We start from the raw sequence: 224,296 nt of genomic DNA on the forward strand, positions 1-224,296 counted from the left end.
CTTCACGGGTTCTGGCTCGGAGGCGGCCGACACCTCGCTGAAGATGGCGCGCGCCTACTGGCGCGCCAAGGGCCAGGCCGGCAAGACGCGCCTGATCGGCCGCGAGAAGGGCTACCACGGCGTGAACTTCGGCGGCATCTCGGTGGGCGGCATGGTGGGCAACCGCAAGACTTTCGGCCAGGGCGTGGAGGCCGACCACATCCCCCACACGCAGCCGCCCGTGGGCTCGTTCCACAAGGGCATGCCGGACACCGACGGCCGCCAACTCGCCGACAAGCTGCTGGACGTGATCGCGCTGCATGACGCCAGCAACATCGCCGCCGTGATCGTCGAGCCGTTCTCGGGCTCGGCCGGCGTGGTCATCCCGCCCCAGGGTTATCTGCAGCGCCTGCGCGAGATCTGCACGCAGAACAACATCCTCTTGATCTTTGACGAGGTCATCACGGGTTTTGGCCGCTGCGGCGGCTGGACGGGCGCCGAGGTGTTCGGCGTGACGCCCGACATCATGAACTTCGCCAAGCAGGTGACCAACGGCGCCCAGCCGCTGGGCGGCTGCGTGGCCAGCAAGGAGATCTACGACACCTTCATGGCCGCTGGCGGGCCGGAGTACATGCTGGAGTTTCCCCACGGCTACACCTACTCGGCCCACCCGGTGGCCTGCGCGGCGGGCAACGCGGTGCTGGACATCCTGCACAAGGAAGACATGCCGGCCCGCGTGAAGGCGCTGTCACCCTTCTTCGAGAAGGCCGTGCACAGCCTCAAGGGCGCCAAGCACGTGGCCGACATCCGCAACTACGGCCTGGCCGCGGGCTTCACCATCGCCGCGCTGCCGGGCGAGCCCGCCCGCCGGCCGTATGAAGTCGCCATGAAGTGCTGGGACAAGGGCTTTTACGTGCGCTACGGCGGCGACACCATCCAGCTGGCGCCGCCCTTCATCAGCACCGAGACCGAGCTGGAGCGGCTGGTCAACGCCCTGGGCGACGCGCTGGCCGAAACGGCCTGAGAGTGCTTCGCTTTTGATAGCTTCCAGCGCTTGCTGCACAAGCGCTGGAAGCCTTCTTCATTGATGGGCATTGCAGGCTGGCCGAGGGGATTGGGCGTCTGGGCGGCAAAGGTGTTTCACCCCGGCACGGTCGGGGCGGCGTAGAGGCGCGGCACGGCCCGCTCCTACAATGCTTTCCCCTGTACCGCTCGCCACGCAGGGCCCCGGTGGCCCGGGCCTGGCGGCCGTGCAGCGCATCCCTTTTCCCGACGCTGGAGACGCCCGCATGCCCGACACCACGGCACCCTCATCCCCTTCTGCCACCGACAAGCGCGCCCTGCTGCGCCGCGCGGCCCTCGAGTACCACGAGTTTCCCCAGCCCGGCAAGATCACCATTGCTGCTACCAAGCAGATGATCAACCAGCACGACCTGGCGCTGGCCTATTCGCCCGGCGTGGCCGCGCCCTGCGAGGAGATCGTCAAGGACCCGGCGGCCGCCTTCCGCTACACCGCCCGCGGCAACCTGGTGGGCGTGGTGACCAACGGCACGGCCGTGCTGGGCCTGGGCGACATCGGCCCGCTGGCCGGCAAGCCGGTCATGGAGGGCAAGGGCGTCCTGTTCAAGAAGTTCTCGGGCATCGACGTGTTCGACATCGAGATCGACGAGAAGGACCCGGAGAAGCTGGTCGAGATCATCGCCAGCCTGGAGCCGACGTTTGGCGGCATCAACCTGGAAGACATCAAGGCGCCGGACTGCTTCTACGTCGAGCGCAAGCTGCGCGAGCGCATGAAGATCCCGGTCTTCCACGACGACCAGCACGGCACGGCCATCGTGGTGGGTGCGGCCGTGCTCAACGGCCTGAAGGTGGCAGGCAAGGACATCGCCCAGGTCAAGCTGGTGGCCTCCGGCGCGGGTGCCGCGGCGCTGGCCTGCCTGGGGCTGCTGGTCAAGCTGGGCCTGCCGCGCGAGAACATCTGGGTGACCGACATCGCCGGCGTGGTCTACCAGGGCCGGCCCGAGCTGATGGACGAGGACAAGGAACAGTTCGCCCAGGCCACCGACCTGCGCACCTTGAGCCAGGTGATCGAGGGCGCGGACGTGTTCCTGGGCCTGTCCGCCGGCGGCGTGCTCAAGAAGGACATGGTGGCCAAGATGGCCGCCAGCCCGCTGATCTTCGCCCTGGCCAACCCCAATCCCGAGATCGCCCCCGAGGACGTGAAGGAGGTGCGCGGCGACGCCATCATCGCCACCGGCCGCACCGACTACCCGAACCAGGTCAACAACGTCCTGTGCTTCCCCTACATCTTCCGTGGCGCCCTGGACTGCGGCGCGACCACCATCACCACCGAGATGGAGATCGCCGCGGTGCATGCCATCGCCGAGCTGGCCCAGGCCGAGCAGAGCGAGGTGGTGGCCGCGGCCTATGCCGGAGAGCCCCTGGCCTTCGGCCCTGACTACCTCATCCCCAAGCCGTTCGATCCGCGGCTGATGATGAAGATCGCCCCGGCCGTGGCCCAGGCGGCAGCTGACTCCGGCGTGGCCCAGCGCCCCGTGGCCGACATGGACGCCTACCGCGACCAGCTGCAGACCTTCGTGTACGCCTCCGGCACCATCATGAAGCCCATCTTCATGGTGGCCAAGAACGCTCCGGCCAAACGCGTGGCGTTCTCCGAGGGCGAGGAGGAGCGCGTGCTGCGCGCCGCGCAGATCGTGGTGGACGAGCGCATCGCCCGCCCCACGCTGATCGGCCGGCCAGCCATCATCGCCCAGCGCGTCGAAAAGTTCGGCCTGCGCCTGAAGCAGGGCGTGGACTACGACGTGGTGAACGTTGAGGACGATCACCGCTACCGCGACTTCTGGCAGACCTACCACCGCATGACCGAGCGGCGCGGCGTGACGGTGCCGATCGCAAAAATCGAGATGCGCCGGCGCCTGACGCTCATCGGCTCCATGCTGCTGCACAAGGGCGAGGTGGACGGCCTGATCTGCGGCACCTGGGGCCACACGGTGCACCACCTGAACTACATCGACCAGGTCATCGGCAAGCGCGCGGGCGCCCACACCTACGCCTGCATGAACGCGCTGCTGCTGCCAGACCGCCAGGTCTTCGTGGTGGATACGCACGTCAACTACGACCCCACGGCCGAGCAGCTGGCCGAGATCACCGTCATGGCGGCCGAGGAGATCATGCGCTTCGGCATCCGCCCCAAGGCGGCGCTGCTGAGCCATTCCAACTTCGGCTCCAGCAACCATGAAAGCGCCGTGAAGATGCGCCGCACCCTGGAGCTGCTGCGCGAGCAGGCGCCCTGGCTGGAGGTGGACGGCGAGATGCACGGCGATGTGGCGCTGGACGAGAAGGAGCGCACCGCCCTGATGCCGCACGGCACCCTGTCGGGCAGCGCCAACCTGCTGGTCATGCCCAACATCGACGCGGCCAACATCTCCTACAACTTGCTCAAGACCGCGGCCGGCGGCGGCATCGCCATCGGCCCCATGCTGCTGGGCGCCGGCGCCCCGGTGCAGGTGCTGACCCCCAGCGCCACGGTGCGACGCATCGTCAACATGACGGCGCTGACGGTGGCCGACGCCAACACCAGCCGCTAGAAAAGCACAAAAGGCACGCGCGCTGCCCGTTTTTTGGGCAGGCGCTTGCCTTTGTCCGCCCTTTTTGTCACACTACCGGGTCGAAATTTCGGGTTAACCCGAAGTTTTTGAAAGGTATCGTGGATGTTCAAGGCGGGTGCCCTTGCGGCGTGCAAGGCGTTTATGGCGTGCGCTGTGGGTGCTGCGGTCGTGCTGGCGCCGGTTGTTTCGTCGGCGCGCTCCTTTGCCGCAGCCAGCGTATCCATCGCCCTGTCCGACCTGCCCGCCCAGGGGCGCGCCACCTATGCGCTGATCCATGCGGGCGGTCCTTTTCCCTACGACAAGGACGGCACGGTCTTCGGCAACCGCGAACGGCTGCTGCCGATCAAGAAGCGCGGCTACTGGCGGGAGTACACGGTACGCACGCCCGGCGTGCGTCACCGAGGCGCCCGGCGCATCGTGTGCGGCGGCGCGCCGCGCACACCCGATACCTGCTACTACAGCGGCGACCATTACGCGAGCTTCCGGGAAATCACGCCGTGACCGCGCAGCCTCTGCCTGCTGCGGCCACGTGCGGCGCCCTGTGGGGCAGCCGCACTGAAATCACCCATCCGCCGGCGCATGCGTACAGCGTGCGCCGGCGCATGCCTGTTTTTGTGGACCTCTGAGAGAAAGAGCAACGGAGATGCAAACGCCACTTCGTAGTAAGGACCAGGAAGCCCTGTTACGCGCAGTGCGCCCCAACATCGTGCAGTCCATCCGCGCCTTCCGGGTGCACGACCTGCAGGAGACTGCGCGCACCCTGGGCCACCATTTCCTGTACGCCAACCTGGCGCACGCGCAGACCAAGCAGGACGTGCTGGAGCTGATCGCCTCGCAGTTCACCTTCCCGGCGCACTTCGGCAAGAACTTCGACGCGCTGTACGACTGCCTGACCGATCCGCTGCACAAGTGCGGCCCGCAGCCCGGCTTCGTGCTGGTGCTGGACCAGATCCCGGTCACGCCGAAGTTCGACAAGGAAGTGCGCGAGCAGCTGCTGGACGTGTTCCGCGAGGCGGCCGACTACTGGGCGGACCGCAAGATCGCCTTCCGCTGCTTCTATTCTTTTCTGTAGCCCGTTCCGCATCCGCCGGCCAGGCGGAACGGGCCAGCGAGACGCCCAGCAGCGTCACGCAACAGGCCATGAGCATCGAGATCCCCCTGGAAGGCGGCGACATGCCGCTGGACGTCACGCCGCTGGCGCTGCGCATGAGCAGCCCCTTCAACGCCAGCTACTGGCTGGCTGCAGCGTAGATCGGAACATCCCCCTGAGGGGCTTCGCCGCTTCCCCCTTCTCTCGAATGGCTGCGCCATTCGGGAAGGGGGACGACGCTGGTGGACCGGCGGAGCCGGATCCACGGCGTCTGCTGGTTTGGCGAGGTCGGGTGGTGAATGTCGATTCAAAATCGACTCTAGCGCTTATGGGGTAAGCGCTGGTAGCTCTTATTTTGGGAGCAAAGCTTGCGCCAGTGCCACGTATTCGTGGACGGGCACTTCCTCGGCGCGGCGCTGCATGTCGAAGCTGCCGGTGTAGCCGCGGGCCTGCAGCCAGGGAGCGAGGGCGTGGCGCAGCAGTTTGCGGCGCTGGCTGAAGGCGACCTGCACCAGCTCGGACAGCAGGGTCACGTCCACCGCCGGGGGCTGGGCCAGGGGCTCCATGCGCACCACGGCGCTGTCCACCCGCGGGGGCGGATCGAAGGCCTCGGGCGGCACGAACAGCACGTCCTCCATGGCATAGCGCCACTGCAGCATGACCGACAGGCGGCCATAGGCGGCCGTGGCGGGCGCGGCCACCATGCGGTCGATGACCTCCTTTTGCAGCATGAAGTGCTGGTCCTCGATGGCCTCCACGTGCCCCAGCAGGTGGAACAGGATGGGCGTGGAGATGTTGTAGGGCAGGTTGCCCACCACTCTCAATTTCGGAGCGCCCAGCGCTTGCGCCACTTGGGCAAAGTCCACTTTCAGCACATCGGATTCGATGACCTGCAGCTGGGGGTGCTGGCGCAAGCGCGCCGCCAGGTCGCGATCCAGCTCGATCACCGTGAGCCGGCCCAGGCGCTCCACCAGCGGCTGCGTCAGCGCCGCCAGGCCGGGGCCGATCTCCACCATCGGCTGCCCCGGGCGCGGGCCGATGGCGCGCACGATGGCGTCGATGATCCCGGCGTCGGACAGGAAGTGCTGGCCGAAGCGCTTGCGCGCGACGTGGGGGCGGCTGGCGGCGGACACGGGCTTGCTGTTGCTGGGGCTGCTACTGCGGGCCATCAAAGCGTGGGTGGCTCGCGGTATTCCACGTAGGCACGGGCGCGCGCCTCCTGCAGCCAGTTGGCAAAGGCCTCGTCGAGCTTTTTCTCGCGCACTGCGTCGCGCACCATGTCGCGCTGCTCGCGCTGGGTCAGCTTGGCCTCGCGCCGCTCCAGCAGCTGGATCAGGTGCACGCCGAAGCGCGAGACCACCGGCTGGCTGATCTCGCCGGGCGACAGGCTGTTCAGCACTTCCTCGAACTCGGGCACATAGCGTCCGGGCGAGGCCCAGCCCAGGTCGCCGCCATTCTTGGCGCTGCCGTCCTGCGAATACTCGCGCGCCAGCTCGGCGAAGTCGGCGCGGCCGCTGGCCACGCGGTCGCGCAGCTCCTCCAGCCGCTCGGCCGCCTGGCGCTCGGTCAGGCCCGGCTGCAGCCGCAGCAGGATGTGGCGCGCGTGGTTCTGCACCACCATGGCCGGCACGGCGCCGGCGCGGCTGCGCTCCAGCACCTTCAGGATGTGGAAACCCGCGGCCGAGCGCACCGGCCCCGCCGTGCCGCCCACGGCCGTGCCCTGGGTGGCGCTCACGAACAGCTCGGGGTAGCGGTCGGCCGGGCGCAGGCCCAGCGCGCCGCCCTGGCTGCCCTCGGGGGCATCGGAATACTGGCGCGCCAGCGCGGCGAAGTCGCCGCCGGCCTGTAGCTGCTCGGCGACCTGGCGGGCGCGCTTTTCGCGCTCCGCGGCCTGGACGGGGGAGGCGTCCTCGGGCACCCGGATCAGGATGTGTCCCAGGTTCAGCGCGGTCGCGGCCGGGCCGGCGGCCTGCTGCTGCTGCTCGCGCAGGTACTGGTCCACGTCCAGCTCGCTCACGCGCACGCGCGACTCCACGTCGCGCTCGCGCACACGCAGGGCCAGCAGCTGGCTGCGCAGCTCTTCGCGAAAGCGCTCGCGGCTGATGCCGTCGGCGGCCAGGCGGCGGTACATCTCGTCGGTGCTGACACTGTTTTGCCGCGCCACGTTCTCGGCCGCCTGGTCGACGGCCCAGTCGTCCACCTTGATGCCGCTGTCGCGGGCCAGCTGCACCTGTACCTTCTCCATGATCAGACGCTCCAGCACCTCCTTGGCCATGGCGCCCGGCGGCGGCAGGGCCTGGCCGGCCATCTGCTGGGCCACGCGCTCGGCGCGCTGGCGCACCTCGTTGTTGGTGATGGGTTCGGAGTTGACGACGGCCACGATGTAGTCGGCGGCGCGTACGCCGCCGGCAGGCGCACTGCCCACCGGCAGGGTGCCCGTGCCGGAGGGCAGGCGCAGGCCCTGCGCCTGTGCGGGCACGCTGGCCAGCGTTGCTGCGAGGGCCGACAGGCAGGCCAGGCCCAGGGACAAAGCGCGGTGTTTCATGGCGGAGTCAGGGTGCGTTCTGGAAAGGGGCGCCGGCTGAAAGGAAAAAGGGGCGCCGGCAGGCAGCCGTCAATCGTACTGGGTGAAGCGGCTGGGCTGGGTGACGTTTTCGCGCAGGTACTGGTAGCGCGGCACGTGCTGGCGCAGGGAGGCCAGCGGGTTGGCGCCCAGCGACAGGCGCGACAGGCCGATGAACTCCAGCTGGAACATGATGCGCGTGCTGGAGGAGGTGACGCTGCGCTGCAGCCGCTCCAGCACCACGCGGCCGATCCAGCAGCAGCTTTCGTATTCGAGGCCGACCACGGTGTCCACCAGCTTGCGGTCCTGCAGGCTGTAGTTGAGCCGGCCCACGCTGTACCAGCGCCCGGCGTCCTGGCTGGGCGCGCTGCGGCGGTCGCCCCACAGGTCGTTCAGCGGCCACTGCCAGCCCACGTCCAGCTGCTTGCTGGGCTCGGTGATCAGGTCGGTCACCTTCTGCGCGCGGTAGGCGGCGCTCACGGTGCGGTAGGCGCCGGGCGAGTAGCGCGCGCCCACGGTGGTGCGCATGGAGCGCCCGTCCTTGGGGTTGTACTGCACGGTGCTGTCCAGGCTCCACTGCGGCGTCCAGTTGATGCCTGCGCCCAGCAGCACGTCCGACAGCCGATCGGTGGCGGGCGTGCCGCCGGGCATGGTCACCCGCTGGTCGGAAAAGCGCAGGCGCTGGGCCAGCCCGAAGCGCGCCGCTTCGGCGCCGCTGTCCGGGTCCAGCAGCCGGGTGGTCACGCCCAGCGTCAGCAGGTTGTTGTCGGCCAGGCGGTCGTTGCCGCCGAAGGCGTTCTCCGTGTAGATGGAGGCGAAGTTGAAGTCCGTGGCCGCCGTGTCGTACACCGGCAGCAGGCTCTGGTCGCGGTAGGGTGTGTAGGTGTAGAAGGCGCGCGGCTCCAGCGTCTGCAGAAAGCCGCGGCCGAAGAAACTGGCGTCGCGTTCGAACACCAGGCCGCTGTCCAGGCTGAACGTGGGCAGGGTGCGCGTGGCCGAGCGCTGGCCGTTGGCCAGGGGCGCGTCGAACTCGTAGCTGGTGGCGTGCAACTGCAGCTTCGGGGTGATGAAGCCGGCCGGCGCCAGGAAGGGGCGGCTGACCTGCGCCAGCGCGTAGCTGCGGCGCGCGTTGGGTTGGGCGTAGAAGCGCCGGTCGGCCGAGAAGTGCGTGTAGTCGGCCTCCACGCTGGCGTCCAAGCCGGCGGGCAACTGGTTGGGGGCGTAGCGCCAGTGCAGCTGGGGCAGGCGGTCGTACGGTGGGGCGATGGGCGCGAACGGGTCCTGCAGGGTCTGCCACTTCAGGGTGCGCAGCGTCACGCTGTGGTCGCCCCGGCCCCAGTTCAGGCTGGCGTCGCCGGGCAGCAGGCGCTCTGCCAGCTGCGTCTGCGTGCCGCCGAAGCCGCTGCCGCGCTGGGTGAAGTCGCGCCAGTAGTCGTCGTCGCTCACGCGGCGGATGTTCAGCGACAGGCCCACGCCGCCCACGGGGGTATCGAACACGCCGTTGTGCTGGCTGCGCCAGGCCCAGCGGTCGCGGTCGCGCAGGCGGTCGCCGGGCATGTACTGCGCGCCCAGCTCGCCGCTGTAGGTGGGTTCCAGGTAGCGGAACTCGCCGGCCAGCGACACGCCGCGGCGCGTCATCAGCATCGGGGTGATGGTGGCGTCGCGGTTGGGCGCGATGTTCCAGTAGTAGGGCTGGGCGTATTCCACACCGCTCACGGTGTCCAGGCCTACGGTGGGCGGCAGCAGGCCGGACTTGCGCTTGTCCGACAGCGGGAAGGTGATGGAGGGCACGGGCAGGATGGGCACGCCCTTGAACTCCAGCACGCCGCCCTCGGCGCGGCCCACTTCCTCGGCCTGGTCCAGCTCGATGCGGCGCGCGCGCAGCACCCAGTCGGGCTGCCAGCTGGCCTCGTCGGTGCGCTCGCAGGTGGTGTAGGTGGCCTCGTGCACCACGGAGTGGTCGCGGTCGATGAAGTCCACGCGCGAGGCCTCGCCGTGCGCGCCGTTGGCCAGGAAGCGGTAGCTGGCCTCGTTGAAGAAGCCGTGGAAGGCGTCCACCTCCATGTCCAGCAGCGAGCCTGCATAGCGGTTGCCGGCGCGGTTGATGCGCACGTTGCCGCTGGCGCGGGCCCGGTCGGCTGGCACGTCGTAGTGCATGCGGTCGGCATGGATGATGGTGTCGCCGCGGCGCAGCTCGGCGTTGCCCTCGATGGTGGCCTCGATGTCGGGCTGGCCCGACAGCTGGTCGCCGCGCACGAAGACCGGCTGCTGCGCGCGCACGAGGGGCGGCAGCTCCTCCTGCAGTGCGGGGCTGGACTGCAGCGGCGGGGCTGGCTCCTGCTGGGCCAGGGCGCCCAGCGGCGCGCCGCACAGCACCAGCGCCGCCAGCCGCGCAAGCGCGTGGCGCGCCGGCAGGCAGGGTGGAGACGAGGGCGGGGAAGGACGCGGGCGGTGGAGCAGCACAGGCAGCAGCGGCGAAGCGGGCGGAGGCGGGTTCTAAAATTCGATTATCCATGAGCGACTTGCCCGACTCCTCCACCGCCCCGGCCGCAGCGCCGCCGCCCGCCCGTGCCGGCGTGACCTGGGACGACCCTGCGCGCCAGCAGGCCTTCACCGTCTGGCTGGGCGCCATGGCCGCGGCCTACCAGCTGCAGCCGGACAGCCTGCGCCCGGCCTCCAGCGACGCGAGCTTTCGCCGCTACCTGCGCGTGGACGGCCCGGGCGGCGCCACCTTCATCGTCATGGACGCCCCGCCGCAGCGCGAGGACTGCCGCCCCTTCGTGCACGTGCAGGCGCTGATGCAGCAGGCCGGCCTGGCCGTGCCGCGCATCCTGGCGTGGGACGAGGCGCAGGGCTTCATGCTGCTGACCGACGTGGGCCGCCAGACGGTGATCGAGCTGTTGCGCGAGGACGACCTCCAGGCCGCCCACGCCTGGTACCTGCAGGCCGTGGACGTGCTGCTGGACTGGCAGCGCGCCACGCAGGCTGGCGTGCTGCCTCCTTATGACGAGGCATTGCTGCACCGCGAGTTGCAGCTGTTTCCGGATTGGTACATCGCGCGCCACCGCGGCGTGGCCCTGAGCGACGCCCAGCAGGCCGTGCTCGCGCGCACCTTCAACGCCATCGTGGCGCACAACCTGGCCGCGCCGCGGGTCTTCGTGCACCGCGACTTCATGATGCGCAACCTGATGGCCGGCCCGGACGGCCGCCTGGCGGTGCTGGACTTCCAGGACGCGGTGCTGGGCCCCGTCACCTACGACATTGCCAGCCTGCTGCGCGACGCCTTCATCAGCTGGGACGAAGAGTTCGTCATCGACATCACCGTGCGCTACTGGGAAAAGGCGCGCCGCGCCGGCATCCTGGGCGCGGCCAGCAGCAGCGGCTTCGGCCAGGATTTCGGCGAGTTCTACCGCGCCGTGGACTGGATGGCGCTGCAGCGCCACCTGAAGGTGGCCGGCATCTTCGCGCGCCTGACGCTGCGCGACGGCAAGCCGCGCTACCTGGCGGATGCGCCGCGCTTCATCCGCTACATCCGCCAGACCGCCGGGCGCTACCGCGAGCTGTCGCCGCTCTTGCGCCTGGTCGACGAGATCGAGGGCACGCAGGCCGCCACGGGCTACGCCTTCGGGCGCGTCTGAGTCTGACTATCTAAGCCAAATCGGCCTCCAGCGCTTGCCAGTCAAGCGCTGGTAGCTATTGTTTCAAGAGCAAATGCCACGTTTTCACTGCCCCCTGCCCCTGGCCGCCGGCGCGCGGATCGCGCTGCCGCCCACGGCCGCGCGCCATGTGCAGGTGCTGCGCCTGCAGCCGGGCGACGCGCTCACGCTGTTCAACGGCGAGGGCGGCGAATGGAGTGCCACGGTGGCGCGCATGGGCCGCTCCGACGTCGAGGTGACCGTGGGAGCGCACGCGGCCGTTGAGCGCGAGGCCGCGCGCGCCGTGCACCTGGCCGTGGGCATGCCGGCCAACGAGCGTATGGACTGGCTGGTGGAAAAGGCCACCGAGCTGGGCGCCGCCAGCATCCAGCCCATCGCCGCGGCGCGCAGCGTGCTCAAGCTCTCCGGCGAGCGTGCCGCCAAGCGCCAGCAGCACTGGCAGGCGATCGCCGTGGCTGCCTGCGAGCAGTGCGGGCGTAACCGCGTGCCGCCCGTGGCCGCGCCCCTGGCCCTGGCCGACTGGCTGCGCCGGGGCGGCGCCGAGGGCACGCGCCTGCTGCTGTCGCTGCGCGATGGCAGCCGCCCGCTGCGACAGGCTGCCGGCGACGCCGGCCCCGTGTGGGTGCTGCACGGCCCCGAGGGCGGCCTGACGGAGCAGGAAGAAGAGGCCGCCCTGGCCCGCGGTTTCGCCCCCGCCAGCCTGGGTGCGCGCGTGCTGCGGGCCGAGACCGCTTCGGTCGCCGCGCTGGCCGTGCTGGGGCTGGCCTGATGCCCCTGGACGTTGAGCTGGACGAGGGCGCGGACCTGGGGGCCGGCCTGGGCGCCGTGGCCGATTTCTTCCGTGACGGCTACCTCTTCGGTGACGCCGCCGCCGACGCACCGCTGCTCGGGCGCATCACACGCCAGCAGGCGCTGACCCAGGCATTGAGCGGCCTGTTCCACGGCCCGGCGGCGCTGGTGCAGCTGCGCGTGTGGGTGTTCCTGCAGCTGGCCTCGCAGGGCGACGCGCAGTGGCCGCGCGAGCGCGTCGACGAGCTGTTCGCCGCCCTGCGCCCCGAAGCGCTGGACACCGTGCTCAAGCGCCTGCGCGACGTGGCCCTGCTGGCCTGGGACGAGACCCAGCGCACCTACGCCCTGCCGCCCCTGGCCCAGCGCGTGGCGGGCCTGCTGGCGCCCCTGGCCGCCGAGACGGCCGAGGAGGGTGACGCCGATGGCGGCGAGCTGGCCGCGCTGCTGGGCCAGGTGGTCGGCGCCAACCAGCTGGGCAGCGTGGACGCCGCCCAGGTGCAGCTGCTGCACGCCCAGCTAGCGCGGATGCACGGCGAGTTCGCCGATGCCATCGCCAGCGGCTCCGAGTTCCGCCTGCGCGAGGCGCGCAAGCGCTACGACCGCGCCGCCGTGCTCATCGACCGCGCGTCGGACGCCATCAGCGCCCTCATCGGCAACGCCCAGGGCCACCTGCTGCTGGAGCGCGCCGCGCGCGGCCTGGGCCAGGCCCAGTCGCGCCTGCTGGCCATGGCCAGCCAGTTCAACCGCGCGCTGCAGCAGGTGGACCGCCAGCGCGTCACCCTGGGCACCACCGGCCTGACCAGCACCGACGTCAGGCGCTGGCTGCAGGCCGCGCCCCAGCTGCCGCGCCTGCTGGACGGCGCCCTGGCCCAGCCCACGCAGCTGGCGACCCTGGCGCCGCACGAACTGCTGGACGTGGTCGAGGCCGAGTTCGAGCGCGACCGGCCCCAGGCCAACCAGGCCGAGGCGCTGCCCAGCGCCCAGGCCGCGCCCGCCGGCCAGCTCAGCGCCGTGGCCCTGCCGCGCGAGCTGGGCGACCTGAATGCACTGCTGGCCGCATGGGCCGGCGATCTTGCCAACAACGACGCTGGCGCCGACGCCCGCAGCGCCGCCGACGCCCTGCTGGGCCCGCGCCCGGCCGCCACGCGCTACGCCCAGCTGGCCTACAAGGCCCAGCTGCTGCCCCTGCTGGGCGACCCGCAGGCCGCCGTGCTGCCGGGGCTGACCGGCGAACTGGCGCGCCAGCCGTGGCGCATCGAATGGCAGGCCGAGGCCCAGGCGCTGGGGCACGACCAGGTCGAGCTGCTCAGCCGCGGCCGGCTGGTGCCGGCGACCAACGACAGCCCCCCGCGCGCAGAGGAATTGAACAATGGATGACGCCGCCCTCCTGACCGCCGAACTGCTCACGCGCCGCTGGCTGCCGCGCAGCCACCCGCGCGTCAAGCGCGCCCTGGTCGACGCCGAGCTGTTCGCCCAGGTCGAGCAGCGCCTGGGTCAGTGCGGCCTGCGCTGGATGGACAGCATCTACGCCGACCACGTCAGCGTCGCCCTGCTGCCGGCCGCGCAGAACACCGTCATGGGCGAGGCCGGCCTGAACGGCAACAACAACCTGGACCTGCCGCGCGACGCCCAGGCCCTGCTCATCGTGCTGTGGGCGCTGATCGTGCTACCCAAGCGCGAGCGCCAGACCAGCCGCGTGGAAGAGGCCGACGCCGGGCAGAACGACTTCTTCCCCGGCGCCAAGCCCCTGCCGCAGGCCGCCAGCGTCAGCCCGCTGGTGTCCTACAAGGCGCTGCTGGAGGACTACGGCGCGCAGCTGGGCAAGAAGCTGCGCCTGGACACCAACCTGAAGCTGCTGGAGCGCCACGGCTTCATCGTGCGCCGCCAAGACGAGATCGCCGAGGGGCCGCTGCTGGATGTGCTGCTGGACTACGACGTACTGGCCCCGCGCATCCTGGACGGGGCGCTGGCGGACGTGCTGGCGCGGGAGCGGGCGGCAGAAGAGTCTGAATCAAATCGCCCTCCAGCGCTTGCCAGTCAAGCGCAGGCAGCTATCAATACAGAAGCAAATGCGGCGCAGGAGGACTGACTCGCATGTTCCACCTGCAAACCCTTGAACTCGTCCACTGGGACTACTGCCAGCGCATCTGCCTGCCGCTGGACGGCTCCATCATCACCATCGCCGGGCCCAACGGCTCGGGCAAGACCACGCTGCTGGACGCCATGCGCACGCTGCTGGGCCTGCGCTGCTCCGCCCCGCGCGACTACCGCACCTATGCCCGCCACGCCGGCGCGCAGACCGCCTGGCTGCGCGCCGTGGTGGACAACCGGCCGCAGGGGCGGCAAAGCTCCAGCCGCCCGTTCGCGCGGCGCTTGCTCTACAGCGACCAGGTCACGCTGGCCTGCCGCATCGACCGCAATGGCGGCGACTGGCAGCGCCGCTACTGCCTGCTGGAGGGCGACGTCTCCGTCGAGCAGATGCTGGACATGCCCGAAAAAGACCTGGGCTTCATGGGCGTGGAGGCCTGGGGCCGCGTGCTGTCGGCCGCTGGGCTGTCGCCGGCGATTGCGCGCGTGCTGTCGCTGGAGCAGGGCCAGACTGACCGCCTGTGCGAATTCAGCCCGCGCGAGCTGCTGCGCCTGGTGTTCGACGTGTTCGGCGACCAGCAGGTGCTGGACGCCTACGACCAGGCGCGCGAGCACCAGCAGCAGCTGGCGCGCGAGATGGCCCAGGCCGAGCGCGAGATGGACCACAGCCGCGCCCAGCTGGCCGAGCTGCACAACCGCGTTGCCAGCTACCAGGCCTGGCAGCTCAAGCTGGCCGAGCGCGAGCGCCTGGCCACCGAGGTGCTGCCCGTGCTGGCCTGGCATGGCGAGCGCGAGGCGCTGACCCGCCACTCGCGTGAGCTGCGCCGCCACAAGGCGCAGCACCGCGCCGCCCTGGCCGAGCAGGCGGTGCAGAACAAGCGGCTCTTGCACCTGCTCGATGAGAGCGGCAAAGCCCAGCAGCAGGCCGCCCAGCTGCGCGTGGAGCGCGACCAGGCGCGCCAGCAACTGGACGAGGCCACGCGCCACGAGGCGCCGCTGGAGCAGCTGGCCAAACGCGAGCAGGAGCTGCTGGCCCTGGTGGACAAGGGCAGCAACGCCGACGAGCTGCAGACCCACCTGGCCCGGTTGCAGGAGCAGGAATCCGCCCTGCAGGACGAGCGCAGCCAGCTCGCCCAGCAGCGCAAGGTGGCGGCCGCCGCCCTGGCGGCGCTGGAAGGGCAGCACCTGCCGCCGCTGCCGCCCGAGGTGGCGCGCTTTCGCAAGGCGCTCACGTCCCGCGGCATCGGCCACCGCTTCGTGGCCGAGGTGGTGGAGGTGCAGGACGAGCGCTGGCGCGCCGCCATCGAGGGCGTGCTGCGCGGCCACCGCTGGGTGGCGCTGCTGGACAAGGCGAGCGACTTGGCCGACGCCTGGGAGCTGGGCGAGCGCGAGCGCTACCGCCACTACATCGTCGAGCCGGGCGCCGTGGCGCTCAAGGGCGAGAGCGGCACGCTGCTTGCGCACGTGAAGTTCACCGCCCCCGTGCCGCGCTGGCTGGTGCAGCAGCTGCAGAACCTGCGCTGCGTGGCCGACCCGCGCGAGGGCAAGAAGCTGGGCGGCGCCTGGGTCACGCCCCAGGCCTACATGCACGACGGGCGCGGCGCGCGCTCCATGTGGGTGGACGCGCACGAGCACCAGTTCGGCGCCAGCGCCGTACAGGCCCGCCGCGCCGCCGCCGAGCGCGAGCTGGCCCGCATCGACGCCCAGCTGGCGCCGGTGCTGGACGCCCTCATGGCCGCCCGGCGCCAGATCGGCGACACCAAGAACGCCCTGGCGGGCCACAGCGCCGCCGAGGAGCTGGCGCGCCGCAGCGACGAATTCGCCCAGGCGCGCGAGCAGCTGCCGGCTGCCAGGCAGGCCCGCGTCGCCACCGCCCAGCTGTGGCAGCGGCTGGAGCAGGAGACCACGCGCGCCCACGACCGGCACCGCGCCTTCAACGACGAGCACAAGCGCCTGGAGGCCCAGCTGCAGCGCGCCCGCGGCGACAGCGAGCGCGCCGCACAGGAATGGAGCGCGCGCCGCCGCCAGCAGCAGGGCGCTGTGGCGCGCAGCCAGCAGCAGCGCGCGCAGTTCCCCGCACGCTGGATCGCGCCGCCGGCCATCGCCGCGCTGGTGGATGAATACCTGAACGACACCCAGGCCCGGCTGCGCCTGCATGCGCTGGAGCAGGAGCTGCAGCAGGGCAGCTGGGAGCAGGACGCCACCGTGCAGGAGCGCCACCGCCGCATGGACGCCACCGTGCGCGAGCAGGCGCTGAGCCTTTCGGACCACCAGGCCAAGAACGCCCAGGCCGCCACGGCGGTGATGAACGCGCGCGAGAGCTACATCGAGGTGCTGCGCAGCACCGTGCGCCGCTACCGCAAGAACATCCAGGAGCTGGGCCAGCTGGCCGGCGTGGAGGTGGCGGCCGAGCTGCCGCTGCTGGAGAACGACGACACCGTGCTGGCCCAGGCCGGGCTGAAGGTGCACTTCGCCTTCGATGGCAAGGGCAGCATCGGCCTGAACGACGGCGAGGCCTCGGGAGGGCAGCAGGTCATCAAGTCGCTGATCCTGCTGGTGGGCTTGCTCAAGGACGAGGAAAGCGGCTCGGGTGGCTTCGTCTTCATCGACGAGCCCTTCGCCCACCTGGACGTGCGCAACATCCAGCTGGTCGGCCACTTCCTGCGCAGCACGCGCGCGCAGTACGTGCTGACCACGCCCATCACGCACAACCTGGAGGTCTTCGAGCCCGCCGAGATCACCCTGGTGACCAGCAAGAAGCCGGCGGGGGCCCGCTGGGCGCCGCCGATCGCCGTGGCCAAGCGCCGCGGCGTGCCGGAGCGGCGGCCGCTGCCGGCCTGACCGGCTGGCGGCAGCAGTTGGCCTTATCTTGCACGCCCGGGGGCGAGGTTGCCTAAGATCGGGCAGCAGGAAAAAACAGGAGCCTATGTGACACCCCAGGAGCAGCAGCCAGGCGGCGCCGCCGCTCGGCTGCTGGACGCGCTGCTCACGCGCGATCCCTACCAGCGCATCCGCCTGGCCATGACGGGGCTGGCGGCGCTGCTCATGCTGTGCTGCATCGGCGCCATGTACCTGGCGGTGGCGGCGGGCCTGGTGCCGGCCCTCCAGGTGCACGCGTGGGCGCTGGTGTGCTCCTCGGGGCTGGTCGTGGTCTACGCGCTGATCCGCAGCGGCTACAGCCGCCGCTGGCGCGACCCGGCGCTGACGCTGGCGCAGAACGTCACCTCCATGGCCTGCGTGGCGGCGGCCTACGTGATCGCCGGGCAGGCGCGCGGCATCGTGCTGCCGGTGCTGGCGGTGATCCTGATGTTCGGCGTGTTCGGCCTCACGCCGCGGCAGATGGTGTGGGTGCTGGTCTACGGCCTGGTGCTGTTCGGCCTGGCCATCGCCTGGGTGCAGTGGCGCGAGCCGCAGAACCAGCCGCTGGCGCTGACGGCGGCCTACCTGCTGATGATCGTGGTGGTGCTGCTGGCCGGCACCTTCCTGAACATGCGCGCGCACGCCGTGCGCGAGAAGCTGCGCCGGCAAAAGGCCGAGCTGGCCCGCGCCGTGGAGCAGGTGCGCGAGCTGGCCACGCGCGACGAGCTGACGGGCCTGCCCAACCGCCGCTTCATGATGGAGGTGCTGCAGCTGGAGATTCGGCGCTCGCAGCGCAGCCAGCACAGCCTGCTGGTGGCGCAGCTGGACCTGGACCACTTCAAGGCCGTCAACGACACGCACGGGCACGCCGCCGGCGACGAGGCGCTGCAGGCCTTCGCACGCACGGTGACGCGCTGCGTGCGCAGCTCGGACGTGCTGGCGCGCTGGGGCGGCGAGGAGTTCGTGCTGCTCATGTGCAACACCCCGGTGGCCGAGGGTACCCGGCTGCTGGAGCGCGTGCGCCGGGCCGTGGCCGCCAGCCCGGTGGCCCTGCACGGGCCGGCCACGGTCGGCCTGACGGTGTCCATCGGCGCGGCGCGGCTGCAGCCCGGCGAGGGCATGAACGCCGTGCTGCAGCGCGCCGACAAGGCCTTGTACACGGCCAAGCGCCAGGGGCGCGACCGGGTGGTCTGGGCGCCCGGGGATGCTCCTGAATAAGGAGCTGCCAGCGCTTTACCAGTAAGCGCTGGAGGCACTTTTGGCTATATTTTTACCAGGCCCTGGCCGGCCAGCCAGTCCTGCAGCAGCGCATACACCGGCGCGGCCAGCGCCGGGGTCTCGTTGAAGATCTCGTGGTACAGCCCGGGAAAGCCCCGGGCCGTGAGCACCTGCGAAGGCGCGGCGGCGGCAAACGCCCGGCAGCCGGTGGGGTCGACGATGCGGTCGCCTTCGCCCCACATCAGCAGCGTGGGCAGGCGCCACCGGGCGGCACCGGCCACCACCGGCGCGCCGGCGCCGCCGATGAAGCCTGCCAGCCGGGCGCTGATGCGGTCGTGGCACAGCGGGTCGGCCTGGTAGGCGGCGACCACCGCCGCGTCGTGCGACAGCTGGCGCGCATCCAGCCCGTTGCCCACGCGCAGGTCGGGCAGCAGCCTGGGCAGCGTGGCCAGCAGCAGGCGCTGCACCGGGTTCAGAAAGGCCGCCAGCGCGGGCGAGGACAGCACCAGCGCGTCCACCGCTGGCCCCTGCCCGCGCGCCACGAAGGCGGCGGCAACCAGGCCGCCCATGCTGTGGCCCAGCAGCACCAGCGGCTGGCCGGCGGGCATCTGCCGGCGCGTGTCCTGCAGCACCAGGGCCAGGTCGTCCAGCAGACGCTCGTCGTGCGGCAGGGCGCCGCGGTTGCCGCCGGACTGGCCGTGGCCGCGCTGGTCGTAGCCGCGCACGGCCAAGCCGCGCTCGGCCAGCCAGTGCGCCAGCGCGCCATAGCGGCCGGCGTGCTCGCCCAGGCCGTGCACCAGCACCACGGTGGCGGCGGGCGCGCCGGCGGGCGCGGGCCAATCGTGCAGCGCCAGCGCGGTGCCGTCGCGGGCCGGGAGCAGGGAGCGGATCGAAGCGGTCATGGCGCGAAGGCGGCGGGGCCGGGGGAGGGCGGAAGACGCATCATAGGGACGGCTGCGCGCCGCTGGCGCGCGCCAGGCGCCGCGTCAGCGCCGGCCCCACGGCCAGCACGACCAGGAAGCGCGCCAGCTGCATGGCCATGACGAAGCCTGCGTCCACCGCGCTGGTGGCGGCGATGACGGCCATGGAATCGGCCCCGCCCGGGCCGGTGGCCAGGAAGGCGCTCAGCGGGTCCACCCCGGCGGCCAGCACCAGCGTCGCCCCGGTGGCCGCGCCCACCAGCATCAGCGCCAGCGTGGACAGCACCACCTGCGGCAGCGCGCGCAGCGCGTGCAGCAAGATGGCGCGCGTGAAGCGCAGCCCCACGCTCCAGCCGATGGCGGCGTAGGCCGCCAGCATCAGCGCCGGCGGCAGCGCCGGCTGCACGTGCCACACGGCCTGCGCCAGCGCAGCGCCCGCCAGCGGCAGCACCATGGCGCCGCCGGCGATGGACCAGCGCCGCGCCAGCGCGCTGCCGCCCAGCACCAGCGCCGCGGTCAGCGCCAGGCTGCCCCAGGCGGGCGCGCCCCACCACGGCGCGTCGCCCGCGGCCAGCGGGTGCGCGCCGCCGGCCAGGCGCGCCACGGTGGCGGCGGCCAGCGTGACCAGCAGCACGCGGGTGTACTGCATGAAGGCCACCAGGCGCGCGTCGGCGCCGTACTGCTCGGCCAGCACCACCATGGCGGCGGCGGCGCCGGGCGACATGCCCCACAGCGCCGTGGTGCCGGGCATGACCTGCCGGCGCATCAGCCACCAGCCCAGCGCTGTGCTGGCGCCGATCAGCACCAGCGTGGCGGCCAGCAGCAGCGGCCAGCGCGGCAGCAGCAGCTCCAGGTGGCGCGGCTGTAGGCTCTGCGCCATCAGGCAGCCCAGCAGCCCCTGGCCCCAGCCGAAGACGCGCCGCGGCACCGCCAGCTGCGTGCCGCGCACCGCCAGCGCCATGGCGCTGACCATGCAGGCCAGCAGCACGGCCGCCGGCACGTGCAGCGCCAGCAAGGCGGCGGCCAGCGGCGCGCTGCACAGGGCCAGCGCGCCCCAGCCGCGCAGCTGCCGCCCGCTGCCCGACACCGCGCTGTCCTGCTCAGGCCGCGGGGGCAGCGCCCGCGCGGCGGCGCGCCAGGCGCCGGTACAGCGGCGGCACCAGCAGCATGGTGGCCACGCCGATCCACAGGCCGATGGAGATCGGGCTTTCCCACAGGATGCCCAGCTCGCCATTGGTGATGGACAGCGCCCGGCGCAGGTTCTGCTCCATCATGTCGCCCAGCACGAAGCCCAGGATCAAGGGCGCCATGGGCACGCCGGCCTTGCGCAGCAGGTAGCCCACGATGCCCAGCACCACCATCAGCACCAGGTCGAACGTGGTGGCGTGGATGGCGTACACCCCCACCGCGCTGATGGCCAGGATGCCGGGCACCAGGATCCAGTTGGGCAGCGCCAGCATGCGCGTGAACAGGCCGATCATGGGGATGTTCATGACCAGCAGCAGCACGTTGCACACGGCCATGGAGGCGATCAGGCCCCACACCAGCGTGGGCTGCTGGGTGAACAGGGCCGGGCCCGGCGTGATGTTGTACAGCGACAGCGCGCCCACCATCACCGCGGTGGTGCCCGAGCCGGGCACGCCCAGGGTCAGCATGGGCACGAAGGAGCCGTTGGCCGAGGCGTTGTTGGCCGCCTCCGGCGCGGCCACGCCGCGGATGTCGCCCTTGCCGAAGGTGCCCTGGGTGTCGCACAGGCGTTTTTCCAGCGTGTAGGCCATGGCGCTGGCGATGGTCGCGCCCGCGCCGGGCAGCACGCCCACCACGAAGCCCAGCACCGACGAGCGCACCGTGCCCCACCAGGTCAGCGCCATTTCGGCGCGGTTGAACAGGTTGCGGCCGATGGCGCGGATGGCCGGGGCCTGCACCAAGTGCTGCTCCAGCATCAGCAGGATCTCGCTGACCGAGAACAGGCCGATGACGACCACCACGAACTGGATGCCGTCGGACAGGTGCACGCTGCCGGCGGTGAAGCGGTACACGCCCGAGTTGCTGTCCAGCCCCACGGTGGACAGCGACAGGCCCAGCACCGCCGCCAGCACCGCCTTCATGGGCGCGTCGCCCATCAGCCCGGTGATGCAGGCGAAGGCGAAGCACATCAGCGCGAAGTACTCCGCCGGCCCGAAGGCCAGCGCCCAGCGGGCCAGCAGCGGCGCGGCCAGCACGATGCCGACGAAGGCGACGAACGAGCCGATGAACGAGGACCAGGCCGAGATCGACAGCGCCACGCCCGCCTGGCCCTTCACGGCCATGGGGTAGCCGTCCACGGCCGTCATGATGGCGCCGGCGTCGCCCGGCACGTTGATCAGGATGGAGGAGATGCGCCCGCCGAACTCGCAGCCGATGTACACCGCCGTGAGCAGGATCAGCGCCGACTCCGGCGGCAGCTTGAGCGCGAACGCCAGCGGCATCAGGATGGCCACACCGTTGATCGGCCCCAGGCCGGGCAGCATGCCCACCACGGTGCCGATGAACGAGCCGATCAGGCCCAGCAGCAGGTTGATGGGCGCCAGGGCGACGCCAAAGCCCTCGCCCAGGTGGTGCAGGGTGTCTCCCATGTCAGCAGCTCCTTGGATACATAGGGGCGCACGCGCTGCCTTGCGCGCGGCCTGCGCCAGCGGCCGCCGTGCAGGGGCCGCCGCGCCGCACGGGCGGCGTCCCGCCTGCACGCGAGGCGCCAGGGAAGGGGGAAGCGGTGCAACCGCTCAGGGGGGTGTGTTGCATTTCATCGCCCCCCGAGGACGAACGCGAGCACGCCGGTGGGCAGGATCACGTCGAACAGCTTGTCGAACAGGAAGTACAGGCCCAGGCCCAGGCCGGCGCCGGCGGCCAGGGCAGGCAGCATGCGCCCGCCGAAGCTGCGCCCCACGGGCAGCGCCATCAGCGTGGTGGCCAGCACGAAGCCCAGCGTCTGGAACAGCAGCGCATACGCCACCATGGCGGCCACCACCAGCAGCAGCGCCGGCGCCGGGCGCCAGGCGGCGGGCTGCGCCGCGCGGCCCGGGCGCACGGCCAGCCACATGCCGGCCAGCGCCAGCAGCGCCGCCAGCAGCAGCGGGAAGGCGCGCGGGCCCACCGGCTCGTAGGAGAACTCGGCCTGGTAGGCCTGCGCCATCCAGGCCATGGTGAGGGCCAGCGCCAGGGCCAGCACGCCCAGGATGCGATCCGCCATGAGATACCTCTGCTATTGTTTTGCTAGCTGCAGGCGCTCGTCCAGCAAGCGCCCGCGGCCAAAAACGTCTGGATTGCCTGGCGCGGTCACTGCGCCACGCGCAGGCCGAAGTCGGCGGCCAGCTTGCGGTACACGGCCATGCGCTCCTTGATGAACGCGTCCAGCTCGGGCCCGGTGAGGGCGAACTTGAACAGGCCGCGCTCGGCGCGCAGCTTGTCGTACTGGGGCGTGGCCATCATCTTGGCGAAGGTGTCGCTCCAGACACGGAAGTCGGCGTCGCTGACCTTCGGCCCCATGTAGAAGCCGCGGATGATGGGCCACTGCACGTCGTAGCCCAGCTCCTTCATGGTCGGCACCTGGGCCATGCTGCCTTCCAGACGCTTGTCGGCCATGACCGCCAGCACGCGGATCTTGGCGCCGGCCTTGATCTGCTCCTCGGCCTCCGAGGCGTCGCCCGAGTAGACCTGCACGTGGCCGCCCTGCAGCGCGGTGAGCGCCTCGCCGCCGCCCTCGAAGGCCACGAAGCGCATGGCCTTGGGGTCCAGGCCGCTGGCGCGCGCGGTAAGCGCGGCCTTCATCCAGTCCTGGCTGCCCACGCTGCCGCCGGCGCCGAACACCACCTTGCCCGGGTTGGCCTTGATGGCCGCCACCAGGTCGGCGATGGACTTGATGGGCGAGTTCTCGGCCACGATCACCGCGCCGTAGTCGGTGCCGATGGCCGCCAGCCAGCGCACGTCGGCCTCGCTGTAGCGGCCGAACTTGCCCTGCGCCAGGTTCAGCAGCGACCCCCCCGAGTACGCGACGATGGTGTTGGACTCGCCCGGGCGCTGGGCCACGATGGCGTTGTAGGCCACGGCGCCGATGCCGCCGGGCATGTAGCTCACGCGCATCGGGTCGCTGATGTACTTGCCCTCCATCAGCGCCGCCTGGGCCAGCTTGCACGTCAGGTCGAAGCCGCCGCCGGGCTTGGCCGGGGCGATGCATTCGGTCTTGTCCAGCGGGCCGGCCGCGGCCAGGGTGCCGGTGAGCGCCAGCGCGGCGCTGGCCAGGGCAAAACGCAGGGTCTTCTTCATGGGATGTCTCCTCGGGAGCGGACGGGAAGGAATTCACCAGCGTGCGGCACCGCCAGCGGCGCGAACGTGGGCGAGCTGGCACTGTAGGAAACGCCGGCTTTCGCGCGGCTTTCAGCGCGGGGGGCAAAAAAACAGGGTTATCCCTGATCGGCCGGCAGCCCGGGCGCGGCCTGGGCCGCCGGCGCCAGCGGCCAGTGCAGCGTGGCCCGCAGGCCCGGGCGCGGCTGGCCGGGGCGCGCCTCGTGCAGCTCGAGCGCGCCGCCGTGGCGCTGGGCGATGGCCTGGGCGATGGCCAGGCCCAGGCCGCTGCCGCGCGGCGCGCCCGGCCGGGCGGGCGCGCCCGGCACGTGCAGGAAGCGCTCGCCCAGGCGCGCGCGCGCCTGCGGCGGCATGCCCGGGCCGTCGTCGCACACGACCAGCAGCGCCTGCCCGCCCCGCACGCCGGCCTGCACCGTCACGTGCCCGCCGCGCGGCGCGTGCAAGAGGGCGTTGTGCAGCAAGTTGGCCAGCGCCTCGTGCAGCAGCGCCGCGTGCCCGCGGGCCTGGGCGGGCGCGGCATCGGGGCCGGCGTCGGCGTTGGGGCCGGCGTCGGCGCCTTGCAGCGGCTCCAGCCCCAGGTCGATGCCGTGCTGGCGCGCCAGCGGCCACAGCTGGCGCGCCACGCCCTCGGCCAGCGCCAGCAGGTCCACCGGCGCGCCCGGGCCGTCCAGCGGCGCGGCGTCGGCGCGCGCCAGCGCCAGCATCTGGTTGGCCTGGCGGATGGCGCCGTCCACCTGCTCCTTGAGCGCCAGCAGCGCCGCGTCGCGCCGCGCGGCGTCGCGCTCGCGCAGCGCGAACGCCACCTGCGTGGCCAGCGTGGTCAGCGGCGTGCGCAGCTGGTGCGAGGCGTCGTCGATGAAGCGCCGCTGCTGGCCCAGCACCTGCTGGTAGCGCTGCATGTGCAGGTTGATGGCCTGCACCAGCGGCTGCACGTCCTTGGGCACGCGCTGCGGGTCGATGGGCGCCAGGTCGGCGCTGCCGCGCGCGGCCACCTCCGCGCGCAGGCGCGACAGCGGCCGCAGCGCGCCGTGCACCGCCAGCGCCACCAGCGCCAGGGCCGCCAGCAGCAGCAGCACGTCGCGCGCCACGCTCTCCAGCAGCAGCCGGCGCGTGAAGTCCTGGCGGCTTTGCAGCGTCTCGGCCACCTGGATCAGCACGCGGTCGGAGTGCGAGCCCTGCGACAGCGGCCGCGGCAGCTGCCGCGCGTACGAGCCCACGCGCACCGGCACGCCGAGAAACTGCGCGTCGTGGAACTGCGGCCGCCCGTCCACCAGCGGCAGGGGCGGCGCGGGCAGGCCGGCATCGCCGATCTCCACCAGCCCGTCGCCGCTGGCCACGCGGTAGAACACCTGGCCGCTGGCGGTGAGCTCGAAGAATTCGAGCATGCGGTAGGGCAGCTCCACCGACAGGCCGCCGTCGTCGGTGGAGATGTTGGCGTCCATGGCCTTGATGGCGCCCAGCAGCGAGCGGTCGAACGCCGCGTTGGCGGCGGCCAGGTCGTTGCGCCAGCTCACCATGAGCTCCAGCCCCATGACCAGCACCAGCCCGGGCAGCAGCACCGCCAGCAGCGTGCGCCGCAGGCTCCAGCGCGCCCAGCGGCGCTCACGGGGCGGGGGCATCAGCCTGGGGCTGGGCGCCCGGCTCCAGCACGTAGCCCAGCCCCCGCAGCGTGGTGATGCGCACGCCGCTGCCCTCCAGGCGCTTTCTCAGGCGGTGCACCAGCACCTCCACCGCCTCCGGCTGCACGTCCGCCTCGTCGGCGAACAGGCGCTCGAGCAGGTCGCGCTTGGACATGGGCTCGCCGCTGTGCTGCACCAGCGCGCGCAAGAGCGCGTGCTCGCGCGCGCTGAGCTTGAGCGGCTGGTGGCGCAGCAAGAGCTGCTGCGCCAGCGGGTCCCACACCAGCGGGCCGCAGGCAAAGCGCGGGTGCTCGGCCCCGCGCGCACGGCGCACCAGGGCCAGCAGGCGCGCCTCCAGCTCGGCCATCTCGAAGGGCTTGGCCAGGAAGTCGTCGGCGCCGGCGCGCAGCAGGTGCACGCGCCCCATGAGCGAGTCGCGCGCGGTGAGGATCAGCACCGGCAGCTGCTCGCCGGCGTCGCGCAGGTCCTCCAGCACGTCGGTGCCCTCGCGCCCGGGCAGGCCCAGGTCGAGCACCAGCGCGTCGTAGCGCGTGCCGCGCAGCGCCGGCAGCACCAGCCGCCCGTCGTTGACCCAGTCCACCTGCAGCGCGGACTGGGCCAGCGCCTGCACCAGCCAGCGCGCCAGCTCGGGCTCGTCCTCGGCCAGCAGGATGCGCATGAGTTGCTAGTTATTTGATAGCTGCCCGCGCTTGCGCATCAAGCTGGAGGCCAAAAACACCATCAACTCCATCACGGCATGGCCGCGACGACCTGCGCCACCGCCGCCGTCAGCCGCTTGGCGTAGGGCACGTGCAGGAATTCGTTGGGCCCGTGGGCGTTGCTCTTCGGGCCCAGCACGCCGCAGACCATCATCTGCGCCTTGGGGAAGCCCTCGCTGAGCATGTTCATGAGCGGGATGGTGCCGCCCTGGCCGATGAAGCCGCAGGGCGCGCCGAAGTGCGCCTGGCTGGCCGCGTCCAGCGCGCTGCCGAACCAGGGGGCGATGTCGGGGGCGTTCCAGCCGCTGGCGGCGCCGGCGCTCTCGAAGGTCACCTTGGCCTGGTAGGGGGCGTTGTCTTCCAGCAGCGTCTTCATCTGTTGCACGCAGCTGGCGGCGTCCACCAGCGGCGGCAGGCGCAGGCTGAGCTTGAAGGCGGTATAGGGCCGCAGCACGTTGCCTGCGTCCTTCAGCTGCGGAAAGCCCTCGGCGCCGGTCACCGACAGCGTGGGCTCCCAGGTGCGCTTGAGCAGGGCCTGCACCGGGTCCTGGGTGGTGGGCAGGGCGAACAGCGTCGAGCCGCCGCAGTCCGCGTGCGCCCAGGGAAAGCGCCGCCAGACCTCGTCGCCCAGGATGGCGGCGGTGGCGCGCGCCTGGGCCAGGCGCTCTTGCGGCACCTCGCAGTGGAAGCTGGCGGGCAGCAGGCGCCCGGTGGCCGAGTCCTCCAGCCGGTCGAGCACCTGGCGCATGATGCGAAACGACGAGGGCACCAGGCCCGAGGCATCGCCCGAGTGCACGCCCTCGGTCAGGATCTCCACCTTGAGCGTGCCGCTGGCCATGCCGCGCAGGCTGGTGGTGAGCCACAGCTGGTCGTAGTTGCCGGCGCCCGAGTCCAGGCAGATGACCAGCTGCACGTCGCCCAGGCGGCCCTTGAGCGCGTCGATGTAGGCCGGCAGGTCGGCCGAGCCGCTTTCCTCGCAGGTCTCGATCAGGCCGACGATGCGCGGGTGCTCCACGCCCTGGCGCTTGAGTTCCTGCACCGCGGCGATGCTGGCATACGCCGCGTAGCCGTCGTCGGCGCCGCCGCGGCCGTAGAGCTTGCCGTCCTCGTATTTCGGGCTCCACGGCCCCAGGTCGGCGCGCCAGCCGTCGAACTCGGGCTGCTTGTCCAGGTGGCCGTACATCAGCACCGTCTGGCTGCTGGCCGCGCGCGTGGCGGCGACCTCGAAGAACAGTACTGGCGTGCGCCCGGGCAGGCGCACGATCTCCAGCTGCAGGCCGGCGACTTTTTGCGCCTCGATCCAGCTCGCGGTGTTGCGCAGCACCGTCTCCAGGTGGCCCTGCTCCTGCCAGTCGGGGGCGAAGCCGGGCGACTTGGCAGGGATGCGGATGTAGTCGGTCAGCTCGCGCACGATGCTCTCGTCCCAGGTGCGCGAGACGCGCTCCAGGGCCAGGACGGGGTCGAGTGCGGCGGTGGGCAGGGGGGCGTTCATGGCAGTCGTCTCCAGCGGCGTCGAAGCGAAAGGGGGAAAGGGGTCAGGATACGTCAGCGCCGGCGCCGCAGTCCGGCGCGGGGCCATGGCGCACGCAGTTGCGCCCGGCGGCCTTGGCGGCGTACAGGGCCTGGTCGGCGGACTCGATCGGCGCCTCGCCGCAGTCCGGCCCGTGCGGCCGCGCGGCGCACACGCCCAGGCTGACTGTGACGCCGATGAGCCCGCTCGCGTGCGGGCAGGGCGTAGCCTGCACGGCATGGCGCAGCGCCTCGGCCAGCTGCAGCGCACCGGCCAGGTCGGTATCGGGCAGCAGCACCAGGAATTCCTCGCCGCCGTAGCGGCTCAGCAGGTCCTGCCGGCGCAGCCGCGTGCCCAGCACCTGGGCGACGTGGCGCAGCACCTGGTCGCCCGCCAAATGGCCGTGGTTGTCGTTGACGGCCTTGAAGTGGTCGATGTCCAGCAGCACCAGCGCATAGGCCGTGCGGGCACGCGCGGCCTGGGCCACGTCGCGCGCCAGCACCTGCAGCAGGGCGCGGCGGTTCACCACGCCGGTCAGGGGGTCGTGGGTGGCCAGGCGCAGGTTGGCAGCGTCGGCCCGGTCCTTGGTCATCAGGATGAAGCCCAGCGAGGACAGGATGACGGTGACGAAGGCCATCACGAACACCACGGACTGGCTGGGGCTGATCTGCAGCAGGCCGGTGTTGTCCATGCGCCCGGTCAGGGCCAGCCAGCCGCGCCCGGCCAGCAGCAGCACCTCGATCAGTACGCACACGCTGAGCAGCAGCGCGCCGCGCCGCTGTTCGGGCGAGTGCGGCCGCCACAGGGCCCACAGCACCAGCAGCAGCTGCGCCGGCAGCACGGTGCCGGAGACCATCTGCCGGGCGGCGTAGCTGTCGATGAACCAGGCAAACAGCGCCGCTACCACCACCAGCGGCACGGCCATGCGCCACCAGGGCTGCGGCCGGCCCTGGAACTGTTCCACCGCTGCCAGGGTGAGCGCGAAGGAGCCGGAGAGCAGCGTGTTGGCCAGCACCACGCTGGCCCAGTCGGGCGCCACGCCGCGCAGCGCGTACAGCACGTAGCAGCTGGCGTGCAGCAGCAGCGCCAGCGCCCACAGGCCCACGCCCTCGCGCTTGTGCGGCCGCACCGCCCCCATGGCGCCGGCCATGGCGAAGGACGCCGCGGCCGTCATGACCAGCATGGTGAATACGTCGAGAGGCGGCACGGCGAGGAGATGAGCGGGTCGAGGCCGCGAGAATACCCTGCCCGTGCGGCCCGCCGCGGGCGCTCAGCCGCCCTGCAGTGCCAGGGGAGCGGCGCCGGGCGCCCCGAGCTGGGCGGCGGAGTCCAGCTTGAAGACCTGCACGGCAGCGGCCAGGCGCGCGGCCTGCTCGCGCAGGCTGAGCGCGGCGGCGGCGGATTCCTCGACCAGGGCGGCGTTTTGCTGCGTCATCTGGTCCAGCTGGCCCACGGCCTGATTGACCTGGCCGATGCCGCCGGCCTGCTCGGCCGCGGCGGCGGTGATCTCGCTGACGATGTCGCCCACGCGCTGCACGCTGCCCACGATCTCGTCCATGGTGCTGCCGGCGTGCTGCACCAGCCGCGCGCCGGACTCGGCCTTGCCCACCGAAGCCTGGATGAGCTGGCGGATCTCGCGCGCCGCCTCGGCCGAGCGGCCGGCCAGTGCCCGCACCTCGCCGGCCACGACGGCGAAGCCCCGGCCCTGTTCGCCGGCGCGGGCCGCCTCGACGGCGGCGTTCAGCGCCAGGATGTTGGTCTGAAAGGCAATGCCGTCGATGACCTGGATGATGTCGGCGATCTTGCGGCTGGCGTCGTTGATCTCGCCCATGGTGCTGACCACCTCGCTGACGGCCTGGCCACCGCGCGCAGCCACCTCGGCGGCCGAGGCGGCGAGCTGGTTGGCCTGGCGCGCGGCGTCCGCTGTCTGCTGCACGGTGGCGGTGAGCTGCTCCATGCTTTGTGCCGTCTCGGCCAGGCTGCTCGCCGTGGCTTCGGTGCGCTCGGACAGGTTCTGGTTGCCGCTGGCGATCTCGGCGCTGGCGGTGTCGATGCTGCCGGCGGCTGTGCGCACCTGCTGCAGCATCTGCACGTAACGCTGGCGCATGCCCTCCACTTCCTGCACCAGGGCGCCGATCTCGTCGCGGCGGGTGGTGGTAAAGCTCTGCGTCAGGTCGCCGTGCGCCACCAGGGTGACGGCGCGGGTCAGGCTGCCCAGGGGCTGACTGACGCCGCGGCGCAGCATGATCAGCAGCCCCGCGCCCAGCAGCGCCAGCGCCAGCGCCATCAGCAGCCACAGGGCGGTGTTGATGCGGTGCTGGCCGGCCATGGCTTCGGAGTCCGGCACCTCGGCCACCACCCACCAGCCGCCCTGGGTCTTGCGCATCAGGGCCCAGGCGTCTTCGGTGGCCGGCTGCAGCAGGGCCTGGGCCTCGCGCACATAGCCATCGGGCGCATCGGCCAGGGCCTGCAGGAAGGGCCGCGCCTGCGGGAAGGCCTCCAGCACCGTGCGCCCGCGCGCGCTGGGGTGGTAGATGAAGCGCGCCTGTTCCAGCGTGGCGCCGGGGGCGATCACGTACACGCCGCCGTGCTCGAAGAAGTGCGTCTGCTCCACCTGCTTTTGCAGCATGGACTGGAACAGGCTCACGTCGTTGCCGATGAACAGCAGGGCCACGGGCTTGCCTGCGCCGTCCTTGATCGGCTGGTAGTGGCCCATGTAGGCCTTGCCCTGGAGGGTGACCAGGCCGGTGTAGGGCTCGCCCTTGAGGGCGGCGGCCAGGGCCGGGTCAGTGCGCGCCAGCGGTACGTCCAGCGCGCGCTGGCCCTCGGCGTTCTTGACCGAGGTGGTAATGGTGACGAAGTCGTCGCCTTTCCTGCCGTACACGGCGGCCACGCCGCCGGTCTCGTTGGCGAACTTGTCCACCGAGCTGTAGTCGCCGTTGACCAGGCCGCCGTAGCTGCGCAGCTCACCCGTGCCCTCGTCCAGCTGCATGGTGGCCTCGAAATAGCGCTGGAAGCCCCGCATGGCGCCGCGCACCATCTCGCGGTTGGTGTTGTCGGCCGCGTCCAGCGACTGGGCCACGGCCTGGGCGGTGGTACCCACGCTCAGCACCAGCTGCTCGCGCGTGCTGCGCTCGGTGAGCACGGTCAGGGCCACGCCCAGCAGCACCAGCACGCCCGCCACCAGGGCCAGGGCCAGGAGGGTGACGCGCCGGGCGACGGATCGGTTGCGTGGAGCGGGATGGGGGGCGGCAGCCATGGGGCAAACTCCTGCGGCAGAAAAAGGTGACGCGCCAGGCAAAAAAGCGGCGGGCACTCAATCTACGGCAGGATGGGAGTTACATTTATTCACGACTTCCCGTACGCAAAGATGCGTAGGCGGGCCGTCCGCCCGATGCCCCGATTTCCGGATTTCAGGGTGTTTTTGGCCTCAAATGCCCGCCAAGCAAGCGCTGGCAGCTATGATTTTTGAGACGCCTGCTCAGGCGTGTTCGAAGTGGAATACCGCCGTGCCCGCGCGTGCATTGGGCAGCCAGCGCACCACGCGTCCGTCCTGCAGGCCGAAGGCATCGCGCACGCGCAGTCGGTTCTTGTGCGCCAGCACCTCGAAGTCCTTGTACGTTCCCACGCGGATGTTGGGCGTGTCGTACCACTGGTAGGGCAGGCGCCGCGTCACGGGCATGCGCCCGCGCAGCACCGACAGCCGGTTGGGCCAGTGCGCGAAGTTGGGGAAGGCGACGATGCCGCTCTTGCCCACCCGGGCGGTCTCGCGCAGCATGACCTCGGCGTTGCGCAGGTGCTGCAGCGTGTCGATCTGCAGCACCACGTCGAAGCTGTTGTCCTCGAACAGGGCCAGCCCTTCGTCCAGGTTGAGCTGGATCACGTCCACCCCACGGCGCACGCAGGCCAGCACGTTGTCGTCGGCGATCTCGATGCCATAGCCGGTGCAGCCGCGGGTGCGCTGCAGCAGGTCCAGCAGCGCGCCGTCGCCGCACCCGAGGTCGAGCACGCGGCTGCCCTCGGGCACCAGGCGGGCGATGGCATCCATGGTGGCGTGGTCGCTCATGCCATCTCCTTTGCGATGTTGTCGAAATAGGCGCGCACCACAGCCATGTAGCGCGCATCGTCCAGCAGGAAGGCGTCGTGTCCGTGGGGCGCGTCGATTTCGGCGTAGGCCACGCTGCGGCGGTTTTCCAGCAGCGCGTGGACGATCTCGCGGCTGCGCGAGGGCGAAAAGCGCCAGTCGGTGGAAAAGCTCACCAGCAAGAAGCGCGCACGCGCCGCTGCCAGTGCCTGCGCCAGACTGCCGCCGTGGGAGCGCGCCGGGTCGAAATAGTCCAGCGCGCGGGTGATCAAGAGATAGGTGTTGGCGTCGAAGTAGTCGCTGAACTTGTCGCCCTGGTAGCGCAGGTAGCTCTCGATCTGGAACTCCACGTCCTGCGTGCTGTACTGGTAGCCGCCATTGACCGCGTTCCTCAGCTCACGGCCGAACTTCTCGTTCATCACGTCGTCGGACAGGTAAGTGATGTGGCCGATCATGCGGGCGATGCGCAGGCCGCGCTTTGGAATCACGCCGTGGCGGTAGAAATGCCCGCCGTGGAAGTCCGGATCGGTCACGATGGCGCGGCGCGCCACCTCGTTGAAGGCGATGTTCTCCGCCGTCAGGTTGGGTGCGCTGGCCACCACCACTGCATGGCGCATGCGTTCGGGGTATTGCAGCGTCCAGCTCAATGCCTGCATGCCGCCCAGGCTGCCGCCCATGACAGCGGCCAGCTGCTGGATGCCCAGCGCGTCCAGCAGCCGCGCCTGGGCGTTGACCCAGTCCTCCACCGTGACCACGGGAAAGTCCGCGCCATAGATCTCGCCCGTGTCCGGGTGGGTGTGCATGGGCCCGGTTGAGCCGAAGCACGAACCCAGATTGTTGATGCCGATGACGAAGAAGCGGTTGGTATCCACGCTCTTGCCCGGGCCGATCATGTTGTCCCACCAGCCCTCGCTTTTGGGCTGGCCCTCGTAGCTGCCGGCCACGTGGTGCGAGGCATTGAGCGCGTGGCACACCAGCACGGCGTTGCTCTTATCCGCGTTCAGCTGCCCGTAGGTTTCGTAGGCCAGCGTGTAATCGCGGATCGAGGCGCCGCAGGCCAGCGGCAGCGCCTGGGCAAAGTGCATGGTTTGCGGGGTGGCGATGAACGACGGCATGAACAAAAAAGCCCGGCTCTCGCTAAAAACGGGCCGGGCCGGATTGCATGCGCGCGATGGCCACGTCTTTAGCAGGATTTGTAAAGCGCCCGCAAGCGGTGCAAATCGGCGCGTTTTGAGAGGATGATTATGCCAAAGCGGGCGCCAGCAGGGTCATGACACCCAGCACCAGGAAGATGACGGCCGACACCGCGTGCACCGTGCGTATCGGCACGCGCCGGGTGATGCGCTCGCCCAGCCAGACCACTGGCGCATTGGCCAGCATCATGCCCAGCGTGGTGCCGGCCACCACCGCCGCGTAGCTGCTGTACTGCGCGGCCAGCATCACGGTGGCCACCTGGGTCTTGTCACCCATCTCGGCCAGGAAGAAGGCCACCGCGGTGGCGCCGAACACCCCCAGGCGTGGCGCGGCGCCGCCGGCTTCGTCCTCGTCCAGCTTGTCCGGGATCAGCATCCACACCGCCATGGCGATGAACGACACGCCCAGGCCCCAGCGCAGCGCCTGCGGGCCCAGCACCGTGGTCACCCAGGCGCCCACGGCGCCGGCCAGCGCGTGGTTGAGCAGCGTGGCCACGAAGATGCCGGCCACGATCGGCCAGGGCTTGCGAAAGCGCGCGGCCAGCACCAGCGACAGCAGCTGCGTCTTGTCGCCCATCTCGGCCAGGGCGACGACAGCGGAGGAAATGAAGAAGGCTTCCATGGATAGATGCGGGAAAGGCGCGGCCGGAATGACGCGGACAGCATTGGCCACGCCCGACCTCCGGCCACGTTCGGATCGGCGCGCAGCCAATGGTCTCGCCCCGCCCGCAGCATTGCGCCGCGGGCCGCATGCACCATGGCGCGCAAGGCGCCAAGTCTGTTGATGCATGCCTCCTGTCACTGCAGGCAGGCTACTCCCCATGGACCGGGGCGAATTGTAGCGGCGCCGCCACGCTCAGGGGCGCGCTGTGTCGCTGAAGCAGCTTGGCAACAATTCAGGCGAAAAACGGTTGTAAGTGCGGCAGTTTTGTGCTCCATAATGTTCGAGCAGGCGTTTTTTCAGCCTGCCGAGGTTGCGGTGATCCGTCAGTTTTCGCGCATAGGGCGTCTTTGTGATTCACTGGCTGCGGGTTCGGGACTCCGTCGCTAAATCCATTTGTTTTTGAGGAGTCCCGTGATGGGCAACAAACTGTACGTAGGCAATCTGCCCTATTCCGTGCGCGATCAGGACCTGGAGCAGGCCTTCGGCCAGTTCGGCGCGGTCACCAGCGCCAAGGTCATGATGGAGCGCGATACCGGCCGCTCCAAGGGTTTCGGTTTCGTCGAGATGGCGAGCGACGCGGAAGCGCAGCAAGCCATCAACGGCATGAACGGCCAGTCTCTGGGCGGCCGCAGCATCGTCGTCAATGAAGCACGTCCGATGGAGCCCCGTCCCCCGCGCAGCGGTGGCGGCTTCGGCGGTGGTGGTGGCGGCTTCGGTGGTGGCGGCGGCTACGGCGGCGGCGGTGGCCGCAGCGGTGGTGGCGGCGGCTACGGCGGCGGTGGCCGCAGCGAAGGCGGCTTCCGCAGCCCCTACGGCGCCGGTCCCCGTGGCGGCAGCGGCGGTGGCCGTGGCGGCTACGGCGGTGGCAACAACAACGGCGGCGGTTACTAATCAGCACGTCGGCAGCCGCACGGCCCTGCAAAGGGCGCGCGGCTTGAAGCAAAAAGGCTCCTCCCGGAGCCTTTTTCTTTTTGTGCCTCCCGCTGATGGCGCCTAGTCCGTCCTGCCTCCCTGCGCCTGGCGGTGCTTGCGCGGCCGTCCGGCCAGGAGGCGGTCCAGCAGCGCATCGGGCAGGGCTCGCAGCAGCTTGGCCACCACGCCCATCTGCCAGGGAATGACGCGGTAACTGGTGCCTGCCGCGATGGCGCGCGCAGCCTGTGCGGCAAAGGCCTCGGGGCGCATCAGGAAAGGCATGGCATAGCGGTTCTCTCGCGTGAGCGGCGTGTCCACGTAGCCAGGGCTCAGGGTAACCACGCGCACGCCCGTGCCGCGCAATTCGCCGCGCAGGCTTTCGCAGTAGCTGATGACCGCCGCCTTGCTGGCGCAATAGGCGCCATGCCCCGGCAACCCGCGAATGCCCGCCACGCTGGCAATGCCGACCAGCCGGCCGCTGCCGCGTGCGCGCATGGGCGCGACGAAGGGATGGAAGGTGGCGGCCATGCCCAGGTTGTTGGTGGCCAGCACGCGGGCCATGACGTCGATGTCCGCGCGCTCGGCCGTGTCCATGCCGATGCTGATACCGGCGTTGGCGATCACCACGTCAGGCAGGCCCTGGCGCGCGATGCAGGCCTGGGCGGCGGCGATGACGCTGTCCGGCCGGCTCACGTCACAACTATAGATTTCATAGCTGCTCGCGCTTGCTGTATGCGCCTTGAGCCACGATTTCATCCTATCTTCACGGCGTGCGGCCAGCGCCACGCGCCAGCCGGCTTGCAGGTAGTGCAGGGCCAGCGCCTGGCCAATGCCGCTGGAGGCGCCGGTGATGAAGGCCAGCGGCTGCGCCATGGCCGTTCAGCGGCGCGCCGGCGCCGGCTGCAGCGTGCCGTGCACGCGGCCCTGCAGCTGCAGCACCTGCGACAGGTGGTCGTACTCCAGGCTGTCGGCGGTGAAGACGTCATTGCCGCGCTTGAGCGTGACCGGCTGGTTGGAGCGCACCCGCTCCTCGCGCGTCCAGGCGTGCAGGAATTCGCCAGCGAACTCCAGCCGCGGCGTGGGCGCGGCACCGGCGCGCGCCATGGGTTCGCGCACCACCACGGCCTGGCCGAACAGCTGGACCTCGGAGCCGTCGGCGTTGGACACGGCGCGATTGGCGCTGGCGGTGCTGACCTGTCCGTTCTCGCTCACAGAGCGCATGCGGGCCTGGTCGATCTCCAGGGTGTCAGTGTCGGGGTAGTGCTGGGCCAACGTGCCGCGCACCTCGCTGGCCAGGCGCCCTGTGGCGTCGAAGGTTTTGACAGAGAAGTCGCGCATGTAGTAGTCGGGCTCGTGCGCCAACGGCCGCTCGGCTGCAGGCTGCACGGGGGTGGGCGCGTTGCGCACCAGCCACCAGGTACTCAAAGCCAGCAGGCCCATGAGCAGCACGGGCAGGTACAGCGACAGGCGCTCCCAGGCGTGGCGCAGGCGCATGGGCGGCACCGTCACCCGGCGTAGGCGGCCAGCAGGCCGGAGTAGCGGCCGCTGGCCACCAGCAGCAGGTCGCACAGCTCGCGCGCGGCTCCGGCGCCGGGCAGCGCAGTGGTGACGTGGTGGGCCACGGCCCGCACCTCGGCATGGGCGCCCTGCGGCGCGCAGGCCAGGGCGGCGCGGCGCATCACGGGCAGGTCGGGCCAGTCGTCGCCCATGGCGGCGGCCTGGTGCCAGTCCAAGCCCAGCTCGGCCAGGATGGCCTCGGCAGCGGGGCGCTTGTCTTCGGTGCCGAAGCGCGCGTGCGCCACGCCCAGGGCCGACAGGCGCAGGCGCAGCGCGGGCGAGTCGCGCCCGGTGACCACGGCCGGCGTGATGCCGCCCTGTTGCAGCAGCTTCAGGCCGTGGCCGTCCAGGGTGTGGAAGCGCTTGAGCGTTTCACCTTCGGCGGAAAAGTACAGGCTGCCGTCGGTCAGCACGCCGTCGACGTCAAAGAAAGCCACGCGCACGTCCTGCGCGCGCAGCAGCAGCTCAGGCGGAAATTGCAGCACGGGGGCCAGGGGTGGGGGCGTGCCGGCCATCAGATCACCTTGGCGCGCATCAGGTCGCCGATGTGCACCATGCCCACCAGCGTGCCGTCGCCCTCGGTCACCAGCACGCTGGTGATGGCGTGTCGTTCCATGGTCTGGGCGGCGTCGGCGGCCAGGGCATCGGCGGCGATGGTGCGCGGGCGCGAGTGCATCACGTCGCGCGCCAGCACGCCGCGCAGCTCGGCGCCGGCCTCGATGCGCCGGCGCAGGTCACCGTCCGTGAAGATGCCCAGCGGGCGGCCGTCCTCGTCCACGACGGCGGCGGCGCCCAGGCCTTTGGCGCTCATCTCGCGCATCAGCTCGCTGAAAGAAGCCTGCGGCGGCACACGCGGCACGTCGGCGCCGGCGCGCATGACGTCCCGCACGTGGGTCAGCAGGCGCCGGCCCAGCGCCCCGCCGGGGTGCGAACGGGCGAAGTCCTCGGGCCGAAAACCCCGCGCATCCAGCAGCGCCACGGCCAGGGCGTCGCCCATGGCCAGCTGGGCGGTGGTGCTGGCAGTGGGGGCCAGGTTGAGCGGGCAGGCCTCGCGTGCGACGCTGCAGTCCAGCACCACGTCGGCATGGCGCGCCAGCGTGGACTGCAGCCCGCCGGTCAGCGCCACCAGCGGCACGCCCTGGCGGCGCAGCACGGGCAGCAGCACGGTCAGCTCGCTGCTCTCGCCGCTGTTGGACAGGGCCAGCACCAGGTCGCCGGTGGTCACCATGCCCAGGTCGCCGTGACTGGCCTCGGCCGGGTGCACGAAGAAGGCGGGGGTGCCGGTGGAAGCAAGAGTCGCGGCGATCTTGCGGCCCACGTGCCCGCTCTTGCCCATGCCCATGACGACCACGCGCCCGGTGATGTCCAGCATGCGCTGCACGGCCAGCACGAAGGGCTGGCCCAGCCGGGCGCTCATGTCCTGCAGCGCCTGGGCCTCGGCGGCCAGGGTCTCGCGCGCCTGGCGCAGGACCTGCTCGGCGGCAGGCAGGAGAGGGCGGTCGTCGGCATCGTGGGGCATGGTGAAATTCTATCGGCGGGCCATGGGCGCCCGCACTACGATCGCACATGTCCTCTCTCGCGCTGACCCTGCTCTACCTGCTCGCCGCCGTGCTGGGCGTGGTGGCCTGCCGCAGCCTGCGCCTGCCGCCCATGATGGGCTACCTGGCCGCCGGCATCCTGATCGGCCCGCACGCGCTGGCGCTGACCAGCAATTCTGAAGGTGTGCGCCACCTGGGCGAATTCGGCGTCGTGTTCCTGATGTTCACCATCGGTTTGGAGTTCAATCTGCCCAAGCTGCGCGCCATGCGCCGGCACGTGTTCGGGCTGGGACTGCTGCAGGTGGTGGTGTCCGCGGCGGTGTTCACGGCCGCCTTGCTGGCGCTGTCGCGGCTGGCCGGCGGGGTCTGGCAGATGGGCTGGCAGTCGGCGCTGGCGCTGGGCGGCACCCTGGCCATGAGCAGCACGGCCATCGTGGTCAAGCTGCTGTCCGAGCGCGGCGAGCTGGAGAGCGAGCATGGCAGGCGTGTGCTGGGCATCCTGCTGTTCCAGGACCTGGCAGTGGTGCCGCTGCTGGTACTGATCCCGGCACTGGGCTCCTCGCCCGACCAGCTGCTGCTGGCTCTGGGCCTGGCCTTGCTGAAGGCGGTGCTGCTGGTCGGCGTGCTGCTGGTGGGCGGGCAGCGCGTCATGCGCTGGTGGCTGACCCTGGTGGCGCGACGCAAAAGCGACGAGCTGTTCATGCTCAACCTGCTGCTGGTCACGCTGGGGCTGGCTTGGCTGACCGAGCTGGCCGGGCTGTCGTTGGCGCTGGGCGCCTTCATTGCCGGCGTGCTGGTGTCCGAAACCGAGTACCGCCACCAGGTGGGCACGGACATCCGCCCCTTCCACGACGTGCTGCTGGGGCTGTTCTTCATCACCGTGGGGATGATGCTGGATTGGCACATCCTGATCGAGCGCTGGGCCCTGGTGCTGGCCCTGCTGCTGGTGCCGCTGCTGGCCAAGACGGCCATCATCGTGGCGCTGGCGCGGGTGCAGGGCGCCACCGCTGGCGTGTCGCTGCGCACCGCCCTGTTCGTGGGGCAGGCGGGCGAGTTCGGTTTCGTGCTGCTGAGCCTGATGCAGACCCACGCACTGGTCGAGCCGGCCCTCATGAACCCGGTGCTGGCCGCCATGGTGCTGTCCATGCTGGCCACCCCCTTCCTGGTGCTGCACAGCAACCGCATCGTCATGAAGCTGGCGGCCAGCGACTGGATGCACCAGTCGCTGCAGGTCACCACCATCGCCCGCCAGGCCATCAATACCAGCGGCCACGTGCTGATTTGCGGCTATGGCCGCTGCGGGCAGAACCTGGCGCGCATGCTGGAGGGCGAGGGCATCGCCTACATGGCGCTGGATCTGGACCCCGACCGCGTGCGCCAGGCCGCCGCGGCCGGCAATTCGGTGGTTTATGGAGACGCGACGCGGCTGCAGGCGTTGATGGCCGCCGGCCTGGCGCGCGCCGCCGCCGTGGTGGTGACCTACCTGGACACGCCGGCGGCGTTGAAGGTGCTGGCCAGCGCCCGCACCCACGCCCCGCACGTTCCGGTGGTGGTGCGCACCCAGGACGACACCCACCTGGACCAGCTGCAGGCCGCTGGCGCCACCGAGGTCGTGCCCGAGGCCATCGAGGGCTCGCTGATGTTGGCCAGCCACGCTCTGGCCCTGCTGGGCGTGCCCATGCGCCGCGTGCTGCGCGTGGTGCGCGACCAGCGCGATGCGCGCTATGGCCTGCTGCGCGGCTACTTTCATGGCGCGGACGACGACACCGTGGCCGAGCGCGACCAGGAGCGCCTGGCCACCGTTACCCTGCCTGCCGGTGCCGCCGCGCTGGGCCAGGCGCCGCAGGAGCTGCCCCTGCACGCCATCGGCGTGCGGCTGGTGAGCGTGCGCAGCGCCAGCGGGCACACGTCGGCCCAGGGCGGCAGGCCGCTGGCCGCGGGGGACACGCTGGTGCTGTCGGGCCACCCTACGGCGCTGGCGCTGGCCGAGCAGCGCCTGCTGCGGGGCTGATGCGGCCAGGCCCTACACTTGCCGGCTGTTTTTTGCACTGCCCGCCTTGCCATGCACGACCTGAGCGTCAACGACTATCTGCGCCAGCACATCCGCACCGTCCCCGATTGGCCGGCGCCGGGCGTGCAGTTCCGCGACATCACCCCGCTGCTGCAGGATCCCCAAGTCTTTCGCGTGCTGATCGACGCTTTCGTGCACCGCTACATGGACCGCGCCCTGCGCCCGGACGTGGTGGCGGGGCTGGATGCGCGCGGCTTCATCCTGGGCGCCGTGGTGGCCTATGAGCTGAACGTGGGCTTCGTGCCCATCCGCAAGAAGGGCAAGCTGCCTTTCACCACGGTGGAGGAAACCTACGAGCTGGAGTACGGCAGTGCCACAGTCGAGCTGCACGCCGATGCCGTGCGCCCGGGCGACCGCGTGCTGCTGGTGGACGATCTGATCGCCACCGGCGGCACCATGATGGCTGGCAAGAAACTGCTGGAAAAGCTGGGCGCCCAGGTCATGGAGGGCGCTGCCATCGTCGATCTGCCCGAGCTGGGCGGCTCGCAACGGCTGAGAGCCGCCGGCCTGCCGCTGTACACGCTGGTGGACTTCGGCGGGCACTGAGGCTCGGCGCGCCCTTGCTTTTTTCTTCTTTCAGTCCAGGTCGCCGTACTGGGTGGTGCTCAGATCGCCGCTGCGGCTTTCCTGGCCGGGCAGCAAGGTGTCCTCGAAGCCAGAGGCGGGCGGCAGCAGCGGGCCGCTGCGCGTGGTGACGCCGGGCTCGGGCCGCGCCACGGGTGTGGGGCGTGCCGCGGCGGCGCTGGCCAGGGCCTGCTTGAAGGCGGCCACCTCGTCGGGCTCGATGGGATCGAACTGTTGCGCGGCCGGACGCTGTCCCGGCTGGGGCGGCACCAGCGGCGCCGGTCGCGAAGCCGCGCCGGCCCACGGTGGGCGCACGGGCGCGGGGCGTGCCGGCATCTGGGCCTGGGCTCCGATGACCGGGGAGGAAACCTGCGGCGCCGGCACCGCCGCCAGGCCCGGGGTGGGCCGCGGCACCGCGCCGGGGCGGGCGCCCAGCTGCTGGTTGAGGCGCCAGTAGACCGAGGTTATCAGGATGTCGCAGCGCGCCCTGGCGGTCTGCACGATGAGCGCCTCGATCTCGTTGCTGCGCAGCGGCTCCAGGCTGTATTCGGGCGCCAGGTCGATCATGACCAGGAACTGCGCGCCGCGCTGGTCCAGCGACAGCACTTTGAACTTGTAGCCGGCCGAGAGCACGCCGGCGCGCACCATCACGTCGCGCACCACGGCGTACAGCTGCTCGCGCCGCTCCATGCGCTCATTTCTGCGGGCGCCCCCTGCCTCGGGCGTGCCAGCCTGTGGGGCGGGCGGCACCGGCCGGCCCTCGGCGCGGGCGCCGGCCAGCGGGGCGTGGGCGGAGGAGGGCGGCGCGACGCGCGCTGCCGGGCGCTTGGGCTTGGGAAACAGCCAGCTGAACAACGACATGCCTTGCCTTGAAACGGGGCGGGTGGGGTGTTTCGAGTGTAGCCTCCGCCAGCCGCATTGCGCGGAGTGGCCGAGCGTTTCAGGTGGCGGCGATGCGCCGGCGCCGGTTGCCCAGACGCTTGGCCAGCACCGCGCCCGCGGCCATGGCCAGTTGCAGGGCCACGGCGGGCTGGCGGTTGCCCAGTTCGGCATGGCGCAGGGCCGGCAGACTCCACAGCTTGGAAGGCGCGCCGGCCTGCACGGTGGCGCTGCGCGGGCGGTGCGAGAAGAACGAACCCTCACCCACCAGGGAGCCGGGCGCCACGATGGCCAGGCGCAGGCGCTGCTTGTCGTCCTCGAAATGCACGCTGAGCGAGCCGCTTTCCACCAGGTACAGGGTGCGATCGTTGGTGCCCTGGGAAAACAGCACCTGCCCGGCAGTCAGGTGCACCGGCAGCAGGTAGGCGGCCAGCATGTCCCACTGCTCGCTGGTCAGCAGGTTGTTCATGCTGTCCTCGGCGGTGGCGTGGGTGATGGCGTCGATCAGGCCGCGCAGATCGGCCTTGGACGTGGTGGTAGCGGTGGGCAGGGCATTCATCGCGCGCGAACGGTAGCGCGGCGGGCCGCGGCACACAAGTTGGAGTTACACATATTTACGGCCAGGCGGAACTGGGTTATTTGCCGATGCAAAAGCGCGAAAAGATCACGCCCAGCAGGTCGTCGGAGCCGAACTCGCCGGTGATGGCATTCAGCGCGTTCTGCGCCAGGCGCAGCTCCTCGGCCAGCAGGTCCAGCGCGGGCTGCTGGCTGCCGTGCAGCTGGGCTGCGGCCTCCATCAGGTGCGCGTCGACGGCGTGCAGGGCCTGCAGGTGGCGGGCGCGGGCCAGGTACACACCCTCGGGTGCGGCCTGCCAGCCTGCGACCTCCAGCAGCTTGCGGCGCAGCCCGTCCAGGCCGTCGCCGGTGCGGGCGGACAGGCGCACGCTGGCATGGCCGGGCGCGGCGGCGGGCGGGGGTTCGGGCGCGGCGTCGCTCTTGTTCCACACGTCGATGACGGGCACGCCCGCGGGCAGGGTTGCCTGCAGGGTGGCGGCGATGGCCTGGTCGGCGCTGGCGTAGCCGCTCTCGTGCTGGCGCGTGAGGTCGTGCAGGAACAGCACGGCGTCGGCGCCGGCGATCTCGTCCCAGGCGCGCTCGATGCCGATGCGCTCGACCTCGTCGCCGGCCTCGCGCAGGCCGGCGGTGTCGATGACGTGCAGCGGCACGCCCTCGATCTGTATGGTCTGCTGCACCTTGTCGCGCGTGGTGCCGGCGATCGGCGTGACGATGGCAAGCTCTGCGCCGGCCAGGGCGTTGAGCAGCGAGCTTTTGCCGGCGTTGGGCTGGCCGGCAATCACCACCTTGATGCCCTCGCGCAGCAGCGCGCCCTGGGTGGCGCGCTGCAGCACGCCGGCCAGCAGCTGCTGCAGCCGGGCCAGCTGGCCGGCGGCGTCGGCCTTGCGCAGGAAGTCGATCTCTTCCTCGGGGAAGTCCAGCGTGGCCTCCACCAGCATGCGCAGGTGCACTAGGGCGTCCAGCAGCGCGTGAATCTCGGCGGAGAAGGCGCCGGCCAGCGAGCGGCTGGCGCCGCGGGCGGCGGCCTCGGTGCTGGCGTCGATCAGGTCGGCCACGGCCTCGGCCTGGGCCAGATCCAGCTTGTCGTTGAGGAAGGCGCGCTGGGTGAATTCGCCCGGCTCGGCCAGTCGCAGGCCGGCCAGCGTGCCGGCGGCCGCCACCTGCAGGCAGCGCGAGAGCAGCAGCTGCAGCACCACCGGGCCGCCGTGGGCCTGCAGCTCCAGCACGTCCTCGCCGGTGTAGCTGTGCGGGGCCGGGAAGTACAGCGCCAGCCCGTGGTCGATGGGCTGGCCGCCCTCGTCGGCGAACGGCAGGTAGTGCGCGTGGCGCGGCTTCAGGGAGCGGCCCAGCAGCGCCTGCGCGAACGGCGCGAGACCGCGCCCCGAGACGCGCACGATGCCCACCGCCCCGCGTCCGGGGGCGGTGGCGATGGCGGCGATGGGGTCGTGGCGGCGGGCGAGCATGGACGGGGGCACAAGGCGTGAAGCGGGCGAACCCACCATTATTAATGGCCCGCGCCGCCCGGCCCCGCACGCGCTCACATGGCGGGCTTGTCGCTCAAGGCGGTGAGGTTGTCGCGCAGTTCCTTGCTCATGGGCAGGCCGATGACCTGGTTCTTGGGCGGGATGGGCGACATGAACCACTTGTCGTAGAGCTTCTCGAACGCGCCCGACTTCATCATCCCGCCGATCACGCCATTGACCAGAGCCTGGAACTGCGGGTCGTCCTTGCGCACCATGCAGGCATAGGGCTCGACCTGCAGCGAATCGCCCACCACTTCCCACTCGGCCGGGTTTCGGGCGTTGTTCTTCAGGCCGAACAGCAGGATGTCGTCCATGGCGAAGGCCTCGGCCCGGCCGGTGTCGACCAGCAGCATGGCGTCGTCGTGGTCCTTGCCCAGGACGATGTCGAAGTCCAGGTTGTTGTCCTTGCTGTACTTGCGGATGACTTGGGCGTTGGTGGTGCCGGTGGTGCTGGCCACCTTCTTCTTGGCGAGGTCGCCGTAGTTCTTGATGCCCGAGGACTTCTTCACCAGCAGCCGGGTGCCGGTGTAAAAGTAGTTGATAGCGAACTGCACGTCCTTGCCGCGCGTGGCGTTGTTTGTGGTGGAGCCGCACTCGATGTCGACAGTGCCGTTTTGCAGCAGCGGGATGCGGTTCTGCGATGTCACGGCCTGCATCTCCACCTTCAGCCCGGGGTTGTTCACCTGCTTCTTCACGGCGTCCACGATGGCGTTGGTGACCTCCACCGAAAAGCCCACCGGCCCGCCAGAGCCGGCCAGATAGCTGAACGGCACCGAGGACTCGCGGTAGGCCACGGTGATCTTGCCCGAGTCGGCGACCTTCTTGAGGGTGTCCGCGTGGGCGGTGGCCAGAGTGCAGGCGGCGATGGCGGCGGCCAGCGCCAAAGAGGTGGTGGGTTGCATGCTGCCGTCTCCTTCTTTCATGGTTGTGGTGCGGTGCAGCGGCACTGTAGAGAGGCTGCAGCCCGCTTGAACAATGCCATTCACGGCGGATGGCATTACCAAAAATTATGTGGCCTGCAGCAGGGCGCTGCCATGCAGACAAACACCCACAAGCCATAACCTGCCGGCATGCTCACGCGCGCGCTTGGCAATGTTCAGGCACCAGTGCGCGGGCCTACAGTGCCGCCTTCGCCAACCGGCTTCAACCGTTCCAACAACCATGCATGCGTGTGTCATGGGCGCAGGCATCGTGGGCCTGGCCACCGCCTACGAGCTCCAGGGCCAGGGCCTGCGCGTCACCGTGGTCGACCAGGCGCAGCCTGCAGCGGCGCCAGCAGCGGCAACGGCGCGCAGCAGGGGTGCGCCACGCCGGTGAAGACGAAACCCAGGTCCGCCTCCTGGCGCACCAGCGCGGCGACGATCTGCGGCGAGTGCAGCGCATCGATGGTCACCGCCACGCCCGGGTACTGGATGCGGAACGCCCGCAGCGCGCGCGGCAGCACCTCGAAACTCAAGGCGAACACCGTCAGGATGCGCAGCTCGTCCTTGCGCTCCTCCTGGCGCAGGCGGGCCGCCAGGCGCTGCACGTCGCCCAGCTGGGCAAACAGCTGCTCGAAGTGGGGATGGAGGATCTGCGCCTCGCGCGTGGGCACCAGGCGCCCGCGCGTGCGCTGAAACAGCGCGAAACCCAGCTGCAGCTCGGCATGGGCCAGGATGCGGCTGACGGCCTGCTGGGTGACGTTGATCAGCCGCGCCGCGGCGCTGACGCTGCCGGTGAGCATGACGGCGTTGAAGACTTCGATGTGGCGCAATCGCATGCGCTCACCATGCCTGCAGCGCCGGCCGCGCGCCAGGGGCTCAGGATCGCATCAGGAGTCTGCGTAGGCGCGGCGCGCCAGGCTGGCGGCCAGGATCGCCGTGGGGTCGACCAGCGTCCAGCCCTGCGCCTCGGGTGCCTGGGGCAGCGCCAGCGGGATCTCGGTGCAGGCCATGGCCAGCGCGATGTCGCCGTGCTGGGCGCGCAGCTGCGCTCCGGCCTGCACGAAGCGCTGCTGCGCAAGCACCAAGTCGCCGGCCTTCACGCCGCCGTAGATGCCCTCCATCAGCCACTGCCGCGCCGCCTCGCCGGGCAGCACGCAGGCGATGCCCTGGGCGGCGAAGGCCTGCTCGTACAGGCCGATGCGGTAGCTGCCCTCGGTGGCCAGCAGGGCCACGCGGTCCAGGCCGCGGCGGCGCAGCTCGGCCGCGGTCTCTTGCGGCATGTGCAGCAGCTCGACCTGCGGCACCTGCCGCTGCAGCGCCGCGTGCCAGGCGTGCGCGGTGTTGCAGGGCATGGCCACGGCGCGCGCGCCCAGGCCGGCGAGCTGCGCCAGCCCCTGCGCCAGGGCCGCCAGCGGCTGCGGCGCCTGTGGGTCGGCCAGCGCGCGCGTGCGGTCGGCAATGGGCAGCTGCGCCATCCAGTGCGCGGGATAGGCCTGGTCGACCACGGCATGGCCGTGCGCGCGCAGCCAGTCCTCGCAGGCGAGGACGAACAGCCGGGCGAAGTCCGCCCCGGCAGCCGGCCCCATGCCGGCCAGGATGCCGACCGTGCGGCTTGCAACGTGTGTCATCTCAGCTCTCCACCGCGCGGCACCACCGCGGCATATGCAAGTGGCGCACCCAGGCCAGCAGACGCCGTGGATCTGGCTTCGCCAGTCCACCAGCGTCGTCCCCCTTCCGGCACTGCGCAGCAGGGCGAGAGAAGAGGGAAGCGGCGCAGCCGCTCAGGGGGATGTCCTTCATTTCAGCATCATGGACATCGCCGACAGGCAGTTGAGCATGCGCACCGCCGCTTCCACGTCGGGCGCGGTGAAGCGCAGCGCGTCGCCGTCGGTGCGTTCCAGCGTCGGCCACTGGCAGAACAGCTCGGCCAGCGCCGGGCTCTGCGCCAGCAGGTCGACGGTAACGGGGCCCTCGATGCGCAGCGGCGCCACGCCCCGGGCCTGCGGCACGGCCTGGGCCACGCCCTCGCGGATGGCGGCGCAGGCCTGCTGGGGCGACAGGCTGATGCCGCTGGAAAAGCCCGTGGCGCGCTTGACCTGCACGAAGCGGGTCTGTGGGAACAGCGCCCGGTGCTCGTCGATGAACACGTCGTCGCCCGAGGCCGCGACCACCGGCGCGCCGTAGCTCCCGGCGAGCAGCCCGTACAGGCCCATCTCGCCCAGCTCCTGGCCGTTCAGGCGGATGCGCGCGAACGCGAAGCTGTTGATGGTGTGCGCGAGGATGCCGCGCCCCTGGGCGCGCGAGTGGTAGCCGATCATGCACACGCCCTGCACGCCCAGCTCCACGCCGGCCACCATGCCCAGGTAGCGCGGCTTGCCCTGGATGACCTGGGCGCGCTCGTCGAGCAGGTCCGGCGGCATGTTGCGAAAGCCCCCGTGCGAGTCGTTCACGTAGACCGCGCTGGCGCCGCCATCGAAGGCGCCGGCGATGGCGGCGTTGGCTTCCAAAGCCATCAGGCGGCGGGCGCGCTCGTATTCGGGGTTGCCCGCTCGCACCTGCTCGGCGTGGTAGACGCCGGCCACGCCCTCGATGTCGACGGAGATGAGAATTTTCATGGACAGATCCGGGGTCTTTTATGGGTCAAATCGGCCTCCAGCGCTTCCCTGGTTTGCGCTTACAGCTATCAATTCAGGAGTTCGCGCAGCGCCTGCCGGTGGTGGCCGGCGCGGCCCGTGACCGGGTCGGCATGCCACAGCGCGTGCACGATGGCCTGCTCCACGCTGTCGGCGGCGGCATGGAACAACGCGTCCAGCCGGACCTCGTGGACCATGGCCACGGCAGGCATGGGCGCGTCGGCCAGGTCCGGCAGGTGGGGCAGTGTGTAGGCGGTGGAGAACGCCACGGCAATGTCGCCGCTGCCGTGCCCGTAGACCGAGCCGGTGCGCGCCAGCCCTGCCGCCGCGCGCAGCGCCAGCCGACCGAGCTGGCGCGCGTCCAGCGGCGCGTCGGTGGCCAGCAGCATGATGATCGAGCCCTTTTCCGTGGTCTCGGCCGGGGCGCCCTGGCGCGCGGCCAGCCGCCGGCCCAGGGGCTCGCCGCCCCAGACCAGGTGGGACTGCACGCCGTAGTTGGCCAGCACCAGCGCACCGACGGTGTAGCCCCCGTCCGCACGGCGCGACGCGGTGCCGATGCCGCCTTTGAGCTGGAAGCTGGACATGCCGCGCCCCGCGCCCACCGCGCCCTGGGCCACGTTCGGGCCCGCGCCGGCGCAGGCCGCCTCGTAATGCGCGGCCGTGACGGCCATGCGCTGGATGTCGTTCAGGTAGCCGTCGTTGCACTCCAGCACCAGCGGGTTCACCGTGGGCAGCGCGCGGCCGGTCTCGGGGTTGGCGCGCACGCACTGCGCGATCTGCGCCTGCGCCACGGCCGGCACCGAGAAGGTGTTGGTCAGCGCAATCGGCGTCTCCAGCTGGCCCAGCTCGGCCAGCTGCGTCAGGCCCACGCTCTTGCCGAAGCCGTTGATGACGGCGGCCGCCGCGGGCACCTTGTGGCGGAACGGGTCCTGCGCGTGCGGGTGGATGACCGTGACGCCGGTCTGCACATCGCCCTCGGCCAGCGTCACGTGGCCGACGGTGACGCCGGCCACATCGGTGATGGCGTCGCGCGGCCCGGCCGGCAGGCCGCCGATGCAGGGGGGTTGCATGCTCATGTCTGCCGGTCGATCTTCGGATCGAGCGCGTCGCGCAGGCCGTCGCCCAGCAAGTTGAAGGCCAGCACCGTGAGGAAGATGGCCAGGCTCGGGAACAGCGCCACGTGCGGCGCATTCACCATGTCGGCGCGCGCCTCGTTGAGCATGGCGCCCCACTCGGGCGTCGGCGGCTGCGCGCCCATGCCCAGGAACGACAGGCTGGCCGCGGTGATGATCGACGTGCCCACGCGCATGGTGAAGTACACGACGATGGACGAGATGGTGCCCGGCAGGATGTGACGCGTGATGATGGTCCAGTCGCTGGCGCCGATGCTCTGCGCCGACTCGATGTAGGTCTGGTGCTTGAGCACCAGCGTGTTGCCGCGCACCAGCCGCGCGAACGCCGGCACGCTGAACACGGCCACGGCGACCACCACGTTGGTCATGCTGGAGCCCAGGATCGCCACCACGCCCAGCGCCAGCAGGATGCCGGGAAAGGCGAACAGCACGTCGGAGATGCGCATCACGATGCGGTCCCACCAGCCCTCGTAGTAGCCGGCCAGCAGCCCGAGCGCGGTGCCGATCAGGCAGCCGATGGCGACCGAGAAGAAACCCGCCGCCAGCGAGATGCGGGCGCCCATCAGGATGCGGCTGAAGATGTCGCGCCCGAGCGGGTCGACGCCGAACCAGTGCACGGCCGAGGGGCCTTCGTTCAGCCGTTCGTAGTCGAAGTAGTTCTCGGCGTCGAACGGCGCCAGGTACGGCGCCAGCACGGCCACCAGTACCAGCAGCAGCACGAACACCAGCGCGGCCACGGCCACGTGCTGGCGCTTGAACTTGCGCCAGAACTCGCGCCAGGGGGTGCGGACCGCCTCGGCGGCCGGGGCCGCAGCGGCCGGGGAGGAAACGGAGGGAGCGCTCATCGCCGGTCCTCTTCTTTCACTTGTAGCGGATGGTGGGGTTGATGAAGCCGTAGGCCATGTCCACCACCAGGTTGATGAGGATGAATTCCAGCGAGAACAGCAGCACCAGCGTCTGGATGACGGGGTAGTCGCGCATGGTCACCGCGTCCACCAGGAGGCGGCCCAGGCCCGGCCAGTTGAACACCGCCTCGACCACGATGGAGCCGCCCAGCAGGAAGCCGAACTGCAGGCCCATCATGGTGACCACCGGGATCAGCGCGTTGCGCAGGCAGTGCTTGAGGATCACCACGCGCTCGTTCAGGCCCTTGGCGCGAGCGGTGCGCACGAAGTCCTCCTGCACCACCTCGACGAACGAGGCGCGGGTGAAGCGCGCCATCACCGCGGCCACGGCCGCGCCCAGCGTGATGGACGGCAGGATGTAGTGGCGCCACGAGTCGGCGCCCACGGTGGGCAGCCAGCCCAGCTGCACCGAGAACACCTGCATCAGCATCATGCCCAGCGCAAACGCCGGGAACGAGATGCCCGACACCGCCAGCGTCATGCCCAGCCGGTCGGGCCAGCGGTTGCGGTACACGGCCGAGACGATGCCGATGGCCATGCCGAAGACGACCGACCAGGCCATGCTGCTCAGGGTGAGCAGCAGCGTGGGCATGAAGCGCTCGCCGATCTCGGCCGCCACCGGGCGGCGCGTGCGCATCGACAGGCCGAAGTCGCCCTGCACCATGCGCGAGAAGAAGTGCACGAACTGCTCGGGCAGCGGCTTGTCCAGGCCCAGCTCCTGGCGCACCAGCTGCACCGTGGCCTCGTCGGCATCCTGGCCCGCGGCCAGGCGCGCCGGGTCACCGGGCAGCAGGTGCACGAACAGGAACACCAGCACCGCCACGATCAGCAGCGTGGGCAGCAGCCCCAGCAGGCGTTTGAAGAAGTAATTCAGCATGGCAGTGCGGGACACCAGTCCCGCTTTGGGGTCAAGGCAAGAAACCGGCGCGCCCCAGGCCAGGGCCGCCGTGCAAGGGCCGCCCCGCAGCACCGGCGGCGTCCCCCTGCCCACCCTGCGCAGCAGGGCGAGAGCGGGGGGAAGGCGCGCATCGCCGCAGGGAGGTGCCTCACTTGATCGCGATCTCGTCGCTGTTGATGTTGCCGTCGGGCATTACGTACACGCCCGACAGGCGCTTGGAGTGGGCATACAGCACATCCTCCGTCACCAGCGGGATGCGCGGCAGGTCCTTGGCGAGCTGCTCCTGCACGGTCTTGTACAGGCCGGCGCGTTCGCCGCTGTCGGTGGTGACCAGGGCCTTGGCGATGGCATCATCGACCACGGGGTTACTGTAGAAGGCGTAGTTCGCCAGCTTGGGCGACCAGGACTCGGTGGCGAACAGCGGGCGCAGTGCCCAGTCGGCCTCGCCTGTGGAGGACGACCAGCCGATGTAGTACAGGCGCGCCTTGGCGGTCTTCGGGTCGGGCCAGGAATCGACCAGCTCCACACGCTTGCCGGGCTCCAGCGCCTCCACCGACACCTTGATGCCGACCTGCTGCAGCTGCTGCTGGATGAACTGGATCACCTTCTGGCTGGTGGTGTTGTTGTAGCCGCTCCACAGCGTGGTCTCGAAGCCGTTAGGGAAGCCCGCTTCCTTGAGCAGCTCCTTGGCCTTGGCCACGTTGTAGGGAACGGGCGGCATCTTCAGCGCGTACTCCACGCCCTGCGGCACGAAGCCCTGGGCGGGGAAGGCGTGGCCGCTGAAGGCCACCTTGGACAGCGCCTCCTTGTTGATGGCGTAGCCGATAGCCTCGCGCACCTTCACGTTGTCGAAAGGCTTTTGCAGCAGGTTGAACGTCAGGAAGCGCTGGATGATGGACGGCCGGGACACCACCTCCACCTTGTCGCTCTTCTTGAGCGTGGCAATCTGCTCATAGGGCAGCGTGAAGGCGAAGTCGGCCTCGCCCGTCTGCAGCATGGCGGCGCGGGTGTTGTTCTCGGTCACGGGCTTCCAGGTCACCTGGTCCACCTTCGGATAGCCCTGCTTCCAGTAGCCAGCGAACTTCTTGCCGACGATGGCCTCGGTCTGCTTCCACTCGACGAACTCGAACGGGCCGGTGCCCACGGGGTGGAAGGCGATGTCCTTGCTGCCCCACTTTTGCAGCGCGGCGGGCGAGATGATGGCGGCCGAGGCGTGGGCCAGCGCGTTGATGAAGGGGCCGAAGGGCTCCTTGAGCGTGATGCGCAGGGTCTGCGGGTTCACGGCCTCGACCTTGGCGACGCGGTTGAACTGGTTGGCACGCAGCAGGCGGTTGGCGGGGTCCATCACGCGGTCGAAGTTGGCCTTGGCCGCGGCGGCGTTGAAGTCGGTGCCGTCGTGGAACTTCACGCCCTGGCGCAGCTTGAAGGTGTAGACCAGGCCGTCCTTGGACACGTCGTAGCTCTCGGCCAGCACGTTCTGGATCTTCAGGTCCTTGTCGAACGCGAACAGCCCTTCGTAGAACGTCTTGGTGACGGCCGTGGTGATGGTGGTGTTGGTGTTGTACGGGTCCAGCGTCTCGGGCTGCTGGTAGATGGCCAGCACGGCGTTGCCGGCCGCCAGCGCGCTGCCGCTGAGGGCAAAGGCGGCTAGGGCCAGCAGGGCCTGGGCCGTGCGGCGGGTGTTCGCGGTCTTCTTCATGGGTGAACTCCGGTGGGTGGTGGATGGGCGGTGGAAAGGATTTGCTTCAAAAAAGAGAGCTGCCCGCGCTTGACTGGCGGGCGCTGGAGGCCTTTTTCTCTTGAATTTCAGGCTGCGGTGGGCGCCACGAAGTGGCCGGGCCCGACCTGCACCATGGGCGGCACCACGGGCTCGTCGCCCACGGCCCGGATGGGGCTGGGGATCTCGCCCTCCAGCAGCGCGCGCTTCAAGTGCCGGCGCGCCGGGTCGGCGATGGGCACGGCGGCCATCAGCTTGCGGGTGTAGGCGTGCTGCGGGTTCTCGAAGATCGCGCGGCGCGGGCCGATCTCCACGATGCGGCCCAGGTACATCACCGCCACCCGGTGGCTGATGCGCTCGACCACCGCCATGTCGTGCGAGATGAACAAGAAGGCCACGCCCAGCTCGCGCTGCAGGTCGAGCATGAGGTTGACGATCTGCGCCTGGATAGACACGTCCAGCGCCGAGACCGATTCGTCGGCCACCACCACCTTGGGGTTGAGCGCCAGGGCGCGGGCGATGGCGATGCGCTGGCGCTGGCCGCCCGAGAACTCGTGCGGGTAGCGCTGCGCGTGCTCGCGCGGCAGGCCCACCTTTTCCAGCAGCCAGTCCACACGGGCCTGGGCCTCGGCGGGCGTGCCGATCTTGTGCACCAGCAGCGGCTCCATGATCGAGAAGCCCACGGTCAGGCGCGGGTCGAGCGAGGCGAACGGGTCCTGGAAGATGAACTGGATGTTGCGGCGCAGCGCCTGCACCTCGCTCTTGGGCAGGTCGAGGATGTTGCGGCCGCCGAACTCGATGGCGCCGCTCTGGCTCTCCACCAGGCGCAGGAGCGAGCGGCCGGTGGTGGACTTGCCGCAGCCCGACTCGCCCACCAGCGCCAGGGTCTCGCCGGGGTACAGGTCGAAGCTCACCTGCTCGACCGCGTGCACGCGGCGCGTGACCCGGTTGAGCAGGCCCGAGCGCAGGTCGAAGCGGGTGACGAGATCTTTCACCCGCAGGATGGGCTGCCCCCCGGCGGGCCGGGTGTCCACGGGCGTGGACTCCACCGGCGCCTGGCTGCCGTCGACACGCAGCAGCTCGAACGGGCGCGGCAGCTCGGTGCCCTGCATGGCGCCCAGCTTCGGCACCGCCGACAGCAGCGCGCGCGTGTAGTCGTGCCGCGGCGCGGCGAAGACCTGGTCCGACGCGCCCTCCTCCACCTTGTCGCCGCGGTACATGACGAGCACGCGGTCGGCCACCTCGGCCACCACGCCCATGTCGTGGGTGATGAAGACCACGCCCATGTGCATCTCGTCCTGCAGCTGGCGGATGAGCTGCAGGATCTGCGCCTGGATGGTCACGTCCAGCGCCGTGGTGGGCTCGTCGGCGATCAAGAGCTGCGGCTTGCACGACAGCGCCATGGCGATCATCACGCGCTGGCGCATGCCGCCCGAGAGCTGGTGCGGGAAGCGGTCGAGCACGTTCCTCGCCTCGGGGATGCGCACTAGCTCCAGCATGCGCAGGGCCTCGGCGCGCGCCGCCGCGCGGTCCATGCCCTGATGCACGCGGATCGACTCGGCGATCTGGTCGCCGGCGGTGAACACCGGGTTCAGCGACGTCATCGGCTCCTGGAAGATCATGGCCACGTCGGCGCCGCGCACGGCGCGCATCTGCGCTTGGCTCGCCTGGGCCACGTCCAACACCTGGCCACCCTGACCCCGGTCGCGCCGGCGCAAGAGCGCCGAGCCGCGCACGATGCGCCCGCCACCGTGCTCGACCAGGCGCATCAGCGCCAGCGAGGTCACGGACTTGCCCGAGCCGGACTCTCCCACGATGGCCAGCGTCTCGCCGCGGTCGACGTGGAACGACAGGTCGCGCACGGCTTCCACGGTGCGCTCGGAGTTGGTGAAGCGGATGGTCAGGTCACGCACGGCCAGCACGCGCTGCTCGGGCAAGGCCAGGGAAGAGGTAGTGGAGGAAGAAATGGTGTTCATGGCGGATCGGCCGGGCGCGGGCGCGGTGCGTCAGCGGTAGATGAAGGTCTCGGGGAGCTGCCCGGCGCGCGCCAAGCCCCGGTACATGCCCTCGGTGTTGAAGGGCAGGCAGACATTGCCCCGGCGGTCGACGGCGATCAGCCCGCCCGTGCCGCCCAGGGCCGGCAGCGCCCCGTGCACCACGGCGTCGCAGGCCTGCTGCAGCGCCTGGCCGCCGTAGGCCATGCGCGCGCAGACGTCGTATGCGGCGGCCACGCGGATGAAGCTCTCGCCGTGGCCGGTGCAGGAGACGGCGGCGGTGCGGTCGTCGGCGTAGGTGCCGGCGCCGATCAGCGGGCTGTCGCCCACGCGCCCGGGGCGCTTGTTGGTCATGCCGCCGGTGGAGGTGGCGGCCGCCAGGTGACCGTGCGCGTCCAGCGCCACGGCGCCCACCGTGCCCATCTTGCTGCCCTCGTGCAGCGGCCCGCCCTGCTGGCGACCGGCCAGGGCCGCCGCGCCGTCGTGGTCGAGCACCGCACCGGCGGCGCGGGCCTGCGCGTCGCGCAGCTGCGCGCGCCGCGCCTCGGTGGAGAAATAGCTGGGCGCCACTTGTGCGAGGCCCGCGGCCAACGCCAGCTGCTCCGCGCCCTCGCCCGCCATCAGCACGTGCTGGCCGTGCTGCAGCACGGCGCGCGCGGCCAGCACCGGGTTGCGGATGCGGGTGACGCCCGCCACGGCGCCGGCGGCCAGGCGCGCGCCGTCCATCACGGCGGCGTCCAGCTCGTGCGTGCCGTCGGCGGTGAAGACCGCGCCGTGGCCGGCGTTGAACAGCGGGCAGTCCTCCAGCGCCTGCACGGCCACGCACACGGCCTCCAGCGCCGCGCCGCCGCGCGCGAGCACCTCCTGGCCGGCGCGCAGCACGGACTGCAGCGCCGCGTGGTAGGCCTGCTCCTGCTCGGGGCTGATGTGGCTGCGCAGCAGCGTGCCGGCGCCGCCGTGGATGGCGATCACGGGCGTTGCGCCGACGGAGGGGAAATGCATGGTGTTCATTCGGAAGGAGAAGGGGTCTGGCCACGCGTGCGCAGGCTGGCCCGGCCGCTGCCGTGCAGCCAGGGCAGGACGGCCTCGGTGATGCGCGCGGCGCCTTGGACCGAGCCGTGCGCGCGCAGCGCCACGGCGCCGACCAGCGCCTCGATCAGCGCCAGCACCGTCGATTCGGAGTTGGCAGCGTGGTAGCTCTCGGTGTGGGCGTACAGGCAGTGGTGCGCCGCCGGCACCAGAGGCGAGTGCGGCCCGTCTGTCAATGCCAGCACGCACACGCCGCGTTCATACGCGGCCTGCGCCAGCACCACGGTATCGGACAGATAACGCGGGAAGGCGATGGCGATGCACAGGTCGCCGGCGCCCATGCGCGGCAGCTGGCGTGCTCCCTGGGAGGCGCCGCCCACCCCCCCCATCAGGTGCACGTTGTCGCAGTACGCCTCCAGGCTGCGCTGGAGCAGTCCGGCCAGCCAGCCCGACGCGCCGAAGCCGAGCACGTAGATCCGCCGGGCTTGCACGATTGCCTGGACCGCGGCCTCGCAGGCCTCGCCCTCCAGCGCCCTCTGCGTGGCCGCGATGTTGCGCTGGCTTTCTTCCAGCGCGGCAACGAAGGCGTCGTGCACCGAGCCGGGCTGCTCCAGGCGCACACGCATCTTCTCCACCGGTGCCAGCATGGCCTCGAAGCCCTTGACCAGTTCGGCGCGCAGCACCGGGTAGCCCGCCAGACCGATGGCACGTGCGAAGCGGTTGGCCGTCGCCACGGACACCCCGACCGCCGCTGCGAGCTCGTCGATCGGCATGGTTGCCGCCTGCAGCGGGTGCTTGAGCACGTAGTTGGCGACCTGCTGGTGCGCGCGTGTCAACGAGGCCTTGGACCGGCTGATGCGCGTGGCGATCGTGAGCGGCTCCTGCGAAGGGACTGAGGACATGTGGGACGGCGGCCGTAATGATCAAATATTTTCAGAATTGCATATTAGTAATAATTTTTTCATCAACCAAGCCCTGTGAGAACTTTTTCGTCAGGGTAAACGCTTAGAAAGGCTCCAGACGCACAAAAGCCCGCGCCGGTGAGGCAGCGGGCTTGGGGTACGATCGCGGGTGGCTGGCCGCTTACTTGATGGTGGTCCAGTTGGGCATCGGCCGGTCGTCGGCGCGGTGCACCGTGTCCATGCCCTTGCGCATGGCCCAGGGGCGGATCTGGTGGTGCAGGGGGATGTAGTAGTACTCGTCCTTGACCAGCTTGAGCGCATCGCCCAGCAGCGCATCGCGCTTGGGGATGTCCATCTCGGTCTTGATCTGCTGGATCATGCCGTCCAGCTTGGCGTCGGAAAAGCGCCCGCCGTTGTAGACGCCGGCGGCGGTCTTGTTCTCCTTGGTGGACATGAGCGAGTCCAGCGAGTACAGCGCGTCGAACGTGGCCACGCCCCAGCCGAACAGGTAGGCGTTCACGTCGTTGTTCATCACGCGGGTGACGAACTGCGCCATGGGCGCGGCCGCCAGCGTGGTCTTGATGCCGATGCGCGTCCACATGGCCGTGACGGCCTGGCAGATGGCCTCGTCGTTCACGTAGCGGTCGTTGGGGCACTCCAGCTTGATGGAAAAGCCTTGGGGATAGCCGGCGTCGGCCAGCAGCTTCTTGGCGGCTTCCACGTCGTACTTGGCAGCGCGCTCATCGAGCTGCTTGCTCCAGCCGTGCACCATGGGCGCGACCATGGCGCCAGCGGTGACCGACAGCCCGCGCATGGTGTTCCTGTGCAGGCCGGCGGAGTCGATGGCCTGGTACATGGCCTGGCGCACGCGCTTGTCCTTGAGCGGGTTCTTGCCCGGCGTGCCGGCGCCCGGCAGCTCGTCGCGGAACTGGTCTAGGCCGATGTAGATGGTGCGGTTCTCGGCGCCTTCGATCAGCTTGAGGTTGCTGTCGCCCTTCATGCGGGCCAGGTCCTGTGGCGGTGGGTCGACCACGAAGTCGACCTGGCCGGAGATCAGCGCCGCGGTGCGCGTGGCAGCCGACTTGATGGGCGTGAACACCACCTCGTCGATGTTGCCGCGGGGCTTGTCCCACCAGTCGGCGTTCTTCTTCAGCGTGACCTTCACGTCCGGCTGCCAGCTCACCAGCTGGAAGGGGCCGGTGCCGTTGGCGTTGCGCGAGGCGTAGTTCTCTTCCTTGGCGCTGTAGTCCTGCGACTTGGTGGAGTTGTGCTTTTCCGCCCAGGCCTTGTTCAGGATGCGGGCCTCGGTCAGCTCGCGCAGCAAGATGGGGTTGGGGCCCTTGAGCATCACGTCCACGGTGTGGTCGTCGACCTTCTTGACCTCCTTGATGCTTTGCACGGCGCTCATCATGTTGGACGGCGGCGTCATGGCACGGGTCAGCGAGAACACCACGTCGTCGGCCGTGAAGGGCGAGCCGTCGTGGAATTTCACGCCCTGGCGCAGGGTGAAGCGCACCTGCGTGGGGCTGACCTGCTCCCACTTGGTGGCCAGCGCCGGCTCCACCTGGAATTTCTCGTCGTAGCGCACCAGGCTTTCGTAGACCTGCTGCAGGAAGGCGTGCGTGGTCTGGTGGTTCTGGGCGTGGGGGTCGGCGGTCAGGATGTCATTGGCGCCGGCCCAGCGCAGCGTGGCGGCGTTGGCGCTGCCCAGGGCCAGTGCGGCCGCGGCGGCCAGCAGGCCCAGGCGGAAAGTGGTGCGATACGTCATCGGTGTTGTCTCCTTGATGGGGATAGGTGACGCATCGTAACCAAAACGACCACGGCCGCGCAGGGCGGCCGTGGTCGACAGGGGCTTTGCGGCGGCGGCGTTGGCCGCCGTGCCAGAGCATCAGCGGAACTTGGGCAGGTTGAACTGCGGCGGCACGCCCATGCGGGTGTTGATGATCCATTGCTGGGCGATGGACAACAGGTTGTTCGTCAGCCAGTACAGCACCAGGCCGGCCGGGAAGAAGAAGAACATCACACTGAAGACCAGCGGCATGATCCACATCATCTTGGCTTGCATCGGGTCCGGCGGCGCGGGGTTCAGCGCCGTCTGCAGCAGCGAGCTGGCGGTCATCAGGAGCGGCAGGATGAAGAACGGGTCGGGCGAGGACAGGTCCCTGATCCAGCCGATCCACGGCGCGTTGCGCATCTCCACGCTGGACAGCAGCACCCAGTACAGCGCGATGAAAACGGGGATCTGGATCACGATGGGCAGGCAGCCGCCCATGGGGTTGACCTTCTCCTCGCGGTAGATGCGCATCATCTCCTGCTGCATCTGCTGCGGTTTGTCCTTCAGGCGCTCACGCATCTCCTGGATGCGCGGGTTGATGGCCTTCATCTTGGCCATGCTGGCGTAGGCCTTGGCGTTGAGCCAGTAAAAGGCGATCTTCAGCAGCACCACCAGCGCCACGATGGACCAGCCCCAGTTGCCCAGCACCTTGTGCAACTGGTCCAGCAACCAGTACAGCGGCTTGGCCAGAATGGTCAGCCAGCCGTAGTCCTTGACCAGCTCCAGGCCGGGGGCCAGGGTCTCCAGCTGCTTTTCGATCTGCGGGCCGGCGTACAGCTGCGCGTCCAGGCTCTTGGCCTGGCCGGGGGCGATCTCGCCCAGCGGGGCGATCATGCCGACCGAGTACAGGTTGGTGTCCACCTTGCGCACGAACAGCTCGCGCTGCAGGCCGCCTTCCAGCAGCCAGGCGGTGGCGAAGTAGTGCTGCACCATGGCGACGTAGCCGTTGGTGGAGGTCTTGTCGATCTCGGCCTTGCCGTTCTCGATGTCCTTGAAGTCCACCTTGTGGTACTTCTTGGCCTCCGTGTAGACGGCCGGTCCGGTGAAGGTGGAATAGAACGAAGACTCGCCGCCCGGCTTGTTGCCGTCGCGCACCAGCTGCAGGTACAGCTGCGGCGACACGGGCGCGGTGCCGGTGTTCACGGCCTCGTGGCGCACGGCGATGTCGTAGGAGCCGCGCTTGACGGTCCAGGTCTTGACCAGCTTCACTCCGCCCAAGTCAGGCGACTCGAAGCGCACCTGCAGCGTGTCCTGGCCCTCCTGCAGCGTGCGCGGGCCGGGTGCCACGGTCATGGGCGTCTTGTGCGTGGGGTAGGCGCCGCCGATCAGGCCGGTCTGCGCCACGTAGACGCGGCTGGCGCTCTCGTCCAGCAGCACGAAAGGCTGGGCCTTGTCCTGCATGTCGGGGTACTGCAGCAGCTCGCCATGCACCAGCGAGCCGCCCTCGCTGTCGAACGACAGGCGCAGCACGTCGGTAGTGATGGTCACGCGCTCGCGCGGCGCGGGGGCGGCCGGCGCGGTGCCCGCGCCCACCGGCGGCTGGGCCGTGGCACCGCTGATGCTGGCACTGGCCACCGGCACGTCGGCCGGCTGCGAGGCAGGGCTGGCGCTGGACGGCGCCGCGCTGGTCTGCGCCGGCGGCGTGGGGAAGAAGGTGGCCTTGTTGCCGTTGTGGATCTGCCACTTGTCCCACAGCAACACCATGGAAAAGCCAAAGATCACCCACAGGATGGTGCGGCGGATGTCGTTCATGAAGTCTTGTTGGACGATGAGGAAGAAGGGGCCGGCGGGGGCAGCAGGCGCGAAAACAGCCGCAGGCTGCGCGGCAGCTCCTGCGGCACGGGATCATGGCCGCCCGCGCACCAGGGGTGGCAGCGGGCCAGGCGGCGCAGCGTGAGCCAGCTGCCGGTCGCCGCGCCGTGGCGCTCCAGCGCCCCCAGGGCGTAGACCGAGCAGGTGGGCTCAAAGCGGCAGGCCGAGCCCAGCCAGGGGCTGAGCAGCAGTCGGTAGCCGCGCACCAGGGCCATGAGCAGGCGGCGCATCACGACGCGCCCCTGGCCGCCCGGGCAAACAGCTGCTGCAACTCGGCGCGCACGGCGGCCTTGAGCGCGTCGGAGGAGGCGCTCACGAACTGCTTGCGGTCGAAGGCGGCGCGCAGCCGCACCACGTGGGCGGCATGCGGCAGGCGAGCCTCGTGCTCGCCGGCCACGGCGTAGATCTGGCGCTTGATGGCGTTGCGCGTGACCGCGCGGCGCGCCCAGCGCTTGGGTGCCATGGCGCCCAGCCAGGGTCCGGCAGGCATGCCCGCCGGCAACGCGAACAGGGCCTGCGGCTGCTGCGCGGTGTGCGAGCAGTCGGGCCCTGTCGATGCTGCCGGTGTGTGCAGCGCCAGCCGGTGCAGCGCGAAGTGCGCCGTGCGGGACACGGTGCCTCCCGCCATCGTTGCCTGGAACTGGGGGCGGGTCTTCAGCCGGTGCATGGCGTGGGCGCCACGCCGCGCGGGCCCGCGAGGCACGCGCGCCGCGGCAGCCGGCGCAAAGGGATGAAGCGCCGGCCTCAGACGGCCAGGCGCTTGCGGCCCTTGGCGCGGCGAGCGTTGATGACGGCGCGGCCGCCGCGCGTCTTCATGCGCACGAGGAAGCCGTGGGTACGGGCGCGGCGCGTCTTGGAGGGCTGGTAAGTACGTTTCATGTTCTCGGTTCCTTGAGGGATTCAGTGACGGGTGGCGCCGCTGCCCGCTAGGAGCTGAGGCTGCGCCGGACCGGGCCCGGTCTGCCGCTGTCCCAGCAAAAGGAAAGCGAAAAACCGGCCGCCCAGGTGTAAGGCTACCCTGAACGCATTTCAGGGAAACCCGCGATTATTGCAGGCGCGCGCCGGCCTGACAATGCCCGGCGGCGGCGCGGTGCCTTTCCGGGCGGCCTCCGAGATTGTGGATAACTTATTGACAAGGTAGAATTTGAGGCTTTCGACGTTCCTCCTATCCACAACTACAAACACTTTCGATGACCGAGGAACTCCAGCCTTCCGACCACGATTTCGACGGCACCAGCGCCGGTCAGGGCCTGTGGCAGGCCTGCGCCGAACTGCTCGGCCAGGAACTGCCCGAGCAGCAGTTCAACACCTGGATCAAGCCCCTCGTCGCCCAGGTCGCCCCCGACTTCTCCAAGGTCACGCTGCTGGTGGCCAACCGCTTCAAGCTGGACTGGATCCGGGCGCAATACGCCGGTCGCATCGCCGCGTTGCTGCAGGACCTGTATGGTCAGCCGGTGGCGATTGAGTTAGCGCTCGCTCAGCGAGAAAGCGTGGTGCGTACTTATGTTCGTCCACAAGTGGCGTCCGCGCCTGCACCCTCTGATGTGCCCCAGGCCGCTGCCGCCGGGGACGATGGTGCGGGCGGCGTCTTCCGCACCCGGCTGAACCCGGCCCTGACCTTCGAGACCTTGGTGGAGGGCACGGCGAACCGCATGGCGCGCTCGGCGGCCATGCACGTGGCGGGCTCGCCTGGCCACCTGTACAACCCGCTGTTCATCTACGGCGGCGTGGGCCTGGGCAAGACCCACCTGGTGCATGCCGTGGGCAACCGCCTGTTGCAGGATCGCGAGGGCGCCAAAGTTCTCTACATCCACGCCGAGCAGTTCGTCTCGGATGTGGTCAAGTCGTACCAGCGGCGCACCTTCGACGATTTCAAGGCGCGCTACCACTCGCTGGACCTGCTGCTCATCGATGACGTGCAGTTCTTCGCCAACAAGGACCGCACGCAGGAGGAATTTTTCAACGCCTTCGAGGCGCTGCTGGCCAAGAAGAGCCACATCGTGATGACGTCGGACACCTATCCCAAGGGCTTGGCCAACATCCACGAGCGGCTGGTCTCGCGCTTCGACTCCGGCCTGACGGTGGCCATCGAGCCGCCCGAGCTCGAGATGCGCGTGGCCATCCTGATCAACAAGGCGCGCAGCGAGGGCTCGGAGATGCCCGAGGAAGTGGCTTTCTTCGTCGCCAAGAACGTGCGCTCCAACGTGCGCGAGCTCGAAGGCGCGCTGCGCAAGATCCTGGCGTACTCGCGCTTCAACCAAAAGGAAGTGTCGATCCAGCTTGCCCGAGAAGCCCTGCGCGACCTGTTGTCCATTCAGAACCGGCAGATCAGCGTGGAGAACATCCAGAAGACGGTGGCCGACTACTACAAGATCAAGGTCGCCGACATGTACAGCAAGAAGCGCCCGGCCAGCATTGCCCGCCCGCGCCAGATCGCCATGTACCTGGCCAAGGAGCTGACGCAAAAGAGCCTGCCCGAGATCGGCGAGCTCTTCGGCGGGCGCGACCACACGACGGTGCTGCACGCGGTGCGCAAGATTGGCGCCGAGCGCCAGCAGCTGACCGAACTCAACCAGCAGCTGCACGTTCTGGAGCAGACGCTCAAGGGCTGAGAACCGCCACCGTTCAAGGGCAAAATGCCGTGTTGCCCGGCGCCCGACCCAGCCGGCTTCGCGCACCACTCCACACCATTCCAAGGTTGAATGACATGAATGTCCTGAAGGCTCCCCAAAACGAGGTCCTGACCGTTTTGCAAGCGGTGTCCGGCATCGTCGAGCGCCGCCACACGCTGCCCATCCTGGCCAACGTGCTGATCCGCAAGACCGGCAACGCGCTGCAGCTCACCACCAGCGACCTGGAGATCCAGATCCGCACCACGGCCGAGCTGGGCGGCGACGCCGGGGACTTCACCACCACCGTGGGCGCCCGCAAGCTCATCGACATCCTGAAGACCATGCCCTCGGACCAGACCGTGAGTCTGGAGACCAGCCAGAACAAGCTGATCCTCAAGGGCGGCAAGAGCCGCTTCACGCTGCAGACCCTGCCGGCCGAGGACTTCCCGCTGGTGCAGGAGGCCGCGGCCTTCGGGCCGGCCTTCAGCGTGCCGCAGAAGGTGCTCAAGGGCCTGATGCAACAGGTCTCGTTCGCCATGGCGGTGCAGGACATTCGCTACTACCTGAACGGCATCCTCTTCGTGGCCGAGGGCAACACGCTTTCGCTGGTGGCCACCGACGGCCACCGCCTGGCTTTTGCCAGCAGCCAGCTGGAGGTCGAGGTGCCCAAGCAGGAGGTCATCCTGCCGCGCAAGACGGTGCTGGAGCTGCAGCGCCTGCTGTCGGACGCCGACGGCGCCATCGAGATGCAGTTCGCCAACAACCAGGCCAAGTTCAGCTTCGGCGGCATGGAGTTCGTCACCAAGCTGGTCGAGGGCAAGTTCCCCGACTACAACCGCGTCATCCCGCGCAACCACCCGCACAACATCACCCTGGGCCGCGCGCCGCTGCTGGCCAGCCTGCAGCGCACGGCCATCATGACCAGCGACAAGTTCAAGGGCGTGCGCCTGAACTTCGAGCCGGGCTCGCTGCGCGTGACCAGCAGCAACGCCGAGCAGGAAGAAGCCGTGGACGAGCTGGACATCGACTACGGCGCCGACCCGATCGAGATCGGCTTCAACGTCACCTACCTGATCGACGCCCTGGCCAACATGGGCCAGGACATGGTGGGCCTGCAGCTGGCCGACGGCAACAGCTCGGTGCTGATGAGCATTCCCGGCAACGACAGCTTCAAGTACGTCGTCATGCCGATGCGCATTTGACACAACCCCCTATGTCGCTGCGCTCCTTCCCCCTTCTCTCGCAAAGCTGCGCTTTGCGGGAAGGGGGACGCCGCCAGCGCTGCGGGGCGGCCCTTGCGCGGCGGCTGCTGGCGTGGCGTGCGCCCGTGGCTGGCGCGATGGGTAAGGCGGGACATCGTTGTTCTTCGCTACTTTTTTGATAGCTGCTGGCGCTTGCTGGGCAAGCGCTGGCGGCCTTTTTGGCTAGATATTCATGACCGCAGAGCAAACGCACCAGGCCCCTGACGAGCCCATCGTGGGCAGCGACGAGACGCTGCCGGCCGCCGTTGCCGCCCCCGCCGGCGAGGGCTATGGCGAAGGCGCCATCCAGATCCTGGAGGGCCTGGAGGCCGTGCGCAAGCGCCCCGGCATGTACATCGGCGACACCAGCGACGGCACCGGCCTGCACCACCTGGTCTTCGAGGTGGTGGACAACTCCATCGACGAGGCGCTGGCCGGCTACTGCGACGACATCCTGGTCACCATCCACTCGGACAACTCGATCAGCGTGGTGGACAACGGCCGCGGCATTCCCACTGGCGTGAAGATGGACGACAAGCACGAGCCCAAGCGCTCGGCCGCCGAGATCGCCCTGACCGAGCTGCACGCCGGCGGCAAGTTCAACCAAAACAGCTACAAGGTATCGGGCGGCCTGCACGGCGTGGGTGTGTCCTGCGTGAACGCCTTGAGCAAGACGCTGCGCCTGACGGTGCGCCGCGAGGGCGTCACGCACCAGCTCGACTTCTCGCGCGGGGTGGTGCAAAACCGCATCATCGAGATCGTCGACGGCGCGGAAGTCTCGCCCATGAAGATTGCCGGCCCGACGGAAAAGCGCGGCACCGAGGTGCGCTTTCTGCCCGACACGGACATCTTCAAGGAAAACAGCGATTTCCACTACGAGATTCTGGCCAAGCGCCTGCGCGAGCTGTCCTTTCTGAACAACGGCGTGCGCATCCGCCTGGTGGACGAGCGCACCGGCAAGGAAGACGATTTCTCCGGCGCCGGCGGCGTCAAGGGCTTCGTGGAGTTCATCAACGGCACCAAGAAGGTGCTGCACCCCACGCCCTTCCACGCCACGGGCAGCCGCCCGGCCGAGAGCTACGGCGGCATCCCCGGCACCGAGATCGGCGTCGAGGTCGCCATGCAGTGGAACGACGGCTACAACGAGCAGGTGCTGTGCTTCACCAACAACATCCCGCAGCGTGACGGCGGCACCCACCTGACTGGGCTGCGCGCGGCCATGACGCGGGTGATCGGCAAGTACATCGAGCAAAACGAACTGGCCAAGAAGGCCAAGGTCGAGGTGACCGGCGACGACATGCGCGAAGGCCTGTGCGCCGTGCTGAGCGTGAAGGTGCCCGAGCCCAAGTTCAGCAGCCAGACCAAGGACAAGCTGGTGTCCAGCGAAGTGCGCGCGCCGGTGGAGGACATCGTCGCCCGCACCCTGAGCGAATACCTGGAGGAAAAGCCCCAGGACGCAAAAATCCTGTGCGGCAAGATCGTCGAGGCCGCGCGCGCCCGCGAGGCCGCGCGCAAGGCGCGCGAGATGACGCGCAGGAAGGGGGTGCTGGACGGCATGGGCCTGCCCGGCAAGCTGGCCGACTGCCAGGAGAAAGACCCGGCGCTGTGCGAGATCTACATCGTCGAGGGCGACTCCGCCGGCGGCTCTGCCAAGCAGGGGCGCGACCGCAAGTTCCAGGCCATCCTGCCGCTGCGCGGCAAGATTCTGAACGTGGAGAAGGCGCGCTATGAAAAGCTCTTGTCCAGCAACGAAATCATCACCCTGATCACCGCTTTGGGCACTGGCATCGGCAAGACCAGCGAAGACGATTTCAGCGGCAAGGGCAAGAGCGGCGCGGACGACTTCGACGTCGCCAAGCTGCGCTACCACCGCATCATTATCATGACCGACGCCGACGTGGACGGCGCCCACATCCGCACGCTGCTGCTGACCTTCTTCTACCGCCAGATGCCCGAGCTGGTCGAGCGCGGCCACATCTACATCGCCCAGCCGCCGCTGTACAAAGTGAAGAACGGCAAGGAAGAGCTGTACCTCAAGGACGCCGCCGCGCTGGACTCCTTCCTGCTGCGCGTGGCCCTGAAGGACGCGGCCGTCTTCACCGGCGGCGAGGCCGGGCGCACCATCACCGGCGACGAACTGGCCGAGCTGGCCCGCAGCCACCAGCGCGCCGAGGCCGTCATCGAGCGCCTGTCCGCCTTCATGGACCTGGAGGCGCTGCGCGCCATCGCCGATGGCGTGGCCATCAACCTGGACGACGTGCCGCAGGCCGAGGCCAGCGCCGTGCGCCTGCAGGCCAAGCTGCGCGAGCTGAACGTCAACGGCGTGCCCGCCGAGGTGGCGGGCGAGTTCGACGCGCGCACCGACAAGCCCATCCTGCGCATCAGCCGCCACCACCACGGCAACGTCAAGAGCACCGTCATCACGCAGGACTTCGTGGCCGGCGCCGACTACGCCGCGCTCGCCGAGGCCGCCACCAGCTTCCACGGCCTGATGGCCGAGGGCGCCCGCGTCACCCGCGGCGAGGGCGAGCGCCAGCGCGAGGAGAAGGTCGCCGACTTCCGCCAGGCCATGCAGTGGCTGATCCGCGAGGCCGAGCGCACCACCGCGCGCCAGCGCTACAAGGGCCTGGGCGAGATGAACCCCGAGCAGCTGTGGGAAACCACCATGGACCCGGAAGTGCGCCGCCTGCTGCGCGTGCAGATCGACGACGCCATCGAGGCCGATCGCGTGTTCACCATGCTCATGGGCGACGACGTGGAGCCGCGGCGCGACTTCATCGAGACCAATGCGCTCAGGGCGGGCAACATCGACGTGTAAGCACCGCCGCGTCGCCCGCGATATCTTTCGGCCATGACTGGCGACGCCCCCACCCTCGACTGGAGCCATCCCCACGCCTCCGGCCGCAGCCCCGTGCTGGGGCGCAACGTGGTTGCCACCTCGCAGCCGCTGGCGGCGCAGGCGGGGCTGCGCATGCTGCTGGACGGCGGCAACGCGGTGGATGCGGCGCTGGCCGGGGCCATGGCGCTCACGGTGGTCGAGCCCACGGGCTGCGGCCTGGGTGGTGATGCCTTCGCCATCGTCTGGGACGGGCGCGAGCTGCACGGCCTGAATGCCTCGGGCCGCTCGCCGGCGGCCTGGTCGCCGCAGTACTTCGCGGCCCTGGGCGGCATTCCCGAGCGGGGCTGGAACGCGGCCACCGTGCCGGGCGTGGTTTCGGGCTGGATGGCGCTGTGGCGGCGCTTCGGCTCGCTGCCGCTGGCGCGCATCGCGCAGCCGGCGATCGGCTATGCGCGCCAGGGCTTTCCCGTCTCGCCGGTGGTGGCGCAGCTGTGGGCGCTGGGCGCGGCGCGGCTGGGTGACCAGCCGGGCTTTGCCGAATGCTTCCTGCCCGGCGGCAGGGCGCCGCGCGCCGGGGAGATCTTCCGCAACGAGGCGCTGGCGCGCACGCTGGAGCTGATCGTGCAAACCGAGGGCGAGGCCTTCTACCGCGGCGCGCTGGCCCGGGCGCTGGTGCAGCATGCGCAGGCCCACGGCGGCGCGCTGTCGCTGCAGGACCTAGACGAGCACCGCGCCTACTGGGTGGGCACGCTGGCCCAGCGCTTCGGCGATTCGGTCATCCATGAGATTCCGCCCAACGGCCAGGGCATTGCCGCGCTGGCGGCGCTGGGCATGCTGGACACGCACGGCGTGGGCGGACACCCGCTGGACGACGCGCGCACGGTGCACGCCAGCATCGAGGCCATGAAGCTGGCGCTGGCCGACCTGGACGAATACAACGCCGACCCCGCGCACGCACGCGTGGCGCCGGCCGATCTGCTGCGCCCCGACTACCTGCGCGCACGCGCGGCGCTGATCGACCCGCTGCGCGCCGGCGACCCGGCCTGCGGTGCGCCGCGCCCGGGCGGCACGGTGTACCTGGCGGCGGGCGACGCGGGCGGGATGATGGTGTCCTTCATCCAGTCCAACTACATGGGCTTCGGCTCGGGCGTGGTGGTGCCGGGCACGGGCATCAGCCTGCACAACCGCGGCCACAGCTTCAGCGCCGTGCCGGGGCACGCCAACGAAGTCGGGCCGCGCAAGCGGCCGTCGCACACCATCCTGCCGGCCTTCGCCATGCATGCCGACGGCACGCCGCAAATGGCCTTCGGCGTCATGGGCGGACCCATGCAGTCGCAGGGCCACGTGCAGATGGCGCTGCGCGTGTTGCGCTATGGGCAGAACCCGCAGGCGGCGGCCGACGCCCAGCGCTGGCGCGTGACGGGCGGGCGCGGCGTGGCGGTGGAGCCGTCGTTCGACGCGGACGTGGTGCGCCGGCTGCGTGCGCTGGGCCACGATGTCACGGTGGAGCCGGGCAGCGGCGTGTTCGCCTTCGGCGGCGCGCAACTGGTGCTGCGCCAGGGCGGGGCTTACGTGGCCGGCTCCGATCCGCGCAAGGATGGCTGCGCCGTGGCGTTTTAAGCCAAATCGGCCTCCAGCGCTTGCTGGGTAAGCGCTGGAAGCTCATTTTTCAATAGCAAACTTCAGCGCGTCTCGCGCATCGTCAGCCAGGCGCTGGCGGCGCCGCTGGCGGCGATCAGGCCCATGCCGGCCAGCGACCAGCCGTCCGGCAGCTGGCCGTAGACGGCCCAGCCGGCCAGCATGGCAAAGGCGATCTGCGTGTACAGAAACGGCGCGATGGTGGCCGGCGTGGTGTGCGCATAGGCGCGCAGCAGCATGAAGTGGCCCAGCGCGCTGGACAGGCCCATGACGAAGGCGCCGGCCCAGACCCAGGGGTTGTCGACCCGCGTCCACACGAAGGGCGCGCCCAGCGACATCAGCGCCGTGGCGATCCAGCCGGTATAGAACTGGGTGTGGGCCGGCTCCTCGCGCCCGGCCATCAGGCTGCTCAGGATCTGGTAGCCCGTGCCCATGGCCAGCATGCACAGCGGCAGCACGGTGGCCCAGCCCAGGCTGCTGCCACCGGGGCGCAGGATGAGCAGGACGCTGGCCAGCCCGGTGGCCACCAGGGCGCAGCGCAGCGCGCTCACCGGCTGGCGCAACCACAGCGCGGCCACCAGCGTCACGCACAGCGGCGTGGCCGCGATGATGGCCGTGAACTCGGCCAGCGGCATGGCGCGAATGCTGAAGAAGCCGAACAGGCTGGTGCCCGCGAACAGCACGGCGCGCAGCGCCTGAAAGCGCAGGTGCGCCGTGCGCGGCCAGCGCCAGCCGGTGCGCGGCAGCACCCAGGCGGAGGTCAGCAGCGACTGGACCAGGTAGCGCAGCCACAGCGCCATGAACAGCGGCAGCGTCGCGCTTACCAGCTTGGTGGCCGTGTCCAGCAGCGCAAAGCAGGCGCACGCGCCCACGGTGAGCGCGATGCCGGCCAGGGCCGCGCTGCGGCGGCTCGCGGAAGGGGCCATGGCTCAGCGGGGCATAGGGGCGGCAGGGCCGGGCGGCACGCGGGCGGCGCGGCGCCGCCGCTCAGGCCCGGGCGGGCGCATCGGGCGTGCGCTCCAGCAGCATGGAGTCGCCATAGCTGAAGAAGCGGTAGCGCTCGGCGATGGCGTGGCGGTACAGCGCCATCACGTGCTCGTAGCCGGCAAAGGCGCTGACCAGCATCATCAAGGTGCTCTTGGGCAGGTGGAAGTTGGTGACGAGCAGCTGCACCACTTGGAAGGCGAAGCCCGGGGTGATGAAGATGCTGGTGTCGCCCGTGGCCTGGCCGGTGCGCGCCCACGATTCGAGTGTGCGCACGGTGGTCGTGCCCACGGCCACCACGCGGCCACCGCGCGCGCGGCAGCGCTCCAGGGCGGCCAGGGTGGCCAGCGGGATGTCGTACCACTCGCTGTGCATGCGGTGCTCGTCCAGGTTCTCGGTCTTGACGGGCTGGAAAGTGCCGGCGCCCACGTGCAGCGTGACGCTGGCGCGCTCCACGCCGCGCTCGGCCAGCGCGGCCAGCACGCCCTCGTCGAAGTGCAGCGCCGCCGTGGGCGCGGCCACGGCGCCGGGGCGGGCGGCGAAGACGGTCTGGTAGCGCTCGGCGTCCTCGGCGGCGTCGGGGTCGCTGCCGCCGCTTTGCTGGCGCTCGATGTAGGGCGGCAGCGGCAGGTGGCCGTGGCGCTGCATCAGCTCCCAGGGCGAGGCGCCGTCGGGCGCGTGCAGGGCCAGGCGAAACAGCGGGCCGTCGGCATCCGGCCAGCGCGACAGCAGCGTGGCGTCGAAGCCGCCGCCGGTGCTGCCGCCGGCCATGTGCAGCGTGGCCCCGGGGCGGGGCTTCTTGCTGACCTTCATGTGGGCCACCACCTCGTTGCCCTGCAGCACGCGCTCGATCAGCAGCTCCAGCCGGCCGCCGCTGGCCTTCTCGCCGAAGATGCGCGCGCGCAGCACGCGGGTGTCGTTGAAGACCAGCAGGTCGCCCGGCTGCAGCAGCTGCGGCAGCTCGCGGAAGATGCGGTCGGTGGGCGGGGCGGAGCGCCCGTCCAGCAGGCGCGAGGCGCTGCGCTCGGGCGTGGGGTGCTGGGCGATGAGCGCCTCGGGCAGTTCGAAATCAAAGTCGCTGAGGTGGAAGGCGCGAGTGGGGGTGTGGGGCATGGGGTTCCTGAGGGCCGGACGGGCCCGTTCCAAGACGAATAAAAAAGAAGAAGGTTGAAAAGGTGGGAAGGGCGGCCCTACCAGGGCTGGCCCTCCAGGCCGCTCCACAGCACGTTCAGGTCGGGAAAGCTCCAGCGCTGCGGATCTTCGCGCGCGGCGATCTTGTCACTACAGCCGGGCGCGGCCAGGTCGATGACCTCGGGCGGGATGCGCAGGTCGGAGCGGGTCGAGAAGAACACCTTCACGCGCGGGGCCACCAGGGTGGCGGCGTTTTGCTCCATCACCACGCCCAGGCGGCCCGAGTCCAGGCGCACCAGCGATCCTACGGGGTAGATGCCGATGCTTTTGACGAAGGCCTGGAACAGCCGCGCATCCAGGTGGCCGCGCGTCCACTCGGCCATGCGGCGGATGGCCTCGGCCGGGTCCCAGCCGCGCTTGTAGGGGCGGTCGGAGGTGATGGCGTCGTACACGTCGCAGATCGCCGCCATGCGGGCGATGGTGCTCAGCGAGCCCTCGCCCAGGCGGTTGGGGTAGCCGGTGCCGTCCGTGCGCTCGTGGTGGTGCAGGCAGGCGTCCAGCACGGCGGGGTCCACGCCGGCGCTGTCCTTGAGCATCTCCCAGCCGGCGCGCGGGTGGTTCTTCACCAAGGCGAACTCCGCGTCCGTCAGCCGGCCGGGCTTGTTCAGCACTTCCAGCGGCACGGCGGCCTTGCCCAGGTCGTGCAGCAGGCCGGCCATGCCGGCGGTGCGCGTTTGCGCCTCGTCCAGGCCGATCTGGCGCGCCAGCGCCACCATCAGCGCGCACACGGCCACCGAGTGCATGTAGGTGTAGTCGTCGGCCGTTTTCAGTCGCGCCAGGCTGACCAGGGCGCCCGGGTTGCGCATGACGGAGTCGGAGATCTCCTCGACCAGGCCGGAGGCGGACTGCACGTCGACCGCCCGGCCCATGCGCGCCTGGCTGAACATGGAGGCCATGGCCTGCTTGGTTCGCCCGCAGATCTGCGCGGCGCGGCGGGCCTCCTGGTACAGCGGGCTGGGCTGCAGGTCGCGCGCGGGCGGCGGGGCGCCGGGGGCGGCTTCCAGCGGCGCCGGGGGCTGCTGTTGGCCCAGGCTCGGCGCGTTGGCGGCCACGTCCTTGCCGCGCGCAATGTCGATCCACACCTCGCGCACTGAGGTGGCGCGAATGCGTTCGAGGTCCTTGGGCTCGTCCAGCACGAAGCGCGTGCGCCAGAACGGATGGTCCATCCAGGAGCCGCAGAATTCGTGCAGGTACATGCCCAGGGTCAGGTCTTCGACGGGAATGCGCTTGAGCATGACGGACGGGAAGGGACGCTCTACCGGGAAAAGTGTCAACATGTTAACGGCGTTCGCTCCCAGGGGCGTCGCGCCCGGGATTGTCCTGTTGCTATGGATGAGGGAGCTGGTGCCGCTTGCTTTGCAGGGATTGCGGCATGAAAACATCGTGGGATGCTGATGGGAGAAGCGGCGGCAGCTACTTATTCGATAGTGCTCCCCGGCGTGGTAGCCTTTTTGCATGCCCGCTCCGCCCGCCTCCAGCCCGGCTCGCCAGGCCTTGCTCAAGCTGGGCCTGGAGCGCGACATCGACCTGGCGCTGCACCTGCCGCTGCGCTACGAGGACGAGACCCGCATCACCCCGATCGCCAGCGCGCGCGAGGGCGCCAGCGTGCAGATCGAGGGCGTGGTCACCCACAGCCAGGTGCAGCTGCACCCGCGCCGCCAGCTGGTGGTGACGCTGCAGGACGCCTCGGGCAGCTGCGAGCTGCGCTTCTTCAGCTTCTACCCCTCGCACCACAAGACCATGGGCGTGGGCGTGCGCCTGCGCGCGCGCGGCGAGATCCGCGGCGGCTTCTGGGGCCGGCAGATGCTGCACCCGGTGGTGAAAAGCGCCAGCGCCGACCTGCCGGCCGCGCTCACACCCGTCTACCCCACGGTGGCGCAGCTGCCGCAGGCCTACCTGCGCCGGGCCATCGCCACGGCCCTGGCGCGCGTGGCCCTGCCCGAGACGCTGCCCGCCGAGCTGGCCCCGCCGGCGCTGGTCTTTGATGGCCAAAACGGCCTGCAGCGCCCGTGGACACTGCGTGACGCGCTCACTTTTTTGCACCACCCCACGCCCGACGTGGCCCTGGCTGCGCTGGAAGACCGCAGCCACCCCGCCTGGCAGCGCCTCAAGGCCGAGGAGCTGCTGGCCCAGCAGCTGTCGCAGCTGACCGCCCGGCGCGAACGCGACCAGCTCCGCGCCCCGGTGCTGCGCCCCGCCGATGGCGCCGCGGCCCTGCACGAGCAATTGCTGGCCGCGCTGCCCTTCCAGCTCACGGCCGCCCAGCGGCGCGTGGTCGAGGAGATCGCCCGTGACTTGGGGGCGAGCCGCCCCATGCACCGCCTGCTGCAGGGCGACGTGGGCTCGGGCAAGACCGTGGTGGCGGCGCTGGCCGCCTGCGTGTGCATCGACGCCGGCTGGCAGTGCGCGCTGATGGCGCCCACCGAGATCTTGGCCGAGCAGCACTTCGCCAAGCTGATCGGCTGGCTGCAGCCGCTGCTGGCTGACCGCGCCCAGGGCGTGGCCTGGCTGGTGGGCGGGCAGAAGAAGCGCGAGCGCGCCGCCATGCTGGAGGCGATCGCCGACGGCACGGCCGCGCTGGTGGTGGGCACGCACGCCGTCATCCAGGAGCAGGTGCAGTTCCAGCGCCTGGGGCTGGCCGTGATCGACGAGCAGCACCGCTTCGGCGTGGCCCAGCGGTTGGCGCTGCGCAAGAAGCTCAGCCACCTGGGCCAGGAGCCGCACATGCTGATGATGAGCGCCACGCCCATCCCGCGCACCCTGGCCATGAGCTACTACGCCGACCTGGACGTGTCCACCATCGACGAGCTGCCGCCCGGGCGCACGCCCATCGTCACCAAGCTGATTGCCGACAGCCGCAAGGACGAGATCGTCGAGCGCATCGCCGCCCAGGTGGCGGCCGGGCGGCAGGTGTACTGGGTCTGCCCGCTGATCGAGGAGAGCGAGGCGCTGGACCTGTCCAACGCCACGGCCACGCACCAGGAGCTGAGCGAGGCCCTGCCCGGCGTGCAGGTCGGCCTGCTGCACTCGCGCATGCCGGCGGCCGAGAAGAAGGCGGTGATGGAGGAGTTCAAGAACGGGCGCATGGGCCTCTTGGTCTCCACCACCGTCATCGAGGTCGGTGTGGACGTGCCCAACGCCTCGCTGATGGTCATCGAGCATGCCGAGCGCTTCGGCCTGTCGCAGCTGCACCAGCTGCGGGGCCGCGTGGGCCGGGGCGCGGCGGCGTCGGCCTGCGTGCTGCTGTACTCCACGGGCGACTCCGGCCGCCTGGGCGAGACCGCGCGCGAGCGCCTGAAAGCCATGGCCGAGACCAACGACGGCTTCGAGATCGCGCGGCGCGACCTGGACATCCGCGGCCCGGGAGAATTCCTGGGCGCGCGCCAGTCGGGCGACGCGCTGCTGCGCTTTGCCGACCTGGCCGGCGACACCGGCCTGCTGGACTGGGCGCGCGAGGCCGCGCCCGCCATGCTGGAGCACCACCCGGAACTGGCGGCGCAGCACATGGAGCGCTGGCTTGGCGGAAAATCGGACTTCCTCAAGGCGTGAGAAGCCGCCCTCACTCACCCCTTCTGACCTGACATGACATGACCCTGACCGAGCTGAAATACATCGTCGCCGTCGCGCGGGAAAAGCACTTTGGCCGCGCCGCGGAGGCGTGCTTCGTCTCGCAGCCCACGCTGTCGGTGGCCGTCAAGAAGCTCGAAGACGAGCTGGAGGTCAAGCTGTTCGAGCGCAGTGCCGGCGAGGTCTCCGTCACCGCCCTGGGCGAGGACATCGTGCGCCAGGCGCAAAGCGTGCTGGAGCAGGCCGCCGCCATCAAGGAGATAGCCAAGCGCGGCAAGGACCCGCTGGCCGGGCCGCTCACGCTGGGCGTGATCTACACCATCGGCCCCTACCTGCTGCCCGAGCTGGTGCGCCATTCCATCGCGCGCACGCCGCAGATGCCGCTGATGCTGCAGGAGAACTTCACCGTGCGCCTGCTGGAGATGCTGCGCACCGGCGAGATCGACTGCGCCATCCTGGCCGAGCCGTTTCCGGACACCGGCCTGGCGATCGCCCCGCTGTACGACGAGCCCTTCATGGCCGCCGTGCCCTCCAGCCACCCGCTGGCGGCGCAGGAGACCGTGAGCGCCACGCAGCTCAAGAACGAGACCATGCTGCTGCTGGGCGCGGGCCACTGCTTTCGCGATCACGTGCTGGAGGTCTGCCCCGAGTTCGCCCGCTACGCCACCAACGCCGAGGGCATACGCCGCACCTTCGAGGGCTCGTCGCTGGAGACCATCAAACACATGGTGGCCGCCGGCATGGGCGTGACGCTGGTGCCGCGCCTGTCCGTGCCGCGCGACGCGCTGCACCGCGGCGTGCGCCGCCGAAAGAGCGACGAGGCGCACGTGCGCTACCTGCCCATCGTCGAAGGCGACGGCAGCGCCCCGCCCATGCGCCGCGTGGTGCTGGCCTGGCGGCGCAGCTTCACGCGCTACGAGGCCATCGCCGCGCTGCGCAACGCCGTCTACGCCTGCGAGCTGCCGGGCGTGACGCGGCTATCCTGATGCGTGGCTGACCGCTTTTTTCCGTCCCACCCTCGCAACCCCTACAGGAGGATCATCCGCATGGCCAAAACCACCAGCCCCAAGACGCTTGGCAACAAGGGCGGCGCGCCGCGCATCAACATCGGCATCGGCGACAAGGACCGCGCCGCCATCGCCACCGGCCTGTCGCGCCTGCTGGCCGACACCTACACCCTGTACCTGACCACGCACAACTTCCATTGGAACGTGACGGGCCCCATGTTCAACACGCTGCACACCATGTTCATGGGGCAGTACACCGAGCTGTGGAACGCCGTGGACCCGGTGGCCGAGCGCATCCGCTCGCTGGGCCACCACGCGCCCGGCTCGTATGCCGAGTTCGGCCGGCTGACCTCGCTGGCCGATGCGCCCAGCACGCCGCCGAAGGCGATGGAGATGGTGCGCATCCTTGTCGAGGGTCACGAGGCCGTGGCCCGCACCGCGCGCGAGCTGTTCCCGGTGGCCGACAAGGCCGGCGACGAGCCCACCGCCGACCTGCTGACCCAGCGCCTGACGGTGCACGAGCAGACGGCCTGGATGCTGCGCTCGCTGCTGGAGGAGTGATGCGGCTGCCCGCCGCCGGGCATCGGCCCGGCCTCGGCGCATGAGCTGGGCCTGGATCGACGCCTGGGCCGCGCCGGCCGGCGCCGCCCTGACACTGGCCGCCCTGGGCGGCCTTTTTTTCTACCTGCGCCGCCCCGGCCCGCCGGCGGAGCCCGCGGCCCTGGGGCCGGCAGCCTGCCGGGCGCTGGCCGGCGCGGGCGTGCTGGCCGCGCTCGGGCTGGCCGGCTTGGCGGCGTCCATGGCGGGCCTGTGGCCCGGCGTGGACGGGCTGGCGCTGGACGCCGCCGTGAGCGGCTGGATCGAGCGGCGCGTGGGCCCCGCCTGGCACGGGCCGCTGGTCGCCTTCACCCAGCTGGGCCACGTCGGCCTGCTGGTGCCGCTGGCCGCCGCCGTGCTGCTGGTGCTGCTGCGCCGGCGCGACAGCCTGCGCGCCGGCGTATGGCTGCTGGGCACGGCCGGCGCGGGCCTGTGGACGCGGGCGATCAAGAGCGCCGTGGCCCGCCCGCGCCCGGCCGAGGCCTGGGTGGCCGAAGGCGGGCACAGCTTTCCCAGCGGCCACAGCGCCGGCACGCTGGCGCTGTTCGGCCTGCTGGTCTGGCTGCTGCTGCCGCACCTGCGCCGTGCCTGGCGGTTGCCGCTGGCGCTGGCAGCCCTGGCACTGGCGCTGGGCGTGGGCGCCAGCCGCGTGCTGCTGCGCGTGCACTACGCCAGCGACGTGCTGGCCGGCTGGCTGCTGGCGCTGGCCTGGGGCGCCTGCATGGTGTGCGCGGCCGAATGGGCGCTGCGCCGGCGCGGGGCCTGCCTCCGCGCCTGAGGCGGGCGGGCATGGCCGACAATCCAATCCTGGGCCACGCCGGTGCGCCGGCTCCAGCCGCGTGCTGACTGCCCGGCCCGCCGGTTTTCCCTCTCGCCCGTTCGTTCATTGCCGCCATGCCCGTCGTTGCCCCACCGGTTGCGTCCCCGCGCAGCCGCCTTGCCCTGTACCTGGACCTGATCCGCTTCAACCGCCCGGCCGGCTGGCTGGTGCTGGTCTGGCCGACCCTGGTGGCGCTGTGGGCGGCGGCGGGCGGCTTTCCCGGCTGGCACCTGCTGATCGTCTTCGTGGCCGGCACGGTGCTGATGAGGAGCGCGGGCTGCTGCATCAACGACGTGGCCGACCGCGACTTCGACCGGCACGTCAAGCGCACGCAGGCGCGGCCCATCACGACGGGGCAGGTCAGCGTGCGCGAGGCGCTGGTGCTGGCGGCGGCTCTGGCGCTGGTGGCGCTGGCCCTGGTGCTGACCACGCGCTGGGAGGCCGTGGCCTGGTCGGTGCCGGCGGTGCTGGCCACCATCCTCTACCCCTTCACCAAGCGCTTTTTCGCCATGCCGCAGGCCTTCCTGGGCATCGCCTTCAACTTCGGCATCGTCATCGCCTACGCCGCCGTGCAGGGGCAGGTGCCGGGCCAGGCATGGGTGTTGTGGCTGGCCAACCTGTTCCTGGTGCTGGCCTACGACACCGAGTACGCCATGGTGGACCGCGATGACGACCTGAAGATCGGCATGAAGACCTCGGCCATCACGCTGGGGCGTTTCGACGTGGCGGGCGTGATGCTGTTCTTTGCGTTGTGCCTGGCACTTACCGCCGCTGTGCTGCTGGCGCTGGGCCTGGGCTGGCCGGTGTGGCTGGGTTGGGGTGCGGCGGCGGCGCAGGTGGTGTGGCACTACACGCTGATCCGCCGGCGCACGCGCGAGGGCTGCTTCGTCGCCTTCAGCAAGAGCCACTGGATCGGCGTGGCGATCTTCGCCGGCGTGGCGCTGGGTTACGCGCTACGCTATTGATAGCTGCTGGCGCTTGATGGACAAGTGCTGGAGCCAATTTTCATGAGACTCTTCGCAGCCCGCTGCAAAACCTGGCAGCGGGTCCTGCAATGGGCGCAACCCTGCCAGCGGCCACCGTGCAAGGGCCGCCCCGCAGCACCGGTGGCGTCCCCCTTCCCGAATCGCTACGCGATTCGAGAGAAGGGGGAAGCGGCGCAGCCGCTCAGGGGGTTGTCCCAAATTCTTCCGCCAGTTCCCGCGCGCGCCGCTCGGCGGCGCGCATCGCGGCGACGAAGTGCTCGGGGATGCGCTGCTCCTGCATGTGGGTGATGGCCGCGTGCGTGGTGCCGCCCTTGCTGGTCACGCGCTGGCGCAGCACCTCGGGGCCTTCGTCCGAGCGGGCGGCCAGCTCGGCGGCGCCCTGGAAGGTGGCCACGGCCAGCTGGTAGGCCTGGGCGGCGCTCAGGCCCATGTCCTGGCCGGCCTGCTGCATGGCCTGCAGGAACAAAAAGACATAGGCCGGGCCCGAGCCCGACAGCGCCGTCACCGCGTCCAGCTGCGCCTCCTTGTCCACCCACACGAACTGGCCGGTGGTGGCGACCACGCGCTCGACCAGCGCGCGGCCGGCGGCGTCGACCTGGGGCGCGGCGAACAGGCCGGTGATGCCCTTGCCCACCAGCGCCGGCGTGTTGGGCATGGCGCGCACGATGCGCTCGCTGCCCAGCCAGCGCGCGATGCTGGCGGTGGGGATGCCGGCGGCCACGCTCAGGTGCAGGGCCTGGGCGACGTGGGGCGCGGCGGCGTCGGCGGCGTCCTTGAAGGTCTGGGGCTTGACGGCCCACACCACCAGCTGCGCGCGCGCCAGCTGCGCGCCGGCCTGCGCCTGGGCCTCGATGCGAAAGCGCTGGCGCAGCGCGTCGCGGGCCGCGTCCCAGGGCTCGACCACCTCGATCCGGTCGGCCGGATGGCCACGCCCGACCAGCCCGCCGATGATGGCGCTGGCCATGTTGCCGCCGCCGATGAAGGCGATGCAGCGGGGCTCGGAGGGTGCGGTGCGGGTATCGGTCATGGTTTGGACGGATGAAAAAGAGCCGCCGGCTGCTTCAAAAATGAGAGCTGCCAGCGCTCTATTGATGGGCGTTTGAATGTGAAAACTATGGCAAAACCAGGCGCATCATGCGTCGGCAGCTATTATTTTTGCTGACCGCAGTCCAGCGTGGCCTGGGCCACGGCGTGCTCCCAGCGGTGCATCAGCGCCTGGGCCTGCTCGCGCGCCATGGTGGGTACGAAGCGCCGCTCGGCGCGCCACAGGCTGGCCAGCTCCTCGGTGCCGGCGTACACCCCGCTGGCCAGGCCGGCCAGGTAGGCCGCGCCCAGGGCAGTGGTCTCCACGCAGGCCGGGCGCACCACGGGGATGCCCAGCAGGTCGGCCTGGAACTGCATCAGCAGGTCGTTCACGCAGGCGCCGCCGTCCACGCGCAGCTCGGACACCGGCGCGCCGCCGGCGGCCACGGCGTCCCGGCTCATGGCCTGCAGCAGGGCGGCGCTTTGGTAGGCGATGGACTCCAGCGCCGCGCGGGCGATGTGCGCCAGCGTGCTGCCGCGCGTCAGGCCGGTGATGGTGCCGCGCGCCTCGGGCTGCCAGTAGGGCGCGCCCAGGCCGGTGAAGGCCGGCACCATCATCACGCCGCCGGAGTCGGGCACGCTCTCGGCCAGCTGCTGCACCTCGCTGCTGGCGCGGATCGCCTGCAGGCCATCGCGCAGCCACTGCACCACGGCGCCGCCGACGAAGACGCTGCCCTCCATGGCGTATTCCGGCGTGGTGCTGGTCTGAGCCGCGCTGGTGGTGAGCAGGCCGTTGTGGCTGGTCTCGAAGCGCTGGCCGGTGTGCATCAGCATGAAGCAGCCCGTGCCGTAGGTGTTCTTGGCCATGCCGGCACTGAAGCAGGCCTGGCCGAAGAGGGCGCTTTGCTGGTCGCCCGCCACGCCGGCGATGGGGATGGCGCCGCCCAGCAGCTCGGCGTCGGTGGCGCCGAACTCCAGGCTGGCCGAGGGAAGCACCTCGGGCATCAGCGCGCGCGGGATGTCCAGCAGCGCCAGCAGCTCGTCGTCCCAGCGGTTCTCGCGCACGTTGAACAGCATGGTGCGGCTGGCGTTGCTGACGTCCGTGACGTGGCGCCGCCTGCCCGTGAGCTGCCAGATCAGCCAGCTGTCGATGGTGCCGAAGGCCAGCTCGCCGCTTTCTGCGGCCGTGCGCGCGCCGGGCACGTTGTCCAGCAGCCACTGCAGCTTGGTGGCAGAGAAGTAGGCGTCGATGCGCAGGCCGGTCTTGCCCTGGATCAGCGCCTCGTGGCCCTGCTCGCGCAGGCGGGCGCAGGCCGGCTCGGCGCGCCGGTCCTGCCAGACGATGGCGTGGTGGATGGGCGCGCCGGTCTTGCGGTTCCACACCAGCGTGGTCTCGCGCTGGTTGGTGATGCCGATGGCGCGCACGTCGCTCGCCTGGAGGCCGGCCTGCGCCAGCGCCTGGCGTGCCGTGGCCAGCTGGGTGCGCCAGATCTCGCGCGCGTCGTGCTCCACCCAGCCGGGCCGCGGGTAGATCTGCGGCAGCTCCAGCTGGGCCTGGGTGACGATGTGGCCGCTGCGGTCGAAGACGATGGAGCGCGAGCTGGAGGTGCCTTGGTCGAGGGCGAGCAGGTAGGTCATGGCGGTGTCGGCGGCAGCGGAAAGAAACGGTGCTTGGGCAGGGGTTTCAGGCGGCGACGGTGCATTGCACCCCGGCCTCCTGCAGCAGGCGCGGGAAGGGCTCGGGCGGCGGCGCGTCGGTGAACAGGCGGTCGATCTGCGCCAGTGTCGCCAATTGCACCATGGCCGGGCGGTTGAACTTGCTGTGGTCGGCCACCAGCCAGACCTCGCGCGCCTGCGCAATGATGGTCTGCGCCACCTTCACCTCGCGCAGGTCGTAGTCGCGCAGCGTGCCGTCGGGCTCGATGCCGGAGATGCCGATGATGGCGATGTCCACGCGGAACTGGCGCAGAAAGTCCACCGCCGCCTCGCCCACGATGCCGCGGTCGCGTGCGCGCACCACGCCGCCGGCGACGATGACCTCGCAGTCCGGGTTGCCGCTGAGCGTGGCGGCCACGTTGATGTTGTTGGTGATGACGCGCAGGCCCTGGCGTCCCAGCAGGGCGCGGGCCACGGCCTCGGTAGTGGTGCCGATGTTCAGGATCACCGAGCAGCCGGGCGGAATCTGCTGCGCCACGGCGCGGGCGATGCGCCGCTTGCCCTCGGCGTGCAGCGTCTCGCGCTGCGGGTGCGCCAGGTTCTCGATGGTCGAGCCGGGCAGGCGCACGCCGCCGTGAAAGCGCGTCACCAGCCCCTGCTCGGCCAGGCGCTGCACGTCACGGCGCACGGTCTGCAGCGTCACGCCCAGGCTTTGCGCGAGCTGCTCCACGCTGGCGCTCTGGCTGTGGCGCAGCTGCTCGAGCAGCAGCAGCTGGCGCGGGTTGGCGGTGGAATGCTTGCTCTTGCTCACGGCGGCCTTGTAAAACGAAGCGAAACGAAAATTCTCAGGGCTTAATATGCCAAAAGATGGGCGTGAAACGAAAGAAAATGAACCGATACGAAGAATCGTTTTACCATCCGGGTATGGCCCGCATACCGGGTTAACCCTGAAATCGCTCCCCAGGAACCGTAGAAGATCACGCCCATGACTGCCGCCAACGCCACTCCCCTGCCCACCGACCGCGCCGCGTTGCTGCAGCGCCTGGCCCAGCCCCACACCTACGACCTGGCGGTCATCGGCGGCGGCGCGACCGGGCTGGGCGTGGCGCTGGACGCGGCGGCGCGGGGCTTTTCGGTGGTGCTGCTGGAGTCGCACGACTTCGCCAAGGGCACGTCCTCGCGTGCCACCAAGCTGGTGCACGGCGGCGTGCGCTACCTGGCCCAGGGCAACATCGCCCTGGTGCGCGAGGCCCTGCACGAGCGCACCACACTGCTGAAGAACGCGCCGCACCTGGCGCAGCCGCTGGCCTTCGTCATGCCGTCGTACAAGCTGTGGGAGACGCCGTTCTACGGCACCGGCCTGAAGATGTACGACGCGCTGGCCGGCAAGGCCGGCCTGGGCGACACGCAGTGCCTGGGCCGCATGGAAACCCTGCGCTGCCTGCCCACGGCCGTGGCGGACGGCCTCAAGGGCGGCGTCAAATATTGGGACGGGCAGTTCGATGACGCCCGCCTGGCCCTGGCGCTGGCGCGTACCGCCGCGGCCCGGGGTGCGCTGCTGGTCAACTACTGCCCGGCGATCGACCTGCTGTACGAGGGCGGCAAGGTTGCCGGCGTGGTTTGCGAAGACGCCGAGGGCGGCGCCCGCTTCGAGGTGCGCGCGCGCTGCGTGGTCAATGCCACCGGCGTCTGGGTGGACGCGCTGCGCCAGCGCGACGGCCAAGCCGCCGGGCGCGAGCTGGCGCCCATGGTGGCCCCCAGCCAGGGCGTGCACCTGGTGGTGGACCGCGAATTCCTGCCCAGCGACCATGCGCTGATGGTGCCCAAGACCGCCGATGGGCGGGTGCTGTTCGCCGTGCCGTGGCTGGGCAAGCTCATCCTGGGCACCACCGACAGCCCGCGCCACGACCTGGCGCGCGAGCCGCTGGCCATGCACGAGGAGGTCGCCTTCATCCTGGGCGAGGCCGGCCGCTACCTGCGCCGCGCGCCCACCGTGCAGGACGTGCGCAGCATCTGGGTCGGCCTGCGCCCGCTGGTCAAGCCCCAGGGCGACGATGGCGGCAACACCAAGCGCATCAGCCGCGAGCACACCGTGATCGCCAGCCCCACCGGCCTGGTCACCGTCACTGGCGGCAAGTGGACCACCTACCGAGCCATGGCCGAGGACGTGCTGGACAAGTGCTTCGAGGCGCATCTGCTGCCGCGCCGCGATGCTGGCGTGACGGTGTCGCTGCCGCTGGTGGGTGCGGCCGGTGCCAGCGCGCGCCAGGGCATGAACCAGCCGCAGGGCCTGCATTCCTACGGCGGCGAGGCCGCCCTGGTGGCGGCTCTGCCGGGCGCCGATGTGGTGCTGGCCGAAGGCCTGACCGAGGCCATGGTGCGCTGGGCCGTGCGCCACGAGTACGCCCGCACCGTGGAAGATGTGCTGGCACGCCGCGCCCGCGTGCTCTTCCTGGACGCGCGCCTGGCTGCCTCCCTGGCGCCGCGCGTGGCGCAGATCCTGGCCGAGGAACTGCCCGGCCACGACCCGCAACTGGCCCCCTTCCTGGAGCTGGCGAACCAGTACGCCACGGTGCCGGCCTGAAAAGTAGCAAACCGCCCTTCAAAACCACTTGACGGGCGGTTTTGTTTTTGCGACACTAGCGGGCTTCGTGCTTTGCTAGCGCGAGGCTTATCTGCCCAGCGAAAACGCTTGCGAAATGGTTTGCGGCGCGGACGACGGGCCCAAGACTGACTGGCGTTGCGCCTTTCGCTCCGGTTTTTCCGGTGCGAAGGGCCGCTGGTACAAGTTGGGAATATTCAAATGATCCAGACAGAATCTCGGTTAGAGGTTGCCGACAACACCGGCGCCAAGTCCGTCCTGTGCATCAAGGTGCTGGGCGGCTCCAAGCGGCGCTATGCCAGTGTTGGCGACATCATCAAGGTGAGCGTGAAAGAAGCCGCACCGCGTGGCCGCGTCAAGAAGGGCGAGGTCTACAGCGCCGTGGTGGTTCGCACCGCCAAGGGCATCCGTCGCGCAGACGGCTCGCTCGTCAAGTTCGACGGCAATGCCGCCGTGCTGCTCAATGCAAAGCTGGAGCCCATCGGCACCCGCATCTTCGGCCCCGTGACGCGCGAGCTGCGTACCGAGCGCTTCATGAAGATCGTGTCCCTGGCTCCTGAAGTTCTCTGAAGGAAGCACCATGAACAAGATCCGCAAGGGCGATGAAATCATCGTGCTCGCAGGGCGCGACAAGGGCAAGCGTGGCACGGTCGCGCTGCGCAAGGATGACTCCTACCTGGTCATCGAAGGCATCAATCTGGTCAAGAAGCACGTCAAGCCGAACCCCATGAAGGGCACCACCGGCGGCATCGTGGAAAAGGCCATGCCCATCCACCAGTCCAACGTGGCCATCTTCAATGCCGCCACCGGCAAGGCCGACCGCGTCGGAGTCAAGGTGCAGGCCGACGGCACGCGCGTGCGTGTCTACAAGTCCAGCGGCGCCGAAATCAAGACGGCTTAAAGGGGTCCTCATGGCACGACTGCAACAACTCTATCGCGACAAGATCGCGGCCGAACTGAAGGAAAAGTTCGGCTACCAATCCATCATGGAAGTCCCGCGCCTGACCAAGATCACCCTGAACATGGGTGTGAGCGAAGCCGTGGCCGACAAGAAGGTGATGGACAACGCCGTGGCCGATCTGACCAAGATCGCCGGCCAAAAGCCTGTGGTGACCAAGGCCAAGAAGGCCATCGCCGGCTTCAAGATCCGCGAAGGCCAGGCCATCGGCTGCATGGTGACGCTGCGTGGCGTCCGCATGTACGAATTCCTGGATCGTTTCGTGACCGTGGCTCTGCCCCGCGTGCGTGACTTCCGTGGTATCTCCGGCCGCGCTTTCGACGGCCGTGGCAACTACAACATCGGCGTCAAAGAGCAGATCATCTTCCCTGAGATCGAGTACGACAAGGTGGATGCGCTGCGTGGTCTGAACATCAGCATCACCACGACGGCCAAGACCGACGATGAAGCCAAGGCCCTGCTGGCCGGCTTCCGTTTCCCGTTCAAGAACTAAAGGTGGCGCATGGCTAAGAAAGCTTTGATCCAGCGCGAACTCAAGCGCGAAAAACTGGCTGCCAAGTACGCCGCCAAGTACGCTGAACTGAAGGCCATTGCCGGCGACGCCAAGCGCTCTGACGAAGAGCGCGACGCTGCCCGCCTGGGCCTGCAGAAGCTCCCGCGCAACGCGAACCCCACGCGCCAGCGCAACCGCTGCGAGATGACCGGCCGCCCCCGCGGCACGTTCCGCCAGTTTGGTCTGGCCCGCGCCAAGATCCGTGAACTGGCCTTCGCTGGTGACATCCCCGGTGTCACCAAGGCCAGCTGGTAAGCAGGAGAGATAAACATGAGCATGAGTGATCCCATCGCTGACCTGCTGACCCGCATCCGCAACGCGCAGATGGTGTCCAAGGCCACCGTGTCGGTGCCGTCCTCCAAGGTGAAAATCGCCATCGCCCAGGTGCTCAAGGACGAAGGCTATATCGACGGTTTTGAAGTCAAGACCGACGCCGGCAAGTCCGAGCTGCAAATCGCCCTGAAGTACTACGCCGGCCGTCCGGTGATCGAGCGCATCGAGCGTGTGAGCCGTCCCGGCCTGCGCGTGTACAAGGGCGCGGGCGCCATCCCCCAGGTCCAGAACGGCCTGGGCGTGGCCATCGTCACCACACCCAAGGGCGTGATGACCGACCGCAAGGCGCGTGCCACCGGTGTCGGCGGCGAAGTGCTGTGCTACGTGGCCTGACGCGGCATTCGAGGAGTAAACAGAAATGTCCCGAGTAGGCAAATCTCCGGTGACCATCCCCGCAGGCGTGGATGTGTCCATCAAGGACGACCAGATCAGCGTCAAGGGCGCAGGCGGCACGCTGTCGCTGGCCCAGAGCGCGCTGGTGAAGGTTTCCAGCAACGATGGCAAGCTGAGCTTTGCGCCGACCGACGAGTCGCGCGAGGCCAATGCCATGAGCGGCACCATTCGCCAATTGGTGAACAACATGGTGCTCGGCGTCAGCCGCGGCTTCGAGAAGAAGCTGACCCTGGTCGGCGTGGGCTTCAAGGCTGCTGCCTCCGGTTCCAAGCTGAACCTGAACATCGGCTTTTCCCACCCCGTTAACTTCGATATGCCCGCCGGCATCACGGTGGCTACCCCGACTCCGACCGAAGTCGTGATCAAGGGTGCCGACCGCCAGGTGGTGGGCCAGCTGGCCGCCGAGATCCGCGCCGTTCGTCCGCCCGAGCCCTACAAGGGCAAGGGCATCCGTTATGCGGACGAAAAGGTCGTGATCAAAGAGACCAAGAAGAAATAAGGAGCTGCAACATGTTGACCAAGAAAGAGCAGCGTCTTCGCCGTGCCCGCCAGACCCGCATCCGCATTGCCCAGCAGGGCGTTGCGCGCCTGACGGTGCACCGCACAAATCTCCACATCTACGCCAGCCTCATCTCCGAAGATGGTGCACGCGTGCTGGCCACGGCGTCCACGGCAGAAGCCGAGGTGCGTCAGGCGCTGGGTGGTGCGGGCAAGGGTGGCAATGCGGCCGCGGCCGAGGCCGTGGGCAAGCGCATCGCCGAGAAGGCCAAGGCGGCCGGCGTCGAGCGGGTGGCATTTGATCGCGCAGGTTTTGCCTACCACGGTCGTGTGAAGGCCCTGGCCGAGGCGGCTCGCGAAGCCGGCCTGCAGTTCTAAGCGGAGCGGATAACAATGGCTAAATTTCAACCCAAGGTGCAGGACGAAGGTCGCGACGACGGTCTGCGCGAGAAAATGATCGCGGTCAACCGCGTGACCAAAGTCGTCAAGGGCGGCCGTATTCTGGGCTTCGCAGCACTGACGGTGGTCGGCGACGGTGATGGTCGCGTGGGCATGGGCAAGGGCAAATCCAAGGAAGTGCCCGCCGCCGTGCAGAAGGCCATGGAAGAGGCCCGCCGCAAGATGGTGAAGGTGTCGCTCAAGAACGGCACCATCCACCACAACGTGACCGGCCACCACGGCGCTGCCGTGGTCATGATGGCTCCCGCTCCCCAGGGTACCGGCATCATCGCCGGCGGCCCGATGCGTGCCGTCTTCGAAGTCATGGGCATCACCGACATCGTGGCCAAGAGCCATGGCTCGTCCAACCCCTACAACATGGTGCGCGCAACGCTCGACGCCCTGACCAACTGCACGACGCCGGCCGAAGTGGCTGCCAAGCGCGGCAAGTCGGTCGAAGAGCTGTTCGCTGCCTGAAGAGGAAGTCGACATGACAACGACGACGCAACAAACCGTGAAGATTCAGCTGGTGCGCAGCCCTATCGGCACCAAGGAATCGCACCGCGCCACCGTTCGTGGCCTGGGCCTGCGCAAGCTCAACAGCGTGAGCGAGCTCAAGGACACGCCCGAGGTGCGCGGCATGATCAACAAGATCAGCTACCTGGTCAAAATCCTCTGAGAGGTTGATGATGGAACTCAATAACATCCAGCCCGCAGCAGGAGCCAAGCACGCCGCTCGCCGCGTCGGTCGCGGCATCGGCTCCGGTCTGGGCAAGACGGCCGGTCGCGGCCACAAGGGCCAGAAGTCCCGCTCGGGTGGCTACCACAAGGTTGGCTTCGAAGGCGGTCAGATGCCTCTGCAGCGCCGCCTGCCCAAGCGTGGCTTCAAGTCGCATCTGCTCAAGTTCAATGCCGAAGTGACGCTTTCCGCCCTGAGCCGCCTGGATGCGGCCGAGGTGGACGTGCTCGCCCTCAAGAAGGCTGGCCTGATCGATGAGCTGACCCGTGTGGTCAAGGTCATCAAGAGCGGCGAGATCACTCGCGCCGTGAAGCTGTCGGGCATTGGAGCCACCGCTGGCGCCAAGGCTGCCATCGAGGCGGCCGGCGGCAGCGTGGCCTGATCGGCCGCACACGACGAAAGGCATCCGTGGCTACGAACGCAGCTCAACTGGCGAAAACCGGCAAGTTCGGCGACCTTCGCCGGCGCCTGGTCTTTCTGCTGCTCGCGCTGGTCGTGTACCGCGTGGGCGCACACATCCCCGTCCCGGGGATCGATCCGGCGCAGCTGCAGCAGCTGTTCAACGGCCAGCAGGGCGGCATCCTCAACCTCTTCAACATGTTCTCGGGTGGGGCGCTGTCGCGCTTCACGGTTTTCGCGCTGGGGATCATGCCGTACATCTCGGCATCGATCATCATGCAGCTGATGACCTATGTGGTTCCCACGTTCGAGCAGATGAAGAAAGAAGGGGAGGCCGGTCGCCGCAAGATCACGCAGTACACCCGTTACGGGACCGTCGGCCTGGCCGTTTTCCAGTCGCTGGGCATCGCCGTGGCACTGGAAAGCCAGGCGGGGCTGGTGCTCGATCCGGGCTTCGGCTTCCGCATGACGGCCGTGGTCAGTCTCACTGCAGGCACCATGTTCCTGATGTGGCTGGGAGAGCAGATCACTGAGCGTGGTCTGGGCAACGGGATCTCGATCCTGATCTTCGCCGGCATCGCTGCCGGCCTGCCCAGCGCCTTGGGTGGCCTGCTGGAGTTGGTGCGTACTGGTGCCATGGGCATCCCCGCCGCCATCTTCATCGTGGCAATCGTGGGCTTGGTCACGTACTTCGTGGTGTATGTGGAGCGCGGCCAGCGCAAGATCCTGGTGAATTACGCACGCCGTCAGGTGGGCAACAAGGTGTATGGGGGGCAGTCCTCGCACCTGCCGCTCAAGCTGAACATGGCTGGCGTGATCCCGCCGATCTTCGCCTCGTCGATCATCCTGCTGCCTGCGACCATCGTGAACTGGTTCAGTGCCGGTGAGTCCATGCGCTGGCTGCGCGATATCGCAGGCACGCTCACGCCTGGTCAGCCGATCTACGTGCTGCTGTATGCGACCGCCATCGTGTTCTTCTGCTTCTTCTATACCGCGCTGGTTTTCAACAGCCGGGAAACGGCAGACAACCTGAAGAAGAGCGGGGCGTTCATCCCCGGGATTCGTCCGGGTGAGCACACGGCACGCTACATCGACAAGATCCTGGTTCGGCTGACGCTGGCGGGGGCGATCTACATCACCTTCGTGTGCTTGCTGCCGGAGTTCCTGATCCTGAAGTACAACGTGCCGTTCTATTTTGGCGGCACCTCGCTGCTGATCATTGTGGTAGTGACCATGGATTTCATGGCCCAGGTGCAGAACTACCTGATGAGCCAGCAGTACGAGTCGCTGCTCAAGAAGGCGAACTTCAAGACGACGGCTGGCGCCTGACCCACTGGCCTGGTTTTGGTGAATCCGCTATAGTGGCGGGTTCGCCAGAATTGCGGCAATTTTCATTGATGCCCAACGTTCGCTCGCGGGCTGATTTTTGTGTTCCGCTGTATCCCGTAAGGGAAGGAACGATTGGACAAGTTTAGGAGAATGCAATGAGAGTTTCGGCTTCGGTAAAGAAGATCTGCCGCAACTGCAAAATCATCCGCCGCAAGGGTGTGGTGCGCGTGATCTGCACGGATCAGCGTCACAAGCAGCGCCAGGGCTGATGGCTTAACGATCATTAGAGGACGCACATGGCTCGTATCGCTGGTATCAACATTCCGCCCCATCAGCATGCCGAAATTGGTCTGACGGCCATCTACGGCATTGGGCGCACCCGTGCTCGCAAGATCTGCGATGCATGCGGCATCGACTACTCCAAGAAGGTCAAGGAATTGACCGACGCAGATCTGGAAAAGATCCGCGACCAAATCGCCCAGCTCACCATCGAAGGTGACCTGCGTCGCGAGACGACGATGAACATCAAGCGCCTGATGGACATCGGCTGCTACCGGGGCTTCCGTCATCGCCGCGGCCTGCCGATGCGCGGTCAGCGCACCCGCACCAACGCCCGCACCCGCAAGGGTCCGCGCAAGGGCGCAGCGGCACTGAAGAAGTAAGGACTGAAAGAACCCTATGGCTAAGTCTCCTGCCAACAACGCCGCCCAGCGCGTGCGCAAGAAGGTCCGCAAGAACGTCTCCGACGGCATTGCCCACGTTCACGCCTCCTTCAACAACACCATCATCACCATCACCGACCGCCAGGGCAATGCACTGTCCTGGGCTTCGTCGGGTGGTCAAGGCTTCAAGGGCTCGCGCAAGTCCACTCCCTTCGCTGCTCAGGTGGCCTCGGAAGTGGCCGGTCGTGCCGCCATGGAGCAGGGCATCAAGAACGTGGACGTCGAGATCAAGGGCCCCGGTCCGGGTCGCGAATCCTCCGTGCGCGCCCTGGGCGCCCTGGGCATCCGCATCACGTCGATCTCCGACGTGACGCCTGTCCCGCACAACGGCTGCCGCCCGCAAAAGCGCCGCCGCATCTGATCTCACACTGAAGCCCACCGCCACCCATCGCATTCGCGTGCGATGAAGGTGGCTCCCGCAGCAAGCCTGCGGCAGCTGAAAATACCAAGGAAACTCAAGTGGCACGTTATCTGGGCCCCAAGGCCAAACTCTCCCGCCGCGAAGGCACCGACCTGTTCCTCAAGAGTGCGCGTCGCTCGATCGCGGACAAGGCCAAGTTCGACTCCAAGCCTGGCCAGCACGGCCGTACTTCTGGCGCACGCACCTCCGACTACGGTCTGCAACTGCGCGAAAAGCAGAAGGTCAAGCGCATGTACGGCGTGCTGGAAAAGCAGTTCCGCCGTTACTTCGCCGAAGCCGAGCGCCGCAAGGGCAACACCGGCGCCAACCTCCTGGGCCTGCTGGAAAGCCGCCTGGATAACGTGGTGTACCGCATGGGCTTCGGCTCCACGCGCGCCGAAGCACGCCAGCTGGTGTCGCACAAGGCCGTTACGGTGAACGGCCAGTCCGTGAACATCGCTTCCTATCTCGTGAAGGTCGGTGACGTAGTCGCCGTGCGCGAGAAGTCCAAGAAGCAAGCACGCATCGTCGAAGCGCTGCAGCTGGCACAGCAGGTCGGCATCCCGGCCTGGGTCGAGGTCAATGTCGAGAAGGTCGAAGGCACCTTCAAGAAGGCTCCCGATCGCGACGAATTCGGCGCCGACATCAACGAATCCCTGATCGTCGAGTTGTATTCGCGTTAATCCCGGGCGGCTCCCGCACGGAAAGAAACGTACTCCCCTACCGCGAGGCATCGCGGTAGGGGCGCTTCACCCGCCTTACCGGTGTAACGAGCTGGGGGTATTGAGAGGAAGTCTGCATGCAAACCAATTTGCTGAAGCCCAAGACCATCAACGTCGAGCAGCTGGGCCCTAATCGCGCCAAAGTGGAACTGGAGCCTTTCGAGCGCGGCTATGGCCACACGCTCGGCAACGCCCTGCGCCGGGTTCTGCTCTCTTCCATGGTCGGCTACGCAGCAACGGAAGTGACGATCGCCAGCGTGCTGCACGAGTACTCCTCCATTGACGGTGTGCAGGAAGATGTCGTGAACATCCTCCTGAACCTCAAGGGCGTTGTGTTCAAGCTGCACAACCGTGACGAAGTCACCTTGTCGCTGCGCAAGGATGGCGAAGGCGTCGTGACGGCGCGTGACATCCAGACGCCGCACGATGTCGAGATCGTCAACCCGGACCACGTGATCGCCACGCTGTCCGCTGGTGGCAAACTCGACATGCAGATCAAGGTCGAGAAGGGCCGTGGCTATGTGCCCGGTAGCCTGCGCCGCTATGCCGACGAGTCCACCAAGTCCATCGGTCGCATCGTGCTGGACGCCTCGTTCTCGCCGATCCGCCGCGTGAGCTACACGGTGGAAAGCGCTCGCGTGGAGCAGCGCACCGACCTGGACAAGCTGGTGATGGAGATTGAGACCAACGGTGCCATCTCGGCCGAAGACGCCGTGCGCGCATCGGCCAAGATCCTGGTCGAGCAGCTGGCTGTGTTTGCGCAACTCGAAGGCGGCGAACTGGCTGCGTTCGACGCACCTTCCAGTTCGCGCGGCGCCGCCACGTTCGACCCGATCCTGCTGCGTCCGGTGGACGAGCTGGAACTCACGGTGCGTTCGGCCAACTGCCTGAAGGCTGAGAACATCTACTACATCGGTGACCTGATCCAGCGCACCGAGAACGAGCTGCTCAAGACGCCCAACCTGGGCCGCAAGTCGCTCAACGAAATCAAGGAAGTGCTCGCCTCGCGCGGCCTTACCCTGGGCATGAAGCTCGAGAACTGGCCGCCCGCCGGCCTGGACAAGCGCTGATCTGCCATTTGTCCCCACCTGGGGAGTGCTCCGGGCAGTACCTGATACGGCTGCCCGTTTTAATTGATTGATAAGGAAAGCACCATGCGTCACGGACACGGCCTGCGCAAACTCAACCGCACGACATCGCACCGCCTTGCGATGCTGCAGAACATGATGAACTCGCTCATCGAGCACGAGGCCATCAAAACCACCGTTCCCAAGGCCAAGGAACTGCGCCGCGTGATCGAACCCATGATCACCCTGGCCAAGGAGGACTCCGTCGCCAACCGCCGCCTGGCCTTCAACCGCCTGCGCGACCGCGACAGCGTGACCAAGCTGTTCAACGAACTGGGTCCGCGCTTCAAGGCCCGTCCCGGTGGCTATACGCGCATCCTGAAGATGGGCTTCCGCGTGGGCGACAACGCACCCATGGCCTATGTGGAGTTTGTCGAGCGCGCCGAAGAAGATGCTGGCGAAGCCGCTGAATCTTCGGCCAAGGCATAAAAATAGGGTATACTCTCATTTCTGACGCGCGATGGAGCAGCCTGGTAGCTCGTTGGGCTCATAACCCAAAGGTCGGAGGTTCAAATCCTCCTCGCGCAACCAAACAATTCAGGCCTGCAGCCTGAACTTCAAAAAGCCCGCTTACGCGGGCTTTTTTTTGCCCGGAGCCAGCTCCGCGTGCGGCATCAGCCGTTTTTCATGCGCAAGGCGGCCTCATACAAGGGGTTGCGCGGCGCTCCCGTGATTTCGGCAGCCAGTCTCACCGCGGCCTTGGTGGGCAGTTCAGCGAGCAGCAGGGCCAGCACTTGCTCCCCCTGGCCGAAGGCCGCGTCTGCCTGGGCGGCCATGGGATGCAGCAGAACCACGAACTCGCCTTTGGCCCTCTGGGGCGACCCTGCCAGCCACGCGGGCAGCTCGCTTGCAGGGTGGCTGGAAACCTCCTCGAACTGCTTGGTTAGCTCCCGAGCCAGCGTGACCCGGCGCTCGCCCAGTACGGCCAGGGCAGTGGCCAATTCTTGTATGCGGTGAGGCGCCTCCAGCAGCACCACGCAGCGTGGCTCCTGAGCCAGGTGCTGGATGGCGTTAGTGCGTTCTCCCGCCCGGGTGGGCAGAAAGCCGTGGAAAACGAAGCCCTGCGCCTCGGTGGACGCTGCGACTGCCCCTGCCACGCTGAGCGCCGTGGTCACGCTGCTGGCGCCCGGCAGCGGAATGCAGCGCAGGCCTTCCTTCTGCACCGCATCCACCAGGCGAGCACCCGGGTCGCTCACGCCAGGGGTGCCGGCGTCGCTGACATACGCTATGCGCCTGCCCTGCTGCAGCTGGGCGACCACCTGCTGCGCGGCCTGCGCTTCGTTGTGCTGGTGCAGCGCCAGCAGGTTGGCACCACCCTTGTCGATGCCATAGGCGCGCAGCAATGCCTGAGTATGTCGCGTGTCTTCGCAAGCGACGATGTCGGCCAGCTGCAGCACATGCAGTGCGCGCAGGGTGATATCAGCCAGGTTGCCGATGGGCGTGGCCACGACATACAGAGCGCCCTGCGGATAATGCTGCGCGGCAGCCGCGTCGTGTGCGGCGCCAAGGGCCGAAGCAAAGGATGCGCTCAATGGGATTCCTTCAAAACAGTGGCGCGGGCCGGCAGGGAATGGTCACGACTACGCGCGTGGCGGGCCAGGCGGCCGAGGAGCAGGCGCTGGCCCACCTGCTGGCGGCGGGCCTGGTGCTTGTGCAGCGCAATTATCGGACCGCCGGGCGCGGCGGCGGCGAGATCGACCTGATCATGCGCGAGCCCGACGGCACGCTGGTGTTCGTCGAGGTGCGTAGCCGCGCTGGCGCCAGCCATGGCGGCGCGGGCGCCAGCATTGGCGCCACCAAGCGCCGGCGCATCATCTTTGCTGCACAGTGCTACCTGATGCGCTGGGCGCAGCCACCGGCCTGCCGCTTCGACGCGGTGCTGATCGAGCAGGGCCGGCTGCAATGGCTGCGCGCAGCCTTCGACGCTGGCTAAAGCGCGGACGGGCGGGCAGGCATCGGGCGGCGGGTATCATCTCCGGCCCATGCTTGAGCAACGGATCCAGCAGCACTTCATTGACAGTGCCGATCTCAAATACCAGACCTCGCAGGCCCTGAGCGGCGCCATCGCCGCGGCGGTGCAGGCGATGGTGGCCTCCATTACCGGCGGCGCCAAGCTGCTGTCCTGCGGCAGTGGCCCCTGCGGCGCGCTGGCGCAGCAGTTCGCGGCCTTGTGCGTGGGTGGTTTCGAGCGCGATCGGCCCGAGCTGGCTGCCCTGGCGCTCGTACCCGATGCCACCTGGATGGCCGCCTCGACCACCGAAGCCGTGGCATCGCCGCTGGCACGCCAGGTGCGCGCTCTGGGCCAGGCGGGGGACGTGCTGCTGGCCTTGACCACCAGTGGCAACGAGCCTGCCCTGCTGGAGGCCGTGCAGGCCGCCCACGAGCGCGACATGACCGTGGTCGCCCTGTGCGGGCGCGACGGCGGCGGCCTGGCCGGCCTGCTGCGCGAGACCGACGTGCAAATCTGCGTGCCCCACGACCGGCCCGCGCGCGTGCGTGAGGTACAGACCCTGGTGCTGCACTGCCTGTGCGACGGCATGGATGCCCAATTGCTTGGAGATCAGGAGATATCGCTATGAAAGAACGCTTCCTGCGCGGTGCTGCGGCCGTGCTCGCCGCCGCTGCCCTGGGTGCCGGGCTGTCCGCCTGCGCACCGCTGGTCATTGGCGGCGGAGCCATGGTCGGCACCTTGATGGTCCTTGACCGCCGCACTGCGGGCGCCCAGGTCGAGGACGAGGGTATCGAGTTGCGCGCTGCCAGCCGCATCCGCGAAACCTTGGGCGATCGGGTGCACGTGAACGTCACCAGCTACAACCGCCAGGTCCTGCTGACCGGGGAGGTGGCCACTGCCGAAGACGGCCAGAAGGTCGAGCAGATCGTGCGCAGCGTCGAGAATGTGCTGTCCGTGGTCAACGACCTGGGGGTCATGCCCCCGTCCAGCCTGACGCAGCGCTCCAACGACACCTTCATCACCGGCAAGGTGCGCGCCAGCCTGGTGGATGCCAAGGACCTCACGGCCAGCGCCTTCAAGGTGGTGACCGAGCGCAACGTGGTCTATCTGATGGGCCGCGTGACGCAGCGCGAGGCCAAGCGCAGCGCCGAGATCGCCCGTGGCGTGAACGGCGTGCGCAAGGTGGTGCGGGTGTTCGAAGTGATCAGCGAGGACGAACTGGCCCGCCAGCTCGCTCAGCCCGCGCCCGTCACCCAGGACCCGGCGGCCACTGCGCCGGCCAAGCCCTGAGCGGACGCCCCCTCAGCTTTTTTTGGGAGCGGCCAGTCGCGTGATCAGGCTGGACGTGTCCCAGCGCCCGCCGCCGGCGCGCTGCACGTCGGCATAGAACTGGTCCACCAGGGCCGTCACCGGCAGCAGGGCGCCGTTGCGCTTGGCCTCCTCCAGCACCAGGCCGAGGTCCTTGCGCATCCAGTCCACGGCAAAGCCGAAGTCGAAGCGGCCCAGGGCCATGGTCTTGCCGCGGTTGTCCATCTGCCAGCTCTGCGCCGCGCCCTTGCCGATGACGTCCAGCACCAGCGGCATGTCCAGGCCGGCCTGCTGGCCGAAGGCCACGGCCTCCGACAGGCCCTGCACCAGCCCGGCGATGCAGACCTGGTTGACCATCTTGGCCAGCTGACCGGCGCCGCTGTCCCCGATGCGGGTGAAGGCCCGGGCAAAGGCCATGCCGGTCGGTTGCACGGCGTCGAAGGCCGCCTGGTCGCCTCCGCACATCACCGTCAGCAGGCCGTTCTGCGCGCCGGCCTGACCGCCAGAGACGGGCGCGTCGACGAACTCCAGGCCACGCCCGCGCGCCTGGGCGTGCAGCTCGCGCGCCACGGCGGCCGAGGCCGTGGTGTGGTCCACGAAGATGGCGCCAGGCTGCATGCCGGCAAAGGCGCCGTCCTCGCCCAGGACCACCGAGCGCAAGTCGTCGTCGTTGCCCACGCAGCAAAAGACGATGTCCGCGCCCTGGGCGGCCAGCCGTGGGGTTTCGGCATGTTTTTGCTCTCCAGCGCCCGCGAATTCAGCGGTCCAAGCTATTGATTTGCTAGCGGTACGGTTGTAGACGGTGACGCTGTGGCCGGCGCGCGCCAGGTGCCCAGCCATGGGGTAGCCCATCACGCCCAGGCCGAGGAAGGCCACACGGCGCGTGGGGACGGCGTCGTAGGGGCGGGGATTGATGCTGCTGGTCATGGGCTCTCCTTGGGAAGTTCGAAGGCCCGCGGGACGCGGCACGCCAGCCGTGGGTGCGCTGCCGGGCGGGCCGGGAAGCGGGCCGCACCAGCGGCCCGGTGAAAACAGAGGGGTTGGCCGCCGCCAGTCCCTCAGACGATGGCGAAGTGCTCGGTGCCGGCGGCCAGGTCGGTGGTCTTGGCGCGCTGGCTGCTGAGCTTGATCTGCAGGCGCAGGTCGTTGACCGAGTCGGCGTTGCGCAGCGCGTCCTCGTAGGTGATGACGTTGGATTCGAACAGGTCGAACAGCGACTGGTCGAAGGTCTGCATGCCCAGATTGCGGCTCTTCTTCATGATCTCCTTGATCTCGGTGACGTCGCCCTTGAAGATGAGGTCGGCGATCAAGGGGGTGTTGAGCATGATCTCCACCGCGGCGGCGCGGCCCTTGCTGTCCTGGCGCGGCAGCAGGCGCTGCGAGACCATGGCGCGCAGGTTCAGCGACAGGTCCATCAGCAGCTGCGTGCGCCGCTCCTCGGGGAAGAAGTTGATGATCCGGTCCAGCGCCTGGTTGGCGCTGTTGGCGTGCAGCGTGGCCAGGCACAGGTGGCCGGTCTCGGAGAAGGCCACCGCGTGCTCCATGGTCTCGCGGTCGCGGATCTCGCCCATCAGGATCACGTCCGGCGCCTGGCGCAGGGTGTTCTTCAGGGCCGCTTCCCAGCTGTCCGTGTCCAGGCCGATCTCGCGCTGCGTGACCACGCAGTTCTTGTGCGGGTGCACGAACTCCACCGGGTCCTCCACGGTGATGATGTGGCCGAAGGTGTGCTCGTTGCGCCAGTCCAGCATGGCCGCCAGCGTGGTCGACTTGCCCGAGCCCGTGGCGCCCACCAGGATGCACAGCCCGCGCTTGGTCATCACGACCTCCTTGAGCACCTGCGGCATGCCCAGCCCGTCGATGGTCGGCGGCGTGGTGGGGATGGAGCGCAGCACCATGCCCACGCGGCCCTGCTGGATGAAGGCGTTGACGCGGAAGCGCCCGATGCCGGCCGGCGAGATGGCGAAGTTGCACTCCTTGGTGCGCTCGAAGTCGGCGATCTGGCGGTCGCTCATGATGGAGCGCGCCAGCGTCAGCGTGTGCGAGGGCGTGAGCGGCTGAGGCGAGACCTTGGTGACCTTGCCGTCCACCTTGATGGCGGGTGGAAACTCCGCCGTGATGAACAGGTCGCTGCCGCCGCGGCTGACCATCAGCCGGAGCAGGTCGTTGATGAATTTGCTCGCCTGATCGCGTTCCATTGTGCTGTCTCCAAAGATGCCGGCGACCATTGTCGCCCAGGCAAGCGCCGCGTCAGCCGGGGAAGTTTTCCGGGATCTTGGCCTTGCTGCGCGCCTCGGCCGGGCTGATGATGTTGCGCCGCACCAGGTCGGCCAGGTTTTGGTCCAGCGTCTGCATGCCCACGCTGTTGCCGGTCTGGATGGTGGAGTACATCTGCGCCACCTTGGCCTCGCGGATCAGGTTGCGGATGGCGCTGGTGCCCAGCATGATCTCGTGCGCCGCCACGCGGCCCTGGCCGTCCTTGGTCTTGCACAGCGTCTGCGAGATCACCGCCTGCAGCGACTCCGACAGCATGGCGCGCACCATCTCCTTTTCCTCGGCCGGGAAGACGTCGATGATGCGGTCGATGGTCTTGGCGGCGCTGGAGGTATGCAGCGTGCCGAACACCAGGTGGCCCGTCTCGGCGGCCGTCATGGCCAGGCGGATGGTTTCCAGGTCGCGCATTTCGCCCACCAGGATGGCGTCCGGGTCCTCGCGCAGGGCGGAGCGCAGCGCGGCCGAGAACGACAGCGTCATCGGCCCCACCTCGCGCTGGTTGACCAGGCACTTCTTGGACTCGTGCACGAACTCGATGGGGTCTTCCACCGTCAGCACGTGGCCGTACTCGCTCTCGTTCAGGTGGTTGACCATGCCGGCCAGCGTGGTCGACTTGCCCGAGCCCGTGGGGCCGGTCACCAGCACCAGGCCGCGGGGCTTGAGCGCCAGGTCGGCGAAGATCTTGGGCGCGTTCAGCTGTTCCAGCGTCAGGATCTTGCTGGGAATGGTCCGGAACACCGCACCCGCGCCGCGGTACTGGTTGAAGGCGTTGACGCGAAAGCGCGCCAGGCCGTCGATCTCGAAGGAGAAGTCCACCTCCAGGAACTCCTCGTACACCTTGCGCTGCGAGTCCGTCATGATGTCGTAGACCATGGCGTGCACCGTCTTGTGGTCCAGCGCATCGACGTTCAGGCGGCGCACGTCGCCGTGCACGCGGATCATGGGCGGCAGGCCGGCGGACAGGTGCAGGTCCGAAGCCTTGTTCTTGACACTGAAGGCAAGCAGCTGGGTGATGTCCACGGAAGATCCCTCTGGTTTCGTCTGTTACGCTCGCCGCGCATTATGACGACCATCGCCGCCAACCTGGAGCACGTGCGCGCGCGTATCGCCCGCGCCTGCGAGGCCGCCGGCCGCGCCCCGGCCAGGGTCGGCCTGCTGGCCGTGTCCAAGACCTTTGGCGCGGCCGAGGTGCTGCAGGCCGCGCACGCCGGCCAGCGCGCCTTCGGCGAAAACTACCTGCAGGAAGCGGTGGACAAGAAGACCGCCGTGGCCGCGCTCGCGCCCGCGCTGGCCGCCGAGTTGCGCTGGCACTGCATCGGCCCCATCCAGAGCAACAAGACGCGGCTGGTGGCAGAGCACTTCGACTGGGCGCACACGGTGGACCGGCTGAAGATCGCCCAGCGCCTGTCGGGCCAACGCCCGGCGCAGCTGCCGCCGCTCATGGTGTGCATCCAGGTCAACGTCGATGGCGGCGTCAGCAAGTCAGGTGTGCCCCCGCAGGACGCCATCGCACTGGCGCAGGCCGTGGCGCAGCTGCCGCGCCTGTGCCTGCGCGGCGTGATGAGCATCCCCGACCCGGTGCCCGGCCAGGAGGCCCAGCGCGCCGTGCACGCGCGGGTGCGGGACGTGTTCGACGCCATCGCCGCCTGCGGCGCGCCGGGCCTGGAGCGCTTCGACACCCTATCGCTGGGCATGACGGCCGACCTGGAGGCCGCCATCGCCGCCGGCAGCACGCTGGTGCGCGTGGGCAGCGGCATCTTCGGCGCGCGCAGCTAACCCGGCAGCCTGAGGCGCGGGGCCCACGCTGCCGCGCAGTCCTAGCACGCGGCAGGCCAGCCGCGTCAGCTCGGCCACCATGGCCTCGGGCGGCAGGCGGCCGTCGGGCCGGTACCACTGGTAGAGAAAGCCCGGCAGGCTGCACGCCGCCTGGGCGGCGATGCGCACCTCGCCCACGTCGAACCAGCCCTCGGCACGCCCCTGCTCCAGCAGCAGGCACAGGCGCTCGTAGAAATGGTCGGCCAGGCGCTTTTTCGCGGCGACGAAGCGCGGGCTGTAGACCTGCGGCTCGCGGTAGGGGAAGAACGCGGCCGGGTAGTGCGCGATGGTGGCGCGGATCAGCTGCTCCATGCCGGCCGCCACCTTCTCGTGCGCCGGCCGCGCGTCGCCCTCGGCAAAGTCCAGCACCGTGAAGCAGGCCACCGCCGGGCGCCAGCTCAGCAACTCGAAGATCTCCAGCTTGTTGCGGAAGTAGTAGTACACGTAGGGCTTGGTCACGCCCAGCGCCTGCACGATCTGCTCCATGGTGGTGCTGGCGTAGCCCTGCGCCGCAAAGAGCCGCTCGGCCGCGGCCAGGATGCGCTCGCGCTTGTCCGCGCTGCCGGGCGTGTCGGCGCGCTGGCGCCCGCGCCCCAGCGTGATGGGAAAGGGATGTGCCTCTTTATTTGCGCCTGTCGCCTGCGTTATACCCATGGGTAGCATTGTGCGGGGCGGCCGCTTATGCTGGCAAGCAGCGAACGAACAAACAGGCCTTCCAGGAGACACCGCATGACCCATTCCCAGCCACTCCAGCCGCTGCACGAGCACCTGCGCCGCCATGCCCGCGCCACGCCGGGCGCCACCGCCATCGACTGGTACGGCCGCCGCATCCCCTGGGCCGAACTGGACGCCACCAGCGACGCCTTCGCCGCGCGGCTGCAGGCGCTGGGCGTGAAGAAGGGCGAGCCCGTGGCGCTGTTCCTGAACAACTGCCCGCAGTACCTGATGGCGCACTACGGCATCCAGAAGATCGGCGCCATCGTCTGCCCCTGCGGCCCGCTGAACAAGGAGCACGAGCTGCAGTACCAGCTGGCCGACCTGGGCGCGCGCGTACTGGTGGCCGCCGACGTGCTGCTGCCGGTGGTGGAAAAAGTCCGTGCGCAGACCAGCCTGGCCCACGTCTTCGTGGTGCGCCACGGCGAGCTGCTGCCCGAGGTGCCGGACTTGCCCGTGCCGCCCGAACTGGATGGCCAGCGCACCGCCAGCCGGCCGCTGGCGGAGGGCGACGAAGACTTCCTGGCCGTGGTGGCCGCCGGGGGCACGCCCGCGCCCGTGGCCCTGTCGATGGACGACGTGGCGCTGATGACCTACACGTCCGGCACCACCGGGTTACCGAAGGGCGCCATGCTCAGCTACGGCAACGCGCTGTTCAAGACGCAGGCCGCGGCCCAGTGCAACGACCTGGCGCAGGGCGACCGGCTGCTGGCCGTGGCGCCGCTGTACCACATCGCCGGCATGGTCATGGGCGTGAACCTGCCGGTCTTCAGCGGCGCGGCCATGACGCTGCTGTACCGCTTCGACCCGGCCGGCGTGGCCCAGGCATTGGAGGGTCGGCGCATCACATGGTGGTACAGCATCGCGCCCATGAATGGCGCGCTGATGCAGCTGCCGGATGCCGGCCAGCGCGACTGGAGCGCGCTGCGCCGCAACCCGGTGACCAGCTTCGGCTTCGCCTGGACCGAGGAGCTGGCGCGCCAGTGGCGCAGCTTCGCCCCCCACTGCACCAGCCACGAGGCCGCCTACGGCCTGAGCGAGACGCACACCGTGGACACCGCCATGCCCGTGGACGCCATCCGCTGGGGCACGCAGGGCCGGGCCGTGCCGGGCAACGAGATCGCCATCGTCGATCCGGCCACCGGCCAGCCGCTGCCCGCTGGCGAGAAGGGCGAGATCGTGGTGCGCGGCCCCGGCAACTTCCGGGGCTACTGGAACAAGCCCGAGGCCACGGCCCAGACCCTGCAAGGCGGCTGGGTGCACACCGGCGACATGGGCCAGCTGGATGCGGACGGCTACCTCACCTTCCTCGGCCGCTTCAAGGAAATGATCAAGGTCTCGGGCTACAGCGTCTTCCCCGAGGAGGTCGAATCCATCCTGAACCGCCACCCCGCCGTGGCTCAGTCCGCCGTCATCGGCGTGCCGGATGCTGGCAAGGGCGAAGTGGTGCGTGCCTTCCTGGTGTCACGGGCGGGCCAGCAGATCGACGCCGAGGCCTTCACCGCCTGGTGCCGCGAGCACATGGCGCCCTACAAGGCGCCGCGCGAGGTGCGCGTGGTGGCCGCGCTGCCGGCCACCGGCGCCGGCAAGGTGCTGCGCCGCCTGCTGCGCGACGCGGATTAAGATTTAAGCCAAATCGGCCTCCATCCCTTGCTGGATAAGCGCTGGCAGCTATAAAAACAATAGAGATATGTTCCATAAAGTCCTGATTGCCAACCGCGGCGAGGTGGCCCTGCGCATCGTGCGCGCCCTGTACGAGCTGGGCGTGGCCAGCGTCGCCGTGCATGCCGAGGACGACGCCGGCGCCCCGCACGTGCGCGCCGCCGATGCCGCCGTGCCCCTGGCCGGCAGTGGCCCCGCCGCCTACCTGGACGGCGCGGCGCTGATCACCATCGCCAGCGCCCAGGGCTGCGACGCCATCCACCCCGGCTACGGCTTCTTGAGCGAGCGCGCCGACTTCGCGCGCGCCTGCGAAGGCGCCGGCCTGCGCTTCATCGGTCCCACGCCGGCGCAGCTGGCGCTGTTCGGCGACAAGGCGCGCTCGCGCGCGCTGGCCGAGCAGCAGGGCGTACCCGTCATGCCCGGCAGCGGCGCGGCCGTATCGCTGCAGCAGGCGCAGGACTTCCTGGCCGCGCAGGGCGGCGCCGGCGTCATGCTCAAGGCCGTGGGCGGCGGCGGCGGGCGCGGCGTGCGCGCCGTGCGCAGCGCCGACGCCCTGCAGGACGCCTGGGAGCGCTGCCGCCGCGAGGCTCAGGCGGCGTTCGGCATCGACGGCCTGTACGTGGAGCGGCTGATGGAGGGCGCGCGCCACATCGAGGTGCAGGTCGTCGCCGACGGCCACGACGCCGTGGCGCTGGGCGAGCGCGAATGCACGCTGCAGCGGCGCTTCCAGAAGCTGGTCGAGATCGCCCCCAGCCCCACGCTGGCGCCGCCGCTGCGCGCGCAGCTGACCCAGGCCGCGCTGGCCCTGGCGCGCGCCGTGCGCTACGAGGGCCTGGGCACGTTCGAATTCCTGGTGGATGCGCAAAGCAGCACGCTGCCCTTCGTCTTCATCGAGGCCAACGCCCGGCTGCAGGTCGAGCACACGGTGACGGAAGAAGTCACCGGCGTGGACCTGGTGCAGGCGCAGATCCGCCTGGCCGCGGGCGAGCGGCTGGCCGACCTGGGCCTGAGCCCCGACGCGCCGCCGCCGGTGCGCGGCTGCGCCATCCAGTGGCGCATCAACGCCGAGCAGTACGACGCCCAGGGCAACGCGCTGCCGGGCAGCGGCACCCTGGCGCGCTTCGACCTGCCCAGCGGCCCGGGCGTGCGCGTGGACACGCACGGCGTGGCCGGCAGCGCGCCCTCGCCGCACTACGACACGCTGCTGGCCAAGCTCATCGTGCACGCGCCGGGCGGCTTTGCGTCGGCGCTGCGCCGCTCGCGCCGGGTGCTGGCCGAATGCGCCATCGACGGCCTGCCGACCAACCTGCCCCTGCTGCGCGCCCTGGCCGCGCGGCCCGAGATGGAAGGCCAGCAGCCGCTGCACACGCGCTGGCTCGAAGCGGTGCTGCCCGAGCTGCTGCAGGAAGCATCAAAAACCATAGCTGCCAGCGCTTGCCCCACAAGCGCTGGAGGCCAAAAAGACCCTGAAACGCCCCTTGCCTCCGTGCCCGAAGGCGCCGTCTGCGCCCCCATGCCCGCGCGCCTGGTGCAGCTGGCCGTGGCCGAGGGCGACGTGGTCGCCGCCGGCACCGAGCTGGCCGTGCTGGAGGCCATGAAGATGGAGCACGTGCTGGCCGCCCCGCACGCCGGCCGCGTGCTGCGCCTGCTGGCCCGCCCGGGCGCGCAGCTGGCGCCGGGCCAGCCGCTGCTGGTGCTGGAGGAGGCGGCCGGCGCTGAGCAGCTGGAGCGCGCGCCGGCGCAGCAGCAGGACCCGGACCACATCCGGGTCGACCTGCAGCGCGTCATCGACCGCCACGCGCACACGCTGGACGCCGCCCGCCCCGAGGCCATGGCCCGCCGCCACGCCCAGGGCAGCCGCAGCGCGCGCGAGAACATTGACGACCTGTGCGACGCGGGCTCCTTCATCGAATACGGCCAGCTGGCCGTGGCCGCGCAGACGCGCCGGCGCAGCATGGAGGACCTGATCGCCAACACCCCGGCCGACGGCATGGTCACCGGCATCGGTAGCGTCAACGGCGCCGCCTGCGGCGAGGAGCGCGCCCGCACCGTCGTCATGGCCTACGACGCCACGGTGCTGGCCGGCACCCAGGGCATGCGCAACCACGCCAAGACCGACCGCATGCTGGGCATCGCCCTGGAGCAACAGCTGCCCGTGGTGCTGTTCGCTGAAGGCGGCGGCGGGCGGCCGGGCGACACCGATATGGCCATCGTCGCCGGCCTGCACGTGCACACCTTCGCCGCCTATGCCGCGCTGTCGGGCCAGGTGCCGGTGCTGGGCATCGCGCACGGGCGCTGCTTCGCCGGCAATGCCGCGCTGCTGGGCTGCAGCGACGCCATCATCGCCACGCGCACCAGCAACATCGGCATGGGCGGGCCGGCCATGATCGAAGGCGGCGGGCTGGGCGTGTTCGCGCCCGAGGACATCGGCCCGGCCGGCGTGCAGCACGCCAGCGGCGTGATCGACGTGCTGGTGCAGGATGAGCGCGAGGCCGTGGCCGCGGCGCGGCACTACCTGTCGTTCTTCCAGGGCCGCGCGCGCGATTGGAGCGCGCCCGACCAGCGCCCCCTGCGCGCCGTGGTGCCGGACAACCGCCTGCGCGTGTACGACACCCGCGCCGCCATGGCGGGCCTGGTGGACGAGGGCAGCCTGCTGCCGCTGCGCACCGGCTTCGGCGTGGGCATCCACACGGCTTTCGGGCGCATCGAGGGCCGGCCGGTGGGCCTGCTGGCCAGCAACCCGGGCCACCTGGGCGGCGCCATCGACGCGGATGCCGCCGACAAGGCGGCGCGCTTCATGCAGCTGTGCAACGCCCACGGCCTGCCGCTGGTCAGCCTGATCGACACGCCGGGCTTCATGGTCGGGCCGGACACCGAGAAGACCGCCCAGGTGCGCCACGTCAGCCGCCTGTTCGTGGCCGCCGCCAGCCTGCGCGTGCCGTTCTTCGCCGTGGTGCTGCGCAAGGGCTACGGCCTGGGGGCCATGGGCATGGCGGCCGGCGGCCTGCACGCGCCGGTGTTCACCGTCGCCTGGCCCACGGCCGAGTTCGGCGCCATGGGGCTGGAGGGCGCAGTGCGCCTGGGGTTTCGCAAGGAGCTGGCCGCCGCGGCCGAGGGCGCCGAGCGCAACGCGCTGTTCGCCGAGCTGCTGGCGCGCCAGTACGTCCACGGCGAGGCCATGCACATGGCCAGCACGCTGGAGATCGACGCCGTCATCGACCCGGCCGAGACGCGCGCCTGGCTGGCCCGCGGGCTGGCCTCGGCGCGCGTGCAGGAAGCCCGCGCGCGCTTCGTGGACACGTGGTAGGCCGGTGTTAAGCTGGCCCGCCTTGGCGCCGGCGGCGCACTTTCAGTTGACGGAGAACCCTTTCCATGCCCGGACTCTTGCCCGATATCGACCCTGACGGACTGCTTGAATTTTCGGTGGTCTATACCGACCGCGCACTCAACCACATGTCCAAGCGCTTCGTGGGCGTCATGCAGGACATCCTGGGCACCCTGAAGAGCGTCTACCACGCCCACACGGCCGTGCTGGTGCCCGGCAGCGGCACCTTCGGCATGGAGGCCGTGGCGCGCCAGTTCGCCAACAAGGAAAAGGTGCTCATCGTGCGCAACGGCTGGTTCAGCTACCGCTGGAGCCAGATTTTCGACGCCGACGCCGGCCTGGGCGGCGGCGCGGTGGTGTGCAAGGCGCGCCAGCAGGACGGTGGCAGCCAGGCGCCCTGGGCGCCGTGCCCGGTCGACGAGGTGGCGGCCGCCATCCGCGCCGAGCGCCCCAAGGTCGTCTTCGCCCCGCACGTGGAGACCGCCAGCGGCATCATCCTGCCCGACGACTACATCCGCACGGTGAGCGACGCCGCGCACGAAGTCGGCGCGCTGTTCGTGCTGGACTGCGTGGCCTCCGGCGCCATGTGGGTGGACATGCAGGCCACCGGCGTCGACGTGCTCATCAGCGCGCCGCAAAAGGGCTGGAGCAGCTCGCCGTGCTGCGCCATGGTCATGCTGTCGCAGCGCGCGCGCCAGGCCATCGAGGGCACGCAAAGCTCCAGCTTCTCGTGCGACCTCAAAAAATGGATGCAGATCGCCGAAGGCTACGAAAAGGGCCAGCACGCCTACCACACCACCATGCCCACCGATGCCCTGGTGCGCCTGCGTGACGTAATGCTGGAGACGCGCGAATACGGCTTCGACAAGGTGCGCGCCGAGCAGATCGAACTCGGCGCCAAGGTGCGCGAGCTGCTGGAGTCGCGCGGCTTCCCCAGCGTGGCGGCTGAAGGGTTCAAGGCGCCCGGCGTGGTGGTCAGCTACACCACCGACCCGGGCATCCAGAGCGGCAAGAAGTTCATCGAGGCCGGGCTGCAGACCGCCTCCGGCGTGCCGCTGCAGTGCGGCGAGCGGCCGGACTTCATGACCTTCCGCGTCGGCCTGTTCGGCCTGGAGAAGTGGCACAACGTGGACCGCACGGTGCAGCACCTGCGCGCCGCGCTCGACCGGGTGGCCTGAGGCCCGAACCGGCGCTCTGGCGCCGGGGGCGCACGCCCACTGGCCCCGCTCTCCTACAGGGCGGCCATGGACGGGGCGGGTGGGGCAGGTCTATGCTGCTGTGATGCAAGCCTCGCCCCTGGACAGCGCCTCGGCCGACGCGGCCGCCTCCCCTCTCGACCCTCTTTCGCCGCCCGACAGCCACGCACGCCAGCTGGCTCGCGCCAAGCGCCAGGCCACCGGGCTGCTTCTGGCGGTGGTGGCCGTCTTCATCCTCACCTACTTCCTGCCGCCCGGGCTGGCCGTGAGCTGCCTGCGCGCCGTGGCCGAGGCCGCCATGGTGGGCGCCCTGGCCGACTGGTTCGCCGTCTCGGCGCTGTTTCGGCGCATACCCCTGCCGCTGGTCTCGCGCCACACCGACATCATTGCCCGCAACAAGGACCGCATCGGCGGCAACCTGGCCGGCTTCGTGCGCGACAAGTTCCTGGACGCGCCCTCGCTGGTCGGCCTGATCCGCCAGCACGACCCGGCCAGCATGCTGGCGCAGTGGCTGACGGCGCCGGCCAACGCCCAGCTGCTGGGCCGCCAGGTGGGCCGGCTGGCGCTGACCGCGCTGGACACGGTGGAGGACGCCAAGATCCAGGCCTTCCTGGCCAACGCGGTGCGCACGCTGATCGGGCAGATCGACGTGTCGCGCTCCATGGCCTCGGTGCTGGGTGCGCTGACCCACGAGGGCCGCCACCAGGCGCTGCTGGACGCGCTGCTGGCGCGCCTGGCCGAGAAGGTGCGCACGCCCGAGACGCGCGAGTTCGTCGCCGACACGCTGGTGCAGTGGCTGCGCCGCGAGCACCCCTTGAAGCAGAAGATGCTGCCCACCGACTGGCTATCGGGCAAGGGCGCAGGCGCCATCACCCACGCCGTGGACACGCTGCTCAAGGCCATCGCCGACGACCCGCGCCACGAGCTGCGCGAGGCGCTGGACGGCGCCGTGGCGCGGCTGATCGAGCAGCTGAAGAACGACCCCGAATGGGCACGCCGCGGCGAGCAGGTGCGCGGCTACCTGCAGGACGACGCACTGCTGGGCCAATACGTGGGCCAGCTGTGGAACGACCTGCGCCGCCGCTTGCGCGAGGACCTGGCCGACGAGAACTCGCAGCTGGCGCGCCGCGTGGCCGGCATGGGCCAGTGGCTGGGCATGTCGCTGGCCGGCGACGCGGCGCTGCGGGTGCGCCTGAACGTGCGCCTGGAGCTTTGGGCCGCCACCTTCGCCCCTGACGTTGCGCAGTCGGTGGCCCAGCACATCCACGCCACCGTGCAGCGCTGGGACGCGGCTGAGACCGCGCGCCTGGTGGAGCTGCACATCGGGCCCGACTTGCAGTACATCCGCATCAACGGCACGGTGGTGGGCGGGCTGATCGGGCTGGTGCTGTTCGGCATCTCGCACGCCCGGGCGCTGTGGCTGGCGACCGGGGGCGGCTGAGGATTGCTATTGAAAGAGGAGCTGCCAGCGCTTTACTGGTAAGCGCTGGAGCCTGTTTTGGCTTGTATCCCAAGCCGCCCGCTCAGAAGCGGAAATCCAGCGACTGCGGCGCGCCGCCCACCTTCACGGTGCGGCTGTGGCTTTGGCCGGCGCCCTGCACGTCCACCCGGTAGCTGCCGGGCGGTAGCTGCAGCAGACACACTGGGCCGCTGGCCACGAAGGACTGGGCCTGCTTGCTGCCGCCCTGGCTGCTGCTGATGTGCACCTCGATGTTGGCCTCGTAGGCGCCATCGGCGCGGGCGAACAGCAGGGACAGCGGGTAGTCCTTCATGGCGGCCCGCATGGCGGTGGATTCGTCCGTGCCGATGCCGCCGCACTGATAGCGCAGATCGCCCAGGCTGTGGGCCGTGGGCAGCTGCTGGGCCAGGGTGGGGCCGGCGGCCAGCGCGGCGGTGGTGGCGGCGGCGGCCAAAACAAGGCGGGCGAAGGACGGTGCGGGCATGTCGAAGCTCCTTGGGTTGCATGGCAAAAAGCCATGCTGAACCCGGGCCATCGGTGGCGCTGTCAGCGCAGAGCGTGCCGGCGCGTGGGGCGCGGCAGGCTTTTCAGGACGCCGCGGTGCCAGCCAGCAGCGGCGTGACCAGCGCCTGCACGCCGTTCCAGATGATCTCTACTCCCACGCACAGCAGCAAAAACGCCATCAGCCGCAGGAAGACGATCTTGCGCGTTTCGCCCAGGCGGTGCAGCAGGCGGCTGGAATAGCGGAAGGTGAGCGAGACCAGCAGGCCCAGTAGCACGGCCGCGGTCAGGCCGCCGGCCATGTTGAACAGCGTCTCGGGCACGCTGCGCCGGGTGTGCAGGCTGGCGCCGATGGCAATCGCCACGGCAATCGAGCCGGGCCCGCAAGTCAGCGGAAAGGTCAGCGGGTAGAAGGCCTTGATGATGGCCTTGTCTTCGCTCAGGGCATGCACCATTTGCGTGGCGTCGTCGCTGGTGACCTGCTGGGCGCCCAGCATGCGCCAGGCGATGGACGCCACCACCATGCCGCCGGCAATGCGCACGGCCGGCAGCGACACGCCGAAGAAGTCCAGCACGTACGAGCCCATGACCATGGCGCACGACAGCAGCACCATCACGCTGTGCCCGATGCGCCGCGCCAGCCGGGTGCGCGCCTCGTCGCTCAGGCCGCGCGTGTAGTCCACGAACAGCGGTGCCGAGGCCAGCGGGTTGATGATGGGCAGTATCCCGATCAGCGCGAACAGCAGGCTTTTGCCATAGAAGGCGAGATAGGGCAGCGACAAGAAATCCATGGCGTCGACAAGGGGCGGGCAGGGCGGCCGCCCATCGCGGGTGTGGCCACAGTTAAAAGCGCGGCAGGTCCGGATGGCTCAGGCGCCCGCCGCGCACCAGCATCTTGCCGTATTCGGCGCAGCGGTTCAGCGTCGGGATGACCTTGCCCGGGTTCAGCAGCCCGGCCGGGTCGAAGGCGCGTTTGAGCGCCATCATCTGCGCGTTCTCCTCAGTGGTGAACTGCACGCACATGCTGTTGAGCTTTTCCACGCCCACGCCATGCTCGCCGGTCACCGTGCCGCCCATGGCCACGCTGGTCTCCAGGATGTCGGCGCCGAACAGCTCGCAGCGGCGCAGCTGGTCGGGGTCGTTGGCATCGAACAGGATCAAGGGGTGCAGGTTGCCGTCGCCGGCGTGGAACACGTTGCAGCAGCGCAGCTGGTACTTCTTCTCCATCTCTGAAATAGCCAGCAGGATGTCCGCCAGGCGCTTGCGTGGAATGGTCGAGTCCATGCACATGTAGTCCGGGCTGATGCGCCCGCTGGCGGGAAAGGCATTCTTGCGCCCGCTCCAAAAGCGCGCGCGCTCCTCCTCGCTGGTGCTGACGGCGATGGCGGTGGCGCCGGCGGCCGTGAGCACCGCGCTCATGCGGCCGATCTCCTCCTCGACCTCCTCGGGCGTGCCGTCGGATTCGCACAGCAGGATGGCCTCGGCCGTCAGGTCATAGCCGGCCTTCACGAAATCCTCGACGGCGGCCGTCATGGGCTTGTCCATCATCTCCAGCCCGGCCGGGATGATGCCGGCGGCGATCACCGCGGCGACGGCGTCGCCGGCTTTGCGCACGTCGTCGAAGCTGGCCATGATGCAGCGCGCCAGCTGCGGCTTGGGCACCAGCTTGACGGTGACCTCCAGCGCCACGGCCAGCATGCCCTCGCTGCCGATCACGGCGGCCAGCAGGTCGTAGCCGGGCGCGTCCAGGGCCTCGGCTCCGAAGGTGACGGGCTCGCCCTGCATGGTGAAGCCGCGCACGCGCAGGACGTTGTGCACCGTCAGGCCGTACTTCAGGCAGTGCACGCCGCCGGAATTTTCAGCCACGTTGCCGCCGATGGTGCAGGCGATCTGGCTGCTGGGGTCGGGCGCGTAGTACAGGCCGTAGGGCGCGGCCGCCTCGCTGATGGCCAGGTTGCGCACGCCGCACTGCACGCGCGCCGTGCGGCTGGTGGGGTCCACATCCAGGATGCGGTTGAACTTGGCCAGCGACAGCGTCACGCCCATGGCGTGCGGCATGGCGCCGCCCGACAGCCCGGTGCCGGCGCCGCGCGCCACCACCGGCACCTGCAGCCGGTGGCAGGTCTGGAGCACGGCCTGCACTTCTTCCTCGGTCTCGGGCAGGCAGACCACCAGCGGGCGCTGGCGGTAGGCCGTCAGGCCGTCGCACTCGTAGGGCGTGGTGTCCTCGGTCTGCCACAGCAGGGCGTGCTCGGGCACGCAGGACAGGAGCGCCTGCACGACCTGCTGCTGGCGCTGGGCGCGCTCGGCGGCGCTGGGTGCGGGCGTGGGGCTGGATGGGCTGGACATGGGAACAACTGTAGGCCAGCGCGCCGCGGCGTGGCGTGAGTTTTCTTGAAAACCCGCGTGAAGGCGCTGCGCGCCAACTATTTTTTTGATAGCTGCAAGCGCTTGATGGATAAAGGCTAGAGCGCGATTTGGCTGTTGACCAGCCTTCAGGTCATGGCCTTGTGCAGCCACTCGGCGAAGGCCGCGCATTCCCAGCGGTCCATGGTGCCGGTGCGCCAGCACAGGTAGTGGGCGTGCGGGCTGGGCGCGTCGATGTCGAACAGGCGCACGAGCAGGCCCTGCTCCAGCCAGGGCATGCCCAGCTTCAGGCGCACCAGGGCCACGCCCATGCCGGCGGCGGCGGCGTCGCACATCAGGCCCACGTCGTTGAACTGCGAGCCCTCGGTGGGCGCCGGCCAGTCCAGGCCGCAGGCGTCGAACCAGCTGCGCCAGGGCTCCAGCGGGCTGCGCAGCAGCGGCACCTCGGCCAGGTCCTCGGGCTGCTGAAAGGGCCCGTGCTCGCGCACGAAGGCGGGCGAGGCCAGGGGCGTGACGATGTCGCGCGCGATCTCCACGTGCTCCATGTCGGCGTAGTGGCCGGGGCCGAAGCGCACCACCAGATCGGCGTCCTCGGCCACCACGTCCAGCAGCGGGATGGACACCTGCAGCGCCAGGTCGATCTCCGGGTAGGCCTCGGTGAATTGGCGCAGGCGCGGGATCAGGATGGCGCGGGCGAAGGTCGGCGTGACGGCGATCTTCAGGCGCCGCTTGGCCGGGTTGGCCGCCATGCCGGGAAAGCGCTGCAGCGCCGTGAGCCCCTCGCGCACATGGGCCAGGTAGGCGCTGCCGTCGGTGGTCAGGGAGAAGTCGGCCCGGCCGAAGAGGCGCGTGCCCAGGATCTGCTCGAGCTGCTTGACGCGGTGGCTCACGGCGCTGGGCGTGACGCACAGCTCGTCGGCCGTCTGCGTCACGCTGCGCAGTCGCGCCAGCGCCTCGAACGTCAGCAGGCACTGGATGGGGGGAATGCGCCTGAGGCCGGCGCCCTCCGGAGCGGCCATGGCGGGTTACCTGAAGACGACCGTCTTGTGGCCGTTGGGCAGCACGCGGTGCTCGCTGTGCCACTTGACGGCGCGCGCCAGCACCAGGCTCTCGGTGTCGCGTCCGCGGGCGGTGAGGTCCTCCACCGTGTCGGTGTGGTCGGCGCGGGCCACGTCCTGTTCGATGATCGGGCCCTCGTCCAGGTCGGCCGTCACGTAGTGGGCGGTGGCGCCGATCAGCTTCACGCCGCGGTCATGTGCCTGGTAGTACGGCTTGGCGCCCTTGAAGCTGGGCAAAAAGCTGTGGTGGATGTTGATGGCCCGGCCAGCCAGTTTGGTGCACAGGTCGTTGGACAGCACCTGCATGTAGCGCGCCAGCACCACCAGCTGCGCGCCTTCGGCCTGGATGATCTCGTACTGCCGCGCCTCGGCCTGGGCCTTGGTGGCCGCCGTGACCGGGATGTGGTGGAAGGGGATGTTGTAGCTGGCCGCCAGCTGGTAGAAGTCGCGGTGGTTGCTGATGATGGCCGCCACCTGGATGGGCAGCAGGCCGCTTTTCACGCGAAACAGCAGGTCGTTCAGGCAGTGGCCCTCGCGGCTGACCATGATCACGGTCTTCATCGGCTCGCCCACGGGGTGCAGGCCCAGGCGCATCTGAAAGGGCTGGCCGAACTGCTCCAGGTGCTCGCGCAGGCTGGCCGCGTCGTGGCCGTCACAGGCGAACTGCACACGCATGAAGAACAGGCCGGTGGCGTGGTCGTTGTACTGCGCGGCTTCTTCGATGTTGGCGCCGTGCTCCAGCAGGAAACCGGAGACGGCATGCACCAGCCCCAGCCGGTCGGGGCAGGACAAGGTGAGAATGTAGGCTTGGCTCATGGTTGCGAATTGTCGCAGCAGGCCGGCACGTTCTGCAGCGCTATGGACATCGACTCAAGGGCCCGAGGGCTCCGCATGACCCCCTTCCGGGGCCTGCTTCTCTATCTCGCTGCCGGCGCCGCATGGGTGGGTGCGGGCGAGCTGCTGCTGGCCCGGCTGGCCGACCCTGAGCAGATCCAGCGCTGGCAGACCATCAAGGGCGGGCTGTTCGTGCTGCTGTCGGGCATCTTCGCCTGGTGGCTGCTGACGCGCATGCGCCGCGCCGAGCAGCTGCGCGGTGCCCTGGCGCGCGAGCTGGCGCAGCTGGCCCAGGCGGCCCCGGCCGGCATGGCGCGGGTGGACCCGGACAGCCTGCGCATCCTGTGGGCCAACGAACGCCTGTGCAGCTGGCTGGGCCTGAGCTCGCAGGAGGTGTTGCAGCGGCGCTTCCGCGACCTGGTGGTGCCCAGGGACCTGGGCCAGGCTGCGCACCAGATGGACGATCTCAGGGCCGGGCGCGTCACGCATTACCAGGGCGAGCGCCAATGCCTGCGCGCTGATGGCGGCGCACCGCTGCCGGTGCTGTGCAACGTCCGCCTGGTGGCCGCCGCAGGGGACGAGCCGGCGCAACTGGTCTGCGTGCTGCAGGACATGAGCGAGATCGTCGCTGCGCGCCAGGCGCTGGCGCACAGCCAGGACGTGCTGGCCCTGGCGCTTGCGGGCAGCGGCAGCGGCCTGTGGGACTGGGACATGGCGGCGCGCCGCTCCACCTATTCGTCCGGCCTGCTGCGCCTGCTGCGCCACCAGGGCCGGCCGCCGCGCAGCGGCAGCCTGCTGCTGGCGCGGCTGCACCCGGACGACCGCGACCGCGTGCAGGGCGCCGTGGAGCAGGCCCTGGCCAGCGGCGAGGTGTTCGACGAGACGGCGCGGCTGCGCCGCTTCGACGACAGCTACTGCTGGTTCCACGCCCGCGGGCAGCTGCACCTGAACGCCCAGGGCGAGCCCGAGCGCTTTTCCGGCACCCTGACCGACCTGACGGCCCGCCGCGCCGCCGAAGAGCGCCAGCGCCTGGCCACCACCGTGGTGGACAACACCATCGAAGGCGTGGTGGTCACCGACGCGCAGACGCGCATCCTGTCGGTGAACGCCGCCTTCACCCGCATCCTGGGCTACACCGAGGACGAGCTGCGCGGGCGCACGCCGCGGGTGTTCAAGTCGGGCAGGCACGACAAGGCTTTCTACGAGGCGATGTGGGCCTCCATGGCGCGCCGCGGCCACTGGCGCGGCGAGATCTGGAACCGGCGCAAGGACGGCCAGGTGATCCCCGAGCGCATGTCGCTGTCGGCCGTGCGCGACGCGCAGGGTGGGGTCACGCACTATGTCTGCGTCTTCACCGACATCTCCGAAGAGAAGGAGCGCTTGGCGCAGCTGGAATTTCTGGCCCACCGCGACCCGCTCACCGGCCTGTCCAACCGCCTGCACTTCGGCCAGCAGCTGCAGGAGGCGGTGGCCCACGCGCAGGCCGACGGCGAGCGCCTGGCCGTGCTGCTGCTCAACCTGGACCGCTTCAAGGATGTCAACGGCAGCTGGGGCCACGCCGTGGGCGACGAGGTGCTCAAGCACATCGCTGCCCAGGTGCGCTCGGCGCTGCGCCCGGGCGACCTGATCGGGCGCCTGGCTGGCGACGAGATCGCCGTGGTGGCGCGCCAGCTGCGCCATGCCGACGGCGCCGCCGCCGTGGCGCGCAGCCTGATCGGCGCCGTGGGCCAACCCTGGCACTCGCCGGACGGCATCGCCGTGGTGGTGGGGGTGAGCGTGGGCATCGCCATGTTCCCCGAGCACGCCGGGACCGCCCAGCTGCTGCTGCAGGACGCGCACGCCGCCGTGTATGCGGCCAAGGCGCGCGGGCGCGGCGCCTACGCCTTCTTCGACGAATCCATGACCCAGGGCGCGCGCGAGCGGCTGGAGATCGAGGCGCGCCTGCGCCAGGCCATGGCCGATGGCCATCTGCAGCTGTACTACCAGCCGCAGGTGGACGTGGCCAGCGGCCGCATCGTCGGCGCCGAGGCGCTGGTGCGCTGGCTGGACCCGCAGGAGGGGATGATCTCGCCGGCGCGCTTCATCCCCGTGGCGGAGAGCTCGGGCGTCATCGGTGCGCTGGGCCTGTGGGTGATGCGCGAGGCCTGCCGCCAGGCACGGCACTGGCAGACCGAGGGCCTGCCCGAGCTGCGCGTGGCGGTCAACGTCTCGCCGCGCCAGTTCCACCTGACCGACGTGGCCGGCGGCGCCGCCCAGGCGCTGGCGGAAAGCGGCCTGGCCGCGCGCTGCCTGGAGCTGGAGCTGACCGAGGGCGCCCTGGCCGAGCGCCCCGAGGAGGCGCGCCAGACCCTGCTGCGCCTGCACGGGCTGGGCGTGCACATCGCCGTGGACGACTTCGGCACCGGCTACTCCTCGCTGGCGCACCTGAAGCGTTTTCCCATCGACGTGCTGAAGATCGACCAGGGCTTCATCCGCGACGTGCCCCGAAGCGGCGACGACATGGCCATCAGCGCCGCCATCATCGCCATGGGCCACAGCCTGGGGCTGAAGGTGGTGGCCGAAGGCGTGGAGACGCCCGAGCAGCTGGCCTTCCTGCGCGCGCGCGGCTGTGACCTGTACCAGGGCTACCTGTGCAGCCGCCCGCTGCCGGCCGGGGAGTTCGCGCAGTTGCTGCGCGCCCAGGCCTAGCGCTGCGCGGGCCAGCGCGCGCGCAGCCCGGCGCAGTAGTCCTCGGGCGGGAGGGCAGGGGTGGGCTGGATGAAGTCCGCTTCGCTTTCGATAGCTGCTGACGCTTGTCCCGCCTGGGCTATGGCCACTTTTGACTCAATATTCGCGGGCAGCCAGGTGGGCACACCCAGGCTGCGCTGCACGTGGCCGTAGCCGGCCACCAGCACCACCGTGCGCCCGTCCTGCAGGGCCTGGCGCAGGGCGCGGGCCAGGCTGGCGTCGCGCGCCAGCTGCACCCGCACCATGGGCTGCACGCGCGCGGCAGGCAGCAGGTCGCAGTGGCCCTGCTCGATGGCCTCACGCTGGCGCGCCAGCGGGCCGGGCGGCAGGTGGGTGTCCAGCGCCGCGTTTTGCATGGCGGCGCGCAGGCCGGCCGCGTCCAGATTGCCGCCGCGCACCGGCACGCCGGCGGCCACCGCGGCCATGACCACGCCGGCGTAGCGCTGCCAGGGCCAGGCGGCGTCGTTCCAGCGCAGGGCGGCGCGCACCTGCTCGGCATCGGCCTGGGGCGGCAGGCCGTCGGTGGCGGCGCCGGCCTCGGCCATCTCCAGCACCAGCGCCGCCAGCCGGCCCCGGGCCGCCAGCCACTGCACCGTCTCGCGCTGCCACTGCTCGTGGGCGGCGGCGTCGTGCTGCTCGCCCAGCAGCAGCGCGTCCAGCCGTTGCCAGCGCGCCAGCTGGACCGGCCAGGCGTCGTCGCCCGGCGGACGGCCGATGGGTGACGCGCAGCCGGCCAGCAGGGCGGCGGCCAGAGCACAAATGGGCAGGCTGCGGCGCAGCGGTGCGGTAAAGACGGGCATGGCGTCATGGTAATTGTTGGTTCAGCGCGACGGCCGACCGGGCCTTTTTTTGCCGCCGGCGGACGGCGGGGCCGCATGGGGCGGCGGCTGGGTGCTACAGAAAACGGATGGAGGGGCTCGGGCTTTGCGCCGGGCCGGGGCGCGGGTCCGCCGGGCGGTGTACAAACTCGGGCTCGCCCGTGCGCGACACTCGGGCCGGCCGCCCCCCGGTCCGCCCCTTTCCTTCCAGCAGAGAACCAGACACATGCAACGCGAAATCACCGACCTCGCCCCCAACCTGCCCGCCCAGCCCATCAGCCTGGACGTGCTGGGTGAAAAGTATTTCAAGAATGGCGAGAGCGATGTGGACCAGTTGTATGCCCGCGTGGCGCGCGCCCTGGCCTCGGTGGAAAAGCCCGAGCTGCGCGAGCAGCTGCAGGCGCGCTTCCTGGACAACCTGCGCGCCGGCGCCATCGGCGCGGGCCGCATCATGAGCGCCGCCGGCACCGACATCCAGGCGACGCTGATCAACTGCTTCGTGCAGCCCGTGGGCGACTGCATCCAGGGCGTGGACGACGCCGGCTACCCCGGCATCTACGAGGCCCTGCGCGAGGCCGCCGAGACCATGCGCCGCGGCGGCGGCGTGGGCTACGACTTCTCGCGCATCCGCCCCCGCGGGGCGCTGGTCAAGGGCACGCACTCCATGGCCTCCGGCCCGTGCAGCTATATCAATGTGTTCGACCAGTCCTGCTCCACGGTGGAGAGCGCCGGCGCGCGCCGGGGCGCGCAGATGGGTGTGCTGCGCATCGACCACCCGGACGTGCTGGACTTCATCACCGCCAAGCGCACGCCCGGGCGCTGGAACAACTTCAACGTCTCGGTCGGCGTGCCCGACGGCTTCATGCAGGCCGTGGAGCAGGACGGCGACTGGGAGCTGGTGCACGTCGCCGCGCCCGGCCCCGACCTGCTGAAGGAGGGCGCCCGCCAGCGCGCCGACGGCCAGTGGGTCTACCGCACGCTGCGTGCGCGCGAGCTGTGGGACACGATCATGAAGTCGGCCTACGACTTCGCCGAGCCGGGCATCCTGTTCCTGGACCAGATCAACACCGACAACAACCTGCGCTACGTCGAGGACATCCAGGCCACCAACCCCTGCGGCGAGCAGCCCCTGCCGCCCTACGGCTGCTGCGACCTGGGGCCCATCATCCTGACGCGCTTCGTGCGCAACCCCTTCGGGCTGCACGGCGAGGCGGCGTTCGACTTCGACGCCTTCGAGGCCGCCGTGGCCACCCAGGTGCGGGCGCTGGACAACGTGCTGGACGTGACCTTCTGGCCCCTGCCGCAGCAGCAGGCCGAGTCCGCCGCCAAGCGCCGCATCGGCGTGGGCTTCACCGGCATGGGCAACACCCTGGCCATGCTCAAGGTGCGCTATGACCGCCAGGAAGGCCGCGACATGGCCGTGAAGATCGCCCGCCGCATGCGCGACGCGGCCTACCGCGCCTCGGTCGAGCTGGCCAAGGAAAAGGGCGCCTTCCCCAAGTTCGACGCCGCGGGCTACCTGGCCGAGGGCACGTTTGCCAGCCGCCTGCCCGACGACATCAAGCGCGCCATCAAGAAGCACGGCATCCGCAACAGCCACCTGCTGTCCATCGCCCCCACGGGCACGGTGAGCCTGGCTTTTGCCGACAACGCCTCCAACGGCATCGAGCCGCCGTTCTCCTGGACCTACACGCGCAGGAAGCGCGAGGCCGACGGCAGCCGCAGCGAGTACGTGGTCGAGGACTACGCCTGGCGCCTGTACAAGACCCTGGGCGGCAACGTGGAGCAGCTGCCCGAGTACTTCGTCAGCGCCATGGACATGTCCGCCGGCGAGCACGTGGCCATGATGGAGGCCGTGCAGCCCTATGTGGACACGGCGATCTCCAAGACCGTGAACGTGCCGGCCGACTATCCCTACGAGGACTTCAAGGGCCTGTACCTGCAGGCCTGGCACTCCGGCCTGAAGGGCCTGGCCACCTACCGGCCCAACAGCATCCTGGGCGCCGTGCTAGAAGTGACGCCCACCGAGCCGGCCGCTGCCGCTGCCGCCGCCGCCCCGGCCGATGAGCCCGCGCCTACCCCGGTGGACCCCATGCGCACGGTGATCGAAAGCCGGCCCCAGGGCGGCCTGTCGGCTGTGGCCGAGAAGGTGGAGTACTGGACGCAGGAGGGCCACAAGCGGCTGTACCTGATCGTGTCCTTCCTGCCCGTGCCCAACGGCCGCGGCGGCACGGTGGACCGGGCCATCGAGTTCTTCATGCCCGTGGGCCAGAGCGGCGAGTCGCAGCAGTGGATCACCTCCAGCATGCGCCTGTTGTCCCTGGCCGCGCGCGGCGGCTTCCTGGAGCGGGCGCTGTCGGACATGCGCAAGGTCGCCTGGGACCGCGGCCCCGTGCGCCTCGGTACGCACACCCGCGCCGACGGCGTGCAGGTGCCGCTGTGGCATGACTCCGAGGTGGCGGCCGTGGCCTACGCGGTGCAGAACATCCTGGCGCGCCGCACCAGCAGCCCGGAGCAGCAGCAGCTGCCGCTGGACGAGCCGCCCATGGCCGCCGGCAGCAGCACGCCGCCCACCATGGCCGGCAAGAAGTGCTACGAGTGCGGCGCCCACGCCGTGATCCGCAAGGACGGCTGCGACTACTGCACACAGTGCGGCGCCTTGGGCAGCTGCGGCTGAGCTGTCGGTGTCGGCATGCTATTGTTTCAATAGCTTTCGGCGCTTGATTGACGGGCGCTGAAGCCCGATTTGATGTAAAAGCCGCGGCACCCCCGCGGCTTTTGCTTCTACACTGCCCGCCATGCGCCACCGCCCCACGCTGTCCACCAAGCTGCTGGCCATGGGCACGGCCTTCCTGCTCGTGGCCCTGGCCTCCATCGGCTTCACCCTGTGGGTGACCTGGAAGCTGGAGGGCGGCGCCGCCGCCGTGAACGAGGCGGGCCGCCTGCGCATGAACATGCTGCGCATGGTGCTGGCGCAGCAGGGCGACTCCCCGGCGGAGGAATTCACCCGGCTGGCCCAGCGCTTCGACAACAGCCTGGAGCTGCTGCGCACCGGCGACCCGTCGCGCCCGCTGTTCGTGCCCTGGAGCGACGCCACGCGCGAGCACTACGCCGGCATCGTGCGCGAATGGCGCAGCATCCACGCCCAGTGGCGCACCCAGCCGCCTTCGCGCGAGGCGGCGCTGGCGCGCGGCGACGCCTTCGTGACCGAGCTGGACGGCTTCGTCGAGGCCATCGAGGTGCAGATCGCCCGCTGGACGGCCGGGCTGCACCTGTTCCAGCTGATGATGGTGGCGCTGGCGATCGCCGCCGCCGTGGCCTTCATGGCGCTGAGCTATCTGCTGGTGCTCAACCCCGTGATGCGGCTGCAGCAGGCGCTGGCGCGGGTGCAGCGCGGCGAGCTGTCCACGCGGCTGGTGGTGGAGGCGGACGACGAGTTCGGCCAGCTCACCGCCGGCTTCAACCGCATGGCGCACGCGCTGCAGGCCTCGCACGAGGACCTGGAGCGCAAGGTGCGCGAGAAGACGGCCAGTGTCGAGGTGCAGAACCAGCGCCTGGCCGCGCTGTACGAGGTCAGCGCCCTGGCCGCCGAGGCCGGCAGCCTGGAGACGCTGACCCAGGGTTTCGTGCAGCAGGTGCGCCGCGTGGCCGGCGCCGACGCCGCGGCCGTGCGCTGGTCCGACGAGGCCAACGAGCGCTACGTGTTGGTGGCGGCCGACGGCCTGCCGCCCTCCATGGTCGAGGAGGAACACTGCGTGGTCGCCGGCAGCTGCGAGTGCGGCCAGACCGAGGCGCGCGCACGGATGCGCGTCATCCCCATCCTGCCGGCCACCGGGGTACAGCTGCCGCACTGCCGCGAGGCGGGCTTCCAGACCGTGGTCAGCATCCCCGTGCGGGTGCACCAGCGCCTGCTGGGCGAGGTGACGCTGTTCTTTCGCCGTCCGCTGGCCCTGGCGCCGGACACCACCGAGCTGCTGGAGAGCATGGCGCGCCACCTGGCCAGTTCCATGGAGGGGCTGCGCGCCACGGCGCTGGAGCGCGAGGCCGCGGTCTCGGGCGAGCGCAGCCTGATCGCGCGCGAGCTGCACGACTCCATTGCCCAGTCGCTGGCGTTTTTGAAGATCCAGGTGCAGCTGCTGCAGGGCGCCGTGGCCCGGCACAACGACGCCGCGCGCGACGCCGCTATCGCCGAGCTGGACGCCGGCGTGCGCGAGTGCTATGCCGACGTGCGCGAGCTGCTGGTGCACTTTCGCACCCGCACGCAGCAGGAAGACATCGAGGGCGCGCTGCGCGCCACGCTGTCCAAGTTCGAGCACCAGACCGGCGTGGCCACATCACTCAGCATGCACGGCCAGGGCCGGCCGCTGGCGCCGGACGTGCAGATCCAGGTGCTGCACATCGTGCAGGAAGCGCTGTCCAACGTGCGCAAGCACGCCGGCGCGCACCGCGTGGAGCTGCACGTGCAGCGCCACCCGTGCTGGCGTTTCGAGGTGCGCGACGACGGCCGCGGCTTCGACCCCGCGGCCGTGCCGCCGGATTCGCTGCACGTGGGCCTGGGGATCATGCGCGAGCGCGCCGAGCGCATCCAGGCCACGCTGACCCTGCATTCGGAACCTGACGGGCGCGGCACCTGCGTGACGCTGGAGCTGCCGCCTGCGCCCGTCGAGGGCGCGCCGCCCGCCCAGCCCCTGGCCGCCTGACATCACCCACCACGACGCCATGCAAGACGCCGCCGCCATCCCCGCGCCCATCACCTTGTTCCTGATCGACGATCACACGCTGCTGCGCCGCGGCCTGGTGGCCCTGCTGGGCCAGCACGCCGACCTGCAGGTGGTGGGCGAGGCAGGAGACGCGGGCGAGGCGCTGCGCCTGGTGCCGCTGCTGCGCCCGCAGGTCATCCTGCTGGACAACCACCTGCCCGGCGTGCGTGGGGTGGATGCCATCGCCGGCCTGCGCGAGGCCTCGCCGGACAGCCGCATCGTCATGCTGACGGTGAGCGAGGACGGCGCCGACCTGGCCGCCGCGCTGCAGCGCGGGGCCCAGGGCTATCTGCTCAAGACCATCGACGGCGACCTGCTGGCCGAGGCTGCGCGCCGCGCCGCGCGCGGCGAGCCGGTGGTCAGCCGGGAAATGATGGGCAAGCTGGTGGCCGCCTTCCAGACCCAGGGCACGCCCGATCCGGCCGCCGCCCCCGCGCCCGCCGCCGAGGAGCCGGGCACGCCCCTGTCGCCGCGCGAGGAGGAGGTGCTGCGCGAGATCGCCCGCGGCGCCAGCAACAAGGAGATCGCCCGTACCCTGGACATCGCCGAGACCACGGTGAAGATCCACGTGCAGCACATCCTGCGCAAGCTGGGGCTGTCCTCGCGGGTGCAGGCGGCGGTCTATGCCTCGGACCGGCAGCGGCCGGTGGAATAGACCCGGGAACTATCCAAAATTGATAGCTGCCTGCGCTTGCCTGCCAAGCGTTTGAGGCCGATTTCATTGAAATTTATCCGGCGCCCCTAGTTCTTTGGTAGTAGGACGGGCGCCGACGGCCATCCTCCTTTTGCAGCGCCCCGGCCCTGCCTTGGAAGGATGGGCGCAAAGCCCGGTTGAGGGGACCATCAGCGTCACCCCAAAACCGGAACAACCCCCATGGCTACCCCGCCCACAACCGCGGCAGTCGATCCCCGCCGCAACGCCCAGGCCTGGTCCGTGCTCCTGGTCAGCACCCTGGCCTTCACCACCTGTTTCATGGTCTGGATGATGTTCGGCGTCATCGGCATCCCGATCCGGAAGATGCTGGATTTGTCGTCCACCCAGTTCGGCCTGCTCACGGCCATGCCGGTGCTCACCGGCTCGCTGATCCGCGTGCCGCTGGGCATCTGGACCGACAAGTACGGCGGGCGCATCGTCATGGCGGTGCTGCTGGCCCTGACCATTCCCGCCATCTGGGCCATGGGCTACGCCACCGAGTACTGGCACTTCCTGGTCATCGGCCTGTTCGTCGGCCTGGCCGGCGGCTCGTTTTCGGTGGGCACGCCCTATGTGGCGCGCTGGTTTCCCAAGCACCGCCAGGGCATGGCCATGGGCGTGTACGGCGCCGGCAACTCGGGCGCGGCCGTCAACAAGTTCGTCGCCCCGGTGATTCTGGTGGCCTTCGGCTGGCAGGCCGTGCCTCATGTCTATGCGGCCATCATGCTGGGCGTGCTGGTGCTGTTCTGGATCTTCAGCGCCAGCGACCCGGCCCACCTGGTGCCCAGCAACGTGAAGTTCACTGAGCAGCTCAAGGCCCTGAAGGACCCGCGCGTGCTCAAGTACTGCCAGTACTACAGCATCGTCTTTGGCGGCTACGTGGCGCTGGCGCTGTGGATGGTGCAGTACTACGTGGGCGAGTACGGCCTGGACATCCGCGTGGCCGCGCTGCTGGCGGCCTGCTTCTCGCTGCCCGGCGGCGTGCTGCGGGCGATTGGCGGCGTGCTCTCGGACAAGTACGGCGCGCACAGCGTGACCTGGTGGGTCATGTGGGTCAGCTGGATCTGCCTGTTCCTTCTGAGCTATCCGCAGACAGACTTCACCGTCCTCACCGTGGACGGCCCGCGCACCTTCCACATCGGCCTGAACGTCTATGCATTCACCGGCCTGATGTTCATCCTGGGCATCGCCTGGGCCTTCGGCAAGGCCAGCGTCTTCAAGTACATCAGCGACGACTACCCCGGCAACATCGGCGCCATCAGCGGCATCGTGGGCCTGGCCGGCGGCCTGGGCGGCTTCGTGCTGCCCATCCTGTTCGGCGTGCTCATGGACTGGACGGGGGTGCGCTCCAGCGCCTTCATGCTGATGTACGGCGTGGTCTGGGTCTCGCTGATCTGGATGTACTTCACCGAGGTGCGCCGCACCGACGTCATGGCCCCGCACACCGGCGCCGCGCTGCGCTGAACCGCCCCTGACCCCTACGGAAACACACCATGTCTTCCCCCGCCAATGCACCATCCGCCCGCCCGCGCCAGGGCCGGCTGCTGACCCTCTGGACCCCTGAGGACAAGCACTTCTGGGAGCGCGAGGGCGAGGCCGTCGCCAAGCTCAACCTGTGGATCTCCGTGCCCGCGCTGTTCCTGGCGTTTGCCATCTGGCAGGTCTGGAGCGTGGTGGCCGTGAACCTGCCGGCTCTGGGCTTCAAGTACTCCACCAACCAGCTGTTCTGGCTGGCGGCGGCGCCGGCGCTGTCGGGCGCGACGCTGCGCATCTTCTACTCGTTCATGGTGCCCATCTTCGGCGGGCGCCGCTGGACGGCGCTGTCCACCGCCTCGCTGCTGATCCCGGCCATCGGCATCGGCTACGCCGTGCAGGACAACACCACCGGCTACCCCACCATGCTGATCCTGGCGCTGCTGTGCGGGCTGGGCGGGGGCAACTTCAGCTCCAGCATGGCCAACATCAGCTTCTTCTTCCCGAAGGAGCGCAAGGGCTCGGCGCTGGGCGTGAACGCCGGCCTGGGCAATCTGGGCGTGTCGGTGGTGCAGTTCCTGAGCCCGCTGGTGATCACCGCCGGTGTGTTCGGCATCTTCGGCGGCGACCCGCAGATCATCGTGAAGAACGGCGCCGAGACCCGCGTGTGGGCGCAGAACGCCGCCTTCATCTGGGTGCCGTGGATCGCCATCGCCGCGATCGCCGCCTGGTTCGGCATGCACGACATCGCCGATGCCAAGGCCAGCTTCGCCGCGCAGGCCGCCATCTTCCGGCGCAAGCACAACTGGATCATGTGCCTGCTGTACCTGGGCACCTTCGGCTCGTTCATCGGCTTCGCGGCGGGCTTTCCGCTGCTCATCAAGAGCCAGTTCCCGGCCGTCAACCCGCTGGCCTATGCCTGGCTGGGGCCGCTGGTGGGCGCCGTCATCCGGCCGTTCGGCGGCTGGCTGGCCGACAAGTTCGGCGGCGCCCGGGTGACGCTGTGGAACTTCCTGGCCATGGCGCTGGGCGTGGTGGGTGTGCTGTATTTCCTGCCCAAGGGCACGGGCGGGCACGTCATGCCCTTCGGGCCCGCAGAAGGCAGCTTCGCCGGCTTCTTCCTCATGTTCCTGGTGCTGTTCTTCACCACCGGTATCGGCAACGGCTCCACCTTCAGCATGATCCCGGCCATCTTCCTGAAGCTCAAGCTGCGCGAAGTCCACGCCGCCGACGAGGCCGCACAGGCCGCGGCCATCAAGGAAGGCAACACCGAGGGCGCCGCCGCCCTGGGTTTTGCCGGCGCCCTGGGCGCCTACGGCGGCTTCTTCATCCCCAAGAGCTACGGCAGCTCCATCGCCGCCACCGGCGGACCGGAGCTGGCGCTGTGGATCTTCTCGGCCTTCTACGTGATGTGCATCGCCGTGACCTGGTGGTACTACGCCCGCCGCAACGCCGAGATGCCCTGCTGAAGCCAAGCCCCATGAAGCGTCCGCCCCTTTTCTCCCGCCCGCACAACGACATCACCATGAAGGAACCACGATGAGTCACTTCCTCGATCGCCTCACCTACTTCTCGCAGCCGCGCGAGACTTTCGCCGGCGGGCACGGCCAGGTCACTGGCGAGGACCGCACCTGGGAGGACGCCTACCGCAATCGCTGGGCGCACGACAAGATCGTGCGCTCCACCCATGGCGTGAACTGCACCGGCTCGTGTTCGTGGAAGGTCTACGTCAAGGGCGGCATCGTGACCTGGGAGACGCAGCAGACCGACTACCCGCGCACCCGCTGGGACATGCCCAACCACGAGCCGCGCGGCTGCTCGCGCGGTGCCAGCTACAGCTGGTACCTGTACAGCGCCAACCGCGTGAAGTACCCCATGGTGCGCGCCCGCCTGCTGCGCCTGTGGCGCACGGCGCGCCAGACCATGGGCCCGGTGGAGGCCTGGACCAGCATCGTCAGCGACGACACCAAGCGCAGCGAATACCAGAAGGTGCGCGGCATGGGGGGCTTCGCGCGCTCCAGCTGGGACGAGGTCAACGAGATCGTCGCCGCGGCCAACATCCACACCATCAAGCGCCACGGGCCGGACCGGGTGATCGGCTTCTCGCCCATCCCGGCCATGTCCATGATCAGCTACGCGGCCGGCACCCGCTACCTGAGCCTGATCGGCGGCGTGTGCATGAGCTTTTATGACTGGTACTGCGACCTGCCGCCGTCCAGCCCCCAGGTCTGGGGCGAGCAGACCGACGTGCCCGAAAGCGCCGACTGGTACAACTCCGGCTACATCATTGCCTGGGGCTCCAACGTGCCTCAGACGCGCACGCCGGACGCGCACTTCTTCACCGAGGTGCGCTACAAGGGCACCAAGACGGTGGCCGTCACGCCCGACTTCTCCGAGGTCGCCAAGCTGTCCGACATCTGGCTGCACCCCAAGCAGGGCACGGACGCGGCCGTGGCCATGGCCATGGGCCACGTCATCCTCAAGGAGTTCTACTTCCCCGACAGCGGGGAGCGCAGCGCGTACTTCGACGACTACGTGCGCCGCTACACCGACATGCCGATGCTGGTCACCCTGAAGGAAAAGGTGCTGGAGTCCGGCGAGACGGTGCTGGTGCCGGACCGCTACGTGCGCGCCAGCGACTTCGACGCGTCGCTGGGCCAGGCCAACAACCCCGAGTGGAAGACCGTGGCGCTGGACGACAGCGGCCGCGTGGTCGTGCCTCAAGGAGCGATCGGCTTCCGCTGGGGTCCGGACGGCCGCCCCGACAAGGGCCAGTGGAACCTGGAACAAAAAGACGCCGCCGACGGCAGCGAGGTGCGGCTGCGCCTGTCGCTGCTGGAGGGCACGGACGCCGCTTCGGCCGAGACGGCGCGTGTGGGCTTCCCATACTTCGGCGGCATCGCCTCCGAGCATTTCCCGAACAATCCGCAGTCGGACGTGCTGGTGCGCACCGTGCCGGTGCAGCGCCTGCAGCTGACGGGCGGTGACACCCTGGTCGCCACGGTGTTCGACCTGCAGGTGGCCAACTACGGCGTGGCGCGCGGGCTGCCGGGCGAGTTCGCCGCCAGGGATTTCGACGACAACCACCCCTACACCCCCGCCTGGCAGGAGCAGATCACCGGCACGCCGCGCGACCAGGTCATCACCGTGGCGCGCCAGTTCGCCCAGAACGCGCACGACACCGAGGGTCGCTCCATGGTCATCATCGGCGCAGCGATGAACCACTGGTACCACTGCGACATGAACTACCGCGGCGTCATCAACATGCTGATGATGTGCGGCTGCATCGGCAAGAGCGGCGGCGGCTGGGCGCACTACGTGGGTCAGGAAAAGCTGCGCCCGCAGACCGGCTGGACGCTGCTGGCCTTCGCGCTGGACTGGATCCGCCCGCCGCGCCACCAGAACTCCACCAGCTTCTTCTACGCCCACACCGACCAGTGGCGCTACGAGAAGATCGGCGTGGAGGAGGTGCTGTCGCCGCTGGCCGACAAGGCCCAGTTCAGCGGCAGCATGATCGACTACAACGTGCGCGCCGAGCGCATGGGCTGGCTGCCCTCCGCGCCGCAGCTCAAGACCAATCCGCTGCAGGTGGTGCGCGACGCCCAGGCCGCCGGCCAGGACCCGCGCGACTATGCCGTGCAGGGGCTCAAGAGCGGCAACCTGAAGCTCAGCTGCACCGACCCCGACCATCCGGACAACTGGCCGCGCAACATGTTCGTGTGGCGCTCCAACATCCTGGGCTCCTCGGGCAAGGGGCACGAGTACTTCCTCAAGCACCTGCTGGGCACCAGCAACGGCGTGCAGGGCAAGGACCTGGGCCCGCAGGACGCCAAGCCCACCGAAGTGGTCTGGCACGACAAGGCGCCCGAGGGCAAGCTGGACCTGCTGGTGACGCTGGACTTCCGCATGAGCACCACCTGCCTGTACTCGGACATCGTGTTGCCCACGGCCACCTGGTACGAGAAGAACGACCTCAACACCAGCGACATGCACCCCTTCATCCACCCGCTGTCCACGGCGGTGGACCCGGCCTGGTCGGCGCGCAGCGACTGGGACATCTACAAGGGCTTTGCCAAGAAGTTCAGCGAGCTGTGCCCCGGCCAGCTGGGGGTGGAGCGCGAGCTGGTGCTGTCGCCGCTGGCGCACGACTCCCCGGCCGAGCTGGCGCAGCCCTTCGGCGTGTCCGACTGGACGCGCGGCGAGTGCGACCTGATCCCCGGCAAGACCGGGCCGCAAATGACCGTGGTCGAGCGCGACTACCCCAACGTCTACAAGCGCTTCACGGCCCTGGGGCCGCTGATGGACAAGCTGGGCAATGGCGGCAAGGGCATCAACTGGGACACGCAGCTGGAGGTCACGCAGCTGGGCCAGCTCAACGGCGTGGTGAGCGAGCCCGGCGTGACGCAGGGCATGCCGAAGATCGACAGCGACATCGACGCCTGCGAGGTGGTGCTGCACATGGCCCCCGAGACCAACGGCCACGTGGCGGTGAAGGCCTGGGAGTCGCTGTCCAAGCAGACCGGGCGCGACCACAAGCACCTGGCGCTGTACCGCGAGGACGAGAAGATCCGCTTTCGCGACATCCAGGCGCAGCCGCGCAAGATCATCAGCTCTCCCACCTGGAGCGGCATCGAGAGCGAGACCGTCAGCTACAACGCCGGCTACACCAACGTGCACGAGCTGATCCCATGGCGCACCCTGACCGGGCGGCAGCAGTTCTACATGGACCACCCCTGGATGATCGCCTTCGGCGAGGGCTTCTCGACCTACCGCCCGCCGGTGGACCTGAAGGCCACGGCGGAAGTCATGGGCCGAAAGCCGAACGGCAATCCTGAGATCCAGCTGAACTTCATCACGCCGCACCAGAAGTGGGGCATCCACTCCACCTACACCGACAACCTGCTGATGCTCACCCTGAGCCGGGGCGGGCCCATCGTCTGGGTCAGCGAGGAGGACGCCAAGCGCGCCGGCATCGAGGACAACGACTGGATCGAGCTGTTCAACGTCAACGGCGCGCTCACCGCGCGGGCCGTGGTCAGCCAGCGCGTCAAGCCGGGCATGGTCATGATGTACCACGCCCAGGAAAAGATCGTGAACACCCCGGGCGCGGAGATGACCAACGTGCGCGGCGGCATCCACAACTCGGTCACGCGTGTGGTCCTGAAGCCTACGCACATGATCGGTGGCTACGCGCAGTTCAGCTACGGCTTCAACTACTACGGAACCATCGGCACCAACCGTGACGAGTTCATCGTCCTGCGCAAGATGAACAAGGTCGACTGGCTGGATACGCCTGTCGCCGATCAACTGATCAAGCCCACGCTGGACCAAGGAGAAACCGCATGAAGATCCGCGCCCAAATCGGCATGGTGCTGAACCTGGACAAGTGCATCGGCTGCCACACCTGTTCCGTCACCTGCAAGAACGTCTGGACCAGCCGCCCCGGCATGGAGTACGCCTGGTTTAACAACGTCGAGACCAAGCCGGGCATCGGCTACCCCAAGGAGTGGGAGAACCAGGATCGCTGGAACGGCGGCTGGGTGCGCCGTCCCGACGGCTCCATCATTCCGCGCCAGGGGGCGAAGTGGAAGCTGCTGATGCGCATCTTCGCCAACCCCAACCTGCCGGAGATCGACGACTACTACGAGCCCTTCACCTTCGACTACGCCCATCTGCAGTCGGCCCCCGAGATGGGCGCCTCGCCCACGGCCAAGCCGCGCAGCCTGATCACCGGCAAGCAGATGGACAAGATCGTCTGGGGCCCGAACTGGGAGGAGATCCTGGGCGGCGAGTTCTCCAAGCGCAGCCAGGACAAGAACTTCGACGACATCCAAAAGGAGATGTACGGCCAGTTCGAGAACACCTTCATGATGTATCTGCCGCGCCTGTGCGAGCACTGCCTGAACCCGACCTGCGTGGCGTCGTGCCCCTCCGGCTCGATCTACAAGCGCGAGGAAGACGGCATCGTCCTGATCGACCAGGACAAGTGCCGCGGCTGGCGCATGTGCGTCTCGGGCTGCCCGTACAAGAAGATCTACTACAACTGGAAGAGCGGCAAGGCCGAGAAGTGCATCTTCTGCTACCCGCGCATCGAGGCCGGCCAGCCCACTGTGTGCTCGGAGACCTGCGTGGGCCGCATCCGCTACCTGGGCGTGCTGCTGTACGACGCCGACCGCATCCAGGAAGCGGCCAGCGTGGAGCGTGACCGTGACCTGTACCAGGCGCAGCTGGACATCTTCCTGGACCCCAACGACCCGGCCGTGATCGCCCAGGCCAGGATCGACGGCATCCCGGACAAGTGGATGGAGGCCGCGCGCAAGAGCCCGGTCTACAAGATGGCCGTTCAATGGCAGGTGGCGCTGCCGCTGCACCCCGAGTACCGCACCCTGCCCATGGTCTGGTACGTGCCGCCGCTGTCGCCCATCAGCTCGGCGGCCAACGCCGGCCACCTGGGCGTGAATGGCCAGATCCCGGACGTGAACCAGCTGCGCATCCCCGTGAAGTACCTGGCCAACCTGCTCACCGCCGGCGACACGGCACCCATCGTGCGGGCGCTGGAGCGCATGCTGGGCATGCGCGCCTACCAGCGTGCCAAGCACGTGGAGCGGCGAGTGGACATGGACGTGCTCAACCAGGTGGGCCTGTCCCAGGCCGAGGCCGAGGACATGTACCAAACCATGGCGATCGCCAACTACGAGGACCGCTTCGTCATCCCCACCACGCACCGCGAGTACGCGGAGAACGCCTTCAACGTGCGCGGCGGCTGCGGCTTCACCTTTGGCAATGGCTGCTCGGACGGCGTCTCCAACGTCAGCCTGTTCGGCCAGGAGAAAAAGCGCACCATTCCCATCAAGGCGGAGGTCTGAGCATGCAGGAGCCGCACAACATCCCCGTGACCGAGCACCTGGCCGGGCGCCATCCCGGCGCCGTCACGCTGCGCGTGCTGGCCGCGCTGCTGGGCTATCCCCATGCCGAGCTGCGCGAGCACCTGTACGAAATGGACGCGCTGCTGGCCGGCGACGGCGTGCTCAGCGCGCGCCATCGCGCCGGCATCACGGCGCTGGTGGGCCACCTGCAGGCCTGCGATCCGCTGGCCGCCGAGACGGAATACGTCGAACTGTTCGACCGTGGCCGCTCCACCTCGCTGTACCTGTTCGAGCACGTGCACGGCGACTCGCGCGACCGCGGGCCGGCCATGATTGACCTGGGCGAGACCTACGCCAAGGCCGGCCTGCTGCTGATCGAGGACGAGTTGCCCGACTACCTGCCGGCGGTGCTGGAGTTCGTCTCCACCCAACCGCCGCGCGAGGCCAGGAGCTTCCTGGGCGAGATCGCCCACCTGCTGGACGCCCTGCACGCAGCCCTGGCCAAGCGGGGCAGCGCCTACGCCGCCGTCATGGCGGCCCTGCTGGAGCTGGCCGGGCACAAGCCCCAGGCCGGCGCCGAGGTCCCGGCCGAACTGCCGCTGGACGAGGCCTGGGAGGAACCGGCCGCGTTCGACGGCTGCTCGTCCGCCGGCCAGGCCCGCCCGGGCCAGCCCCAGCCCGTGCACATCGTGCGCAAGAACTCCCTACCAGCCCAAGGAGCCTAAAGCCATGGATTCGACATACCGCTTTCTCTTCCAGGTCTATCCCTACGTGTGCTTCGTGGTGTTCGTGGTGGGCAGCCTGATCCGTTTCGACCAGAACCAGTACAGCTGGAAAAGCGACTCCTCGCAGATGCTGCGCACCGGGTTGCTGCGCTGGGGCAGCAACCTGTTTCACTTCGGCATCCTGTTTTTGTTCTTCGGGCACATGGTGGGCCTGTTCACACCGCACAGCGTGTACGGCATCTTCATGAGCGCGTCCACCAAGCAGATGCTGGCCGTCTCCGCCGGCGGCGTCGCGGGCGCGGTGTGCTTCGTGGGCCTGACCATGCTGCTGGTGCGCCGCCTGACCGATCCGCGCATCCGCTACACCAGCCACCCCACGGACATCGCCGTGCTGGTGGTGCTGTGGGTGCAGCTGTCGCTGGGGCTGTTGACGCTGCCCCAGTCGCTGCAGCACACCGACGGCAGCGCCATGCTGATCCTGGCCGACTGGGCCCAGCGCATCGTCACCCTGCGCCCGGTGGACGCTACGGCCGTGGCCGCGCTGCACTGGACCTTCCAGGTGCACATCGTGCTGGGCGTGACCATCTTCCTGCTGTTCCCCTTCAGCCGGCTGGTGCACGTGTGGAGCGGCTTCGCCTCGGTGGCCTACCTGTTCCGCCCCTACCAAATGGTGCGCGCACGCCGCCTCAACGTGCCTGCCGGCCAGAACCTGCCCGGCCAGCCCAGCGCCGTGCCCTCGCCCACGGTGGCCGACGCCATCGACAACCCGCGCGCTGTACGGTAATCACCCCTTGCCTACGATCCGGCCATGAACGCGACCACCCTGCCTTCCACCCAAGCCAGCATCAACGGCGTGCCGCTCGCCGAACCGCACGAGCAGATCAGCCCCGAGGAGCTGCGCCAGCGCGCCTGCACCGAGCTGCTGCGCCAGGCCGCCCAGCGTGACGGCCTGCTGGCGGCGGACGATCCCGCGCCGCAGGCCGGCGCCTTCAGCGAGGCGGCCAGCGAGGCCATCGAGCGCTGGCTGGAGCAGCACCTGAACGTGCCCGAGCCCACCGAGGAGGCCTGCCGGCGCCACCACGCTGCGCACGCCGCGCGCTACCGCCGCGGCGAGCGCGTGCACGTGCGCCACATCCTGTTCGGCGTGACGCCGGGCGTGGACGTGGGCGCGCTGCGCTCGCGCGCCGAGACCTGCCTGCTGGACGTGCGCTGCCACGACGGCAGCGGCGCCGACGCCTTTGCCGCCGCGGCGCGTGAGCTGTCCAACTGCCCCACAGGTGCGCAGGGCGGCGAGCTGGGCTGGCTGACGGCCGAGGAGTTCGCCCCCGAGATGGCGCAGGAGATCTTCGGCCGCGCCGAGGTCGGCGTGCTGCCGCGCCTGGTGCACAGCCGCTTCGGCCTGCACGTGGTGGAGGTGCTGGAGCGCGTCCCTGGCGTGGAGGAGCCCTACGAGTCCGTGCGCGGCGCGGTGCAGCTGGCGCTGCGCCAGCAGTCGTGGATCACGGCGCTGCGCCAGTGCCTGCAGCTGCTGGCGGCCGAGGCCGACGTGCAGGGCGTGGAGCTGGACGAGGCCAGCTCTCCGCTGGTGCAGTAGTCACCAACGGCCGCGCCCCTGCGCCCATGGAACAGCCCGCCGGCACCATCCCCGACGAGCTGCTGCAGCGCCTGCAGCGCTTTCATTCGGACTACTTCCCGCTGCACCAGCAGCGCTTCCAGGACCTGGTGTCCCAGGGCCAGGCGCCGAAGACGCTGTTCATCGGCTGCTCAGACTCGCGCCTGGTGCCCTACCTGCTCACCGGCACCGGGCCGGGCGAGCTGTTCATGGTGCGCAACGTGGGCGCCTTCGTGCCGCCCTACGACGGCTCGCACGGCCACCACGGCACGGCCGCGGCCATCGAGTTCGCCGTGCTCAGCCTGGAGGTCAGCCGCATCATCGTCTGCGGCCACAGCCACTGCGGCGCGGTGAAGGCGCTGTACGGCGAAGTGCCGGCCGAGGCGCAGAACCTGCAGCGCTGGCTGGACCTGGGGCGGGGCGCCGTGCTGCCCGTGCAGCCCTGTGCCGAAGCCCTGCGCCGCACCGAGCAGCGCGCCGTGCTGCTGCAGCTCGAGCGCCTGATGGACTACCCCATGGTGCGCCAGCGCGTGGAGGACGGGCGCATCAGCCTGCACGGCTGGCATTACGTGATCGAGGAAGGCGAGGTCCACGTCTTCGACGTGCAGCAGCGCGGCTTCGTCGCCGCCTCGCGCGCTCAGTGCAGCGGCACCGGTCCCTATCCGCCCTACGTCGAGCACGACGGACAGGTGCTGGTGGACTGCTGAGGCCGCCCGCCGTGCCACCGGACGTTTTCTCCCCGCAGCAGCTCGCCGCCTTGCTGGCCGCGCGCCAGACCGTCATGCCCCGGCGCCTGGCGGCACCCGGCCCCGAAGGCGCCGAGCTGCGGGCCATCCTGGAGGCCGCGGGCCACGCGCCGGACCACGGGCGCCTGCTGCCCTGGCGCTTCATCCTGGTGCCGCAGGACGCGCGCGCCGCGCTGGGCCAGGCCTTCGTGCAGGCCCTGCTGCAGCGCGACCCGCAGGCCGACGCCGAGGAGCGGCAACGCGCCCGCGACAAGGCCGCACGTGCCCCCGTGCTGCTGCTGGCCGTGGTGGACGAGGGGGCGGCCGATGCGCCCATCCCGCCCGCGGAACGCTGGCTGTCTGCCGGCTGCGCCGTGCACGGCATGCTGCTCATGGCCACGGCCCGGGGCTATGGCTCGGCGCTGACCAGCGGCCGGGCGCTGCAGGCGCCGGCCCTGCGCGCGCTGTTCGCCCTGGGCCCGTACGAGCGTGCCGCCTGCTTCGTCAGCATCGGCACCGTGCAGTCGCGCAAGCCGCCGCGCCAGCGCCCGGCACCGGCCCAGTACGTGACTACGCTGATGGCCCCAGGCGGCGGCGTGCATTCCTGGCCGGCGCATGATCAGGCCGATGAATACCACTAGACAGACCGAGGTAACGCCATGAACGAGATCCGCCATTTCGACGACCTGCTGCAGGCCGCCCGCGTGCAGCGCGAGCGCCAGCGCTTGCTGCTGGTGTTCGCCGGCTCCGAGCTGCCCGACGGCGCCACGGCCCAGCAGCGCGCCGACTTCGAGCGCGGCGAGGGCGGCGCCCTGGTGCCGCTGATGTGCGTGGACAAATGGCCCGACGAGGCCGAATCCTTCGCGGCGGTGGTGCGCGAGTCCAGCGAATACGAGCTGCCCGGCCAGCCCTGGCAGCTGGTGTTTGCCGCCGCGCTATCGGGCGATGCCGATCAGGGGCCCAGCGATGCCCAGACCGATCAGGCGCTCCATCGCATGGTCGAGGCCATCAAGGGCGGCGACCTGGGCGGCTATCTGCCCTTCGACCGCCAGGGCCGGCCGGTGGCGCTGGGGCGCCAGGCATGAGCCCCCGCCCGGCCGCCCCGAAGGGGGCTCGCACCGCAGTCCGAAGGACGGAGGTTGCCCAATGACCGGCGCCCGAGTCAGCCTGCCCGGCGTGCGCAGCCCGGGCGCGGGCTTTGACGAGCCCTTCGCCATGCTGGAGGCCTGCCACGACCGTGTGCGCCGCTCGCTGGACCTGCTGGCGCGCCTGCGCCAGTACCTGCGCGATACGGGCTGGGACGAGTCCGCCGCCCAGGCCGCGCGCGACGTGCTGCGCTATTTCGACATCGCCGCGCCGCTGCACCACGAGGACGAGGAGTTGCACGTCTTCCCGCCGCTGCTGGCCGGCACGCCCGGGGACGATGTGGTGCAGCTGGTGCGCCAGCTGCAGCGCGACCACATGCAGATGGCCGAGCGCTGGGCCGCAGCGCGCGGGGCGCTGCAGGCGCTGGGCGAGGGAAACATCACCGCCCTGGCGCCTGCGCAGGAAGAGGCGCTGGAGCGCTTCGCGCAAGGCTACGAGAGCCACATGCGGCACGAGGACGGCACCATCTACCCGGCCGCCCGCGCCCTGCTGGACGCCGAGGCCGAGCAGGCCATGGGCGCGGAGATGGCGCGCCGCCGCGGCGCCGCCAGTTCGCTATCCAAATAATAGCTGCTGACGCTTGTCTGGCAAGGGTTTGAGGTCGATTTGGCTACGAAAACGCTGGCCGGTCAGTGGATCACCACCGGGTTCTGCGCCAGGCCCACGTAGCCGTCCAGCGTGTCCTCCACCTCCTGCTCGGTGGGGGCGTTGCGCTGCCAGGCCAGGATCTGCTGCTGGAACATCTCGGCCCAGGAGCCGTCCAGGTAGACCTCCTTGCCCGAGCGCTTGTCCACGATTTCGAAGCCGTGGCGCGCCAGCTGGGGTTGCTGCGAGCCGTCTTCGGCCGTGCCCAGGTCGGCCACGGGCTGCATGTGGACCACCACGAAGGAGTCGGAGTCGTAGAGCATGTTCATGGCGTGTTCTCCCTGGCTGCAATGCCCTGCAGATGGCTGCAGTGTGCCCGACTTCAAGTGCGCCGCCGTGCCGTGCGTCATTGCGCCTCGTGGCCGCTCAGCGCCAGGTCGGCGAAGTCGCCGTTGGCCTGGGTCAGGCGGATGCGCACCGGCAGGTAGCCCAGCTCGGTGCCCAGCCACAGCTCGGCCTTCTGGTCGTACTCCTTGCCCGGCGGTGGCACGCGCTGCAGTTTCAGCGCCGGCGTGGGGCCGGCTGGCAGCTGCAGCGTCTCCGGCCCTTCCACGGTGAAGGTCCAGCGGTCGGCGCTCTTGGTGCCCACCGTGGTTAGCGCGATGCGCGTGCCCGGCGGGTAGCGCTGCGGCGCGGCGGCCAGCAGGCTGCCCAGCTGGATGAACACGCTCAGGCGGTCCTGCGCCCCGTCGCCGATGGGTGCGGGCGGCGCATTGGCGCTGAAGGTCGCCTGGTGCTGCTCGAAGTCGAAATGCGCCGCGCGCTCGCTGCGCGCCTTGTCGCCGAAGCGCTCGGGCTGCAGGCCGCGCGCAGTGATGCGGCCGGTGCTGGTCTGCGAACGCGCGCCCAGCAGGAAGGCCTTGACCTGCTGGCGCGCCTCGTAGCGCGCGCCGTCCTGGCGCCAGCTCAGCTCGGCGCTGGCGCTGTAGTTGAAGCGCTTGGCCTGGCCCGTCACCTCGAAGTCCAGCCGCACGGAGGCGGGCACGCGCACGGGCGGCGCTTCGCCGCCGCTCGGGGCGCCAGCGGCGCCGGGCGGGGTGATTTCCACGCCGGCGCTGGCCTGCGGGGCGTTACCAGTGTCCGCCTGGGTGACCTGCGGCGCGGCGTCGCTGGCGGGTGGCGCGGCAGGGGCCGCAGTTGGGATTGCCTCGGCGGGTGCACTGGCGGCATCGCTGGCCGCTTCGGCTGCGCTGGCGGACTCGGCGGCAGACTCTGCGGCGGGTTCGCTGGCCGGCGTCTCGGGGGACATCTCCGGCGGCGCGGCCGCGGCCAGCAGCTCGTGCGGATCGGGCACGTAGGCGGGCTCTGCCGCCGCGGCCTGTGGGGCGGGCTCGGGCGTTGGTGCGGGCGGCGGGGGTGGCGGCGCCGGGCGCGGCTTGGGCCGGGGTTTCGGGGCAGGACGGGGCGCCGGCTTGGGCTCGGCGGCAGCGGGCGGCGGCGGGGCAGGGGGCTCCACCAGACGGGTGCGAAAGGCCAGCGTCTCGCTCGCCGCCCCGGGCGCGCCGCCGCCCAGCGGCAGGCCGGCCAGCGCCAGCCAGTGCGCGGCCAGCACCAGCGCGGTCAGCAGGATCAGCGGGCGGCGCGGCATGCCGGGCGAGGGGCTCCTAGAATTTCAGGTTTTGTCAGAAGGTCCATCCTTTGCTGGATCGATGGGTGCATGTGGCAGTTCCCGCCAGCGCCCGGCACACCCCATGAAACTTGCCACCTACAAGGATGGATCGCGCGACGGCCAGCTGGTCGTCGTCTCGCGCGATCTGAGCCAGGCCCATTATGCGAGCGGCATCGCCAGCCGCCTGCAGCAGGTGCTGGACGACTGGAACTTCCTCGCGCCCCAGCTGGCCGACCTGAGCGCGGAGCTGAACAGCGGCCGCGCCCCGCACGCCTTCGCCTTCGAGCCCGAGCGCTGCCTGGCCCCGCTGCCGCGCGCCCACCAGTGGGTGCAGGCCATGGCCTACCCGGCGCACGTGCAGCGGCTGCGCCAGGCGTTGGGTGTCAGCGGCGAGGCGCCGCTGACCCAGCCGCCCCTGCTGCAGGGCGCCAGCGACGACTTTCTGGGTGCCTGCGACGCCCTGGCCCTGTCCGGCCCGCAGAGCGGCCTGGATTTTGGCGCCCAGCTGGCCGTGGCTACGGGCGACGTGCAGCGCGGCGCCGCCCCCGAGCAGGCGCGCGAGGGCGTGCGCCTCGTGATGCTGGCCAACGCCTGGGCCGTGCGCCCGCTGATGGCGGCCGAGCTGGCCCAGGGCTTCGGCCCGGTGCAGTCGCTGCCGGCCACGGCCTTCAGCCCGGTGGCCGTCACGCCCGACGAGCTGGGCGAGGCCTGGCAGGGCGGCCGGGTGCAGCTGCAGCTGCAGTGCGCCGTGAACGGCCGGCGCTTCGGCATGTGCGAGGCGGGGCAGGACATGGCCTTCGACTTCGGCCAGCTGCTGGCCCACCTGTCGCGTACCCGGCGGCTGCGCGCCGGCACCCTGGTGGGCAGCGGCCCGGTGGCCAACGCCGGCGCCGAGCTGGGCCATGCCTGCATCGCCGACAAGCGCGCCGTGGAGGCGTCCGAGGCCGGGCGCGCCCGCACCGGCTACCTCCGCCACGGCGACAGCGTGCGTATCGAGATGAAGAACCGCGCCGGCCACAGCGTCTTCGGCGCCATCGACCAAGACGTTGCCATGCCGGATTGATTTTAGGCAAAATGGCGTTGTAAGCCGCATCAATCAAGCGGCGGTAGCTACTAAAAAGTGAGTACAGGAGACATCGCCATGCAACGCAGACACCTGCTCGCGGCCCTGGGCGCCGCGCCTTTTGCCCCCTTCGCCCCGCTGGCCCGTGCCCAGGGCAGCTGGCCGGCCCAGCCCATCCGCTGGGTCGTGCCCTATCCGCCCGGCGGCGGCACCGACGTGCTGGCGCGCACCGTGGCCGAGGCCCTGCGCGCCGAGCTGGGCCAGCAGATCGTGGTGGACAACCGCCCCGGCGCGTCCACCAACATCGGCAGCCAGGCCGTGGCCAGCGCCCGGCCCGACGGCTACACCGTGATGTCGGCCGACAACGCCCTGCTGGCCTACAACGAGCACCTGTTCAGCAAACTGCCCTTCAACCCCGACAAGGACTTCACCTACGTCGCCGGCCTGTCGCGCTTTCCGCTGGCGCTGGTGGTGCACCCGGACTTTCCGGCGCGCACGCTGGGGGACTTCCTGGCCCACGTGCGCGCCCGCCCGGGCGAAGTGAACTACGCCTCGCCCGGCAACGGCTCGCCGCACCACCTGGCCATGGAGATGTTCAAGCACCGCACCAAGACCTTCCTGACCCACATCCCCTACCGGGGCGCCGCGCCGGCCATGCAGGACGTGATGGGCGGGCAGGTGCCGTGCATGTTTCTGGACCTGGCGGCCGGGCTGCCGGTGATCCAGTCGGGCAAGGTGCGGGCGCTGGCCATCGGCTCGGGCCAGCGCGTGCCGGCCCTGCCCGACCTGCCCACGCTGGCTGAAGGCGGCGTGGCCGATTCCGAGGTCTACGCCTTCCAGGGCGTGCTGGCGCCGGCCGGCCTGCCGGCGCAGGTCACCGAGCGGCTGAACGCGGCCGTCAATCAGGCGCTGAAGGCGCCGGCCGTGGTGCAGCGCATGCAGGCCTTCGGCATGGAGCCGCTGCCCGGCACGCCGGCGCAGTTCCACGCCCTGGCGCGCGCCGAGGCCAGGCGCTGGGGGCCCATCATCCAGGCCACGGGCGTCAAGCTCGATTGAGCATGAAAAAGGGCTCCAGCGCTTATCTGGCAAGCGCTGGCAGCTCTTTTTTTGATAGTGATGCTCAGAGCGGCGCGGACGGCAGCCGCTCCACCTCCACCAGGCAGTCATAGAAGGTCGGCCCGCCGCCCAGGTCAGTCAGCGCCTGGCTGGTCAGCTCGTTCACGTTGGTGCCGTTCACGCCCAGCTTGCGCCACCAGATCCCCAGGCCGTTGACCACGCCCGGCCGGGCGCGCTCGGTCACCACGGCGTGGCATTCGTGGCTGCCGCGGCCGTTGAACACGCGCACCAAGTCGCCCTCGGCGATGGCGCGTGCGGCGGCGTCCTGCGGGTGGATCTCCACGAGCGGGCGGCCCTCGATGTCGCGCAGGCTCTTGAGGTTGACGAAGGTGGAGTTCAGGAAGTTGCGCGCCGGCGGCGAGATCATGGCCAGCGGGTACAGGCGGGAGCTGCCCGGCGCCTCGTGGTTGGGGAGATAAGCGGGCAGCGGGTCCAGCCCGCGTTCGGCCAGGCGGTCGCTGTAGAACTCGCATTTGCCCGAGGGTGTGGGAAAGCCGCCCTCGGCAAAGGGCGCGTCCGGCACCGGCAGCGGGGCGAAGCCCTGCTCGGCCAGCAGTGCGAAGTCCACTGCGTCCCCGAAGGCCTGGCGGCACAGCTGCTCGTCGCTGTCGGCAAAGCAGGGCTCGGTGAAGCCCATGCGCGCGGCCAGGTCGCGGAAGACCTGCGTGTTGCTGCGCGACTGGCCTTGCGGCGCTATGGCCGGGCGGTTCAGCAGCGCGTCGGTGTGGCCGTAGGACAGGTGCACATCCCAGTGCTCCAGCTGCGTAGTGGCGGGCAGGATGTAGTCGGCCCAGTCGGCGGTGTCGGTCTGGAAGTGCTCCAGCACCACGGTGAACAGGTCCTCCCGGGCAAAGCCCTGCACCACTTTGCTGGAGTCCGGCGCCACGGCCACCGGGTTGCTGTTGTAGACCACGACGGCCTCGACCTTCGGGCCGAACTCGGGCGAGGTATCGCGCAGCAGGTCGTCGCCGATGGTCACCATGTTGATGGTGCGCGCCGGGCGGCCGGCCAGCAGGTCGGGGCGCTGCAGCTGCTGGCGCTGCACCGGGAAGTAGCCTGAGGTGGACAGCAGCACGCCGCCCGCCGGGTGGCGCCAGGCGCCGGTCAGCGCCGGCAGGCTGGCAATGGCGCGCACCGCGTTGGCGCCGCCGTGGGCGCGCTGCACGCCGTAGTTCAGCCGGATGGCGGCCAGGCGCGTGGTGCCGTATTCGCGCGCCAGCTGGCGGATCTGCGCCACCGGCACGCCGCAGACCTGGGCGGCACGCTCGGGCGGCCATTGCAATGCGCGCTCGCGCAGCTGCGGCCAGCCGTGCGTGTGCCGGGCCAGGTAGTCGTGGTCCAGCCAATCGCCCGCGATCAGCTCGTGCATCAGCGCCAGGGCCAGGGCGGCGTCGGTGCCGGGCAGCAGCTGGATGTGCTCGTGGCACTTCTCGGCCGTCTCGCTCCTGCGCGGGTCGATGCAGACCAGGCGCGCGCCGTCCCTCTTGGCCTGCTGCGCCAGGCGCCAGAAGTGCAGGTTGCTGGCAATGGAGTTGCTGCCCCAGATCAGGATCAGCTTGGACTGGGCGAAGAACTCCAGCTTCATGCCCACCTTGCCGCCCAGGGTGTAGGTCAGCCCCTCGCCGCCGGCCGTGGCGCAGATGGTGCGCGCCAGCTGCGAGGCGCCCAGGCGGTGGAAGAAGCGCCGGTCCATGCTCTCGCCCTGCACCAGGCCCATGGTGCCGGCGTAGCTGTAGGGCAGGATGGCCTGCGGCGCGCGCGCGGCGATGGCGCCCAGGCGCTGCGCGATGTCGGCCAGCGCCTCGTCCCACGAGACGGGGGCGAACTGCCCGCTGCCCTTGGCTCCGGTGCGCTTGAGCGGCGTGAGGATGCGCTCCGGGTGATGCGTGCGCTCGGGGTAGCGCGAGACCTTGGCGCACAGCACGCCGCCGGTGCTGGCGTGCGCCGGGTTGCCCTGCACGCGCACGGCGCGGCCGTCCTCCACGGTAGTCAGCAGGGCGCAGGTGTCCGGGCAGTCATGCGGGCAGGCGCCGCGCACGGTGATGGTGTGGCGCTCTACCGGGGCAGCAGCGTCGGCGGGAGTGGCATGGGTCATGGAGGGCGTCCTCGAGGGGCAGATGCGCTGTGGCGGTACGCCACTCGCGGGGCCGTCGCCAGGGGCCGGATTTCACCATGAACGGGCGCGCCGCGTGCGCCGATGGCCGCGCCGTGCACGCGGATGACCGGGCGCCGCTAGACTGGCCGTTTTCCAGGACGACCCTAGCGAAGAAGCATTCACATGAAAGTCATCGACTCCATCGTGGCCGATGCGGCCGCCATCGCCAGCGTGCGGCGCGACATCCATGCCCATCCCGAGCTGTGCTTCCAGGAGGTGCGCACGGCCGACGTGATCGCCGCCCAGCTGACCGAATGGGGCATCCCCATCCACCGCGGGCTGGGTACCACCGGCGTGGTGGGCATCGTGCACGGCCGCGACGGCGGCAAGAGCGGGCGCGCCGTGGGCCTGCGCGCGGACATCGACGCCCTGCCCATGCAGGAGTTCAACACCTTCGAGCACGCCAGCCGCCACGCCGGCAAGATGCACGCCTGCGGCCACGACGGCCACACGGCCATGCTGCTGGCCGCGGCCAAGTATTTCTCGCAGCCCGCGCACCGCGACTTCGACGGCACGGTCTACCTGATCTTCCAGCCGGCCGAGGAGGGCGGCGGCGGTGCGCGCGAGATGATCAAGGACGGGCTGTTCGAGCAGTTCCCCATGCAGGCCGTGTTCGGCATGCACAACTGGCCGGGCCTGCCGGTGGGCAGCTTCGCCGTCAGCGCCGGGCCGGTGATGGCGTCCTCCAACGAATTCAAGATCACCATCCGCGGCAAGGGCGCGCACGGCGCCATGCCGCATCTGGGCATCGACCCCGTGCCCGTGGCCTGCCAGATGGTGCAGGCCTTCCAGAACATCATCAGCCGCAACAAGAAGCCGGTGGAGGCGGGCGTGATCTCGGTCACCATGATCCACGCCGGCGAGGCGACCAACGTGGTGCCCGACTCGTGCGAGCTGCAGGGCACGGTGCGCACCTTCTCCCTCGAGCTGCTGGACCTGATCGAGCGGCGCATGCGCCAGGTGGCCGAGCACACCTGCGCCGCCTTCGAGGCGACGTGCGAGTTCGAGTTCGTGCGCAACTACCCGCCCACCGTCAATTCGCCCGCCGAGGCGGCCTTCGCCGCCCAGGTCATGGCCGGCATCGTGGGCGACTCTGGCGTGCGCGCGCAGGAGCCCACCATGGGCGCGGAGGACTTCGCCTTCATGCTGCAGGCCAAGCCCGGCGCCTACGTCTTCATCGGCAACGGCGAGGGCGACCACCGCGCTGTTGGACACGGCGGCGGCCCCTGCACCCTGCACAACCCCAGCTACGACTTCAACGACGACCTGATCCCCCTGGGCGGCACCTACTGGGTGGAGCTGGCGCGCCAGTGGCTGGCGCAGCCCACGGCCTGAGCGGCACCGCGCACACCCCGCCCCGCGTGGCGGGGTTTTTTACGCCCTCAAAAAAGCACGATCGTTCGTGTTTTGACTACACTGCGCGGCATACGCCAACCCGCAAACCACAAGGAGATACGCATGTCCGACCTGAACGCCGCCTTCGAGGCCGCCGTCGCCAATTCCAAGAACCTGAGCGAGCGCCCGGACAACCCGACGCTGCTCAAAATCTACGCCCTGTACAAGCAGGCCACCGCCGGCGACAACCAGGACAAGAAGCCCAGCTTCTCCGACATCGTCGGCCGCGCCAAGTGGGACGCCTGGGAAAAGCTCAAGGGCACGGACACCGCCGCCGCCCAGCAGCAGTACATCGACCTCATCGAGTCGCTGCGGGGTTGACTAGAGAACACCCCCCTGAGCGGCTGCGCCGCTTCCCCCCGCTCTCGCAATGCTGCGCATTGCGGGCAGGGGGACGCCACCAGCGCGGCGGGGCGGCCCTTGCGCGGTGGCCCGCGCCCTGGGACGCGCCCGTTTCATGCGCTGGGGGGCGCAGCGCTATGGTTGATTGAGTTCTCGTATCTTTGTCTCGCGCTCGCCCTTCGGCGCGGCGGCCAGCGCCCGCACGGCCGCGTGAAAGCGCGGCCAGTCGCGTCCCTCGCGCGCAAACAGTGCCATGAACGCCGGCACCAGGTCGTCGTAGGCGCCCTGGGCGGCAAAGCTGGCGTTGTTGGCACCCTGCACCCAGCGGTCCAGCGAGGCCAGCTGCTGCGGCGCCACGCCTTGGCGCTCCACCCAGCCCGCGCGCAGCCGGGCATAGCACTCGGCAAAGTCCTGCATTGCTTCGCTTTTCATAGCTGCCAGCGCTTTCCAGTCCTGGGATAGAGCCTGTTTTGACTCATAAATGGCGGTCAGCCGCGCGCGCGTTTGCTGGGTCAGCGCGCGCCACTGGCGGCGGCGCTCCTCGCTGCGCTCGTACTGCTGGCGCACGGCAGCGTCGCCCCGCGCGTCCAGCCACTGCTGCACGCCCAGGCGCTCCACGGCGGTGGCATAGGACTCGTTGAAGCGCGTGTCGCCGCTGGCATAGGCCTGCTGGTGCGCCAGCTCGTGAAACAGCAGGCGCACGAAGTCGCCCTCCGGCCAGCCGATGAAGGTGGACAGCAGCGGGTCGCCTCCCAGCCAGTTGCTGTAGCCCAGCGTGGAATACGCCGGCACGGGGTAGACGCTCACTTCCAGCCCCTGCTGCGCCAGGCGCCGGCCTTCGGCGTTGGCATCTTCCTGGGCGAAGTAGCCCCGGTAGCCGATGCAGCCCGTCACCGGAAAGCACCAGGTGTGCAGCGTCAGCGACCACGGCGGCGCGGCCACCACGTTCCACACCGCGGCGCTGCGGTCCAGCCGGGCGTAGCGGCGGTAGCTGGCGTTGTCGGGCAGGGCCAGCACGCGGCTGGCGAACTCGCGCGCCTGCAGCGCCAGCTCCAGCCGCTGGCGCAGCGGCGCCGGCGTGTCGGGCTCGGCCAGCCACTCGGGCACCGGGCGCGCGGCGTGCAGCAGGGCCAGGTGGCCGCGCAGCGACTGCCAGTAGTAGCCCAGCGTGCCACCGCCGTGCGCGCAGCCGGCCAGCAGCGTGCAGGCGCCGGCCAGGAGCAGGGTCTGGGCAAGAATGCGGCAGCAGGCGAGCAGCATCGGGCCAGCATAGCCCAGCACAATGCGCCTATGACCGACCCCGCCACCCCCGCGCCCGACGGCCTGTTTGCCGACGAGGGCGGCTGCCTGCGCTGCAGCTGGTGCCGCGCCACGCCGCTGTACCGCCACTACCACGACCACGAATGGGGCTTTCCCGTCGATGACGAGCGCCGGCTGTTCGAGAAGCTGTGCCTGGAGGGCTTTCAGGCCGGCCTGAGCTGGCTGACCATCCTGAACAAGCGCGAGGCGCTGCGCGCGGAGATGGCGCAGTTCGAGGCCGAGGAGCTGGCACGCTTCGGCCCGGCCGAGGTCGAGCGCATGCTGGGCAACCCGGCCATCGTGCGCCACCGCGGCAAGATCGAGTCGGCCATCCACAACGCCCGCTGCGTGCTGCGCCTGCGCGCCGAGTGGGGCTCGCTGGCCAGCTACGTCTGGAGCTGGGCGCCCCAGGCCCAGCAGGGCCGCCCGGAGCGGCTGACGGGAGCGGCGGTGCGCGCACTGACCACCTCAGAGGCGTCCACGGCCCTGTCCAAGGACTTGAAGAAGCGCGGCTTCAGCTTCGTCGGCCCGACCACCATGTACGCCTTCATGCAGGCCATGGGCCTGGTCAACGACCACGTGCACGGCTGCAGCGTGCGCGAGCGCGCCCAAGCGCAGCGCGCGGCCTTCGTGCCACCCGCGGGCTCAGGCCACGGCGTCTGAGCGCAGCGTGATGTCCTGAAAGCCCAGCGCCTGCATGCAGGCGCGCAGGATGGCCACGGTGGCGGCCTGGCGCGGGCCGGGCTGGGGCAGGGAATCGTCCGCGCCGGGCAGGGCCAGCAGGCGCTCGAAGGCCTGCTCCAGCAGGTCCAGCGGCAGCTGCATCTGCGGCTGGGCCTCCAGGCCGGCGGCCAGGGCGATCTGGCGGATGCCGCCGTCGGCGGTGTACAGGCTGGCGCCCTCGGCCAGGCGCCCCCGCAGGGTCTGGAAGGCGTCTAGCGCGTCCTGCGCCGCGGCCAGCAGCTCGCCGGGCTGGGGCGGCTCGTCGGCAAAGCGTGTGGCAGACATCACGCGCGCGCCCAGGTCCAAGGTGCGCAGCAGCAGCGGCTGGCTGCCGGCCTGGCCGCTGGCCAGGGTGGTGTGCGAGCCGCCGATGTGCAGCGTGGCAAAGGCCGTGCCTTCGGGCAGCTCGCGCGTCAGCAGGGCGTACAGGGCGGGGGCATCTTCCGTCACGGGAGGCGCGGGCGTATCGGTCATGGCTTCGTCGCGGGCTCAGAGGTGCGGCGATTGTGCAGCAAGGCAAAAAACAAGGCCCTCGCGAGGAGGGCCTTGGTGTGCATGGGCGTGCGCGTGCTTTAGCCGTGGCGCTTGCCGGGGTTCTTCTTGTGGTGCGTGTTCACGCCGCGCTCCAGGCTCACGCGCTGGCCGCGGCCATGCGTGGTGCTGGGCATGCCGGGCATGGGGGTGGGACGGGGAGTGGCCTTGCGGTCGGCTTCGGTGACGATTTTCTTGCCCATGATGGCTCCTGAGATCGATAAGGAAAAACGGTAAAAAAGCCCTCTATTAGGCCATAGGCTCCAAGACAGGGGGTGGGCAGGGACACAGCATGCGCCATGGCAGGCGGTAGCGTGGCTGTGCTGACGCTATCGTATGAATAGCTGCCAACGCTTGCTGGCAGGTCGTTGGCGGCAAATTTCTCCGTTAATGTCGTTCAATTTCAGAAGTGCGTGTTCTGTCAGAGAAGGTCGCGTTTTCCTGTCAGGCGGGTTCCATTGACGCACTGGCGCAACGGCTTGAAGAATGTTCGTTGTTACGGACAACGATGAAGGGCGCGGGTATGAGGAACTTGCTGCATTCACTGGAGGAAAGCCTCGCCCTGTCGCCGGTGGGGGTGGCCGTCGAGCTTCCCGATGGCGCCCGCCTCGGCCGCCCCGACGCCGACGTGCGCCTACGCTTTGGTGACCGCATGTCGGTAGTGGCCCTGGCCATGGGCGAGATCGGCAACGTGGGCGCCGCCATCGTGGAGGGGCGCGTGGCGCTGGAGGGCAGCATGCGCCAGCTGATGGCGGCCGCCGGCTCGCTCTTGCGCCTGGACCCGGCGCGCGACGCGCAGATGGGCTGGTGGCAGCGGGTGATGGTGCGGGCGCGTTCCATGGCCGCGCACACGCTGTCCGGCGACGCGCAGAACATCCAGTTCCACTACGACCTGTCCGATGAGTTTTATGCCCTGTGGCTGGACCCGCGGCGGGTGTATTCGTGCGCCTACTTCCGCGAGGCGGACATGACGCTGGCCCAGGCGCAGGAGGCCAAGCTCGACCACATCTGCAAGAAGCTCATGCTGCGCCCGGGCGAGCGCTTCCTGGACATCGGCGCCGGCTGGGGCGGGCTGCTGCTGTGGGCCGCCGAGCACTACGGCGTGGACGCCACGGGCATCACCCTATCGCGCCACCAGCACGCCCACGTGCAGCGGTTGATCGAGGAGCGCGGCCTGTCCGCCCGGGTGCGCATGCAGCTGCTGGACTACCGCGAGCTGCAGGTCGACCAGCCCTTCGACAAGATCGCCTCGGTGGGCATGTTCGAGCACGTGGGCCGGGCGCAGATGGAGCGCTACTTCGCCACCGTGCACCGGCTGCTGCGCCCGGGCGGGCTGCTGCTCAACCATGGCATCACCGCCGGCGGGCTGGACAACGCCGGCCTAGCCGCCGGCATGGGCGAATTCATCGAACGCTACATCTTCCCCGGCGGCGAGCTGCTGCACGTCAGCGTGGCGCTGCACGACATGGCGCGCGCCCAGCTGGAGATGGTGGACACGGAGAACCTGCGCCCGCACTACGCGCGCACGCTGTGGGCCTGGTCGGACGCGCTGGAGAACCGGCTGGAGGAGGCGCGCGCCATCCTGGTCGCGCACAAGGGCCAGGAGCAGGGCGAGCGCGCCCTGCGCGCCTACCGCCTGTACCTGGCCGGCTGCGCGCTGGCCTTCGAGCGCGGCTGGGTGGCACTGCACCAGATCCTGGCCACGCGCCCCAGCGGCCAGGGCGACGACGGCCCGCTGAAGGGCGCGCAAAGCGACTACCCCTTCAATCGCTCCTACATGTACGAGGGCGCTGCGGCGGCTGATCGCTAGGGCAGGGCGGCTTATCCTCGGCCCATTGCCATCCAACCAGGGGAACAGCCCATGCTCTACAAGTTCAAGTCCCGCGCCACCGCCGACCTCATCATGCTGGAGCCCAACGGGCGCCAGCTGCTGAAGATCGTGGGCAAGGGCGAGGAGCCGCACGGCATCATCACCGCCGCCCAGATCCCCGCGGCTATCGAGGCGCTGCAGGCCGCCGTGGCCGCCGAGGAAGCCGCCGAGCGCGAGCAACAGGCGCAGCAGCAGGACGCGCCCGCCGCGCAGGACGGCGAGGAGCCGCAGGACGGCCCTGGCCAGAGCGGCGGCGAGGTAGTGCGCCTGCGCCAGCGCGCCGCGCCCTTCATCGACATGCTCAAGCGCAGCGCGGCCGAGGGCAAGGACGTGACCTGGTAGGCCCGTCCCTCCTGCCCTCGATCACTTGTAGCTGCGCGCGTCCTCGATGACCTTGCCGTCGTTGGGCAGCGTGCCCGGCGGCACCATCTGTACCTCGCCGCGCAGCTTGGTGGCCTCGCGCAGGGCTTCCTGCACCTGCGTGGCGAAGCCAGCGGCGGTCTCGGTGGTCTCCACCTGCAGCAGCATCTGGTCGCTGGCCATCTCGCCGCTGACCACCAGGCGCGCGCGCTGCACCTGCGGGAAGCGCTTGGCCACGGCCGCGATCTGCCCTGGGTGCACGAACATGCCGCGCACCTTGGTGGTCTGGTCGGCCCGGCCCATCCAGCCCTTGATGCGGGTATTGGTGCGGCCCGTGGGGCAGGTGCCGGGCAGCACGGCCGACAGGTCGCCGGTGCCAAAGCGCACCAGCGGGTAGTCGGGGTTGAGCGTGGTCACCACCAGCTCGCCCACCTCCCCCTCGGGAACGGGGTCACCGGTGCCGGGGCGCACGATCTCCACGATCACCTCCTCATCCAGCACCAGACCCTCGCGCGCCTCGGTCTCGTAGGCGATCAGGCCCAGGTCGGCCGTGCCGTAGCACTGGTAGGCGGCCACGCCGCGCTCGGCGAACCAATCGCGCAGCGAGGGCGGCAAGGCCTCGGCCGACAGCAGCGCCTTGGTCACGCTGGGCAGCGGCACGCCCATCTCCGCGGCTTTTTCCAAAATGATCTTCAGGAAGCTGGGCGTGCCCACGTAGCCAGCCGGGCGCAGCTCGGCCATGGCCTGCACCTGCTGCTCGGTCTGGCCGGTGCCGCCCGGGAAGACCGTGCAGCCCAGCGCCTGGGCGCCGGTTTCCATCATCGAGCCGGCGGGCACGAAGTGGTAGGAAAAGCAGTTGTGCGCCAGCTCGCCGGCGCGAAAGCCGGCCGCGTACAGCGCGCGCGCCATGCGCCAATAGTCGCGCCGCTGGCCTTCGGGCTCGTACAGCGGGCCGGGGCTGGCGAAGACGCGTGGCATGGCGCTGCCGAAGCGCGCCGCGGCAAAGCCGCCGAAGGGGTCCTGGGCGCGGCCGGCCTGCTGGCGCTCCAGCAGCTCGTGCTTGCGCGTGACAGGCAGGCGGGCCAGAGCCTGGCGGCTGGTGATGCCCGCGGCGTCGACGCCGGCCAGGATGCCGGCAAACGCGCGCGAGGCCTGCTGCGCGTGGGCAATCTGGCGCGGCAGGGCGGCCATCAGGGCGGCCTCGCGCTCGTCCGCCGTGCGCGTTTCCAGGGCGTCGTAGAACTTGCTCATGCCGTGCTTCCTTTGCAAGAAAAATTTTTTAGGCGAAAAGTGCCCCTGACGCAGGCAGATCCTGCGCCAGCAGCTATGAAAAAGTGAGTGCCCGCGCGGGCGGGCCGGGCGTCAGGCCAGCCAGCGCTTGCGCCGCTTGTAGCTCTTGACGTCCTTGAAGCTCTTGCGCTCGCCGCCGCCCACGCCCAGGTAGAACTCCTTGACGTCCTCGTTGCTGGCCAGCTCCTGCGCGGGCCCGTCCATGACGATGCGGCCGCTCTCCATGATGTAGCCGTAGTCGGCGTACTTCAGGGCCATGTTGGTGTTCTGCTCGGCCAGCAGGAAGGTGGTCCCTTCCTTGGCGTTGAGGTCCTTCACGATGTTGAACACCTCTTCCACGATCTGCGGTGCCAGGCCCATGGAGGGCTCGTCCAGCAGCACGATGGAGGGGTTGCACATGATGGCCCGGCCGATGGCGCACATCTGCTGCTCGCCGCCCGAGGTATAGGCCGCCTGGCTGGTGCGCCGCGTCTTCAGGCGCGGGAAGTAGGTGTAGACCTTCTCCAGGTTGGCCGCGATCTCGGCCTTGTCGGTGCGGGTGTAGGCGCCGGTGAGCAGGTTTTCCTCGATGGTCAGGTGGGCGAAGCAGTGGCGCCCCTCCATGACCTGCACCACGCCGCGCTTGACCAGGTCGGAGGGCGTGAGATTCTGGATCTGCTCGCCCCGCAGCTCGATGCTGCCCTTGGTGACCTCGCCGCGCTCGCCCTTGAGCAGGTTGGAAATCGCCCGCAGGGTGGTGGTCTTGCCGGCGCCGTTGCCGCCCAGCAGGGCGACGATGCCGCGCTCGGGCAGCTGCAGCGAAACGCCCTTGAGCACCAGGATCACATGGTTGTAGATGACCTCGATGCCGTTGACGTTCAGGACGATGTTTCTGGTGTCCATAACTCTCACTTCCGCGTTGGGTGCCAATCGGGAGAGCTGCAATCAGCTCTCTCGATTGGCGGCTGCACGCAGCCACCACCCTTGTCCTCGACCACTGGCGCGACCCAGGCCAGCAGACGCCGTGGATCCGGCTTCGCCGGTCCACTGGCATCGTCCCGCTCCCCGGCGCGCGAAACGCGCGCCAGAGAAGGGGGAAGCCGCGCAGCGGCGCAGGGGGATGTACCGACTCAGCTTTGGCAGTCGCCCGCCTCGCGCCGCTGCATCTTTTTCTCCGACAGGTACTTGTCGGCCCCGGCCTTGACCATGGGCTTGAGGATCTGCTCGTCGGCCTGATACCAGTCCGAGGAGTAGTTCCACTTCTTGCCGTCCCAGGTGTGCACGCGCGCCCAGGTCGAGCCCATGTGGTCGCTGCAGCTGGTCGACAGCGGGCGCATCACGCCGTTAAAGCCCAGCGCATCCAGCTTCTTCTGATCGAGCGCCAGGTTCTCCATGCCCCAGCGCACTTGCTCGCCGGTCATGACCTTGCCCTTGCCGAAGCGCTCCTGCGCGCGGCGCACGGCTTCCACGCCCAGCATCTGGATGATCACGCCCCGCGTGTACAGCACCGAGCCCACTTCGTCCTTGGCGCCCGTGCCCTGTCCCTTGTCGTGCACGTGCTTCATGATGTCCTGGATGACCTTGGCTTCCTTGCCATAGCCATTGAGCGCCAGTGCGTGGTAGCCCTTGGCACCATCGCCCACGTCGCGCACATCCGGCTCGGCGCCGGCCCACCACACACCGTACATCTTGTCGCGCGGGTAGCCGGTGGCCTGCGCTTCCTTCAGGGCGGTGGAGTTCATCACGCCCCAGCCCCACAGCAGCACGTAGTCGGGCCGGTCCTTGCGCACTTGCAGCCAGGTGGCCTTTTGCTCCACGCCGGGCGCGGTCACGGGCAGCAGCTGCAGGTCGAAGCCGTGCATCTTGGCGCGCTCCTGCAGCAGCGGGATGGGCTCCTTGCCGAACGGGCTGTCGTGGTAGACCAGGGCGATCTTCTTGCCCTTGAGCTTGTCCAGGCCGCCGTTTTCCTTGCCCAGGTGCTGGATCAGGATGTCCGCGCCCGTCCAGTAGCTGCCCATGTACGGGAAGTTCCACTTGAAGGCCATGCCGTCGGCCGCCACCGACAGCCCATAGCCCAGCGTCATCAGCGGAATCTTGTCCACGGGGGCTTTTTCGGTCAGCGCGAACGTGATGCCGGTGGCCTGGGGGTCGAACAGGGCCACACCCGGGCGGCTCTTCAGGCGCTCGTAGCACTCCACACCGCGGTCGGTGGCGTAGCCGGTTTCGCACTCCTCGAACGTCAGCTTGACGCCGTTGACGCCACCGTCACGGGCATTGATGAGCTTCAGGTAGTCCTGCTTGCCATTGGCCCAGGGCGTGCCGTTGGGCGCGTAGGGACCGGTGCGGTAGGACAGCAGCGGGAAGAACTGCTCGTTGGCCTGCGCAACGGCGCTGGTGGATACGGATGCGCCGGTGGCGGCCAGCACGGCGGCGGCCAGGGCGAGTCGGGTCAGCTTCATGGCGTTGTCTCCTAGTGGTTGGTGGTTTGGCGTAGCGCGGGAAAAATCAGTGCGGGAAGGGCCACACGCGCATCTTCTGCTTGCCCGTGGACCAGAGCTTGGCCAGGCCGTGCGGCTCGACGATCAGGAACCAGACGATGAGCGCGCCGAAGATCATCAGCTCGGTGTGCGACAGGCCGGCGGTGGAAATCTCCATGCCGAACAGGGAGAACAGTGGCGGCAGCACCTGGTTCAGCACGATGGGCAGCACCACGATGAAGGCCGCGCCGAAGAAACTGCCCATGATGGAGCCCAGGCCGCCGATGATGACCATGAACAGCAGGCGCAGCGACACCTCCACCGAGAAGGCGGCCGGCTCCCAGGCGCCCAGGTGCACGAAGGCCCACAGCGCGCCGGCCACGCCGATGATGAAGGAGCTGACGGCGAAGGCCGAGAGCTTGGCGTACATGGGGCGGATGCCGATCACGGCGGCCGCCACGTCCATGTCGCGGATGGCCATCCACTCCCGGCCGATGGCACCGCGCACCAGGTTCTTGGCCAGCAGGGCGATCACCACCAGCAGCGACAGGCAGAACAGGTATTTGGAGAACGCACTCTCCAGCGGCATGCCCAGCACCTGCAGGTGGCTCACGGACACCGAGCCCGAGTCCGAGTTGTTGGTAAACCACTTGATGCGCAGGAACATCCAGTCGGAGAAGAACTGCGCGGCCAGCGTGGCCACGGCCAGGTACAGGCCCTTGACGCGCAGGCTGGGCAGGCCGAACAGGATGCCGAAGAACGTGGCGCACAGGCCGCCCAGGATCAGTGCCGGAATCAGCGGCATGCCCGGAAAGCGAACGAAGAAGTTGAAGGCCCCGTACGCACCCACGGCCATGAACGCGCCCGAGCCCAGCGAGATCTGCCCGCAGTAGCCCACCAGGATGTTCACGCCCAGGGCGGCCAGGGACATGATGACCAGCGGGATCAGGATGGCGCGGTACAGGTAGTCGGATGCCAGCAGCGGCACCAGCACAAAGGCCGCCGCCAGCAAGACCAGGACGGCGATGCGGTCCTGCGCTATGGGGAAAATCTGCTGGTCGGCCCGGTAGCTGGTCTTGAACTGGCCGTTTTCACGATAAAACATGGAGTCTCCTCAATCGTTGCGACGGCCTGTCACACGCGGTCAATGATCTTTTCCCCAAAGAGACCTTGGGGGCGAAACAGCAGAAAGACGAGCGCCAGCACGTAGGCGAACCAAATCTCGATGCCCCCGCCCACGAACGGGCCCAGGTACACCTCCGAGAGTTTTTCGCCCACGCCGATGATCAGTCCGCCGATGATGGCGCCGGGCACCGAGGTCAGGCCGCCCAGGATGACCACCGGCAGCGCGCGCAGCGCCACGGTGGCCAGCGAGAACTGCACGCCCAGCTTGGAGCCCCAGATCATCCCGGCCACCAGCGCGACCACGCCGGCCACGCACCAGACGATGACCCAGATGCGGTTGAGCGGGATGCCGATGGACTGCGCGGCCTGGTGGTCGTCGGCCACGGCGCGCAGCGCGCGGCCGGTGCCCGTCTTCTGGAAAAACAGCGACAGCAGCACCACCAGCACGGCGGCGATGGCCGCGGCGATCATGTCCTCCTTGCTGACCAGCACACCGCCCTCGAACACCGACTCCAACAGGAACATCGGGTCCTTGGGCATGCCCACGTCGATCTTGTAGATGTCGCTGCCGAAGAGGGTCTGGCCCAGGCCTTCGAGGAAGTAGGTGATGCCCAGCGTGGCCATGAGCAGCGTCGCGCCCTCCTGGTTGACCAGGTGGCGCAGCACCAGCCGCTCGATCAGCCAGGCCACCACGAACATGATGGCGCCGGCAATGAGGAAGGCGGCCACGTTGGCCAGGATCCGGTTCTCGATGCCGGTCCACTCGGGGAACCACTCGGCAAAGCGCGCCATTGCCAGCGCCGCGAACAGCACCATCGCGCCCTGCGCGAAGTTGAATACGCCCGAGGCCTTGAAGATCAGCACGAAGCCGAGGGCCACCAGCGCATAAAGCATGCCGGCCATCAGGCCGCCAAAGAGGGTTTCTAGAAAGAATGCCATTTGGTTGTGCCCTCGCTTCAGTGCCCGGCGCCCAGGTAGGCGCGAATCACGTCCTCGTTGGCGCGCACGTCTTCGGGCGCGCCGTCGCCGATCTTCTTGCCGTAATCCAGCACCACCACGCGGTCGGAGATGTCCATCACCACGCCCATGTCGTGCTCGATCAGCACGATGGTGGTGCCGAACTCGTCGTTCACGTCCAGGATGAAGCGGCTCATGTCCTGCTTTTCCTCGACGTTCATGCCGGCCATGGGTTCGTCCAGCAGCAGCACCTGCGGCTCCATGGCCAGGGCGCGCCCCAGGTCCACGCGCTTTTGCAGGCCGTAGGGCAGCTGGCCCACGGGCGTCTTGCGGTGCGCTTGGATCTCCAGGAAGTCGATGATGTGCTCGACGAACTCGCGGTGGCGGATCTCCTCGCGCTCGGCTGGGCCGATGCGCAGCGCCTGCATGAGCAGGTTGCTTTTGATCTTCAGGTTGCGCCCGGTCATGATGTTGTCGATCACGCTCATGCCCTTGAACAGCGCCAGGTTCTGGAAGGTGCGCGCCACGCCCATCTCGGCCACCTGGCGGCTGTTCATGTGCGAAAACGTCTTGCCGCGGAAAGTGATCGACCCCTCGGACGGGGTGTACACGCCGTTGATGCAGTTGAGCATGGAGCTCTTGCCGGCGCCGTTGGGGCCGATGATGGAGCGGATCTCGTGCTCGCGCACGTCGAACGAGATGTCCGTCAGTGCCTTCACGCCGCCAAAGCGCAGGCTGATGTTCTGGACGTCCAGGATGACGTCGCCGATCTTCTTGCTGATCATGAAAAGCCTCGTTGCGGTCAGGCGGCGGCGCGCGCGCTGGCGGGGTGGATCGTGGCGTCCACGAGCTTGAGCGTGGCGCTCACGCTGCCGGTGCGCCCGTCCTCGAACTTCACCTGCGTCTCGATGAACTGCTCGGCGCGGCCGGCGTACAGCGCGTCCACCAGCACGCCATATTTGTCGGCAATGAAGCCGCGGCGCACCTTGCGCGTGCGCGTCAGCTCGTCGTCGTCCGGGTCCAGCTCCTTGTGCAGCACCAGGAAGCGCGCCACCTGGGTGTCGGCCATGCCGGGTTCGCTGGCCAGGTCGGCGTTGACCTTGCCCACGCACTCGGCGATCAGCTGCAGCACCTGGGGCTTGGAGGCCAGGTCCACGTAGCCGCCGTAGGGAATCCCCTGGCGCTCGGCCCAGTTGCCCACGGCCTCGTAGTCAATGTTGATGAAGGCGCAGACCGTCTCGCGGCCGTTGCCGAAGCACACCGCTTCCTTGATGTGCGGGAAGAACTTGAGCTTGTTCTCGATGTAGTTGGGCGCGAACATCGCGCCGCTGGCCGTCTTGCCCACGTCCTTGGCGCGGTCGATGATGCGCAGCTGGCCGCTGGCGTCGATCAGGCCGGCGTCGCCGGTCCTGAAGTAACCGTTCTCGTCGATCACCTCGGCCGTGGCGTCCGGACGCTTGTAGTACTCCTTGAGCACCGACACGCCCTTGACCAGCACCTCGCCGCTGTCGGCGATCTTCAGCTCGATGCCGGGCGCTGCCTGGCCGACGCTGGCCAGTTCCACCTGGCCGTCGCGCTGCAGGCAGACATAGGCGCAGGTCTCGGTCTGGCCGTACAGCTGCTTCAGATTGATGCCGATGGAGCGGAAAAAGCGGAACAGGTCCGGCCCGATGGCCGCGCCCGCCGTGTAGGCCACGCGGATGCGCGACAGGCCCATCACATTGCGCAGCGGCCCATAGATGGCAAGGTCGGCCAGGCGGTACTTCAGGCGGTCCAGCCCGCCGACCGGTCTGCCATCCAGGATGTCCGATCCCACGCGGCGCGCCAGCTGCATGCAGCGCTCGAACAGCCAGCGCTTCGGCCGCGCCGCGTCCTCCATGCGGATGGAGACCGAGGTCAGCATGCCCTCGAACACGCGCGGCGGCGCGAAGTAGTAGCTCGGGCCGATCTCGCGCATGTCGATGGACACGGTGCTGGCCGACTCAGGGCAGTTGATGGTGAAGCCCGCCACCATCCACTGCGCAAAGGAAAACAGGTGGTCGCCCACCCAGGCCGGCGGCAGGTAAGACAGCACGTTGTCCTGCGGACCCAGACGGTCCACCTCGATGCCGCCGCGTGCGGACTCGATGAAGGCGCTGTGCGTCAGGCACACGCCCTTGGGCTTGCCCGTCGTGCCCGAGGTGTAGAGGATGACGGAGACATCCGAGGCCTGGACGCCACCCAGCAGCGCCTCCCACACGCCCGGGTTGGCGCGGTCCCATTCGGCGCCGCGCGCCACCAGCTGGGCGGTGCTGATCAGGCCGGGCTGGTCGTAGTGGCGCAGACCGCGCGGGTCGTCATAGATGATGTGGCGGATGCCGGGCACGGTCTCGCGCACTTCCAGCAGCTTGTCGACCTGCTCCTGGTTCTCGGCGAAGGCGAAGGCGACGTCCGCGTCCTGTATGACGAAAGTCATCTCGGCGGCCACGGCGTCCTGGTACAGCGGAATGGGCACGCCGCCCACGCTCTGCACGGCCAGGAAGCCCATGTACACGTGCGGGCGGTTGTCGCTGATCAGGGCCAGGTTCTGCCCGCGGGTGAAGCCCAGCGAAAGCAGGCCGCAGGCCATGTGGCGTACCTCGGCGGCAGCCTGCTGCCAGCTCCAGGTCTGCCAAATGCCGTACTCTTTCTCGCGCAGCGCCGTCGCCGCCGGGCGGTCGGCGGCGTGGCGCTGCAGCAGGTGGGGGAACGTGGTCGTCATATCCGGTTCCTGTCGGGTTCGGGAGCGGCGGCGGTGCCGGTGCGGGAGGGGCCAACACCCGGATCGCCGTCGGATTGCAACCAATGGTAGGAACGACTTTGACGTCATCTTGTCTTCGCGACGACAATTTGCGGGTTAGTCCTCAGGGGTGTAACCCTTGAAGCGCCGCGTCGCCGCCTGGCACCGCCCCAGCGCGCGGTCCCACCGGCTGCGGCGGTATCCTCGCGCCCATGTACGCCCCGTTCTTCGGCCTGGAGCACCCGCCGTTTTCCATCGCTCCCGACCCGCGCTACCTGTTCATGAGCGAGCGCCACCGCGAGGCGCTGGCGCATCTGCTGTACGGGCTGGATGCGGGCGGCGGCTTCGTGCTGCTGACCGGCGAGGTCGGCACCGGCAAGACCACCGTGTGCCGGTGCTTCCTGGAGCAGATCCCGGACAGCTGCAACGTCGCCTACATCTTCAACCCCAAGCTCACGGTGCCGGAGCTGCTGCGCTCCATCTGCGACGAGTTCGGCGTGCCGCACAGCCCAGCCACGCCCGGCGCGGAGACCGTCAAGGACTGCATCGACCCGCTCAACGACTTCCTGCTGGGCGCGCACGCCGCCGGGCGCAGCAGCGTGCTGATCATCGACGAGGCGCAGAACCTGGCGCCCGACGTGCTGGAGCAACTGCGCCTGCTGACCAACCTGGAGACCAGCCAGAAGAAGCTGCTGCAGATCATCCTGATCGGCCAGCCCGAGCTGCGCGCCATGGTGGCCCAGCCCAGCCTGGAGCAGCTGGCGCAGCGGGTCATCGCGCGCTACCACCTGGCCGCGCTGAGCCGGGCTGAGACGGCGCAGTACATCGCCCACCGCCTGTCGGTGGCCGGCCTGCGCGGGCCGCTGCCGTTCGACCGGCGCGCGCTGGCCCAGGTGCACGCCATCACCCAGGGCGTGCCGCGGCGCATCAACGTGCTGTGCGACCGCGCCCTGCTGGGCGCCTACAGCCGGGGCGAGCGCCAGGTGCGCGGTGCCACGCTGCGCCAGGCCGCGCGCGAGGTCTTCGGCACCGGCAGCCCGGCCCGGGGCGCCGGTGCGCAGCGGCGCTGGTTGGCCGGCGGCGCGGGGCTGCTGGCCGGCGCCGGCGCCACGCTGGCGGCTGTCTGGGCGCTGGGGCTGGTGACCTGGCCGACGGGCGTGGCAAGCCCGGCCTCCACGGCGACCGCAACGGCAACCGCTGCATCGGCGCCCGCATCGGTTGCCGCTCCTGCTGGCGCAGCCGCTGCCCAACCCGCCGGCGCACCTGCCGCGCCCACGCTGACGCAATTCCTGCAGTCCCAGCCCGAGCCCGCCACGGCCGAGGCCGCCGCCTGGCGCACGCTGGCGCGCGCCTGGCAGGCTGAGGTCCCATCCGATGCGCCCGATGCCTGCGCCGCCCTTGCGGGCCAGGGCCTGCGCTGCTTTCGCAGCCGCCGTGCCAGCCTGAGCCTGCTGCGCCTGATCGACCGTCCGGTGCTGCTGACGCTGCAGCCGCCCGGCGGCGGGCCCGAGCACGTGGTGGTGCTGCAGGCCCTGCAGGGCGACTCTGCCGAGCTGGCTGGCGCCGGCGGCACCACCCGCAGTGTGCCCCTGGCCGAACTGGCGCCGCTGTGGCATGGCGACATTGCCACGCTGTGGAAGGCGCCGGCCAACCTGCCGGCCTCGGGCGACTTGATGGCCAGCAGTGCGGCCGCCGCCTGGCTGGACCGCCAGCTGGCCCGCGCCAGCGGCACGGCCGCCCCGGCGCGCCCGCTGTCGGCCGCCGCGCGGCGCGCACGCATCCACCAGTTCCAGCTGGCCCAGGGCCTCACGCCCGATGGCCAGGCCGGCCCCCTAACTCTGATGCAGCTCAACCGCGCCACCGGCGTGCAGGAGCCGCGGCTGGAGCGCGGCGCCAGCTGATCACAGCCCACAGCTTTTTCCCTTCTTCCTTCCATGTCCTACATCCTCGACGCGCTGCGGCGCGCACAGGCCGAGCGCAACCGCGGCGGCGTGCCCGACCTGCACACGCCCGCGGCCGCCCCGGCCGAGCTGCCCGCCACCGCGCGCGGCGCGGGCGTGCCCTGGCTGCCCCTGGCGCTGCTGCTGGCCCTGGGCCTGGGCGCCGCCGGCTGGTGGCTGGGCCGCGCGACGACGGCGACGGAGACCACGCCGCCGCCGGCCGCGCCCGCGGGCGCCGCAGGGGCCACAGCCGCGCCTGTCACGCCTGCTGCGCCGCCGGTGGCGCTGTCCGCGCCGCCCCCGCTGGAGCTGCCTTCACCGCCGCCGGTGGCGCCGCCTGCGACGCCCAAGCCGGCGCCGCAGCGGGCCGCGGCGCCAGCGCCCAAGGCCGCGCCGACCGAGCGTGCCCGCAGCCCGGCGCCCGCGCCGGCCGCCGCTGCTCCCACCGAGGCCCCGCGCGCCGCCGGCACCGTGTTCGCCCAGGCCGACCTGCCGCCGGCCGTGCGCTCGCAGCTGCCCACGCTGCAGCTGGCGGGCATCACTTATTCGTCCAACCCGCAGCACCGCATGGCCATCGTCAACGGCCAGGTGCTGCACGAGGGCGACCAGGCCGCGCCCGGCCTGGTGCTGGAGCGCATCGAGCAGGCGCGCACGGTGTGGTCCTTCAAGGGCTACCGCTACGCGCTGGGCGCGCAGTAGCCAGGGGTTTATGGGTCAAATTGGTCTACAGCGCCCGCCAGTAAAGCGCAAGCAGCTATTGATTTGATAGTTCACGAGGCGCGGTTTCGTGGTATTCCCGCTGCCACGCCGGTCGCGTTTGCCGCCAAGCTGACGGCCCATGATGCAAGACGCCTCGCTCTACCAGCGCCGCCGCCCGCCCACCCAGGCGGATCTGGACGGCATTCCCTGGCTGCACCTGCTGCAACCCTCCGAGCGCGCACGCGCGGTGGCCGCGCTGGTGGTGGGTGACGCCTGCGCGGGCGACTACGTGTGCCGCGTGGGCCGTCCGGTGACCTACTGGTTCGGCGTGGTCGAGGGCCTGCTCAAGATGAGCGCCGACAACGCCGACGGCCTGACCATGACCTTCACCGGCGTGCCCCCGGGCGGCTGGTTCGGCGAGGGCACGGTCGTCAAGCGCGAGCCCTACCGCTACAACATCCAGGCGCTGCGCAGGAGCGTGGTCGCCGGCCTGCCGATCGACACCTTCCACTGGCTGCTGGACCACTCCATCGGCTTCAACCGCTTCGTGATGAACCAGCTCAACGAGCGCCTGGGCCAGTTCATCTCCGCGCGCGAGATCGACCGCATGGGCCGGCCCGACCTGCGCGTGGCGCGCAGCCTGGCGGCGCTGTTCAACCCGGTGCTCTACCCCGGCGTGGGCGAGGTGCTGCGCATCACCCAGCAGGAGCTGGCCTATCTGGTCGGCCTGTCGCGCCAGCGCGTGAACGAAGCGCTGGCCTTCTTGCAGGCCCAAGGCGCCATCCAGGTGGAATACGGCGGCCTGCGCGTGCTGGACCTGGAGGCGCTGCGCACCAGCCTGTTCCCGCAGCAGCAGGGCGCGCCCGCCTGAGCGCGCGCCAGCCGCCGCGCGCGACAATACGGGCCATGTCCGACCGGCCCCCACGCCCTCCCGCCCCCGCCCAGGCGCCCCGCGCCCGCCTCACCTTGCGCCGCCCGGCAGCCGCCCCGGCGCCGGCGGCACCTGCGGCCGCGCCGCGCCGCGCCGCCAGCCCCGTGCCCGCGCCCCGCGCAGCGGTTGCTGCACCGCGCGCTGCCGCAGCGCCGCGCACTCCGGCGGCCGCCGATTCGTCCGCCACCCAGCGCCTGAACAAGCGCATGGCCGAGCTGGGCCTGTGCTCGCGCCGCGAGGCCGACGAGTGGATCGCCCGCGGCTGGGTGCGCGTGGACGGCCGCGTGGCCGAGATGGGCCAGCAGGTGGGCGCGCAGGCGCGCATCGAAGTGGACCGCGCCGCCCAGGGCCAGCAGCAACAGCAGGTGACCATCGTGCTGCACAAGCCCATGGGCTATGTCAGCGGCCAGGCCGAGGACGGGCACACGCCGGCCGTCGCCCTGATCAGCGCGCGCACCCACTGGCAGGGCGACGCCAGCCGCACGCGCTTCTCGCCGGCCCAGCTGCGCGGCCTGGCGCCCTGCGGGCGGCTGGACATCGACTCCGTCGGCCTGCTGGTGCTGACCCAGGACGGGCGCGTGGCGCGCCAGTTGATCGGCGAGGACTCCACCGTCGACAAGGAATACCTGGTGCGCGTGCAGTACGGCGACATGGCGCAGGACGTGCGCGCCGCCTTCCCGCAGGACAAGCTGGCCCTGCTGCGCCACGGCCTGAGCCTGGACGGCCAGCGCCTGAAACCCGCGCAGGTGGAGTGGCAAAACGCCGAGCAGCTGCGCTTCGTGCTGACCGAGGGCAAGAAGCGCCAAATCCGCCGCATGTGCGAACAGGTCGGGCTGAAGGTGGTGGGCCTCAAGCGCATCCGCATCGGCCGCGTGCTGCTGGGGCAGTTGCCCGTGGGTCAGTGGCGCTACCTGAGGCCGGGCGAGCGCTTTTGAGATTGATCTAGTAAGTAATAGAAACAATCAGAATCTGCTGGTTTCTGTCACCTGCATGACAAAACCTACAGGATAGTGCCCATGCGGCCGCCTTGCGGCCCGGTCTACCCTCGCGGCCTGCCGGGCGCATGGGAGCCCGAACATCGACTGATCGGGTCTTGGGAACTATGGCACTGAACAATTTGCGCGTGGGCTCGCGCCTGGGGCTGGGCTTCGGCCTCATCCTGTTGATTACGACCGTGCTGGCGCTGTCAGGCATGTGGCGCATCGGCGTGCTCAGCGACGCCGGCGAGCGCGTTGCCACGCGCGAGATCGAGCAGCGCCTGGTGGTGGAGGAGTGGGCCGCCCTGGTGCGGCTGAACTGGGTGCGCACCGAGGCCTTCCTGAAGGCCGTCGAGATGGCCTACATGGAAAAGCTCACCGCCGACATCAAGGCCGACACGCAGCTGGCCGACGACAAGGCCCGCCGCATCGCCGAGCTGCTGCAGGCCAGCGGCCACGGCGGCCAGCCGCTGGCCGCCATCCAGGCCGCGCGCCAGGCCTACCAGGACAAGCTGGAAGAGATCCACGCCCTGCACCGCGGCGGCGAACCTGCCGTGGGCGCCATGGTGGACCAGCAGCTGCACCCCCTGGCCGACGCCTACCTGCAGGCCCTGGGCGCCCTGCGCACCGACATGGAGGCGCAGCTGCGCGCCGGCCAGCAAAGCACGCAGGCGCTGGCCGGCGCCAGCCAGATGCTGCTGGGCGCGGGCCTGGCCCTGGCGCTGGCGCTGGGGGCCTTCCTGGCCTGGTGGGTGACGCGCTCCATCGTCGCTCCGCTGCGCCAGGGGACCCAGGCGGCCGAGCAGATCGCCCAGGGCGACCTGACGCAGCCGCTGCGCGCTGGCGCGCGCGACGAGACCGGCCAGCTGCTGCAGGCCCTGGCGCACATGCAGTCGCGCCTGGCCGGCATCGTCAGCGAAGTGCGGCGCAACGCCGAAGGCGTGGCCGCCGCCAGCACCGAGATCGCCCAGGGCAACCACGACCTGTCCGCACGCACCGAGCAGCAGGCCGGCGCGCTGGAGCAGACCTCGGCCGCGATGGAGCAGCTGGGCGCCACCGTGCGCCAGAACGCCGACAACGCCCGCGCGGCCAGCCAGCTGGCGGTCGACGCCTCGAGCGTGGCGCAGCAGGGTGGCCAGGTGGTGGCCGAGGTGGAGCAGACCATGCAGGGCATCAGCAGCGCCAGCCGCCAGATCGCCGACATCATCGGCGTGATCGACTCCATCGCCTTCCAGACCAACATCCTGGCGCTGAACGCGGCCGTGGAGGCGGCGCGCGCTGGCGAGCAGGGCCGGGGCTTTGCCGTGGTGGCCAGCGAGGTGCGCACCCTGGCCGGGCGCAGCGCCCAGGCGGCCCGCGAGATCAAGCAGCTCATCGACACCAGCACCGACCGCGTGCAGGCCGGCTCGGCCCTGGTCGAGCGCGCCGGCGTGACCATGCGCGAGGTGGTCTCCGCCATCCAGCGCGTCACCGGCGTGGTGGCCGAGATCAGCGCCGCCAGCGGCGAGCAGAGCCAGGGCGTGGCCCAGGTGGGCGAGGCCATCGTGCACATGGACCAGACCACGCAGCAGAACGCCGCGCTGGTGGAGCAAAGCGCCGCCGCGTCCAGCAGCCTGCGCGCCCAGGCCGGGCAGCTGGTGCAGGCGGTGGCGGTTTTCAAGCTGGCGGGCGGCGCCGCGGCCGCCACGCCGCCCGCAGCGACTGCTGCCCCTGTCCCCAAAGCCGCACCGGCGTCAGCCACTGCGGCCCTGCCTGCCAAGCCCGCCGGCGCGCCGCAGGCAGCGGCTGCCGCGCCCGTCCCCGCGCTGGCGCACGAGGGTGGCGACTGGGAGAGCTTCTAAACCCGGGGTGGCTCCAGCCGGGTTTGAGGCCAAATCGGCCTCAAACCCGCATGAATAAAGCGCAAAAAGCTATTGTTTTATGAGCGGTCCAGCGCCTCGACGGCGGTGGCCAGGGCCAGCAGCTCGCGATCGCGCCCGCGCCGGCCGACCAGCATCAGGCCGAAGGGCAGGCCGCCCGCCCGGCCCATGGGCAGCGACAGGGCCGGCAGGTCGTAGAAGTTGAACACCGAGGGGTTGCGCAGCACGCGGGCGTTGGCGGCCATGAAGGCCGCGTCGCTCTGCTCCAGGTCGGCGATGCGCGGGGGCACGAGGGCCACGGTGGGCAGGGCCAGCAGTTCCACGTCCTGCAGCTGCGCGTCCAGCGCCGGCAGCAGCTGGGCGCGCGCCTGCAGCAGGCCCACGTAGTGCTGCGCGGGAATGCTGCGCCCGGGCTGGATGCGTGCCAGCACGCGCGGGTCCAGCTGCTCGGGGGCGCTGTCCAGCAGCGCGCGGTGGATGTGCGCGGCCTCGGCGGCGGACAGCGTGCCGTTTTGCTGCAGCCGGGCCGGGGCCATCAGCCACTCGTCCAGGGCCAGGTCGGACAGGCGCGCGCCGGCACCGGACAAGGCTGCCAGGGCCTGCTCGAAGGCGCCCAGCACGGCGTCGTCGGTGTCGCTCAGCAGCCAGCCGCGCGGCACGCCAATGCGCAGGCCGGCCACCTGGCGTGCCGGCAGCGGCTGCCATGCCTCGCCGGCCAGCACGGCGTCGGCGCGGGCGCAGTCCTCGACGCTGGCGGCCAGCGGGCCGATGGTGTCCAGCGTGTACGACAGCGGCAGGGCGCCATCGCGCGGCACGCGCGCCTGCGTCGGCTTGAAGCCGGCGATGCCGGCAAAGGCCGCCGGGATGCGGATGGAGCCGCCGGTGTCGGTGCCGAGGGCGATCTCGGCCATGCCGCGCACCACGCTCACCCCCGCGCCGCAGGACGAGCCGCCGGGGATGCGACGGGTGTCGTGCGCGTTGCCCGGCGTGCCGTAGTGCGGATTGATGCCCAGCCCTGAGAAGGCGAACTCGGTCATGTTGGTCTTGCCGATGACCACGCAGCCGGCCGCGCGAAGACGCTGCACCACGGCGGCGTCCTGCGTCGCCGGCGGGGCGTCTTTCAGGGCAACGGAGCCGGCGGTGGTGGGCTCGCCGGCCACGTCCAGCAGGTCCTTGATGGAGACGATGCGCCCGTCCAGCGGGCCCAGGGTGATGCCGCTGGCGGCGCGCTCGTCGGCCGCGCGCGCGGCCTGCAGGGCGGCTTGCCGGTAGACCCGGGTGAAAATGCGCCGGCCCTCGTCGCCGGCCGCCTCGATGGCGGCCAGGGCGCGCTCGGTGCGCTGCGTGCTGCTGGTGTTCAGGTGCTGCTCCATGGCGCGTAGTGTGCCGCCAAGCGCGGCCCTCTTGAAGCGCGGCCCGCCGGCCTCATATGGGCAGGCGTTCCGGCTGCGCCGGCTTTTGTTTTTTGTCCAACCCCGTCTTTGTTTTCACGCATGAGCAACAAGCATCAGCATTCCTTCCAGGCCGAAGTGGCGCAACTGCTGCACCTGGTCACGCACTCGCTGTATTCCAACAAGGAAATCTTCCTGCGCGAGCTGGTCTCCAACGCCTCCGACGCCTGCGACAAGCTGCGCTTCGAGGCGCTGAACGATCCCGCCCTGTACGAGGGCCAGCCCAACCTGGAGGTGCGCGTGTCCTTCGACAAGGCGGCGCGCACCCTGACCATCGCCGACAACGGCATTGGCATGAGCCAGCAGGAGGCCATCGAGCACCTGGGCACCATCGCCAAGAGCGGCACCAAGGACTTCATGAGCCGTCTCTCCGGCGACCAGAAGGCCACCGCGTCCGAGCAGGGCCAGCTGATCGGCCAGTTCGGCGTGGGCTTTTACTCCGGCTTCATCGTGGCCGACCGCATCACGGTGGAAAGCCGCCGCGCCGGCCTGCCGGCGGCCGAGGGCGTGCGCTGGGCCAGCGCCGGCGCCGGCGAGTTCGAGGTCGAACAGATCGAGCGCCAGCAGCGTGGCACCAGTGTCATCCTGCACCTGCGCGAGGACGCCGAGGAGTACCTGAACGCCTGGAAGCTCAAGCAGATCATCGCCAAGTACTCCGACCACATCAGCCTGCCCATCCTGATGGAAAAGGAGGAGTGGAAGGAGTCCGAGAAGGAAGGCGAGCCCGGCGGGATGGTGAAGACGGGCGAGTGGGAAACCGTGAACAAGGCCAGCGCCCTGTGGACGCGGCCCAAGAAGGACATCACGCCCGAGCAGTACCAGGACTTCTACAAGGCCATCAGCCACGACCACGAGAACCCGCTCGCCTGGAGCCACAACCGCGTTGAGGGCAATACCGAATACACGCAGCTGCTGTACATCCCCGCCAAGGCACCGTTCGACCTGTGGAACCGCGACAAGCAGGCGGGCGTGAAGCTGTACGTCAAGCGCGTGTTCATCATGGATGACGCGGAAAGCCTGATGCCCGGCTACCTGCGCTTCGTCAAGGGCGTGATCGACTCGGCCGACCTGCCGCTGAACGTCAGCCGCGAGCTGCTGCAGGAGTCGCGCGACGTGCGCCTGATCCGCGACGGCTCGACCAAGCGGGTGCTGTCGATGCTGGAGGACCTGGCCAAGCATGACCGCCACGACGCGGGCGAGGGCGCGGACGGCGTGACCGACGTCGTCAGCGAGGAGGACAAGGCCAAGGAGGGCAAGTACAGCCAGTTCTACGCCGAGTTCGGCGCGGTGCTCAAGGAAGGCCTGGGTGAGGACTTCGGCAACCGCGAGCGCATTGCCAAACTGCTGCGCTTTGCCTCCACGTCCAGCGACACTCCCAGCGTCAGCCTGGAGCAATACAAGGCGCGCATGAAGGAGGGCCAGCAGGCGATCTACTACATCACCGCCGACACCCTGGCCGCCGCCAAGCACAGCCCGCAGCTGGAGATCTTCCGCAAGAAGGGCATCGAGGTCCTGCTCATGACCGACCGCGTGGACGAGTGGGCGCTGGGCTACCTGCAGGACTTCGACGGCACACCGCTGCAGTCGGTGGCCAAGGGCGCCGTGGACCTGGGCCAGCTGCAGGACGAGGCCGAGAAGAAGGCCGCCGAGGAGGCCGCCGAGGCCTTCAAGCCGCTGCTGGCCAAGCTCAAGGATGCCCTCAAGGACAAGGCCGAGGACGTGCGCGTGACCACGCGCCTGGTCGACTCGCCCGCCTGCCTGGTGGTCTCCGACGGGGGCATGAGCACCCAGCTGGCGCGCCTGCTCAAGCAGGCCGGCCAGGCCGCACCCGAGTCCAAGCCGGTGCTGGAGGTCAATCCCGAGCACCCGCTGGTGCAAAAACTCGACGGCAGCGTGCACTTCCACGACCTGGCGCACATCCTGTTCGACCAAGCCCTGCTGGCCGAGGGCGGCCTGCCCGAGGATCCGGCCGCCTATGTGCGCCGCGTGAACGCGCTGCTGGCCTGACGCTCTGGCGGGGGTGCGCGTGGATAATCCCCGCGCTACCCCACGCCCTTGCCCATGCTGCGCTTCTTCCTGCTTTTTCTCACCCTGCAGCTGTCGCTGTTTGGGCTGAACATGCTCAACTGGGTGCAACAGCACCTGGTGTTGCCCTGGACGGCGCTGCTGGCGCGCATCTGCGCGGGGCTGGTTACCTGGTTCGACAGCAGCGCCGCCGCCCAGGGCAAGGTGCTGTGGAACACGGCCACCGGCTTCGGCGTGTCCATCGAGCCCGGCTGCAACGGCATCGAGGCCTGCATCGTGCTGTTCGCCGCCGTCATGGCCTTTCCTTCGACCTGGCGGCACAAGCTCGTGGGCCTGGCCGCCGGCTTCGCGGCCGTGCAGGCGCTGAACGTGGTGCGCGTGATCAGCCTGTTCTACCTGGGCCAGTGGAGCAAGGAAGCTTTTGACTTCGCGCACGAATTTCTCTGGCAGGGCCTGATCATGCTGGACGTGCTCGTCGTCTGGCTGCTGTGGGTGCGCGCCGGGGCACGCGACCGCGCGGCCAGCGAGCCGCCGCCGCCCGACGAGCCGCCAGCACCGCCCGTGGTGCGCCCCAGCGTCACGCCGCGCGCGCCCTCGGGCTCGGTCAGCTCGTCGCTGGACCTGTCCCCGCGCTGACGAGGCCATGCCGATGCATCCCGCCGAAGAATCCCCCGCCGACGCCCCGCGCCGTCCGCCGGTGCTGGTGCGCTTTGCCCTGTGGGCCTTCGCCGGCGTGGTCGGCCTGACGCTGCTGTGGACACAGGCCTCGCCCTGGCTGTCCTATCCGGTGGCCGCCGTCTCGCACGTGGCGCTGGAGCAGGTCGCGCCCATGTGGGTGCGCAGCGTGCACAAGCGGCCTGGCCTGATCGAGGTGGATACCACCGTGGAGGTGGTCGCGCCGCAGTCGGGCGGGCGCCGCGGCGAGGTCACACTGGACGCCGACCCCGGCCGCTACGCCTTCGGCCTGCCCATCTTCTGGGCCCTGCTGCTGGCCGCCTGGGGTGCGGCGCGGGCGCCGGGGCGGTTGCAGCGCGCGCTGCTGGGCTACGTGCTGCTGCTGCCCGTGCAGGCCTTCAGCCTGGTCATGTACCTGCTGATGCAGCTGGTCGGCGCCACCGGCCTGGACGTGCGTGCGCTGCGTGTGGAGCAGTGGCAGGTCGAGGCCATTGTTTATGGCTACCAGGTGGGCGTGCTGGTGCTGCCAACGCTGGCGCCGGTGCTGGTGTGGCTGCTGCTGGATCGCAAGTTCTTCACCGACGTGATCGTGCACGGCTGGAAGCAGTCGCTGCAGGCCAAGAGGCGGCCCGCTGCCCGGGAGAGCGCCGGTGGCTGACAGGCGCCGGCTCATCCGCAGCTTCGCCGCAGCGGCAACTCTGGCCCTGGCCTGCATGGGCGCCCGGGCACAGCCGCCTGCCGACGCTGGCGCCGCGCTGCTGCAGGCCGCCCGCGAGGGCGATGCGGCGGCCGTGCGCGGCCTGCTGGCGCAGGGCGCGCCCGTGAACGCGCGCGACGCCCAGGGCAGCACGCCGCTGCTGCTGGCCACGGCCGGCGACCACGTGGAGGTGGCGCGCTCGCTGCTGCTGGCCGGCGCCGACGTGAACCTGCAAAACGACATGCGCGACAGCGCCTATCTGCTGGCCGGCGCGCAGGGCCGCCTGGAGATCCTGCGCATGGCGCTGTCCTATGGCGCCGACCTCAAGAGCACCAACCGCTACGGCGGCACCGCGCTCATCCCGGCCTGCGAGCGCGGCCATGTGGAGACGGTGCGCACGCTGATCGCCGCCGGCGTGGCCGTGGACCACGTGAACCGCCTGGGCTGGACCTGCCTGCTGGAGGCCATCGTGCTGAGCGACGGCGGCCCGGCGCACCAGGACATCGCGCGCCAGGTGCTGGCCGCCGGGGCCGACGTGAACCTGGCCGACCGCGACGGCGTCACCCCGCTGGCGCACGCGCGCCGGCGCGGGCAGGCGGAGATGGCGCGCATCCTGGCCGCTGCCGGCGGACGCTGAGCCGGCGCTACCCTCATCAGGCGTGCAGGGGCTCCTCCTGCATGGCCTCGATCTGCTCGTGCAGCAGGTCTACCTGACCGCGCCAATAGTCGCTGCTGCCGAACCACGGGAAGTTGATCGGGAAGATCGGGTCCTGCCAGCGCCGCGCCAGCCACGCGCTGTAGTGGATCAGGCGCAGCGTGCGCAGCGGCTCGATCAGGATGAGCTCGCGCCGGTCGAAGGGGCGCAGTTGCTCGTAGCCGTCCAGCAGCGCCGACAGCTGCTGCGTGCGCTGGCGGCGTTCGCCCGACAGCAGCATCCACAGGTCCTGCACGGCCGGGCCGGTGCGCGCGTCGTCCAGGTCCACGAAGTGCGGGCCGCCGCCGCGCTCGTCCACGGGCGTCCACAGCACGTTGCCCGGATGGCAGTCGCCATGCAGCCGCAGCAGGCTTGCGTCTTTCAAGCTAAATTGGCCTCCAGCGCCCGTGGAATAAGCGCCAGCAGCTATCAATTCAAGAGCTTTATCGCACGCGGTCAGCCAAGCGGTCTGCTGGTCCATGGGAATGATCTGCTGCGCCAGCAGCCAGTCGCGCGGCTCCTGCCCGAAGCCCTGCAGGTCCAGCGCCGGCCGGCAGGTGAATGGCCGCGCCGCGCCCACGTTGTGGATGCGCGCCAGAAAACGGCCCAGCCATTCCAGCACCTCGAAGTCGTCCAGCTCCGGCGTGCGCCCGCCGCGCCAAGGACTGACCGAAAAAGCGAAACCCGCGTGGCGGTGCAGCGTGCCGCCCTCGATCGCCAGGGGTGCCACCATGGGCACCTCGGCCGCCACCAGCTCCTGCGCGAAGGCGTGCTCCTCCAGGATCTGCGCGTCGCTCCAGCGCCCCGGGCGATAGAACTTGGCGACCACGCGGCTGCCGTCCTCCAGCACCGCCTGGTACACGCGGTTTTCGTACGAACCCAAGGCCATCAGGCGGCCGTCGCCGTACAGGCCGATGCTGGCCAGGGCGTCCAGCACGGCATCGGGCGTCAGGGTGGCGTAGGGGTGGGAAGGATCCGGGTCAGGCAGCGGCATGCCGGGCATTGTCTTCGGGGAAGGCCCGCGCTGGGCACTGGCTGTTGCAGGTCGGGTCGGCACAGGCTCCGGTTTTGCAGGCGCAGGCCAACCTCACTAGAATTCGCGCCTCCTGCAAGACTGCTCGCGTTAGCGCCGCGATGTGCGGCAGGGCGCCCACGGCTGTTTGCGCAACGCCGGCCTCTTACGGATCTCCCATGCTCCTGACCAATTCCGTGCCGTCCAGCGGTGTGTGCCGCGGGGTGGCGTGTTGAGTGCCGCGCCGGATTTCTCCCTGGTGGTGGCGACCGTCGATCCCGACGGCCGGCTGCTGCATGCCCTGCTGGACAGTCTTCTGGCCAGCAGCGAGCGCAGCTTCGAGATCATCGTCGCCGACCAGCAGGTCGATGACCACCTGGCGGCCGTGGTGGCTGCGTTCACCGGCCGTCTGACGCTGCGGCATCTGCGGCTGCCCACGCGCGGCGCATCGGCCGCGCGGAACGCGGGCGCGGCCTTGGCGCGCGGGCGCTGGATCGGCTTTCCCGACGACGATTGCGTATACCAGCCCGACACGCTGGCCATGGCGCGGCGCGTGCTGTCTGCGCCGGGTGTGCGCATCGCCACGGGCCGGACTGTGGATGCCGCGCAGCAGCCTTCCGTGCTGCGCTGGCGCCGCATGGCCGAGGATTTCGACCGCTGGACCATGTTCGCCTGCGTGACCGAGGCCACGCTGTTCGTCGAGCGGACACTGTTTTTGGCGGCGGGAGGGTTCGACCCGCGCTTCGGACCCGGCGCCCCCTTCCCGGCGGCCGAGGGCGTAGAGCTGGTGGATCGCCTGCTGGGCGTGGGCGCTGGCTGGCGCGCGCGTTTCGACCCTGCCATCCAGATGCAGCATCCCAACAAGATTCCACCCTGGAACCGCTGGGCCGTCCAGCGCTTTTATCGTTATGCCCAGGGTGACGGCGCCTTTGTGGCACGGCGTCTGCGGGGCCATACCCTATGGTGGGTGACGCGCACGCTCGGTTCGGCGGCCGTGCAGACGCTGGCGTTTCGCGGCTGGGTAAGCGTGGCCCATGCGGCCCGGATTGCCGGCATCGGCGTCGGCATGTGGCGCTATGCCCGGTCCTGCGGCAGACAGCGCGGCCTTCGAACGGGTGGATGAATGCGCGGTCTCAAGTACGTTTCGCCAGCGGATACGACGGGGTATGCCGTGGCTGCCAAGGCCTACCTGCGGGCGCTGGCTGCGGCCGGCGTGCCGCTGCAGTGGGTGCCGCTGCGCTGTCCGGGCGCACGTTACCAACCCGTGCCTGCACGCGAGGTGGTGGAAGACGACCTGCGTCCGCTCGCGCACCGGCCCGTGGATTACGACACTGTGCTGCTGCACTGCGTGCCGGAGTACTACCCCGGGTGGCTCGCGCGCGAGCGCGCCCCAGGCCGGCGCATCGTCGGCTACACGGTCTGGGAGCTGGAGCGGCTGCCCGCGCACTGGCCCGCACTGCTGAACCAGCTGGACGCAGTGATCGTGCCCTGCCGCTGGAACGTGGAGGTGCTCCGCAACAGCGCAGTGACGGTGCCCATCCACGTGGTGCCGCACCTGTCGCAGTTCGGGGGCGTCCCGGCCTCTGCTACGGCCCAGGCGTCGCTGCTTGCGCGGCTGGGGGGGGCGCAGGCGCTGCAAGGCCGCTTCGTGTTCTACACCATCGGCTTCTGGACGGCGCGCAAAGGCACGGAAGACGTGTTGCGCACCTACCTGGATGCCTTCACCAGCGAAGACCCGGTCACGCTGGTGGTCAAGACCTCGGCCAAGGACCTGACACGCTGGCATCGCCACTGGCGTGCAGGTTTTCGGTTGCGTCACCCGCGTCCTTCGCACACGGCGGCGCTGCTTGCCGCGAGCCGCCCCGCGTCGCCCTCTTGGCATGTCATCGACGACGAGGGCCTGACCGATGGCGAGATGCAGGCTCTGCACACCCTGGGGCATGCCTTCGTCTCCCTGACCCGTACCGAGGGCTGGGGGCTGGGCGCCTTCGATGCTGCTCTGTGTGGACGGCCCGTGGTCATGACCGGCTACGGCGGGCAGGCCGACTTCCTACCGCCCGAACTGGCTTGCTTGGTCGACTACCGGATGGTGCCGGCGCACGAGCCCGTATGGGCATTCAGCTATTCAGCGCGCGACCGTTGGGCGGCCCCCGACACCGCGCAGGCCGGGCGCTGGATGCGTGCCTTGGCCGCCGATCCGGTGGCAGCCAAGGCACGCGGAGCGGCGCTTGCCGACCATGTGCAAGCCGCCTTTTCGCCCGCGCAGACGCTGACCGCGCTGCGGGCTGCACTGCAGGAGCCGGGATGATTCCCCGCACCTTCCACTTCGTCTTCGGCCTGAAGCCTCAGACGGAGCCATTCCACCTGATGTACTACCTGTGCCTGGCTTCATGCCTGGCGGTAGAGAGGCCGCGAGCCGTCGTGCTGCACTACCAGCACGAGCCCTGGGGGCCGTGGTGGGACCGGATCCGGCCGGCATTGCAGTTGCAGCGGGCCGAGCCCTGCGCACTGGTCGAGCACTTTCGATACTCCGACCCTGCCATCGCGCGCTACCGCTATGCCCATGCTGCCGACTTCGTGCGGCTGCAGGCCCTGATCGCCGAAGGCGGGGTGTATGCCGACATCGACACCCTGTTCGTGCGCCCCCTGCCCGAGTCCCTGTGGCGGCGCACGACCTGCGTGCTCGGCGAGGAGCGTTCGCCCGATCCCGCTCAACCCTCGTACTGCAACGCTTGGATCGCGGCGCCGGCCGCCGACCCCTTTTGCCGCGCCTGGCTGGAAGGCATGGCAGAGCGCTTTGACGGAAGCTGGAGCGGGCACTCCACGCTGCTGCCCTATACGCTGGCGCGGCGCCTGCCGGGGCGCCTGCACGTGGAGCCACAGACGTCGTACTACGCATTCGACTGGCGGCCGGAGCGCATCGATGACCTGTTCCTGCGTGACTGCCCATTGCCCCCACAGGCCTACAGTCTGCATCTCTGGAATCACCTGTGGTGGTCTGCCGAGAGGCGCGACTTCTCGCGCTTTCATGCCGGCCGGCTGACACCCGAATACGTGGCATTCGCAAACACCACCTACGCGCGCTTGGCCAGGCCGTTCCTGCCGGAAGACCTGGCGCCAGACAGGGCTGCCTGGCATCGACAGCGTTTGCAGGCTTTCGTCCAGGAGTGCAGCCACCCGCTACGTGCGCTGCGCGAGGCGTGGAGGCGCTAGTGCTGAAAGGACAGGCCTGGGCCTGGCTGCGCGCGCTGGGCGCCGACGTGCTGACGCTGCAGCGCGACGTGCGTCGCTTTCTGGTGCCGGCGCACCGCCGGGCATTGCGCCGCATCGCCGTATTCAGCGCCGTCTTCTCGCTGCTGGAAATGCTCGTTGCCGCTGCAGCACTGCCTTATGTGGCCTGCCTGGGCGAGCGCCAGTGCGGCGTGGTGGGCCACGTCGCGGCGGAGACGGGCGCCGATCCGGTCATGACGTATTCGGCTCTGCTGCTGGCGCTGATGTCGGTCAAGATGCTGGCCGACATGGGCCTGCAATGGCGAGTGGCGGGCTTTCAGCAGGAGGTACAGAAACACACCGTGCTACGCCTGCTGTCCGCGTACTTTGCACAGGGCTGGACAGGCTACCGCCAGCGCAACCGCAGTGACTACTTCCGGCGCTGCACGATCACCGCTGTCGATGCTGCGTACGCTTGCCACCTGGCGGCGTCCGCCATCGCAAGCGCATTGCTGGTGGTGGTGTTGACGGCGCTGATGGTGGTGGTCAGTCCGTGGGTGTCGATCGCGCTGGCGCTGGCATTTCTGGGCCTCAATGGCTTGGTGCAACGCTTTGTCGGTGCGCGCCAGAAACGGGCTGCGCATGTGCGCGAGGACGCGCTGCGCCGCTGGCACCTGGGCATGGGCGAGGCGCTGGACGCCTTCCAGGAACTGCGAGTCCACGGCGCCGAGGAGCATGTGCTGCAGGGCGTCGCCGTGCAGCTGCAGGCGCTCGCGCGGGCCAACCGCTGGCTCGCGTTCATGCCGGTATTGCCACGCGTGGCACTCGACTATTTGGCCTTCACGGTGGTGCTGGTATGCGTGCTCGCTTGGTCCTGGACGGGGCGCCCGTTGGGTGGGTTACTGCCCTATCTGGTGTTTTACGCCGTGGTTGCTCGCAGCCTATTGCCGGCCATGATGCAGTTGCTGAGTATTCGCACTTCCCTGCGCGGAGCGGCGCTCAACATACAGCTGGTGTGCGACGAACTGGCAGCGGCCGCCTCGCACCGCCGCGACACGCCGGCAATGGACACGGTCGACGGCGCGCCGGCGCTGCGACTGGAGGGCGTGGAAGTCACCCATGCCGGGCACGCGGCGCCAGTGCTGCGGGCGGTGTCGGCGCAGGTGGAGCGGCCTGCCTGGGTGGCGCTGGTAGGGCCTTCCGGCGCAGGCAAGAGCACGCTCCTGGATGTGGTGGCCGGCCTGCAGACGCCCACGCGCGGATCGGTCGTGTGGCAGAGCGACGCAGGTGGGCCGCCGCGGATTGCCTACGTGCCGCAGCATGTGGCGATCCTGGATGCGAGCCTGCGCGAGAACGTGGTGTTCGGTGTGGACGCCGGGTGCGAGGATGCGGTGGGCGAGGCGTTGGCCGTGGCCCAGCTCGCCGACAAGAATCCGGAGCAGGGAACGTTGCAGCTGTCGGGAGGGGAGCGGCAGCGCCTGGCAATCGCGCGCGCCGTCTATCGCAAGCCGGACCTGCTGCTGCTCGATGAGGCCACTGCCGCCATGGACGAGGCCACCGAGGCGGCGCTGTTCGAGAGCCTGCGCGCGGCCCTGCCGCAGGCCACGGTGCTGTTCGTCACCCACCGCCTTGCCTCGCTGCGGTTCGCCCAGGTAGTCTGGCGGGTGCACGAAGGGCGGGTGGAGCACTCGACATGACGCGACCGGTGGCGGTGCTGCTCAGTCCTGTGCTGCCGCAGCCGGGAGGCAGTGGCCGCGCCCTGCGGGCCTGGGATTGGCTGCAGGAGTTGTCCGCGAGCCATGAAGTGCACGTGTGGACGGCAGAGGCAGAGGCAGCGGGCACTGCAGGGCAGTGGCCGCCGGGCACGCTGCTTTGGCATGGTCCCGCCGACGTGCGTACTCCGCTGCCCTGGCAGCGCCGGCTGGGCTGGCTGGCGCCTTCGCTAAGCGTTCGCTGGCCGGGCACGGTGGCGCACTGGCAGCTGCCGGCTGAGTCTGCGCCTGCTCTCTCAGCGATGGCGGCCGCGATCGGAGAGCGCCGCGTCGCACGCCTGGTCGTCTTCCGGCTGTACCTGCACGGAGTCTCAGACTGGCTGCGTGCCAGGCTGGTAGTAAACCGCGCCGAACTCGATCTGGACGACTGGGACTCGTCCACGTTGGCCAGCATTGCAGGCACGCACTGGCGCATGGGCCGCCGGGTGGAGGCAGCGCTGGCACTGCGCGAGGCACAGCAGTACCGGGCCCTGGAAGAGCGGGTGCCGAGGAACTATGACGCGGTATGGCTGGCTGCCCCTGAAGACTGCGCGGCCTTTGCGGGTGCAGGCCTGCGCCCCAACCGGCTCGCCGCGCCGGCGGTCACCCCTACCAGGTCGCGTGCGGCGGCCGGACTGCGTATGCTCTTCGTTGGTCGGCTCGACTACCCGCCAAACCAGGAGGCGGCGCTGCTCCTGGCCACCCGCATAGTCCCTCTGCTGCGTCAGCGGCTGGCGCTTCCGTGGACGCTGACGATTGCCGGTGCCCGCCCGCCAGCGTGGCTGCTCGCCCAGCTGCATACAACACAAGGGGTGGAGGTGGTGGCCGACGCGTCGGATCTGGCTCCGGTCTATGCCGCCAGCACAGTTGCCCTGCTGCCCCTGGCAGGCGGCGGCGGCACCAAGCTCAAGACGCTGGAGGCCCTGGCTTGGGGCCTGGCCGTGGTCGCCAGTCCGCAAGCGGTGCGCGGCCTTGCCCTGGAGGCGGGGCGGCACTACCTGCCGGCGCGCACGCCCGAGGAGTTCGTACAGGCGATGCTGGCACTGCAGGCCGCCCCGCAGCGTGTTGCTGCCCTGGGTGCGGCAGGCCGCATCTGGGCCGAAACGGCCGCCAAAGGGGCGCTCTGATGGCCGGTGGCGTCATTCTCTACGACTTCCTGGAGGCGCGCGGGGGAGCTGAGCGGGTCATGCTGGAGCTGGCTGATGCACTGCAGGCCCAGGCGCTGTGCTACGGCTACCGTAATCCACGCTGCTATCCGCTGTCGGAGCTGAGGCCCTTCCTGTGCCACGACCTGGGCGTGCCCTGGCGGGCGCCCGGCTTGCGCGACGCGGCAACGCTGCTGGCCTTCGCCGGCTCCAAAGCGCGCGGCGTGGCAGGGTACGACTGGGCTGTGTTCAGCGGCTCACTGGCACCTCTGGCCGTCCACCACCGCCAGGGGCGCCGCAATTTTTACTATTGCCATACGCCCCCACGCTTCGTCTACGACCTACGTGCGCACTACCTAGCTCGTCTGCCCACGCTGCTGCGCCCCTTGCTGCATGCCCTTGCTCAGCAGCTGCGGCCCCGCTATGAGGCCGCCCTGGCCGGCATGGACATGGTCTTGGCGAACTCGGAAAACACGCGCCGACGGCTGCGCCTTTACCTGCAGCGCGAGGCAGAGGTGATCTACCCGCCAGTGGACACCCAGCGCTTTCGGTGGATTGCCGATGGCAACTACTTCATCTCGTTGGCGCGGCACGAAGACCTCAAGCGCGTGGACCGCATCGTCCAGGCCTTCGCGTGCATGCCGTCGCAGCAGCTGGTGGTGGCGTCCGGAGGTTCGCGCACCGGCCAGCTGCGCCGCCTGGCCGCTGGCGCGCCCAACGTGCACTTCACGTCCTGGCAGACGGACGCGGGGCTTGCCCGGCTCATCGGTGGCGCGCGCGCCAGCATCTACATTCCTTACGACGAAGACTTCGGTCTGTCCCCCGTGGAGAGCATGGCTGCCGGAAAGCCGGTGATCGGCGTGGCGGAAGGAGGATTGTTGGAAACGGTGCTGGAGGGGGAGACGGGCCTGCTGCTGTCACCCGATCCGGGGGTGGATGCCATTGTGCAAGCGGTGCTGCGCATGGACGCCGCGCGTGCGCAGGGCATGCGCTCCGCATGTGAGGCACGGGCTGCTCTGTTTGCACGCGAGCGCTTCACGGACCGCATGCGCGCCCTGGTCCACGGAGGATGAGCGGCGTAGCCCGGACGCCACGGCCCGGGCGCCAGGCGCAAGCACTGCGAAACGCCCGTGTGGCGCCGCGGTTTCAGGCTCCGCCGCCCAGCTGAGCGAACGGCAGCTGCTGCTTGACCAGGATGACGGTGCACGGCGCGTCGCGCGCCACGCGGATGGGCACGGTGTCGATGAAGCGCTGCAGTTGCAGCCCGTGGGTGGCGGCGCCCAGGATCATCATGCCCACGCGGTTGCCCTCGGCGTAGCGCACCAGGGCCTGGGCCACGTCGCCGGCCTCCAGCACGTGGTAGCTGGCGCTGTGGCCGTCCAGGGACAGGCCGGCCGCCCATTGCTTGAGGCGCGCCAGGTGCGTGCGGTGCAGCGTGGTCTCGCTGCGGGCGCTGTCGGAGCTGCTGGCTGCCGACGCCTTGATGACCGTCACGCAGGCCAGCCGCGCGCCGGGACGTATGCCCAGCGAGCGCGCCACCGCCTCGCGCAGCGAGTACAGCGTGGCATCGCTCACATCCTCGTGCGGCACGGCCACCATGACGATGGGCGAGCGCTCGATCTGGTCGTGCGGCAGCGGGCTGGGCTGGTAGTGCATGCCTGCGGCGCGGATCCAGCGCTTGAAGTGCCGGCGCAGGCCCGGCCCGCGCGTGCGCCGGCCGCGCTCGGTGATCACCACCTGCTCGGGGTTGGCCAGGTCGAAGGCCAGTTGCGCGGCCGACGGGTAGCGCTCGGCCGCCACGGGCTCCAGGCAGCGCAGGATGACCTCCTGCAGCCACTCGGGCAGCCCGGGGCGGTGCGCGCGCGGGGGCTGGGGCGTCATCCACAGGCGCTGGCGCAGGCCCCCCTGGGTGGCCGGCGCGCCGAACGGCAGCTCGCCGGTGGCCAGCTCGTACAGCATGACGCCGATGGCGAAGATGTCGCTGCGCAGGTCGCCGCGCACGCCCACCACCTGCTCGGGTGCGATCCAGGCGGGCGAGCCCACGGCCTTCCTCATCTCCTCGGCCAGCAGGTCGGGGTAGTGGGCGTGGCAGGACAGGCCGAAGTCCAGCAGCGCCACGCTGCCGTTCTCGCGCAGCAGCACGTTGGCGGGCTTCAGGTCCAGATGGCAGACGTTCTGCTCATGGATGCTGTGCGCGGCAATCGCTAGGGCGCTGCCGATGCGGGCGATAGCTGGCGTGTCCGCCACCGCGCCGCCGGGGCCGGCGTGGGTCTCGTGCCAGTGGGCCAGCGTCTGGCCCTCGATGTACTCCATGGCCAGGTAGGGCAGCCGCACCAGGTCGCCGGCCGCCACGAAGCGCGGCACATGGGGGCCGCTGAGGGTAGGCAGGATGGTCAGTTCGACCTCGAAGCTGACGATGGTCTCGGCCCCGTCGCGCACCGTCATGCGCGGGATCTTCATGGCCAGGGGAAAGCCCGGGTCACGCGCCGCGTTGGCATAGCCCACGCGGTAGATGTGGGCCATGCCGCCGGAGTGGATGCACTCGTGCACCACGAAGCCGTCGATCTCGGTGCCGGGGGCCAGCAGCTTCATGGCGACATCGGCTAGCGGCCGCGCTCCAGCCGCTCGGCGAAGAATTCGGGCAGGCCGCTGGCGCGCACGGCGGCGGCGGCGGCCAGGTGGTCGTAGGCCACGCGGTGGAAGGTGATGGTGGCGGCCTGGGCGTCGAACAGCGCGTACATGGCGCGCGGGTCGCCGTCGCGCGGCTGGCCGCACGAGCCCACCAGGGCCAGCCACTGGCGGTGCGGCGGCACCGGCACGGGCACGCCCGGCTGCGGTGTGAAGCGCATCAGCTTGGCGGTGGGGGTGAGGAAGTACAGGGCCTGCTCGTGCACATGGCCGCTGAAGACATAGCGGATGGCCGGGTCCACCTGGGTGGCGGCGGCCATGCTGCGCTCGGCGGCGCTGCTGTCGGTCACGTAGTGCCAGCGCTCGGGCGCGTCGGCGCTGGCATGCACCAGCAGCGCGTCCATGCCGGCGCGCGCCGTCAGCGGCAGGCCGGCCAGGAAGGCGCGCTGCGCGTCGGTCAGGCGCGGGGCGGTCCACTGCGTGCTCTGCTCGCCCAGGTTGCGCGCCTGGGCGGGCGGATGCAGCACGGCTTCGTCATGGTTGCCGCGCACGGCCAGCGCGCCCTGGTCTACCAGCGCCATGGCGCGCTCGAGCAGCGGGCCGGGGTCCGCGCCGTAGCCGACCAGGTCACCCAGCAGGGCGATCTGGTCGGCACCCTGGGCCCGGGCATGGGCCAGGCAGGCGTCGAAGGCGGGGACGTTGGCGTGGAGGTCGGACAGCAGGGCGAGCTTCATGAACAGCGGGCAGGCGGCGTGCGGGGCAGCCCTTGATGATGGCGGCTGAAACTGAGCGCTGGCTTGCAGCGGGCCGCGGCGCAGCCTAGGGAAAACGCGCAAGGCCCCGGCGAACCGGGGCCTTGCGCCGTGCGGACGGCTCGGTCAGGCCAGCGTCAGCGCCACGTCGATGTTGCCGCGCGTGGCGTTGGAGTAGGGGCAGACCTGGTGGGCGGCGTCCACCAGCTTTTGCGCCTGTTCGCGCTCCAGCCCCGGCAGGCTGATCGTCAGGCGCACGGCAATGCCGTAGGCGTTGGGGATGGGGCCCAGGTCCACCTCGGCGTCCACCGCAACGTCCTGCGGCACGGCAACGCCCAGCTTCGGGCCGACGGCCTTCAAGGCGCCAATGAAGCAGGCCGAGTAGCCGGCGGCGAAGAGCTGCTCGGGGTTGGTGCCCGTGCCGCTGCCGCCGGGCGCGGACAGCTTCACATCCAGGCGCCCGTCGTCGGTGCGCGAGGCGCCGTCGCGTCCGCCGGTGGTGTGGGCGCGGGCGGTGTACAGGACTTTGTCGAGGGAGGCCATGTGTGTTCCTTTCAGAAACGGAGGGGAAGGTCAGCGCGCGGCCAGGCGGTCGCGCAGGGTGGTGAGCTGGCGCGTGAGCGCCTGCAGCTCGGAGATGTCGCACTGGCTGCGCTGCATGACGCAGCACGGAATGTCCTCGGCGCGCGCGCGCAGCGCACGGCCCTCGGGCGTGAGGGTGATGCGTACCCGGCGCTCGTCCTGCGGGTCGCGCTGGCGCGCCACCAGGCCAGCGGCCTCCAGCCGCTTGAGCAGCGGCGTCAGCGTGCCGGAATCCAGGAACAGACGCTCGCCCAGCTCGGAGACGGTGAGGCCGTCGCGCTCCCACAGCGCCAGCAGGGCTACGTACTGCGGATAGGTCAGGCCCAGTGCGTCCAGCAGCGGCTTGTACAGCTTGGTCATGGCCAGCGACGCGGAATACAGGGCGAAGCAGACCTGGTGGTCCAGGCGCAGCAGCTCGGAGGGCAGGGGGGAGGGGCGGGACGGGGAAGCCATGGCTGTATTATTTCGTGCAATTCAATTGCGCGCAATTGAATTATCGATCTTGTTGTAGGGATGGGTTGATTGGTGCTATTGAAAAATGAGCTGCTAGCGCTTGCTGGACAAGCGTTTGAGGCCGATTTGGCTTGAAAACGTCAGAGCCTGGCGGGCCGGGGCCAGGCCCGGCCGGGCTTGTCTGGCTGTGTCAGTAGGCGGTGCGCACCGCGCCGCGCGCCTCGGGGCGGAAGGCGGCGGCGAGGCCGTCGGCGGCGTCGCGCAGCAGCATCATGTCCATGCCCACGGCGACGAACTGCGCGCCCAGCGCCAGGCATTCGCGGGCGCGGGCCTCGTCGACCATCAGGATGCCGGGCGCCTTGCCGGCGGCGCGGATGCGGCGGATGGCGTCGTCGATGGCGGCGCGCACGGCCGGGTGGCCGGCGTTGCCGGGGTAGCCCATGCTGGCCGACAGGTCGGCCGGGCCGATGAAGATGCCATCCACACCATCGACGGCGGCGATCGCCTCGATGTTCGTCAGCGCCTCGGCCGTCTCCACCTGTACCAGCAGGCACAGCTCGCTCTCGGCGCCCTGCACATAATCGGCATCGCGCCCGTAGTGCGAGGCGCGCATGGTGCCGCCCATGCCCCGGATGCCGCGCGGCGCATAGCGCATGGCGGCCACGGCGGCGCGGGCCTCCTCGGCGCTTTGCACGAAGGGCAGCAGCAGCGTCTGCGCGCCGATGTCCAGCAGGCGCTTGATCAGCACCGGGTCGTTCCACGCGGCGCGCACCACCGCATGCGAGCGCCCCAGCGGCTCGGCCCCTACGGCCTGCAGTTGCTGCAGCACCAGCGGCACGTCGGCGGGCGTGTGCTCGGTGTCCAGCAGCAGCCAGTCAAAGCCCGAGCCTGCGACCAGCTCCGCCGCATAAGGCGAGGCCAGCGTGCACCACAGGCCGATCTGCGCCTGGCCGGCGGCCAGGGCGTGCTTGAAGGTATTGCGTTGAGGCATGTCCTCTCCTTGAAAGCTGCGTACCACCCCTTGCGCTTGCAACTGGCGCGCCCCCAGCGAGGGCAGGCGAGCAAGGGCCGCCCCGCAGCGAGGGCTGCGTCCCCCTGCCCGCAACGCGCAGCGTTGCGAGAGCGGGGGGAAGCCGCGTAAGCGGCTCAGGGGGGTGTCAGTACGTATACACCCCGCGGCCCGTCTTGCGGCCCAGGCGCCCGGCGGCCACGTATTCCTTGAGCAGCGGGCAAGGGCGGTACTTGCTGTCGCCGAACTCGGTCAGGTACACGTCCATCACGGCCAGGCACACGTCCAGGCCGATCATGTCGGCCAGCGCCAGCGGGCCGATAGGCTGGTTGCAGCCCAGCTTCATGCCGGCGTCGATGTCCTCGGGCGTGGCCAAGCCCTCGGCCAGCACGAAGAAGGCCTCGTTGATCATCGGCACCAGGATGCGGTTGACCACGAAGCCGGGCGCGTTCTTCACGGTGATGGGGCTCTTGCCCAGGCGCTCGGCGAGCTGCTTGACGGCATCGTGGGTGGCGTCGGAGGTCGCCAGGCCGCGGATGATCTCTACCAGCGCCATCATGGGCACGGGGTTGAAGAAGTGCATGCCGATGAACTTGTCGGCCCGGCTGGTGGCGGCGGCCAGCTTGGTGATGGAGATCGACGAGGTGTTGGAGGCGATGATGACCTCGGGCGCCACGAGCGCGTCCACCTGCTTGAGGATCTTCAGCTTGAGCTCGTAGTTCTCGGTGGCGGCCTCGATCACGATCTGCGCGGCCTTCAGGTCGTCGTAGCTGGTCGAGGTCTTGATACGCGCCAGGGCCGCGTCCTTGTCGGCGGCGCTCATCTTGTCCTTCTTGATCAGGCGGTCCAGGCTGCCGGCCACGGTGGCCAGGCCTTTTTGCACGGCGGCGTCCGAGATGTCCACCATGACCACGTTGATGCCGGACACCGCGCAGGCCTGCGCGATGCCGTTGCCCATGGTGCCCGCCCCAATGATGCCAACGGTCGAAATCGTCATATAAGCAATCCTCTTGTAAACGCGAAAAGACAAACCCCGAGATCGTATCGGCATCGGCCCGCGCGGGCCGCGCCTGCGGGACAGGGAGCGAAAAATACCGAGGAGACAAGCCCATGTTCGACTACGTCGTGATCGGGGGCGGCGCGGCCGGCTGCGTGTTGGCCGGCCGCCTGAGCGAAGACCCCGCCGTGCGCGTGTGCCTGCTGGAGGCCGGTCCGCCCGACACCAGCGTGCTCATCCACTGCCCCGCCGGCCTGGCGGCCATGGCCAAGACGGAGATGTTCGGCTGGGGCTTCACCACCGTGCCGCAGGCGGGCCTGGGCGGGCGCGCCGGCTACCAGCCGCGTGGCAAGGTGCTGGGCGGCTCCAGCTCCGTCAACGCCATGGTCTACATCCGCGGCCAGCCAGCCGACTACGACCACTGGGCGGCCCAGGGCAACCCCGGCTGGGCTTGGGCGGACGTGCTGCCGTACTTCCAGCGCGCCGAGCACAACGAGCGCGGCGCCGATGCCTGGCACGGCCAGGGCGGGCCGTTGAACGTGGCCGACCTGCGCTCGCCCAACCGCTTCAGCCAGGTCTTTGTCGACGCCGCCGTGCAGGCCGGCCACGCACCCAACCGCGACTTCAACGGTGCCACGCAGGAGGGCGTGGGCCTGTACCAGGTCATGCACAAGAACGGCGAGCGCCACAGCGTGGCCAAGGCCTACCTTACGCCGCACCGGGCGCGGCCCAACCTGCAGGTCGTCACCGGCGCGCAGGCCACGCGCATCCTCTTCGAAGGCCGGCGCGCCGTGGGCGTGCAATATCGCCAGGGCGGGCAGCTGAAGGAGGCGCGCGCCCGGCGCGAGGTGCTGCTGAGCGCCGGCGCGCTGCTGTCGCCGCAGCTGCTCATGCTCTCGGGCGTGGGGCCGGCCGACGAGCTGCAGCGCCACGGCATCGCCGTGCTGCACCACCTGCCCGGGGTGGGCCGGCACCTGCACGACCACCCGGACGTGGTGCAGGTGGTCAACGCGCCCCGTCTGACCGAGCTGTTCGGCCTGTCGCTGCGCGGCGGGCTGAACGTGGCGCGCGGCATCGGCGCATGGCGGCGCCAGCGCACGGGCCCGCTGACGACCAACTTCGCCGAGGCCGGGGGCTTCCTCAGGAGCCGGCCCGGCGAGGCCGCGCCCGACCTGCAGCTGCACTTTGTCATCGGCAAGCTGGTGGACCATGGGCGCAAGACCGTGTTCGGCCACGGCTATTCGCTGCACGTGTGCCTGCTGCAGCCGCAAAGCCGCGGCAGCGTGCGCCTGGCCAGCGGCGACCCGCTGCAGCTGCCGCTGGTCGACCCCGGCTTCCTGGCCGAAGCCGATGACGTGGCCCGCCTGGTGCGGGGCTTTCAGATCGGGCGCCGCATCCTGCAGCAGGGCGCGCTGGCCCAGTACGGCGGCCGCGAGAGCCCGGCGCTGGCAGCGGCGCAGACCGAGGCGCAGATCGAGCAGTTCATCCGCCGGCACGCCGACACCATCTACCACCCCGTGGGCAGCTGCCGCATGGGCCCCGGCGCGCTGGACGTGGTGGACGCCGAGCTGCGCGTGCGCGGCCTGGCGGGGCTGCGCGTGGTCGATGCGTCGGTCATGCCGCGCATCGTCAGCGGCAACACCACGGCGCCCACGGTCATGATCGCCGAGAAGGCCGTCGACCTGCTGCGCCGCGCGGCTTAAGGAAATCTTAGGCTTTGCATAAGCGTTTTTTAGCAGCGCGCCGCGGACGGCGTTCCTAGACTTTCCCACCATGCAAGCGCAGGCATGGGGCCTGCGGGCAGCACCCCCGCAAGCGGGGGTTTTGAGGAAAGCACAGCATGAAGATGGACCCCCGCGAGATCGCCGAAATCGCCGCCGCCCAGGCGGCCCAGCCGCGCCTGGATTTGTACGCCGGCATCCACAAGGCGCTGCGCGCCTTCATGGCCGACACCCTGCTGGCCGTGGGCCGCATGGACGTGCATGACGACCTGGAGCGCGCCCAGGCCTGCCAGCAGCTCCTGGAGCTGCTGGCGTTGTGCCGTTCCCACCTAGACCATGAGAACCACTTCGTGCACGCCGCCATGCAGGCCCGGGCCCCCGGCTCCAGCCAGCGTGTGGAGGACGAGCACGCGCAGCACCAGCGCGACATCGCCCGCCTGGCCGTCGGCACCCACGCCCTGCTGGCCGCCGGCAGCGCGGAGCGCGCGGCGCTGGCCCATGCGCTGTACACCGGGCTGGCGGCCTTCGTGGGCCACAACTACGCGCACATGCAGGTGGAGGAGACCGAGCACAACGCCGTGCTCTGGGCCCACTACAGCGACGAGGAACTCATGGACCTGCACAACGCGCTGGTGGCCTCCATCCCGCCGCAGGAGATGATGCTCACCATGCGCTGGATGATCCCCTCCGTGTCGCCCGCCGAGCGCGCGGCCATCCTGGGCGATATGCGTGCCCACGCACCGGCGCCCGCCTTTGCCGCGGTGCTGGACGCCGTGCGCCCGCACCTCACGCAGGCCGCCCGGGCCAGGCTGGAGCAGGCCCTGGCTGCCTGAATCAGCCGGGCATCTCCTCCAGCCGCACCGGCGCGCCCAGGCACAGGCGAAAGCGCCCGCGCCCGGTCTTCTCGATGCGGATGGGGGTGCTGCTTTCCTGCAGCCGGCGTTGCAGCAGCAGCAGCCGTGCCTCCAGGTTGTCGGCCACGTCGGGCAGGCGGATGCGCGGGTCCAGGCGCAGCTCGCGGTTGGTGAAGTCCACGCGCCCTGTGGCGCCGTGGTCGCGCAGCAGCTTGGCGAAGATGGCGCCGGCCACGCCCTTGATCAGGTAGTCGTCGCCGACGAAGACGCTGTCGTTGGCCGTGAAGTGGCGCACGCACAGCGCCGGGCCGCTGGCGGGCGGGGCGGCGGGTGCGGGCTGCGCGGCCTCCAAGGGCTCGGCCGCGGCCTGCAGCAGGTCGATGGCCGCGGCCAGTTGCCCGGCCAGCGTGGCCAGCGCGTCCTCCTCGGGGTAGCGAAACTGCAGGTCCAGCGGGCTCTCCACGAACAGCACGCCCAGCACCCGCCCGCAGCTCACGAGCGGCACGGCCAGCTGGCTGTGCGGCGCGGGCAGGCCGGGGTAGGGAATCTCGAGGCCGGCCGCGGCGCCGGGCGCCTGCAGGCTGCTGCGCACCACGTGGCTGTACAGGGCGGCGTGGGTCATGTGGCTGATGCGCACCGGCGTGCCCTCGCGCGCGGCCACGCCGATGACGCCCTGGCCCAGCCTGATCTCCGAGCCCACGCCCGAACGGGCGTAACCCAGACTGGCCACGGTGTAGAGGTGGCCCGCCGCGGCGTCAAGCATGAGCACTAGGGCATGCTGCACGCCCAGGTGCTCCTGCAGGCCGGCGAGCACGGCCTGCAGCAGCTCGGCCAGCGTGCCGCAGCGCGCCAGGCGCTGGCTGCACAGGCGCACGGCGCCCAGCAGATCGGCGCGCGGCGCGGCCGGCGCCAGCCCTTCGCCCGGCACGGCCTCGACGCGCTCGACGGCATACACGTCGGAGCCCTTGAGCTGAAAGACCTCCGCCATGCCCGACAGCGACGCGATGCCCGCCAGCTGGGCCCGCATGCGCTCGAACAGCGCTCCCGCCGTCTCGGTGCGCAGGTAGCGCAGGTGCAGGCGGTAAAAGCGCGCCGTGACCGGGTCCAGCACCAGCACGTTGGCCCAGGGGTTGGCCAGGATGTTCTGGCGCGTCTTGTTGAAGAACTGGAACGACAGCGCCACGTGACCCTCGTCCACGTAGACCACCTGCGAGATGTAGGCCACGTTCGGCGTCCCATCCGGCGCGCAGGTGGCCATGATGGCGGGGATGGCGCCTTCGAGGCAGGCGCGGATGGAGCGCAGCTTGGGCGCGGCTTCGGTCATGGGGTGGCCCGGGGCTGCTGCAGCGGCGCGCCGGCGTGCGGGCCGGGCGTCTGGTCGAAGGCGGACTCGGGCGTGAACTCCACGGCCACCACGTCGTGCGGCGGCGCAGCCAGCATGGCCGCCACGTAGTCAGGGCCGTAGCCCACCTGGCCCACGGCGCGCTGCATGGCCGCCAGGTAGCGCCGCAGCCCGGCGTCGTCCTGCGGCCCGGCGGGGCGCAGCGTGGCGGCAGTGGCTTTCACCTGCAGCGTGCGGTGCGAGGGCGGGTCGCTGAACACCACGGCGACGTGGCCCGTGGCCGCAATGTCCGCCAGCAGCTGGTGCGACTGGCTGGGCCGCAGATACACGGTGACGTGCTGCCCGTCCGGGCTGATGCGCGCGCCCACGGCGCGCATCACGCTGGGGCGCAGCGCGGCGTCGCGCGAGGCCACGATGGCAGACACGCCCTGCTCCACCAAGGCGATGTGCGCGGCGCTCAGCAGGCCGGTCATGCGCGAAAGCGCCGGCGCGTGAGCGCCAGCGCCACCCAGAAGGCGGCGGTCGTGGTGAGCGCCAGCACCAGGCCGTGGCGCAGGGGATGGGCCGGCCACTGGTCCATGAACAGCGGGCGCACCAACTCCACGGCGCTGGTCAGCGGCAGCCAGTCCGAGGCGATGCGCACGGGCGTGGGCAGCTGGTCGCGCGGGAAGAACACGCCCGACAGGAACATCATGGGCGTGAGCACCAGCGTGAAGTAGTAGGTGAAGAAGTCGTAGCCCTTTGCCAGGGCGTTGAAGATCAGCGCGATGCTGGAAAACATGATGCCGGCGAAGAGCAGCACCGGCCAGGCCACCAGCAGCTTGGGACTGTGGCTGATGTTCAGCGCCAGCATCACGCCCAGGATGGCCGTGACGGTGAACAGCGCCTTGAAGGCGGCCCACAGCATCTCCCCCAGCAGCACGCTGTCCAGGCTCATGGGCGCGTTCATGATGCCGTCCCAGGTCTTTTGCACGTGCATGCGCGAGAAGGCCGAGTACAGCGCCTCGAAGCTTGCCGCGTTCATGGCGCTCATGCAGATGGAGCCGCTGGCCAGGAACAGGATGTAGGGCACGCGCTGGCCGTCCACGTCGACCTGGCCCACCAGCGCCCCCATGCCGTAGCCGAAGGCCACCAGCCACATCAGCGGCTCGGCGATGTTGCCCAGCAGGCTGGGCACGGCCAGCTTGCGCCACACCAGCAGGTTGCGCAGGAAGACGGGCCACCAGCGGCCCGACAGGTCCGGTGCGCGCCAGATCGAAGGAGTGTTCATGTCAGCCTTCCTCCCGGATCTGCCGGCCCGTGAGCTTGAGGAACAGGTCCTCCAGGTTGGCGGGCCGGTGCAGCGTGCGCAGGGGGGTGCGCGCGGCCAGGGCCTGCAGCAGCGGCCGCGCGTCGCCGGTGTAGAAGAAGACGGTCTCGCCGCTGACTTCCACGCGCTGCGCCAGGGGGCGCAGCTGTGCGTCGCCGGCCAGGGCCAGGGCGCCGCTGCCGTAGGCCTCGACCACCTCGCGCTCCAGGTGCTCGGCGATCAGCTCGCGCGGCCGGCCCTCGGCGATCTTGCGGCCGTGGTCCAGCACCAGCAGGCGCGAGCACAGGCGCTCGGCCTCGTCCATGAAGTGTGTGGTCAGCAGGATGGAGGTGCCTTGCTGCAGCAGCAGTTGCAGCCGCTCCCACAGCAGGTGGCGCGCCTGCGGGTCCAGGCCGGTGGTGGGCTCGTCCAGCAGCAGCAGACGCGGCTCGTTGACCAGGGCGCGGGCCAGCGACAGGCGCCGCCGCATGCCGCCCGACAGTTCGCCGGGCTTGGCGCCGGCCTTGTGCGTGAGGGCCGCGAATTCAAGCAGGCGAGGGATGCGCTCGCCCATGGTGCGCGCGCCCAGGCCGAAGTAGCGGCCGAACACGGCCAGGTTCTCGGCGCAGGTGAAGTCCGGGTCCAGCGTGTCGAACTGCGTCACCACGCCGAGCTGCGCCTTGATGGCCAGCGCGTCCTCGGGCATCTGCAGCGGGATGCCGCCGGCGTGCAGGCGCACCGTGCCGCCGTCCGGCGCCGTCAGGCCCAGGCACATGCGGATGGTGGTGGTCTTGCCGGCGCCGTTAGGGCCGATCACGCCCAGGCACTCGCCCGGCGCGATGGCGAAGGTCACGCCGTCGACCACGGTGCTGCCGCCGTAGCGCTTGCGCAGGTCGGTGACTTCCAGCAGGGGCGGTGGATGCATGGCGTGGCGGTTTTATAGCAAAAAGGCCTCTAGCCCTTGCCCATCAAGCGCAAGCAGCTATGGAATTGATAGTTGCAGTGGCCGCATCCTGTAGCTGCCCGCGTCCCTGCGCCTTGGCCGCGTAGAGCGCAGCGTCGGCGCGCGCGAGCAGCGCGGGCAGGTCTTCCGCACCCGCCTCGAGCAGCGCCAGCCCGGCGCTGTAGTCCAGCGTGTGGCCCAGTTCCGCCGGAGCGGCGGCGCGCAGCGCCTGGCGCAGGCGGGCCTCCAGCGCCCGGGCGGAGGCCGCGTCGCCATGCAGCAGCAGGCAGAACTCCTCGCCGCCCAGGCGCGCGGCCAGGTCGCTCTCGCGCTGCTGGTCCCGCATCAAGCGGCCGAACAGGCGCAGGGCCTGGTCCCCGGCCTCGTGGCCCAGGGCGTCGTTGACGCGCTTGAAGTGGTCCAGGTCGAGCATGAGGGCGGCCAGCGGCTGGCGTTGGCGCACGGCGCGGGCCAGCATGGCCTGCGCCTGCTCCTCGAAGCCGCGCCGGTTCAGCAGGCCGGTGAGCTCGTCGGTCACGACCAGGGAGCGCAACTGCTGGCTGGTCTCGTCGCGCCAGGCACCCAGCACGCTGGCAAACATGGCCGTGATGCACAGGCTGCTCAGGATGATGAAGGCCTGGTTGACGGGCCCCTGGCTGGCGTAGCTGTGCGGCACGCCGCCCAGCCAGGCCCAGGCGGCGCGGGACCACAGCCCCAGCACCACCGCGCCGCCGGCGCCGCACAGCACCCAGCGCCAGCGGCGCGCGCTTTCGCGGCCAGGACGCAGGCACATGCGCGCCAGGATCAGCAGCCCCAGGCCCTGCACGGCACTGAACCAGACGAAGCGCGCCAGTGCGTCGGGCCACAGCAGCGCAAAGCCCGCCGGGCCGGCCAGGCAGCACAGCAGCAAGGCGCGGCGCCCAGGGCGTGGGCCCAGCCACAGCGCCAGCGCGCCGCCCAGGGTCCATTGGCCCAGCATGGTCACGGCCGCGGTGCCGGTCAGGACCCATGGTGCCCAGAAGTTGCCCCGCGGCGGACTGGCCACGAACAGCGAGGTCCACGCCACCGCCTGCAGCAGGAAAAAACGCTGCGCCCGCCGCGCGGCGGGGCTGATGCGCCGCCCCATCACCAGCGGCAGCAGCGCGGCCATGGTCACCAGCTGGCCCGCCGTGAGCAGGCCAAGCGAGGCGACGTCCAGGGCGCGCATGGCGGGTCCGGCAGGCGTTACTGGAACGCCACCTCGGCAAAACTGCGCAGCTTGCGGCTGTGCAGGCGCTGCACGCCGCCCTGGCGCAGGATGTCAATGGCGCGCATGCCGATGAGCAGGTGCTGCTGCACGCGCTCGCGGTAGAAGTGGTTGGCCATGCCGGGCAGCTTGATCTCGCCGTGCAGCGGCTTGTCGCTCACGCACAGCAGCGTGCCGTAGGGCACGCGGAAGCGAAAGCCGTTGGCGGCTATTGTTGCGCTCTCCATGTCCAGCGCCACGGCGCGGCTCTGGCTGAAGCGGCGCTGGGGCAGGTTGTCGGGCAGCAGCTCCCAGTTGCGGTTGTCGGTGCTGGCCACGGTGCCGGTGCGCATGATGCGCTTGAGCTGGTCCTGCGGCATCTGCGTCACGTCGGCCACGGCCTGCTGCAGCGCCACCTGGATCTCCGCCAGCGCCGGGATGGGCACCCACAGGGGCAGTTCCTCGTCCAGCACATGGTCCTCGCGCACGTAGGCGTGGGCCAGCACGTAGTCGCCCAGCTGCTGGCTGTGGCGCAGGCCGGCGCAGTGGCCCAGCATCATCCAGGCGTGCGGGCGCAGCACGGCGATGTGGTCGGTGATGGTCTTGGCGTTGCTCGGGCCCACGCCGATGTTGACCATGGTGATGCCGCTGCGGTCGCCCCGCACCAGGTGGTAGGCCGGCATCTGCGGCAGGCGCGGCGGCGCCAGGCCGAGCGCGTCCTCGGCCTCGGCCGGCAGGTCGGTGCGGCGCGTGACCACGTTGCCGGGCTCGATGAAGGCGACGTACTCGCTGTCCGCGCGGGCCATCTCGGCATGGCCCAGGCGCACGAACTCGTCGATGTAGAACTGGTAATTGGTGAACAGCACGAAGTTCTGGAACCACTCGGGCTGGGTGCCGGTGTAGTGGCGCAGGCGGTGCAGCGAATAGTCCACGCGCGGGCCGGTGAACAGCGCCAGCGGCTGAGCCTCCCCCGGACGCTGCTGCCAGGTGCCGTTTGCGATGCCGTCGTCCATGGCCTCCAGGTCGGGCAGGTCGAACACGTCGCGCATCAGCAGGCGCCGCTCGGGGCTGAGCGTGCCTTCGATGTGGTCGTGCTCGGCGAACGAGAAGTGGATGGGAATGGGCTGGGTGCTCAGGCCCACCTCCAGCTCCACGCCGTGGCTGGCGCGCAGCAGCTGCAGCTGCTCCAGGTAGTAGCGGGCGAACAGGTCGGGGCGGGTCAGCGTGGTTTCGTAGCGCCCCGGCCCCTCCACGAAGCCGTAGGCCAGCTGGGTGGGCGCGCGCGCCACGGTGGTGGTCTGCAGCCGCACGTAGGGGTAGAAGGCGCGTACCGGGCCGGCGGGCACGCTGCCGGCCACGAAGTCGCGCATGGCGCTGCGCAGGTGCTCGATCTGCTGCTGGTACAGCCGCTGCACCTGCGCCAGGGCCTCGGCCGGGTCGCTGTGCAGGGTGGGCTCGGGAAAGTCGGGTAGGTGGGCCATGCGGGTATTTTCCATGGCCTGTATGACGGCTTCAGGCAGGCAGCGCGCGCAGCCACTGGCCCGCCTGGGCGGCGTCCATGGGCCTGGCGATGCCGTAACCCTGGGCCAGGTCGCAGCCCAGGCTGCGCAGCAGGGCCAGCTGCTCGGGCGTTTCCACGCCCTCGGCCACGGACTGCAGCTGCAGACTGCGCGCCATCTGTACCACGGCGGTGACGATGGCCACGTCGTCGCCGTCGTCCGGCGTGTCGGCGACGAAGGAGCGGTCCACCTTGATCTTGTTGAGCGGGTAGCGCTTGAGGTAGGCCAGCGACGAGTAGCCGGTGCCGAAGTCGTCCACCGCCACGGCCACGCCCAGGGACTGCAGGCCCAGCAGCGTCTCGCGCGTCTGGCTGCCCTGCTGCATCAGCGCCGACTCGGTGATCTCCACCTCCAGGTAGCACGGCTGCAAGTCGCATTCGTGCAGCACGCGGGCGATGTCGGCCACCACGTCGCGTTGGCGGAATTCGATGGCCGAGAGGTTCACGGCCACCGGCACGCGCGGCAGGCCCTCGTCGTGCCAGGCCTTGAGCTGGCGGCAGGCCTCGCGCAGCACCCAGCGGCCTATCGGGGTGATCAGCCCGCGCGACTCGGCCAGCCCTATGAAGTCGTCCGGCCCCACCAGGCCGCGGTCCGGGTGCTGCCAGCGCACCAGCGCCTCGAAGCTGTGCAGCTGGCCGTTGTCCACCCGCACCTGGGGCTGGTAATGCAGCACGAAGCTGCCCTGCAGCACGGCCTGGCGCAGCAGGTGCTCCTGGCGCAGCAGCGCGGCGGGCTGCCCTTCCATGTCGGGGGCGTAGAACATGTGCGTGCCGCGCCCGCTGTCCTTGGCGTGCTGCATGGCGGTGGCCGCGCGGTGCAGCAGCTCGTCGGCACCATGCCCGTCCACGGGGAATACGCTGATGCCGATGGAGGAGGCCATCGACAGCGGCATGCCGCCGATGGTGTAGGGGGCACGCACGCGGGCCAGCAGCGCCTCGGCCGTGCCGGCGGCTTCCAGGCCGTTGGGCAGGTCGGGCAGCACCGCCACGAACTGGTCGCTGCCGACGCGTGCGGCAAACAGCCGGGCCTCGCCGCCATCGGCCTGCAGGCGGCGTGCCACATCGCACAGCAGCAGGTCGCCGGCCTCGTGGCCCAGGGACTCGTTGACCGTCTTGAAGTGGTCCAGGTCGATGAACAGCAGGGCCACGTGCCGCTGGTCGGCCTGCGCCCGGGCCAGCACGACGCCCAGATGTTCCATCAGCTGGCGTCGGTTGGGCAGCAGGGTCAGGGCGTCGTGCAGCGCCAGGAACTCGGCGCGCTCCTGCGCCTGCTTGCGCGCCGTGATGTCGCGCACCACCACCACCCGGTAGCCGCCGGCCACCAGCGGCATGGTCTTGCCCACCACCTCGAACTGCACCGCGTGTCCGTTCTTGTGGCGCACGGCGACCTCGTAGGGGTCCTCGCGCCCGCCCCCGACGTAGTCGAGCACCTTCTGGCGGTACTCGGGCAGGGCAAAGTCGATGATGGGCCGGCCCACCAGCTCGGCGCGCTCGAAGCCCGTCAGGCGCTGCAGGGCCTCGTTGCAGTCCAGGATGACACCGTCGGTGTGAAAGGCGATGCCTTCCTCGGTGGCGGCGGCGAACTTGTGCATGCGCTCGTCGCTCTCGCGCACGGCCTGCTCGGCGTGGCGGTGGTGGGTGATGTCGTTGATCAGCACGAAGGCGCCCACCGTGGCGGGCGCACCACCGGCGGCCGGCGTGGCCAGATGCGGCACCAGGCTGGTTTCCAGCGCACGCACCTGGCCGTCGGCCATCACGTGGTCGCGCGTGTAGTGTGCGGTATGCCCGGCCAGTGCACGCTGCACGTGCGGCAGGATGGTCTGCCAGGCCGCCTCGCCGATGACCTCCCGCACCGTGCGGCCGATGATGCTGCTGGTCGTCAGGCCGGCGAACTGGGCGTAGCGCTGGTTGGCGAACACGCAGCGCAGGTCCGACGCGCTGAAGTAGGCCAGCATCACTGGCACGGCATCGGCCAGCAGGCGCAGCAGCGGATCGCCGGTATGCGCCGCCCGCCCGGGCAGCTCGGCCTGGGTCAGCGGTGCGGGAAACGTGGTGGGGGCTTGCATGGCAGATGCGCTTGGCGCGCTTAGAGCTTATAGCCTACCGGAACGCCCTTGGCGAGTTGTTGGAGCAGGAAAGGGCCCGCCCAACGGCTTTCAAGGCCCTGCAAGGATAATGCCGGCCATGTCCGCCACCGAGCCTGCACGGCCCTCCCTGCCGCCCTGGATGACGCCCGCCAACCTGCTGCGCGTGTCGGTGGCGGTGGCACTGCTCACCATCGCGCTGAAGATGGCCGCCTGGTGGGTGACCGATTCGGTCAGCCTGCTGTCGGACGCGCTGGAGTCCTTCGTCAACCTGGCGGGAGCGGTGTTCGCGCTGGCCATGGTCACCGTGGCGCACCGCCCGGCCGACGACTGCCACCCCTATGGGCACCACAAGGCCGAGTATTTCTCCTCAGGCTTCGAGGGCATCCTGATCCTGGGGGCGGCGGTGGCCATCGTGTGGGCAGCGGCGCTGCGCCTGTTGCAGCCGCAGCCCGTCCAGGCGGTGGGTTGGGGCCTGGGTCTGTCGCTGGCCAGCACGGCCTGCAACGCGCTGCTGGCCTGGGGCATGCTGCGTGCGGCCCGGGTGCACCGCTCGGCGGCGCTGGAGGGCGATGCCCGCCATCTGCTGACGGACGTATGGACCTCAGTGGGCGTGGTCGCCGGGCTGCTGGCCGTGCGCGCCACGGGCTGGCTGTGGGTCGACCCGGTGGTGGCCATTGGCGTGGCGCTGAACATCCTGCGCGAAGGTGCGCGGCTGCTGTGGAGCGCCTCGCAGGGCCTGATGGACGAGGCCATGGACCCGGCGCTGCTTGCGCGCGTGCAGCAGGTGCTGCAGACGCACGCCGACGCCAGCGGCGGAGCCGTGGTCTTTGACGACCTGGTCTCGCGTCGCGCCGGCGCGCGCAACCATCTGGACCTACACATGCACCTGCCCCACGACTGGACACTGGGGCAGGCCGCGCGCGAGCGCCGCGCCGTCGAGCGGGCGCTGGTGCATGCCGTGCCCGGGCTGCGCGCCACCATCGCCTTGCTGCCGCGGGACCACACCACCGTGTTTGAGACGCTGCAGGCGCGCAGGGAGCAGCAACAACAGGAGGAAAAGAAGGTGGAGGAAAGGCGCTCATGATCAGCCTGCTGCAACGCGTGCGCGAGGCGCGCGTGGAAGTCGAAGGCCGCGTCACCGGCCGCATCGGCAGCGGTCTGCTGGTGCTTGTGTGCGCCGAGCAGGGAGACGCCGAGGCCGAGGCCGACCGCCTGCTGGCCAGGGTATTGAAGCTGCGCATCTTCAGCGACGAGGCCGGCAAGATGAACCGCAGCGTGCAGGATGTGGGCGGCGCCCTTCTCATCGTCAGCCAGTTCACCCTGGCCGCCGACACGCGCGGCGGCAACCGCCCCAGCTTCACCCAGGCCGCCGCGCCGCAGGAAGGGCGGCGGCTGTACGACTACTTCGTCGAGCGGGCCCGCGCGGCGCACCCCGACGTGCAGACGGGCGAGTTCGCCGCCGACATGCAGGTCCATCTGGTCAACGACGGGCCCGTGACCATCCCGTTGCGCATCGCACCGCCGACTGCCCCCTAAGGCGGCGCCGGGCGAGGCGCGGCGGCTACAGCCGCCAGAAGAACACGCCCGCCATCACCAGCCCCGTCGCCACGATGCCCCAGCGCAGCACCGGTGCCGGCAGCTTGCGGGCCACGCGGGCGCCGCCGTAGCCGCCCAGGGTGGCGGCGATCATCATCAGGAAGGCCTGCTTCCACTCCACGATGCCGCCCACCGCATAGATGGCCACGGCAATGGCCGTGAGCAGGGCCGACACCAGGTTCTTCATGCCGTTCATGGCATTCAGCTGGGTTTGGCCCAGCAGGCCGAACAGCGCCAGCAGCAAGATGCCCAGCCCGCCGTTGAAGTAGCCGCCGTAGGCCGCCACGGCCAGCATGCCCAGCCCGGCCTTCAGGGGCGACGTGGGGCCGTGGCTGCCCGAGCCCGCCCACTGGCGCAGCTGCGGGCCGAAGGCGAACATGGCGGTGGCCACCAGCAGCAGCCAGGGCACGACCTGGTTGAAGACGTCGTCGGGGGTGAACAGCAGCAGCGCGGCACCGGCCGAGCCGCCGATCAGCGACAGCAGCACCACGGCGCGCATGGACAGGCCGGGCGGCGGCTGCATGTCCTCGCGGAAACCCCAGGCGCCGGCCATGTAGCCGGGCAGCAGCGCCACGGTGCCGGTGGCGTTGGCGGCCACGGGCGGCATGCCGGTGAAGACCAGCGCCGGCAGGGTCAGAAAGCTGCCGCCGCCGGCGACGGAGTTGAGAGCGCCGGCGACGAAGGCGGCGGCCAGGAGCAGGGCGGTGTCGAACATCGGCGCCGATCTTAGGCGCGCCGGGCCGGCGGATTGGGTATGCCGGGGGTTACGCTGCTTTACTTGCCGGATTACGCCGCATAGGGGTCGGCAAAGCCCAGTTCCTGCAGGATGGCGGTCTCGTAAGCCTCCATCTCGCGGGCGTCCTCGTCGCTGGTTTCGTGGTCCCAGCCCTGGGCGTGCAGCGCACCGTGCACCAGCAGGTGGGCGTAGTGCTCCTCGAGCGTCTTGTTCTGCTCGTGCGCCTCGCGCTCGACCACCGGGGCGCACAGTACCAGGTCGGCCACGGCCACGGGCTCCTGCTGGTAGTCGAAGGTCAGCACGTTGGTGGCGTAGTCCTTGTGGCGGAATTCGTGGTTCAGGCGGCGGCCCTCTTCGCTGCCGACGATGCGCACGGTGATCTCGGCATCCACGCTGAGCGCGTGGCGGATCCAGCGGGCCACCCTGTGGCGCGGCAGCAGGGCGCGGTGCTGCGTGGCGCCCTGGGCGAACTGCAGCGACAGGCTCAGTTGGTTCAGTGCCATGGTTTGAGGTGTTTTTGGCCTCCAGCCCTTGCTGGATAAGCGCTGGCAGCTATTATTTTTGACATCAGTCGCCGCGCCGGCCCTGGCGCGCGTCGTAGGCGTCCACGATGCGCGCCACCAGCGGGTGGCGCACCACATCGGCGCTGGTGAAGCGGTTGAAGGCGATGCCCTGCACGCGCTTCAAAACGCGCTCGGCGTCGATCAGCCCGCTCAGCGAGCCCTTGGGCAGGTCGATCTGGCTGACGTCGCCCGTCACCACGGCGCGCGCGCCGAAGCCGATGCGCGTGAGAAACATCTTCATCTGCTCGGGCGTGGTGTTCTGCGCCTCGTCCAGGATGATGAAGGCGTTGTTCAGCGTACGCCCGCGCATGAAGGCCAGCGGCGCGATCTCCAGCGCATTGCGCTCGAAGGCCTTTTGCACCTTGTCGTAGCCCATCAGCTCGTACAGCGCGTCGTACAGCGGGCGCAGGTAGGGGTCGACCTTCTGCGTCAGGTCGCCGGGCAAAAAGCCCAGGCGCTCGCCGGCCTCCACCGCCGGACGGGTCAGCACGATGCGCTGCACGGCGCCGCGCTCCAGCGCGTCCACCGCGCTGGCCACCGCCAGGTAGGTCTTGCCGGTGCCGGCCGGTCCGATGCCGAAGGTGATGTCGTGCGTGGCGATGTTGGCCAGGTAGGCGCCCTGGCCGGTGGTGCGCGCGCGCAGGTCGGCGCGGCGCGTGGTGAGCAGGGGGGCGTCGGCGTCCGCGCCCTGCAGCTTGGCGTCGCCGGCCAGCATCAGCTGGATCTGCTCGTCCTTGATGGGCCGCTCGGCCATCTCGTACAGCGCCTGCAGCAGCTCCATCGCCTGCGTGGCGCGCGCCTTCGGGCCGTCCACCTTGAACTGCTCGTGGCGGTGGGCGATCTTGACCTGCAGCGCCGCCTCGATGGTGCGCAGGTGGGCGTCCGCCGGGCCGCACAGGTGGGACAGCCGCGTGTTGTTGTGGGGAGTGAAGGTGTGGCGCAGGATCACGCTGATAATTTCCGCTCGATTCGACACAGTAGGGACGGGCCTGCGTCGCGCGCTGCGGGCGTGCGGCGGGGCGCAAAGGATATCCATGATAGGCAAACTGACCGGCACGCTGCTGGAGAAGAACCCCCCGGAGGTGCTGCTGGACTGCCACGGCGTGGGCTACGAGGTACAGGTGCCCATGAGCACCTTCTACAACCTGCCGGCCGTGGGCCAGCAGGTCAGCCTGCTGACGCAGTTCATCGTGCGCGAGGACGCGCAGCTGCTCTACGGCTTTGCCAGCGCGCCCGAGCGCCAGGCCTTCCGCGAGCTGATCAAGGTCGCCGGCGTGGGGCCGCGCACGGCGCTGTCCATCCTCTCGGGCATGGGCGTGGCCGACCTGGCGCAGGCCGTGTCGCTGCAGGAGGGCGCCCGACTGGTCAAGGTGCCGGGCATCGGCAAGAAGACCGCCGAGCGGCTGCTGCTGGAGCTCAAGGGCAAGCTGGGCGCCGACATCGGCGCGCGCGCCCATGCCGCCACCGACGCCCAGGCCGATATCCTGCAGGCCCTGCAGGCGCTGGGCTACAACGACAAGGAAGCCGCCGCCGCCCTCAAGGCCCTGCCGGCCGACGTGGGCGTGAGCGAGGGCATCAAGCTGGCGCTCAAGGCCCTGGCGCGCTGACGCGGCCAACCTACCCATCACTGAATTACCCCAACTCTTCATACCCGAGGACCTCGCCATGCCTTCTCCTTCGTCCCTGCACGCCCGCGCCCGCTGGGCCTCCCTGTCCCTGCTGCTGGCTCTGGCTGCCTGCGGCGGCGGCAGCGGCAGCAGCACGCCCGAGCCCACCCCCGCGCCGCCGCCCGGCCCCGTGCCGGCTCCGTCACCGGCGCCGGCGCCAGCACCGACCCCCTCCGGCAGCGACCGGATCGAACCCTACGATCCCGGCGCAACCCAGGCCGTCCAGGCCACCAAGCAGGGGGCGCAAGCCGCCGCCGCCGCGCAGGACGCGCGCACCGTGGCCCTGGGCCCGCTGGCCGCAACGTCGGTGAAGGCAGCCGCCCTGGTCGACCCCGGCACGCCGCTGCAGATCGGCCAGGCGCGCAGCGTGGCCGACACCGCCACGCCCGAGGCCACGGCCCGCCTGCTGCGTTGGCAGCCGGGCGCGCGCGGCACGCAGGTGGCGGCGCTGCGCTTCGTGGCCGAGGGCGCGCACGGCGTGCGCCTGGGCGTGCTGGTGCAGGCCCTGCCCGAGGGCGCCGTGCTGCGCGCCTACGGCACGCCGCAGGGCGACGTGGTGCAGATCAGCGCCCGCCAACTGCAGGAGCTGGCCGCGCGCAACGCCCAGGGCGGCGCCGATGAGACTGTGGCCCGCACCTGGTGGAGCCCCGACTTCGGCGGCGCCCAGACCACGCTGGAGATCGAGGTCGCCAGCGCCGCCGACATCGCCGCCGTGCGCCTGTCGGTGCCGCGCCTGTCGCACTTCACCCAGGCGCCGCAGCAGGCCGAGGAGGCTCTGCTGCCCAAGGCCGCGGGCAGCTGCAACGTGGACGTGGCCTGCCGGCCCGAATACCTGGAGCAAAGCCGCTCCGTGGCCCGCATGCTGTTCGTGCGCGAGGACGGCCAGACCTACCTGTGCACCGGCACGCTGATGAACGACGCCTCTTCCTCCGGCACGCCGTACTTCCTGAGCGCCAACCACTGCGTGGGCACCCAGGCCGTGGCCTCCACGCTGACCACCGACTGGTTCCTGCGCGCCCCTGGCTGCGGCGCCGCCGGCACGACCCCGGCCGCCACGCGCGTGGCGGGTGGCGCCACGCTGCTGTACGCGGCGGCGCGCACCGACACCGCCTTGATGCGGCTGAACAATCCGCCGCCGGCCGGCATCGTCTACGCCGGCTCGTACTTCGGCACCCCGCTGCAGCCCGGTACGGCGCTGGCGGACGTGCACCACCCCGCGGGCGATCCGCAGAAGATCAGCCTGGGCACACTGCAGCGCTACAGCGTCTGCGGCGGCAGCTTCTGCAGCAGCAGCGACGCGACCGAAGGCACCTACCTGACGCTGAACTGGCAGTCGGGCGTAGTGGAGGGCGGCAGCAGCGGCTCGGCCGCCTTCGTCACCCTGGGAGAGCGCCGCTACGTGGTCGGCCAGCTGCTGGGCGGCAGCTCCAGCTGCGCCGTGCCCACCGGGGTGGACCACTACGGTCGCTTCGACCTGAGCTACCGCGAGGCGATCAAGAACTGGCTGAATCCCGGCGCCTGAACGTCGTCAGATCAGCGCCAGCCCCGGCGGCAGGCTGTCGCCCAGGCTGCGCTGGCGGTCCTCGGCATCCAGCTGCACCACCTCGCGCACCTGGTTCACCCAGCGCTCGGGCGCCGCGCTGTCCTGCAGCTTTGCCAGCACCTGGGCGCGCACGCCGTCCGCCAGGTCCAGCGTGCGCTCGCCCGTCCTGCGGGCGATCTGCACGGCGGCGAACATGGCGTGCTCGTTCTTGCGCCAGTCCTGCGCCAGCGCGGCGGCTAAAAATTCCTGCGCCGCCTCGGGCGGCATGACGCGGTGGGCATTGGCCGCCAGCGCCGTGCGCGCCGCCAGGCGGCCGATGGCCCACCAAGTCTGCTGCGGCTCGCCCGGCTTTTGCAGGCGCGCCAGCATCCACTGGCCCATCTCGCGGCGGTACTGCCAGGGCACGGCCTCCATGGCGGCAAACAGGCGCAGCATGTCGTCGTAGCTGCCCCAGGCGCTGCGGGCCGCGCCGCTGCGCTGCACGGCCTTTTGCATGCAGCCGGCCACTTCTTCCAGCAGCTGCATCTGGCGGGCTTCGTCCAGGCCGGCGGCCACGCGGCGCCAGAAGACCCACCACTCCGTCCAGTTGGCCGCCTCGCGCGGGTGGGCCAGGCCCTGGGCGTGCAACTGCCAGACCTGGTCGATGCGCCAGGCGTCCAGCGCCGCGCCCACGCCGGGGCGCAGGCACCAGCCGGCCAGGTTGAGCCAGGCGCGCTCGTGCTCGGGGCTGCGCCGGCGCCGGCGGGCGCGCTCCAGCAGCGCGTCGAACAGGGTGCGCAGCAGCGCCAGCGGCCAGTCCTCGCGCGGGCCCAGCCGCTTTTGCAGCGACTGGCGCAGCTGACGCACCTCGCGCGCGGCCACGTCCTGGGCCTGGCTGCCGAAGATGCGCTCCAGCAGGGCGACGGCCTCGGGCAGGCGGACGTCGGTTGCAGATTGCGGGTCTTTTGGGGCTGCAGCGCTTGATGGGCCTGCGCCGGCAGCTATGGTTTCTGATGCATCGCCGCGCACGGCGAAGGGCAGCAGCCAGCTGTGCCCGGCGTCGTGCTCGGCCACGCAGCGCACCTGCAGCGTGCCCACCTCGCTCATGCTGGCCTGCAGCTGCACCTCCACCCGCGCCGTGGCGCGGCCGGGCGGGGCGGGCAGCACGGCAGCCAGGGGCGGCAGCTCGGTCCAGCCTTCACCCTCGATGGGCGCGATCTGCCCGGCCTGGGCCTGGCCCTGGCTGCGCGCCACCAGCGTGAAGCGCACGGGCTGGCCCAGCGCCAGGGCGAAGCGCCGCCCGGTCAGCACCAGGCGCGTGCCCTCCTCGGTGCCGCGCGGCAGCAGGCAGACGCCCTGGGCGGCTGCGCCCCCCTGCGCCGGCAGCACCAGCCAGTAGCTGCGCGCGGAGCCGCCGCCGATGCGGGGAACTACGCTTTTGATAGCTACTCGCGCTTGCCCTGACTGGGTTTGAGGCTGATTTGACTGTATTTTTTCCTGGTGCTGCGCCAGGGCGTGGGCGGCCGCGCCGCGGGCCACGGCCCAGTCCGGATGCGGGTTGTGCAGCACGCGCACGGCCTGCCCGCGCCAGTGGCCCAGCAGGTCGGCCAGGCGCTCGGCCAGGGCGTGGGCGTGGAACACGCCGCCGTTGAGCAGCACCGTGTCGGGCAGCGCCTGCGCCGCGTGGCGCGCCAGGAACAGCGCCAGGTGCCGCGAGATGGCCGCGTCCGCCGGGTAGGGCAGTCCCAGGCCGCGCAGGGCGCCCTGGCGGCGCTCGGGGGCGTCGTGCAGCCCGGCGGTGGGCAGGAAGGCCTCGACCACCCATGCGTGCACCTGCTCGCGCGTCAGGGTGGCGCTGCGCGTCTGTGCCAGCAGGGCCGAGCCCGTGCCCAGCAGCGTGACGGGCACGCCGGCGGGCGACTCCCGCGCCAGCAGCCGCTCCTTGGCGGCGCGGCAGCGCTGCACCAGCTCGGCAAAGCGCGCCGGCGCCAGCCGCTGGCCGGGCGGGGCGAAGTGCGGCTCCAGCCGGTGCGCCAGGGCCAGGTCCATGTTGTCGCCGCCCAGCATCAGGTGCTCGCCCACGGCAATGCGGGTCAGCGCGGGCAGGGCGCCGTCCGCCGCGCCGTCCACGCGGATCAGCGTCAGGTCGGTGGTGCCGCCGCCCACGTCCACCACCAGCACCAGGCGGCTGGCGGCCAGCTGCGCGGCCAGGGTATCGCCCTGCAGCACCAGCCAGTCGTGGAAGGCGGCCTTGGGCTCTTCCAGCAGCTGCAGCGGCGGCAGGCCGGCCAGCTCCGCCGCCTGCAGGGTCAGGGCGCGCGCGCCTTCGTCGAACGACGCCGGCACCGTCAGCACCACGCTTTGCTGCGCCAGCGGGGCATCGGGGTGGGCGGCGTCCCAAGCGGCGCGCAGGTGGGCCAGGTAGCTGGCGGACGCATCCAGTGGCGAGATCTTCGCGACCTCGTCGCCCGCGCCCCAGGGCAGGATGGGCGCGCTGCGGTCTACCCCGGCGTGCGACAGCCAGCTCTTGGCGCTGGCCACCAACCGCTGCGGCGCGGACGCGCCCAGGCCGCGCGCCCAGCGCCCGACGACGGCCGGGGCCTCGTCGTCCGCGCCCAGCGGCGGCCAGGGCGTGCGCCAGGCCTCGCCCAGCTCGCCCGGCGCCGCCTGGTAGCGCATGGAGGGCAGCAGCACGTCGGCCTGCACCTCGGCGGGCGACAGGCGCTGGGGAACAGGCAGCAGACGGATGCCGTCCGCGCCGCCGTCCAGCGGCGCGTAGGCGACGGCCGTGTGGCTGGTTCCCAGGTCGATGCCGACGGCGTAGCGGGGTGTGCTCACAGGTCGCCCAGTTCGCTTTCGATCTGCTCGATGCTGGGCAGGCTGGTCTGCAGTTCGGCCGGCAGGGATTCGAGCAGCCGGTATTCGGCAATGCCCATGGGCTGGCCCCGGTCGCCCAGGGCGTATTCGGCCACCACCTTGTTCTTGCTCTTGCACAGCAGCAGGCCGATGGTGGGGTTGTCGCGCTCGTCCTTGACCTGGCGGTCCACGGCGGTGAGGTAGAAACCCAGCTGGCCCAGGTGTTCGGGCTTGAAGGCGCCGGCCTTGAGCTCGATGACCACGTAGCAGCGCAGCTTGAGGTGGTAGAACAGCAGGTCGATGAAGAACTCGTCGCCGCCCACGTTCAAAAGCACCTGGCGCCCGACGAAAGCAAAGCCCGCGCCCAGCTCCAGCAGGAATTCGGTCACGTGGCGCACCAGGGCGGTTTCGATGTCGCGCTCGTGTGCCTCCTCGCTCAGGCCCAGGAAATCGAAGCGGTAAGGGTCCTTGAGCGACTCGCGCGCCAGATCGGACTGCGGCGCAGGCAGGCGCGCCTCGAAATTGGTCACCGCCGCGCCGCTGCGCTCGAGCAGGCGATTTTCGATGTGCATGACCAACACGTTGCGCGACCAGTTGTGCTCCAGCGCCTGGGCCGCGTACCAGCGGCGCGTCTTGGGGCCGGGCAGCCTGTCCAGCAGCACCAGGTTGTGCCCCCAGGGCAATAGTGCAGCAGCCTGTTGCACAAATTCGGTATCGGGCCACGCCTGGGCAAAGGCACGCATGTACTTCATGTTGCGTGGCGAAAACCCCTTCATGTCCGGGAACGCCGCCCGCAGGTCGTGCGCCAGCCGCTCGATGACCTTCGCGCCCCAGCCCTCGCGCTCCTGGCGTTGCAGGATGTCCCGGCCGATCTGCCAGTACAGCAGCACCAGCTCGCGGTTCACCGCCAGCGTGGCGCGCTGCTGGGCGGTGTGGATGCGCGTTTTCAGCTCGGCCAGCCACTCGGCGTAGCCGCCGGGCGGCGGGGTCAGGGCGACGGGGCGCTCGGCCATGGCTTCAGCCCTGGGCGGCGGCAGACGGCGCGCGCACGTCGAACTCCACCTTCCAGCGCTCATGCCCGCCCACGGGCACGGCGTGCAGCTCCAGCGTGCCGATGTCGGTCACGCGCGCGTGCAGGGTGACGGGGACCACCTCGCCGGCCGCGCGGCCTTCCGATGGCAGGTGCAGCTCGATCTCCTGCAGCTCCACCAGCTCCCCGGGCGACCAGAACTCCAGCAGCGTGCCCACGGTGTCCTGCCGGCGCACGCTGGAGCCGAAAAAGCGCAGCCGCACCGGCTCGCCCACCACCAGGCCGAACTGCTGCTCGGCCAGCGCCACCTCGGTGCCTTCTTCCATGCCGAAGGGCGCCAAGCACAGGGCGGACAGCGGCGGCTCCATGCCGGGGATGGCCGGCAGGTTGCCCTCCACGCCCACGTAGTAGCTCTGCGCCGTGCCGCCGCGGATGCGCACGCCGGCGCCCGCGTGCGCGACGTGGCCGAAGTAGGCGGCGCCGCGCGCCACGGCCAGGTCCAGCTGCGCGCCCTCCAGCAACCGCGCGGGCGGCGCGCCTTCGGCGGCCAGCCAGCCGTTCAGCACCTGCAGGATGCGGGACTCAACCTGCGGCGCCTTCAGCACGCCGCCGTTGAACAGCACGGCCGTGGGGTGCACGAAGCCGGCGCCCTCGGGTCGCGCCGTGGCCTCCACCTGGCGCGACAGAAAGGCCGCCAGGTGGCGCGTGACGGCCGCGTCCTGCGCGTAGGGCAGGCCCAGCTGGGTCAGCGCGGCGCGGGCGCGCACCTGCGGCCGGTCGGTGATGGCGGCGGGCGGGAAGAAGCCCTCCACCAGCAGCTGCAGCACTTCTTCCTGCGTCACCTCGGTGCGGATGCTGCCGCCGATCAGCTTGCTGCCCCGGCTGGGCACGACCACCGGCACGCTGGCCGGCGCGTCCTGCGCCAGCAGCTGCTCCTTGGCGGCGCGGCAGCCGTGCGCCAGGGCGCGGGTCTGCCAGGCATCCAGCTGCTTGCCCTCGGCCGCCAGCTTGCGCGCCGCGCCGTAGGCCAGGGCCAGGTCCATGTTGTCGCCGCCCAGCAGGATGTGCTCGCCCACGGCCACGCGCTGCAGCTGCAGACTGCCGCCTTCGCTTCGCACGGCGATGAGCGACAGGTCGGTCGTGCCGCCGCCCACGTCCACCACCAGGATCACGTCGCCGTCGCGGACCTGCTTGCGCCAGGCGCCGCCGCTGGCCTGGATCCAGCTGTACAGCGCGGCCTGGGGCTCCTCCAGCAGCGTCAGGTGCTCAAAGCCGGCGGCCTGGCAGGCCTCGGCCGTCAGCTCGCGCGCGGCCGGGTCGAACGAGGCGGGGATGGTCACGGTGACGCGCTGCGCGCTCAAGGGCGCCTCGGGGTGGGCCTGGTCCCAGGCGCGGCGCAGGTGGTTGAGGTATTCGGTGCTGGCCTGCAGCGGCGAGAGGCGCGGCACCTCCTCGGGTGCGTCGGCCGGCAGGAGGGGGGCGCGCCGGTCCACGCCGGGGTGGCACAGCCAGCTCTTGGCGCTGGACACCAGCCGGATCGGCGTGGCCGCGCCGCGCGCGCGGGCGAATTCGCCCACCACGAAGGGCGGCGGTGCGTCCTGGCCGGGCAGGGCGCGGTCGGCGGCGCTCAGCTCGCTTTCGTGGGGCAGGTACAGAAATGACGGCAGCAGCGGCTGGGCCTGCACGCTGGCGGGCGCTGTCAGCTGCGGGATGTCCAGCACGCCCTGGACCACGCGCTCGCCGTCGCTGCCCGACTCGTCCACCCACGACAGGGCGCAGTGGGTGGTGCCCAGGTCGATGCCGATGCTGTAGCGCGGTTCAGGGTGTTTTTGGCTTCCAGCGCCCGTCCCGTCTGCGCTGGAAGCTATTGAATTAATAGCGTTCACAGCTCCACCTCCGCCTGGGCGACGATGCGCGCGGCCTGCGGGTCGGTGAGCTGCGGCAGGCGCACGTCCTCCACCTGCCAGCCGCGGTGAGCCAGGGTGCCGGCAAAGGGCGGCTGGCCGACCACGTTGCCGCTGACGTGCACGGCGGCGGCGTCGAAGCCGGCGGGCAGCGTCACGCGGCTGCCCTCGGCCTCGGCGCGCACGGGTGCCAGCGTGAAGTGCTCGGCCAGCACCTTGCGGCAGCCCTCGTGCACCACGCGGGCGGCGGCGCCGATCTCGGCGTCGGCATAGCCGGCCACGTCCTCCTGCACGAAGTCGACAAAACGCGCCTGGCGCTGCAGCAGGCCCAGCAGCTGCAGAGCGGCGGTGGGGGCGTGCACCTCCAGCGTCTTTTCAACGACGCGCTCCACGGGCACCTCGATGCGGGTCTCGACGATCTTCTCGACGGGCACTTCCACGCGCACTTCGGTGGGCGGCGCGTCGGCGGCCAAGGCCTCGCCGGCGCGCAGGCGCAGCACGCCCTGGGCCAGGCGGGCGTCGCCCAGGATGGCAAAGAAGCTGCCGATCGCAATGGCGATGCGGCTGAAAAACGATGGGGGCTGGGAAGCAGCAGTCATGCAGGAAAACCGGTGTGTCGGCGCGCCGCCATCGGCACGCGAAAAGGGCAAAGATGTTACCCAACCGCCCCTAAACCGCCTGCTGCGGGGGACTATCGCGCACAATCTTCCACTGTATGACCATACAGACAGACGACTTCGCCCCCGCCGCGCCGCGGCCCGCTGGGGGGCCTGCCGCCCGCGTGGTGTCGGCCGCCACCAGCTCGCCCCAGGAGGAGGCGCTGGAGCGCGCCCTGCGCCCGAAGCTGCTCGATGAATACGTCGGCCAGGCCAAGGCGCGCGAGCAGCTGGAGATCTTCATCAAGGCCGCAGCGAAGCGCGGCGAGGCGCTGGACCACGTGCTGCTGTTCGGCCCGCCGGGGCTGGGCAAGACCACGCTCAGCCACATCATCGCCACCGAGCTGGGCGTGCAGCTGCGCCAGACCAGCGGGCCGGTGCTGGAAAAGCCCAAGGACCTGGCGGCGCTGCTGACCAACCTGGAAAAGAACGACGTCCTGTTCATCGACGAGATCCACCGCCTGAGCCCCGTGGTCGAGGAAATCCTCTACCCGGCGCTGGAGGACTACCAGATCGACATCATGATCGGCGAGGGCCCGGCCGCGCGCAGCATCAAGCTGGACCTGCAACCCTTCACCCTGGTGGGTGCCACCACGCGCGCCGGCATGCTCACCAACCCGCTGCGCGACCGCTTCGGCATCGTGGCGCGGCTGGAGTTCTACACGCCTGAGGAGCTCTCGCGCATCGTGCGCCGCTCGGCCGGGCTGCTCAATGCGCCCATCGACGACGAGGGCGCCTTCGAGATCGCCCGCCGCTCGCGCGGCACGCCGCGCATCGCCAACCGCCTGCTGCGCCGCGTGCGCGACTACGCCGACGTCAAGGGCGACGGGCGCATCACGCTGGACATTGCAAAGCTGGCCCTGACCATGCTGGACGTGGACCCGCAGGGCTTCGACGTGATGGACAGAAAACTGCTGGAGGCGGTGGTGCACCGCTTCGACGGCGGCCCGGTGGGGCTGGACAACATCGCCGCCAGCATCGGCGAGGAGAGCGGCACCATCGAGGACGTGATCGAGCCCTATCTGATCCAGCAGGGCTTCTTGCAGCGCACGCCGCGCGGGCGCATCGCCACGCTGGCCGCCTACCGGCACCTGGGCGTGGCCCCGCCGAACGCGGCGGGCGGGCTGTTTGGCGCGTAGCGCTCAGCCTGCCGGCGTGGTGCCGGCGTTCCAGTAGGCCTGCAGCACGCTGGGCAGCTCCTCGATGCGCTGCACCACGCCGTCCAGCTCCTCGGCGTTGACCGAGGTGGCGTACAGGATGACCTCGATCTCCGAGTCGGTGGCGCCGAAGTGGTTCTTCTGCACCGCGCGCACGGGGTACTGGGCCGCCTCCAGCAGGCGCACCATGTGCTCGCGCACCTCGGACTGGTCGTCGCGCCGGCACAGGGCGTAGACGTGGTAGGTGGCCTCGGACGAGACGCTGCTCAAGGGGCTGCGGTTGATGTGGTTGACCACCGGGCGCAGCAGCGTATTGCTGGCCAGCACGAACAGCGTGGCCAGCGCCGCCTCGACCAGGAAGCTGGCGCCGGCGCAGGCGCCCACCGCGGCCGAGCCCCACAGCGTGGCCGCCGTGTTCAGCCCGGTCACGTTGACGCCCTCCTTCATGATGGCACCCGCGCCCAGGAAGCCCACGCCGGTGATCACGTTGGCCACGGCGCGCGTGGAGCCGTCCACGCCGTTCATGCGGATGGCCAGGTCCACAAACACCGCCGCGCCCACAGCCACCAGGGCGTTGGTGCGCAGGCCGGCGGTGCGCTGGCGCACCTGGCGCTCCAGCCCGATCACGCTGCCGAAGACGAAGGCGAAGAACAGGCTGATCAGCGTGTTCAGCGTGGCGGAGGGGTCGATGTTGTGCAGGGCCTGCATGGATGGAAAGACCGGTGAGGGTGGCAGGGACGGGGCTGCGAGCGTAGCTCAGGCCGCCGCCGCGCTGGCGCCGTTGGCCTGCCGGCCGCGCCACCACGGCCAGGCCAGCGCCAGGCCACGCGGCAGCAGGCCGGGGGGTGCGGCGGTGCGCGCCGGGCCGCGCGTGGTGATGGAGGGATGCTGCGGCTCGTCCTTTTCCGTGGTCGCTGCCAGCGCCTGCCAGCGCCGCCGCGCCATGGGCGGCAGCTGCGCGCAGACGGCCGCGCGCTGCGTGCTGGGCAGCAGCGACAGGGCGTCCACCATCTGGCGCGTGCTCAACGCCGCCAGGGCGCGGGCGAAGGCGCGGGCGCCGGCCTGCTCGGCCAGGCGCTCCAAAACGTGCGGGCGGCGCAGGCGCAGGGCGGCCAGCAGGGCGCGCTCCAGCGTGCCGCTGCCGGCGGCGGGGGCGATGGCATGGGAGTACTTGAGGACTTCGGGTTGAAGGCGCGTGGCGCGCCGCCGTCCCGTGGGGTGCAGCATGTAGTCGGGGTTCCTTGGGGTGTGGATGAACACGGGCGGGCACGGTTCGCGCCCCGCGCCAATGGCGGGGCCCGGCCGGCGCGCGGCGGGTTCGAAAAAACAAAACAAAAAAGCACGCCCGGCCGGCTGCCTGCCACGCGCAATGCGAAGCAGGTCAGCCGGCGGCTTGGGCCATGCGGCGAAGGCAGCGCGCGCCGCCAGAGTCCAAAGACACGGCGGCGCGACTGCGCGGGGTGGAGCAGCCGCTGTGTCAGCGGCCGCTCGGGCGGCCCGGTGCGTCCTGCATGCCGAGAAAGCTGCGGATGCGGTGCGTGGGCCAGTCGGTGCGCGCGTCCAGTTCCAGGATCTGCGCCAGCGGCGGGGCCGGCTGCGGATGGCGCTCGGCCTCTGCACGGGGCGGGCAGGGCAGGGCGCGGCGCGGCAGGTGGTGGGACCAGAAAAGAGGCATGGCGATCTCCTGTGCGGGCACGGGAGGCAGCCACGTAGCGGTACGCATCAACACCGCGCCCGGGCCTTGCGGCACCGACGCGTGGCGAACCACGGCGAGGGCCAATGCACAGCCGGCCCGGATGGCGGGCTGGCGAGGCATTGATCAGAAAAGGGTTGCGTCGAACCCTGCGGGGCAGCAAGCGGGCCGGCCGGCCCCCTGCTGCGGGCAGGTAATCCGGTCAGTCGGCCAGCGGCGCTGCCGTTGCGGCGCGCGGTGATTCGCTGGTTGAACTGGCACTGTCCACGTGGGGACTCCGAAAACGACGAAGCGCGTATTGTTGCAAAAATACGTCAGGTTGTCAAGCCCATGGCAGGTTTGGCAGGGGCCGGCTCGGGCGTGGCGACGGGTGCCGCCGCCAGGCCGCGCAGCATGCCCGCCACGATCAGCGCCTGCGCCGCGAAGTAGGTGGACAGCACCCATACCTGCGACCAGGGCAGGGGCTGCACGAAGCGGTTGATGGCCAGCAGCGTGTCGCTCAGCATGAACAGCGCGGCGCCCACGGCCACGGCCAGCGTGCCCGGCACTTGGCCGCGCAGCCGGGCGTGGCGCGCCAGGGCCTGGGCGGCCATCAGGGCGATGGCCAGGACGTAGGCCGCCACCGGCAGGCGCAGCCCGGCCGGCAGCCCGCCCTGCACCAGAAAGGCATACATGCCCGCGCCGAAGGCCAGCACGGCCAGCAGCGCGACGCGCGCGCCGTGCCAGGCCCAAGGCACGCCCTGGCGGAACAGCGCCAGGTAGGCCAGGTGGGCCAGCAAAAAGGCCACCAGCCCGGGCAGGAACCGGCCGGGCAGCATCAGCAGCACGTCGCCCGCCAGCGAGCCGGCCAGCGCGCACAGCAGCAGGCGGGTGCTGGTGCTTTGATGGTCAAAAGTGCCTACAGCCCTTTGCTGACAAGCGCTGGCAGCTACGCTTGTGATAGCAAAAATGAGGGCCAGCGGCTTGAACAGCAGATGCCATTCGCGCAGCTCCAGCGCAGCGGTGGCGGTGGCCAGGGCGCCGGCCTGGATCATCAGCGCCTGCGCCATGCCGATGCGTCCCTGCGTGGCCGCGCCCAGCGCCCACTGGCAGGCCACCAGCACGCCGAACCACAGCGCCGCCTGCTGCCAGGGCAGGCCTTCGGCCGTCCACAGGAAGGCCGCCGCGCCGGCCACCAGGGCGGCGAACTGCAGCACGGCGAACACGCGCAGCGCCCGGCCCATGGGCGGGGAGAACAGGGGCATGTCGTTGATGTCGAAGGCCGGCTTGGGGTGGCTGCGCGCCACGTCCTGTGGACGCCAGCCTGGCGGCTTGAGCCACACGCGCAGCTTGTCGGCCAGGCTGCGCGTGCGCCAGCTGTCTTGCGCCAGGCCGGCGTAGACCTGGACGTTGGCCCACAGCGGATCCCAGCTGTTCAGCAGCCCGCGCGTGCCGTAGACGCAGGGCTGCTGCGGATCCTCGTCCTTGAAGGTGCCGAACAGGCGGTCCCAGACGATGAGGATGCCGCCGTAATTCTTGTCCAGGTAGTCGTCGTTGACGGCGTGGTGCACGCGGTGGTTGCTGGGGCTGCAGAACCACCGGTCGAACCAGCCCAGACGGCCCACCTGCTCGGTGTGCACCCAGAACTGGTAGAGCAGGTCGATGAGGCCGACCACCACGAAGACCAGCGGCGGCACGCCGGCCAGCGCCATGGGCAGATAGAACAGCCAGCCCAGCAGCGCGCCCGAGCTGGTCTGGCGCAGCGCGGTGGACAGGTTGTAGTGCTGGCTCTGGTGGTGCACGGCGTGCGCCGCCCACAGCACGCCCACCTCGTGGCCCATGCGGTGCAGCCAGTAGTAGCAGAAGTCGTAGAAGAGCAGCGCCAGCAGCCAGCCGTACCAGGTGGTCCAGAAGGCGTCATTGCGCCACAGCGCCAGGTGCTGCCAGGCCAGCGTGTACAGGCCGATGCGCAGCAGCGCGGTAAAGACGGCGCTGGTCTGGCTGAGCAGGCCCAGGTTCAGGCTGCCAATGGCGTCGGCCAGCGCCAGGGGTTGCCGTCCGCGGCGGCGGCCGACGGCCCACTCCAGCGCCATCAGCGCGAAGAACAAGGGGGTGACGAGGACGATGATCTGGCCTGCGGACATGCGGGCCATTGTCGGCAGGCGCAGCGCCCGCGCACAGGCAGGGCAACCCTGAGCCGGCGGGCCCTCTAGGCGTGCGTGATCCAGCCGTCGTACTGCGGGCCGTCCAAGTGCGTCAGGCTGTTGAAGGTCTGCATCATCAGCCGCTTCGGCGCGATGCTGAATTCGGTCACCGCGCTGTTGCGCAGGCGCATGTTCAGCGCGATCGTCACCTCTGCCGGGGTGGACAGCACCTCGCCCACGGCGGTGGAGATGGGTCCGCCGCTGGACACCAGCAGCACGTTGTGCCCGGCGTGGCGCTGGCGCACCTGCTCCAGCGCATCGCGCACGCCGCCGCGAAACTGTTCCCAGCTGGGCATGCCCTCGGGGCTCAGCGTGCCGCCCATCCATTGCGCCAGCGCGTCGCACAGCAGCCGGAAGTACTGCCGGTACAGCTCGGGTGTGGCAGGCGCTGGCAGCGGCGAGGGGTGCACGGCGCGGATCAGCGCCAGGCTGTCGTATTCGTTGAGCTGGGGCAGCGACAGCGCTTCGGGCGCACCGCCCAGCCCTTCGGCGATGCCGGCCAACGTCTGCACATGCCGGCGCAGCGTGCCGCACAGCACGGCGTCGAACTGCAGGCCGCGCTCGCGCCAGTAGGCGCCCAGGCGCACGGCCTGTTGCTGGCCGCGCTCGCTGAGTTGGTCGTAGTCATCGGCGCCAAACGAAGCCTGGCCGTGGCGCACGAGGTAGAGGGTTCCCATGCGGGCGATTGTGCGGGGCGGGTCGCACTCGTCTTGTCGCCGTGGAGACGAATGGCAGTGGGTGCAAAAAAGTTTCTTTGTATGAAACTTCTGGGATTTGCTTTGACAGCGTTTGCACCGATCCATAGGCTGAAAGCTGGAATTCAAAGTTTCGCTGAAAGAAATTTCTGTGACCCACTCTTCATCGCTCAAATCGGTCGTCACCCCCGTGCGCGGCGGCGGCACCTCGTCCGTGGAGCGCGCCATGCGCGTGCTGCGCGTCATGTCCGAGGGCAGCAGCGTGCGGCTGACCGACATCGCCGTCGCCGCCGACCTGGACAAGGCCACCGCCTTGCGCCTGCTGGAGGTGATGGTGCAGGGCGGCTTTGTGACCCGCGACGCGCAGAGCAAGCGCTACACGCTGGGGCCGGAGCTGGCGGTACTGGGCGCCGCGGCGCTGCGCCGCTTCGATCCGCGCCCGCTGGCCCGCCCCAGCGTGATGCGGCTGATGGGCACCTTCCACGACAGCGTGGTGCTGTCCATTCCCAGCGGCGTGGAGTCGCTGTGCATCGACGTCGAGGTTGGGACCTATCCCATCCGCGCCAACTACCTCACGGTGGGCAGCCGCCGCCCGCTGGGCGTGGGCGCCGGCAGCCTGGCGCTGCTGGCCTGGATGCCCGACGACGAGCGCGAGGCAGCGCTGGAGACCCTGTCCGGCCAGCTCGAGCGCTATCCGCGCATCACCATCGAATTGCTGCGCGAACGCATCGCCGCGGCGCGCGAGCACGGCTATGCCGTGCTGCTGGACGTGGTGGTCGAGCGCATGGGCGGCATCGCCGCGGCCATCCTCGACCCGCAGGGCAGGCCCGTGGCGGCGCTGAGCATCGCCGCGCTGAACGAACGCATCCTCGGGCGCGAAGCCGCGCTCGCCCAGGCGCTGCTGCGCGAGGCCACGGTGTGCCAGGTCCGCTGGGCCGAGGCTACCCGGGCCGACCGCCTCGTGGCGCCCGCCCACCGGAAAGCCAACCCATGAATGCAGCAAACACCTCCTTGCAGCCGGCCTACCTGCGCGGCGCTGGCGGCACGCCCTTCGGGCGGCACGAGGGTTGCGGTGCCCTGGACCTGATGGACCTGGCGGCCGCCCAGGCCATCGACGCCAGCGGCCTGGCGCGCCACGAGATCGACGGCGTGCTGTGCGGCTACGCCACCACACTGCCGCACCTGATGCTGTCCACGCTGGTGTGCGAGCGCCTGGCGCTGCGCCCGCACTATGCGCACGGCCTGCAGCTGGGCGGCGCCTCGGGCGCGGCCATGCTGATGGCGGCGCGCGAGCTGGTGCGTTCGGGCCGCTGCCGCAACGTGCTGGTGCTGGGCGGCGAGAACCGCCTGACCGGCCAGTCGCGCGACAGCTCCATCCAGACGCTGGCCCAGGTGGGCGATGCCGATTTCGAGGTGCCCAACGGCGCCAGCGTGCCGGCGTACTACGCGCTCATGGCCTCGCAGTACATGCACCGCACGGGCGTCACCTCGGCGGACCTGGCCGAGTTCGCCGTGCTCATGCGCGCTCACGCGGCGCAGCACCCGGGGGCCCACTTGCGCACGCCCATCACGGTGCAGGAGGTGCTGGACTCCAAACCCATCGCCCGGCCGCTGTCGCTGCTGGACTGCTGCCCGATCTCGGACGGCGCCATGGCCCTGGTCGTCTCGGCCGAGCCGGCCGACCAGGGCGCGGTGGCCATGGCGGGTGCGGGCCAGGCGCACCGGCACCAGCACCTGACGGCCATGGAGGACGTGCTGCAGTGCGGCGCCGCCGAGGCCGCGCAGCAGGCCTTCGCCGAGGCCGGCCTGTCGGCGGGCGACATGGACTATCTGGGCATCTACGACTCCTTCACCATCACCCTGGTGATGCTGCTCGAGGAGATCGGCTTCGCCTCGCGCGGCGGCGCGGCGCAGCGGCTGCGGGCGGGCGACTTCGCCCGCACGGGCGCGCTGCCGCTCAACACCCACGGCGGCCTGCTGTCGTTCGGCCACTGCGGCGTGGCCGGCGGCATGGCCCACGTGGTGGAGGCCTGGCGCCAGATGACTGGCCAGGCCGGTGACCGGCAGCTGCGCCGGCCGCGCCACGCCTTCATCCATGCGGACGGCGGCGTGATGTCGTCGCACGTGAGCCTGATTCTTTCGCACGAGGACCGGCCATGAGCGCCCCCGACACCCCCGACGTGGCGCGAGCGCTGGCCGCGCCCTTCACCGACGGCCTGCGCCAGGGCGTGCTGCGCTACCAGCACTGCAGCGCCTGCGGCCGTGCGCAGACGCTGGCGCGCTATGCCTGCCAGCACTGCGGCGCGCGCGGCACGCTGCACTGGCGCGACGCGGCCGGCACGGGCAGCGTGCACGCCGTCACCGAGGTGGCGCGCGCGCCGTCCGACGGGTTCCGGGCGCTGGCGCCATACACGCTGGCCATCGTGCAGCTGGACGAGGGGCCGCGCCTGATGGGGCATGCGACGCCCGGCGTGCGCATCGGCGCGCGCGTGCGCGCCGGCTTCTTCGAGCACCAGGGCGTTGTGCTGATTCGCTTCGAGCCTGTGGACTGAACACCCCGCAAGCCATCTGTTTTCCTTCCGATCGCCGTCCTCTTTCTATTACCACTCCAGGAGACAAACACCATGACGATCACTACTTCCCTTTCTTCCCGCCGCCGCTGGGTTGGCCTGGCCTGCGCCGCGCTGTGCGCCGCTGCCGCCGCGCCCGCTGCGTGGGCCCAGGCGTACCCGAACAAGCCGGTCAAGCTGGTCGTGCCCTACCCGCCGGGCGGCCCCACGGACATCGTGGCGCGCGCCGTGGCGCAAAAGCTCCAGGAGCGCCTGGGCCAGCCGTTCGTGATCGACAACAAGCCCGGCGCGGGCGCCAACCTGGGGGCCGAGGCCGTGGCGCGCAGCGAGCCCGACGGCTACACCCTGGTGGTGGCCACCACGGCCCACGCCATCAACCCGTCGCTGTTCCCCAAGCTCAACTATTCGCTGACCAAGGATTTCGCCCCGGTCTCGCAGCTGACCGCCGGGCCGCTGGTGATCGTGGCCAACCCGGCGCTGCCTGCGAACAACGTGGCCGAGCTGATCGCCCTGGCCAAGAGCAAGAGCGGCGGGCTGAACTACGGCTCGTCGGGCAATGGCCAGTCCACGCACCTGTCGGCCGAGCTGTTCAACGCAATGGCCGGCGTGAAGATGGCGCACGTGCCGTACAAGGGCAGCGCTCCGGCCCTGACCGACGTGATGGGTGGGCAGATCGACCTGATGTTCGACACCATGCTCTCGTCCATGCCGCACGTGAAGGGGGGCAAGCTCAAGGCCCTGGGCGTGACCAGCGCCCAGCGCTCGCCGGTGGCACCCGAGCTGCCCACGGTGGCCGAGTCCGGCCTGCCCGGCTACGAGGCCATCGCCTGGAACGGCTTGCTGGCCCCGGCCGGCACGCCCAAGGAGGTGATCGCCAAGCTGAACGCCGAGCTCAAGACTGCGCTGGAGAGCGCCGACCTGCGCCAGCGCTTCGAGGCCCAGGGCTTCTCGGCCGCGTGGAGTTCGCCCGCCGACTACGGCCGCTTCCTGCAGGCCGAGGTGGACAAGTGGGCCAAGGTGGTGAAGACCTCGGGCGCGAAGATTGACTGACCCCCTGGGGCGCTGCGCGCCTTCCCCCTGCAAGGGGGACGCCGCCCGTGCGGCGGGGCGGCCCTTGCACGGCGGCCCTCGCCCGGGTGGCGCCGGTTTCACGGGTTGCGCACCAATGTCTCTGGACAACTGAAATACCTATAACTGCCATGCACGACCTGCTCACTTCCGCCCTCAACCCCCGATCGGTCGCCATCATTGGCGCCTCGGACAACATCCACAAGATCGGCGGGCGTCCGATCTACTACATGCAGCGCCATGGCTTTAAAGGCGCCATCTACCCGATCAACCCCTCGCGCGCCGAGATCCAGGGGCACACGAGCTACGCCTCGCTCGCCGCGCTGCCCGAGGTGCCGGACCTGGCGCTGGTGGTGGTGGGCGGCGACAAGACGGTCGCTGCCGTCGAGGAGTGCGCGGCGCGCGGCGTGAAGTCGGCTGTGGTCATCGCCTCGGGCTTCGGTGAGACGGGGCCCGAGGGCCTGGAGCTGCAGCGCCACATGGTCGCCAAGGCGCGCGCCGCCGGCATGCGCCTGTACGGGCCCAACACCCAGGGCCTGGCCAACTTCGGCACCGGCGCCATCGCCGGCTTTTCCACCATGTTCATCGAGGTGCCGCCACAGGACGGTCCTATCGGCATCGTCAGCCAGAGCGGCGGCATGAGCGCCATGGCCTACGGCCTGCTGCGCGGGCGCGGGCTGGGCGTTCGCCACGTGCATGCCACCGGCAACGAGGCCGACGTGACGGTGGGCGAGCTGGCCCTGGCCGTGGCGCACGACCCCGACGTGAAGCTGCTGCTGCTGTACCTGGAGAGCATCGCCAACCCCGAGGCGCTGGCCGCCGCCGCCGCCCATGCGCGCGAGCGCGACCTGCCCATCATCGCCATCAAGGCCGGGCGCTCGGCGGGCGGGCAGAAGGCCGCGTCCTCGCACACCGGCTCGCTGGCCAACGAGGACCGCACGGTGGACGCGTTCTTCCGCCACCACGGCATCTGGCGCGTGCGCGACCCGCACGAGCAGGCGCGCGCGGCGCAGGCCTACCTGAAGGGCTGGCGCCCCGAGGGCCGGCGCCTGGTGGTCATCAGCAACTCCGGCGCCAGCTGCGTGATGGGCGCCGACGCGGCCGACGACGAGGGCCTGCCCCTGGCCGAGCTGGCCCCCGAGACCCAGCGCAATGTCGCGGCGCAGCTGCCGGGCTTTGCCACCGCCAGCAACCCCATCGACATCACCGCCGCGCTGCTGAGCGACAGCGGCCTGTTCGGCAAGGTGCTGCCCGCCGTGGCGCAGGATCCGGCGGCCGACCTGTTCTTCATCAACATCCCCGTGGCCGGCGCCGGCTACGACGTGCAGGCCTTCGCCCGCGATGCGGCCGCGTTTGAAACCGCCACGGGTAAGCCGGTGGCCGTCGCTGCCTGGCAGGAGAGCGTGGCCGAGCCCTTCCGCGCCCAAGGCATCGCCACCTTCCCCAACGAGGGCGAGGCGCTGAGCGTGCTGGCCCAGGTCGCGAGCCATACGGAGTTGCTGCGCCGCCCGCGCACTGCCTGGGGTGCGCTGCCCGAGGTGCGGCTGCCTGCCGGCGCACAGGGCTTTCTCAACGAGTCCGACAGCCTGGCCCTGCTGGCGCGCCACGGCGTGCCGACGGTGCCGATGGTGCTGTGCCGCACGGCGCAGGAGGCGTGCAACGCGTTTGATGCCATCGGCGGCGCGCCGGCGGTGGTCAAGGCCTGCTCGGCCGAGGTGCCGCACAAGAGCGAGCATGGCCTGGTGGCCCTGGGCGTGGCCAGCGCCGAGCAGGCGGGCGAGCTGTACGAGCGCTTTGACGCCAAGATGACCGAGATGCGCGTGGCGCGCGACGGCGTGATCGTGGCCGCCACGCGCAAGGGCCGGCACGAGTTCATGGTCGGCGCGCGCGTCGACCCGGTCTTCGGCCCGGTGGTGGTGGTGGGCGACGGCGGCAAGAACGTCGAGGCGCTCAAGGACGTGGCCGTGCTGCTGCCGCCCTTCAGCCAGGACGAGGTGCTGCAGGCCCTGCGCACGCTGCGCATCGCACCGCTGCTGGATGGCGTGCGCGGTGACCCGCCGCTGGACGTGGCGGCGCTGGCCGACATCGCCGTGGCCGTGGGCCGGGTCATCGCCGGCGCGCGCGGCGCCATCGCCTCGGTGGACCTGAACCCGGTGATGGTGGGCGCGGCCGGCGAAGGCGCAGTGGTGGTGGATGCGCTGGTGGAGTGCGGCGAGGCTCCGGCCGCCGGCGCACCCGCCGTGGTACCCGCGGAGGCGGCCACGGCGTGAGCGCTGTGCGGGCAGGCGCCGTTGCGGCGCCTGTCCCGCCCGGGTTTTGCTACGAATTAAATAGCTGTCAGCGCTTTTCCAGCAAGGGCTGCAGGCCAAAATGGCTTAAAACGCGCAGGCGGGCCACGACGCCCGCTCAGGCCGCCGCGCCGCCTGCCGCGTCGCCGCCGATCTTGCGCAGGATCTCCTCACGCACGTTGCGCACATGCTGCATGCCCGCGGCGTCGGCGGCGTCCTGGTCGCCGTCCATGACCGCGGCGCCGATCTGCCGGTAGTCGCGCAGGCGCAGCTTCTGCAGCGAGGCGAAGCGGTGCTGTGCGTAGACGATGGGCATCTGGATGGAGGGGAACAGGCGCCTGAGCTCCAGGCTGCCGCTGGCCTCCAGCAGCGCGCGGTAGAAGGTGCGCCGGGCGCGGCCGAAGGCCTCGTCGTCCTGTTCCTGCTCGGCCGTGCGCAGTTGCTCCAGGGCCGCGGCGATGGCGTCCGCCGGCCGGCCTTCCTGGCCGATGCCGCGTGCGGCGGAGCGCGCCAGCAGCCCGGTCATGCGCTCGGCCACGTCCAGCACATCCCGGGTCTGCTGCACCGACAGCGACTTGATTGCCACGCCGCGGTGGCGGAAGGTGTCCACGATGCCGTCGGCGGCCAGGCGCTGCAGCGCCTCGCGCACCGAGTTGCGGCCCACGCCGAACTGCTGGGCCAGGTCGACCTCGACCAGGCGCTGACCCGGCACGAAGCGCTGGGCCTCCAGGCCGTTGAGCACGCCGTAGAAGATCGCGTCCGACGCGCTCGGGGTGTCGCTGGCGGCGGCCGCGGGGCTGGCGCGCGGAGGTTCGGTGGAAGGAGGCATCGTAAAAATTATAGGTTCCGGCCGTGGGACGAATGGCCCTTGCCGACGAAGTGAAGAACAATATTGCCGGATAAATTGTCCTACAATCTCGTGGAGCAGTGATTCGACTGCCTGCATGCCGACCCAGGAGAGCCCATGGACTTCCAGTTGTCCCCCGAGATCCAGCAGCTGTGCGACAAGACGCGCCAGTTCATCGCCGAGCAGGTCATCCCGCTTGAAAACGACGAGCGCCAGTCCTCGCACGGGCCCAGCGAAGCGCTGCGCCGCGAACTGGTGGCACGCGCCAAGGCTGCCGGCCTGCTCACGCCCCACGCCTCGATCGAGATGGGCGGCCTGGGCCTGAGCCACGTGGCCAAGGCCGCGGTGTTCGAGGAGGCGGGCTATTCCTGGCTCGGCCCCACGGCGCTGAACATCCACGCCCCCGACGAAGGCAACATCCACCTGATGGAAGAGGTGGCCACGCCGGCGCAGAAGGAGCGCTGGCTGCGCCCGCAGGTGGCGGGCCAGACGCGTTCGTGCTTTGCCATGACCGAGCCCGCGCCGGGCGCCGGCGCCGACCCGTCCATGCTGGCGACCACCGCCGTGCGCGACGGTGACGACTACGTCATCAACGGCCTGAAGTGGTTCATCACCGGCGCCGAAGGGGCCGACTACGCCATCATCATGGCGCGCATGGAGGACGGCTCGGCCACCATGTTCCTGTCCGACATGGACCGCCCGGGCATCGTGCTGGAGCGCAGCATGGACGCCATGGACGCCTGCTTCACGGGCGGCCATGGCGTGCTGCGCTTTGACAACCTGCGCGTGCCCGCCACCGACGTGCTGGGCGAGATCGGCAAGGGCTTTCGCTACGCCCAGGTGCGCCTGGCGCCGGCGCGCCTGACGCACTGCATGCGCTGGCTGGGCCAGGCCCGGCGCGCACACGACGAGGCGCTGGCCTATGCCCGCAAGCGCCACGCCTTCGGCCGCCCACTGGCCGAGCACGAGGGCGTGGGCTTCATGCTGGCCGACAACGACATGGACCTGCACACCGCCCGCCTGCACATCTGGCACACGGCCTGGCTGCTGGACCAGGGCGAGAAGTGCAACTTCGAGTCGAGCCGCGCCAAGGTCGTGTGCTCGGAGGCCGAGTGGCGTGTGGTGGACCGCAGCGTGCAGATCCTGGGCGGGCGCGGCGTGACGGCCGAGTCGGCCGTGATGCGCATCTTCACCGACATGCGGGCCTTCCGCATCTACGACGGCCCCAGCGAGGTGCACCGCTGGAGCATGGCGAGGAAGCTGGTCCACCAGGCCGAGAAGGCCGAGGCCGCGCTGCTGCGCGAAGGAAGTGCAGCATGACGGGCGTGCGTAGCAGTGTCATGGACCGGTTCAGCCTGCAGGGCCAGCGGGTGCTGGTGACCGGCGGGTCCAGCGGCCTGGGCACGCATTTCGCGCACCTGCTGGCGGGCGCCGGTGCGCGCGTGGCGGTGGCCGCGCGCCGCGCCGACAAGCTGCAGGGCGTGGTGGACACCATCGCTGAGGCGGGCGGCGAGGCGCGCGCGCTGTCGCTGGACGTGACCGACGCCGCCAGCGTGCGCGCGTGCTTCGACGCGCTGGCGGCCGACTGGGGCGCGCCCGACGTGGTGGTGAACAACGCCGGCGTCACCGTCACGCGGGCGCTGCTGGAGCAGAGCGAGGAAGACTTCGACCACGTGATGGACACCAACCTCAAGGGCTGCTGGCTGGTGGCCACCGAGGCGGCGCGGCGCATGGTGGCGGCGGGCCAGGGCGGCAGCATCGTGAACGTGGCCTCCATCCTGGGCGAGCGGGTGGCCGGCGGCGTGGCGCCGTACGCCATCTCCAAGGCCGGCGTGGTGCAGGCCACCAAGGCCATGGCCCTGGAGCTGGCGCGCCACCGCATCCGTGTGAACGCGCTGCTGCCCGGCTACGTGGTGACCGACCTGAACCGCGACTTCCTGACCAGCGAGGCGGGCGACAAGCTGCGCAGCCGCATCCCGAGCCGGCGCTTTGGGGAGCTTACCGACCTGGACGGGCCGCTGCTGCTGCTGGCCTCGGACGCGGGCGCGGCCATGTCCGGCGCCACGGTGGCGGTGGACGGCGCACACCTGGTGAGTTCGCTGTGAGCGCCGCGGCCACGACCCCCCTGGCCCTCGGGCCGCTCGGCGACTACCTGCGCGCGCAGGGCCTGGCCGGCGGCGCGGACACGGTGCAGGCCACGCCGCTGTCGGGCGGGCAGTCCAACCCCACGTTCCGCGTCACAGCGGGCGGGCGCAGCTACGTGCTGCGCAAGAAGCCCTCGGGGCCGATCGCCGCATCCGCCCATGCCATCGACCGCGAGTACCGCGTCATGCGGGCGCTGCAGGGCACCGATGTGCCCGTGCCGCGCATGCTGGCCTACTGCGAGGACGACAGCCTGCTGGGCACGCCGTTCTACGTGATGGAGTTCCTGCAGGGCCGCGTGTTCATGGACCCGGCCCTGCCGGGGCTGCAGCCGGCCGAGCGCGGCGATCTGTATCGCGAGATGGGCCGCGTCATCGCCGCGCTGCACGGCGTGGACTACGCCTCCGTGGGCCTGGGCGACTACGGCCGCACCGGCCAGTACGTGCAGCGCCAGATCGACCGCTGGTCGCGCCAGTGCCGCGCGCTGACGGTGCCCGTCGACGACACCATGCACCGCCTGATGGAGTGGCTGCCCGCGCACCTGCCACCGGGCGACGAGACCACGCTGGTGCACGGCGACTACCGCCTGGACAACCTGGTGTTCCACCCCAGCGAGCCGCGCGTCATCGGCGTGCTGGACTGGGAGCTGTCCACCCTGGGCCACCCGCTGGCCGACCTGTCCTACCACTGCATGGCCTGGAACGTGCCGCCCGCGCTGTGGCGCGGCATCGGCGGGCTGGATCTGGCGGCGCTGGGCATCCCCGGCGAGGCGCAGTACCTGGCCGACTACCAGGCCGCCACGGGCCGCGAGGTGCAGGGCCACTGGGCCTTCTACATGGCCTACAACCTGTTCCGCATGGCCGCCATCCTGTACGGCATTGCCCAGCGCGCGGCCGACGGCAGCGCCGCATCGGCGGACGCGGTGGAGACGGGGCGCAAGGCCGGCCCGCTGGCGCAGCTGGCGTGGGAGTGGGCGGGGCGGCATAGCGCTGGGTGAGAGGGGGGCTCGGCCGCTGGCAGCGCTGGCGGCTGATGAGCTCCTTTTGCGCGGGCTGCCGGCTGGTCACCAATGCGCGGTAGTCCAACCCCGCTCCAAAGCGGGCGCGCCCGTTCGTTCATCCGTGACTTCGGGTGGAGACGCCCCCCGTCCAGCCAGTAAAGAGCGCAGCAACGCCGACATGGCGTGTCAAGACCCAGGCAACGTGAACACCTGTAGACATGCTCTCGGCGGATCGCTTTCCCCGCAACCAGACCTACGGCCGCACGTTCGACAGCCTGCAACTGCTGCAGTACCGCGAGATCGGCGCCACCTTCAACTGCCGAAGGCCGGTGCGCCAGCGCCTGGACCGCCATAAGAGCATCCCCTGTTTGGCGACGTCGAGCGCGTGGCTCGCCGGCGGCGGCCAGCTGCTGCCCCGCATCCCCGCCGCGCGTGCCGGCCTGCGCCTGGACGCCACCTGGCACGCCTGGGAAGCCAGGTCCCATGGGTGCGGAACCCCCGCCAGAACCGCGTGGCCGGGTTCGAGGCCGCCACGCCGGGCCATGGCATGTTGAACCTGGGCCTGGCCTACCGCACCGCTGGGCAGGGAGCACGCCCTGGCGGGTGCACCTGAAGCACCAACCTGACCGACCGGCTGGGCTATGCGCATACCAGCTTCATCAAAACCGCCGCGCCGGTGACAGGACGAATGTGACGGTGGTGCGGTGGCGTGTTGAGGCAGTAGTTGTTAAGTCCAATCCGTTGCGACTCGCTTGAGCCGGGGAACGGTTCGTGAATGTGAGGCGATGCTGTAGCATGAAGTTACAACTTCACGTCCGTGTGGGCATCCGACATTTTTTGGGTTGGCTAAACGGAGGCGTTATGACGTTCAAGCGTGCTTAGATATGAGCAATGTTGTTATGCGACGAATGTGGTAGGCCTGCAGTCGTCTAAATCTAGTTAGACGTCTATCACAACGATTGAACGCAAATAGGGTACAAAATGAATAAGACCGTTCCGATCATGTCGAAAGATGATGAGCGCTTTATGGCATTTTGCGGCTTAGTTCAGTGGACTAGAGGCGTCATTCATCAATCAAAGCGAATAGTTGACACCACAAATATGTTTCATGATCTAGTACACAATTGCGATTTAGATCATGTAGCGCTTATGGATACCCTTCGCTGTGAGCATCTTTATTTTGTGGTTGCCGTAAACAAGCTTCTTGAACATCGCCGCTGGGTCCAAGACCTTGGCCTTTGCAAGGAAATTGATTTTGCTGAAATCGACTCATTTCCTGGGCGAGATATAAAGGATTTGCGCAATATGCGCGAACACATCGTTGAATACTTCCAAGGAAATGGTCGTAACAAATCAAGGTGGCATGTAGAAACACCAGAATATAAGGCAGACGCAAGCTCTTGTGTGGGAACAAAAATTGGTGGTCGGTTGGACTACGCCAAATTCACCGAGGCGGCGACTAGGCTCCTGGGAGTTCTCATTCATCTTCCTGTTCCATACCCTCCCAGAGATATTGATTCTTAGGAGCAAATAATTGCCTCGAAAATCACGTCTAACACCCGGCCCTGCGGACAGTCGGCCAGCTACGCTGTCCGCCTGCCGCTGAACTCTGCGTTAGTCCCATCGCCCGCTTTATGCGCGCAGCCACTTGTTCCGGCGCTCTGCATTGTCCAAGGGCTTTTCAAGCCTTTTTGGCCTCCAGCACATGTGTAGCAAGCGCCCCCAGCTATCATTCTTGCAGCGCCGCGCCGCTTCGGTGGGCCAGCACTTTTCCGTGGGCTGCGTCCGTCCCTAAGCCTGGGCGCTCCCTTTTGGCCTTCGCATCTAACTCTGCGTTCAAGCTGACCCGCCTACGGCGGTCGGCTTACCTCGCCCGTCAGGCCGCGCCGCTGCGCTGCGGCGCAGTGGCCCTGCACTACCGGTGCGCGCGCTGAACGCCGCCAGGGGCGCTGTTGCGCTGGCGCGTACTCACTGGGCCTCGATCCCCGCTGCCGCGATCAGATCGCGCCACTTGCCGGTCTCGCTGCGCGTGAACTGCTCCAGCGCCGCGCCCGAGCTGCCCTCGATCATGAAGCCCACATCGGCAAAGCGGTCCACGACTTCCTTGGACCGGGTGAATTGTGTGAACTGCTGGTTCAACACCCGCAGCACGGCGGGCGGTGTGCCGGCGGGTGCATAGACACCGATCCAATACGACAGGTCAAAGCCCGCCATGCCGGGCGCGCTGGCCAGGCTGGCCACGCCGGGCAGCAGCGGGTGCGGTTGCGCGGTGGTGACGGCCAGCGCCGTCAGCTTGCCGCTGCGCAGTTGCGGCAGGGCGGACTGGATGTCGATGAACAGTGCCGACACCTGCCCGCCCAGGGTCTCGGTGATCGCGGCCGGGCCGCTCTTGTAGGGCACGTGGATCAGGTCGAGTTGCGCCTTGAGCGCCAGCGTGGCGCCTGAGACGATGCCCGAGCTGTTGGAGCTAGCGTAGCTCACCTTGCCCGGGTTGGCCCTGGCGTAGGCAACGAACTCCGCCAGGCTGGCGTACGGTGCTTCGGGGCGCGTGACCAGTACGAAGGTGCCCTTGCCGATCAGCGAGACGGGTGCGAAATCCTTCTGCGGGTCATACGGCAGGCTCTTGAGCAGGCTCACATTGGCGGCCTGGGTGGTGTTGGTGGTAACCAGCAGCGTGTAGCCGTCCGCCGGCGCCTTGGCCACAGCGCTGGCGCCTATGGCGCCGTTGGCGCCGGGGCGGTTGTCCACCAGCACGGGCTGTTTCAACGCGTCCGAGACTTGCTGGGCGGCGAGCCGGGTGACGGTGTCCGTGGCGGTGCCGGCGGCGAACGGCACGATGATGCGGATGGGCTTGTCCGGGTAGCTCTGCGCCGAAGCCAGCGCCGGCAGCAGTGCCAGGGCGGCGGGAGCCAGCAGGCGCGCGAGGGCGGTGCGGCGGCTGGGTGAGTCCTTGAAGTGCAAACGCATGGCGGTGTCTCCTGGGGTGGTGGGGGTATGGAGCGTGGTGGGGCGCCGCCGGGGCGACGGCGCAGGGTGCTCAGGGCCCGGCGTGGGCGCGCCGCTGGTGGTAGGCAAGCCTGTCCGGGTCCAGCGTCGCACCGAAGCCCGGGCCGTGGGGCACGCGCAGGGTGAAGTCCTCGTAGCGCAGGCCGCTGGTGGCCACGTCGTCCACCATCAGCTGCGGGCCGAAGAGCTGGCAGCCCCACTGCAGGTCCGGCAGCGTGGAATACAGCTGGGCGCACGCCGACGTGCCGATGGCGCCCTCGATCATCGTGCCGCCGAACAGGGCCAAGCCGCCCGCGGCCGCCATGTGGGCAATCTGCTGCGTGCGCAGCAGCCCCCCGTGCTTGGACACCTTGATCGACAGCGCATCGCAGGCGTGCGTGCCGGCGTAGGCCATGGCCTCCTGGGAGGTGGCCACGGCCTCGTCGGCCATCACCGTGAGGAGGCTGCACTGCGCCAGACGTCGCATGGCGTCGATGGCCGAGGCGTGCACCGGCTGCTCGACCACGGCGATGCCGCCCGCGTGCAGCGCAGGGATGGCCCAGCGCGCGGTGGCCTCGTCCCAGGCCTGGTTCACGTCCACGCGCACGGTGGCGGCTTCGGGCAGCGCCTCGCGCAGGGCGACGGCGCGCTCGACGTTGGCACGAGGATCGCCGGTGCCGATCTTGACCAGGAAATGCCGGTGCGTGCGCTGGTCCAGCTTTTCGCGCGCCTCCTGCACCTCCTGCTCCAGGTCGCCGCTGGCCAGCACCCACACCATCTCCAGCCGGTCGCGTACCGCGCCGCCGAAGAGCGCGGCGGCGGATACGCCCAGGGCGCGCGCGGTGATGTCCACGCAGGCCATCTCCAGGGCGGCCTTGCAGGGCAGGTTGCCCTTGATGGCGCGGTCCATGAGGCCGATGGCATGCCACAGCCGGCGCGGATCCTGGCCCAGCAGCACGGGCGCCAGCACCTCGTCGATGACGGCCTTGGCGGCGCCAGCGGCCATGGCGTCGTAGCCGGCGATCACCGACATCTCGCCCAGACCGGTAGGGCCATCGTCCGTGTGCACCTGCACCACAACCAGCGTGTGCCGGGCCATGGTGGCCATGGCCAGCCGGTGCGTGCGCTGCAGGCGCAGGTCGACGATGGTGCTGGTGATGCGCTCGATCTTCATGCCTGGTCCCGAGCCTGCTGCGCCGTGGGCAGCATTCGGCGCGCCTGCAGCAGGCCAAACCATTTGCGGAACATGTCCTCGGTGTCCATGCAGGCGTGAAAGCCCGCCTGGCGGATCTTCACCGAGCTCATGATCACGGGCGGTAGCGGTCCGGCCTTGCCGTGGTTCATCTGGAAGTCGGCGTACACCGCGCCCTGGCCGATGAAGGCCGCGAGGTCGCGCGGCGCGGCCAGCCGGTACTTATCCACCAGGCGCTCCCAGGCCGGCTGCTGGCCGGCCAGCGCTTCGGCCAGCGACTGCGGTTCGGGCTCGCCCACGGGCATGCCGAGCGCGTCGGCGATGGCCGGCCAGACGTTCTGCCAGACGAACACGTCGCCGTTTTCCAGGTTAAAGGTCTCGTTGCGTGCGTTCGGCGACTCGGCCGCCCAGGCGCAGGCCTGGGCGATCAGGTCGGCGTCGATGGCCTGGTTCACCCGCGGCGGGCCGCCGGGGTAGGACAGGGGCAGGCCCTGCTCGTGCCGCAGCCAGGCGTACACGCCGATGGCCGGGATGGGGTTCATGTTGCTGCCCGCCGCGTCGCCGAACACGATGCGCGGACGCAGGATGGTGAAGTGCCAGGCATTGCCCGAGCGGGCCTGGCGCTCGCGCAGAAAGTCCTCCTGTAGCCAGTAGAAGTTCTCGTGGGCGTCGCGCGGCCAGCGCTCGCGCGCGGGCACGGCGATCTGCGGGTGGATGTGCACGCCGTAGGCCTTGCCGCCCTGCATGATGGTCACATGGCGCAGCGCACCACCCGGGCGGTCCAGCGGCTCGACCACGTTGCGCAGCATTTGCAGGTTGATGCGCATCTGCTCCTGGTCGCGCCAACCGCCCACGAGGCCCCCGGGCTGCTCGTACACAGCGGCATAGACCACATGGGTGATGTCCTCCCGCGCGCCCAGCGCAGCCTGGCAGGCGGCGGCGTCCTGCAGGTCCAGCTGCAGCGCGGTGGCGCCTGCGGGCAGGGCGATGGCGCGGCGCGCCACGCCCACGGCGCGCCAGCCGGGCAGGGCGGCGAAGTGGCGCAGGCAGGCCTGGCCCACGACGCCGGTGGCGCCCACGACGAGTACGGTGTTCGTCATTTCTTCACCATGGGGCACTTGGACTGCGACAGCGGCAGGAAGGCCTTGTCGCCCGGCACGGTGGCCACGAGCTTGTAGTAGTCCCAGGGGTACTTGGACTCGGCCTGCGACTTGACCTGGAACAGGTACATGTCGTGCACCATGCGGCCGTCCTCGCGGATGCGGCCGTTCTTGGCGAAGAAGTCGTTGATGGGCGTGGCCTTCATCTGTGCCATGACCTTGGCCGTGTCGTCGGTCTTGGCGGCCTGCACGGCTTTCAGGTAGTGCATCGTGGACGAGTAGGCGCCCGCCTGGCTCATGTTGGGCATCTTCTTCATCTTCTCGAAGTAGCGCTTGGACCAGGCCCGGGTCTCGTCGTTCATGTCCCAGTAGAAGGCCTCGGTCAGCATCAGCCCGGCGGCGGTGCGCAGGCCGATGGCGTGCACGTCGTTGATGTACATGAGCAGGCCGGCCAGGGTCTGCTTGTTCTTGCCCGTGGTCAGGCCGAACTCGCGCGCGGCCTTGATGGTGTTGACCGTGTCGCCGCCGGCGTTGGCCATGCCGATGACCTGGGCCTTGCTGCTCTGCGCGCTCAGCAGGAACGAGGCGAAGTCCGTCGCGCCGATCGGGTGGCGGGCGGCGCCCAGTACCTTGCCGCCGTGCGCCGTCACCACGGCGGCGGCCTGCTCCTGCAGGCTGTGGCCGAAGGCATAGTCGGCGGTGATGAAAAACCAGTCCTTGCCGCCGCGCTCAGTGATGGCACTGGCCGTCACGTTGGCGAGGGCATAGGTGTCGTACACGTAGTGCACGGTGCTGGGCATGCACAGGTCGCCCGTCAGGCGGTCGATGCCCGGGCCGTTGAACACGATCACCTTGTCCTTTTGCTTGGCGACCTCGAGCACCGCCAGCGCGGGCGCCGAGACGGCCACGTCCATGATTGCGTCGACCTTTCCGGTGTCGAACCAT

203 protein-coding genes, 1 tRNA gene, 2 pseudogenes and 1 riboswitch (2 of these 207 only partly in view) are annotated in these 224,296 nt (G+C 70.0%); of the genes and pseudogenes, 105 read left to right on the forward strand and 101 right to left on the reverse strand.

The annotated features are described in order from the left end of the window. The 4 genes from RT282_RS01795 to RT282_RS01810 all read left to right on the forward strand — a co-directional run. Positions 1–1,003, forward strand: partial view of an aspartate aminotransferase family protein gene (locus RT282_RS01795; RefSeq protein WP_313311444.1) — the 3' portion only. The gene continues 353 nt to the left of window position 1, outside the view; only the last 1,003 of its 1,356 coding nucleotides appear in the window; the start codon falls outside the window, past its left edge; it ends in the stop codon at positions 1,001–1,003. A 265-nt stretch (positions 1,004–1,268) separates the two neighbouring features. Further along, positions 1,269–3,587: an NADP-dependent malic enzyme gene (locus RT282_RS01800; protein WP_313311445.1), complete on the forward strand. Its 2,319-nt coding sequence runs from the start codon at positions 1,269–1,271 to the stop codon at positions 3,585–3,587. A gap of 123 nt (positions 3,588–3,710) precedes the next feature. Further along, positions 3,711–4,109: a ribonuclease gene (locus tag RT282_RS01805; RefSeq protein WP_313311446.1), complete on the forward strand. Its 399-nt coding sequence runs from the start codon at positions 3,711–3,713 to the stop codon at positions 4,107–4,109. 142 nt (positions 4,110–4,251) lie between these two features. Continuing rightward, positions 4,252–4,680, forward strand: coding sequence for a barstar family protein (locus RT282_RS01810; protein ID WP_312302499.1), 429 nt, complete (start codon positions 4,252–4,254; stop codon positions 4,678–4,680). A gap of 368 nt (positions 4,681–5,048) precedes the next feature. Here RT282_RS01810 and rsmA read toward each other — a convergent pair whose 3' ends face one another. The 3 genes from rsmA to RT282_RS01825 form a co-directional block, all read right to left on the reverse strand. Then, complete coding sequence (rsmA, locus tag RT282_RS01815; protein WP_313311448.1) at positions 5,049–5,867, reverse strand: 16S rRNA (adenine(1518)-N(6)/adenine(1519)-N(6))-dimethyltransferase RsmA; 819 nt, start codon at positions 5,865–5,867, stop codon at positions 5,049–5,051. Continuing rightward, a complete protein-coding gene (locus tag RT282_RS01820; protein WP_313311449.1) occupies positions 5,867–7,243 on the reverse strand; it encodes a peptidylprolyl isomerase in 1,377 nt (458 codons plus the stop codon). The genes rsmA and RT282_RS01820 overlap by 1 nt, the downstream gene beginning before the upstream one ends. Before the next feature lie 69 nt (positions 7,244–7,312). Then, a complete protein-coding gene (locus RT282_RS01825) occupies positions 7,313–9,724 on the reverse strand; it encodes an LPS-assembly protein LptD (RefSeq protein ID WP_409519429.1) in 2,412 nt (803 codons plus the stop codon). A gap of 50 nt (positions 9,725–9,774) precedes the next feature. On the opposite strand from RT282_RS01825, the gene RT282_RS01830 reads away from it, so the two are divergent. The 6 genes from RT282_RS01830 (at position 9,775) to RT282_RS01855 (ending at position 17,871) form a co-directional block, all read left to right on the forward strand. Continuing rightward, a complete protein-coding gene (locus tag RT282_RS01830; protein WP_313311450.1) occupies positions 9,775–10,899 on the forward strand; it encodes a phosphotransferase in 1,125 nt (374 codons plus the stop codon). 73 nt (positions 10,900–10,972) lie between these two features. After that, positions 10,973–11,686, forward strand: a complete 714-nt coding sequence (locus tag RT282_RS01835) for a 16S rRNA (uracil(1498)-N(3))-methyltransferase (protein WP_313311451.1) — start codon at positions 10,973–10,975, stop codon at positions 11,684–11,686. Then, positions 11,686–13,083: a hypothetical protein gene (locus RT282_RS01840; RefSeq protein ID WP_313311452.1), complete on the forward strand. Its 1,398-nt coding sequence runs from the start codon at positions 11,686–11,688 to the stop codon at positions 13,081–13,083. The genes RT282_RS01835 and RT282_RS01840 overlap by 1 nt, the downstream gene beginning before the upstream one ends. Then, positions 13,076–13,795, forward strand: coding sequence for a hypothetical protein (locus tag RT282_RS01845; protein ID WP_313311454.1), 720 nt, complete (start codon positions 13,076–13,078; stop codon positions 13,793–13,795). Before RT282_RS01840 ends, RT282_RS01845 begins: the two co-directional genes overlap by 8 nt. Positions 13,796–13,800: 5 nt before the next feature. Further along, positions 13,801–16,635 carry an ATP-binding protein gene (locus RT282_RS01850; protein WP_313311456.1) on the forward strand — a complete coding sequence of 945 codons (2,835 nt, stop codon included), beginning with the start codon at positions 13,801–13,803 and terminating at the stop codon, positions 16,633–16,635. Positions 16,636–16,815: 180 nt separating this feature from the next. Then, positions 16,816–17,871 carry a diguanylate cyclase gene (locus RT282_RS01855; protein WP_313312576.1) on the forward strand — a complete coding sequence of 352 codons (1,056 nt, stop codon included), beginning with the start codon at positions 16,816–16,818 and terminating at the stop codon, positions 17,869–17,871. Between the two features lie 44 nt (positions 17,872–17,915). On the opposite strand, the gene RT282_RS01860 is transcribed toward RT282_RS01855, so the two are convergent. The 13 genes from RT282_RS01860 to RT282_RS01920 form a co-directional block, all read right to left on the reverse strand. Next, complete coding sequence (locus tag RT282_RS01860; RefSeq protein WP_313311457.1) at positions 17,916–18,773, reverse strand: alpha/beta hydrolase; 858 nt, start codon at positions 18,771–18,773, stop codon at positions 17,916–17,918. Between the two features lie 40 nt (positions 18,774–18,813). After that, on the reverse strand, positions 18,814–19,878 hold the full coding sequence (locus RT282_RS01865) for an AbrB family transcriptional regulator (RefSeq protein WP_313311458.1): 1,065 nt from the start codon (positions 19,876–19,878) through the stop codon (positions 18,814–18,816). 13 nt (positions 19,879–19,891) lie between these two features. After that, positions 19,892–21,406 carry a tripartite tricarboxylate transporter permease gene (locus RT282_RS01870; protein ID WP_313311459.1) on the reverse strand — a complete coding sequence of 505 codons (1,515 nt, stop codon included), beginning with the start codon at positions 21,404–21,406 and terminating at the stop codon, positions 19,892–19,894. Positions 21,407–21,573: 167 nt separating this feature from the next. Next, positions 21,574–22,020: a tripartite tricarboxylate transporter TctB family protein gene (locus RT282_RS01875; RefSeq protein WP_313311460.1), complete on the reverse strand. Its 447-nt coding sequence runs from the start codon at positions 22,018–22,020 to the stop codon at positions 21,574–21,576. Between the two features lie 86 nt (positions 22,021–22,106). Then, on the reverse strand, positions 22,107–23,093 hold the full coding sequence (locus RT282_RS01880) for a tripartite tricarboxylate transporter substrate binding protein (RefSeq protein ID WP_313311462.1): 987 nt from the start codon (positions 23,091–23,093) through the stop codon (positions 22,107–22,109). A 137-nt stretch (positions 23,094–23,230) separates the two neighbouring features. Then, a complete protein-coding gene (locus RT282_RS01885; protein WP_313311463.1) occupies positions 23,231–24,751 on the reverse strand; it encodes a sensor histidine kinase N-terminal domain-containing protein in 1,521 nt (506 codons plus the stop codon). Further along, a complete protein-coding gene (locus tag RT282_RS01890; RefSeq protein ID WP_313311464.1) occupies positions 24,735–25,430 on the reverse strand; it encodes a response regulator in 696 nt (231 codons plus the stop codon). The genes RT282_RS01885 and RT282_RS01890 overlap by 17 nt, the downstream gene beginning before the upstream one ends. A 71-nt stretch (positions 25,431–25,501) precedes the next feature. Further along, positions 25,502–26,962: a M20 family metallopeptidase gene (locus RT282_RS01895; RefSeq protein ID WP_313311465.1), complete on the reverse strand. Its 1,461-nt coding sequence runs from the start codon at positions 26,960–26,962 to the stop codon at positions 25,502–25,504. Between the two features lie 43 nt (positions 26,963–27,005). Continuing rightward, a complete protein-coding gene (locus RT282_RS01900) occupies positions 27,006–28,187 on the reverse strand; it encodes a GGDEF domain-containing protein (RefSeq protein WP_313311466.1) in 1,182 nt (393 codons plus the stop codon). Positions 28,188–28,250: 63 nt separating this feature from the next. Then, positions 28,251–30,239: a methyl-accepting chemotaxis protein gene (locus RT282_RS01905; RefSeq protein WP_313311467.1), complete on the reverse strand. Its 1,989-nt coding sequence runs from the start codon at positions 30,237–30,239 to the stop codon at positions 28,251–28,253. Between the two features lie 222 nt (positions 30,240–30,461). After that, on the reverse strand, positions 30,462–31,046 hold the full coding sequence (gene metW / locus RT282_RS01910; protein ID WP_312302517.1) for a methionine biosynthesis protein MetW: 585 nt from the start codon (positions 31,044–31,046) through the stop codon (positions 30,462–30,464). Beyond that, positions 31,043–32,179 carry a homoserine O-acetyltransferase gene (locus tag RT282_RS01915; protein ID WP_313311468.1) on the reverse strand — a complete coding sequence of 379 codons (1,137 nt, stop codon included), beginning with the start codon at positions 32,177–32,179 and terminating at the stop codon, positions 31,043–31,045. The genes metW and RT282_RS01915 overlap by 4 nt, the downstream gene beginning before the upstream one ends. Positions 32,180–32,306: 127 nt before the next feature. Continuing rightward, positions 32,307–32,879 carry a TMEM165/GDT1 family protein gene (locus RT282_RS01920; RefSeq protein WP_313311469.1) on the reverse strand — a complete coding sequence of 191 codons (573 nt, stop codon included), beginning with the start codon at positions 32,877–32,879 and terminating at the stop codon, positions 32,307–32,309. Positions 32,880–32,981: 102 nt separating this feature from the next. Next, positions 32,982–33,090: riboswitch (yybP-ykoY riboswitch) on the reverse strand. Positions 33,091–33,335: 245 nt separating this feature from the next. Between RT282_RS01920 and RT282_RS01925 the strand changes: the two genes are divergently transcribed. Then, the gene (locus tag RT282_RS01925; RefSeq protein ID WP_312757179.1) at positions 33,336–33,812 is read left to right on the forward strand and encodes an RNA-binding protein; all 477 of its coding nucleotides are present in this window, start codon (positions 33,336–33,338) and stop codon (positions 33,810–33,812) included. Between the two features lie 102 nt (positions 33,813–33,914). Here RT282_RS01925 and RT282_RS01930 read toward each other — a convergent pair whose 3' ends face one another. From RT282_RS01930 to RT282_RS01945, 4 genes are read right to left on the reverse strand one after another with little or no spacing between them, the layout of a single operon-like run. Further along, entirely contained in the window at positions 33,915–34,706 is a 792-nt protein-coding gene (locus RT282_RS01930) for an SDR family oxidoreductase (protein ID WP_313311470.1), read from the reverse strand. 6 nt (positions 34,707–34,712) lie between these two features. After that, the gene (gene lptC, locus RT282_RS01935) at positions 34,713–35,327 is read right to left on the reverse strand and encodes an LPS export ABC transporter periplasmic protein LptC (protein ID WP_313311471.1); all 615 of its coding nucleotides are present in this window, start codon (positions 35,325–35,327) and stop codon (positions 34,713–34,715) included. 11 nt (positions 35,328–35,338) lie between these two features. Continuing rightward, the gene (locus RT282_RS01940) at positions 35,339–35,905 is read right to left on the reverse strand and encodes an HAD hydrolase family protein (protein ID WP_313311473.1); all 567 of its coding nucleotides are present in this window, start codon (positions 35,903–35,905) and stop codon (positions 35,339–35,341) included. Then, positions 35,905–36,909 carry a KpsF/GutQ family sugar-phosphate isomerase gene (locus RT282_RS01945; RefSeq protein WP_312757172.1) on the reverse strand — a complete coding sequence of 335 codons (1,005 nt, stop codon included), beginning with the start codon at positions 36,907–36,909 and terminating at the stop codon, positions 35,905–35,907. The genes RT282_RS01940 and RT282_RS01945 overlap by 1 nt, the downstream gene beginning before the upstream one ends. Before the next feature lie 47 nt (positions 36,910–36,956). Here RT282_RS01945 and RT282_RS01950 point away from each other — a divergent pair, with 47 nt between their 5' ends. Together RT282_RS01950 and RT282_RS01955 are read left to right on the forward strand one after the other, a co-directional pair. Further along, a complete protein-coding gene (locus RT282_RS01950) occupies positions 36,957–38,939 on the forward strand; it encodes a monovalent cation:proton antiporter-2 (CPA2) family protein (RefSeq protein WP_312757170.1) in 1,983 nt (660 codons plus the stop codon). 51 nt (positions 38,940–38,990) lie between these two features. After that, on the forward strand, positions 38,991–39,545 hold the full coding sequence (locus RT282_RS01955) for an adenine phosphoribosyltransferase (protein ID WP_313311475.1): 555 nt from the start codon (positions 38,991–38,993) through the stop codon (positions 39,543–39,545). A gap of 30 nt (positions 39,546–39,575) precedes the next feature. On the opposite strand, the gene RT282_RS01960 is transcribed toward RT282_RS01955, so the two are convergent. From RT282_RS01960 to RT282_RS01975, 4 genes are all read right to left on the reverse strand, one after another. Beyond that, the gene (locus tag RT282_RS01960; protein WP_312757167.1) at positions 39,576–40,424 is read right to left on the reverse strand and encodes a hypothetical protein; all 849 of its coding nucleotides are present in this window, start codon (positions 40,422–40,424) and stop codon (positions 39,576–39,578) included. 79 nt (positions 40,425–40,503) lie between these two features. Further along, complete coding sequence (locus RT282_RS01965; RefSeq protein WP_312302541.1) at positions 40,504–41,001, reverse strand: cyclic nucleotide-binding domain-containing protein; 498 nt, start codon at positions 40,999–41,001, stop codon at positions 40,504–40,506. Between the two features lie 76 nt (positions 41,002–41,077). Next, positions 41,078–42,481: a tRNA uridine-5-carboxymethylaminomethyl(34) synthesis GTPase MnmE gene (gene mnmE / locus RT282_RS01970; protein WP_313311476.1), complete on the reverse strand. Its 1,404-nt coding sequence runs from the start codon at positions 42,479–42,481 to the stop codon at positions 41,078–41,080. Positions 42,482–42,555: 74 nt separating this feature from the next. Beyond that, positions 42,556–43,443 carry an amino acid ABC transporter substrate-binding protein gene (locus tag RT282_RS01975; protein ID WP_313311478.1) on the reverse strand — a complete coding sequence of 296 codons (888 nt, stop codon included), beginning with the start codon at positions 43,441–43,443 and terminating at the stop codon, positions 42,556–42,558. Between the two features lie 259 nt (positions 43,444–43,702). Between RT282_RS01975 and RT282_RS01980 the strand changes: the two are divergent. Further along, positions 43,703–43,836: pseudogene (locus tag RT282_RS01980) on the forward strand (FAD-dependent oxidoreductase); the annotation flags it as partial. Here RT282_RS01980 and RT282_RS01985 read toward each other — a convergent pair. The 15 genes and pseudogenes from RT282_RS01985 to rpmH form a co-directional block, all read right to left on the reverse strand. Next, positions 43,809–44,300 (reverse strand): annotated as a pseudogene (locus RT282_RS01985) (LysR family transcriptional regulator); the annotation flags it as partial. The pseudogenes RT282_RS01980 and RT282_RS01985 overlap by 28 nt on opposite strands. 51 nt (positions 44,301–44,351) lie before the next feature. Further along, positions 44,352–45,092, reverse strand: a complete 741-nt coding sequence (locus tag RT282_RS01990) for an amino acid racemase (RefSeq protein ID WP_313311479.1) — start codon at positions 45,090–45,092, stop codon at positions 44,352–44,354. 168 nt (positions 45,093–45,260) lie between these two features. Further along, positions 45,261–46,079: a M55 family metallopeptidase gene (locus RT282_RS01995; RefSeq protein WP_313311480.1), complete on the reverse strand. Its 819-nt coding sequence runs from the start codon at positions 46,077–46,079 to the stop codon at positions 45,261–45,263. A gap of 68 nt (positions 46,080–46,147) precedes the next feature. Then, complete coding sequence (locus RT282_RS02000) at positions 46,148–47,173, reverse strand: P1 family peptidase (protein WP_313311481.1); 1,026 nt, start codon at positions 47,171–47,173, stop codon at positions 46,148–46,150. After that, on the reverse strand, positions 47,170–48,075 hold the full coding sequence (gene gsiD, locus RT282_RS02005; protein ID WP_313311482.1) for a glutathione ABC transporter permease GsiD: 906 nt from the start codon (positions 48,073–48,075) through the stop codon (positions 47,170–47,172). Before gsiD ends, RT282_RS02000 begins: the two co-directional genes overlap by 4 nt. Before the next feature lie 16 nt (positions 48,076–48,091). Then, on the reverse strand, positions 48,092–49,012 hold the full coding sequence (gene gsiC, locus RT282_RS02010) for a glutathione ABC transporter permease GsiC (RefSeq protein ID WP_313312579.1): 921 nt from the start codon (positions 49,010–49,012) through the stop codon (positions 48,092–48,094). 169 nt (positions 49,013–49,181) lie between these two features. Next, positions 49,182–50,732, reverse strand: a complete 1,551-nt coding sequence (gsiB, locus tag RT282_RS02015) for a glutathione ABC transporter substrate-binding protein GsiB (RefSeq protein ID WP_313311483.1) — start codon at positions 50,730–50,732, stop codon at positions 49,182–49,184. Positions 50,733–50,839: 107 nt separating this feature from the next. Then, the gene (locus tag RT282_RS02020) at positions 50,840–52,726 is read right to left on the reverse strand and encodes a dipeptide ABC transporter ATP-binding protein (RefSeq protein WP_313311484.1); all 1,887 of its coding nucleotides are present in this window, start codon (positions 52,724–52,726) and stop codon (positions 50,840–50,842) included. A 30-nt stretch (positions 52,727–52,756) separates the two neighbouring features. After that, the gene (locus RT282_RS02025; RefSeq protein ID WP_409519430.1) at positions 52,757–53,755 is read right to left on the reverse strand and encodes an isoaspartyl peptidase/L-asparaginase family protein; all 999 of its coding nucleotides are present in this window, start codon (positions 53,753–53,755) and stop codon (positions 52,757–52,759) included. Beyond that, a complete protein-coding gene (locus tag RT282_RS02030; protein WP_313311486.1) occupies positions 53,752–54,675 on the reverse strand; it encodes a MurR/RpiR family transcriptional regulator in 924 nt (307 codons plus the stop codon). The genes RT282_RS02025 and RT282_RS02030 overlap by 4 nt, the downstream gene beginning before the upstream one ends. A 181-nt stretch (positions 54,676–54,856) precedes the next feature. Next, entirely contained in the window at positions 54,857–56,443 is a 1,587-nt protein-coding gene (locus tag RT282_RS02035; protein WP_313311487.1) for an ABC transporter substrate-binding protein, read from the reverse strand. 120 nt (positions 56,444–56,563) lie between these two features. Further along, positions 56,564–58,261 carry a membrane protein insertase YidC gene (yidC, locus tag RT282_RS02040; RefSeq protein ID WP_313311489.1) on the reverse strand — a complete coding sequence of 566 codons (1,698 nt, stop codon included), beginning with the start codon at positions 58,259–58,261 and terminating at the stop codon, positions 56,564–56,566. Continuing rightward, a complete protein-coding gene (gene yidD / locus RT282_RS02045; RefSeq protein WP_312302551.1) occupies positions 58,258–58,554 on the reverse strand; it encodes a membrane protein insertion efficiency factor YidD in 297 nt (98 codons plus the stop codon). Before yidD ends, yidC begins: the two co-directional genes overlap by 4 nt. After that, entirely contained in the window at positions 58,551–58,988 is a 438-nt protein-coding gene (locus tag RT282_RS02050) for a ribonuclease P protein component (RefSeq protein ID WP_312302553.1), read from the reverse strand. Before RT282_RS02050 ends, yidD begins: the two co-directional genes overlap by 4 nt. A gap of 77 nt (positions 58,989–59,065) precedes the next feature. Then, positions 59,066–59,200 (reverse strand): 50S ribosomal protein L34, encoded by a 135-nt coding sequence (rpmH, locus tag RT282_RS02055; RefSeq protein WP_005798102.1) that lies wholly within the window; start codon positions 59,198–59,200, stop codon positions 59,066–59,068. A gap of 311 nt (positions 59,201–59,511) precedes the next feature. On the opposite strand from rpmH, the gene dnaA reads away from it, so the two are divergent. From dnaA to RT282_RS02075, 4 genes are all read left to right on the forward strand, one after another. Beyond that, positions 59,512–60,933 carry a chromosomal replication initiator protein DnaA gene (dnaA, locus tag RT282_RS02060; RefSeq protein WP_312302556.1) on the forward strand — a complete coding sequence of 474 codons (1,422 nt, stop codon included), beginning with the start codon at positions 59,512–59,514 and terminating at the stop codon, positions 60,931–60,933. Positions 60,934–61,028: 95 nt separating this feature from the next. Continuing rightward, positions 61,029–62,135 (forward strand): DNA polymerase III subunit beta, encoded by a 1,107-nt coding sequence (gene dnaN, locus RT282_RS02065; RefSeq protein WP_313311490.1) that lies wholly within the window; start codon positions 61,029–61,031, stop codon positions 62,133–62,135. A 232-nt stretch (positions 62,136–62,367) separates the two neighbouring features. Continuing rightward, positions 62,368–64,992: a DNA topoisomerase (ATP-hydrolyzing) subunit B gene (gene gyrB, locus RT282_RS02070; RefSeq protein ID WP_313311492.1), complete on the forward strand. Its 2,625-nt coding sequence runs from the start codon at positions 62,368–62,370 to the stop codon at positions 64,990–64,992. A gap of 33 nt (positions 64,993–65,025) precedes the next feature. Continuing rightward, positions 65,026–66,633, forward strand: a complete 1,608-nt coding sequence (locus RT282_RS02075) for a gamma-glutamyltransferase family protein (protein WP_313311494.1) — start codon at positions 65,026–65,028, stop codon at positions 66,631–66,633. Positions 66,634–66,695: 62 nt separating this feature from the next. Here RT282_RS02075 and RT282_RS02080 read toward each other — a convergent pair whose 3' ends face one another. The 3 genes from RT282_RS02080 to RT282_RS02090 form a co-directional block, all read right to left on the reverse strand. Beyond that, positions 66,696–67,577, reverse strand: coding sequence for a DMT family transporter (locus tag RT282_RS02080; RefSeq protein ID WP_313311496.1), 882 nt, complete (start codon positions 67,575–67,577; stop codon positions 66,696–66,698). A gap of 61 nt (positions 67,578–67,638) precedes the next feature. Further along, on the reverse strand, positions 67,639–68,748 hold the full coding sequence (queA, locus tag RT282_RS02085; protein WP_313311497.1) for a tRNA preQ1(34) S-adenosylmethionine ribosyltransferase-isomerase QueA: 1,110 nt from the start codon (positions 68,746–68,748) through the stop codon (positions 67,639–67,641). Between the two features lie 77 nt (positions 68,749–68,825). Then, a complete protein-coding gene (locus RT282_RS02090; RefSeq protein ID WP_313312581.1) occupies positions 68,826–70,061 on the reverse strand; it encodes an HD-GYP domain-containing protein in 1,236 nt (411 codons plus the stop codon). Positions 70,062–70,281: 220 nt separating this feature from the next. Here RT282_RS02090 and recG point away from each other — a divergent pair, with 220 nt between their 5' ends. From recG to ubiA, 5 genes are all read left to right on the forward strand, one after another. Next, positions 70,282–72,375, forward strand: a complete 2,094-nt coding sequence (recG, locus tag RT282_RS02095; RefSeq protein ID WP_313311498.1) for an ATP-dependent DNA helicase RecG — start codon at positions 70,282–70,284, stop codon at positions 72,373–72,375. A 38-nt stretch (positions 72,376–72,413) separates the two neighbouring features. Next, complete coding sequence (locus RT282_RS02100; protein ID WP_312302574.1) at positions 72,414–73,379, forward strand: LysR substrate-binding domain-containing protein; 966 nt, start codon at positions 72,414–72,416, stop codon at positions 73,377–73,379. Positions 73,380–73,439: 60 nt separating this feature from the next. Then, positions 73,440–73,961, forward strand: coding sequence for a Dps family protein (locus RT282_RS02105; RefSeq protein WP_312757146.1), 522 nt, complete (start codon positions 73,440–73,442; stop codon positions 73,959–73,961). Positions 73,962–74,001: 40 nt separating this feature from the next. Continuing rightward, positions 74,002–74,775, forward strand: a complete 774-nt coding sequence (locus RT282_RS02110; protein WP_313311500.1) for a phosphatase PAP2 family protein — start codon at positions 74,002–74,004, stop codon at positions 74,773–74,775. Between the two features lie 116 nt (positions 74,776–74,891). Further along, a complete protein-coding gene (ubiA, locus tag RT282_RS02115) occupies positions 74,892–75,782 on the forward strand; it encodes a 4-hydroxybenzoate octaprenyltransferase (RefSeq protein ID WP_313311501.1) in 891 nt (296 codons plus the stop codon). Positions 75,783–75,984: 202 nt separating this feature from the next. Here ubiA and proC read toward each other — a convergent pair whose 3' ends face one another. The 3 genes from proC to RT282_RS02130 form a co-directional block, all read right to left on the reverse strand. Further along, the gene (gene proC / locus RT282_RS02120) at positions 75,985–76,830 is read right to left on the reverse strand and encodes a pyrroline-5-carboxylate reductase (RefSeq protein ID WP_313311502.1); all 846 of its coding nucleotides are present in this window, start codon (positions 76,828–76,830) and stop codon (positions 75,985–75,987) included. Between the two features lie 122 nt (positions 76,831–76,952). Further along, positions 76,953–78,464: a glycerol kinase GlpK gene (gene glpK, locus RT282_RS02125; protein WP_313311504.1), complete on the reverse strand. Its 1,512-nt coding sequence runs from the start codon at positions 78,462–78,464 to the stop codon at positions 76,953–76,955. Between the two features lie 46 nt (positions 78,465–78,510). After that, positions 78,511–79,293: a DeoR/GlpR family DNA-binding transcription regulator gene (locus RT282_RS02130; protein ID WP_313311505.1), complete on the reverse strand. Its 783-nt coding sequence runs from the start codon at positions 79,291–79,293 to the stop codon at positions 78,511–78,513. Between the two features lie 174 nt (positions 79,294–79,467). On the opposite strand from RT282_RS02130, the gene RT282_RS02135 reads away from it, so the two are divergent. The 19 genes from RT282_RS02135 to RT282_RS02225 all read left to right on the forward strand — a co-directional run bounded on the left by RT282_RS02135 (position 79,468) and on the right by RT282_RS02225 (position 90,226). Then, complete coding sequence (locus RT282_RS02135) at positions 79,468–81,066, forward strand: glycerol-3-phosphate dehydrogenase/oxidase (protein ID WP_313311507.1); 1,599 nt, start codon at positions 79,468–79,470, stop codon at positions 81,064–81,066. Between the two features lie 219 nt (positions 81,067–81,285). After that, positions 81,286–81,654: a 50S ribosomal protein L14 gene (gene rplN, locus RT282_RS02140; RefSeq protein ID WP_106844856.1), complete on the forward strand. Its 369-nt coding sequence runs from the start codon at positions 81,286–81,288 to the stop codon at positions 81,652–81,654. Positions 81,655–81,664: 10 nt separating this feature from the next. Further along, on the forward strand, positions 81,665–81,985 hold the full coding sequence (rplX, locus tag RT282_RS02145) for a 50S ribosomal protein L24 (RefSeq protein ID WP_312302596.1): 321 nt from the start codon (positions 81,665–81,667) through the stop codon (positions 81,983–81,985). 10 nt (positions 81,986–81,995) lie between these two features. Further along, positions 81,996–82,535 carry a 50S ribosomal protein L5 gene (gene rplE, locus RT282_RS02150; protein ID WP_312302598.1) on the forward strand — a complete coding sequence of 180 codons (540 nt, stop codon included), beginning with the start codon at positions 81,996–81,998 and terminating at the stop codon, positions 82,533–82,535. A gap of 9 nt (positions 82,536–82,544) precedes the next feature. Continuing rightward, positions 82,545–82,850 carry a 30S ribosomal protein S14 gene (rpsN, locus tag RT282_RS02155; RefSeq protein WP_106844853.1) on the forward strand — a complete coding sequence of 102 codons (306 nt, stop codon included), beginning with the start codon at positions 82,545–82,547 and terminating at the stop codon, positions 82,848–82,850. Positions 82,851–82,865: 15 nt separating this feature from the next. Continuing rightward, a complete protein-coding gene (gene rpsH, locus RT282_RS02160) occupies positions 82,866–83,261 on the forward strand; it encodes a 30S ribosomal protein S8 (RefSeq protein ID WP_312302603.1) in 396 nt (131 codons plus the stop codon). A 25-nt stretch (positions 83,262–83,286) separates the two neighbouring features. Next, positions 83,287–83,820 carry a 50S ribosomal protein L6 gene (gene rplF / locus RT282_RS02165; protein WP_312302606.1) on the forward strand — a complete coding sequence of 178 codons (534 nt, stop codon included), beginning with the start codon at positions 83,287–83,289 and terminating at the stop codon, positions 83,818–83,820. Positions 83,821–83,831: 11 nt separating this feature from the next. Next, positions 83,832–84,197 carry a 50S ribosomal protein L18 gene (gene rplR / locus RT282_RS02170; protein ID WP_312302608.1) on the forward strand — a complete coding sequence of 122 codons (366 nt, stop codon included), beginning with the start codon at positions 83,832–83,834 and terminating at the stop codon, positions 84,195–84,197. Positions 84,198–84,212: 15 nt separating this feature from the next. Next, positions 84,213–84,734: a 30S ribosomal protein S5 gene (gene rpsE, locus RT282_RS02175; protein WP_312302610.1), complete on the forward strand. Its 522-nt coding sequence runs from the start codon at positions 84,213–84,215 to the stop codon at positions 84,732–84,734. Between the two features lie 13 nt (positions 84,735–84,747). Further along, complete coding sequence (gene rpmD / locus RT282_RS02180) at positions 84,748–84,936, forward strand: 50S ribosomal protein L30 (protein ID WP_312302613.1); 189 nt, start codon at positions 84,748–84,750, stop codon at positions 84,934–84,936. 10 nt (positions 84,937–84,946) lie between these two features. Continuing rightward, positions 84,947–85,378, forward strand: a complete 432-nt coding sequence (rplO, locus tag RT282_RS02185) for a 50S ribosomal protein L15 (protein WP_312302615.1) — start codon at positions 84,947–84,949, stop codon at positions 85,376–85,378. A gap of 26 nt (positions 85,379–85,404) precedes the next feature. Further along, complete coding sequence (gene secY / locus RT282_RS02190; RefSeq protein WP_312302618.1) at positions 85,405–86,724, forward strand: preprotein translocase subunit SecY; 1,320 nt, start codon at positions 85,405–85,407, stop codon at positions 86,722–86,724. Between the two features lie 155 nt (positions 86,725–86,879). Further along, entirely contained in the window at positions 86,880–86,993 is a 114-nt protein-coding gene (gene rpmJ, locus RT282_RS02195; protein WP_003050535.1) for a 50S ribosomal protein L36, read from the forward strand. 27 nt (positions 86,994–87,020) lie between these two features. Further along, on the forward strand, positions 87,021–87,386 hold the full coding sequence (rpsM, locus tag RT282_RS02200) for a 30S ribosomal protein S13 (RefSeq protein ID WP_313311509.1): 366 nt from the start codon (positions 87,021–87,023) through the stop codon (positions 87,384–87,386). A gap of 16 nt (positions 87,387–87,402) precedes the next feature. Continuing rightward, complete coding sequence (gene rpsK / locus RT282_RS02205; protein WP_312302622.1) at positions 87,403–87,807, forward strand: 30S ribosomal protein S11; 405 nt, start codon at positions 87,403–87,405, stop codon at positions 87,805–87,807. A gap of 98 nt (positions 87,808–87,905) precedes the next feature. Then, positions 87,906–88,529 carry a 30S ribosomal protein S4 gene (rpsD, locus tag RT282_RS02210; protein WP_312757132.1) on the forward strand — a complete coding sequence of 208 codons (624 nt, stop codon included), beginning with the start codon at positions 87,906–87,908 and terminating at the stop codon, positions 88,527–88,529. 116 nt (positions 88,530–88,645) lie between these two features. After that, positions 88,646–89,638, forward strand: a complete 993-nt coding sequence (locus RT282_RS02215; RefSeq protein ID WP_312302626.1) for a DNA-directed RNA polymerase subunit alpha — start codon at positions 88,646–88,648, stop codon at positions 89,636–89,638. Between the two features lie 84 nt (positions 89,639–89,722). Further along, a complete protein-coding gene (rplQ, locus tag RT282_RS02220) occupies positions 89,723–90,124 on the forward strand; it encodes a 50S ribosomal protein L17 (protein ID WP_313311510.1) in 402 nt (133 codons plus the stop codon). Positions 90,125–90,149: 25 nt separating this feature from the next. Next, positions 90,150–90,226: transfer RNA gene (locus RT282_RS02225), tRNA-Met, on the forward strand. Positions 90,227–90,309: 83 nt separating this feature from the next. On the opposite strand, the gene rsmI is transcribed toward RT282_RS02225, so the two are convergent. Further along, the gene (rsmI, locus tag RT282_RS02230; RefSeq protein WP_312302629.1) at positions 90,310–91,227 is read right to left on the reverse strand and encodes a 16S rRNA (cytidine(1402)-2'-O)-methyltransferase; all 918 of its coding nucleotides are present in this window, start codon (positions 91,225–91,227) and stop codon (positions 90,310–90,312) included. Here rsmI and RT282_RS02235 point away from each other — a divergent pair. Genes RT282_RS02235 through RT282_RS02245 form a run of 3 tightly spaced genes read left to right on the forward strand, consistent with a single transcriptional unit; the run spans position 91,227 to position 92,936 of the window. Beyond that, on the forward strand, positions 91,227–91,628 hold the full coding sequence (locus tag RT282_RS02235) for a YraN family protein (protein WP_312302630.1): 402 nt from the start codon (positions 91,227–91,229) through the stop codon (positions 91,626–91,628). The genes rsmI and RT282_RS02235 overlap by 1 nt on opposite strands. A gap of 49 nt (positions 91,629–91,677) precedes the next feature. After that, on the forward strand, positions 91,678–92,274 hold the full coding sequence (locus RT282_RS02240) for an SIS domain-containing protein (RefSeq protein WP_313311511.1): 597 nt from the start codon (positions 91,678–91,680) through the stop codon (positions 92,272–92,274). Then, positions 92,271–92,936 (forward strand): BON domain-containing protein, encoded by a 666-nt coding sequence (locus RT282_RS02245; protein WP_312757125.1) that lies wholly within the window; start codon positions 92,271–92,273, stop codon positions 92,934–92,936. The genes RT282_RS02240 and RT282_RS02245 overlap by 4 nt, the downstream gene beginning before the upstream one ends. 12 nt (positions 92,937–92,948) lie before the next feature. On the opposite strand, the gene RT282_RS02250 is transcribed toward RT282_RS02245, so the two are convergent. The 3 genes from RT282_RS02250 to RT282_RS02260 form a co-directional block, all read right to left on the reverse strand. Next, complete coding sequence (locus RT282_RS02250) at positions 92,949–93,881, reverse strand: NAD(P)-dependent oxidoreductase (RefSeq protein ID WP_313311512.1); 933 nt, start codon at positions 93,879–93,881, stop codon at positions 92,949–92,951. Between the two features lie 131 nt (positions 93,882–94,012). Next, positions 94,013–95,149 carry a PilT/PilU family type 4a pilus ATPase gene (locus tag RT282_RS02255; RefSeq protein WP_313081017.1) on the reverse strand — a complete coding sequence of 379 codons (1,137 nt, stop codon included), beginning with the start codon at positions 95,147–95,149 and terminating at the stop codon, positions 94,013–94,015. A gap of 52 nt (positions 95,150–95,201) precedes the next feature. Next, positions 95,202–96,245: a type IV pilus twitching motility protein PilT gene (locus RT282_RS02260; RefSeq protein WP_312757119.1), complete on the reverse strand. Its 1,044-nt coding sequence runs from the start codon at positions 96,243–96,245 to the stop codon at positions 95,202–95,204. Between the two features lie 42 nt (positions 96,246–96,287). Between RT282_RS02260 and RT282_RS02265 the strand changes: the two genes are divergently transcribed. After that, a complete protein-coding gene (locus RT282_RS02265; RefSeq protein WP_313311521.1) occupies positions 96,288–97,001 on the forward strand; it encodes a YggS family pyridoxal phosphate-dependent enzyme in 714 nt (237 codons plus the stop codon). Here RT282_RS02265 and RT282_RS02270 read toward each other — a convergent pair. Then, a complete protein-coding gene (locus RT282_RS02270) occupies positions 96,906–97,694 on the reverse strand; it encodes a TetR/AcrR family transcriptional regulator (protein ID WP_313311522.1) in 789 nt (262 codons plus the stop codon). The two genes, RT282_RS02265 and RT282_RS02270, sit on opposite strands and share 96 nt — an antisense overlap. Before the next feature lie 75 nt (positions 97,695–97,769). On the opposite strand from RT282_RS02270, the gene RT282_RS02275 reads away from it, so the two are divergent. The 4 genes from RT282_RS02275 (at position 97,770) to RT282_RS02290 (ending at position 105,378) form a co-directional block, all read left to right on the forward strand. Then, positions 97,770–99,377, forward strand: a complete 1,608-nt coding sequence (locus RT282_RS02275; protein WP_313311523.1) for an AMP-binding protein — start codon at positions 97,770–97,772, stop codon at positions 99,375–99,377. A 67-nt stretch (positions 99,378–99,444) separates the two neighbouring features. After that, on the forward strand, positions 99,445–102,723 hold the full coding sequence (locus tag RT282_RS02280; protein ID WP_313311525.1) for a carboxyl transferase domain-containing protein: 3,279 nt from the start codon (positions 99,445–99,447) through the stop codon (positions 102,721–102,723). A gap of 65 nt (positions 102,724–102,788) precedes the next feature. Next, positions 102,789–103,919, forward strand: coding sequence for an aminotransferase class V-fold PLP-dependent enzyme (locus tag RT282_RS02285; RefSeq protein WP_313311526.1), 1,131 nt, complete (start codon positions 102,789–102,791; stop codon positions 103,917–103,919). 103 nt (positions 103,920–104,022) lie between these two features. After that, positions 104,023–105,378, forward strand: coding sequence for a DUF445 family protein (locus RT282_RS02290; protein WP_313311527.1), 1,356 nt, complete (start codon positions 104,023–104,025; stop codon positions 105,376–105,378). Between the two features lie 82 nt (positions 105,379–105,460). Here the strand turns inward: RT282_RS02290 and RT282_RS02295 are convergent, their stop codons facing one another. The 5 genes from RT282_RS02295 to purU form a co-directional block, all read right to left on the reverse strand. Beyond that, entirely contained in the window at positions 105,461–105,880 is a 420-nt protein-coding gene (locus tag RT282_RS02295) for a carboxypeptidase regulatory-like domain-containing protein (protein WP_312757196.1), read from the reverse strand. Positions 105,881–105,983: 103 nt separating this feature from the next. Beyond that, positions 105,984–106,688 carry a MarC family protein gene (locus RT282_RS02300; protein ID WP_312304205.1) on the reverse strand — a complete coding sequence of 235 codons (705 nt, stop codon included), beginning with the start codon at positions 106,686–106,688 and terminating at the stop codon, positions 105,984–105,986. 52 nt (positions 106,689–106,740) lie between these two features. Further along, the gene (locus tag RT282_RS02305) at positions 106,741–108,246 is read right to left on the reverse strand and encodes an FAD-linked oxidase C-terminal domain-containing protein (protein WP_313311528.1); all 1,506 of its coding nucleotides are present in this window, start codon (positions 108,244–108,246) and stop codon (positions 106,741–106,743) included. Positions 108,247–108,392: 146 nt separating this feature from the next. Next, a complete protein-coding gene (locus tag RT282_RS02310; RefSeq protein WP_313311529.1) occupies positions 108,393–109,283 on the reverse strand; it encodes a LysR substrate-binding domain-containing protein in 891 nt (296 codons plus the stop codon). A 6-nt stretch (positions 109,284–109,289) separates the two neighbouring features. Next, entirely contained in the window at positions 109,290–110,138 is an 849-nt protein-coding gene (gene purU / locus RT282_RS02315; RefSeq protein WP_312757201.1) for a formyltetrahydrofolate deformylase, read from the reverse strand. Between the two features lie 75 nt (positions 110,139–110,213). Between purU and RT282_RS02320 the strand changes: the two genes are divergently transcribed. Beyond that, entirely contained in the window at positions 110,214–112,844 is a 2,631-nt protein-coding gene (locus RT282_RS02320) for an EAL domain-containing protein (protein ID WP_313311531.1), read from the forward strand. Here RT282_RS02320 and RT282_RS02325 read toward each other — a convergent pair. Next, complete coding sequence (locus tag RT282_RS02325; RefSeq protein WP_313311532.1) at positions 112,841–113,683, reverse strand: ChaN family lipoprotein; 843 nt, start codon at positions 113,681–113,683, stop codon at positions 112,841–112,843. The genes RT282_RS02320 and RT282_RS02325 overlap by 4 nt on opposite strands. Before the next feature lie 244 nt (positions 113,684–113,927). On the opposite strand from RT282_RS02325, the gene RT282_RS02330 reads away from it, so the two are divergent. The 14 genes from RT282_RS02330 (at position 113,928) to RT282_RS02395 (ending at position 132,269) form a co-directional block, all read left to right on the forward strand. Continuing rightward, positions 113,928–116,378, forward strand: a complete 2,451-nt coding sequence (locus tag RT282_RS02330) for an adenosylcobalamin-dependent ribonucleoside-diphosphate reductase (protein ID WP_313311534.1) — start codon at positions 113,928–113,930, stop codon at positions 116,376–116,378. A gap of 121 nt (positions 116,379–116,499) precedes the next feature. Beyond that, positions 116,500–118,401 carry a type IV pili methyl-accepting chemotaxis transducer N-terminal domain-containing protein gene (locus RT282_RS02335; RefSeq protein ID WP_313311536.1) on the forward strand — a complete coding sequence of 634 codons (1,902 nt, stop codon included), beginning with the start codon at positions 116,500–116,502 and terminating at the stop codon, positions 118,399–118,401. A 19-nt stretch (positions 118,402–118,420) separates the two neighbouring features. After that, complete coding sequence (locus RT282_RS02340; protein ID WP_313311537.1) at positions 118,421–119,116, forward strand: LuxR C-terminal-related transcriptional regulator; 696 nt, start codon at positions 118,421–118,423, stop codon at positions 119,114–119,116. Positions 119,117–119,335: 219 nt separating this feature from the next. Beyond that, complete coding sequence (locus tag RT282_RS02345) at positions 119,336–120,619, forward strand: nitrate/nitrite transporter (RefSeq protein ID WP_313311538.1); 1,284 nt, start codon at positions 119,336–119,338, stop codon at positions 120,617–120,619. A 29-nt stretch (positions 120,620–120,648) separates the two neighbouring features. Next, positions 120,649–122,097 carry a NarK family nitrate/nitrite MFS transporter gene (locus RT282_RS02350; RefSeq protein WP_313311539.1) on the forward strand — a complete coding sequence of 483 codons (1,449 nt, stop codon included), beginning with the start codon at positions 120,649–120,651 and terminating at the stop codon, positions 122,095–122,097. A 70-nt stretch (positions 122,098–122,167) separates the two neighbouring features. Next, positions 122,168–125,974 (forward strand): nitrate reductase subunit alpha, encoded by a 3,807-nt coding sequence (locus RT282_RS02355; RefSeq protein WP_313311540.1) that lies wholly within the window; start codon positions 122,168–122,170, stop codon positions 125,972–125,974. Next, positions 125,971–127,494: a nitrate reductase subunit beta gene (gene narH, locus RT282_RS02360; protein WP_312304185.1), complete on the forward strand. Its 1,524-nt coding sequence runs from the start codon at positions 125,971–125,973 to the stop codon at positions 127,492–127,494. Before RT282_RS02355 ends, narH begins: the two co-directional genes overlap by 4 nt. 2 nt (positions 127,495–127,496) lie before the next feature. Further along, positions 127,497–128,219 (forward strand): nitrate reductase molybdenum cofactor assembly chaperone, encoded by a 723-nt coding sequence (narJ, locus tag RT282_RS02365; protein ID WP_313311541.1) that lies wholly within the window; start codon positions 127,497–127,499, stop codon positions 128,217–128,219. A gap of 4 nt (positions 128,220–128,223) precedes the next feature. Then, positions 128,224–129,003, forward strand: a complete 780-nt coding sequence (narI, locus tag RT282_RS02370; protein WP_313311542.1) for a respiratory nitrate reductase subunit gamma — start codon at positions 128,224–128,226, stop codon at positions 129,001–129,003. 24 nt (positions 129,004–129,027) lie between these two features. Continuing rightward, positions 129,028–129,813 (forward strand): peptidylprolyl isomerase, encoded by a 786-nt coding sequence (locus RT282_RS02375; protein ID WP_313311544.1) that lies wholly within the window; start codon positions 129,028–129,030, stop codon positions 129,811–129,813. Between the two features lie 26 nt (positions 129,814–129,839). After that, entirely contained in the window at positions 129,840–130,538 is a 699-nt protein-coding gene (locus tag RT282_RS02380; protein ID WP_409519431.1) for a carbonic anhydrase, read from the forward strand. Between the two features lie 74 nt (positions 130,539–130,612). Beyond that, a complete protein-coding gene (locus RT282_RS02385) occupies positions 130,613–131,197 on the forward strand; it encodes a nitroreductase (protein WP_313312584.1) in 585 nt (194 codons plus the stop codon). Between the two features lie 18 nt (positions 131,198–131,215). Next, the gene (locus RT282_RS02390) at positions 131,216–131,641 is read left to right on the forward strand and encodes a ribonucleotide reductase subunit alpha (RefSeq protein ID WP_313311546.1); all 426 of its coding nucleotides are present in this window, start codon (positions 131,216–131,218) and stop codon (positions 131,639–131,641) included. A 61-nt stretch (positions 131,642–131,702) separates the two neighbouring features. Continuing rightward, positions 131,703–132,269, forward strand: coding sequence for a hemerythrin domain-containing protein (locus RT282_RS02395; protein ID WP_313311548.1), 567 nt, complete (start codon positions 131,703–131,705; stop codon positions 132,267–132,269). Between the two features lie 62 nt (positions 132,270–132,331). Here RT282_RS02395 and RT282_RS02400 read toward each other — a convergent pair whose 3' ends face one another. Both RT282_RS02400 and RT282_RS02405 read right to left on the reverse strand, forming a co-directional pair. Beyond that, a complete protein-coding gene (locus RT282_RS02400) occupies positions 132,332–132,616 on the reverse strand; it encodes a DUF3567 domain-containing protein (protein ID WP_312304179.1) in 285 nt (94 codons plus the stop codon). A gap of 77 nt (positions 132,617–132,693) precedes the next feature. Further along, positions 132,694–133,935 carry a DUF3108 domain-containing protein gene (locus RT282_RS02405; protein ID WP_313311549.1) on the reverse strand — a complete coding sequence of 414 codons (1,242 nt, stop codon included), beginning with the start codon at positions 133,933–133,935 and terminating at the stop codon, positions 132,694–132,696. 103 nt (positions 133,936–134,038) lie between these two features. Here RT282_RS02405 and RT282_RS02410 point away from each other — a divergent pair, with 103 nt between their 5' ends. Then, positions 134,039–135,019, forward strand: a complete 981-nt coding sequence (locus tag RT282_RS02410) for a fumarylacetoacetate hydrolase family protein (RefSeq protein ID WP_313311551.1) — start codon at positions 134,039–134,041, stop codon at positions 135,017–135,019. A 78-nt stretch (positions 135,020–135,097) separates the two neighbouring features. Then, complete coding sequence (locus RT282_RS02415) at positions 135,098–136,075, forward strand: tripartite tricarboxylate transporter substrate binding protein (protein ID WP_313311552.1); 978 nt, start codon at positions 135,098–135,100, stop codon at positions 136,073–136,075. 64 nt (positions 136,076–136,139) lie between these two features. On the opposite strand, the gene RT282_RS02420 is transcribed toward RT282_RS02415, so the two are convergent. After that, positions 136,140–138,230 carry a molybdopterin oxidoreductase family protein gene (locus RT282_RS02420; protein ID WP_313311556.1) on the reverse strand — a complete coding sequence of 697 codons (2,091 nt, stop codon included), beginning with the start codon at positions 138,228–138,230 and terminating at the stop codon, positions 136,140–136,142. Positions 138,231–138,413: 183 nt separating this feature from the next. On the opposite strand from RT282_RS02420, the gene RT282_RS02425 reads away from it, so the two are divergent. Then, positions 138,414–139,625 carry a M20 aminoacylase family protein gene (locus RT282_RS02425; protein ID WP_313311558.1) on the forward strand — a complete coding sequence of 404 codons (1,212 nt, stop codon included), beginning with the start codon at positions 138,414–138,416 and terminating at the stop codon, positions 139,623–139,625. A gap of 123 nt (positions 139,626–139,748) precedes the next feature. Continuing rightward, complete coding sequence (locus RT282_RS02430; protein ID WP_312757239.1) at positions 139,749–140,006, forward strand: acyl-CoA-binding protein; 258 nt, start codon at positions 139,749–139,751, stop codon at positions 140,004–140,006. A 156-nt stretch (positions 140,007–140,162) separates the two neighbouring features. Here the strand turns inward: RT282_RS02430 and RT282_RS02435 are convergent, their stop codons facing one another. After that, positions 140,163–141,287, reverse strand: a complete 1,125-nt coding sequence (locus RT282_RS02435; RefSeq protein WP_313311559.1) for an aminopeptidase — start codon at positions 141,285–141,287, stop codon at positions 140,163–140,165. 30 nt (positions 141,288–141,317) lie between these two features. Between RT282_RS02435 and RT282_RS02440 the strand changes: the two genes are divergently transcribed. Continuing rightward, positions 141,318–141,989 carry a DNA-3-methyladenine glycosylase I gene (locus RT282_RS02440; protein WP_313311560.1) on the forward strand — a complete coding sequence of 224 codons (672 nt, stop codon included), beginning with the start codon at positions 141,318–141,320 and terminating at the stop codon, positions 141,987–141,989. On the opposite strand, the gene RT282_RS02445 is transcribed toward RT282_RS02440, so the two are convergent. Next, complete coding sequence (locus RT282_RS02445; protein WP_313311561.1) at positions 141,972–142,523, reverse strand: hypothetical protein; 552 nt, start codon at positions 142,521–142,523, stop codon at positions 141,972–141,974. The genes RT282_RS02440 and RT282_RS02445 overlap by 18 nt on opposite strands. A gap of 98 nt (positions 142,524–142,621) precedes the next feature. Next, positions 142,622–142,783, reverse strand: coding sequence for a hypothetical protein (locus RT282_RS02450; protein WP_312304164.1), 162 nt, complete (start codon positions 142,781–142,783; stop codon positions 142,622–142,624). 320 nt (positions 142,784–143,103) lie between these two features. Here RT282_RS02450 and RT282_RS02455 point away from each other — a divergent pair, with 320 nt between their 5' ends. Both RT282_RS02455 and RT282_RS02460 read left to right on the forward strand, forming a co-directional pair. Then, a complete protein-coding gene (locus tag RT282_RS02455; protein WP_313311562.1) occupies positions 143,104–144,390 on the forward strand; it encodes a class I SAM-dependent methyltransferase in 1,287 nt (428 codons plus the stop codon). Positions 144,391–144,441: 51 nt separating this feature from the next. Beyond that, positions 144,442–144,792 (forward strand): DUF1840 domain-containing protein, encoded by a 351-nt coding sequence (locus RT282_RS02460; protein WP_313311563.1) that lies wholly within the window; start codon positions 144,442–144,444, stop codon positions 144,790–144,792. A 21-nt stretch (positions 144,793–144,813) separates the two neighbouring features. On the opposite strand, the gene RT282_RS02465 is transcribed toward RT282_RS02460, so the two are convergent. From RT282_RS02465 to RT282_RS02495, 7 genes are all read right to left on the reverse strand, one after another. Further along, positions 144,814–146,061: an AMP-binding protein gene (locus RT282_RS02465; RefSeq protein ID WP_313311564.1), complete on the reverse strand. Its 1,248-nt coding sequence runs from the start codon at positions 146,059–146,061 to the stop codon at positions 144,814–144,816. A gap of 111 nt (positions 146,062–146,172) precedes the next feature. Further along, complete coding sequence (locus RT282_RS02470) at positions 146,173–146,982, reverse strand: ABC transporter ATP-binding protein (RefSeq protein WP_313311566.1); 810 nt, start codon at positions 146,980–146,982, stop codon at positions 146,173–146,175. Positions 146,983–147,209: 227 nt separating this feature from the next. Further along, positions 147,210–148,538, reverse strand: a complete 1,329-nt coding sequence (locus tag RT282_RS02475; RefSeq protein ID WP_312307333.1) for an ABC transporter substrate-binding protein — start codon at positions 148,536–148,538, stop codon at positions 147,210–147,212. Positions 148,539–148,584: 46 nt separating this feature from the next. After that, entirely contained in the window at positions 148,585–149,661 is a 1,077-nt protein-coding gene (locus RT282_RS02480) for a branched-chain amino acid ABC transporter permease (protein ID WP_312307334.1), read from the reverse strand. 29 nt (positions 149,662–149,690) lie between these two features. Further along, on the reverse strand, positions 149,691–150,620 hold the full coding sequence (locus tag RT282_RS02485; RefSeq protein ID WP_312307335.1) for a branched-chain amino acid ABC transporter permease: 930 nt from the start codon (positions 150,618–150,620) through the stop codon (positions 149,691–149,693). 17 nt (positions 150,621–150,637) lie between these two features. Next, complete coding sequence (locus RT282_RS02490; protein WP_313311569.1) at positions 150,638–151,423, reverse strand: ABC transporter ATP-binding protein; 786 nt, start codon at positions 151,421–151,423, stop codon at positions 150,638–150,640. 17 nt (positions 151,424–151,440) lie between these two features. Then, positions 151,441–153,378, reverse strand: a complete 1,938-nt coding sequence (locus tag RT282_RS02495) for an AMP-binding protein (RefSeq protein WP_313311570.1) — start codon at positions 153,376–153,378, stop codon at positions 151,441–151,443. A gap of 230 nt (positions 153,379–153,608) precedes the next feature. Between RT282_RS02495 and RT282_RS02500 the strand changes: the two genes are divergently transcribed. The 5 genes from RT282_RS02500 to RT282_RS02520 all read left to right on the forward strand — a co-directional run bounded on the left by RT282_RS02500 (position 153,609) and on the right by RT282_RS02520 (position 159,784). Then, positions 153,609–155,297: an AAA family ATPase gene (locus tag RT282_RS02500; protein WP_313311571.1), complete on the forward strand. Its 1,689-nt coding sequence runs from the start codon at positions 153,609–153,611 to the stop codon at positions 155,295–155,297. A gap of 33 nt (positions 155,298–155,330) precedes the next feature. Next, on the forward strand, positions 155,331–156,035 hold the full coding sequence (locus RT282_RS02505; protein ID WP_313311572.1) for a general secretion pathway protein GspB: 705 nt from the start codon (positions 155,331–155,333) through the stop codon (positions 156,033–156,035). A 139-nt stretch (positions 156,036–156,174) separates the two neighbouring features. Further along, positions 156,175–156,906, forward strand: coding sequence for a Crp/Fnr family transcriptional regulator (locus RT282_RS02510; RefSeq protein WP_312756139.1), 732 nt, complete (start codon positions 156,175–156,177; stop codon positions 156,904–156,906). 35 nt (positions 156,907–156,941) lie between these two features. After that, complete coding sequence (locus RT282_RS02515; protein WP_313311574.1) at positions 156,942–157,901, forward strand: pseudouridine synthase; 960 nt, start codon at positions 156,942–156,944, stop codon at positions 157,899–157,901. A gap of 167 nt (positions 157,902–158,068) precedes the next feature. Further along, on the forward strand, positions 158,069–159,784 hold the full coding sequence (locus tag RT282_RS02520) for a methyl-accepting chemotaxis protein (protein WP_313311576.1): 1,716 nt from the start codon (positions 158,069–158,071) through the stop codon (positions 159,782–159,784). Between the two features lie 77 nt (positions 159,785–159,861). On the opposite strand, the gene RT282_RS02525 is transcribed toward RT282_RS02520, so the two are convergent. Continuing rightward, positions 159,862–161,175 (reverse strand): amidase, encoded by a 1,314-nt coding sequence (locus tag RT282_RS02525; protein ID WP_313311577.1) that lies wholly within the window; start codon positions 161,173–161,175, stop codon positions 159,862–159,864. Positions 161,176–161,295: 120 nt separating this feature from the next. Here RT282_RS02525 and htpG point away from each other — a divergent pair, with 120 nt between their 5' ends. The 4 genes from htpG to RT282_RS02545 are packed head-to-tail and all read left to right on the forward strand — an operon-like array spanning position 161,296 to position 165,287. Then, positions 161,296–163,260 carry a molecular chaperone HtpG gene (gene htpG, locus RT282_RS02530; protein WP_313311579.1) on the forward strand — a complete coding sequence of 655 codons (1,965 nt, stop codon included), beginning with the start codon at positions 161,296–161,298 and terminating at the stop codon, positions 163,258–163,260. Positions 163,261–163,314: 54 nt separating this feature from the next. Continuing rightward, positions 163,315–163,914, forward strand: coding sequence for an exosortase H (gene xrtH / locus RT282_RS02535; RefSeq protein WP_313311581.1), 600 nt, complete (start codon positions 163,315–163,317; stop codon positions 163,912–163,914). Positions 163,915–163,921: 7 nt separating this feature from the next. Next, positions 163,922–164,611 carry an exosortase H-associated membrane protein gene (locus tag RT282_RS02540; RefSeq protein ID WP_313311583.1) on the forward strand — a complete coding sequence of 230 codons (690 nt, stop codon included), beginning with the start codon at positions 163,922–163,924 and terminating at the stop codon, positions 164,609–164,611. A 55-nt stretch (positions 164,612–164,666) separates the two neighbouring features. Then, positions 164,667–165,287, forward strand: a complete 621-nt coding sequence (locus tag RT282_RS02545) for an ankyrin repeat domain-containing protein (protein ID WP_313312587.1) — start codon at positions 164,667–164,669, stop codon at positions 165,285–165,287. A gap of 16 nt (positions 165,288–165,303) precedes the next feature. Here the strand turns inward: RT282_RS02545 and RT282_RS02550 are convergent, their stop codons facing one another. After that, a complete protein-coding gene (locus RT282_RS02550; RefSeq protein ID WP_409519432.1) occupies positions 165,304–166,338 on the reverse strand; it encodes a serine/threonine protein kinase in 1,035 nt (344 codons plus the stop codon). 247 nt (positions 166,339–166,585) lie between these two features. Here RT282_RS02550 and RT282_RS02555 point away from each other — a divergent pair, with 247 nt between their 5' ends. From RT282_RS02555 to RT282_RS02580, 6 genes are read left to right on the forward strand one after another with little or no spacing between them, the layout of a single operon-like run. Further along, entirely contained in the window at positions 166,586–167,479 is an 894-nt protein-coding gene (locus RT282_RS02555; protein WP_313311585.1) for a glycosyltransferase, read from the forward strand. A gap of 48 nt (positions 167,480–167,527) precedes the next feature. Next, the gene (locus tag RT282_RS02560) at positions 167,528–168,664 is read left to right on the forward strand and encodes a hypothetical protein (protein ID WP_313311586.1); all 1,137 of its coding nucleotides are present in this window, start codon (positions 167,528–167,530) and stop codon (positions 168,662–168,664) included. Beyond that, complete coding sequence (locus tag RT282_RS02565; protein ID WP_313311588.1) at positions 168,661–169,569, forward strand: glycosyltransferase; 909 nt, start codon at positions 168,661–168,663, stop codon at positions 169,567–169,569. The genes RT282_RS02560 and RT282_RS02565 overlap by 4 nt, the downstream gene beginning before the upstream one ends. Next, positions 169,569–171,263 (forward strand): ATP-binding cassette domain-containing protein, encoded by a 1,695-nt coding sequence (locus RT282_RS02570; RefSeq protein ID WP_313311589.1) that lies wholly within the window; start codon positions 169,569–169,571, stop codon positions 171,261–171,263. Before RT282_RS02565 ends, RT282_RS02570 begins: the two co-directional genes overlap by 1 nt. Further along, entirely contained in the window at positions 171,260–172,444 is a 1,185-nt protein-coding gene (locus tag RT282_RS02575; RefSeq protein ID WP_313311590.1) for a glycosyltransferase family 4 protein, read from the forward strand. Before RT282_RS02570 ends, RT282_RS02575 begins: the two co-directional genes overlap by 4 nt. Continuing rightward, a complete protein-coding gene (locus RT282_RS02580; RefSeq protein ID WP_313311591.1) occupies positions 172,444–173,535 on the forward strand; it encodes a glycosyltransferase in 1,092 nt (363 codons plus the stop codon). Before RT282_RS02575 ends, RT282_RS02580 begins: the two co-directional genes overlap by 1 nt. Before the next feature lie 73 nt (positions 173,536–173,608). Here the strand turns inward: RT282_RS02580 and RT282_RS02585 are convergent, their stop codons facing one another. From RT282_RS02585 to RT282_RS02610, 6 genes are all read right to left on the reverse strand, one after another. Continuing rightward, positions 173,609–175,054: a bifunctional serine/threonine-protein kinase/universal stress protein gene (locus RT282_RS02585; protein WP_313311592.1), complete on the reverse strand. Its 1,446-nt coding sequence runs from the start codon at positions 175,052–175,054 to the stop codon at positions 173,609–173,611. An 11-nt stretch (positions 175,055–175,065) separates the two neighbouring features. Continuing rightward, positions 175,066–175,824 (reverse strand): metallophosphoesterase family protein, encoded by a 759-nt coding sequence (locus RT282_RS02590; protein ID WP_312756149.1) that lies wholly within the window; start codon positions 175,822–175,824, stop codon positions 175,066–175,068. 144 nt (positions 175,825–175,968) lie between these two features. After that, positions 175,969–176,385 carry an organic hydroperoxide resistance protein gene (locus RT282_RS02595; RefSeq protein ID WP_313311593.1) on the reverse strand — a complete coding sequence of 139 codons (417 nt, stop codon included), beginning with the start codon at positions 176,383–176,385 and terminating at the stop codon, positions 175,969–175,971. 30 nt (positions 176,386–176,415) lie between these two features. Next, positions 176,416–176,877, reverse strand: a complete 462-nt coding sequence (locus RT282_RS02600) for a MarR family transcriptional regulator (protein ID WP_313311595.1) — start codon at positions 176,875–176,877, stop codon at positions 176,416–176,418. A 190-nt stretch (positions 176,878–177,067) separates the two neighbouring features. Then, entirely contained in the window at positions 177,068–177,868 is an 801-nt protein-coding gene (locus RT282_RS02605) for an aldolase/citrate lyase family protein (protein ID WP_313311596.1), read from the reverse strand. Positions 177,869–178,034: 166 nt separating this feature from the next. Next, positions 178,035–178,883 carry a 3-hydroxybutyryl-CoA dehydrogenase gene (locus RT282_RS02610; RefSeq protein ID WP_312306940.1) on the reverse strand — a complete coding sequence of 283 codons (849 nt, stop codon included), beginning with the start codon at positions 178,881–178,883 and terminating at the stop codon, positions 178,035–178,037. Positions 178,884–178,996: 113 nt separating this feature from the next. Here RT282_RS02610 and RT282_RS02615 point away from each other — a divergent pair, with 113 nt between their 5' ends. Together RT282_RS02615 and RT282_RS02620 are read left to right on the forward strand one after the other, a co-directional pair. Then, entirely contained in the window at positions 178,997–180,586 is a 1,590-nt protein-coding gene (locus RT282_RS02615; RefSeq protein WP_313311598.1) for a GMC family oxidoreductase N-terminal domain-containing protein, read from the forward strand. Between the two features lie 137 nt (positions 180,587–180,723). Continuing rightward, positions 180,724–181,437 carry a hypothetical protein gene (locus tag RT282_RS02620; protein ID WP_313083191.1) on the forward strand — a complete coding sequence of 238 codons (714 nt, stop codon included), beginning with the start codon at positions 180,724–180,726 and terminating at the stop codon, positions 181,435–181,437. A 1-nt stretch (position 181,438) separates the two neighbouring features. On the opposite strand, the gene RT282_RS02625 is transcribed toward RT282_RS02620, so the two are convergent. From RT282_RS02625 to RT282_RS02655, 7 genes are read right to left on the reverse strand one after another with little or no spacing between them, the layout of a single operon-like run. After that, positions 181,439–182,782: a GAF domain-containing protein gene (locus tag RT282_RS02625; protein ID WP_313311599.1), complete on the reverse strand. Its 1,344-nt coding sequence runs from the start codon at positions 182,780–182,782 to the stop codon at positions 181,439–181,441. Continuing rightward, a complete protein-coding gene (locus RT282_RS02630) occupies positions 182,779–183,273 on the reverse strand; it encodes a pyridoxamine 5'-phosphate oxidase family protein (protein ID WP_313311600.1) in 495 nt (164 codons plus the stop codon). The genes RT282_RS02625 and RT282_RS02630 overlap by 4 nt, the downstream gene beginning before the upstream one ends. Further along, entirely contained in the window at positions 183,270–184,070 is an 801-nt protein-coding gene (locus RT282_RS02635; protein ID WP_313311602.1) for an ABC transporter permease, read from the reverse strand. The genes RT282_RS02630 and RT282_RS02635 overlap by 4 nt, the downstream gene beginning before the upstream one ends. A gap of 1 nt (position 184,071) precedes the next feature. Then, positions 184,072–185,013 (reverse strand): ATP-binding cassette domain-containing protein, encoded by a 942-nt coding sequence (locus RT282_RS02640; RefSeq protein WP_313311603.1) that lies wholly within the window; start codon positions 185,011–185,013, stop codon positions 184,072–184,074. Positions 185,014–185,056: 43 nt separating this feature from the next. Continuing rightward, on the reverse strand, positions 185,057–186,238 hold the full coding sequence (locus tag RT282_RS02645; RefSeq protein WP_313311605.1) for a GGDEF domain-containing protein: 1,182 nt from the start codon (positions 186,236–186,238) through the stop codon (positions 185,057–185,059). A gap of 17 nt (positions 186,239–186,255) precedes the next feature. Beyond that, positions 186,256–187,737: an AMP nucleosidase gene (locus RT282_RS02650; RefSeq protein WP_313312590.1), complete on the reverse strand. Its 1,482-nt coding sequence runs from the start codon at positions 187,735–187,737 to the stop codon at positions 186,256–186,258. Positions 187,738–187,768: 31 nt separating this feature from the next. Continuing rightward, positions 187,769–189,880, reverse strand: coding sequence for an EAL domain-containing protein (locus RT282_RS02655; RefSeq protein WP_313311607.1), 2,112 nt, complete (start codon positions 189,878–189,880; stop codon positions 187,769–187,771). A 118-nt stretch (positions 189,881–189,998) separates the two neighbouring features. Between RT282_RS02655 and RT282_RS02660 the strand changes: the two genes are divergently transcribed. Further along, positions 189,999–190,985 (forward strand): cation diffusion facilitator family transporter, encoded by a 987-nt coding sequence (locus RT282_RS02660; protein ID WP_313311609.1) that lies wholly within the window; start codon positions 189,999–190,001, stop codon positions 190,983–190,985. Further along, positions 190,982–191,437, forward strand: coding sequence for a D-aminoacyl-tRNA deacylase (dtd, locus tag RT282_RS02665; RefSeq protein WP_312306244.1), 456 nt, complete (start codon positions 190,982–190,984; stop codon positions 191,435–191,437). Before RT282_RS02660 ends, dtd begins: the two co-directional genes overlap by 4 nt. 25 nt (positions 191,438–191,462) lie before the next feature. Here dtd and RT282_RS02670 read toward each other — a convergent pair whose 3' ends face one another. From RT282_RS02670 to RT282_RS02680, 3 genes are all read right to left on the reverse strand, one after another. Continuing rightward, the gene (locus RT282_RS02670; protein WP_313083169.1) at positions 191,463–192,212 is read right to left on the reverse strand and encodes a sulfite exporter TauE/SafE family protein; all 750 of its coding nucleotides are present in this window, start codon (positions 192,210–192,212) and stop codon (positions 191,463–191,465) included. 71 nt (positions 192,213–192,283) lie between these two features. After that, on the reverse strand, positions 192,284–192,736 hold the full coding sequence (gene ybeY, locus RT282_RS02675; protein WP_313311611.1) for an rRNA maturation RNase YbeY: 453 nt from the start codon (positions 192,734–192,736) through the stop codon (positions 192,284–192,286). A gap of 64 nt (positions 192,737–192,800) precedes the next feature. Further along, a complete protein-coding gene (locus RT282_RS02680; RefSeq protein WP_313311613.1) occupies positions 192,801–193,745 on the reverse strand; it encodes a PhoH family protein in 945 nt (314 codons plus the stop codon). 85 nt (positions 193,746–193,830) lie between these two features. Here RT282_RS02680 and ruvA point away from each other — a divergent pair, with 85 nt between their 5' ends. After that, positions 193,831–194,403 (forward strand): Holliday junction branch migration protein RuvA, encoded by a 573-nt coding sequence (gene ruvA / locus RT282_RS02685; RefSeq protein ID WP_312306236.1) that lies wholly within the window; start codon positions 193,831–193,833, stop codon positions 194,401–194,403. A gap of 58 nt (positions 194,404–194,461) precedes the next feature. Continuing rightward, positions 194,462–195,985, forward strand: a complete 1,524-nt coding sequence (locus tag RT282_RS02690; RefSeq protein WP_313311615.1) for an endoproteinase ArgC — start codon at positions 194,462–194,464, stop codon at positions 195,983–195,985. A 6-nt stretch (positions 195,986–195,991) separates the two neighbouring features. On the opposite strand, the gene RT282_RS02695 is transcribed toward RT282_RS02690, so the two are convergent. Genes RT282_RS02695 through RT282_RS02710 form a run of 4 tightly spaced genes read right to left on the reverse strand, consistent with a single transcriptional unit; the run spans position 195,992 to position 202,374 of the window. Further along, positions 195,992–198,823: an Hsp70 family protein gene (locus tag RT282_RS02695; RefSeq protein ID WP_313311617.1), complete on the reverse strand. Its 2,832-nt coding sequence runs from the start codon at positions 198,821–198,823 to the stop codon at positions 195,992–195,994. Then, positions 198,820–199,854: a PDDEXK nuclease domain-containing protein gene (locus tag RT282_RS02700; protein WP_313311618.1), complete on the reverse strand. Its 1,035-nt coding sequence runs from the start codon at positions 199,852–199,854 to the stop codon at positions 198,820–198,822. The genes RT282_RS02695 and RT282_RS02700 overlap by 4 nt, the downstream gene beginning before the upstream one ends. Positions 199,855–199,858: 4 nt before the next feature. Then, entirely contained in the window at positions 199,859–201,739 is a 1,881-nt protein-coding gene (locus tag RT282_RS02705; protein ID WP_313312592.1) for an Hsp70 family protein, read from the reverse strand. Positions 201,740–201,753: 14 nt separating this feature from the next. Continuing rightward, entirely contained in the window at positions 201,754–202,374 is a 621-nt protein-coding gene (locus RT282_RS02710; protein ID WP_312306228.1) for a DUF2760 domain-containing protein, read from the reverse strand. A 116-nt stretch (positions 202,375–202,490) separates the two neighbouring features. On the opposite strand from RT282_RS02710, the gene ruvB reads away from it, so the two are divergent. Further along, positions 202,491–203,570: a Holliday junction branch migration DNA helicase RuvB gene (ruvB, locus tag RT282_RS02715; protein WP_313311619.1), complete on the forward strand. Its 1,080-nt coding sequence runs from the start codon at positions 202,491–202,493 to the stop codon at positions 203,568–203,570. Positions 203,571–203,573: 3 nt separating this feature from the next. Here the strand turns inward: ruvB and RT282_RS02720 are convergent, their stop codons facing one another. The 5 genes from RT282_RS02720 to RT282_RS02740 all read right to left on the reverse strand — a co-directional run bounded on the left by RT282_RS02720 (position 203,574) and on the right by RT282_RS02740 (position 208,141). After that, positions 203,574–204,296, reverse strand: a complete 723-nt coding sequence (locus RT282_RS02720; protein WP_313311620.1) for an MgtC/SapB family protein — start codon at positions 204,294–204,296, stop codon at positions 203,574–203,576. A gap of 48 nt (positions 204,297–204,344) precedes the next feature. Next, positions 204,345–204,848 (reverse strand): hypothetical protein, encoded by a 504-nt coding sequence (locus tag RT282_RS02725; protein ID WP_313311622.1) that lies wholly within the window; start codon positions 204,846–204,848, stop codon positions 204,345–204,347. Between the two features lie 217 nt (positions 204,849–205,065). Beyond that, complete coding sequence (locus RT282_RS02730; protein ID WP_313311623.1) at positions 205,066–205,263, reverse strand: hypothetical protein; 198 nt, start codon at positions 205,261–205,263, stop codon at positions 205,066–205,068. 332 nt (positions 205,264–205,595) lie between these two features. Next, positions 205,596–207,404, reverse strand: a complete 1,809-nt coding sequence (locus RT282_RS02735) for a lysoplasmalogenase family protein (RefSeq protein ID WP_313311624.1) — start codon at positions 207,402–207,404, stop codon at positions 205,596–205,598. A 65-nt stretch (positions 207,405–207,469) separates the two neighbouring features. Next, positions 207,470–208,141: a histidine phosphatase family protein gene (locus RT282_RS02740; protein ID WP_313311625.1), complete on the reverse strand. Its 672-nt coding sequence runs from the start codon at positions 208,139–208,141 to the stop codon at positions 207,470–207,472. A gap of 169 nt (positions 208,142–208,310) precedes the next feature. Here RT282_RS02740 and RT282_RS02745 point away from each other — a divergent pair, with 169 nt between their 5' ends. The 5 genes from RT282_RS02745 (at position 208,311) to RT282_RS02765 (ending at position 214,067) form a co-directional block, all read left to right on the forward strand. Beyond that, positions 208,311–209,153, forward strand: coding sequence for an IclR family transcriptional regulator (locus RT282_RS02745; RefSeq protein ID WP_313311627.1), 843 nt, complete (start codon positions 208,311–208,313; stop codon positions 209,151–209,153). Beyond that, the gene (locus RT282_RS02750) at positions 209,150–210,319 is read left to right on the forward strand and encodes a thiolase family protein (protein WP_313311629.1); all 1,170 of its coding nucleotides are present in this window, start codon (positions 209,150–209,152) and stop codon (positions 210,317–210,319) included. The genes RT282_RS02745 and RT282_RS02750 overlap by 4 nt, the downstream gene beginning before the upstream one ends. Further along, entirely contained in the window at positions 210,316–210,711 is a 396-nt protein-coding gene (locus RT282_RS02755; protein ID WP_313311630.1) for an OB-fold domain-containing protein, read from the forward strand. The genes RT282_RS02750 and RT282_RS02755 overlap by 4 nt, the downstream gene beginning before the upstream one ends. A 72-nt stretch (positions 210,712–210,783) precedes the next feature. Beyond that, entirely contained in the window at positions 210,784–211,779 is a 996-nt protein-coding gene (locus RT282_RS02760; RefSeq protein ID WP_312307177.1) for a tripartite tricarboxylate transporter substrate binding protein, read from the forward strand. Positions 211,780–211,928: 149 nt separating this feature from the next. Then, a complete protein-coding gene (locus tag RT282_RS02765; RefSeq protein WP_313311631.1) occupies positions 211,929–214,067 on the forward strand; it encodes an acetate--CoA ligase family protein in 2,139 nt (712 codons plus the stop codon). Positions 214,068–214,203: 136 nt separating this feature from the next. On the opposite strand, the gene RT282_RS02770 is transcribed toward RT282_RS02765, so the two are convergent. Then, on the reverse strand, positions 214,204–214,914 hold the full coding sequence (locus RT282_RS02770; RefSeq protein ID WP_313311633.1) for a GntR family transcriptional regulator: 711 nt from the start codon (positions 214,912–214,914) through the stop codon (positions 214,204–214,206). Between the two features lie 135 nt (positions 214,915–215,049). Between RT282_RS02770 and RT282_RS02775 the strand changes: the two genes are divergently transcribed. From RT282_RS02775 to RT282_RS02800, 6 genes are all read left to right on the forward strand, one after another. Next, positions 215,050–216,252 carry an acyl-CoA dehydrogenase family protein gene (locus tag RT282_RS02775; protein ID WP_313311635.1) on the forward strand — a complete coding sequence of 401 codons (1,203 nt, stop codon included), beginning with the start codon at positions 215,050–215,052 and terminating at the stop codon, positions 216,250–216,252. Beyond that, positions 216,249–217,037 carry an SDR family NAD(P)-dependent oxidoreductase gene (locus RT282_RS02780; RefSeq protein WP_313311636.1) on the forward strand — a complete coding sequence of 263 codons (789 nt, stop codon included), beginning with the start codon at positions 216,249–216,251 and terminating at the stop codon, positions 217,035–217,037. The genes RT282_RS02775 and RT282_RS02780 overlap by 4 nt, the downstream gene beginning before the upstream one ends. After that, a complete protein-coding gene (locus RT282_RS02785; RefSeq protein WP_409519433.1) occupies positions 217,034–218,071 on the forward strand; it encodes a phosphotransferase family protein in 1,038 nt (345 codons plus the stop codon). The genes RT282_RS02780 and RT282_RS02785 overlap by 4 nt, the downstream gene beginning before the upstream one ends. A gap of 221 nt (positions 218,072–218,292) precedes the next feature. Next, positions 218,293–218,628, forward strand: a complete 336-nt coding sequence (locus RT282_RS02790) for a hypothetical protein (protein WP_313311638.1) — start codon at positions 218,293–218,295, stop codon at positions 218,626–218,628. 427 nt (positions 218,629–219,055) lie between these two features. Next, a complete protein-coding gene (locus tag RT282_RS02795; RefSeq protein WP_313311639.1) occupies positions 219,056–219,598 on the forward strand; it encodes a hypothetical protein in 543 nt (180 codons plus the stop codon). Between the two features lie 110 nt (positions 219,599–219,708). Continuing rightward, positions 219,709–220,008: a DUF1010 domain-containing protein gene (locus tag RT282_RS02800; protein ID WP_313311640.1), complete on the forward strand. Its 300-nt coding sequence runs from the start codon at positions 219,709–219,711 to the stop codon at positions 220,006–220,008. Positions 220,009–220,042: 34 nt separating this feature from the next. On the opposite strand, the gene RT282_RS02805 is transcribed toward RT282_RS02800, so the two are convergent. The 4 genes from RT282_RS02805 to RT282_RS02820 form a co-directional block, all read right to left on the reverse strand. Further along, a complete protein-coding gene (locus RT282_RS02805; RefSeq protein ID WP_312307277.1) occupies positions 220,043–221,041 on the reverse strand; it encodes a tripartite tricarboxylate transporter substrate binding protein in 999 nt (332 codons plus the stop codon). A gap of 70 nt (positions 221,042–221,111) precedes the next feature. Then, positions 221,112–222,233, reverse strand: coding sequence for a muconate/chloromuconate family cycloisomerase (locus RT282_RS02810; RefSeq protein WP_313311642.1), 1,122 nt, complete (start codon positions 222,231–222,233; stop codon positions 221,112–221,114). Further along, positions 222,230–223,351 carry an SDR family oxidoreductase gene (locus tag RT282_RS02815; RefSeq protein WP_313311643.1) on the reverse strand — a complete coding sequence of 374 codons (1,122 nt, stop codon included), beginning with the start codon at positions 223,349–223,351 and terminating at the stop codon, positions 222,230–222,232. The genes RT282_RS02810 and RT282_RS02815 overlap by 4 nt, the downstream gene beginning before the upstream one ends. Beyond that, positions 223,348–224,296, reverse strand: partial view of an ABC transporter substrate-binding protein gene (locus tag RT282_RS02820; protein ID WP_313311644.1) — the 3' portion only. It continues 296 nt past the right edge of the window; 949 of the gene's 1,245 nt are visible here — the last part of the coding sequence; the start codon falls outside the window, past its right edge — the gene reads right to left on this strand; it ends in the stop codon at positions 223,348–223,350. Before RT282_RS02820 ends, RT282_RS02815 begins: the two co-directional genes overlap by 4 nt.

This window comes from Pulveribacter sp., assembly GCF_032079985.1.
Taxonomy (GTDB): Bacteria; Pseudomonadota; Gammaproteobacteria; order Burkholderiales; family Burkholderiaceae_C; genus Melaminivora.

Excerpts from the sequence above, each read along its gene's own strand:
- RT282_RS01800 (WP_313311445.1), top strand. The coding sequence starts at position 1,269 with ATGCCCGACACCACGGCACCCTCATCCCCTTCTGCCACCGACAAGCGC.
- RT282_RS01805 (WP_313311446.1), top strand. The coding sequence starts at position 3,711 with ATGTTCAAGGCGGGTGCCCTTGCGGCGTGCAAGGCGTTTATGGCGTGC.
- RT282_RS01810 (WP_312302499.1), top strand. The coding sequence starts at position 4,252 with ATGCAAACGCCACTTCGTAGTAAGGACCAGGAAGCCCTGTTACGCGCA.
- rsmA (WP_313311448.1), bottom strand. The coding sequence starts at position 5,867 with ATGGCCCGCAGTAGCAGCCCCAGCAACAGCAAGCCCGTGTCCGCCGCC.
- RT282_RS01820 (WP_313311449.1), bottom strand. The coding sequence starts at position 7,243 with ATGAAACACCGCGCTTTGTCCCTGGGCCTGGCCTGCCTGTCGGCCCTC.
- RT282_RS01830 (WP_313311450.1), top strand. The coding sequence starts at position 9,775 with ATGAGCGACTTGCCCGACTCCTCCACCGCCCCGGCCGCAGCGCCGCCG.
- RT282_RS01835 (WP_313311451.1), top strand. The coding sequence starts at position 10,973 with ATGCCACGTTTTCACTGCCCCCTGCCCCTGGCCGCCGGCGCGCGGATC.
- RT282_RS01840 (WP_313311452.1), top strand. The coding sequence starts at position 11,686 with ATGCCCCTGGACGTTGAGCTGGACGAGGGCGCGGACCTGGGGGCCGGC.
- RT282_RS01845 (WP_313311454.1), top strand. The coding sequence starts at position 13,076 with ATGGATGACGCCGCCCTCCTGACCGCCGAACTGCTCACGCGCCGCTGG.
- RT282_RS01850 (WP_313311456.1), top strand. The coding sequence starts at position 13,801 with ATGTTCCACCTGCAAACCCTTGAACTCGTCCACTGGGACTACTGCCAG.
- RT282_RS01855 (WP_313312576.1), top strand. The coding sequence starts at position 16,816 with ATGACGGGGCTGGCGGCGCTGCTCATGCTGTGCTGCATCGGCGCCATG.
- RT282_RS01860 (WP_313311457.1), bottom strand. The coding sequence starts at position 18,773 with ATGACCGCTTCGATCCGCTCCCTGCTCCCGGCCCGCGACGGCACCGCG.
- RT282_RS01870 (WP_313311459.1), bottom strand. The coding sequence starts at position 21,406 with ATGGGAGACACCCTGCACCACCTGGGCGAGGGCTTTGGCGTCGCCCTG.
- RT282_RS01875 (WP_313311460.1), bottom strand. The coding sequence starts at position 22,020 with ATGGCGGATCGCATCCTGGGCGTGCTGGCCCTGGCGCTGGCCCTCACC.
- RT282_RS01880 (WP_313311462.1), bottom strand. The coding sequence starts at position 23,093 with ATGAAGAAGACCCTGCGTTTTGCCCTGGCCAGCGCCGCGCTGGCGCTC.
- RT282_RS01885 (WP_313311463.1), bottom strand. The coding sequence starts at position 24,751 with ATGCCCCCGCCCCGTGAGCGCCGCTGGGCGCGCTGGAGCCTGCGGCGC.
- RT282_RS01890 (WP_313311464.1), bottom strand. The coding sequence starts at position 25,430 with ATGCGCATCCTGCTGGCCGAGGACGAGCCCGAGCTGGCGCGCTGGCTG.
- RT282_RS01895 (WP_313311465.1), bottom strand. The coding sequence starts at position 26,962 with ATGAACGCCCCCCTGCCCACCGCCGCACTCGACCCCGTCCTGGCCCTG.
- RT282_RS01905 (WP_313311467.1), bottom strand. The coding sequence starts at position 30,239 with ATGGCTGCCGCCCCCCATCCCGCTCCACGCAACCGATCCGTCGCCCGG.
- metW (WP_312302517.1), bottom strand. The coding sequence starts at position 31,046 with ATGAGCGACCACGCCACCATGGATGCCATCGCCCGCCTGGTGCCCGAG.
- RT282_RS01915 (WP_313311468.1), bottom strand. The coding sequence starts at position 32,179 with ATGCCGTCGTTCATCGCCACCCCGCAAACCATGCACTTTGCCCAGGCG.
- RT282_RS01920 (WP_313311469.1), bottom strand. The coding sequence starts at position 32,879 with ATGGAAGCCTTCTTCATTTCCTCCGCTGTCGTCGCCCTGGCCGAGATG.
- RT282_RS01925 (WP_312757179.1), top strand. The coding sequence starts at position 33,336 with ATGGGCAACAAACTGTACGTAGGCAATCTGCCCTATTCCGTGCGCGAT.
- RT282_RS01930 (WP_313311470.1), bottom strand. The coding sequence starts at position 34,706 with ATGGCGCAGCCGCTGGCCTTCATCACCGGCGCCTCCAGCGGCATTGGC.
- lptC (WP_313311471.1), bottom strand. The coding sequence starts at position 35,327 with ATGCGCCTGCGCCACGCCTGGGAGCGCCTGTCGCTGTACCTGCCCGTG.
- RT282_RS01940 (WP_313311473.1), bottom strand. The coding sequence starts at position 35,905 with ATGGCCGGCACGCCCCCACCCCTGGCCCCCGTGCTGCAATTTCCGCCT.
- RT282_RS01945 (WP_312757172.1), bottom strand. The coding sequence starts at position 36,909 with ATGCCCCACGATGCCGACGACCGCCCTCTCCTGCCTGCCGCCGAGCAG.
- RT282_RS01950 (WP_312757170.1), top strand. The coding sequence starts at position 36,957 with ATGTCCTCTCTCGCGCTGACCCTGCTCTACCTGCTCGCCGCCGTGCTG.
- RT282_RS01955 (WP_313311475.1), top strand. The coding sequence starts at position 38,991 with ATGCACGACCTGAGCGTCAACGACTATCTGCGCCAGCACATCCGCACC.
- RT282_RS01960 (WP_312757167.1), bottom strand. The coding sequence starts at position 40,424 with ATGTCGTTGTTCAGCTGGCTGTTTCCCAAGCCCAAGCGCCCGGCAGCG.
- RT282_RS01965 (WP_312302541.1), bottom strand. The coding sequence starts at position 41,001 with ATGAATGCCCTGCCCACCGCTACCACCACGTCCAAGGCCGATCTGCGC.
- mnmE (WP_313311476.1), bottom strand. The coding sequence starts at position 42,481 with ATGCTCGCCCGCCGCCACGACCCCATCGCCGCCATCGCCACCGCCCCC.
- RT282_RS01975 (WP_313311478.1), bottom strand. The coding sequence starts at position 43,443 with ATGCAACCCACCACCTCTTTGGCGCTGGCCGCCGCCATCGCCGCCTGC.
- RT282_RS01990 (WP_313311479.1), bottom strand. The coding sequence starts at position 45,092 with ATGACACACGTTGCAAGCCGCACGGTCGGCATCCTGGCCGGCATGGGG.
- RT282_RS01995 (WP_313311480.1), bottom strand. The coding sequence starts at position 46,079 with ATGAAAATTCTCATCTCCGTCGACATCGAGGGCGTGGCCGGCGTCTAC.
- RT282_RS02000 (WP_313311481.1), bottom strand. The coding sequence starts at position 47,173 with ATGAGCATGCAACCCCCCTGCATCGGCGGCCTGCCGGCCGGGCCGCGC.
- gsiD (WP_313311482.1), bottom strand. The coding sequence starts at position 48,075 with ATGAGCGCTCCCTCCGTTTCCTCCCCGGCCGCTGCGGCCCCGGCCGCC.
- gsiC (WP_313312579.1), bottom strand. The coding sequence starts at position 49,012 with ATGCTGAATTACTTCTTCAAACGCCTGCTGGGGCTGCTGCCCACGCTG.
- gsiB (WP_313311483.1), bottom strand. The coding sequence starts at position 50,732 with ATGAAGAAGACCGCGAACACCCGCCGCACGGCCCAGGCCCTGCTGGCC.
- RT282_RS02020 (WP_313311484.1), bottom strand. The coding sequence starts at position 52,726 with ATGAACACCATTTCTTCCTCCACTACCTCTTCCCTGGCCTTGCCCGAG.
- RT282_RS02025 (WP_409519430.1), bottom strand. The coding sequence starts at position 53,755 with ATGAACACCATGCATTTCCCCTCCGTCGGCGCAACGCCCGTGATCGCC.
- RT282_RS02030 (WP_313311486.1), bottom strand. The coding sequence starts at position 54,675 with ATGTCCTCAGTCCCTTCGCAGGAGCCGCTCACGATCGCCACGCGCATC.
- RT282_RS02035 (WP_313311487.1), bottom strand. The coding sequence starts at position 56,443 with ATGACGTATCGCACCACTTTCCGCCTGGGCCTGCTGGCCGCCGCGGCC.
- yidC (WP_313311489.1), bottom strand. The coding sequence starts at position 58,261 with ATGAACGACATCCGCCGCACCATCCTGTGGGTGATCTTTGGCTTTTCC.
- RT282_RS02050 (WP_312302553.1), bottom strand. The coding sequence starts at position 58,988 with ATGCACCGGCTGAAGACCCGCCCCCAGTTCCAGGCAACGATGGCGGGA.
- rpmH (WP_005798102.1), bottom strand. The coding sequence starts at position 59,200 with ATGAAACGTACTTACCAGCCCTCCAAGACGCGCCGCGCCCGTACCCAC.
- dnaA (WP_312302556.1), top strand. The coding sequence starts at position 59,512 with ATGACCGAGGAACTCCAGCCTTCCGACCACGATTTCGACGGCACCAGC.
- dnaN (WP_313311490.1), top strand. The coding sequence starts at position 61,029 with ATGAATGTCCTGAAGGCTCCCCAAAACGAGGTCCTGACCGTTTTGCAA.
- gyrB (WP_313311492.1), top strand. The coding sequence starts at position 62,368 with ATGACCGCAGAGCAAACGCACCAGGCCCCTGACGAGCCCATCGTGGGC.
- RT282_RS02075 (WP_313311494.1), top strand. The coding sequence starts at position 65,026 with ATGACTGGCGACGCCCCCACCCTCGACTGGAGCCATCCCCACGCCTCC.
- RT282_RS02080 (WP_313311496.1), bottom strand. The coding sequence starts at position 67,577 with ATGGCCCCTTCCGCGAGCCGCCGCAGCGCGGCCCTGGCCGGCATCGCG.
- queA (WP_313311497.1), bottom strand. The coding sequence starts at position 68,748 with ATGCCCCACACCCCCACTCGCGCCTTCCACCTCAGCGACTTTGATTTC.
- RT282_RS02090 (WP_313312581.1), bottom strand. The coding sequence starts at position 70,061 with ATGCTCAAGCGCATTCCCGTCGAAGACCTGACCCTGGGCATGTACCTG.
- recG (WP_313311498.1), top strand. The coding sequence starts at position 70,282 with ATGCCCGCTCCGCCCGCCTCCAGCCCGGCTCGCCAGGCCTTGCTCAAG.
- RT282_RS02100 (WP_312302574.1), top strand. The coding sequence starts at position 72,414 with ATGACCCTGACCGAGCTGAAATACATCGTCGCCGTCGCGCGGGAAAAG.
- RT282_RS02105 (WP_312757146.1), top strand. The coding sequence starts at position 73,440 with ATGGCCAAAACCACCAGCCCCAAGACGCTTGGCAACAAGGGCGGCGCG.
- RT282_RS02110 (WP_313311500.1), top strand. The coding sequence starts at position 74,002 with ATGAGCTGGGCCTGGATCGACGCCTGGGCCGCGCCGGCCGGCGCCGCC.
- ubiA (WP_313311501.1), top strand. The coding sequence starts at position 74,892 with ATGCCCGTCGTTGCCCCACCGGTTGCGTCCCCGCGCAGCCGCCTTGCC.
- proC (WP_313311502.1), bottom strand. The coding sequence starts at position 76,830 with ATGACCGATACCCGCACCGCACCCTCCGAGCCCCGCTGCATCGCCTTC.
- glpK (WP_313311504.1), bottom strand. The coding sequence starts at position 78,464 with ATGACCTACCTGCTCGCCCTCGACCAAGGCACCTCCAGCTCGCGCTCC.
- RT282_RS02135 (WP_313311507.1), top strand. The coding sequence starts at position 79,468 with ATGACTGCCGCCAACGCCACTCCCCTGCCCACCGACCGCGCCGCGTTG.
- rplN (WP_106844856.1), top strand. The coding sequence starts at position 81,286 with ATGATCCAGACAGAATCTCGGTTAGAGGTTGCCGACAACACCGGCGCC.
- rplX (WP_312302596.1), top strand. The coding sequence starts at position 81,665 with ATGAACAAGATCCGCAAGGGCGATGAAATCATCGTGCTCGCAGGGCGC.
- rplE (WP_312302598.1), top strand. The coding sequence starts at position 81,996 with ATGGCACGACTGCAACAACTCTATCGCGACAAGATCGCGGCCGAACTG.
- rpsN (WP_106844853.1), top strand. The coding sequence starts at position 82,545 with ATGGCTAAGAAAGCTTTGATCCAGCGCGAACTCAAGCGCGAAAAACTG.
- rpsH (WP_312302603.1), top strand. The coding sequence starts at position 82,866 with ATGAGCATGAGTGATCCCATCGCTGACCTGCTGACCCGCATCCGCAAC.
- rplF (WP_312302606.1), top strand. The coding sequence starts at position 83,287 with ATGTCCCGAGTAGGCAAATCTCCGGTGACCATCCCCGCAGGCGTGGAT.
- rplR (WP_312302608.1), top strand. The coding sequence starts at position 83,832 with ATGTTGACCAAGAAAGAGCAGCGTCTTCGCCGTGCCCGCCAGACCCGC.
- rpsE (WP_312302610.1), top strand. The coding sequence starts at position 84,213 with ATGGCTAAATTTCAACCCAAGGTGCAGGACGAAGGTCGCGACGACGGT.
- rpmD (WP_312302613.1), top strand. The coding sequence starts at position 84,748 with ATGACAACGACGACGCAACAAACCGTGAAGATTCAGCTGGTGCGCAGC.
- rplO (WP_312302615.1), top strand. The coding sequence starts at position 84,947 with ATGGAACTCAATAACATCCAGCCCGCAGCAGGAGCCAAGCACGCCGCT.
- rpmJ (WP_003050535.1), top strand. The coding sequence starts at position 86,880 with ATGAGAGTTTCGGCTTCGGTAAAGAAGATCTGCCGCAACTGCAAAATC.
- rpsM (WP_313311509.1), top strand. The coding sequence starts at position 87,021 with ATGGCTCGTATCGCTGGTATCAACATTCCGCCCCATCAGCATGCCGAA.
- rpsK (WP_312302622.1), top strand. The coding sequence starts at position 87,403 with ATGGCTAAGTCTCCTGCCAACAACGCCGCCCAGCGCGTGCGCAAGAAG.
- RT282_RS02215 (WP_312302626.1), top strand. The coding sequence starts at position 88,646 with ATGCAAACCAATTTGCTGAAGCCCAAGACCATCAACGTCGAGCAGCTG.
- rplQ (WP_313311510.1), top strand. The coding sequence starts at position 89,723 with ATGCGTCACGGACACGGCCTGCGCAAACTCAACCGCACGACATCGCAC.
- RT282_RS02235 (WP_312302630.1), top strand. The coding sequence starts at position 91,227 with ATGGGATTCCTTCAAAACAGTGGCGCGGGCCGGCAGGGAATGGTCACG.
- RT282_RS02240 (WP_313311511.1), top strand. The coding sequence starts at position 91,678 with ATGCTTGAGCAACGGATCCAGCAGCACTTCATTGACAGTGCCGATCTC.
- RT282_RS02245 (WP_312757125.1), top strand. The coding sequence starts at position 92,271 with ATGAAAGAACGCTTCCTGCGCGGTGCTGCGGCCGTGCTCGCCGCCGCT.
- RT282_RS02250 (WP_313311512.1), bottom strand. The coding sequence starts at position 93,881 with ATGACCAGCAGCATCAATCCCCGCCCCTACGACGCCGTCCCCACGCGC.
- RT282_RS02255 (WP_313081017.1), bottom strand. The coding sequence starts at position 95,149 with ATGGAACGCGATCAGGCGAGCAAATTCATCAACGACCTGCTCCGGCTG.
- RT282_RS02265 (WP_313311521.1), top strand. The coding sequence starts at position 96,288 with ATGACGACCATCGCCGCCAACCTGGAGCACGTGCGCGCGCGTATCGCC.
- RT282_RS02270 (WP_313311522.1), bottom strand. The coding sequence starts at position 97,694 with ATGGGTATAACGCAGGCGACAGGCGCAAATAAAGAGGCACATCCCTTT.
- RT282_RS02275 (WP_313311523.1), top strand. The coding sequence starts at position 97,770 with ATGACCCATTCCCAGCCACTCCAGCCGCTGCACGAGCACCTGCGCCGC.
- RT282_RS02280 (WP_313311525.1), top strand. The coding sequence starts at position 99,445 with ATGTTCCATAAAGTCCTGATTGCCAACCGCGGCGAGGTGGCCCTGCGC.
- RT282_RS02285 (WP_313311526.1), top strand. The coding sequence starts at position 102,789 with ATGCCCGGACTCTTGCCCGATATCGACCCTGACGGACTGCTTGAATTT.
- RT282_RS02290 (WP_313311527.1), top strand. The coding sequence starts at position 104,023 with ATGCAAGCCTCGCCCCTGGACAGCGCCTCGGCCGACGCGGCCGCCTCC.
- RT282_RS02295 (WP_312757196.1), bottom strand. The coding sequence starts at position 105,880 with ATGCCCGCACCGTCCTTCGCCCGCCTTGTTTTGGCCGCCGCCGCCACC.
- RT282_RS02300 (WP_312304205.1), bottom strand. The coding sequence starts at position 106,688 with ATGGATTTCTTGTCGCTGCCCTATCTCGCCTTCTATGGCAAAAGCCTG.
- RT282_RS02305 (WP_313311528.1), bottom strand. The coding sequence starts at position 108,246 with ATGTCCAGCCCATCCAGCCCCACGCCCGCACCCAGCGCCGCCGAGCGC.
- RT282_RS02310 (WP_313311529.1), bottom strand. The coding sequence starts at position 109,283 with ATGGCCGCTCCGGAGGGCGCCGGCCTCAGGCGCATTCCCCCCATCCAG.
- purU (WP_312757201.1), bottom strand. The coding sequence starts at position 110,138 with ATGAGCCAAGCCTACATTCTCACCTTGTCCTGCCCCGACCGGCTGGGG.
- RT282_RS02320 (WP_313311531.1), top strand. The coding sequence starts at position 110,214 with ATGACCCCCTTCCGGGGCCTGCTTCTCTATCTCGCTGCCGGCGCCGCA.
- RT282_RS02325 (WP_313311532.1), bottom strand. The coding sequence starts at position 113,683 with ATGCCCGTCTTTACCGCACCGCTGCGCCGCAGCCTGCCCATTTGTGCT.
- RT282_RS02330 (WP_313311534.1), top strand. The coding sequence starts at position 113,928 with ATGCAACGCGAAATCACCGACCTCGCCCCCAACCTGCCCGCCCAGCCC.
- RT282_RS02335 (WP_313311536.1), top strand. The coding sequence starts at position 116,500 with ATGCGCCACCGCCCCACGCTGTCCACCAAGCTGCTGGCCATGGGCACG.
- RT282_RS02340 (WP_313311537.1), top strand. The coding sequence starts at position 118,421 with ATGCAAGACGCCGCCGCCATCCCCGCGCCCATCACCTTGTTCCTGATC.
- RT282_RS02345 (WP_313311538.1), top strand. The coding sequence starts at position 119,336 with ATGGCTACCCCGCCCACAACCGCGGCAGTCGATCCCCGCCGCAACGCC.
- RT282_RS02350 (WP_313311539.1), top strand. The coding sequence starts at position 120,649 with ATGTCTTCCCCCGCCAATGCACCATCCGCCCGCCCGCGCCAGGGCCGG.
- RT282_RS02355 (WP_313311540.1), top strand. The coding sequence starts at position 122,168 with ATGAGTCACTTCCTCGATCGCCTCACCTACTTCTCGCAGCCGCGCGAG.
- narH (WP_312304185.1), top strand. The coding sequence starts at position 125,971 with ATGAAGATCCGCGCCCAAATCGGCATGGTGCTGAACCTGGACAAGTGC.
- narJ (WP_313311541.1), top strand. The coding sequence starts at position 127,497 with ATGCAGGAGCCGCACAACATCCCCGTGACCGAGCACCTGGCCGGGCGC.
- narI (WP_313311542.1), top strand. The coding sequence starts at position 128,224 with ATGGATTCGACATACCGCTTTCTCTTCCAGGTCTATCCCTACGTGTGC.
- RT282_RS02375 (WP_313311544.1), top strand. The coding sequence starts at position 129,028 with ATGAACGCGACCACCCTGCCTTCCACCCAAGCCAGCATCAACGGCGTG.
- RT282_RS02380 (WP_409519431.1), top strand. The coding sequence starts at position 129,840 with ATGGAACAGCCCGCCGGCACCATCCCCGACGAGCTGCTGCAGCGCCTG.
- RT282_RS02385 (WP_313312584.1), top strand. The coding sequence starts at position 130,613 with ATGCCCCGGCGCCTGGCGGCACCCGGCCCCGAAGGCGCCGAGCTGCGG.
- RT282_RS02390 (WP_313311546.1), top strand. The coding sequence starts at position 131,216 with ATGAACGAGATCCGCCATTTCGACGACCTGCTGCAGGCCGCCCGCGTG.
- RT282_RS02395 (WP_313311548.1), top strand. The coding sequence starts at position 131,703 with ATGACCGGCGCCCGAGTCAGCCTGCCCGGCGTGCGCAGCCCGGGCGCG.
- RT282_RS02400 (WP_312304179.1), bottom strand. The coding sequence starts at position 132,616 with ATGAACATGCTCTACGACTCCGACTCCTTCGTGGTGGTCCACATGCAG.
- RT282_RS02405 (WP_313311549.1), bottom strand. The coding sequence starts at position 133,935 with ATGCCGCGCCGCCCGCTGATCCTGCTGACCGCGCTGGTGCTGGCCGCG.
- RT282_RS02410 (WP_313311551.1), top strand. The coding sequence starts at position 134,039 with ATGAAACTTGCCACCTACAAGGATGGATCGCGCGACGGCCAGCTGGTC.
- RT282_RS02415 (WP_313311552.1), top strand. The coding sequence starts at position 135,098 with ATGCAACGCAGACACCTGCTCGCGGCCCTGGGCGCCGCGCCTTTTGCC.
- RT282_RS02420 (WP_313311556.1), bottom strand. The coding sequence starts at position 138,230 with ATGACCCATGCCACTCCCGCCGACGCTGCTGCCCCGGTAGAGCGCCAC.
- RT282_RS02425 (WP_313311558.1), top strand. The coding sequence starts at position 138,414 with ATGAAAGTCATCGACTCCATCGTGGCCGATGCGGCCGCCATCGCCAGC.
- RT282_RS02430 (WP_312757239.1), top strand. The coding sequence starts at position 139,749 with ATGTCCGACCTGAACGCCGCCTTCGAGGCCGCCGTCGCCAATTCCAAG.
- RT282_RS02435 (WP_313311559.1), bottom strand. The coding sequence starts at position 141,287 with ATGCTGCTCGCCTGCTGCCGCATTCTTGCCCAGACCCTGCTCCTGGCC.
- RT282_RS02440 (WP_313311560.1), top strand. The coding sequence starts at position 141,318 with ATGACCGACCCCGCCACCCCCGCGCCCGACGGCCTGTTTGCCGACGAG.
- RT282_RS02445 (WP_313311561.1), bottom strand. The coding sequence starts at position 142,523 with ATGACCGATACGCCCGCGCCTCCCGTGACGGAAGATGCCCCCGCCCTG.
- RT282_RS02450 (WP_312304164.1), bottom strand. The coding sequence starts at position 142,783 with ATGGGCAAGAAAATCGTCACCGAAGCCGACCGCAAGGCCACTCCCCGT.
- RT282_RS02455 (WP_313311562.1), top strand. The coding sequence starts at position 143,104 with ATGAGGAACTTGCTGCATTCACTGGAGGAAAGCCTCGCCCTGTCGCCG.
- RT282_RS02460 (WP_313311563.1), top strand. The coding sequence starts at position 144,442 with ATGCTCTACAAGTTCAAGTCCCGCGCCACCGCCGACCTCATCATGCTG.
- RT282_RS02465 (WP_313311564.1), bottom strand. The coding sequence starts at position 146,061 with ATGAGCAAGTTCTACGACGCCCTGGAAACGCGCACGGCGGACGAGCGC.
- RT282_RS02470 (WP_313311566.1), bottom strand. The coding sequence starts at position 146,982 with ATGGACACCAGAAACATCGTCCTGAACGTCAACGGCATCGAGGTCATC.
- RT282_RS02475 (WP_312307333.1), bottom strand. The coding sequence starts at position 148,538 with ATGAAGCTGACCCGACTCGCCCTGGCCGCCGCCGTGCTGGCCGCCACC.
- RT282_RS02480 (WP_312307334.1), bottom strand. The coding sequence starts at position 149,661 with ATGTTTTATCGTGAAAACGGCCAGTTCAAGACCAGCTACCGGGCCGAC.
- RT282_RS02485 (WP_312307335.1), bottom strand. The coding sequence starts at position 150,620 with ATGGCATTCTTTCTAGAAACCCTCTTTGGCGGCCTGATGGCCGGCATG.
- RT282_RS02490 (WP_313311569.1), bottom strand. The coding sequence starts at position 151,423 with ATGATCAGCAAGAAGATCGGCGACGTCATCCTGGACGTCCAGAACATC.
- RT282_RS02495 (WP_313311570.1), bottom strand. The coding sequence starts at position 153,378 with ATGACGACCACGTTCCCCCACCTGCTGCAGCGCCACGCCGCCGACCGC.
- RT282_RS02500 (WP_313311571.1), top strand. The coding sequence starts at position 153,609 with ATGTACGCCCCGTTCTTCGGCCTGGAGCACCCGCCGTTTTCCATCGCT.
- RT282_RS02505 (WP_313311572.1), top strand. The coding sequence starts at position 155,331 with ATGTCCTACATCCTCGACGCGCTGCGGCGCGCACAGGCCGAGCGCAAC.
- RT282_RS02510 (WP_312756139.1), top strand. The coding sequence starts at position 156,175 with ATGATGCAAGACGCCTCGCTCTACCAGCGCCGCCGCCCGCCCACCCAG.
- RT282_RS02515 (WP_313311574.1), top strand. The coding sequence starts at position 156,942 with ATGTCCGACCGGCCCCCACGCCCTCCCGCCCCCGCCCAGGCGCCCCGC.
- RT282_RS02520 (WP_313311576.1), top strand. The coding sequence starts at position 158,069 with ATGGCACTGAACAATTTGCGCGTGGGCTCGCGCCTGGGGCTGGGCTTC.
- RT282_RS02525 (WP_313311577.1), bottom strand. The coding sequence starts at position 161,175 with ATGGAGCAGCACCTGAACACCAGCAGCACGCAGCGCACCGAGCGCGCC.
- htpG (WP_313311579.1), top strand. The coding sequence starts at position 161,296 with ATGAGCAACAAGCATCAGCATTCCTTCCAGGCCGAAGTGGCGCAACTG.
- xrtH (WP_313311581.1), top strand. The coding sequence starts at position 163,315 with ATGCTGCGCTTCTTCCTGCTTTTTCTCACCCTGCAGCTGTCGCTGTTT.
- RT282_RS02540 (WP_313311583.1), top strand. The coding sequence starts at position 163,922 with ATGCCGATGCATCCCGCCGAAGAATCCCCCGCCGACGCCCCGCGCCGT.
- RT282_RS02545 (WP_313312587.1), top strand. The coding sequence starts at position 164,667 with ATGGGCGCCCGGGCACAGCCGCCTGCCGACGCTGGCGCCGCGCTGCTG.
- RT282_RS02550 (WP_409519432.1), bottom strand. The coding sequence starts at position 166,338 with ATGCCGCTGCCTGACCCGGATCCTTCCCACCCCTACGCCACCCTGACG.
- RT282_RS02565 (WP_313311588.1), top strand. The coding sequence starts at position 168,661 with ATGATTCCCCGCACCTTCCACTTCGTCTTCGGCCTGAAGCCTCAGACG.
- RT282_RS02575 (WP_313311590.1), top strand. The coding sequence starts at position 171,260 with ATGACGCGACCGGTGGCGGTGCTGCTCAGTCCTGTGCTGCCGCAGCCG.
- RT282_RS02580 (WP_313311591.1), top strand. The coding sequence starts at position 172,444 with ATGGCCGGTGGCGTCATTCTCTACGACTTCCTGGAGGCGCGCGGGGGA.
- RT282_RS02585 (WP_313311592.1), bottom strand. The coding sequence starts at position 175,054 with ATGAAGCTGCTGGCCCCCGGCACCGAGATCGACGGCTTCGTGGTGCAC.
- RT282_RS02590 (WP_312756149.1), bottom strand. The coding sequence starts at position 175,824 with ATGAAGCTCGCCCTGCTGTCCGACCTCCACGCCAACGTCCCCGCCTTC.
- RT282_RS02595 (WP_313311593.1), bottom strand. The coding sequence starts at position 176,385 with ATGGCCTCCCTCGACAAAGTCCTGTACACCGCCCGCGCCCACACCACC.
- RT282_RS02600 (WP_313311595.1), bottom strand. The coding sequence starts at position 176,877 with ATGGCTTCCCCGTCCCGCCCCTCCCCCCTGCCCTCCGAGCTGCTGCGC.
- RT282_RS02605 (WP_313311596.1), bottom strand. The coding sequence starts at position 177,868 with ATGCCTCAACGCAATACCTTCAAGCACGCCCTGGCCGCCGGCCAGGCG.
- RT282_RS02610 (WP_312306940.1), bottom strand. The coding sequence starts at position 178,883 with ATGACGATTTCGACCGTTGGCATCATTGGGGCGGGCACCATGGGCAAC.
- RT282_RS02615 (WP_313311598.1), top strand. The coding sequence starts at position 178,997 with ATGTTCGACTACGTCGTGATCGGGGGCGGCGCGGCCGGCTGCGTGTTG.
- RT282_RS02620 (WP_313083191.1), top strand. The coding sequence starts at position 180,724 with ATGAAGATGGACCCCCGCGAGATCGCCGAAATCGCCGCCGCCCAGGCG.
- RT282_RS02625 (WP_313311599.1), bottom strand. The coding sequence starts at position 182,782 with ATGACCGAAGCCGCGCCCAAGCTGCGCTCCATCCGCGCCTGCCTCGAA.
- RT282_RS02630 (WP_313311600.1), bottom strand. The coding sequence starts at position 183,273 with ATGACCGGCCTGCTGAGCGCCGCGCACATCGCCTTGGTGGAGCAGGGC.
- RT282_RS02635 (WP_313311602.1), bottom strand. The coding sequence starts at position 184,070 with ATGAACACTCCTTCGATCTGGCGCGCACCGGACCTGTCGGGCCGCTGG.
- RT282_RS02640 (WP_313311603.1), bottom strand. The coding sequence starts at position 185,013 with ATGCATCCACCGCCCCTGCTGGAAGTCACCGACCTGCGCAAGCGCTAC.
- RT282_RS02645 (WP_313311605.1), bottom strand. The coding sequence starts at position 186,238 with ATGCGCGCCCTGGACGTCGCCTCGCTTGGCCTGCTCACGGCGGGCCAG.
- RT282_RS02650 (WP_313312590.1), bottom strand. The coding sequence starts at position 187,737 with ATGGCCCACCTACCCGACTTTCCCGAGCCCACCCTGCACAGCGACCCG.
- RT282_RS02655 (WP_313311607.1), bottom strand. The coding sequence starts at position 189,880 with ATGCAAGCCCCCACCACGTTTCCCGCACCGCTGACCCAGGCCGAGCTG.
- RT282_RS02660 (WP_313311609.1), top strand. The coding sequence starts at position 189,999 with ATGTCCGCCACCGAGCCTGCACGGCCCTCCCTGCCGCCCTGGATGACG.
- dtd (WP_312306244.1), top strand. The coding sequence starts at position 190,982 with ATGATCAGCCTGCTGCAACGCGTGCGCGAGGCGCGCGTGGAAGTCGAA.
- RT282_RS02670 (WP_313083169.1), bottom strand. The coding sequence starts at position 192,212 with ATGTTCGACACCGCCCTGCTCCTGGCCGCCGCCTTCGTCGCCGGCGCT.
- ybeY (WP_313311611.1), bottom strand. The coding sequence starts at position 192,736 with ATGGCACTGAACCAACTGAGCCTGTCGCTGCAGTTCGCCCAGGGCGCC.
- ruvA (WP_312306236.1), top strand. The coding sequence starts at position 193,831 with ATGATAGGCAAACTGACCGGCACGCTGCTGGAGAAGAACCCCCCGGAG.
- RT282_RS02690 (WP_313311615.1), top strand. The coding sequence starts at position 194,462 with ATGCCTTCTCCTTCGTCCCTGCACGCCCGCGCCCGCTGGGCCTCCCTG.
- RT282_RS02700 (WP_313311618.1), bottom strand. The coding sequence starts at position 199,854 with ATGGCCGAGCGCCCCGTCGCCCTGACCCCGCCGCCCGGCGGCTACGCC.
- RT282_RS02710 (WP_312306228.1), bottom strand. The coding sequence starts at position 202,374 with ATGACTGCTGCTTCCCAGCCCCCATCGTTTTTCAGCCGCATCGCCATT.
- ruvB (WP_313311619.1), top strand. The coding sequence starts at position 202,491 with ATGACCATACAGACAGACGACTTCGCCCCCGCCGCGCCGCGGCCCGCT.
- RT282_RS02720 (WP_313311620.1), bottom strand. The coding sequence starts at position 204,296 with ATGCAGGCCCTGCACAACATCGACCCCTCCGCCACGCTGAACACGCTG.
- RT282_RS02730 (WP_313311623.1), bottom strand. The coding sequence starts at position 205,263 with ATGCCTCTTTTCTGGTCCCACCACCTGCCGCGCCGCGCCCTGCCCTGC.
- RT282_RS02735 (WP_313311624.1), bottom strand. The coding sequence starts at position 207,404 with ATGTCCGCAGGCCAGATCATCGTCCTCGTCACCCCCTTGTTCTTCGCG.
- RT282_RS02740 (WP_313311625.1), bottom strand. The coding sequence starts at position 208,141 with ATGGGAACCCTCTACCTCGTGCGCCACGGCCAGGCTTCGTTTGGCGCC.
- RT282_RS02750 (WP_313311629.1), top strand. The coding sequence starts at position 209,150 with ATGAATGCAGCAAACACCTCCTTGCAGCCGGCCTACCTGCGCGGCGCT.
- RT282_RS02755 (WP_313311630.1), top strand. The coding sequence starts at position 210,316 with ATGAGCGCCCCCGACACCCCCGACGTGGCGCGAGCGCTGGCCGCGCCC.
- RT282_RS02760 (WP_312307177.1), top strand. The coding sequence starts at position 210,784 with ATGACGATCACTACTTCCCTTTCTTCCCGCCGCCGCTGGGTTGGCCTG.
- RT282_RS02765 (WP_313311631.1), top strand. The coding sequence starts at position 211,929 with ATGCACGACCTGCTCACTTCCGCCCTCAACCCCCGATCGGTCGCCATC.
- RT282_RS02770 (WP_313311633.1), bottom strand. The coding sequence starts at position 214,914 with ATGCCTCCTTCCACCGAACCTCCGCGCGCCAGCCCCGCGGCCGCCGCC.
- RT282_RS02775 (WP_313311635.1), top strand. The coding sequence starts at position 215,050 with ATGGACTTCCAGTTGTCCCCCGAGATCCAGCAGCTGTGCGACAAGACG.
- RT282_RS02780 (WP_313311636.1), top strand. The coding sequence starts at position 216,249 with ATGACGGGCGTGCGTAGCAGTGTCATGGACCGGTTCAGCCTGCAGGGC.
- RT282_RS02790 (WP_313311638.1), top strand. The coding sequence starts at position 218,293 with ATGCTCTCGGCGGATCGCTTTCCCCGCAACCAGACCTACGGCCGCACG.
- RT282_RS02795 (WP_313311639.1), top strand. The coding sequence starts at position 219,056 with ATGAATAAGACCGTTCCGATCATGTCGAAAGATGATGAGCGCTTTATG.
- RT282_RS02800 (WP_313311640.1), top strand. The coding sequence starts at position 219,709 with ATGCGCGCAGCCACTTGTTCCGGCGCTCTGCATTGTCCAAGGGCTTTT.
- RT282_RS02805 (WP_312307277.1), bottom strand. The coding sequence starts at position 221,041 with ATGCGTTTGCACTTCAAGGACTCACCCAGCCGCCGCACCGCCCTCGCG.
- RT282_RS02810 (WP_313311642.1), bottom strand. The coding sequence starts at position 222,233 with ATGAAGATCGAGCGCATCACCAGCACCATCGTCGACCTGCGCCTGCAG.
- RT282_RS02815 (WP_313311643.1), bottom strand. The coding sequence starts at position 223,351 with ATGACGAACACCGTACTCGTCGTGGGCGCCACCGGCGTCGTGGGCCAG.